Raw genomic sequence first — 227,555 nt, 5'->3', positions numbered from 1 at the left:
GAACCGGCCCCAAACGAGCCAAACCCATCATCCACGCGACCGCCCCGAACCAGCTCTGGAGCTGGGACATCACGATGCTCCACGGCCCGGGAAAACACACCTACCGGCTCTACGCGATCCTGGATGTCTTCTCCCGCAGAGTCGTCGGGCACCGGGTCGAACACACCGAAACGGCCGCCCTGGCCGCCGCACTGATCACAGGCGCGGTCACCGAAAACCGGCAGCGCCCTGCCGTGCTCCACGCCGACAACGGCGCACCCATGCGCGCCGGCAGCACCCTCCAGCTTGCCCAGTCCCTGGGCATCACACTGTCCTACTCCCGCCCGCGGGTCTCCGACGACAACCCCTACTCAGAATCCCTGTTCAAGACAGTGAAATACGACCTGGACTTTCCCCGCCGGTTCCAGGACCTCCAGCACGCCCGCGACTATATGGCGGCATTCTTCGCGGACTACAACGCCAACCACCGCCACAGCGGCCTGAACTACTACACGCCCGACACCGTCCACGCAGGACGAGTCGACCAGGCACGCCAACGCCGCCAAGCAACCCTCAACGCCTGCCACGCCCGGCATCCTCACCGCTACCGAAACAAACCCACCGCACCAGCCGCCCCGGCCCACGCCGGCATCAACCACAAAGCCAACCCGCTGTCACAAACAGCTTGATTCATTCCGAACTAACGGCGACCCCGCAGGTTTCCGGCGAGTTGGGTGGCTCCGGCCGGCGGCGGAGGCCAGGGGCGGAGTGCGCGGCGTCGGCCGGCCGCGGAGGGGCCGCCACCAGGTGCGGAGCGGAGTGCGCTGCGGCAGCCGGCGGCGGAGTCCTAAGCCCCGTAGCTCGGTTCGCGTTTCTTGACCCAGCCAATGGAAAGCGAGGTCAGCGGGACGAAGGCGAACTCCACAAGGGTCTTGTAGAGGAAACCCACCAGGACGTAGTTCACGAACATCCCGGCGTCGGTAATGCCGATCACGGATGCGGCGATGCTGCAGAAGATCAGCGTGTCCACGAACTCGCCAACCACCGAGGAACCCATGATGCGCGCCCACAGGGACCTTTCCCCGGTCCGTGCCTTCATCTTCACGAGGATCCAGGAGTTGATGGTCTGGCCGGCGAGGAAAGCCAGGAGCGAGGCCAGCACGATCTGCGGGACCGGACCCAGTGCACCTTCCAGGGCAGCCTGCTTGGAGGCGCCATACTCGTCGCCGAATCCCGGCAGGGCGATGATGACCCAGTAGCAGAGGGAGGCAAAGACGGAGAGCGCGAACGTGGTGACGATGGCCTTGCGCGCCACCTTGAAGCCGTAGACCTCGCTGATGACGTCGCCCAGGATGTAGGCCAGCGGGAAGAGGAAGAAGCCTCCGTCGGTGATGATGGGTCCGATCGCCACGCCCTTGGACGCCCCAATGTTGGACAGGATCAGCACCACCGCCATGACAGCGAGCATGATGCCGAAGTACGGGGAGCCGATCGAGGCGAATTTTGGCGGCGCTGACGCGGGGAAAGTCTTGGCGGAAGTCATGGGCATTCCATTCATAGTGGTTCGCTCGGCGGCCCGTGCCCGCACGGGGGAACGTTCGGCGGCCGGCTGTATTAGCACTGGACGGCCCCGGTGGCGTGCACCTCCGGAACCGCCTCCATTCTCGCACCCAGCCGGCGCGGAATCCTGATGCCACCGGCCCCGCACACCGCCCGTCGCCACTGTGCCCTGTACACTCCGGTCCCTCTGCCTTCCGGTCCTGTCCGGTCCCGCACAGTGAAGCTGCCCCTGTGAACGCTCCGGGACTGGTGGCAGGATGGGGCCATGGAGGAGACCCATGCCTGACACGGCGGTTTCCACGCGCGCCCTCGTCAAGCGGTACCGCGACGTGACCGCCGTCGACTCGCTGAACCTCGACGTCCGCCGCGGCGAGATCTACGGGTTCCTCGGCCGGAACGGTGCGGGAAAGACGACCACCATCCGCATGCTGCTCGGCCTGATCCGGCCGAGCGGCGGGGAGGTGACCGTCCTCGGCCGGCGCATGGCCCCTGGCGAGACGGGCGTGTTCTCGCGCATCGGTTTCCTCGTTGAGACCGCGACCGCCTACCCTAACCTCACCGTGCGTGAGAACCTCGACATCCAGCGCCGGCTCACCGGTTCTCCGCCGCGATCAGTCGCCGAGTCGATAACACTGCTGCGCCTTGATCCTTACGCCGACCGGCGCGCCGGTCAGCTCTCGCTCGGCAACAAGCAGCGTCTCGCCCTCGCCCGCGCCCTGCTGCACTCCCCAGAACTGCTCGTGCTCGACGAGCCCGCCAACGGCCTCGATCCGGCCGGCATTGTCGAGATCCGCGAGCTGCTCCGTTCGCTCGCCGACGACCGCGGCGTCACCGTCTTCATGTCGAGCCACATCCTCGCCGAGGTCGCGCACCTGGCCGACCGAATCGGCATCGTCCACGACGGCCGCCTCATCGAGGAGTCCTCGCGCGATGAACTCGCCGCGAAGGCCCGTGCGTTCGGGACCGATGCCTACACCCCGGAGGAGCGTGAACAGGCGCTGCTCACACTGGATCTGGAGCGCTACTTCCTCGCGCGCACGGGCGATGGGGCGTCGTCCAAGGGCGTGCCGTCCACGGGCGGGACGGCCTGATGTTCGGCCAGGTTCTCGCCACCGAGTTCATGAAGCTCCACCGTGCCAAGGCGACGTGGGCCACGCTGGCGGTACTCGCCATGATGCCGCTCGGCATCGCGCTCTTCATGTGGATCGTGCGGGAACCGGGGCGGGCGGCCCAACTGGGGCTTCTGGGCACCAAGGCGAGCCTCGCCGGGCTCGAGGCGACGTGGCCCCAATACTTCTACATGCTCACGCTGGTCTTCGGCGTCGGCGGGATGCTCCTGCTGGCGTTCATCGTCGCCTACCTGTTTGGCCGGGAGTACCGTGATGCCACCGCCAAGAATATGCTCGCGCTACCCGTGTCACGTCACTGGTTCGCCATCGCGAAGCTGACGGTCGCGGCGCTGTGGTGGATGGCGCTGATCGTTCTCGTCCTCGTCGAGGCGATGGCGATCGGACTGGCAATGGGGCTGCCGGGGCTCTCCGCGGAGCTGGCCGCAGCCGGAATCGCGAACGCCCTGCTCGCCGCGACGATTTCTTTCCTGCTCGCGCCCGTGGTCGCCTGGATCGCAGTGTGGAGCCGTGGCGAAGTGGCCCCCATCGCCTTCTCGCTCGTCATGCTGGCCCTGGGCAATCTGTTCGGCAAGACCGGCTGGGCGGAGTGGTTTCCCTATTCGATCGTCCCGCTGCTGATCGGCATGGTGGCCGATCCCGTCGACACGCTCCCGGCAGGCAGCTACGTGGTGCTCGCGGGGACGTTCGCAGCGGGCACCGCCGCCACCATCCTGCAGCTGCGGTTCGCGGACAACGCCCAGTAGCCCGGTCCTGAGCGGTTGCCGCCCAGGCCGCGGCCAGTTCAGCGGCCGGATACCCCTGCGGATCACCGCCGGCGCCAGCAGCAGCACCCGTGCCCCGCAGCGTCAGCCTTAACAGCGACGGCGGGCCGCCGGCTCCTGGAACGCACGTTCCGTAGCCGGCCACCCGCCGTCGTACTCTGCCGCGGTATCCCCCGCGGACTGGCGCTAGCGCCTCGAGGCGTCGATGAGGTCCTTGTCCCCGTCCTTGCCCGTGACCCCGTCCGTGCCCGTGTCCACACCCCAGGCGTGCCCCTGCTCGTGGTCCAGGTGAGTGGACTTCTTGTTCTTCAGCGCGAAAATGTAGACCAGCAGGGAAATGCCGATGGCCACGGTGACGTAGGTGAAGAACAGCTCTTCCTGGCCGGCCTTCTGCAGGGCCGCGCCGATCAGCGGCACGGTGCCGCCAAAGAGCGAGTTGGCGATCGCGTAGCCCAGGCCGACGCCGAGGGCCCGGATGGACGCCGGGAACAGCTCGGCCTTCACCAGGGCGTTGATGGAGGTGTAGCCGCCCACGACCAGCAGGCCGCCCATCATGAGAAGGAATGCCGTGAATGGATCCTTGGTGCCGGCGAGGGCGGACAGGAGCGGCCAGGTGAAGAGCACGCCGGTGATGCCGAACCAGAGCAGGAGCGGCTTGCGGCCCACCTTGTCCGAGATGATGCCGTAGACCGGCTGGAGCAACATGAAGATGAACAGCGCCCAGAAGTTGATGACCGAGGTGTCCGTTTTGGCGATGCCGGAGGTATCGTTCATGAACTTGAGGATGAAGTTGGTGTAAGTGTAGAACGCCACCGTGCCGCCGAGGGTGATCCCGATGCAGATCATGAGCGGCTTCCAGTAGCTGGTGAACAGCAGTTTCATGGTGCCCGGCTGCGCCTCGCCCGCCACCGCGGGGGCCTTGGCGGCCTCGATCTGCTCGGCAGAAACGGTCTCCTCCATAGAGCGCCGCAGCCACAGGACCACGAGGGCGGCGACGCCGCCGATCGCGAACGGTATCCGCCAGCCCCAGTCGGTCAGCTCGGCCTTCGGCATGGCGTTCTGCAGGATGACGAGGACCAGCAGGGCCAGCATCTGGCCGCCGATCAGCGTGACGTACTGGAAGCTGGAGAAGAATCCGCGGCGCTTGGTCGTGGCGGCCTCGGACATGTACGTGGCGCTGGTGCCGTACTCACCGCCCACGGAGAAGCCCTGGATCACACGGATCAGGACCAGCAGAATCATGGCCCACAGACCGATCACGTCCTGGGTGGGCAGTACCGCGATGGCGAAGGAGCCCGCGGACATCATGGTCACGCTCAGCGTCAGCGCGGCCTTGCGGCCCCTGCGGTCGGCGTACCGGCCGAAGAACCAGGCGCCGATCGGACGCATGAGGAACGACGTCGAGAAGACGGCCATCGCCTCGAGGCCGGCCTGGAGCTCGTCCTTGGAGTTGAAGAAGTGCGCCTGGAAGTAGGCCGCGAAGACGGTGTAGACGTAGAGGTCGTACCACTCGACGAGGTTGCCGGCCGAGCCTTTGAGGATGTTGCCGACGGCTTTTCGGGTCTGGGCCGCTTCGGACAGTTGGGTGCTCATCAATGAACCTTCCTGGATCCGGCGCCGCCTATGGGCAACACCGTCCGCCACCTTAGTCGGCGTGATCCGAAACACTCAGGTTTTGTTCATACTGTTCACGGAATACTTGTTCATAAGCACAATGCAGGCGGATTTGGCGGGATGGCAGGATGGGACCATGACTTCTACCGCATTCGACTCCGCCGCACTGGCTGCTTCCTCCCCCGCCGTCGTCCTGACCATCGCAGGCTCTGAAGCGACCGGCGGCGCCGGCGCGCAGGCTGACCTGAAGACGTTCCAGGAACTCGGCGTGTTCGGGATCGCGAACCTGACCTGCATCGTGTCCTTCGATCCGAAGGACAAATGGAACCACCGCTTCGTCCCGGTGGACCAGCAGGTCATCGCGGACCAGCTGGAGGCGACGACGGCGGCCTACGGTGCCGCGTCCGGCGCTCCGGCCGTGCTGGACACCGTCAAGATCGGCATGCTGGGCAGCCCGGCGACGATTTCGACCGTCGCCGGGGCGCTGGCCGGCGGGCAGTTCGCCAACGTGGTGCTGGATCCGGTGCTGATCTGCAAGGGCCAGGAGCCGGGCCACGCCCTGGACACCGACCAGGCGCTGAAGGCGCAGATCCTGCCGCTGGCCACCTTCGTCACACCCAACCATTTCGAGGCCGAGTCGCTCTCCGGCCTGGTCATCACCGACGTCGAGTCGCTCAAGGCGGCCGCGGTCCGCATCCATGAACTCAGCGGCGCCGCCGTCCTCGCGAAAGGCGGCGTGCGGCTGGAAGGCCCCGACGCCGTCGACGTCTACTACGACGGCGAATCCCTGGAGGTCCTGTCCGCCCCGAAGGTGGGCGAGGTGGCCGTGTCCGGTGCCGGGTGCTCGCTGGCCGCCGCCGTGACGGCCGAGCTCGCCAAGGGTGCGACCCCGCTGGCTGCAGCCCGGACGGCCAAGGCGTTTGTGACCGCCGGAATCCGGAACCGGGTGGCCTCGGGCGCCCCGTTCGACGCGCTCTGGCAGGGCGGCCCGCGCTAAGACCCGTCCGGCCCGCCGGCGGGTTCGACGGAAACGCCCGCGGCGCTGAAGGACCTTAGCGCCGCGGGATGTTGCGCAGGTTGCTCCGGGCCATGCTGACGGCCTCGCCGGCGCCCCGGTTGAGGACCACCTTGGACATGGCCGTGGCGAAGCCCAGGATCTGCGCACCCTTGATCTTCGGCGGGAGGGACAGCGCCTTGGGGTCCGTGATGAGCTCCACGAGCGACGGCCCGGGATGCGCGAAGGCTTCCCGGTATGCGGCCTCGATGCGGGAAGGGTCCGTGACGCGCACGGAATGGAAGCCGAGGGCCCGGGCAACATCCGCGTAGTTGGCGTCCGGGACGTCCACGCCGAAATCAGGGAGCCCGTCCACCAGCATCTCCAGCTTGACCATGCCCAGGGTGGAGTTGTTGAAGACCACCACGTTGACCGGAAGCCGGTGGGCCGCGACCGTGATCAGCTCCCCCAACAGCATGGACAGGCCGCCGTCACCCGAAACCGAGACCACCTGCCGGCCCGGGTAGGCCAGCTGGGCGCCGATCGCGTGCGGCAGCGCGTTGGCCATGGAGCCGTGCAGGTAGGAGCCGATGAGCCTGCGGGTGCCCAGCGGATTGATGTACCGCGCGGTCCAGACATTGCACATGCCGGTATCCGCCGTGAAGATCGCGTCCTCCGCCGCCACCTGGTCCAGCAGCGAGGCCGCGTATTCGGGGTGGATCGGCTGTTTCGTCCCCACGTTCCGGGTGTACGCGCCCACGGCCTTGTTCATGAGCCGGTCATGCTTCTTCAGCATCGCGTCGAGGAAGCGGCGGCTCTTCTTGGCCTTCAGCAAGGGCATGAGGGCGGCGAGCGTGGGGAGGACGTCGCCATGCACGGCGACGTCGACGTCGGTCCGCCGCCCCAGTTTGTGGGCGGCGCGGTCCACCTGCGCCGTCCGGGTTCCCGGCAGGAACTGGTCATAGGGGAAGTCGGTGCCCAGCAGGATCAGCAGATCCGCATCCTCGATGCCTTCGGCCGCGGCGCCGTAGCCCAGCAGCCCGGTCATGCCGATGTCATACGCGTTGTCGTACTGCATGAAGTCCTTGCCGCGCAGCGAGTGGCCGATCGGCGCCGCGATCAGTCCGGCGAGCGCCACCACCTCGTCGTGCGCGCCCTCGACGCCGGCCCCGGCGAAGATGGCCACTTTGTCGGCGGCGTTGATGGCCTCGGCCAGTTCCTGGACGCTCGCGGGATCCGGCGTCAGCGTTGCCGGCCGGAACGCGGCGGGGGCCGGGGTCGGGGCGGTCGCCTCGAGGCCGGCGATGTCCCCGGGAAGGGTCACGACGGCGACGCCCCGGAGCCCCACTGCGTGCTGGATGGCGCTGTGCATGACCCTGGGCGCCTGTTCCGCGGTGCTGATCAGCTCGGAATAGACCGAGCATTCGTTGAAGAGCCGGTCAGGGTGGGTTTCCTGGAAGAAGCTGCTGCCGATCTGTTTGCTCGGGATGTGCGAGGCGATGGCCAGCACCGGAGCGCCGGAGCGGTTGGCGTCATACAGGCCGTTGATCAGGTGCAGGTTACCGGGCCCGCAGGAGCCGGCGCACACCGCGAGCCGGCCGGTCAACTGGGCTTCGGCCGCCGCGGCGAAGGCGGCAGCTTCCTCGTGCCGGACGTGGATCCAGTCAATGCCGCCTTGCTGCGAGCCGCCGGTTTGGCGGACGGCGTCGACGATCGGGTTGAGGCTGTCCCCCACGATCCCGTAGATCCGCTGCACGCCGGCAGCCTGGAGTTGTTCAATGAGCTGGGTGGCAAGTTCCTTGGCCATGAGTGCACACTCCCGCGAGGTGGATCGATGAGCTGACACAGGCCAATATAGTCCGCCCGACTTGGCGCGCGTTTCAGTTTGCCGGGCTGCACGCTCTGGAGGTGGCTCGTCAGACCTTTTCCACATACGGCTGACCGTCCTTGAGGCCGACTGTTTCCCACTCATAGCGTTCTGGGTAGGCAGTCCGCCGCGTGCCGCAATCCAGAGTGAGGATCGATTATGACCCAAAAATCCCGTCGTCAGCCGGCAGATCGGAGCGCCAGCGGGCACCGGGCCGGGAAACCTGCACCCGGAGCAGCTCCCCTTGCGTTGCACCCAGAAGACCAAGAACTGGGTTCCCTGATCGCATTCGGGCGTTGGCACCGGAAGCACGGGATTTTGCCGGACATCGTTCCCGTTCTGGAGCAACTGACCGCGTTCTTCCCCGTTTACGCCGAAATCTCTGGGGGCGCCTCAGTGACCGCAATGGACGCAGGACTTATCGCCGAACTGGTGGATTCGCTCAATGACCGCGATGCCGAGCTTGCATCCTTTTTCTGTGCCTCCCTTTATGAGTACATGCACTTTCTGAGGCACACGGGCCGCTGGTCCGGCACCGACGAAAGCCACCAGGTTTTGCACGGCGTCCTCTATCACGGGATTCACAACGAAGAATGCTTCGCCGCAGGGCAGCCGCGCAGGCGAGCCCGCAACGGTCATCGGGCCTCCGCACCGGCGCGTGAGCGCCACGAGAAACCCGACGAAGACTGCGGGGACGTCGTGCCACAACCCGCAGAACCTGAGGAGGGTCAGTTCCCCGAGTGGGCCTCCAGGAAGGAGTAGACCTCGGTCTCGTCCACGCCGGGGAAGGCGCCCGGCGGCATGGCGGCCAGCAGGTGGGAGTGGGCCCGCGCCGAGGGCCAGGCGTTCCCGGCCCACTCGGCGGTCAGTGACGCCGGCGGGCGGCGGCAGCAGCTTTCGTCCGGGCAGGTGGACTTGGACCGCTCTGTCGTGTCGCGGCCGCGGAACCACTTCACGTGCGCATACGGGACACCCACGGAGAGCGAGAACTCCCCGTTGGCGGAGCGTTCAGTGCGGGCCGTGCACCAGTAGGTCCCGGCGGGGGTGTCGGTGTACTGGTTGTAGGCGCTGAACTTGTCCGGGACGTCGAACACCACCCGGGACGTCCAGTTCTTGCAGGACGGCTGGCCCTCGATCGCGCCGGTGTGGTCCTGCGGGAACGTCACGCCGTCGTTCTCATACGCTTTGTAGATGATGCCGCTCTTGTGGGTCTTCTGGAAGTGGGTGCGGATGTCCAGGTGCTGGGTGGCGAGGTTCGTAAACCGGTGGGCGGCGGTCTCGTAGGACACGGCAAAAGCGTCCCGGATGTCCTCGACGGCGATCTCCTTGGCCTGCTTGGCGCGCTGCAGGAACTCCACGGTGGCCTGCTCGGGCAGCAGGAGCGCGGCGGCGAAGTAGTTCGTGGCCACGCGCTGCATCAGGAAGTCCCCGTAGTTCGACGGCGTCTGGTGGCCCAGGACGTAATGGCCCAGGGCCTGCAGCAGCACCGAGCGGGGGTCGTGATCGGTGCGCTGGTTCTGCGTGAGATAAATTCTGCGGTTCTTAAGATCCGTCACCGAGCGGGTGGAATGCGGCAAATCGCCCACATGGTGGAGGCTGAAACCGAGGTGCCCGGCGATGTCCGCAATGACGTGGTGGGACAGCGGTCCGCTCGTGTGGCCCACCGAGGCCAGGACCTTCTGCGCCTCGGCCTCATACTCCGGGAAGTAGTTGTTCCGCTCCCGCATCATGGCCCGCAGCTCACCGTTGGCGCGGCGGGCCTCCTCCGGCGTCGCCACCTGCTCGTTGAGCCGGCGCTCGAGCTCGTGCTGCAGGCCCACCATGGACTCCAGCACATCCATGGGAAGCCGCGAGCTGATGCGGATTTTCGGCAGGTTGAGGGATTCGTAGATGGGGCTGCGCTGGTAGCGTTCCAGCTCGATTTCCAGCGCCGCGCGGCGGTTGGGCGGCTCGGCGCCGAGGAGCTCATCGATGCTGACCCCGAGGCCAGCGGCGAGCTGCTGGAGCAGCCCGAGCTTGGGCTCGCGCTTGCCGTTTTCGATCAGGCTCAGCTGGCTTGGGGCGGTCCCGACGGCGGCGCTCAGGGCATCGAGCGTGAGGCCCGCCGCCTTGCGCAAGTGACGGACGCGGCGGCCCATGCTGATGACGTCCACCTCCGGCACGGCGGGCGACGGCAGGGACGAAGCTTGGCGGTTCCAGCTGGCGGGATGCATTTATTGAGAATATGCGAAGAAGTGCATTTCTTTCCATAGCTTTGGTCTAGAAACCCCTTGGAAAGTGCAGAAAAGTAGTTCTCACGGAAAGAAACACCGCACCGATCCGGTCGGCCCAACACTGCGAAGGCGCAGGATGGCCGGCCCGGACAACGGAGCACAACCAAGGAGACAAAGATGACTGCAGCATTTGAGCCCACCCAGCAGACGCCCGAACAGCAGGCCGCCGCACTGGAGCTCGAGTGGGCCGCCAACCCGCGCTGGGAAGGTGTGACCCGTGACTATAAGGCTTCCGACGTCGTCCGCCTCCGCGGCCGCGTCTCCGAAGAACACACGCTGGCCCGCCGCGGTTCCGAGAAACTGTGGAAGCAGCTCACCGAGGAGCACAGCACCGGCAAGTACACCAACGCCCTGGGCGCCCTGACCGGCAACCAGGCCGTGCAGCAGGTCAAGGCCGGCCTCCGCGCCATCTACCTCTCCGGCTGGCAGGTCGCCGCGGACGCCAACAACTCCGGCCACACCTACCCGGACCAGTCGCTCTACCCCGCCAACTCGGTCCCCACCGTGGTCCGCCGCATCAACAACGCCCTGCTCCGCGCAGACCAGATCGAGTTCTCCGAGGGCATCCAGACGGTTCAGGACTGGATGGTCCCGATCGTGGCCGACGCCGAGGCCGGCTTCGGCGGCCCGCTGAACGCCTACGAGCTCATGAAGTCCATGATCCAGGCCGGCGCCGCGGGTGTGCACTGGGAAGACCAGCTCGCCTCGGAGAAGAAGTGCGGCCACCTCGGCGGCAAGGTCCTGATTCCCACGCAGCAGCACGTCCGGACGCTGAACGCGGCCCGCCTCGCTGCCGACGTCGCCGGCACGCCGTCGGTCATCATCGCCCGCACCGACGCCGAGGCTGCCACCCTGATCACCTCCGACGTCGACGAGCGCGACCAGGAATTCATCCTCCGTGAAGACGGACAGCCGGTCCGCACCCCGGAAGGCTTCTACAAGGTCCGCAACGGGATCGAACCCTGCATCGCCCGCGCCAAGGCCTATGCCCCGTACTCCGACCTCATCTGGATGGAGACCGGCACCCCGGACCTGGAGCTGGCCCGCAAGTTCGCCGAATCCGTCAAGGCCGAGTTCCCCGACCAGATGCTCTCCTACAACTGCTCGCCGTCGTTCAACTGGCGCAAGCACCTCGACGACGCCACGATCGCGAAGTTCCAGCGCGAACTCGGCGCCATGGGCTTCACCTTCCAGTTCATCACCCTGGCCGGCTTCCACGCCCTGAACTACTCGATGTTCGACCTCGCCCACGGTTACGCCCGGGAAGGCATGAGCGCCTACGTCGAGCTGCAGGAGAAGGAATTCGCCTCCGAGTCCCGCGGCTACACCGCGACCAAGCACCAGCGCGAAGTCGGCACCGGCTACTTCGACGACATCGCCACCGCGCTCAACCCGAACGCATCCACCCTGGCCCTGGTGGGATCCACCGAAGAAGGCCAGTTCCACTAACTTCCCCAACTAGATAGCAGCAGGGGCCGTTTTGAAGGCTCAAAACGGCCCCTGCTGCGAGTCAGTTGGGCACTGCACCAGGAGAGATTGACATGAACAGCTTCACTGACAACTTCACCATCAACGGGATCACGCTGACCGCGCAGCCGATTTGCCGGCAGAGCGAGGTCCTCACGCCGGACGCGCTGGCGTTTGTAGCCAAGCTGCACAAGGCCACGGCCGGGCGTCGGCAGGAGCTGCTGCGGGCACGGCAGGAACGCCGCCAGCAGATCACCAAGGGCCAGGACCCGCGGTTCCTGCGCGAGACCGAGTCCGTGCGCAACGACCCGAACTGGCGCGTCGCTCCCCCGGCTCCCGGCCTGGCGGACCGCCGCGTCGAGATCACCGGCCCGGTGGATAAGAAGATGACCATCAACGCGCTGAACTCCGGCGCCAACGTGTGGCTCGCGGACATGGAGGACTCCTCCACCCCGTCCTGGCGCAACGTGATCCAGGGCCAGCTGAACCTCACCGACGCGCTGGAGCGCCGGATCGACTTCACGTCCCCCGAGGGCAAGGAATACAAGCTGCGCCCGGCCGGGGAGCTGCCCACGATCGTGGTCCGCCCCCGCGGCTGGCACCTGCCCGAGAAGCACATGCTCATTGACGGCACGCCGATTGCCGGCGGGATCGTGGACTTCGGCCTGTACTTCTTCCACAACGCCCGCCGCCTGATCGCCCAGGGCAAGGGACCGTACTTCTACCTGCCGAAGATCGAGAACCACCTCGAAGCCCGCCTGTGGAACGACATCTTCATCCTGGCCCAGGACCTGCTCGGCATCCCGCAGGGCACCATCCGCGCCACGGTGCTGATCGAGACCATCACTGCGGCGTTCGAGATGGAGGAAATCCTCTACGAACTCCGCGACCATGCCGCGGGCCTGAACGCCGGCCGCTGGGACTACATCTTCTCCCTCATCAAGAACTTCCGCACCCGCGGCCCCCGCTTCGTGCTCCCGGACCGCGGCCAGGTCACCATGACCCAGCCGTTCATGCGCGCCTACACCGAACAGCTCGTCCGGGCCTGCCACAAGCGCGGCGCCATGGCGATCGGTGGCATGGCAGCGGCCGTTCCCAACCGCAAGGACGCCGCAGCCAACGCGATCGCCTTCGAAAAGGTCCGCGCGGACAAGACCCGTGAGGCCGGCGACGGCTTCGACGGCTCGTGGGTGGCACACCCGGATCTCGTGCCGGTCTGCCGCGAGGTGTTCGACGGCGTCCTCGGCGACCGCCCGAACCAGCTGGACCGCCTCCGCGAGGACGTCACCCCGGATGACCGCGCCCTCATCGACCTCTCTTCGACCACCGGAACCATCACCGAACAGGGCATCCGGAACAACATTGAGGTCGGCATCCGGTACATCGAGTCCTGGCTGCGCGGCAACGGCGCCGTCGCCATCCACAACCTCATGGAGGACGCCGCCACCGCGGAGATCTCCCGCTCGCAGCTGTGGCAGTGGATCTTCTCCCGGGCCATCACGGATCACGGCGACGTGGTCACCCGCGAATGGGTGGAGGACATGCTGGACGAGGAATTCGCCAAGCTGGAGCGCTTCGAAGGGGACCGCTTCGCCGACGCACGGGACATCTTCGAGGAAGTCACGCTCAGCAACGAGTTCCCGGCCTTCCTGACGCTCCCGGCCTACGACCGCTTCCTCTACGAAGCGCGCGACGGCGCCGACCTCGCCAGCGAGGACCCCGCGCTCATCCCGGCGTAATCCGAAAATTCCGTCCGCTGGGCTGCCCGCCCTTCGCAACAGGCAGCCCGAGATCCGGGTGGCAGCCCAGCAACGGAACACCCTCCAGCCCGACAACGGCGTCGAGTTGACACTTAAGGCCCATGTTTTCGACAACATGGGCCTTAAGTGTCAACTCGGCGGGACTTTGGCGGGCGGAAAGAACCTAGTGCGTCTTCGGGACGCGGCGCAGGGACAGTGCGGTGCCCAGGATGAATGCGGCCACGGAGCACAGGATCAGCAGGAGCGGCCCGGTCCAGGCGCCGGTGGTCCCGTGGACGTAGCCCAGGAGGGTCGGCGCCACGGCCCCGAACGAGTACCCGGTCCCTTGGACGATGGCGGACATCCTGGCCGCCGAGGCCTGGTCCCGGGCCAGGCGGATGATGGCGAGGAAGATCAGCGTGATGCCGCCGCCCTGGGCCACACCGCCCAGCGAACACCACAGCCACCACAGCTCCGGTGCGAGCAGCAGGCCCACGGGGACCGTGAGCCACAGCAGCCCCAGGGTGAGGCCCACCGCCGTCGTGCTGGCGAAGCGGGCCGCCAGCGGGACACCCAGGCCGCCCACGATGGCGAGGATCTGGAAGAGCGAGGATCCGGCACCGGCGGCCGAGGGCGCCATGCCGAGTTCGTCGGCGAGCAGGCTCGGCAGCCAGGCGGTCACGCCGTAATAGGAGAACGCCTGCCCGGCAAACCCGAAGGTCAGCGCTGCCGTGATCCACCGCGAGGTGAGCTTGCCGGCCGGAAGTCGCGGGTCTGCCGCGGGGATGGCGGCAGGAATGAAGGCCGCCCGCCGGCCTACCGCGATCACCCAGACCGCGCCGGCCGCCACCGCGAACAGTCCGCTTGCGGCAATCGCGGGCCGCCAGCCCAGCAGTTCGGCCAGCGGCGCGGACACCATGGAGGTGAGGAACGAGCCGATGTTGAGGGCCGCAGTGTAGGTGCCCATCGCCGCGCCCTGCCGGGCCGGAGTGAAGTCCCGCCGGATGATCAGCGGGACCACGATGTTGCCGATCGTGATCGCGACGCCCAGGATCACGGTGCCCAGCATGACGAGGGCGCCGCCGCCCGCCGAGCGGACCACGACGCCCAGGAGCACGCCGAGCAGGGTCATTGTGATGGCGAACTCGGGACCCAGCTTGCGCCCTGCCAGCGAGGCCAGCGGCGCGGCCAGGGCAAAGCACAGGACCGGAATCCCGGTCAGGAATCCCAGTTCCACCGGGGTGAATCCGAGGTCGTGCTGCATCTGCGCGACCACCGGGGCCACGGCCACCAACGGGCCGCGCATGTTCAGCGCGATGAGACCGATTGCGAGCATGAGGAGCCAGCCGCGGGGTGCCCTCGCCAGGTCGCTCACGGCGTGGGCCGTTGCCCGGCGGCCGGGCAGAAAAAAGGTTTCATCAGTCCCATTGCTATCACGGGCCCCTCCCGCATCCGCCGAATGTGACGCTTCCGGGGGACACCGCTTCCGGGAAGGCCTCCGAGGAAGGTCCCGGACGCACGCCCTAGCCCGTAGCCTGCAGAGTCGCCTCGATGACGGCGGGTGAGAGCACGTGCTGCGTGACCATCTGGCTGGCGCCAAGGATGGCGGCCTCGTCCCCGGCCTTGGACAGGCCGATCCGCAGGTGCGTCGTGGCCAGGGGCAGCGAGCGCCGGTAGACCACCTCGCGGACCCCGGCCATGAGGTGCTCCCCGGCCTGGCCGAGGCTTCCGCCGATCACAATCACCGACGGGTTCAGCAGGTTCACCACCGTGGACAGGACGTCGCCGAGGTCCCGGCCGGCCTGCCGCAGCGCCTGGATGGCCTGCAGGTTCCCCTCCGCGACTAGGCGCAGCACATCGCCGCCGTCGTGCGCCGGCAGGCCCTGCCGGGTCAGCGCTTTGGCGACGGCGGGGCCGGACGCCAGGGCTTCCAGGCACCCGTAGTTGCCGCAGCGGCACAGCACGTCATCGCCGCGCGGAACCCGGACGTGTCCGAGGTCGCCGGCAGTTCCGTTGGCCCCGCGCTGGAGCTGGCCGCTGCTGATGATGCCCGCGCCGATGCCGGTGGCCACCTTGATGAACAGGAAGTTTTCGTCCTCGGGCCAGTGCGCCGTGCGTTCGCCCAGCGCCATGATGTTCACGTCGTTGTCCACCAGGACCGGGACCGGGAGGGAGCGCTGGACGTGGCGGACGACGTCGAACCCGTCCCAGCCGGGCATGATCGGCGGCTTGACCGGCATCCCCGTAGCGTGTTCCACGGGCCCGGGGAGCCCGATCCCGGCACCGGCCAGATCCGACGTGCCGCGGCCGGCCTCCGCAAGCAGCGTCAGCCCTTCCTCGATCACCCGGTCCAGGACAACCACCGGACCGGCTGCGACGTCCTGCGCCAGCCGGCGCTCGGCGAGCACTTTTCCGTTGAGGTCGGTGACGGCGATGATCACGTGGGTGGCCCCGACGTCGACTGCGAGGACCACGCGGGCGGCCGGGTTGAAGGCAAAGCGCGACGGCGGCCTGCCGCCGCTGGAGCTCGCCTCCCCGGCGGGGCCAACGAGGCCCGAACCCATCAGCGCATCAATGCGGGACGCAACGGTGGAGCGGGCGAGACCGGTGGTGAGGGCGAGTTCCGCGCGGGTCCGGGCCTTCCCGTCGCGCAGGAGTTGGAAGAGGTCGCCGGCGCGGGAAAGGCTGCCGCCGGCCTCTGCGGCTGCGGGCTCGGTACCGGTGGGCGCACTCATGAGTAAGTGATAGCACGAAGACCTTCTGCATGTCACGCCACGGAAAGATTGAAACGTAGTTTTCAACTTTTGCTTGACGCTCGGCAAAAGTACCCCTAGCTTTGGGTGTGAGCCAGATCACCGGCCCGGACAGCCTGACTGGTCCGGACAGAACAGGCACTACGAAGGGGTATGGAACTTGTCGAGCCAATCACATGCGGCACCGGCGCCGCTGGGGGTGGGGATCCTGGGAGCAGGCCCCGTCACCCAGGCCATCCACCTGCCGTCCCTGGCAAGGCTGCGGGACATCCTGGAAGTCCGCCACATTATGGACGTCGACCCGGCCGTCGCCGAATCCGTGGCAGCACGGGTCGGGGCGCGCTTCAGTAGCAGCATGGAAGAACTGCTGGCGGATCCGGAGGTCGAGATCGTCGCGATCTGCAGCCCGCACCAGTTCCACGCCGCCCAGGTGATCGCCGCCTGCCGGGCCGGCAAGAAGGCAGTCCTGTGCGAAAAGCCCTTCGCCATGAATGGCGAGGAGGCCGCGGCCATCGCCGCCGTATCGGCCGAAACCGGAGTGCCGATCGTGGTCGGCGCCATGCACACCTTCGACCCGGGCTGGCTGGCCGCGGAATCCGCCTGGGGCTCCCTGCCGGACCAGGTCCACACCGTCCGGTCCTCGATCGTCCTGCCGCCCAACCCCCGCTTCGAGGACTTTGCCACCGAGATCGTGGGCCGCACTCCCCCGCCGGCACCCGCGGCTGCCGGGGCGCCCGCAGACGGTACCGCCGCTGACATTGCCGCGACGAAGGCCAAACTGACCGGCGGCATCATGGGCCTAGCCATCCACGACCTCCCCCTGGTCCGCCGGTTCGCCCCGGACTTCCGGGCCGTCGAGGTCCTGCACGCCCAGACCGTCGTGCCGTTTGGCTATGTCATCTCCCTACAGGCGGGCGCCGTGACGATCGAACTCCGCGCCGCCATGAACGGCACCTGGGAGCCGTCCTGGACCTTCGAGGCCATCGGCGACGACGCGTCGCTCTCCATCGACTTCACCCCGTCCTACGTCCACGCGGGATCGGCCACGGCCCGGATCCGGACCGCTGCCAGCACCACCGTCCTCGGCCCCTTCGGCCACAACGGGTACGAGGGCGAATGGCGCAAGCTCGCCGAACTCGCCCGCGGCACCGGAACGGCCCCGAACCCGGAGACCCTGATCCACGATCTGGAATTCGCCCTCGCGATCGCCGACGCCGCCGCCGCCCGCGTCGATGCCGCAGCCTACGAGGAGGCCCGCGCATGACCACGCCGCTCCGGGTCCAGGCCGGCCCGGACGCCGAACAGACAGGAGCCGTCGGCGCCGTCGTCGCGTCCCTGCCCGTCTCGTTCGCCCCGGCGGGCAGCCGGCCCGACGTCGTCGCACTCGCCGGAGCTGCCGGCTGGACCTCCAACGCCACCGACGCGGTCCGCAGCGGTGCCCGCGGCGTCGTCGTCATTGATCCCGTCGCCGAAGACCCCGCGGCACTGGCCGCGGCTGCAGCCGAGGCCGGCACCGCGGTGGTCCTTGACCAGGCCTGGGCGGGAAACCCCGCCCTCGCGGACTCCGGCGGCGCGGTCCGCGCCGCCATCGCCGACGCCCTGGCCGACGCCGTGCTGCTGGACTCCGTGGCGTGGGGCACCCCCGGGACCGACCCGGAGGTGCTGCTCACGCGGCATCTTGCGGCGATCCTGGCCTGCGGCGTGGAACTCTCCGGCCTGCGCATCATCCAGCGCAACGCCAACGGCTACACCGTGATCGGAACCCTCCCCGGCGGGGCGCCGACGGCCCTGCAGGGCATCACCACGTCCTCAGTCCCGGCGACGGCCACCGTTTCCGTCCTCACTTCCTCCGGCCGGGCGGACATCACCCTCCCCGATGCCTCCGCAGGCTGGCCGGCAGAGGTCCCGTCCGTCACCCCGGCCGGGACCGCCACGTTCCCCACCATCTACGAATCGGCCCACCGGCACAGCTGGAGGCGGCTCCGCGCCGCCGTCGACTCCGGCGCCCCGGCGGCCGATCTGGAACAGTTCGCCGCCCTGGCCGCCCTCGTCGGGCAGCTCCACGACTCACCGCACTAACAGCACCAGCCACACCACCGGCATTGCCAGAAATACCTTCCGCATCAACTCACTGTCGAGATGACCGGCCCGCCACCCGCGGAACGGTCACGAAAGGAAATTATCGTGACGATTAAGTCCTCTGTTACCTCCACCGCCTTCTCCCGCCGAGGATTCCTGGGCTTCGCCGCAGCCGCGGCCAGCGCACCGCTCCTCGCCGCTTGCGGCGGCGGCTCCGCCTCCCAGTCGGGCGCAAGCGGTGTCGTCAAGTTCTGGGACATGCCGTGGGCCACGCCGGCCTACAACGACGCCGCCAAGAAGATCGCAGAGGGCTACGCGCCGGCCTCGGGCAACCTCAAGGCCAGCTACCAGACCATCCAGTGGGCGAACTTCTACCAGACGTTCTCCTCGGCCATCGCCTCCAAGACCGGACCGGCGGTGTCCACCGGCGGCGGCTTCCAGGCCTTCCAGTTCGAGCAGCAGGGCCAGATCGCTTACGCGGACAAGGTCGTGGAGGAGCTGAAGAAGAACGGCCAGTTCGACGACTTCCTGCCCGGCGTCCTGGATCCGTTCAAGTCGGACAAAGGCTATGTGGCCGTGCCGTGGCAGCTGGACATGCGCGTGTTCTGGTACCGGAAGTCGCTGTTCGAGAAGGCCGGCGTGGCTGTTCCCACGGACTGGGCTTCCCTGCTTGAGGCGGGCAAAAAGCTCAAAACGATCGGGGCCTTCGGCTTCGCGACTGGCTCCGGCGCCGGCAACAACATCGGCAACCACTCCATGATCATGATGATGGTCAACAACGGCGGCGGCGTGTTCACCCCGGATGGCCAGCTGGACGTGATGAACGACCGCAACGTCGAAGCCATCGAGTTCCTTCTGGAACTGGTCTCCAATGGCATTATCGACCCGGCATCGGTCAGCTACACGACCGACAATCTCAACGCGATGTGGAAGGACAGCAAAGCAGCCTTCGGCCCGTACGTCCTCGGCGTCCCCGCCCGCGTCGGCGACACCTCCGGTGACATCGTGGTGGCCAGCCCCATCGCCGGACCGCACGGCGACAAGCACGGCCTTGTGTTCCCGAACAACATCATGATGTACACGAACACGCCGTCGCAGGCGTCGTCCGAGGCCTTCCTGGTCTCCTACATGGGCCAGCTCAAGCAGTTGTGGCAGCAGAAGCTCATGAATGCCCTGCCGGTCTTCAAATCCATCACGGAACTTCCCGAGTTCACGTCCGACCCCAACAATGTCAAGATCGTCAAGGAATGGCAGCCCATCGCCAAGACCTTCGCGGCCCAGGGCACCCAACTGAACGCCAACCTCGCCGTTCTGGACGGCGGCCAGGCGCTGAACCAGTTCACGCAGACCATCCTCACGGGCAAGACGGACGCGAAGTCCGCGCTGCAGAACTTCCAGTCCGGACTGCAATCCGTGCTGAAGAAGTAAGCGGCGCTCCAATGGCACTGACCACAGCCCAGACCGGCCTGAGCCGGGCCCGCCGGGGCGTCGCCCCCGGCGGGTCGGGCAAGCCCGCCAAACCCGTCAACCGCAAGAGTAAACTCAGCTCGCAGACCCGCAAGACGTTCTTCTGGCTGCTGCTCCCGTCGGTCGTCCTGCTCGTCCTGATCCACGGCTACCCGCTTGTCTACGCCGGGGTCCAGGCCACCCATGACGGGTCCCTGATCGACACCGGCGAGTTCGTCGGACTGGAAAACTTCGCCACCGTCCTGGCCTCCGAGGCGTTCTGGAAGGCGGCCCGCTTCACGCTGCTCTTCACGATCGTGGGCGTCTTCGGCTCTTGGGCCGTGGGCCTCGGACTCGCGCTGCTGCTGCGCACCAAGATTCCCGCCGGCGGACTGTTCAAGGTCCTCCTGCTGCTGCCCTGGGTGGTCCCGATCGTGGTGTCCTCCACCGCCTGGAACTGGCTGGTGGGCACCCCGGACAGCCTCGTCCCGAGCATCTTCCGGAATCTAGGGCTGGGCACCCCGCTCTTCCTCGCCGATCCGACCCTCGCCGCGATCACGGTCATGGTCTTCAAGGTCTGGGTCAGCTTCCCCTTCATGATGATGATGACCTCGGCGGCCCTGGCCTCCGTGGACACCACCGTGTACGAGGCGGCCAGCATGGACGGCGCCACCCGGTTCCAGCAGTTCAGCCAGATCACCCTTCCGCTGATCGCCCGGTCCACCTACATCAGCTGGATCCTCATGACGATCTTCTGCGTCAACGACTTCCCCACCATCTACCTGCTCACCGGCGGCGGACCCGTGGACGCCACCACCTCCCTGGTGGTCCTGGCCTACCGCACCGTCTTCCAGGACTTCCAGACCGGACCCGGCGTCGCGATCGCCTTCCTCATGACCATCACCCTGGTAGTCATCTCGGTCATCCTGTACCGCCAGATCCGAAAGTCGAGCGTCGAATAATGAGCGCAGTCCTCCACGCCCACCCTGAGTCCGGACCCACCCTCGGAGTAGCCAGCACCGGCAAGCCCAACCGTGTCCTCTCCGAGGCCGGCCTGCGCGGCCGCTGGTGGCGGTTCGCCGCCATCCTGGCCATCACCGCGATCGTGCTGGTGCCCATCATGGTCACGGTCCTCCTCGCTTTCACACCCGGACCGAACAGCACCGCCACCGGGCTGACGTTCGAGAACATCAGCAACGTGTTCTCCAAGACTCTGGCCGCCACCTGGCTGCAGAACAGCCTCATCACCACCCTCAGCACAGTGATCGTCGCCGTCGCCGTCGCCGCACCCGCCGGCTACGTCCTCTCCCGCGGCCGCTCCAAAGCCGTCTCCGGCTACTCCCTGCTCCTGTTCGTCATGCAGTCGCTGCCCATCATCACCTCGGTGGTGCCGCTGTTCATCCTGTTCGCCGGCATGGGCCTGGTGGACAACCTGATGGGCCTGACCATCATCTACGTCGGCTCCACCATGACCGTGGCCACCTGGATGATGGCCGCCTACTTCGATTCCATCCCGATCAGCCTGGAAGAGGCATCCTGGATCGATGGGTGCTCCGTCTTCGGCTCCTTCACCAAAGTCGTGCTGCGCAACTCACTCCCGGGCATCCTCTCCACCGCGATCTTCGCCTTCCTGCTGGCCTGGAACGACTACCTCGTCGCGATCGTGTTCCTGCGCTCATCAGAAATCTTCACCCTGCCCATGGGCGTGCAGTCCTTCTTCCAGCAGAACCAGACCGACTGGTCCGGCGTCATGGCCCTGGCCGTGATCATGATGCTCCCGCCCATCATCGTCTTCGCCACGCTGAACAAGTACTTCAGCGTCGGCGGCATCGGCGGATCCCTCGCCGGCCGCTAACGCCCTCCCCACACTTCCGAAAACCGAACTCCCGCAAAGGAACCCAGTGTCTTATTCAATCCAGCTCTACACCCTCCGCAACGCCCTTCAGGAAGACCTGCCCGGCACCATCAGGAAGGTCGCCGAGCTCGGCTTCACCCAGGTGGAGCCCTATAACTTCGTCGCCACGGCCGCCGAGCTCGGCACGGCGCTGAAGGAGAACGGGCTGACCGCCCCGTCCGGCCACGCCCCGCTGCTGAGCCAGGACCAGGATGAGATCTTCGCCGCGGCCAGGGACCTGGGCATCAGCACCGTGATCGATCCTTACCTCCCGGCCGAGCACTGGCAGTCCACCGAGGACATCCAGGCCACCGCCGCGAAGCTCAACGCCGCCGCCAAGAAGGGCGCCGGATACGGCATCCGCGTCGGCTACCACAACCACGCCTGGGAGCTGGAGTCCAGCATCGAAGGCCGGACGGCCCTGGAATACTTCGAAGGACTCCTGGACCCGGAACTCGTCCTGGAAGTGGACACCTACTGGGCCGCCGTCGGCGGCCAGGACCCGGTTGCGCTGCTGCAGCGCCTCGGCGACCGCGTGAAGTTCATCCACATCAAAGACGGCCCCGTCTCCACGGACACCAAGGCGCAGCAGCCGGCCGGGCAGGGCAAGATTCCCGTGTGGGATGTCATCAACGCGGCACAGTCCCTGGAAGTCGGCGTCGTGGAATTCGACGACTACTCCGGCGACATCTTCGACGGCATCGCCCAGAGCCTCACCTACCTGAACGCCGGAGCAAGCGAAGGAGCACGGGCATGAGCACCCCTTCCACGAAACGCGGCCCGGTCGGCGTCGCCGTCATCGGTGCCGGGAACATCAGCAAGCAGTACCTGGACAACCTGACCGTCTTCCCCGACCTCAAGGTCCACGTCATCGCCGATCTCTTCGAGGACGCCGCCGCGGCGCGCGCCAAGGAATACGGCATCCCGGAGTGGGGCGGAGTGGACGCGGCACTGAACCACCCCGACGTCGAGATCATCGTCAATCTGACCATCCCGGCGGCCCACGTGGAGGTGGCCACGGCCGCCGTCAACGCGGGCAAGCATGTCTGGACGGAGAAGCCGTTCTCGCTGGACCGCGAATCGGGCCTGGGCCTGCTCAAGGCCGCCGACGCCGCGGGGCTGCGGCTGGGCTGCGCCCCGGACACGTTCCTGGGGGCCGGGCTGCAGACCGCGCGGCGCCTGATCGAACGCGGCGACATCGGCACCCCGCTGACCGCCATGACCACGTTCCAGACCCCCGGGCCGGAGTCCTGGCACCCCAACCCGGCGTTCCTGTTCCAGTACGGCGCCGGACCCCTGTTCGACATGGGCCCGTACTACCTCACCGCCCTCGTCCAGACGTTCGGGTCCGTGCGCCGCGTGGCCGCGACCGGGTCCAAGGCCAAGGAAGTCCGGGTCATCGGCTCCGGGCCCAAGGCCGGCGAGGAATTCACCGTCGAGGTCCCCACCCATGTCTCCGCGATGGCCCAGTTCGAATCCGGCGCGTCCTCCCACAGCGTCTTTTCGTTCGAGTCCCCGCGGCAGCGGATGGGTTTCGTCGAGATCACCGGGACCGAGGCCACCATCTCGCTGCCGGACCCGAACTACTTCGACGGGGACGTCAAGCTCTGGCGCGCCGGGGACGAGGAATGGACGGTTATCCCGGCCACCGGCCCCAGCCAGGGCCGCGGCATGGGCGTGCTGGACATGGCCCGGTCCATCCGCGCAGGTGTCCCGCACCGCGCCACCGGCAACCTCGCCTACCACGTCCTGGACACCATGGTCTCGATCTCCGAGTCCGTGGAATCGGGAACCTTCATTGACGTGGATAGCTCCGCCCCCGCCTCCGCAGCCCTCCCCGAGGACTGGGACCCCACCGCTTCCACACTCTAGGAACCAGCAATGAACTCCCACGAAACCACCCCCGGCCAGCCCGCCGGTTCACGCTTGGGTGTGGCCATGATCGGGTACGCGTTCATGGGCAAGGCCCACTCGAATGCCTGGCGGAATGTTGCCAGCTACTTCGACGTCCCGGCCTTCGAACGTCGCGTGCTGGTCGGCCGCGACCCCGCCGGGGTGGCCGAGGCCGCCGCGAAGTACGGCTGGGCCGAGTCCGCCACGGACTGGCGCGCGGTTCTGGAACGCGATGACATCCACATTGTCGATATCTGCGCGCCGGGCTGGATGCACGCCGACATCGCCATCGCCGCCCTGGCCGCCGGCAAGCACGTCCTGGTCGAGAAGCCGCTGGCCAACACCCTGGCCGAGGCCGAGGCCATGGCGGACGCCGCCCGGGCCGCCCGGGCCCGCGGCGTGCAGTCCATGATCGGGTTCAACTACCGCCGGGTCCCGGCCCTGGCCCTGGCCCGCGAACTGATCGCGGAAGGCCGCCTCGGCACCGTCCGGCACGTCCGCGCCGCCTACCTGCAGGACTGGCTCGCGGACCCGGACTCGCCCATGACCTGGCGATTGAACAAGGAAACGGCCGGGTCCGGGGCCCTGGGCGACATCGCCTCCCACGCGATCGACCAGGTGCTGTTCCTCCTCGGCGACCAGGTCACCGAGGTCTCCGGCCGGCTGCACACCTTCACCCCGCAGCGCCCCGGCGCTGCCGGCCTGGAGGACGTGACGGTCGACGACGCCGCCTGGGCCACGCTCACCCTCGCCTCCGGGGCCATCGCCTCCGTGGAGGTCTCCCGGGTGGCCACCGGCCAGAAGAACTCGCTCAAGCTGGAGATCTACGGCGAGAAGGGAGCCCTGCTGTTCGATCTGGAGAACCTGAACGAGCTCGGCTTCCTCGACGCCACGCTGCCCGTCCGCGAGCAGGGCTTCCGCCGCATCCTCGTCAACGAACCCGAACACCCCTACGTTGACGCGTGGTGGCCGCAAGGCCACGTGATCGGCTGGGAACACACCTTCACGCACGAAATCCGCGACTTCCTGCTCGCGGTCGGCACCGGAACCCAGCCGTCGCCGTCGTTCGAGGACGGACTGGCCGTCCAGCGGATCCTCGCCGCCGTCGAAGAGAGCGCCGCCGCCAAAAGCTCACTCATCCAGCTCACCCCGCCCGACCCCACCACCCAGACCGCTACCGAAAGAGCCTGACATGCCCCGCCCGTACACCCTGTTCACCGGCCAGTGGGCCGATCTGCCCTTCGAGGAAGTCGCCCGCCTGGCCTCCGGCTGGGGCTACGACGGCCTGGAAATCGCCGTCTCCGGCGACCACCTGGACGCTTGGCGCTGGGACGAACCCGGCTACGTCGACTCCAAACTCGCCGTGCTGGAGAAGTACAACCTCAAGGTCTGGGCCATCTCCAACCACCTCAAGGGCCAGGCCGTGTGCGATGACCCGATCGACTTCCGGCACGAGGCCATCGTCGGGGCGCGCGTCTGGGGCGACGGCGACCCCGAAGGTGTCCGCCGGCGCGCCGCCGAGGAAATGAAACACACCGCCCGGCTCGCCAAAGCCCTCGGCGTGGACACCGTCGTCGGCTTCACCGGGTCCTCCAACTGGCAGTACGTCGCGATGTTCCCGCCCGTCCCGGAAAAAGTCATCGAGGCCGGCTACCAGGACTTCGCCGACCGCTGGAACCCCATCCTGGACGTCTTCGACGACTGCGGCGTCCGCTTCGCCCACGAAGTCCACCCCTCCGAGATCGCCTACGACTACTGGACCACCGTCCGCACCCTCGAGGCGATCGGGCACCGGGAGGCCTTCGGCTTGAACTGGGACCCGTCCCACTTCATGTGGCAGGGCATCGACCCCGTCTCCTTCATCTGGGACTTCAAGGACCGGATTTACCACGTCGACTGCAAAGACACCAAGCTCCGCCCCACCGGCCGGAACACCGTGATGGGCTCGCACCTGCCCTGGGGTGACCCCCGCCGCGGCTGGGACTTCGTCTCCGCCGGCCGCGGAGACGTCCCCTGGGAATCATCCTTCCGCGCCCTCACCGCGATCGGCTACGACGGCCCCATCAGCATCGAATGGGAAGACGCCGGCATGGACCGTCTCCACGGCGCCCCCGAAGCCCTCGCCGCCCTCAAGAAGTACGACTTCCCGGCCTCGAACACCTCCTTCGACGCCGCCTTCAAACAGTAAGGGCGAGTTCATGTCAGGCATTGAAACGCCCGACGGCGGCGACCGTTTTGTCCCGCTGTTCGACGGCACAACCTTGGCTGGCTGGCGATCGGTACCCCGCGTCTATGGCACCGAGTATCCGGGCGGTCCGGCCCTCTCGGAACGCTTTGCCGCCCTGGGTTTGACCCCGCCCGTGGAACCCGAGAAGCACCCGGCCCGGTGGTTTGTGGAAGACGGCGTCCTGGTCGGCGAGCAGGACTCCCCCGGCAGCGGTTACGGCGGCTACCTGGTGAGCGAGCAGGCATTCGGCGACTTCGAACTCGTGCTGGAAATGCGTCCCGACTGGCCGGCAGACACCGGCGTGATGATCCGGCGCCGGCCGGATACGTGGGAAGGCTTCCAGGTCTTGGTGGACCACCGTCCCTCCGGCGGTATCGGCGGGTTCTTCGGCAACGGGCTGGCGAGCTTCTCCGCCGTACCCTTCGCCGTCAACGTGGCCATGGACGCCGACGGGCGACCCACGGGTTTGATTTCGGACAACCCGGCCACTTCGGTGGAGCCTGTCACGGAAGAAAAGCGTGCCCGCCTGAGCCACGCAGCCGACGTCGAGGACTTCCTCAACGTCTGGCGCTGGGACGACTGGAACGAACTCCGCATCCGCTGCGTCGGCGCCCTGCCCGTCATCACCACCTGGGTCAACGGCCTCAAGATCGCCGAACTGGACACCGCGGCCCTCCAATCACCCAACTATGACCCGGAAGCCGTCCTGGACGTGCTCGGCGACCGCGGGCACATCGCCTTCGAGGTGCATGACAACGACTCCATGTTCGGCGAGGCCCGCTGGGGCAAGGGCGCGCAGTGCCGGTGGCGGAACATCCGGATCAAGGAACTCTGAGCATGCTGCGTACCCTTCAGCCCGGCCAGCGCTGCGAGGTCTGGATAGCGTCCGTCACAGGCGAATCCGAACTTGTCTACAGCACCGACGAGCTCCTCCTCGAAGCGCCCAACTGGACCCTTGACGGCTCGGCCCTCATCCTGAACGGGGACGGGAAGCTGTGGCGGTTTGAGGTGCCCGGCCGGACCATCAGCCAGGTCCCGCTGACCGGCATCCCCGACCTCAACAACGACCACGTCCTGGCGCCCGACGGCACCGGCATCTTCCTCTCGGCGAACGACGGCCACATCTACCGGGCAGCTTTGAGTGGAGGTCCGGCGGAGCGGATCACCGGCGCCGATGGCTCCTTTCACTTCCTGCACGGCGTCAGCCCGGATGGATCCCAGCTGGCATACGTCGGCATCGAGGCCGGAGACTTTACGCAGCCGGGCCGCCTCAGGACCATACCGTCCGACGGCGGCGCTACCGCCGGCGTCGATGTGGGCCCCGGCCATTGCGACGGACCGGAATACTCTCCCGACGGAAAGTGGCTCTACCTGAACACGGAGTCCTTCAGCTCTCTCCCCGGCCACGCCCAGCTTGCCCGAGTGCAGGTTGACGGAGGCGATTTCGAGCGCCTCCTCGAGAGCAAAACCGTCGACTGGTTTCCCCACCTGGCCCCCGACGGGCAGCTGGCCAGCTACATCCGTTTCCCCAGCGGCACGGTGGGCCACCCCGCCGACCTGCCCGTCGACGTCGTGCTTGTCTCCACGGGCGACTGGACCACACCGCTACACACATGGCGCCTCTTCGGCGGCCAGGGGACGCTCAACGTCAACAGCTGGTCCCCTGATTCCACAAGGTTCGGGTACGTCGCGTACCCCCTTGGCGATTCCGAAACCACAAAGGACTAACGTGATCAACGACCCCAATGGCACTTCCGACGGAAAAATCCGCTGGGGAATCCTCGGCACGGGATTCATCGCGGGCCTGCAAACGCAGGATCTGATCGAAAACGGTTTTACCGTGCAGGCTGTAGGCTCCCGCAACGTTGAATCAAGCCGCCAGTTCAGTGAAAAGTTCGACATTCCCGCCGCCCATGAAAGCTACGAAGCGCTGGTCGCGGACCCTAACGTCGACGTCGTTTACATTGCCACACCACACACCTACCATCACGCCCATGCGTTGCTCGCCCTGAACGCCGGGAAACACGTGCTGGTGGAGAAACCCTTCACCATCAACGCACGCGAAGCGCAGGACGTTGTGACCCTCGCCGAAGCCAAGGGGCTCGTGGCGCTGGAGGCCATGTGGTCCCGGTTCCTCCCCCACATGGTGCGCCTGCGCGAGATCATCAATGACGGCACGCTCGGTGAGGTACGAAAGATCGTCGCCAGCCACAACCAAAACCTCCCCAAGGACCCCGCCCACAGGCTGAACGACCCTGCTTTGGGCGGCGGGGCGCTGCTGGACCTCGGCGTCTACCCGGTCTCGTTTGCGTTCGACATCCTGGGCACCCCGGAGACCATTCGCGCCAGTGCGTCCATGACCGCTACTGGGGTAGACCGTCAGACTGCAGCCATCTTTGAATATGGTGGCGGTCAGCAGGCCATTGTGGACTGCGAACTGGACGCCGCGAGTGCCAACCGGGCCATGGTCATCGGGACCGAAGGGTGGGTCGACATCGAGTCCACCTGGTACAACCCCACGCCCTTCACCGTTCATGCCGTGGATGGCAGCGTTGTTGAACGCTATGAGCAGCCTGTCACCAGCCGCGGTATGCAGTACCAGGCCGCCGAACTGGAACGACTGGTCGGGGAAGGCGTAACCGCCGGCACCATCCTTCCGCCGAGCGAGACCGTGGCCGTCATGGCCGCCATGGACGAGATCCGCCGCCAGATCGGCCTCAGCTACTCGGCCGACGCCACGCCGGATGGGGTCCTCAATGACTGATGCCGTCTCTGCCCGGCTCACTGAGCTCCGGCAGCACGAGGAAGAGCTGGTCTTCCCGGCCTTTGACCACCACGATGCCTGGCGCTTGGGCTCACTTATCGCGAACCATGCGATTGCCGAAGGCCACGCTGTTGCCATCGATATCCGCCGCCACAACGTGGTCCTCTTCCGTTGCGTCCTGCCCGGAGCCACCGCCGACCAGGAGGAGTGGATCCGCCGCAAGTCCGCCACCACGCTCCGCTTCGAACACAGCACTGCCCTGCTCGCCGAGGACTTCGCGTCCAAGGACTACGACCCCACGCAGGGCGGATGGCTAGCACCGGCGGACTACACGCTGGCAGGCGGATCCTTCCCCGTCCGGGTTCGGAACGCCGGCGTCGTCGCCGCCGTGACGGCATCCGGGCTGTCCTCCGACGACGACCACCGGCTGGTGGTCGAAGCCATCAGGGACTACCTCACGACAGTCACCGCTTAGGGGCGTGGGCACGGGCTAGGGTTTTAGCCATGACGCACCAGATCAGGACAGCAACCGCGGACGACGCCGGCAGGCTGGCCGCCCTCGCGGCCATCACGTTCCCGCTGGCGTGCCCGCCCGAATCCCGGCCCGAGGACATCGCGGCGCACGTGGCGAACACCCTGAGTGAGACCAATTTCCGGGCCTACTTGGCCGATCCCGACGTAACGGTGCTGGTGATTGACGCCGGCGGCGAGCTCCGCGGCTACAGCCTGCTGGTGGCCCGCCCCGCCCGGGACCCGGAGGTAGCCGCGGCCCTGGCCGAGCTGCCGTGCACCGAACTCAGCAAGTGCTACGTCCATCCGGACCATCACGGGCTCGGTGCCGCCGCCGAATTGATGCACGCCAGCATCGCCTCGGCCGCGGGTGCCGGCGCCCGCGGACTGTGGCTCGGTGTGAACAGCCAGAACGCCCGGGCCATCCGGTTCTACGAGAAGTCCGGCTTCCGCAAGGTCGGCACCAAGTCCTTCCAGCTGGGCGACACGGTGGAGCACGACTTCGTCATGAAACGCCCGGTCACCCCGTGACGAAGCCGACAGGCCGCTGGGGAATGGACCTGCCGCCGTCGCGGTTGTCACCGGCATGAAGATTGAGATCTGGTCCGACGTCGCCTGCCCCTGGTGCTACATCGGCAAACGCCGATTCGAAACCGCCCTCGCGGCGTTCCCGCACCGCGATTCGGTGGAGGTGCAGTGGCGCAGCTACCAGCTGGACCCCACGCTCCCGGAGCACTATGACGGCACCGAACTGGACTACCTGAGCACCCGCAAGGGCATGGCTCCGGAGCAGGTGTCCCAGATGTTCGAGCACGTCGCGGCCCAGGCCAGGGGCGAGGGGCTGAACTACCGCTTCGACGCCGTCGTGGTGGCCAACAGCTTCACGGCCCACCGGCTGATCCACCTAGCCGCAGCCCGGGGCGTGCAGGACGCAGCGAAGGAGCGCCTGCTCAGCGACCACTTTGAGCACGGCAAGGACATCGGCAGCCGGGAGTACCTGACCGCCCTCGGCCAGGATCTCGGGCTCGACGCCGGCGACCTCACGGAGCTGTTCAGCACGGACGCCTACGCCGATGACGTCCGGAACGACTTCGCGGAGGCAAGGGCCCTGGGCATCAGCGGCGTCCCCTTCTTCGTGATCGACCGGAAGTTCGGGCTGTCCGGCGCCCAGCCCGCGGAAACTTTCAGCGCCGCCCTCGACCAGGCGTGGCAGGACAGCCATCCGCTGGCCATGGTCGGCGCCGACAAGGCTGCGGATGCCGCCGCCTGCGGCCCCGACGGCTGCACCGTCTGAGCCGCACCGCCTGAGCCCCGCCGCCGTCGAATGCGCCGGAAACGTCCGAGTTCGCGGGAAGGGAGTTTCCGGCGACCCCGCACGATTCCGGCGAACTCGGGGCCGTCACGGCGGTCCACGGCCTAGAGTGAACCATGGACACTTCGGCCGGGCCGGACGGGCCCCGGACCTCCCTGTTTACCGACCACTACGAGCTAACGATGTTCCAGGCGGCCCTGCACTCCGGGGCCGCACACCGCAGGTCCGTGTTCCAGGCCTTTGCCCGCGGACTGCCGGCCGGGCGCCGGTACGGGATCGTGGCCGGCACGGGCAGGCTCCTTGAGGGCATCGCGGGCTTCCGCTTCCACCAGGACGACCTCGATTTCCTGGCCGGGACCGAGGTGGTCCATGAGGACACGCTGGAGCACCTGGCCGCCTTCCGGTTCTCCGGCGACATCTGGGGCTACCCGGAGGGCGAGGCCTACTTCCCGCATTCCCCCGTCCTGATCGTCGAATCGACGTTCGCGGAGGCCTGCGTCCTGGAGACCTACGTCCTGTCGGTGCTGAACCATGACAGCGCCATCGCCTCGGCCGCGTCCCGGATGACCAGCGCCGCCGGCGGCAGGCCCTGCATTGAGATGGGATCCCGCCGCACGCACGAGGAAGCGGCCTCCGCGGCGGCCCGCGCGGCCGTGATCGCCGGTTTTTCCGGCACGTCCAACCTGGCCGCCGGGCGGCGCTACGGCCTCCGGACCATCGGCACCGCGGCCCACTCCTTCACCCTGGTCCATGATTCCGAGCGCGACGCCTTCGCGGCGCAGCTGGCCTCACTGGGGTACGGAACCACCCTGCTCGTGGACACGTACAACGTCGAAACGGCAGTCCGCACCGCCGTCGACCTCGCCGGCGACAGGCTGGGAGCCGTCCGGCTGGACTCCGGGGACCTCGTGGCCCAGGCACGGTGGGTCCGCGACCTCCTGGACAGCCTCGGCAACGCCCACACCAGAATCGTGGTGACCTCGGACCTGGACGAGTTCTCCGTGGCCGCGCTCCGGTCCGCCCCGGCCGATTCCTACGGCATCGGCACATCGCTGGTGACCGGTTCCGGGGCGCCCACGGCCGGCATGGTCTACAAGCTGGTGAGCCGGGCCGATGACTCGGGCAAGCTCATCGCCGTGGCGAAGACCTCGAAGGACAAGATCAATGTGGGCGGCCGCAAGTTCGCGGTGCGCCGTCTGGACGACCGCGGGACCGCCACCCACGAGGTCCTCGGCGTTGGCCACCCGCCCGCGGGCGGCGGGAACGGGCGTCCCCTGCTGCAGCAGTTCATGAAGGACGGCGAAATCCTGCCCGGCTGGACCGGGCCGGACGCGGTGCGGCGGGCGCGGGAGCGGCACACGGCGTCCATGGCCGAGCTGCCCCGGGTGGTGGACCGGCTGCAGCCCGGCGAGCCGGCCATCCCCACCATCTATGAGTGAGGGGACACAGTCTTCCACCCGCCCGATTTAGTGACAGATCGCGCTAAAGTGTCCGTATGCCTAGGATTTCGGCCGCGAGCAACGCCGCCCAACGTGCCGAGACCCAGCGCCGCATCCTGACCGCGTTCGGGGAACTCCTTTTCACCCACGGGCTGCCCGGCCTGACCATGACCGACGTCGCGCGCCACGCCCGGATCGGCCGGACCGCCGTCTACAACTATTACGCGGACATCGAAGAGCTCCTCATCGCCTACGCCCTGGACGAGACGGAGCGGTTCCTGCTCGACCTGCGCGAATCGCTGGATTCGCTGGAGAACCCGGTGGAGCGGCTGGCCGTCTACGTCCGCGCCCAGGTGGAGGACCTGAGCCGCCGCCACCTGCCGCCGGGGCCAGCCATGGCGGCGGTGCTCTCGCCGTCGTCGTTCGCCAAACTCGCGGACCACGTGGGCGAGCTCAGCGTGCTCCTGCAGGGAATCCTGCGCGACGGCATGGCCCAGGGATACCTGCCCGAGTCGGACATTGCCCAGCTCGCCCAGCTCATCCACGGCACGCTGTCCTCGAGTGCGGCCCGGGGCGACGGGGCCGGCCAGGATGCCGAGGCCGAGGCACGGCTTGCCCGGACGGTGCGGTTCATCCAGTTGGGGGCCGGGGCCAGGTTCGACGACGCCGGCCGGGCGGTCCGCGTCGCCAGCTAAGCTGCGCTAGCTAAGCGGCGCCGTCCAAGCTGCGCCGACTATCCGGCCGTGGGCGGCGCCGTCGGCGTGAGGGTCCATGTGGACTCGTCCACGATGCGCCGGTTCTCGCGGGGGCAGCTGAGCTGGCCCGGCGTCTGGTCCACGAGTTCGGGCTTGGCCAGTTCTTTGAAGTCGCCGGTCAGGATCACGTCCACGCTCGGGTCCGTCCGGCCGTCCTGGAGGTAGTCGGAGTCGGGCACGTGGCGCTGGACGCTGAAGGCGGCCGCCTGGCCGGCGGCGCCGGAGACTATCAGGGCAACCCCGCGGTAGCTCGACGTCGTGTTCCCCACCGCGCTTACGGCAAACTTGCGCGCTGCCAGCGCGTCGGCGACGCTCCGCGCCAGGCCGGGCCGGCTCGTGGAGTTGTAGACGTTGACGGTGATCTTCTCCGGCGGCGTGTAGTCGAAGATGGCCGCCGGGCACACCGACACCGGAGCTTTGCTCCGCTCCTCCGCCGCGGGCAGCTTGATCTGGCCGTTCATGATGGCCAGGGCCACCACGATCGCCGCCACGATCATGCCGACCAGTATCACCAGGACGACGCCGTGCAGGATCCGGCGGCGCAGCCGAACGGGGTTCTCCCCCGTGTCGTCGGGCTCCACGAACGTGGCCCGTAGCTCCGAGCCGCTGATGACGCGGTGCCCGTGCAGGACCTTGACGTCTGGCGGCTTCCTAGCCATTTATCACGAGGACCCGCGCGTGGATAGCGGTGCGCTGGTGCAGGGCGGTGCGGACTGCCCGGTGCAGGCCGTCTTCAAGATAGAGGACGCCGCGGTACTCCACGACGTGGGGGAAGAGGTCACCGAAGAACGTGGAGTCCTCGGCCAGCAGGGCTTCAAGGTCCAGGGTGCGCTTCGTGGTCACCAGCTCGTCGAGCCGGACCGGACGCGGCGGCAGGGCCGCCCAGTCCTTGGGCGTGTTGTAACCATGGTCGGGGTACGGGCGTCCCTCGCCCACAGCTTTGAATATCACCATGCCAGCCTAGGGAACTTGGCCGCCCAAAGGAATCGAAGTCCCCGGCCGGCGTGAGGTTGTGGCCAAACGGTAACCATTTGTCATACGCCGCACTGACACACCGGGTGCCTGGGCGTTGATCTGCTACGCACTTCGCGCAAATGATCCGTGCGGCTGACAGAATAGCGGTATGACTTCACCCGAGAATTCCCCTGTTCCGTCGCCGTCGGCCCCTGTGCTGGCGCTGCTGCTCGACGTCGACGGTCCGGTCGCGAGCCCGGTCACCCGAGACGTGCAGCCCGGAATCATCGCGGACCTGCTGGCGCTTGCCGCCGCGGGCGTACCGGTCGTCTTCAACACCGGCCGGTCGGACGCGTTCATCCGCGAGCAGGTCATGGAACCGATGATCGCGGCCGGCATCCCCGCCGGCACCGTCATTCACGCCATTTGCGAGAAGGGCGCCGTGTGGTTCAGCTACACCGCGGAAGGCCCCGGCCCTGTCCACGTGGACCACAGCCTCGCCATCCCGCAGTCCTTCGGCGACGACGTCCGCCGCCTCGTCGCCGAGGACTACGCCGCCCACATGTTCTACGACGAAACCAAGCGGGCCATGGTGTCCGTGGAGCAGCACATCGCCGTCGCCAGCCCTGACTACCGGGCCGAGCAGGAGCTGTTCGACGCCGACGCGATGGAGCTCATGGTGCGCCACGGCCTCGGCGTGGTGCGGCTGGATCACCACGTCCCGGATTCCGATGACCAGGTCGACTTCCGCGTCGACCCGACCATCATCTCGACCGACATCGAGTCGGTGCGGCTGGGCAAGGACCTGGGCGCAAGCCGGGCCGTGGAGCTCCTGGCCGCACAGGGCATCACGCCGCAGGCCTGGCGCACCGTAGGAGACTCCCGCACGGACTACGCCATGGCCGACTGGCTGCACCACAACGACCACGCCGTGAAGCACGTGGACGTCCGGCCCGCGGACGGCATCCCGGTGAAACCGTACGAGGTCCTCACCGCCGCCGATCTGGGACTCGGCGAAGACGTGATCCACGACGACGCCGGTGCCGCATTCTTGCACCACTGGCTGGCCGTCGTCACCGGCTAACGGTCCGCCGCCGGCGGCAGATTCCGCCGTCACACACCGGCCGGGTCCCGGCACGTTTCCACGGCGATTTTGAGGGTCGCGTTATCATGCAAGTAGACGCCCAACGTACTGACGAGAAACGGGAGATCCACATCACCGAAGCAGCGATCCAAGACGAGATTTACTATGGCAGCCAGGCATCTGTGGACGCCCACGCCGAGATCACGTCGGCGGCCGCCGTCGCCAGATTCCGGACCCGCTCCGATGTCGTCCGCCACCGCGGCCGCTACGCGCTGATCAACGAGAACCGCACCCCGTACCAGGCCATGGTCGAAGACCTCATGTTCCTGCGCTCCGTCCTGGCCGGCGCCGGCCTCGATTACCTGCTGGTCCGCGGAAACAACCACCGCCCGGTGATCGCCGTCGACTGGAAGGACCGCAAGGAACTCCGCGATGCGCTCGTGGAGGCGTGCCGCGACGAGCCGTTCTATTCCATGAGCGTGGACGCCAAGAAGAAGTCCTCCGTGCTGGTCGCCGACGGCGAGCTCTCGCCGAACCGCCAGGCCCGGATCTTCAGGCTGTACCGGCCCAGGGTGGAACCGGAGGGCGGCTTTGAATTCGGCGCCTCCGCCGGCGTGCAGCTGGAACTGTGGAGCTTCGAAGGCGACCAGCTGATCCTGCCGATCGAGAACTCCCTGACGCGCCGCACCATGCTGGCCCAGGATGCGGTGCGCGGCACGGTGGAACGTTACGGCCACACGTGGCCCACCATCGAGAACATGTTCGCGGACCATGCCAGCGACATCAGCTTCGACATCGACCTGGTGTTCTCGTGGGTGGACGGCAGCTCCCCCGAGTACATCGCGGCCCGCCGCGCCCGCATGGCCGGCGTCGTCGTGGGCGAAGGCGATGACCACGAGGCCCGCTTCCGCCAGATCGATGAGCTCAAATACGCCCTGCGGTCGGTCTACATGTTTGCCCCGTGGATCCGCCGGATCTTCATCGCCACCGACTCCCCCGCCCCGGCCTGGCTGGCGGACCACCCGAGTGTGACGATCGTCCGCAGCGAGGAGTTTTTCGCTGATCCCTCGGTGCTGCCGACGCACAATTCGCAGGCCGTGGAGTGCCAGCTGCACCACATCGAGGGGCTCTCCGAGCACTTCCTGTATTCCAATGACGACATGTTCTTTGGCCGCGCCGTCGGACCGGACATGTTCTTCACCCCGGGCGGCATCACCAAGTTCATCGAGGCCGAGACGCGGATCGGGCTGGGCGACAACGACGCCGAGCGCAGCGGCTTTGAAAACGCCGCCCGGGTGAACCGCAAGCTGCTCTGGAACCGGTTCGGCCGCATCACCACCCGGCACCTGGAGCACACCGCGGCTCCCCTGCGGCGCAGCGTGGTGGAGCAAATGGAGCAGGAGTTCCCGGCCGAGTTCGCCAAGACCGCAGCGAGCACGTTCCGGGCCGCAGATAACATTTCCGTGACCAACTCTTTCTACCATTATTACGCGCTGCTAACGGGCCGGGCCGTAACCCAGACGGCTGCCAAGGTGAAATATGTGGATACTACGGCGCGCGCCGGCCTGAATTATCTGCCGAAGCTTCTGGCCAAGCGGAACATGGACTTCTTCTGCCTCAACGACGGCAGCTTCCCGGAGGTCCCCGCGGAAGAGCGGGCCGAACTGGTCACGGACTTCCTGGAGAAGTACTACCCCCTCAAGGCGCCCTGGGAGAAGTAGCGGCCACGCCGGAGAAGTCATAGAAAAAGCACGGGAGCAGGCCCGTCGCCAGACACAGGCGCGGAGCGCCGGCGCCGGTCCCGACGGGTCCCCGGCAGCGTGTGTCCGGGGCCCGTTCCAGGTCCTGTACCAGGTCCCGTTAAGGGCGGGTCCGGGGTCAGTTCAGGGTGGTGAACCTGCGGTGCGCCGGATTGCGGGCCGGGGCCTCGAGTTTGGCCTGTTCCGGGATGTAGATCCCGGCGGCCGAGAGCCGGCGCTGCACTTCCTCGGGGGAAACAAGCTCGCCGACTGCGGGGGTGTCGCCAAGCAGCACCACAGAATGCACGATTGTGTGTTCGTAGACGTGGACCAGGTTGAACGCCTGCCCGCCGTCGCGGCCGCGGGTGCCACCCACAGACACGTTCAGATCCTGGGTGTAGCAGGTCGCCGACGCGACCGACACGGGAATGCCGGCGAAGGTCGCGGTGGTCGAGTAGTGCAGGTGGCCGCCGAGGATGGCGCGGACATCTGAGTTCCGCAGGACCCCGGCGAGCGCCGACTGGCCCCGGAGCTCCACGAGCACGGCAAGATCCAGCACTGACGGCACCGGCGGGTGGTGCAGGGCAAGGATGGTCCCGTCCGGCGCGGGGGTGGCCAGTTCCGCGGCGAGCCAGTCCAGCTGGTCCTGGCTTAATTCGCCATGGTGGAAGCCGGGCACGGAGGTGTCCAGGGTGATGATGCGCAGCCCGTTGACAAAGTAGCTGTGATCCACCGGCGCATCATTGTCCGCCTGGTCCAGGAGCCCGGCCCGGAAATTAGCCCGGTCGTCGTGGTTGCCCATCGCCCAGATGACCTTCGCCCCCAAGTCCTTGCACGCCGGATCCACGATCGCCCGGAGCTTGGCATAGGCATCGGGTTCGCCGAGGTCGGCGAGGTCGCCCGTGAAGATCACGGCTTCGGGGCGCGCGCCGGAAGCCCGGACTTCTTCGAAGAGCTGCCTGAGCAGGGCTTCGCTGTCCACGACGCCGTGCAGGGGTTGCGGACCCCCCAGCAGGTGGGGGTCGCTCAGGTGAAGTAAGAAATGACGTGGCCGGGGGTGCTCGGCCTCGATGCGCTCCATTGCTGCCTTCTTGGTTGGGTGGAAGCGGTGCCTCCAGTGTCCCTCTCAGTAATGACTATCCAACCAGACATTCGGCGAACAATGTAAAAACTTGGGTAGGCATATTCGAAAATACGCCGTAAACGGATGGCTTACCCTCACATGCTCCTTCCGGCATGTAAGGGATGCGGCCGGACGGCGGCACTGCCGGGCCCCGGGTCAGCAGGGAAAGGCAGCGCCGCCGGTTCGGGGACTTCCGCTAGCTCAGGTATCCGTTCGGGTTAAGCACAAACTTCGTCGCCGCACCGGCGTCGAATTCGGCGTAACCCTTGGGTGCGTCCTCCAGGGAAATGGCCTTCGCGTTGACGTTCTTGGCGATGTGCACCTTGTCGTGCAGGATGGCCATCATGAGCTGCCGGTTGTACTTCATGACCGGACACTGTCCCGTGGTGAAACTAAGCGACTTTGCCCAGCCGGTGCCGAGGCTAAGTGACAGCGCACCCTTCTTGGCCGCCTCGTCCACGCCGCCGGGATCGCCGGTGACGTACAGCCCGGGGATGCCGAGCGCGCCGCCGGCCGCGGTGAGCTCCATCAGGGAGTTCAGCACCGTCGCCGGAGCCTCCTTGGCATCGTGACCGTGCCCCTTGGCCTCGAAGCCCACAGCGTCGACGCCGCAGTCGACTTCGGGCACGCCCAGGAGCTGCTCGATCTGCTCCGCCGGGCCGCCCTGAGACAGGTCGACGGTTTCGCAGCCGAAGCTGCGCGCCTGCTTGAGGCGGTCCTCGTTCATATCACCGACAATCACGACGGCGGCGCCCAGCAGCTGGGCGCTGGTCGCAGCGGCCAGCCCGACGGGGCCCGCACCGGCGATGTAGACCGTCGATCCGACGCCGACACCGGCACTGACCGCGCCGTGGAATCCGGTCGGGAAGATGTCCGAGAGCATGGTCAGGTCCATCATCTTCTCGAGGGCCTGGTCCTTGTCCGGGAACTTCAGCAGGTTCCAGTCCGCATATGGGACCAGGACATAATTGGCCTGGCCGCCCACCCAGCCGCCCATGTCCACGTACCCGTAGGCGCTGCCGGGGCGGTCGGGATTGACGTTCAGGCAGATGCCCGTCTTGCGTTCCTTGCAGTTCCGGCAACGCCCGCAGGCAATGTTGAACGGCACCGAACAGATGTCCCCGACCTTGATGAATTCAACGTCGGGCCCAACTTCCACCACTTCGCCTGTGATTTCGTGGCCAAGCACCAGATCGGTGGGGGCGGTGGTGCGTCCCCGGACCATATGCTGGTCTGAGCCGCAGATATTCGTGGCAACAGTCTTGAGGATTACGCCGTGGCGTACCTGCCGGCCGACGTTGGCGGGGTTGACCCCCGGACCGTCCTTGAGTTCGAACTCGGGGTAGTCAATGTCGATCAGTTCGACTTTTCCCGGCCCCTTGTAGGCAACGGCTTTGTTCCCTGTCATCGATTTCCTCCTGCTTTCACGGGCCCCAATGGCGCCCAGTTGTGATTCACGAAGTTCTTTGATGCGCCCCCCGCAGGAATACCTCGGCCGCACTGCCGACGGGCGGCTGTCAGGGATGACTGCGCCGTGGGTATGCCCGGAAAGTTGGAGGGTTCGGCCAGTCTAGGCGGTAAGCATACTTAGGGATAGGGGCTGTGGGGCCGAATTTCGGGCCTTCTTCCTCAGCCCAGGGCGGACTGGACAGCTTCGATGACCTCCGGGGCGTCCGGCTCCACTGTCGGCGCAAAGCGGGCAATGATCTCGCCGTCGCGGTTCACCAGGAACTTCTCGAAGTTCCACTTCACCAGGCCCGGCAGGATGCCGTTCTTGAACTTGGTGAGCTCGGCGTAGAGCGGGTGCTGGTTCTTGCCGCGGACATCGGCCTTGGCTGTCAGCGGGAACGTCACCCCGAAGTTGCGCTGGCAGAATTCGGCGATTTCGGCGTCGTCCCCGGGCTCCTGCCCGGCGAACTGGTTGCACGGGACACCCAGGACCTGGAATCCCTGGTCGCGGAACTTGTTGTGCAGCGCCTCGAGACCCGCGTACTGCGGCGTGAAACCGCATTGGGACGCCACATTCACCACCAGCACCACCTCCCCCTTGAAGCGGCCGAAGTCGGTGTTGGTGCCGTCGATAAGTGTCAGGGGAATGGAGTGCAGAGCAGTCATGGGCGCATCCTCGCGATGTCAGTGGTCCGGCGCAGTGGTCCGGACCTATTCACTAGGGTAGTTCGGCGCCGACGCGCGCGAGTATGGGTATGCCCGCTGGATAGGCCCCGGACCGGACCCGGGATCTTATGCGTCAGGTCAAGCAGGGAGGTCACATCACCGGCTGCAGGAACCTCCACCGGCGGACAGGCACGCCCGGCGGTTCCGAAACACGGTTCGGGGCAAGGCTTCGTGGCGGCTAGGGGCTCGGCGTTGGGGTGGGCGTCGCTGAAGCTTTGGTGGCGGCCGCCTTCGTGGGCGACTTCGTGGCCGTTGTTGGCTTTGGCTGACTGGTTGGCGTGATCGGCGGGGTCACCGGTGCCGGCTGCGACGTGGCAGCTTCCGTTGCACTTGGAGAGGCTGACGCCGGCGCGGAGGTAGCCAGTGGAGCAATGGACGGCTGGTTCGGCACCGGAACTGTCGGCGTCACGGTGGCAGTTGCCGGCGCGGTCTTCGTCGGGGTCGGCGTCGGAGTGGCCGTCGCGGTCTTCGTCGGGGTCGGCGTCGGCGTCGCAGTTGCCGTCGGCGTCGCGGTCGGCGTCGCGGTCGCAGTGGGCGTCGGAGAAGCCGTTCCGGTCGGGGTGGGCGTCGCGGTCTTCGTTGGGGTTGGCGTCGGCGTCGCGGTCGGTGTCGCGGTCGCGGCGGGCTTTGCCGGCTGCTTGCCGGCGGCGGCCTCGGTAGCCGCAGCCGAGGCACTCCCGGAAGGCTTGGCCGCCACGGCGGCAGGTTGTTCCTGAACGCCCCCGGCCACCACGTGGGTCAGGTCTTCCCGGACGGGAATCGCCCAGCCGATCCCGGAGTTGGACGGCTTACCGGCGTCGGGCGCGTAGCTGGTCATCTCTATAGTGCCGAGCTGGTCCACCTGCTTGATGGGGAGAAACGTCCAGTCCCGCGGATCGGTGTGGGATCCGTTGAGGATCGTTTCAAAGTGAAGGTGACAGCCGGTAGAAGATCCGGTGGTGCCCACCCGGGCAATGACCTCCCCCACCCGCACGGAGTCGCCCTTCTTGACCGCAATGGCCTCAAGGTGGTTGTACGTGGTGATGAGACCGTTGCCGTGGTCGATTTCCACCCGGTTGCCGCCGCCCCACGGATGCCACCCGACGGCCCGCACCACACCGGCGTCGGCGGAGTAGACCCGAGTGCCGCAGGGTGCAGCGAAGTCTTGGCCCCAGTGGAATTCGCCCGCGACCCCGGTGAGGGGGCTGGTGCGCAGTCCGAACGGCGACGACGGCACCAACGTTTCCAGCGGGGCCATGAGGAAGCCGGCTGCGGGCCGGGTGAGCGCCGCGGAGGCGACATTGAGTTCGCCGCCGATCCCTTCCCGGTTCACCGTTTGCACTGTGCTTCTGCTGAAGGCCACGAGCGCCTGGGCGTCGGCAGTGACGGCGGCCGGGGTCCCTGGTGCAACGATCGCGGCGGCGCCGGAGGGCGGGGCCAGGGCTTCAGGGTCCAGGGTTTCAGGCCCCACTGCGCCGGAGGCCGGGACGGCGGCAGAGAGGCCAGCGGGCATCCCGGCGCTCAGCCCTTGAATGCCGCCGATTGTCAGAACGGCCAGGGACAGGCACAGGCCTCCGGATACCCAGCGCACGGCAAGGGTCCGCGTTCTGGCTGTCTGCTCACTCGATGAGTATCCCCAGTGTTTTCCCACGATGTGACCCCCGCCATATGTTCGCCAGACCCCAATCTTCACGGACCTACTTCCCCATGGGACCACACACCGCCGGGTCTGTGAACCGTCCGCATGCCCCTTTTGCGGTCCCAATCGGAAATCCCCGGGCGTCCCCAGTAGTGCGCCCCTGACGGCCCAGTAGTCCCCGGCCGAATTGCAGGTGCCGGGCACCGCGGAGCCGGGTAAGAACGGGGCATGCGCAACGTCCGCAGGGAATGGCAGGCGGTGTCGCGGTCTCAGTTCACGACGCGGGCGGCGACGACGGCGCCAACGTTGCAGACTGGGGCGGCGGCGGGGGTGGCGGCGGCGATGTGCCCGGCGACGGAGGCGGCGTTGTTGACGGCGGCGGAGGTGGTGGCGGAGGCGATGTGCTCGGCGACGGGGGCGGCGTTGTTGACGGAGGCGATGTAGTTGACGGAGGCGATGTGGTCGACGGGGGCGATGTAGTCGGCGACTGGGGCGGAGTGCTCGACGTGGTCGAGGGAGTCACCGTGTCGGTAACGCTCGTTGTGGGCGTCGGCGTACCGGATCCGCTGGGAGGCGAGGTGGACGTCGTCGGGCTCTCCGGGGGGCGGGGGGTGGGGGTGGAGGGGCCCATTCCATCCGGCGGACCTGGAACGTGGGACTCCTTGTCCCCGCCCGTGACCGTGTGCGACTTGTCCTCCGAGATCGGGATGGCCCAATGGGGCTTAGTCTCCGGGACATTGGTGCCCGGGAGGTAACTGATCATCTGGATGTCCCCGAGGGGGTCGAGCTGCCTGATGGGCACCAGCTTCCAGTTCATCGGGTTGGAGTGCTTGCCGTTAGCGATGGTCTCAAAATGGAGGTGGCAGCCGGTGGACGAACCCGTAGTGCCCACCCGGGCGATTACCTGCCCCACGTGGACGGACTCGCCCGTCTTGACGGCAATGGATTCGAGGTGGTTGTAGGTCGTAATGAGCCCGTTTCCATGGTCGACTTCGGCCCGGTTGCCGCCGCCCCACGGGTGCCAGCCAACGGACCGTACTGCTCCCGTGTCGGCCGCGTAAACCCGCGTGCCACAGGGTGCGGCAAAGTCCTGTCCCCAGTGAAATTCGCCCGCCAGGCCGGTCAGGGGGTTGAACCGAAGTCCGAACCCGGACGTCGGGGTCAGTTTCTCGAGGGGTGCCATCAGGGACCCCAACGACGGACGCGACAGGCTAAGGGACGCGAGGTTCAGCTCGCGCTCGCCATCCTTGGAGATGGTTCTGATCTCAGTACGGCTGAAGGAAAGCAGGGCATTGACATCCGCGGTGAAGGTTCCCGGGGAAGGCTGGCGGGAGCTTCCGCCCGCGTCGTTTGCCACGGCCGCCGCTGCTCGGCGAGCTTCTCCCCCGCCCCCTGCCACGGCTGGCACGCTGGAAAGCGGCGCGGGTTGCGGGCTATTAGCCCAGGCCGCCACCGTGGTGAGGGCCGCAAGAGTACACACCGCAAGGATCACGGCGATGATCGACCAGGGCCGGCTTGTCCCCTGCCCGGGTTGGTTTCGCCAGTGCTTTCCCACGTAGCAACTCCTGCGAGAGGCCCGCCAGACCCCAATCTCGGCGGGGTTACGCTCCCATGGGAACACAGGTGAATGCATCCGGGTGCCCCGATCGGCGCGCCTTTAGGGCATTCCGCGGGGTCGTTTCGGGCACTCCGGGCCAGCGTTCGGCCAAGCTTTTTAATGCGCGAGAATTAACCATGCGCAACCTCCTCAGGGAATGGCAGGCCGAACTCAAACAGACCTTCACCGGGACGCGCGAGGCCGTGCCGGAGTGGGTGCCCCGCCTTGCCGAGGGGGACGACGCCGGCTATCACTTGCCGGGGTCTGCGGTCTGGGCCGTGCACGGGGACATGCCCACCATCGTGGCGGGCGTCCGGGCACTCCTGATGCAGGCGCTCCATCCCGGCGCGCTGGCCGGGGTCCACGACCATTCGCGCTTCCGCGAGGACCCGCTGGGCCGGCTCGCGGGCACCATCCGCTGGATCTTCACCGTTTCTTACGGCTCCACGGACGCGGCCCGGGCCGCGTCAGACTGGGTCCTGCGGCTCCACCGGTCAGTTCAAGGACAATTCGTGGACGGCCACGGCGTCGCACGCACTTATGCGGCCAATGATCCCGAGCTGCTCAGCTGGGTCCACATTGCCTTTACGGACGCCTTCCTCTCGGCCCACAAACTGTGGGGCCGGCCGATTCCGGGCGGCCCGGATGCCTACGTCCGTGAGTGGGCCCAAGCCGGCCGGCTCATGGGCGTGGAGTCCCCTCCGCTGAGCGAGGCGGAAATGCGGCGGCAACTGGACCGCTGGTACGACGACGGCGAACTCCGCTCCGATGAGCGGGTCGCCGAAACGGTGGCGTTCATCCGCGACCCGCCCCTCCACCCCGCGCTCCGGCCGGGCTACCGGGTGCTGTTCGCGGCCGCCGTGGCCAGCCTCGAGCCCAAGTACCGCGAGCTGCTGGGGCTGCGGACCGCGCGGCTGGGCCCGTTCCCGCTGCCGGTAAAGCTGGCCACGCGGGTGACGCTGTGGGTGGTGCATCTTGCCCTGGGCCGGGTGGGGCCGAGCGAGCAGGCGGCCCGGACCCGTCTGCGCCGGCTGGGCTACCGCGCCTGAGCCTGGATGTGGCTCGCTGGGTGGGCTGACGGCGGGCGCACGGGCGGCGGGCGGACAGGGCCCGTGGCCTGCCCGGGCCGCTTGGCCGGCTCGCGGGGAAGCTCTCGTGTCCTGTAAACCCCCATAGCGCCAGGGAAGCCAAGGCATGCAGACGCAAAAAGGCCCCGGTCCAAGGGACCGGGGCCAACCGCGGAGAATGGGGGATTTGAACCCCCGAGGGCGTTAACCCAACACGCGTTCCAGGCGTGCGCCATAGGCCGCTAGGCGAATTCTCCAGTTGCTTCTGAATCAAAAGCAGATACTAGAATACCTGAACTTTCCGGCTTCGCCCAATTGAGCCCCGCACGCCCCGGTCCGACACTCCTCCGGGGGACATGCCCCACGCTGCACGCGGGGGCTGGACATAGTCCCATTCCGCTCAGCCCTGGCCTCGAAAAATGAGCATGCCCCCGGGCCGCCCAGCCCCACCGGGGGACATGCCCCACGCTGCACGCGGGGGCTGGACATAGTCCCATTCCGCCCTGTTCCGCCCAGCCCCGCCCTGCCCTGGTCTCGAAAGATGAGCATGCCCCCGGGCCGCCCAGCCCCGCCGCGAGACATGCCCCACGCTGCACGCGGGGGCTGGACATAGTCCCATTCCGCCCAGCCCTGGCCTCGAAAAATGAGCATGCCCCCGGCCGCCCAGCCCCACCGCGAGACATGCCCCACGCCGCGTGCGGGGGCTGGACATAGTCCCATTCCGCCCTGTTCCGCCCAGCCCCGCCCTGCCCTGGTCTCGAAAGATGAGCATGTCCCCCGGGGGAATCAGGGCCAGGCCGGCCCGATTCGGGGCACACCCAATCGTCGGGTAATATTGCTGACGGCCCCTCATGTGGCGTCATCCTGTTGAACTCCCCCAGGACCGGAAGGTAGCAAGGGTAAGCGGGCTCTGGCGGGTGCATGAGGGGTCTTTTATGTCTGTGCCGATTGGTAGGGTTTATCTGTGACTGTTACTACCGCTCTCTACCGTCGATACCGCCCCGATTCGTTCGCGGACGTCATCGGGCAGGAGCACGTCACCGAGCCCCTCATGACGGCCCTGCGCAAGAACCGCGTCAACCACGCCTACCTCTTTTCCGGCCCGCGCGGCTGCGGCAAAACCACCTCGGCCCGCATCCTGGCCCGCTGCCTGAACTGCGCCGAGGGCCCCACGGACACCCCCTGCGGCAAGTGCCCCAGCTGTGTCGAGCTCGCCCGCGGCGGCTCGGGCTCCCTGGATGTCATCGAGATCGACGCCGCCAGCCACGGTGGCGTGGACGACGCCCGCGACCTCCGCGAACGGGCCACCTACGCCCCGGTCCGGGACCGTTACAAGATCTTCATCATTGACGAAGCCCACATGGTCACCTCGGCCGGCTTCAACGCCCTGCTCAAGATCGTCGAAGAGCCGCCGGAGCACATCAAGTTCATCTTCGCCACCACGGAGCCGGACAAGGTGATCGGCACCATCCGTTCCCGCACGCACCATTACCCCTTCCGGCTGGTGCCGCCGGAGCCCCTCATGGCGTACCTGGAGCTGCTCTGCACCCAGGAGAACGTCCCCGTGGCGCCCGGCGTCCTCTCCCTCGTCATCCGCGCAGGCGGGGGCTCCGTCCGTGACTCCCTCTCCGTGCTGGACCAGCTCATGGCCGGCGCCGGACCAAACGGCTTGGACTACGAACTCGCGGTCGCCCTCCTGGGCTACACGCACGCCTCCCTGCTGGACGACGTCGTCGAGGCGGTCGCCGCATCGGACGCCGCCACGGTCTTCCGCGCCGTGGACCGGGTTATCCAGACCGGTCACGATCCCCGCCGCTTCGTCGAGGACCTGCTGGAGCGCTTCCGCGACCTCATCATCGTGCAGGCCATGCCCGAAAGCGCCCAGTCCATCCTCCGGGGCATGCCGGCGGACCAGATCGCCCGGATGCAGAACCAGGCGCACAATCTCGGGGCGGCCGAGCTCTCGCGCGCCGCGGACGTCACCAACACCGCGCTCACGGAGATGACCGGGGCCACGTCGCCGCGCCTGCACCTGGAACTGCTGTGCGCCCGCATCCTGCTGCCCAGCTCCGAACAGACGGAGCGCGGCATTGCGGCACGGATCGACCGCGTCGAGCGGCGATTGAACTACGCCGGGAACGACGTCGGAGCTCCCCTCGCCGGCGCCCCCGCGGCTGCCCCGGCCGCGCCTGCGCCCGCCGAGCAGACGCCTGCCCCTCAGCCGCCCGCGGCCGAACCTCCCGCGACACGGGCCTCCGGTGCTGGTTCGCCCGCGGCACCGGCCGCCGCAGCTCCCAACCCTGCAGCCGCGCTGCCACCAGCCGGGCAGTCCCCCGCCGGGCAGCAGCCGGCTGCGGCGCCCGTGCCCGCCCGGGCCCGGCCGGACGAGCCGCTCCGGGAACCCCTCATGGCCCCGCGGGTCAGCACGAGCGACTGGCCCGTAGACGAACCCGCGGCGGCCAGCAAGAACGCGGCCGCCTCGTCGCAGTCTGCTGCAGGCCGGGCGGCCCCGTCCCGGCCTGCTGCGGCACCGCCAGTCGAGCCCGCCCCGGCAGCCGCGGGCCCTGCCGCAGCCGAGGCGGCCCCGTCCGCGCCGGCACGCCCCGAACCGGTCCCGGCTGTCTCGGTGCCCGTCGCCGTTCCCGGCCCCGTAGCCGGCGCCGTATCCGGCCCGGGCGCCGACGTCGAGGTTTTGCGCCGTGCGTGGCCCGAAATCCTGCAAACGCTCACCAAGATCAAGCGCAGCACCTGGGCGCTCGTGGAACCCAATGCCCAGGTCGGTCATTTCGAGGACCATGTCCTGACGCTCGCATTCACCACTCCGGGGCTGGCGGGCGCGTTCGGCCGGGCTGACCACGCCGACAATCTCCGGCAGGCGATCCACAAGACGATCGGCATTGACTGCCAGATCCGTGCCGTGGCCGGCGGAAACAACAGCCCGGCGAGCTCTGAGCCAAACCCAAAAGCACCGGCTAGCCGGGAGACCCCGGTTTCGTCGGCCGACGCTGCCTGGGGCCTTGCTCCGCAGCCGCCTGCCGCACCGGCCAGCACAACCGCCGGCGCCGATCCGGCGGGAGCACCCGTTCCGGCCCACGTTCCCGTCGCCTCAACGCCGGCAACGCCACCCGCCCCCGCGTCGGCGGTGCCTGCTGCCAGCGCCGCTCCTGCACCGGAACCGGCACCGGAACCGCGGGCATCTGTCCTGGCTGCCCCGGCCCCGGTTCGGACGGCTGGCCAGAGCGTCAGGCCCGGCGGCTCTTCAGAGCCTTCGGAACCGTCGGGATCCTACGCCGATCCTGATGACGACTGGGGACCGCCCCGCGATGAGGACGCCCCTCCGCTGGATGAAGAACCTCCCATGGATTGGGACCCTTCACCCACCGCGGCGCCCCGCCGCGCCGAGCCCGCAGCCCCGGCTCCCGTCCGGAAGTCTCCGGCCCGGGCGGAGTCCACCGCCGCCGGCTCCCCGGCCGGGACGTCGCCCGCAGACTCCGACACGTCGGCTGACCCGTGGGCCCGCGCCGTCGAGCAGTCGCCCGGGGTCTGGACGATCGGCACGGATTCCAACGTCGGCGGGTACGTGACGCCGGCGGAGCCTGCGGCGCCCGAGCCCGAACCCGAACCCGTGCACTACGAGCCGGCGGCGGCACAGATCCCGGAATATGCCGGCGCCGTGTCCGCACCGTCCGGACTCGTGTCGGAACTGTCTGCCCATGCCCGAAGCGCGCCGGCGCCGGCGGCCCCGCAGGCTGCCGCACCGCGCGGGACTGCCACTGCGCTTGCCGCTCCACCGGCACCGGCCGCAGTCCCCGAGACTGCCGCCCCCGGGGCCGCTGCCGCGACGGGCCGGCAAAGCCTGTACCAGCGGTTGTCGAACAGTCCGGAGGCCGAGGCCGGGCGGGCCAAAGCCCCCGCCCGCGCGGCTGCCGCACCCACCGTGTACGTGCAGGACATCCCGAGCGCCGACGACGAAACGATCGAGGAATCGGGCGTGTTCGGCAGGGCCGCCGTCGAGCGTATTCTGGGCGGGAAACTGGTGGAGGAGCGCTCGCTGGACGGAAGCCCCCTGCCGCCGCGCTTCTAAGAGACCCCCGCCGGCTGGTCCCGGCCCCACACCAAGCGAACGAGGACATTGTGTACGAAGGTGCAGTTCAAGAGCTGATAGACGAGCTCGGACGCCTTCCCGGAGTCGGGCCCAAGTCTGCCCAGCGGCTGGCTTTTCACATCCTCGAGGCGGATCCGCAGGACATGAAGCGGCTCGTCGACGCCATCACCAGCGTGAAGGAACGGGTCAAGTTCTGCACGGTGTGCGGGAACGTGACGGAGCAAGAGCTGTGCAATATCTGCCGCGACCCGCGGCGGGATCCCTCGGTGATCTGCGTCGTCGAGGAATCCAAGGACGTGCTGGCGGTGGAGCGGACGCGGTCGTTCCGCGGCCGGTACCACGTGCTGGGCGGGGCGATCAATCCGATCGCCGGCATCGGTCCGGAACAGCTGCGGATCCGCGAGCTGCTTACCCGGCTCAACGACGGCGCCATCCAGGAAATCATCATTGCCACCGACCCCAACCTTGAGGGCGAGGCCACGGCGACGTATCTGGCCCGGATGCTCAAGTCGATCGGCATCGCGGTCACCCGGCTCGCTTCCGGGCTGCCTGTAGGCGGGGACTTGGAGTACGCCGACGAAGTCACGCTCGGCAGGGCCTTCGAGGGCCGCCGCAACGCGCTGAGCTGACGGGGGTACGTCACACCCGTCGTCAGCGCCGCCCCGGCCCCGCTCCTCACCGAGCGGCTGCTGTTGCGTCCGTTGACAGCAGACGACGCCGGCGCTCTGCTCCGTTTCCGCGCCCACCTCTCCGCTACGCGATACCTGTCGCACGGTCCGCTCACCCCGGAGCAGAACGACGCCCGGCTCCGGCAGGTCCTGTCCGCCGCGGAGTCGTCAACCGCTGTGTGGTTCCACTTCGGCTGGGCGTTCGAACTCCGGTCCACCGGCGAGGTCATCGGGGACGGCCGGACTTGGAACACCGAGGAGCCCCCGGTGCCCGGCCGGATACCCGCCGAGTCCGCGTGCCTGGACTACATCCTGCATCCGGAGCACCACGGCTAAGGTCTTGGCCGGGAGGCCGCCGGCGCCCTCGTCGGGTGGTTCTTCACCTCCCGCGGCAGCGAGACCATTTTCGCGGGGGTCTACGAGCCCAATCTCCCTTCGCGCAGGCTGCTGGAGGGCCTGGGCTTCCGGAAGGACCACTTCCTTCCGGTGTCCGAAGACACCGCGGGCAAACAGCTGCCTTCCTGGCGCTACCGGCTGGATCGCGGCTAGCCCCGGCCGCTCGCCGCTGCCTGCTGCTTCCGGGCCGCAGGACATGTCCCGCGCCCGCCCCCGGGAATGGACACAATGCCCTCAGGCCCACCCCTGACCGCCAAGACTGAGCATGTCCCGCGGAACGGGAGAGCATGCCCACCACCGGGCCGCAGCACGGGGCATACCCACCCAAAGGACTTGACTGCCGGACATCCCTCGCCCGCACTCCCTCCCGTCCGCAGGACATGTCCCGCGCCCGCCCCCGGGAATGGACACAATGCCCTCAGGCCCACCCCTGACCGCCAAGACTGAGCATGTCCCGCGGAACGGGAGAGCATGCCCACCCCCGGGCCGCAACACGGGGCATGTCCGGTGGCAGGGACGGGGTGTGTCTGCCATTCGGTCACAATTCAACGGCGCGGGCGGCACGGCGATAAACTGGGAGGAGAAGTTATGCCGTCGCGCCGTTTGGTTGCCTGGCCCAGAACCCCGATGATCCAGTGAGGGTGCGCGAATGAGTTTGCCCACTACCGAAGTCCAGCCCGGATCGCAGACGCTGCCCGTCTCGGCCGCCGCCACCAAGCACCTTGTCGTGAAGAAGTTCGGCGGTTCCTCGGTGGCGGATGCGGAGGGCATTAAGCGCGTCGCCCGTCGGGTCGTGGATGCCCACAACGCCGGCGACGAGGTCGTCGTCGTGGTCTCCGCCATGGGCGACACCACTGATGAGCTCCTCGACCTCGCAAGCCAGGTGACCGATTCCGCCCCGGCCCGGGAAATGGACATGCTCCTCTCCGCCGGGGAGCGCATCTCCATGGCGCTGCTGGCCATGGCCATCAACAAGTTCGGCGCCTCGGCCCAGTCCTTCACCGGGTCCCAGGCTGGCATGATCACCGACGGCATCCACGGCAAGGCCCGGATCATCGACGTCGACCCCCACCGCATCCGCACCGCCCTGGACAAGGGTCATATCGCGATCGTGGCCGGGTTCCAGGGCATGAGCCGCACCACGAACGAGATCACGACTCTGGGCCGCGGCGGTTCGGACACGACGGCGGTGGCACTCGCCGCGGCGCTCGACGCCGATGTGTGCGAGATCTTCACCGACGTCGACGGCGTCTACACGGCCGACCCGCGCGTCGTGCCGTCGGCCAAGAAAATCGACCGCATTTCCAGCGAGGAAATGCTGGAGCTGGCCGCATCCGGCGCTAAGATTCTGCATCTGCGCTGCGTCGAATATGCCCGCCGCTTCGGTGTACCGCTGCACGTCCGTTCCTCATTCAGCCAGAACGAAGGCACCTGGGTCCTGCCAGGCGCCGACGACAAGATCACGACCCAAGAGGGAGTTGCCTTGGAGCAGCCAATCATCTCCGGTGTTGCACACGATCGTTCCGAAGCCAAGGTCACGGTTGTCGGTGTGCCGGACATCCCCGGCAAGGCTGCCGCGATCTTCCAGGTCATCGCGGACGCCCACTCGAACATCGACATGATCGTCCAGAACGTCTCCACCCACGGCACCGGCCGGACAGACATCTCGTTCACGCTCCCGATCGTCGAGGGCGCCGAGGCCCTGGCTGCCCTGCACGCTGCGCAGGACCGGATCGGCTTCGAGAGCATCGAATACAACGAGAAGATCGGCAAGCTCTCCCTGATCGGCGCCGGCATGCGCTCGCACCCGGGCGTATCCGCGCGCTTCTTCGCGGCCCTCTCCGAGGCCGGCATCAACATCAATATGATCTCCACCTCGGAGATCCGCATCTCGGTGGTCACCCACGCGGACCTGCTCGACGACGCCGTCCGGGCCATCCACAAGGCGTTTGACCTCGACAGCGAGGACGAGGCCACGGTCTACGGCGGCACCGGCCGCTAGGCGGCCCGCCGAAGCGAGGACACCCCGGCTGATGCCGGCATATAGATGAGGAAGGGAGCGGCAGGCGCCGCTCCCTTCCTCATTTCGTTCGTCGTCGGCCGGGTTCAGACCTCTTCTTTCCAGAGATCTGTTTTCCGGACAGCGTAGTGATGTCCATGCGAGTCCGTCTCGACCTCGAAGCTTGCCAGGTCGTCTTCCGAGGCGTGTTCGAAGTCGTCATGCCGGTGAACTACAGGCGCCGCGGTGTCGCCCCGGTTTGCGGGTCCGAACAGGAGCCTCAGCTTGTCGGTCTTGTCCATGAAAGCTTTGACTGCACGTGTCACTAGTCCCACCCCCTTTCCTCGTCACGGGTGGATCAGGATGCTGCACAGCGGTGTGTCAGTGCCCTCATTTTACGCCCGACGGCGGGAAATGGCCCGGGTGGGATTCGGGGAAGACGTGCCTACCGCAGGGACTTGTCCTCAGGGTTGCGGGGCACCACGTACGTGCTGCCGTCGGGCCGGTGAACGGTCTCCCACTGCTGGGTCTCGGCCTGGCGTACCTCCAACAGCCTCCGGTTCTGCTCGGTCATCTCATGGCCGATCGAGCTGCGGTTCGCTGGACCGAAGACGGCCCGGAGCTTCCCGGTTGCCCGCATGAACCTCTCGGCGGCGTTTTCCTTGGCCATGGCTATCCTTTCCTGGGAACAAGACAATGCCACCAGTGTACGCTAATCATTAGTGCACTAATCATTTGAAGGAGCCGGTGTGACCAAAGGAACCGCAGGAATCCGGGCAACGGACGACGCTCACGCAGCCCCGGACTCGGCCAGAACGTCCCCCAATCCGCAGGATTCCCGGGCCGCGCATGATGACCTCCTCCTGGAACAGCAGCTCTGCTTCGCCCTGACGGTGGCTTCCCGGAGCGTCGTGGGCGCCTACAAGCCGGTCCTGGACAGGCTCGGCCTGACCCACCCGCAGTACCTCGTCATGTTGTGCCTCTGGGAGGCCAGCCCCCGGTCTGTCCGGGACATCAGCGACGCCCTGGCCCAGGAGCCCGCCACCATCTCGCCGCTGCTGCGCCGCCTCGAAACGGCCGGGTTCATCACCCGCCAGCGGATGGAAGGCAACGAGCGCACCCTGGATGTCCGGCTGACGCCCCGCGGAGCAGCCCTTCGGGAGCAGGCCACCGCCGTCCCGGGCATCATGATGGCTCGGCTGGGCCTGACACGCGAACAGGTCAGCCAGCTGCACGCGTCCATGATGGACCTGATAGCGGCCACAAGGCCCGGGCCGGAAGAGGCGCCCCGGCGATAGACTGGGCAAAACAGAGGAGGACAGCTGATGCGCACGCAATCGGGCCGCCCGGCACTGGTTCTGACGGCCATCCTGATGGCCGTGGCCGGACTGGCCGCCTGCACGCCGAACGGCGGGCCCACGCCTTCTCCCTCCCCGAGCACGACGGCGGGCACCTCCTCCACGCCGTCGCAGACAGCCCCGTCCGGCTCCCCATCGCCGGACACCGAGACAACGTCCCCGGCCCCGTCACCGTCCGCGGTGCCGTTGCCGTCCGGCCCGGGGCAGGGCAACGCCGAGCTTGCCATCATGATCAAGCCGTCCGAGACCGCCACCGCGAGCAACTTCACGCTCGTCTGCCAGAACGGGATTCCCGCGGCCGAAAGCCAGCACCCCAGCGCCGCCGCAGCGTGCATCGCCATCAAAAACAACCCGTCCATCCTCAGCCCCGTTCCGGCCGGCAAGGACCGGGTCTGCACCCAGCAATACGGCGGTCCGCAGGTGGCGACCGTCACCGGCGTCGTGGACGGGCACCCGGTGCAGGCTACCTTCACCCTGAAGGACGGCTGTGAAATCGCCGCCTGGAACGCCGCCAAGGACGTCCTGGGCTCATCGGCCGGGGCGAGCTAAGCCCTTGCACCTCCAGCAGGAAGAATGGCTGCCGCGCCAGGCCGCCCACCAGCAACGCGTCCGCCGCTATGCGGACCCCTACCTCCAGCGGCGCTCCGCCGGCCGCAAGCACCCGGTCGAGGACTTCCTCTTCACCTACTACACCCAGAAACCCGGTCAGCTGCTGCGCTGGCACCCGGGCGCCGGCGTCGTGCTCTCCGGCCCCGAGGCAGCGGTGCGGACCGGCTGGAAGTATTACCGCACGGCCGACGACGGCGAACTCGCCGCCGCCGCTCTGCCGGCGGACGCGCCGGCCGTGACAGTCGACGTCGACGCCTTCCTCAGGGACCGCCGGGAGGCACTGCAGTTCGCCGGGATCATCCTCGCCGGGACCGCCGCGCGGCCGGCCCAGTTCGGCTGCTTCGGGCTGCACGAGTGGGCCATGGTCTACCGGCAGGACAAGTTCGACCTCCGGCACGAGTACCTGGAGTTGCGGCTGGGGTCGGGGCGCACCGACGAGGTGGTGGAGGAGAACCGGATCCGCTGCTCGCATTTCGATGCCTTCCGCTTTTACACGCCGGACGCTGTGCCGTTGAACAGCCTGGTCCCCAGCCGGGAGAACCAGCGGACCATGGAGCAGCCCGGCTGCCTGCACGCCAACATGGACCTCTACAAATGGGCCTACAAGCTCTCCCCGCTGCTGCCCGGTGAGCTCGTCATGGACTGCTTCGAGCTGTCATGGCGGATCCGTGCCATGGACATGCGGGCCTCCCCGTACGACCTCGCCGACTGGGGGTACCCGGCCATCCGGATCGAGACCCCGGAAGGCAAGTCCGAGTACGTTGACTATCAGCGGGCGTTCGCGGCCGAGTCGCAGCAGCTCCGGGCTCGGCTGCTGCAGGAGCTTACGCCGCTGCTCAACATCGCTGCCCAGGACCGCGGCCACGGCCGCTCCGCGACCGATGGCCGGCACACCGGGCCGGAAACCAGACAGCCGGGCACCAGACTGAAGGGACCGTCATGACAGACACCGCCAGCCCCGGAAACGCCCCGGACGCCCACAACGACGTCGATCTGACCATCCGCCTGACCGAAGCTCCCGGCGCCCCCGAATACACGTTCCGGCTGGAAGCCGGCGACGGCGCCCCCTCCGCCGCCTCGACGCTGCCCGATCCGGCCGCCGCCCTGGAGGCCGTCCGGCTCCACGGCGAGGCCGTCTTCTTCCCTAAGCCGGGCCCGCCGCGGCTGTGCACGCAGCAGTACGGCGGTCCGCAGACCGCCGTCGTGACCGGCTGGTACCTGGGCCGCGAAGTCAACAGCCGCTTCAGCCGGACCGACGGCTGCGAGATCGCCCGCTGGCGCGCCATGGCGCCGCTGCTCGGCGGCGTCGCGGGGGGCACCGGCGCCGTCTGAAGTTCCCGCCGAACGGCAACGGCACAGCGGTGCACGCCTCTGCCGCGATCCTGGTCCTGGTCCTGGTCCTGCGACTCTGACTGCGACTGCGACTTAAACGGCAACGGCCGGTGGTGTGAACCGCCGGCCGTTGCCGTATTTGGTGCCGGATTCCGCCTAAACGGCGTTACCTAGATGGCGTTGTTCGGAGCGTAGGACCTATCGCTGTTCTGGATCTTGCCCTTGTCCTCGTGACCGATGCCGCCGTCGGCGCTGTCGCCCGGACCATCGGCGGAGTTCTGGTCCGCCGAGGCCGGCGGGACCGCGACGGCCCCGGCCGGAGTCACCAGGACGCTGACGAACGTGGGATCGCTGGCACCGGCGAAGGTGACGCGGCCGATGTAGGAACCCGGCTGCAGCCCCGACCAGCCCAGCGTGACCTTGCCGGCCTTGCCGTTGGCGAGCCGAAGCGGGTTCGGGCTCAGCGAGGACTTGCCCACGACGTCCCCCAGCACGGCGGCGTCGACCGAGGCCTTGGTGGCCCTGTTGTTCGGGCTGGCGTACAGGTTTGCGTAAAGCGTGTACTCACCCGCGGTCGGGTTGGGGATGGACACTGATTCGCTTGCCGAGGACGTCGCGGCCGTCACGGGACCGTCGGGGGTCATGACGTAGAGGTCGAAGTCGGCGCCTGGATCCGAGGAAATGACCGAGAACTTGGCCAGCGGGGACCCGTCCTTGACCGTGACCGTCTTGACGACGTTCGAGGCGTCCGGAACGCCCGTGAACGGGCCCGGGACCAGCTCGGCGGCGGTGGAATCGGCTTTGGAGAGTCCGTCGAAGGTCATGTTGATCGGCGAGCTCGTGCCGGAGACCACGTTGATGTCGCCCGAACCGCTGCCGCCCTGGGACGTGAAGGCAACGTCCTGCGACGTCACCACCGACTGCGGGCGGACCGCAATCGGCGACGCCACGTTCTTGTTGGCGCCCTGCCACGTCAGCGAACCCGTGGCGAACTTGCCCAGGGGCGCGCCCTGGTTCTCAAACGAGACCCTGAATGTGCGCTTTTCTCCCGCGGCACTGAAGTTCAGAACGGCCGGGGTCACACTGACCTTGATGCCGGGAACATCGAACGCGGCCTTGTAGGTCCCCGGGGTCAATGCGGTCAGTGTGCGGGTGACCTCAATCCTCCCGGCCAGGTTGCCCAGGGCGAAGGACGGGAGGTTCATGTCGCGCGGCTTGGTGGTGCCGATCCCCGGGATCCCGAGCTTGATGCCGGTGCCCTGGATGAAGGCCAGGTAGTCATCCGTGGTGGCGTCGTACACGAGGCCCGGATCCAGCACACGGGCCGGGTCCACCTGGCCTGCACCGGTGGCAAAGACATCGGTGTTTTTCGACCCGTCGGCGTTCTTGACGTCGCTCGTGGTGGTCATCATCGCGGACTTGACCGTCGCCGGGGACCACGTGGGGTTCTTGGCCAGGATCAGTGCGCCGAAGCCGGCCACATGCGGAGACGCCATGGAGGTGCCGGAGAGGAACCCGAAGTTGTCGCCTCCGGTGCCGATCGGCGAAACGCCGGCCAGCACGGCCACACCCGGCGCCGCGACGTCGGGCTTCAGGAGGTCGGAACCGGCGGCCAGCAGCGGGCCTCGGGAGGAGAACCCTGCGATCTGGGGCTGCGCTTCGAGGGGCAGTCCGGTGGTGTCCTTGTTCACCAGGGAAACCGTGATGGCCGGGTTTGCCGTGACCTTGGCCTTGATGGCCGCGGTGGCGGGCGGGTTCACGTGGACTGTGGGGACCGAGTGCTTGTCCGTGTCCAGCGAGGAGTTGCTCAGGTTGACGAGGATCATGCCGACGCCGCCGCCGCGCTTGACCTCGGCGCTCTTCTCGACGCGGTCCACGACGCCGCGGTCGCAGACCACAACCTTGCCGGCGATCTTGGCAGGGTCCAGCGTGCCGTTGCCGCACAAGTTTGGGCTGGCGCTTCCGGCGGCTCCTGCGTTGGCTGCCAGCACCACGCCGGCGTTGGAGACCTGGCTGTTCATGATGCTGGCGCCGCGGTACTTGCTGCCGTCGGAGAACTCGGCCGTGCCCTGCAGTTCCTGCGAGAAGCTGCTGGCGGCGACCGTAGTCATCCAGGGTGCACCATGGTTGACGGTGCTGGCGGTCGGGCCGGAGTTGCCGGCGGACGCGGCGACGAAGATCCCGGCCGAGGCGGCGGACAGGAACGCCCAGGAGACCGGGTCCGTGGTGGTGTCCGTGGCGCCGGAGATGGAGTAGTTCAGGACGTCCACGCCGTCCTGAATGGCCTGGTTGATGGCGTCGATGGACGCCGACGAGTAGCAGCCGCCCGTGTTGGGGTCGGTGTCTTCCCAGCAGACCTTGTAGATGGACAGCTTCGCGGCCGGCGCGATGCCGCTGGTCGCACCGAAGCTCCGGCCGTCAACCATGGCTTCGACATTGCCATTTCCGGCAGCCGTGCTGGCGGTGTGGGTTCCGTGGCTGGCAGCGTCGACCGGGGACAGGCGTTCGCCGGGGGCCCAGTTCTCCGGCGGGACAGTGCCCGCGAAGGCATCGCCAAAGTAGCGCGCGCTCAGGACCTTGGAGTTGCAGGCAGTGCCGTCAAAGTCGGTGCCGGTCTGGCAATCGCCCTTGAAGAGCTCGCCGTCGGCCTTGAGCATTTCAATCTTGCCGTCCGCCGTGCGGAAGGGCACGCCGACGACGGGAGCCCCGGTGAGCGGCTTGACCTCCTGGCCGGCGAAGTAGGCGCTGGACGGGGTGTATCCGGTGTCGATGACACCGACCACGACGCCCTTCCCCGCCGCGTCCTGGCCGCCGAACTTGGTGTTCCAGGTGCCGGTGGGTCCGCTGAGCTTCAGGAAGTCGGTGCTGGAGTAGTCGGGTGCGTTCTCCGTGTCCGGCGCGACCATCAGGACCGAGGGGTCCTTCGCCAGCTTGAGGGCCTGGTCCGCCGTCAGCTTGGCGCTGAAGCCGTTGATTGCAGCCGTGAACTGGCGCTGGATCTGGACGCCCTGCTGGCCGGCCACCTGGGCCTGCTTCTGTTCCAGGTGCGCCCGGTACTGTTTGACTTCGGCCCTGGTCGCGTCCAGCTTCTTGCCGGATGCGGGCTTGGTGGCCGGCAGGCCGGCCGTTCCGCCGTCGTAGGTTGCTGACGGCTTTTCCGCCAGGACCACAATGTAGCGGCCGTCCTTGTAATTGTTCGGATCAACATTCTTCTGCGCGACGCCGGCTACGCCCGGGCCTTGCACCGGGGCCGCGTTGGCGGGTGCGATCGCGATGCTGGACAGAAGAACCGGCAAGCCCAGGGTCAGTGCCGCGGCCCTCCGGAGTCCCCCGCTTCGAAGGAAGCTCTTTCCTGGTGATGTCACGAGTGATGAACCTTTCGTAAAGGAACGGCCCGGCTTCAATACCGGGCCCAGCGGACTGGCAGGGCCGCACCGGGCGATCGCCCGGTGCGGCCCCGACGGATACCAGCCGATTCATACAGTACAGACTGAGAGCGAGATATGACATAGACCACAAGAAGCTATTCAAAAATTTGTCACGCAATACGACACGATGCGTCGACGAGGCTTCTGAGCTGCGTCGATAGACGTCGGTGGAGGAAAGTGCGTCGCTGGAAAGCCGGGCGGATCCTGCCGCGCGGCCGGATCCCTCACGCGCGGATCCCGTGCGGGCGGGCTGGAAAGCCGGGCGGGCTGGAAAGCCGGGCGGATCCCGCCGCGCGGCCGGGCCGGCCTACTGCCGCGGAGTCCGGACCACCTCGCTGATCCACGCGCGGGTCTTATCGTCCAGCGGTCCGGCCACATGGGTCCCCTTCGCCGCACGGTCGGCCTTGATCTTCTGCACGACCATCCGGCCCAGCCCGACGAACACAGCGACAGCGAGGACAGATAACAACACGGATTTCGGTTTCTCAGCCATGGGCACATCCTACTGATCCGCGGCGGCCGGGGGCCATAGTTCCAGGCCGCCCTCCCGGCGGCGTTTGTCCAGTTCAAGGGCGTGCCGGGGAGGCAGCGTTCACACTCCCGGCCCCGAATGCGGCCGGACGCACTGCGGCCGGTAGAATGGGCTTGCAAGCTCGCGGAGCGCCCTTTCACGCTGTATTCACCAAGTAGTCCTCAACACACAGCGGATCGGCGTGAGACGGCACTACTCCGCTGCGCCCTTACCCAATGCTCACGCACAGGAGTTGCCGGATGCCCCGGATCGTTGTCGACGTCATGCCCAAGCCCGAGATTCTGGACCCGCAGGGGAAGGCCATCGTCGGTGCGCTGCCCCGGCTGGGCTTCACCGCTTTCAGCTCTGTTCGCCAGGGCAAGCGTTTTGAACTCACGGTCGACGGCGAGGTGACCGAGGAGATCCTGGCCCAGGCCCGCGACGCCGCGGAGACCCTGCTGTCCAACCCGGTCATCGAAGACGTCGTCAACGTCGAGGTCGTTGAGGCCTGACATGACTGAACTCCCCCTGATCGGCGAGGCTGTTGCCGTCGCCGAGAACCCCAGGCTCGCCGGTGCCAGGATCGGCGTCGTCACGTTCCCCGGCACCCTGGATGACCGCGACGCCGCCCGTGCAGTCCGTCTTGCAGGCGCCACCCCGGTGGAACTCTGGCACGCCGACACCACTTTGGGTGACGTTGACGCCGTCGTGATTCCCGGCGGTTTCTCCTACGGCGACTACCTGCGCGCCGGCGCGATCGCCCGGTTCGCGCCGCTGATGGCCAGGATCATCGACGCCGCCAACTCGGAGGCGAAGCTGCCGGTCCTCGGCATCTGCAACGGCTTCCAGATCCTGACCGAGTCGCACCTGCTGCCCGGCTCGATGATCAAGAACGACCACCTGAAGTTCATGTGCCGTGACCAGGTCCTGCGCGTGGAGAACAACGCCACCGCCTGGACCGGGGACTACGCCGTCGGCCAGGAAATCACCGTGCCGCTGAAGAACCAGGACGGCCAGTACATCGCGGACGAGAAGACCCTGGATGCGCTCGAGGCCGAAGGCCGCGTGGTGTTCCGCTACGTCGGCTGGAACCCGAACGGCTCCCGCCGGGACATCGCCGGCATCTCCAACGCCGCGGGCAACGTGGTGGGGCTAATGCCGCACCCGGAACACGCCGTGGAGGCCGGCTTCGGCCCGGAGCTCGGCTCCGGCACCGAGGGCCTCGGTTTCTTCACCTCTGTCCTGAACAAAATCGTGGGAGACAACAAATGACGGAGACACCCGCAGTGGCGGCGCCCGCGGAGACCGCCCGGAAGTTCAACATCGACACCGTTGAGAACGCGGCCAAGACCCCGGACACCGAACTCCCCTGGGCCGAGCTGGGCCTGAAGCAGAACGAGTTCGACGAGGTCGTCAAGGTCCTGGGCCGCCGCCCCACCGGCGCCGAGCTCGCCATGTACTCCGTGATGTGGAGCGAGCACTGCTCCTACAAGTCCTCGAAGAACCACCTGCGCCAGTTCGGCGACAAGGTGACCGACGAGATGAAGAAGGACATGCTCGTGGGCATCGGCGAAAACGCCGGCGTCACCAACCTGGGCGACGGCTGGGCCGTGACGTTCAAGATCGAGTCCCACAACTCGCCGTCGTTCGTGGAGCCCTACCAGGGCGCGGCAACCGGCATCGGCGGGATCGTCCGCGACATCATCTCCATGGGCGCCCGCCCGGTGGCCGTGATGGACCCGCTGCGCTTCGGCGCCATCGACCACCCGGACACGGCCCGCGTCATGCACGGCGCCGTCGCCGGCATCGGCGGCTACGGCAACTCGCTGGGCCTGCCGAACATCGGCGGCGAGATGGTCTTCGACTCCGTCTACCAGGGCAACCCGCTGGTCAACGCCCTCGCCGTCGGCGTCATGCGGCACGAGGACATCCGCCTCGCCAACGCCTCCGGCAAGGGCAACAAGGTGGTGCTGTTCGGCGCGCGCACCGGCGGCGACGGGATCGGCGGCGCCTCGGTGCTTGCCTCGGAATCCTTCGATGACACCAAGCCCTCCAAGCGCCCCGCCGTCCAGGTGGGCGACCCGTTCGCCGAGAAGGTCCTGATCGAGTGCTGCCTGGAGCTGTTCAAGGGCTCACTCGTTGAGGGCATCCAGGACCTGGGCGCCGCAGGCATCTCCTGCGCCACGTCCGAGCTCGCCTCCAACGGCGACGGCGGCATGGAAGTCGAGCTGACCTCCGTCCTGCTCCGCGACCCCACCCTGACCCCGGGCGAAATCCTGATGTCCGAGTCGCAGGAACGCATGATGGCCGTGGTCACCCCCGAGAACATCGCCGCGTTCGAAGCGGTCATGGACAAGTGGGCCGTGGAGTACTCCTGGCTGGGCGAGGTGACCGACACCGGCCGCCTCATCATCACCTGGGAAGGCGAGGTCATTGTCGACGTCGACCCGCGCACCGTCGCCCACGACGGTCCGGTCTACGACCGCCCGTACGCCCGCCCCGAATGGCAGGACGCCGTCCAGGCAGACTCCTTCACCGGCTCCGTGCAGGACACCGGCCGGCCCTCCGCCCCGGCGGACCTGGCCGCCGCCATCACCGAGCTCGTTGCCTCGCCGAACATGTGCAGCAAGTCCTGGATCACCAACCAGTACGACCGCTACGTCGGCGGCAACACCGCCCTGGCGTTCCCGGACGACGCGGGCGTGGTCCGGGTGGACGAGGAAACCGGGCTGGGCGTGGCCCTGGCCACCGACGCCAACGGCCGCTACACCTACCTCGATCCTTACCACGGGGCGCAGCTGGCCCTGGCCGAGGCCTACCGCAACGTCGCCACCTCCGGCGCCGTGCCGATGGCGGTCAGCGACTGCCTGAACTTCGGCTCCCCCGAGGATCCCGACGTCATGTGGCAGCTGGCAGAGGCCATCCGCGGCCTGTCCGACGCCTGCATGGTCCTGGGCATCCCGGTCACCGGCGGCAACGTTTCGCTGTACAACCAGACCGGCACCACCCCCATCCACCCCTCCCCCGTGGTGGCTGTGCTCGGCAAGTTCGACGACGTCGCCCGCCGCACGCCGTCGGGCTGGAAGGAAGACGGCCAGGCCATCTACCTGCTGGGCACGACGGCGGCAGAGCTGGACGGCTCGGAATGGTCCAACCTGCGCGGACACCTCGGCGGCCTGCCGCCCAAGGTTGACCTCGCCGCCGAGCGCGCACTGGGCGAGATCCTGATCAACGCCTCCCGCGACGGCATGGTGGACTCCGCGCACGACCTCTCCGAAGGCGGCCTCGCCGCGGCCCTCGTGGAGTCCTCACTGCGCTACGGCGTGGGTGCCCGGATCGCGCTCCAGGACGTCCTGGACCGCGACGGCGTGGACCTGTTCACGGCGCTGTTCTCCGAAACCCAGGGCCGCGCCGTCGTTTCGGTGCCCCGCTCGGAGGAAATCCGCTTCACGGACATGTGCACCGCCCGCGGCTTCGCGCACATCCGGATCGGCGTCGTGGACGCCGAGGGCGGCACGCTGGAGATCAACGGCGTCGAGACCATGAACCTCGACGCCCTCCGCGAAGCCCACGAGGCCACCCTGCCGAAGTACTTCGGCTAGCCTCCCCTCCTCAAACCAACGCGGGGTCACTTACCGCCCATAAATCCCCTCGGGATGGGCGCTAGGTGACCCCGCGTTGGTTTTCAGTCGTCGCTGCGGAGCTCCCGCTGCCGGGCGCTGAGCAGCTCCATTTCCGGCCGGGCCGCGACAAACCGTTCGACGGCGGCCAGCACCTCCACGAGGTGGGCCCGGTCCGCGGCGACCAGTCCGACGCCGATCACCGTGCGCCGGTACTGGTCATGGAGGTCCGTCTCGGCGACGGAGACGTCGAAGCGCCGTTTCAGCTCGGCCAGCACGGGCCGAACCACGGAGCGTTTCTCCTTCAGGCTGTGGACATCGCCGAGGAGGAGGTCGAATTCAATCCAGCCGATCCACATGGCACGGTCCTTCCGGGGGAACCCTAGGCGACGGTGAGCTCGCCCATCCGGTCCCAGCCCTCGCCGTCGATCTGCCGGCTGATGATGCGGGGCGTCTCCGCCAGGGCCTGCGGCATGTCGGCCATGGCCTTCTTGAAATGCTCGCTGTTGACGTGGTCACCCGCAGCGTCGTCTTTGAAGGCCTCGACCAGGACGAATTCGTTGGCGTCCTCCACACTGCGGGACCAGTCGAACCAGAGGTTGCCCGGTTCCTGCCGGGTGGCCAGGGTGAAATCGTCCACGAGGCCGAGCCAGCGCTCGGACCACTCGGGCTTGACCTTGAATTTGACGACGATGAAGATCACGGGACTGTGCCTTTCGGTGCGGCGGACGGTGTTCCATTCTTGCAATAGGACAACGCGGGGTCACATCCGGCCCATTCCGGCGGCATTTACGGGCCGTAAGTGACCCCGCGTTGCAGTAAGAAAGCGGGGCTCAGCAGGCTTCGATGGCCTCGCGGGCCAGTTGCTGCTGCCGCGGGGTCCCGATCCGGCCGGCCCACTGTTCGGCGAGCTGGAACTCCACCATGGCCTCGGTGCAGCGGCCGGCCTCATGCAGGGTCCAGCCGAGGTTGCTGTGCAGCGCCACGATCCACCGCTTGGTCCGCTCGTCGTGGACCGTGGACGCGTATTCCAGGGCGCTCCGGGTCCAGGTCTCAGCGTGGGCCGAGTCGGCAATGGCGAGCATGTGCAGCGCGTCCACCGCCAGGAATTCCTCGCCCAGATGGTCCGCGAGTTCGGCGGCCTGTTCAAAGAGCGGCACGGCCATCTCGGGGTGGCCGCTGGAATTGAGCACCCGGCCGCGCTCCAGGAGCACCCGCACCGCCACCGTGGGCTCATCGCCGTCCACGGCGTCCAGGAGGGCGTCGGCTTCCTCGTAGCGGCCCTGCAGCCCGATGGCCCGGCCCAGCTGCGTGGTGAGTTCGGCCCGTTCGTCGGTGTCGTAGCGGGATTCGGCGAGGGCCTCGCGGAACCGGGATTCCGAGAGCGCCGGGTCATCGAAGTTCCACAATCGGTCAAGGGTCTGTTGATCAAGCATCCAAAGGCTCCTGCTCAGCTCACACCTGCGGCCAGTTCCTGCGCACTCCTAATGTATCGGGAAGTGACGTGGCTGCGGGCCCGCCGGGTCACGGCGCCGCCCACGGCGTAGAACCAGTTGGACGGGCCGCCGAAGGCGGTGATGGAGATCGTCACCGTTCCGCGCGCGTCGATGGAGATCTCGAACGCCTCTTCGCCGCGGACCGGATGTCCCGGCAGGGTGCCGTACCCGAATCCGGCGGACTGCGGGCCGTCACCCGGCACCGGCCGCCGGACCCAGACCACTTCGCAGGGGGCGTTGAGGCGGAACGGTCCGACGCCGAAGCCGCTCACCACCCGGGTCCCCGGCACCACGACGCCGGACTCGGCCCGGACCCGCAGCCCCGACCGTTTCTGGAGCTGCCACGTCAGCATCCCCTGGACCGCCCGGCGGTAGGCCGCCGGCCCTTCCCCGATGTAGGCCTGTGTGACCAGGCATTCGGTGCCCTCCGGCGGCGGGCCGTGTTCCGTGGCGCCGATGCCGGGATAGTTGAGTTCACCCCGGGCGATCCGCGCGTTCACTCCCGGCCTCCGCCGGCCAGCCGGGCCCAGCCGAGTTGCTCTTGCTGGCGACGGCTCAACGATGCCACGACGAGGTCGTAGGAATCCTCCACCATGTCGCGGATCATCGAATCGGGCAGGGACCCGTCCAGCCGCACGCCGTTCCAGTGCATCTTGTTCAGGTGCCACGCTCCGGTGATCTCCGGATGGGCGGCCCGCAGCTGCTGGGCCAGGGCCGGCTCGCATTTGAGGCTGACGGAGAAGTCCGCCTCGTCCATCGCCGAGAGGGCGAACATCTTGGCCTCATGCCGGGCCCCGCCGGAAACGGCGGACCGGACCTTGAAGACCGAGGTCTCGGGTCCGAAGGGGAAGTCCTCGAAGGCCCCGGGAAACCCGAGGCAAAGCGCGCGGAGTGCAGCTGCGTCCATGCTTCGAGCCTACTGCCCAGGTTCCGTCCCGGAAGCTACAAACCCAAGCGCACGGCATCCTGCGCCGGGCACGCGTTCATGATCACATCGAGGCCGGCCGCCTTGGCCCGCTCGGCGGCCGCTTCATCGATGACGCCCAGCTGCAGCCAGACGGCTTTGGCGCCGACGGCGATCGCCTGGTCCACGACGTCTCCCACCTTCTGCGAATTCACGAAGCAGTCCACGACGTCGATGGGCCGCTTGCTCTCCGGGATGTCGCCGAGCCTGGCGTAGCCCGTCTCGCCGTGCACGGGATCCCCCGGCAGGTTCACCGGAATGATCTCCATGCCCAGGCGGTCCCGGATGAAGAGGGAGGTGTCGTAGGCTGCACGCCATTCGTTGGTGGAGAGGCCGACGATGGCCCACCGGCCCTTGGTGCGCATCAGACGTTCGAGGACTGCAGGATCGTTGACATGGGGCATGAGCACAGCCTACGCGCCATACCCGCGGGCGCGCCGGATGGCCGGCAGCCGCGGCGCCGGCGTCGAAGAAATGACCGCCAAAAGGGTACAACATTCTGCAGAGCCGAATATTACGCGGCGCAAGACGGCAATTTCACGATCGGGACGCGCCTCCGTTTAGTGTGAAGTACAACCATCCCGAGCGGCCAAGAGACCTGGATCGATGCAGCCGCAGCAACCCTGGCCATCAGCTGGGTGCTACCGCCAGGACCGATGGAGCATCCATATGACTGTCTTTTCCCTTCCCGCGCCCGAGACCACGACACCCGAGACCACGCCGACCGCGCTCACGTCCGAGGCGGAGCGGACCGCCTTCTGGGAAGACGCCGCCCTCAGGCTCGACTGGGCGGACGTTCCCGGCGGCGCTGCCACCGGCAAGCCGTGGCACACGGCCCACCGGCTGGTTCCGGCCGACGTCGAGGCCGGCACCGGACCGCAGATCAGCTGGTTCGACGGCGGCAAGCTCAACGTTGCGTACAACTGCGTCGACCGCCATGTGGCGGCGGGCCGCGGGGACAAGGTGGCCCTGCACTTCGAGGGCGAACCGGGCGACCGCCGCACCGTCACTTACGCGGAGCTGCAGCGCGAGGTCTCCAAGGCCGCCAACGCCCTGCTGGGGCTCGGCATCACCAAGGGCGACCGGGTGGTGATCTATCTTCCGGTCATCCCGGAAACCGTGATCATCACCCTGGCCGTGGCCCGGATCGGCGCCATCCACTCCCTGGTGTTCGGCGGGTTCTCCGCCGAGGCGCTGCGCTTCCGGGTGGAGGACACCGGCGCCAAGCTCCTGGTCACCACCGACGGCCAGTACCGCCGCGGCGTTGCGGTACCGGTCAAAGACAACGCGGATGCCGCAGTCTCCGGAGACAATGCCATCGAGCACGTCCTGGTGGTCAACCGCACCACGGCACCGGAACTGCTGGACACCGTCCCGATGACCGCGGGCCGCGATGTGTGGTGGCACGACGCCGTCGGGACCTCCTCCGACGTCCACGCCCCGGAAGCGTTCGACGCCGAGACGCCCCTGTTCATCATGTACACCTCCGGCACCACCGGGAAACCCAAAGGCCTGGTGCACACCTCCGGCGGCTACCTCACGCAGGCATCGTGGAGTTTCGAACACCTGTTCAGCAACCCGGACCCCGCGCTCCGGGACCAGGACGTCCACTGGTGCACGGCCGACCTCGCCTGGGTCACCGCGCACACTTACGAGCTCTATGGTCCGCTCTCCAACGGCGCCACGCAGGTCATCTTCGAGGGCACCCCCAACACCCCGCACCCGGGCCGGCACTTCGAAATCATCGAGCGCTACCGGGTCACGCAGTACTACACCGCGCCCACCCTGGTCCGCTCCCTGATGGGCTGGTTCCCGGACGGCGTCCCGGACGCGTACGACCTCTCCTCGATCAGGCTCCTCGGCACGGTCGGCGAGGCCGTCAATCCGGAGGCGTGGCGCTGGTTCCGGGCCAACGTCGGCGCCGGCACCGCCCCCGTGGTGGACACCTGGTGGCAGTCCGAAACCGGCGCGACCATCCTCTCCCCCGCCCCGACCGACACGGAGTTCAAGCCCGGCTGCGCCGCCCGGCCGCTGCCCGGCGTCAGCACCCGGATCGTGGACGAGGCCGGCAACACCGTGCCGCCGGGCATCCAGGGGTTCATCGTGGTGGACGCTCCCGGGCCCGCGATCGCGCGGACGGTGTGGGGTAACCCGCGCCGCTACTTCGATTCGTACTGGCGCCAGTTCGCGGCGCAGGGCTGGTTCCTCGCCGGTGACGGCGCCAAGTATGACGACGACGGCGACATCTGGATCCTCGGGCGGGTGGACGACACGCTCAACGTCTCCGGACACCTGCTCTCCACGATCGAGATCGAGTCGGCGCTCGTCGCCCATCCGGACGTGGTGGAGGCCGGGGTGTGCCCCGTCGCGGACCCGAAGACCGGCCACGCGATCGTCGCGTTCGTGGTTCTCAAGGATTCGGCGGTCACCGCCGACATCCACGGCGTCCTGAAGGCGCACGTCGCGAAGGCGATCGGCCCGATCGCGAAACCGCGCGACGTCGTCGTCGTCCCCGATGTGCCCAAGACCCGCAGCGGCAAGATCATGCGCCGGCTGCTGACCCAGCTCTTCGAGGGAACGACGCTGGGCGACACCACCTCCCTCCAGAACGAACCGGCAATCGCCGGCATCCAGGAAGTGCTGCGCGACCGCGCCACAGCAGCCATCCCCGCCCAGAAGTAAAGGAACCCCATGACTGACATCAGCAGCGTTGCACGTCTCTCCGAACCCCTGAAATTCGCCTACTGGGTCCCGAACGTCTCGGGCGGCCTGGTGGTCTCCACGATCGAACAGCGCACCGGCTGGGACTTTGAATACAACAAGAAGCTCGCCCGGATCGCCGAGAACTCCGGCTTCGAATACGCCCTGACCCAGACCCGCTACGCCGCCTCGTACGGCGCCGACAAGCAGCACGAGGCGACCTCTTTCAGCCTGGCGCTCCTGGCCGCGACGGAGCGGCTCAAGGTGATCGCCGCCGTCCACCCCGGCATGTGGCACCCCGGCGTCCTGGCCAAGTACCTCATCACGGCGGACCACATCTCCAACGGCCGCGCCGCCGTGAACATCGTCTCCGGCTGGCTCAAGACGGAGTTTGAGAACTTCGGCCTCGAATGGCTCGAGCACGACGAACGCTACGTCCGCACCGAGGAATTCATCCGGGTGCTCCGCGGCCTGCTGACCGAAAAGAACTTCAGCCAGTCCGGCAAGTACTACAACATCACCGACTTCACCCTGCAGCCGGCCCCCGTGGACGTGCCGGGCCGGGCACACCCGGAGATCTTCTTCGGCGGCAACTCCACCGCCGCGCAGGCCACCGCCGGCCGCGTGGCGGACTGGTACTTCTCCAACGGCAAGGACCTGGAAGGCTTCAAGGAGAACATCGCCGGTGTGGTCGCGGCGGCTGGTGAAACCCGGCGCGGAACCGACGGCGCTCTGGCCGCCCTTCCCGCTCTGAGTTCCCCGAAGTTCGGCCTCAACGGCTTCGTCATCGCCCGCGACTCCGAAAAGGAAGCCCGGGACACCCTCCGCGAAATCGTCGAGAAGGCACACAAGCCTGCCGTCCAGGGCTTCCGCGACGCGGTCCAGGAAGCCGGGGCGTCCACCAAGGACGGCAAGGGCATGTGGGCCGACTCAAGCTTCGAGGACCTGGTCCAGTACAACGACGGCTTCAAGACCCAGCTGATCGGCACCCCGGAGCAGATTGCGGAGCGGATCGTGGCGTACAAGAAGATCGGCGTGAACCTGTTCCTCACCGGCTACCTGCACTTCCAGGAGGAGGTCGCCGCGTTCGGCCGGGATGTCCTGCCGATCGTCCGCGACCTCGAGGCGGACCTGGCCCGCAAGAACGGCGTCGACCTGGACCTGTCCGGGACGCCCGTGGCCCAGGTTGAGGTGGCCGCATAATGGCGGAGCGCAGCTTCGGCTTCCGCACCCGCGCCCTGCACGCCGGCGGCACCCCCGACGCCGAGCACGGCGCCCGCGCGGTGCCGATCTACCAGACCACGTCCTTCGTGTTCAAAGACACCCAGGACGCCGCGAACCTCTTCGCCCTGCAGAAGTACGGCAACATCTACTCCCGCATCGGCAACCCCACCGTGGCCGCGTTCGAGGAGCGCATCGCGTCCCTGGACGGCGGCATCGGTGCGGTGGCAACGTCCTCCGGCATGGCGGCCGAGTTCATCACGTTCGCCGCGCTGACCCAGGCCGGCGACCACATCGTCGCCGCCTCCCAGCTCTACGGCGGCACGGTGACCCAGCTGGACGTCACGCTGCGCCGCTTCGGCGTGGACACCACGTTCGTCCCCGGCACGGAACCGGCGGACTACGCCGCCGCGGTGCGCGAGAACACCAAGGCAATCTTCGTCGAGGTGGTGGCCAACCCGTCCTCGGAAGTCCAGGACCTTGAGGGGCTGGCCAAGGTGGCGCACGACGCCGGCATCCCGCTCGTCGTCGACGCCACCTTGAGCACTCCGTACCTCGTGCGGCCAATCGAGCACGGGGCGGACATTGTGATCCACTCCGCCACGAAGTTCCTCGGCGGCCACGGCACCACCCTTGGCGGCGTCATTGTCGAGAGCGGCCGCTTCAACTGGGGCAACGGCAAGTTCCCCACCATGACCGAACCCGTGGCCTCCTACGGCAACGTCTCCTGGTGGGGCAACTTCGGCGAGTACGGGTTCCTCACCAAGCTGCGCTGCGAGCAGCTGCGCGACATCGGCCCGGCCCTGTCCCCGCAGTCGGCGTTCCAGCTCCTGCAGGGCGTGGAAACGCTGCCCCAGCGCCTCGACGAGCACCTCCGCAACGCCCAGGCCGTGGCCGAGTGGCTGGAGGCGGACGAGCGCGTGGCCTACGTGAACTTCTCCGGCCTGCCCTCGCACCCGCACTTCGAACGGGCCAGAAAGTACCTGCCGCTGGGTCCGGGCTCAGTGTTCTCCTTCGGAGTGAAGGGCGGCCGTGCCGCGGGGCAGAAATTCATCGAAGCCCTGCAGCTGGCCTCACACCTGGCCAACGTGGGCGATTCCCGGACCCTGGTGATCCACCCGGGCTCCACCACGCACCAGCAGCTCAGCCCGGAACAGCTGGAATCCGCGGGCGTGCCCGAGGACCTGGTCCGCATCTCCGTCGGCCTGGAGGACCTGGATGACATCCTGTGGGACCTCGACCAGGCCCTGGACGCCGCCTCGGAGGAGGCCGGAGCGTCGGATGAGGCCGCCCCGGACGAAGCCGCTTCCTGCCCGATCGGAGCAACCGCATGAGCACTGAAGAGACCAGGACCTGGACCGGACCGACTGCACCGGAACGGCTGAACCTGCTGCGCCAGGCCAAGTCGATCGCGATTGTGGGTGCCTCGGACAAGCCATCCCGCGCCAGCTACTTCGTGGCCACCTACCTGCAGTCCTCCACCCGCTACAAGGTGTATTTCGTGAACCCCGTGGTGAAGGAGATCCTGGGCGAACGGACCTACGCCTCGCTCGCGGACCTCCCGGAGAGCCCGGACATTGTGGACGTGTTCCGCAAGCATGAGGACCTGCCGGGAGTTCTGGACGAAGCCGTCGCCGCGGGCGCCAAGACGCTGTGGCTGCAGCTGGGTTCGTGGCACGAGGACGTGGCGAAGGAAGCCGAAGCCGCCGGGCTCGACGTCGTGATGGACCGCTGCGTGAAGATTGAGCATGCCCGTTTCCACGGCGGCCTGCACCTGGCCGGCTTCGACACCGGCGTCATTTCCTCCAAGCGGCAGGTCCTGGCCTAGCCTCAGGCTCTGGACTGGCGGGTTCGGGGCCGAAAGCGCGGGTCAGGTGCCGGGGTCGCCGTAAGGCCACGGCGAGCCTGCACCTCACCCGTGATTGGACGGACCGGCACCCGAGGACGGGCCGGCAGGCTAGGGATGGACCGGGGCCTCGGTGGGAACGACGCCGGGAAGGGTTGGCGTGATGTTGCCGGGAACGCGGGGCAGCTTCTCGCCGTCGCCCCCGTCCCGAAGGCCCGGCGCGGCGGGCAGTCCTGGTACTCCCGGGCGCTGGCCCGGCGCTGGCAGGATGCCGTCGCGGCCGACGGCGGGCGGGGTGGCGGGCCGCGTGTGACCGGCCGCCGGGGCCTCCGGGGCGCCCGGTGTCCCGGCGCCGGGCGTGCCTGGCCGTGCAGTGACGGCGGGCGCGGGAACAGCCGGGACAGAAGCCGGCGACGGCTCGACGTGCGCCGGGGCCGGGGTCGCGTGGCCCGCGGGCTGGAAAATGACGCCGACGGTCTGGCTGACGCTGTGCCGGAAATCCTCGCTGGATGCCGCGACGGCCCCGGCCCCGAGCGTCATGGCAGCCACGAGGGCGCCGCCGACGATTGCCAGCCGGCGCTTCCGGCCGCGGCGCTCGGCGAGGCTCGTGACCCCGGCCGGCAGGGACTCACTCGCAGAATCGTTCGATTCGTCGGCTGACGACCCTGCGGACGCGACCGCGGGCATCGCCGTCGTCGTGGCCGGGACAGACGTGGCCGGGACAGAAGTGGCCGGTACGGAGCCGGCCGGGCCGGACGCGGCTGAAACAGGGCGGGCTGAAACAGGGCCGGGCTGGCCGGCCGCGCCGGCGGCGAGAAGTGCCGCGAGGTCGGCGCGGGGCGCGGGGGCCTCGTCCGGGACCAGGGCGCGGAGCTGTTCCAGCGCACTCCGGATTTCGGCCGCGGATTCGAGGCCGGAGTCGCTCAGCAGCGCCTGGATGCTGCCATCCTGCTGGGGATCGCGGGTGCCCGTCATGATGCTGCGTGGTCCTTTTCGGTTACGAGTTCGCGCAGGGCATTGAGCCCGCGCCGCTGAAGCTGCTTGATGGCACCCGGCGTCTTGTCCATGATGCCGGCCACCTGTTCGATGGAAAGGTCTGCGACGATGCGCAGGACCAGAACTTCCCGCTGCTCCTCGTTGAGCCTCGCGAGGGTGTGGGAAATGCCGCCCAGGGAGCCGAGCGCCTCATCCTCCGCCGAAGCCGAGAAACGCGCGTCCTCGAGGGGATCGTATTCGGCCAGATGGGGTGTGCGTTCTGCCCGCCGTCGGTAGTCGACCAACCGTGCATGGGCGACGGAGAAGATGAACGTCCGCAGGCCCGCGTGACCGCCGGTGACGCCTGCCAGTTTCGGCAGGACGTCGACGAACACGTCCTGGGTCAGGGCCTCTGCGTCGTCCACCCCGCGGGCCCGGAAATAGCCCAGGACGGCCGGCGAAATAGCCACGTAGACCGCGCTGAAACCTGATGGGTCACCAGCTAAAGCGGCTGACAGTTCGTCGTCGCTTAGCTGCTCTGCCAAAAGGCTGTCCTTCCGTTACTGCTGGGGTGCGGCCCCTGCAAGTCTAGCGGCCGCACCCCCGAGCCCTTCAAAGGCGAGGGCCCATTCCTTCGTTACAGACCCTTGCCGGGTCCGGGCTCAACAGCCGGATTTACTTGTCGTGCTGGGGCAGGTCGACGGACGGCACGGCCGGAGTAGCCGGAACAGCCGCGGTGGCCGGAGCGCCGTCGGCACCGGGCACAGCCGGCGTGGCGGGAACGGCCGGAACTGCGGCCTTGACGTTGGCATTGGCGCGCGCCTCACCGGCAGCGCCCTTGACGGTTGCGTCGCTCTTGACGGTGGCGCCGTCCTGGTCCGCGTCGACGGAGGCCTCGCCGGCACCCTCGGCGCCGTCGGAGTCAGTGTCGCCCTTGGCGGCGTCATCAGCCGACGGTGCCGCCGGAACTGCGGGGACGGCCGGGACGGCGGGCTTTGCCGGGAGCGTGGGAGTGGAAGGAGTGGCCGGGGTGGCGGGCGTAGCGTGGGTCACTTCTGACTGTTCGGTGCTGGACAGCTGGGCCGCATTGGCCAGTCCGATGCCGGAGAATCCTCCGACTGCCAGGATGGCGGCGCCGACGGCAATCTTGGTGGTCTTGCTAACACTCTTCATAACAGGGATACATCCTTTTATTTTGTGGAAGGCGGGCTGAGGCCGCATGGGGCAGTAGATAGCCCGCTCTCGCAGTGGAAGGCTGGCCGGCGCCCGATGGGGGTGGGCGCCGGCAAGCGCTTACGGTGAAGGGCCGACCGGAGACCAAATGGGGGGAAGGCGCCGGCCGGCGCTTACGGTGGAAGGCCCGCCGGATACTTGGTGGGGGTCCAAAGTCCGGCGGCGCTTACATAAGGAGTAATCGCTGGGGTGGCCCGAAAGGTTACGCACCGATCGGAAATTTTCTTTTTTTTCGGCCCGGCGCTGCGGGGCTAACGACGGCGACGGCGGCACCCCGGCCTGGTGGCAGTTCCGTGGGGATCCGCCGCCGCGGGAGTTAACGACGACGGCGGCTGGATCCGCGTCAGGAGCGGAAGAGCCCGCTGTAGGCGTTGAGGGCGATCTGGCCGCCCAGGTGGGCGTAAAGGACATTGCTGCCCGCCGGGATCTCCCGGCTTTTCACGAGGTCGATCAGCCCGGCGAGGGACTTGCCCTCGTAGACGGGGTCGGTGATCATGGCCTCGAGCGAGGCGCCAAGCCGGATGGCTTCCAGGGTGGAATCGACGGGGATTCCGTAGAGGTCCCCGGCCCAGCCCTCCATGACGTTGATTTCATCATCCCGGAGCTCCCGGCCCAGCCCGATCAGCTCCGCGGTGTTCCGGGCAATGCGTTCAACCTGGTCACGGGTCTTCCGCAGGGTGGCCGAGGCATCGATGCCGATCACCCGGCGCGGTTTGTCCTGGCCGGCGAATCCCGCGATCATGCCGGCGTGGGTGGAGCCCGTGACCGTGCAGACGACAATCGTGTCGAAGAAGATGCCCAGCTCCCGCTCCTGCTCTTCCACCTCGTAGGCCCAGTTGGCAAAGCCCAGCCCGCCCAGCCTGTGGTCGGACCCGCCGGCCGGGATCGCGTACGGCTTGCCGCCGGCGGCCTTGACCTCCTCGATGGCGTGTTCCCAGCTGCTGCGGATGCCGATATCAAAGCCCGCACTGTCGAGCCGGACGTCGGCGCCCATGATGCGCGAGAGCAGGATGTTCCCCACGCGGTCAGAGAGCGGGTCCGGCCAGTCGACCCAGTTTTCCTGGACCAGGCGTGCCTTGAGGCCCAGTTTGGCGGCCACCGCGGCGACCTGGCGGGTGTGGTTGGACTGGTAGCCGCCGATCGAGACCAGGGTGTCCGCGCCCTGGGCCAGTGCGTCCGGGACGAAGTACTCGAGTTTGCGGGTCTTGTTGCCGCCAAACGCGAGGCCGCTGTTGACGTCCTCCCGCTTCGCCCAAATCTGCGCTCCGCCCAGGTGCGCGGTGAGCCGCGGCAGCGGGTGGATGGGGCTCGGTCCAAACATCAGGGGGTAGCGCTCAAAATCGGTGATGGCCATCGGCGGTCCTTTGCTCGCGGTGGGAAACGCATCCTGGAAATCAACATGCAATATATTGCATTCTCCGGTATGCGTTCCCGGAGGACAAGGGCGATATACGATATGTTGCATGCCCGTTCCCTCGCTCGCCGGAGTCCATAAGCGGCCGCTGCTGCGGGACAACGTCTTTGAATCCATCCGGGATGCGATTGTCGACGGCACGTTCGAGCCGGGCGAACGTCTGAAAGACACAGAACTCGAAGCATGGCTGGGCGTGAGCCGGACCCCCATCCGGGAGGCGCTGCTGCGGCTGGAACGCGCCGGCCTGGTCATCGCTTTGCCGGGCAAGTCGACCATCGTGGCCCCGTACGACCAGGCGTCAACCGTCAGCACCCAGCAGGTGGTGGCCGGGCTGCACGAGCTGGCCGCGCGCCTGGCCGTGCCGGCTCTGACCGAGGACCACCTCTCCGCCATGGCCGAGGCCAATGCGCGCTTCGAGCGGGCCCTGCAGGACGCCGACGTCGAGTCCGCGCTGCGGGCCGACGACGATTTCCACGCCGTCTTTGTCACGGTCAGCGGCAACCCGGTGCTCCAGGAACTCCTGGAACAAACCACCCCGGTCCTGCGCCGGGTGGAGCGGATGCGCTTCGGCTCCTTTGCCGCCCGGGGATCGGTGGCCCAGCACGCCGAAATTATCCGACTCGCCCGCCTGGGCGACGCCGAAGCCGCCGCCAGGGCCTGCCGGGAGAACTGGCTGTCGCTGCGGTTCACCTCCGCGGAGTAGGCCCGGCCGAGCCGCGACCATAACCACGCCCTTAACCACGACGGCGGCTGGCCGCCTTCAGGGTGACCCGCCGCCGTCGGACGCCAGTTAGTGGTGCGTCAGTGAGTGCTAGTCGTTGATCAAATCGTTGACCACGATCGTCTGGTCGCGGTCCGGTCCGACGCCGATCGCGGAGAAGCGCGTGCCGGAGAGCTTCTCCAGGGCGAGGACGTAGTTCCGGGCGTTTTCCGGCAGGTCTTCCAGGGTGCGGGCCCCGGTGATGTCCTCGGTCCAGCCTTCGAAGTATTCGAAGATCGGCTTGGCGTGATGGAACTCGGTCTGCGTCATGGGCATCTCGTCGTGCCGCACGCCGTCGACGTCGTAAGCCACGCAGACCGGGATCTGCTCGATGCCCGTGAGCACGTCCAGCTTGGTGACGAAGTAGTCCGTGAAGCCGTTGACGCGGGAGGCGTGCCGCGCCAGTACGGCGTCGTACCAGCCGCAGCGGCGGGGGCGGCCGGTGTTGACGCCGAACTCGCCGCCGGTCTTCTGCAGGTACATGCCCATCTCGTCGAACAGTTCTGTGGGGAACGGTCCGGCGCCCACGCGCGTGGTGTACGCCTTGATGATGCCGATGGAGCGCGAGATGCGGGTGGGGCCGATGCCCGAGCCCACGGATGCGCCCCCGGCGGTCGGGTTCGAGGAGGTCACGAAGGGGTACGTGCCGTGGTCGACGTCCAGGAACGTGGCCTGGCCGCCCTCCATGAGGACCACCTTGCCCTCGTCCAGGGCGGTGTTCAGGACATAGGTGCTGTCGATGACCAGCGGGCGGAGGCGCTCGGCGAAGGACAGGAAGTACTCCACGATCTCGTCCACCTCGATGTCGCGGCGGTTGTAGACCTTGACCAGGAGCTCGTTCTTCTGGCGCAGCGAGCCTTCGACCTTCTGGCGCAGGATCGAGGCGTCAAAGACGTCCTGGACGCGGATGCCGAGGCGGGCCACCTTGTCCATGTAGGCCGGGCCGATCCCGCGGCCGGTGGTGCCGATGGCGCGGCTGCCGAGGAACCGTTCGGTGACCTTGTCCAGGACCTGGTGGTACGGCGCCACGAGGTGGGCGTTGGCGGAGACGCGCAGCTTGGAGGTGTCGGCGCCGCGGGCCTCAAGGCCGTCGATCTCCTGGAACAGGGCTTCCAAGTTCACCACGCAGCCGTTTCCGATGATCGGAACCGCGTTCGGGCTCAGGATGCCGGCCGGAAGGAGCTTGAGCTCATACTTCTCACCGCCTACGACGACGGTGTGCCCGGCGTTGTTGCCGCCGTTGGGCTTGACGACGTAGTCAACCCGGCCGCCGAGCAGGTCGGTGGCCTTTCCTTTGCCTTCGTCGCCCCATTGGGCTCCGACGATCACGATTGCTGGCATGGGATCCTCCCCCATTCGTTCGGGCCGAACTGCGTGCGATTGACCAGGTGGCCAGCGCAGTTCAACGCCGTTCATGAGAATGCCCCGAATCTACCGCTGTGCTCTTACCCAACGCCAGAGTTCCGGGGCTCTTACCACCCAAGTTTAGCCGAAATCGGTGACCGGCATCGCTTTGGGTCCCTGCCGGCATAGGGCCGCTAGCCTGCGGTGAACGCCAGGGCGGCTTCGGCGAGGGCCGGCCATGCCTCCGCGGACGCCGCCGGCACCTCCACCCAGTCCCTGAACGGCCGCCCCATCCCCGACGGATCGAAGAGCCCCGCGCCGGCGAGGTCTGCGGCCAGCCCTCGAAGGCGTCGACGGCGGCAGCGGATGATTCTTCCTTCTTCATAGGGTTCGTCATGGCTGCATCGTCCATCAGCCCGGGCCGCCAGCACCGGCCCGCCACATAGCGGGCGTGACTTGCGGGACGATCCGGCATGGAATTAAGTGAGATTGACCATCCCGAGCGGCCGAGGGACCTGGATCGTTGACGCCGCAGCAACCTGCCGGAGACAGCCCGCTGGAACGCGGCCGCCGTGACCGGCCACGGTGCTACCGCCAGGACCGATGGAAAGGAATCCGCGCCATGTCCCAGAACACTCCCTCCCGGAACACGGACCATATCCGCGTCACCCATGCCGGCTCGCTGCCCCGAACGCCCGAACTCATCGCCGCGAACGAGGCCAAGGAAGCCGACGGCGTCACGCCCGAATTCCTGGACCTGCTGGAAACCTCGGTCGTGGACGTCGTCCAGCGCCAGAAGGATCTCGGCATCGATATCCCCAACGACGGCGAATACGGGCACACGATGTCCAGTTCCGTGGACTACGGCGCCTGGTGGAATTACTCCTTCTCCAGGCTCGGCGGACTGGAACCGACCGACGTCGACCGCTGGGCCGACGCCACCGCGCACCGGTCCTCGCCTGGCCACATCGTGCTGACATCCTTCCCCGACCGCCGGGACCGGCTGAAGTTCGATGACGCCTACAACGACCCCTCCTCAGGGATCCTGGCCCACCGCCGCGCGGTCACGCAGCCGAAGATCGCCGGGCCGCTGACGTACACGGGCCAGGCACTCGTGGCCCTGGACATCGCCAACCTCAAGACCGGCCTGGCCGCGGCCGGCCTCACCGAGGGCTTCGTCGCGTCCCTCTCCCCCGGTTCATGCGCCCGCGTGGCCAACGAGTACTACCGGAGCGACGAGGAACTGCTCTACGCCTGCGCCGACGCCATGCGTGAGGAATACAAAGCCATCATCGACGCCGGCCTGACGGTCCAGCTCGACGATCCGTCCCTGGCCGAGAGCTGGGACCAGATCAACCCTGAGCCGAGCCTCGAGGACTACCTGAAGTTCATCCAGCTCCGGGTCGAGGCCACCAACTGGGCGCTGCGAGGCCTCCCGGAGGACAAGATCCGGCTGCATGTCTGCTGGGGTTCCTGGCACGGCCCGCACACCACGGACATCCCGTTCGCGGACATCGTCGGCCCGGTCCTCCAGGTCAATGCCGGCGGCTACTCCTTCGAAGCGGCCAACGTCCGGCACGAACACGAGTGGCGGGTGTGGGAGGACACCAGGCTCCCCGAGGGCAAGGTCATCATTCCCGGTGTCGTCTCCCACGCCACCAATGTCGTGGAGCACCCGGACCTTGTCGCGGACCGGATCGTGCGCTTCGCGACCCTCGTCGGCCGCGAAAACGTGATTGCGTCCACAGATTGCGGGCTGGGCGGCAGGGTGCATCCGCAGATTGCGTACGCCAAGCTGGAGGCCCTCGGCGAAGGCGCACGCCGCGCCACCAAGCGGCTCTGGTAGCAGAGCCGGGCAGGCGGGAACCGGGGCCGGCGCCGCATTTCGCGGGGCTTGATAGACTGATAAGGATCGATCAGGAATCGGTCCACACCACATTTTCAAACCACACCAATGCTCCGTATGCCCGGTAATCGGCGTGCCCGCAGACGGTGTGGCAGCTTTGCCAATCCTGCAGGAGACCCAGCAACATATGACAGCCCTGGCCACTGAAAATTTCCGCGAAGAGCTCCTGAGCCGCCGGTACGAACCCAACGTCGCCCCCGTCAATGAGCTCTGCGATGCTCTCCAGGCAACCAAGGCTGGCACCGCTGTCCCCTACGTGGACCCGATCCACGACGTCGATGAGTGCCGCATCATCAGCCTGTACTCCAACATCGGGACCGCGGACGCCTCGGGCTTCATCACCGCCGGCGACGACGAGGCGGCCACCCGCATGCTCGGCATCCAGTGGAAGCTTGGCCTGCGCCCCGAATTCGTCATGCCGTGGAACGTCCACCCGTGGCACGTCCCCGGCGAGCCCAACGGCAAGTTCACCCCGGACCAGATCTCCGCCGGCCTCAAGCCGCTGCTGAAGTTCCTGGCCCTGGTGCCCCGCGCCTCCGTGATCGTGGCCCACGGCACCGAGGCCAACCGCCTGGCCAACCTGTTGCTCAAGACCGAAGTGCCCATGATCTGGCGCCGCGGCCTGAAGACCTACAAGGTCCGCTCACTCAGCGGCCGCGCGTTCGCCGGAACCCCGGCCCGCCAGGAGGAGTACCTCGCGGAAATGCACACCGCCTACGCGGACGCCATGGCCCGCACCGGTCTCGCGAAGACCAACTGATTTCTGACGCACGACGGCGGGCTCCCATCTCAAGGTGGGAGCCCGCCGTCGTTCGTTTATCCGTCACCGCTTAAACCACAACGCGGGGTCACTTCCGGCCCGTCCACCGTGGTGGGATGGGCCGGAAGTGACCCCGCGTTGCTTCGATTGGTGCTGAGTCAGCCCTGGGCTTCGATGGCTGCCTTGGCGCCGGGATCGGAATCCTTGAGGAACTTTTCGATCCGCTCCGGTTCCTCGGCCTCGCCGATCGCGGCGGATGCCCGGCCCAGCGAGTAGAGGGAGCGCAGGAAACCGCGGTTGGGCTCGTGCTCCCACGGGATCGGTCCGACGCCGCGCCAGCCGTTGCGGCGCAGCGAATCCAGACCGCGGTGGTAACCCACCCGCGAGTACGCATAGGAATCGATGGTGCGGCCCTCATCCCACGCTTCCTCGGCCAGGATGGCCCACAGGAGCGAGGACGTGGGGTGCTTCGCCACGAGGTCCACGGCTTCCTGGCCGAGCGCGAGGTGCTGGTAGATCTCAGTCTCGGCAGGCAGGAGCGTGGGCTCGGGGCCCATCAGGTTCTTGCGGAACTCGTCGGACATGACTAGAAGGTCTTGCCGACAGAGCCGAGCTGCTGCGCGGCTTCGACCACACGGGCCGCGAGGCCGGCCTCGGCGGAGGCGCCCCAGACGCGGGGATCGTAGAGCTTCTTGTTGCCGACCTCGCCGTCGACCTTCAGGACGCCGTCGTAGTTGCGGAACATGTGGTCCACCACCGGGCGGGTGTAGGCGTACTGGGTGTCGGTGTCGATGTTCATCTTGATCACGCCGTAGGAGACCGCGTCGGCGATTTCCTTCTCCGAGGAGCCGGAGCCGCCGTGGAAGACGAGGTCGAACGGGGTGGCCTTGCCGATCTTGGCGCCGACCTGCTCCTGGATGTCCTTGAGGATCTCCGGGCGCAGCTTGACCCCGCCCGGCTTGTACACGCCGTGCACGTTGCCGAAGGTCAGCGCCGTGATGTAGCGGCCGTTCTCGCCGGAACCAAGCGCGTCGATGGTGGCCAGGGCGTCCTCGACCGTGGTGTACAGCTTGTCGTTGATGGCGTTCTCGACGCCGTCTTCCTCGCCGCCGACCGTGCCGATCTCAACCTCGAGGATCATCTTGGCGGCCGCGGTGCGCTCGAGCAGTTCCCGGGCGATCCGCAGGTTTTCCTGCAGGGTCTCGGCGGAGCCGTCCCACATGTGCGAGTTGAAGAGCGGGTTGCGGCCGGCCTTGACCTCGGCCTCGGACGCGGCGAGCAGCGGCAGCACGAAGCCGTCCAGCTTGTCCTTGGGGCAGTGGTCCGTGTGCAGAGCGATGTTCACGCCGTAGTTCCTGGCGACCTCGCGGGCGAACGCGGCGAAGCCCAAGGAACCGGCAACCATGTCCTTGGTCGAGGCGCCGGACCAGTAGGCCGCACCGCCGGTGGAGACCTGGACGATGCCGTCGGACTCGGCCTCGGCGAAACCGCGCAGGGCAGCGTTGAGGGTCTGGGAGGACGTGACGTTGACGGCCGGGAACGCGAAGCCGCCCGTCTTTGCGCGGTCGATCATCTCGGAGTAGATCTCTGGGGTTGCAATGGGCATGCTGACTCCTAATGTGAATTTCGTCTACGGGCTGGTGATCCTGGAGGGAACCTCGTCGGCTAGGAACCATCCTAGCCATTCCTGCGCCGGGGCAGTGTCTCCGGTCACTAGGCCGCTGTAACACTCGCGTCCGGCCGCGTCCGGTGTCGCGGCAGCTCCGCCGAGTGGGCATTTCGCGGCAGTGTTGCGCGGGCAAACTGCCGTTAAATGTCAACTCGCGCGCCAGCCCCGGCCCGCCAGGGCATTCCGGACCTTGCGGACGGCTGCAGGATGTTCGCCGTCGAGGTCCAACCGGGACAAACGCACTTCAAGCCAGCCGCAGCGCGTCGCGGTATCGGCCCTCCCGATGTCCCACAGGTACTGGTCCTCCCCGTTGTGGTGCGCTCCTTCGTACTGGAGCGCAATCCGCCACTGCGGATAGGCGGCGTCAGGCCACAGGACCGGAGTGCCCGTGCCGCCCCGGGGATCCCTGGCCCGGATCACGTGGTTCAGGATCGGTTCGGGCAGCCCGGCACGCACGAGCACCAGGCGCAGCCGCGTTTCGGGCGGCGAATCGGACCCCACCCGAATGAGCTCGGCCGCTGCCCGAGCCTTCCGCACGCCGCGGCTTCCGGCGTGCCGCTCCAGCATGGCCCGCAACTCCTCGACGCTGCACAAGGCTGCGCGGGGGAAGGGGAACTCCGGCCCGTGCTCGCAAACGAGGGAATCGCCGGCCACGACAAGATCATCGGCGCTGAGCACCGAGGCCAGGTCCAGCCAGGTCCGGGCGGGCGAGGTGAGCCGGACGCCGTCGAACTCCGTGACTTCATCCGGCCGGAGCGCCAGCTGGTGCCCCACGACGTTGACCCGCCGCGGCGTGCTCCGGCCCCGGCGCCGGGCCAGGTGGATGCGCCAGTCCGCCTCGAGCCAGCCGGGCAGGGGCGTGTTCCAGAGCCGTGCCGCCGATCCGAGGCTGAGGATGGACTCGTCATCGAGGTCGGTATAGGCGCGCAGGGCGGCGGCTCCGGCGGCGGCAGAATCCGTGGGGACCCGGATGCCGCGGGATACGGTCACCAGATCCTGCGCCGCGGTGCGCGTGCGGGTGACGCCCGCGTTGTCCGCGGCACGCAGAGAGAATGAACCGGTCGTCAGGTGGAGCGGAAGCGGTGCCCTGCGCATGGCCAATTGTGGCCGCTTCCGCCACGCCCCGAGCGAGTTATCCACAGTCCGGGTCCGGACAGCCCATCGAGTTCGCATTTCGCGGCAGTGCGGCGCGAAAACATTGCCGCGAAATGCCCACTCGGCGGAAGACCCCCGCGCGGACGGGAAACCCTCGGGGAGTGGGCGGCCCTTACCCCGGGAGCTGGTTGAACACGTGGCGGCGGATCCAGGCGTGCATCGCGATGGCCGCGGCGGAGGCGGCATTGATGGAACGGGTGGAGCCGAACTGCTCGATCGACAACGTGGCGACCGCCGCTTCATGGACCTCGGGAGTCAGGCCCGGGCCCTCCTGCCCGAAGACCAGCACGCAGTCCTTGGGCAGTTCATAGGTCTCCAGCGGGACGGAGTCCGGGAAGATGTCGATCCCGATGATCGCGAGCCCCTCCCCCTGCGCCCAGGCCACGAAATCCTCGACGGTGGGGTGGTGCCGGATGTGCTGGTAGCGGTCGGTGACCATGGCCCCGCGGCGGTTCCACCGGCGTCGCCCGATGATGTGGACTTCCTTGGCGAGGAACGCGTTGGCGGACCGGACCACGGTGCCGATGTTCATGTCGTGCTGCCAGTTTTCGATCGCGATGTGGAAGCTGTGGCGCTTGGAATCCAGGTCCGCCACGATCGCCTCGTGCTTCCAATAGCGGTACTTGTCCACCACGTTGCGCCGGTCCCCGTCCGCCAGGAGGTCCGGATCCCAGTGCCCGCCCTGCGGAAGGTCGCCTTCCCAGGGCCCGACGCCGACCTCCGCCTTTGCCTCCTCGGCTACGGTGTCGTCGGTCGCCTCTGTCGAACGTGCCGGCGCGGGCTCGGCCGCAGGCGCTGCACCGGCGTCGCCGGGAATCTCGGGTTCAGTCACGCCTCAACATTAGACTTAGGCGCAGGAAGCGGCACACTTACGGCGGAGGACACCATGGCAGAACAGCGCAAAGAGCAGCGGACAGATTCAGACGAGCCACGTTCCTATGCCTCGATGTACCGCAGTGGCCAGGAAATCGAGTGCTGGCTGACGGACATGGACGGCGTGCTGGTTCACGAGAACCAGCCCATCCCGGGCGCGTCCGAGCTGATCCAGCGCTGGGTGGACACCTCCAAACGGTTCCTTGTGCTGACCAACAACTCGATCTTCACGCCCCGGGACCTCGCGGCCCGGCTAAGCTCCTCCGGCCTGGAAATCCCGGAGGAGAACATCTGGACCTCGGCCCTGGCCACGGCACAGTTCCTCAAGGACCAGGTCCGCGGCTCGGAATCGGGCAACCGCGCCTACACGATCGGCGAGGCGGGGCTCACGACGGCGCTCCACGAGGCCGGCTTCATCCTCACCGACCAGAACCCCGACTTCGTGGTGCTCGGCGAGACCCGCACGTACTCGTTCGAAGCCATCACGATGGCCATCCGCCTGATCCTGGCCGGTGCCCGGTTCATTGCCACGAACCCGGACGCCACCGGGCCCTCGAAGGATGGCCCCATGCCCGCCACCGGGGCCATCGCGGCCCTCATCACCAAGGCCACGGGACGCGAACCGTACATTGTGGGCAAGCCCAACCCGATGATGTTCCGTTCGGCGATGAACCAGATTGACGCGCACTCGGAAACCACGGCCATGATCGGGGACCGCATGGACACCGACATCATTGCCGGCATGGAAGCGGGCCTGCACACGGTGCTGGTGCTCAGCGGCATCACGCACCGGGACGACATCGCCGCATACCCGTTCCGGCCGAACCAGATCCTCAATTCCGTGGCGGACCTCAAGAACCAGATCTGACCCGGGCAGCACCCGGGCAGCACCGGGGCAGCACCCCGGGCAGCGCTTCAGAACGCGGTCTTCTTCCCGCCGCCGTTGGGCAGCGGGAAGATGTCGTCCTGGAGTTTTTCGATAATGGGCCGGTAAACGAACGGGCTCCAGCCGGGGCTCGCGTGTTCCGGCCTGGCTCCGTCGGTGCGCAGGTCAGCCGAGGCCATATTGGCCTTGAAGGTCAGTGACCACGTGTCCCGAGCGGTCTCGTAGTCCACCGTCTTGTCCTTCGGGTTGCCGATGAAGGCCATCTTGGTGCCGCCGAGCTTGCCGACAAACCGGCTGACGTCAAAGTGGTAGATGTAGGCGGATTCGGACTGGATCAGCACGCTGGACGGCGCGATCGGCGAGAGCTGCTCCAGGGACTGGTCCAGGATCTGGCTCCAACTGCGTTCATCCTTGTGGAGCATCCGCTCGCCGAGCTCGTAGCCGCCGCGCAGCACCGTGGGGAAGCGGAAGCCGCTCTCGTAGAGCAGCACCACGCCCTCGAACCAGCTCTGGTCCAGCACCTCGTGCCGGCTCGCCGGGCTGGAGTCGAGCAGGATGAACGCCACTTCGACGCCGTGCAGCTCGCGCAGGCGGGCGGCCACCTGGGTTGCCACCATGCCGCCGAAACTGTGGCCGTAGAAATAGAGGGTGGTGAGCTGGTGGGCGCGGACGTGCTCGATCACGGCGATCACCACCTCGTCGATGTCCAGTCCCTCGTTGGAATACCCGACGGCGGCCAGCTGGCCCCGCTTGTTCAGCGAGCCACGCAGGGCGTTCAGGATCCAGAGGGCCTCTTCCCAGCTCGTCTTGTAGCCGGGAAACAGGATCCAGCTGGCGTGCGGAAAATACCGTTCGGCCACGTCGTCCCTCACCTCAAGGATCCGGTTGACCCGCCGCTCGGTCTGCACGCGCCGGGTGAAGAGCATGTCCGCCGCCAGCAGCGATGCGGACCCGGCGCCGATCAGGAATGTTCGCCGTGAAATCCGTTTGAGTTCGGTGGCGTGGCGGAGCAGGCTGGCCTCGGCAGGGCCGGGGCCTCGCGGATGGTTCGGTTCCATTTCGGCCGGCACATGACTACCGTATCCACGCTCCGGCAGGGATGAGAAACCGGGCCACCCCCAAGGGCTGGAACAGGACTGGAACGGGGCTGGCACGGGGCTGGAACGGGGCTGGAACAGGGCTGGAACACAGACGCCAACGCGGCCCGGGCCCGCGCCGGAGCCGGGCGGCGGCTAGGCCGGCTCGGGCTCGCTGCCGACTTCGCGGCGGCTGATCTCCATGCCGATCTCGTCATACGTCGCCAGGAGTTCCGAGCGGGCCATGCCTGTGGGGTCATCGAGCAGGCCGAATACGGAGTCGCTCGCGGCGAGGAGTTCGTCGTCGGAGAACCGGGTCAGCCGGCGGGTGCCGGAGGGGTCCACCGAGGCCAGGAATTCTCCGGACATGTCCAGTGTCTGCAAGGTGGCGGAGTCATCGATGCGGGGGGTTAATTCCAGGGACACACCGCCGGGCGCCGGCATGCCGGCGGTCTCCGGGCCGGCGCTACCGCCGTCGATCGCGTTGAGGTCATTGCGCAGGCCGGCCAGGGCCGACGATTCCACGAACGCGGCCCGGCCGAGGTCGACGCGGATGTGTGCGGTGATGCCCATGCGCCGGACGCGCTGGATGATCTGCAGCAGGGAGGGACGGGAGCCTTGCGTGAGGCTCCCCCGGACGTCAATCCGGACGACGTCGGACACGACATCGAGCTTAACGTGGGCTTGCAGGGACTGGTCCATAGGTACTCCAAAGAAGGGTGTCTATGGCCGACGGCTCAACCGCACCCAGCGTATCCTCGCGGGTGCCTTCGCACAAGTCATAGGCGACTGCCGGTTCAGCCGACCTGCTGCCGGCCCGGTTCCTCGTAGTGCGTCCGCGTACCGGTTCCACCCACCGACTTCACGAGGGAGGCGGCGATGTCGCGCAGCTTCACGTTGCCGTTGCTGGAGGCGTCCGTGAGGATCCGCACCGCGGTTTCCTGGTCGCATCGGTTTTGCGCCATGACGATGCCGATCGCCATGTCGATGACGGTCCGGGATTCGAGCGTGGCGCGCAGATTGGTGGCGCTGTCGGTGTGCAGGGAGAACCGGACGGCCAGCCGCAGTGCCTGGGAAATTTCGCGGGTGTAGCCACGGGCCCGGGCCGCGACGTCGCCGTCGAACTTACGCGGGACATCGGAGTAAAGGTTCAGCGCCGCCTGGGCTTCGCCCTGGAGGTGGAAGGGCACGGACAACACCGAGCGCAGCCCGTGCGAGGCGACGGCGGCGGCGTAGTCCGGGCCCCAGCGGTCCTCGTCAAAGAGGTCGGGGACGTAAACTTCCCGTTCCTCCTTGGCGGCCGTGAGGCAGGGTCCCTGAGAGAGCGAGTACTGGATCTCGTCGACTTCCCGCGCCGAATCACTGCTCCATCCGATCGTGGCCGCCTTGCGGTCCCGCAGCAGGGTAATGCCGCAGAGGGCGTCGTCGCCGGAGCCCGCCACCTGGTGCGCGGAAAAACGCGCCAGTTCGTTCAGGAACTCTTCGAAGTCCGCGCTGTCCAGGATCAGGTTCTGAATCTGGTCGACAGTGCTGACCGAGTCGGTCCTTAAGTCTTCAGGGTGCGGGAGCATGGCGCGTTTCTCCAGATGCGGGTACGGATGGGGGTATTTAAGAAATGATAAGTCACCCCCCAGACACCGTCCACCCGCGTCAGCCGGAGGAGAAACGCTAGTTGAGACCCAGCTCGTCCTTGCCGAATGCGAAGAGGTAGGGAACACCGGCTTCGGCTTCGATCTTTTCCTTGGCTCCCGTGTCACGGTCCACGATCACGGCGACGGCCACCACATTGCCGCCGGCCTTGCGGACGCCCTCGACGGCGGTCAGCGCGGAGCCGCCGGTGGTTGACGTGTCCTCCAGGACCAGGACCTTGCGGCCCTCCACCGAGGGGCCTTCGACCTGGCGGCCCATGCCGTAGGACTTCTGGGCTTTGCGGACGACGAACGCGTCCACGGGACGGCCGGCGTCGACGGCGGCATGCATGACGGCGGTGCCCACCGGGTCTGCCCCCATGGTGAGCCCGCCTGCGCACTCGAAGTCGATCCCGGCATCGTCCAGCAGGGAGAGCATGACCTGCCCCACCAGCTTGGACGCCTCGTGGTGCAGGGTGATGCGGCGCAGGTCGATGTAGTAGTCGGCCTCCGCGCCGCTGGAAAGGACGACTTTGCCGCGGACGACGGCCAGCTCCTTGATCAGTTCCAGGAGTCGGGCACGGGCAGCGGCAGCGTCGGCAGCAAAGTCACGGGTGGCAGTCATGGGTTCCAGTTTAGTGTCTGGCGGCCTGCCGGATCCCAGCCGGGCTCCCGTATGTCGGCCCCGCCGGGGGCCAGGGCCAGCACGGCGCGGAGCCAGCCCTGCCCGGCGCCGGGGCGCGGAGCGGGTCCGGCACCGCGGAGCCGGGGGCGGCCCGGCGGTCCGGGACCTTGTACTCTTGGCGGCACCATTGCGCGGGAGTCCGATGGAACCATGACGGCAGGAACCGAACCATCCATCCGCTGGCCTGCGATCACCAAAGACATCGGCAGTTTCCGGGTCCGGCCGAACCTGGTGGATTATGACGCGGCGTGCGCGGCCTTCACCTGGGATGAAGCCCGGCGCGCCCTGTCCGGACTGCCTGGCGGGCGCGGCCTCAACATCGCCTACGAGGCGGTGGACCGGCACGCTGCCGGCAGCGCCGCAGGCCGCGAGGCTCTGCGGTTCGTCCGGGCAGATGGCAGCACCCACTCCTTGAGCTACGCCGAACTTGCCGAACAGACCAACCGCTTCGCCGGTGTCCTGCGCAGTCTTGGCGTCGGCCGCGGGGAACGCGTCTTCTCCCTCACCGGCCGCGGCCCCGCCCTGTACATCGCGGTGCTCGGCACGTTGAAGAACGCGAGCGTGTTCTGCCCGCTGTTCTCCGCGTTCGGCCCCGAGCCGGTGCGGCAGCGCCTCACGCTGGGCTCAGGCCGGGCACTGGTCACCACGCGGGTGCTGTACCGCCGGAAGATCGCCCAGCTCCGCGGGCAGCTCCCGGAGCTGCGGCACGTCCTGCTCATCGACGCCGACGGCGATCCCGAGCCCGGCACCCTGGACCTGGCGGCCCTCATGCGGGAAGCCCCGCCGGACGCGGACATCGCGGCCACCCAGCCGGAGGACATGGCCCTGCTGCACTTCACGTCCGGCACCACCGGCACGCCGAAGGGCGCCATCCACGTGCACGACGCCGTGACCGCCCACCACGCGACCGGCACCTTCGCCCTGGACCTGCACCCCGGGGACATCTACTGGTGCACGGCGGACCCTGGCTGGGTCACGGGAACCTCGTACGGCGTGATCGCGCCCCTCAGCCACGGGGTGACGGCCATCGTGGATGAGGAGGAAATGGACGCGGACCGCTGGTACCGGATCCTCGCCGAACAGGGAGTCACGGTCTGGTACACGGCCCCGACGGCCTTGCGCATGCTCATGAAGGCCGGAGCCGACCGCGCCGCCGGACACGACCTCTCCGCCCTGCGCTTCGTCGCCAGCGTCGGCGAGCCGCTTAACCCGGAGGTCGTGGTGTGGGGGCAGGAGGCCTTCGGCCAGCCGGTCCACGACAACTGGTGGCAGACCGAAACAGGCGGCATCATGATCTCCAACTACGCCGCCACCGAGATCCGGCCCGGCTCCATGGGCCGTCCATTGCCCGGCGTCGAGGCGGCCCTTGTGGCCCGGGACGCGGACGGCAAGCCCGTCATCCGCGACGGCGAGGCGGCGCTCGTCACGGACCCCGACACCATGGGGGAACTGGCCCTCCGGCCCGGCTGGCCCTCCATGTTCCGCGGCTATCTGCACGAAGAGGAGCGCTACCGCCGCTGCTTCGCCGGGGGCTGGTACCTCACCGGGGATCTCGCCAAACGCGACGCCGACGGCTATTACTGGTTTGTCGGCCGGGGCGACGACGTCATCAAGTCCTCGGGGCACCTGATCGGCCCGTTCGAGGTGGAGAGTTCCCTCATGGAGCACCCGGCGGTCGCCGAGGCCGGCGTGATCGGCGTCCCCGACCCGGTGGCCGGCGAGGTGGTCAAGGCCTTCGTCGAACTCCGGACCGGCTGGGAACCGTCCGCCGAGCTGGCCCTGGACATCATCGGCTTCGCCCGCAAACGGCTGGGCCCCGCCGTCGCGCCGCGACTGCTCGATTTCACGACCGCGCTGCCCAAGACCCGCAGCGGGAAAATCCTCCGGCGGCTGCTCAAGGCCCGCGAGCTCGGCCTGCCCGAGGGCGACACCTCCACCATCGAGACGCCCCCGGCACCGAGTCCCCCGGCCCCTGGTGCCCAGACACCGGCCCCGGAAGTACCGACCCTGCGGGCCCCCAAATGACCGGCACCTCGGTCCGGCACGGTGGCCCCGTGGACGCGGCCCACGGCCGGGACCTGCTGCTGCAGATGCTGCGCGTCCGCCAGCTTGAGGAGAAATGTGTCGAGCTCTACAGCGCCGCCAAGATCCGCGGCTTCCTGCACGTCTACATCGGCGAGGAGGCCGTCGCCGCCGGCGTCATGACATCCCTGGGACCGGAGGACGCCGTGGTCGCGACCTACCGGGAGCACGGCCACGCGCTGTTGAGGGGCGTCTCGGCCGGGGCAATCCTCGCCGAAATGTACGGCTACGTCGAAGGATGCTGCAGGGGGCGCGGCGGGTCGATGCACCTCTTCGACGCCGCCACCAGGTTCTTCGGCGGCAACGCGATCGTCGCCGGGGGCCTGCCGCTCGCCGTCGGCCTGGCGCTCGCGGACAAGATGGCGGGACGCTCCAACGTCACAGCGTGCTTCTTCGGCGAAGGCGCCGTGGCCGAAGGCGAATTCCACGAGAGCCTGAACCTGGCGGCCCTCTGGCAACTGCCGGTGCTGTTCTGCTGCGAGAACAACCTCTACGCCATGGGCACCGCACTGGTCCGCTCCGAATCCCAGACGGACATTGCCCTCAAGGCCGCCGCCTACGAGATCCCCGCCTGGGCCGTGGACGGCATGGACGTCCTGGCTGTCGAGGAGGCCGCACGCCGCGCCGTGGACGCCGTCCGCTCCGGCGGCGGTCCGCACTTCCTGGAGCTGCGGACCTACCGCTTCCGGGCCCATTCCATGTTCGATCCCGAACGTTACCGGACCAAGGACGAGGTGGCGCGGTGGATGGAGCGGGACCCGATCACGCTGCTGAGGACCGCCCTGGAAGCCGCCGGCCAACTCCCTGGCGAGGAATGGGAGCGGGTGCAGGCCGTGGCGCAGGCGGAAATCGCGGCCGCCGTCGAGTTCGCCGAGGCCGGCACCCCCGAACCGGTGGACGAACTGACCCGCTTTGTCTACAGCGAGCGCGGCGCAAGGGACGACGAAGGCGCGGGCGCCGGCGAACGTGAAGGTACCGGCGAACCTGAACATGCCGGCGAACGTGCCGGCACGCACACCGGCACGCAGCCTGCCGGGAAGCGGCGTGCCGGCAAGGCAGCAGGCACGCCATGAAATCCAGCTACCGCGAGGCGCTCCGGGCGGGCATCCGCGACGCCATGATCCGCGACGAACGCGTGTTCCTGATGGGCGAGGACGTGGGCGCGTATGGCGGCTCGTTTGCGGTCAGCCTGGGCCTGCTGGAGGAGTTCGGCCCGGACCGGATCCGCGACACCCCGCTCTCGGAATCCGGGTTCGTCGGTGCCGGGATCGGCGCGGCCTTGGGCGGCATGCGCCCGATCGTGGAAATCATGACCGTCAACTTCAGCCTCCTGGCGCTCGACCAGATCGTGAACAATGCCGCCACCTTGCTGCACATGTCCGGCGGCCAGTTCCACGTGCCGCTCGTGATCCGGATGACCACCGGCGCGGGCCGCCAGTTGGGCGCCCAGCACTCCCACAGCCTCGAGGGCTGGTACGCCCACATCCCGGGGCTGCGGATTCTGGCCCCGGCCACCCTCGAGGACGCCCGCGGCATGCTCTGGACGGCGCTGCAGGACCCGGACCCCGTGCTGATTTTCGAGCACGGCTCGCTGTACAACGTCCCCGGGGAACTGGCCGACGACGCCGGCCCGGTGGACATCGGCACGGCCGCCATCCGGCGCCCCGGCAACGACATCTCGCTGATCACCTACGGCGGGACCCTGCCCGCGGTGCTCGATGCCGCGGCACAGCTCGCCGCCGAGGGGATCGACGCCGAAGTCCTGGACCTGCGCACGCTCCGGCCGCTCGACGACGCCGCCATCCTCGCCTCCGTGGCCCGGACGCACCGTGCCGTGGTGGTCGATGAAGGCTGGCGCAGCGGCAGCCTGTCGGCCGAAGTGAGTGCGCGGATCACCGAGCAGGCGTTCTTCGACCTCGACGCGCCGGTGGCCCGGGTCTGCAGCGCCGAGGTGCCGATCCCCTATGCCAAGCACCTGGAGCTGGCCGCCCTGCCGTCCGCGGAACGGATCATGGCCGCGGCCAAAGCGACGGTAGGCGCCGGTGGGTGACTTCCTGATGCCCTCGCTCGGGGCCGACATGGAGCATGGCAAGCTGGTCGAATGGCTCGTCAAGCCCGGCGACTATGTGCGCCGCGGCGATCTCGTGGCTGTCGTGGACACAGACAAGACCGTCATGGATGTGGAGTCCTTCCAGGAGGGCGTTGTGGCGGACCTCCTGGTCGGCATCGGCGAGACCGTCCCGGTGGGAACACCGCTGGCCGTGATCACCCAGACCCCTGCCGAAGTCGGGTCTCCGGTTCGGCCGGCTTCTCCGGCGCAGGCGCCGTCGAAAGCTGCCGTCACGCCGCGGATTCCGGAGCCGCCCGGCCCGGCGGCGGCTCCCCCGATCGCCCCTCCGGTGCGGCATCTGGCGCACCGGCTGGGCGTGGACACCGGCGGGATCCAGGGCACCGGCAAGGACGGCGCCATCACCCGCGCGGATGTGGAACACGCGGTGGCGGCCCGGACCGGCGGTCCGGGCCGGGTGCGTTCCTCGCCGCGGGCCCGGCGGCTCGCGACGGAACTCGGGATCGGGCTTTCCACCGTGACGGGCACTGGCCCGGACGGCGCCGTGACGGTGGCCGACGTGCAGCGCGCGGCCGCGGGCACCCCGCCGCCCGCTCCCGCCGGGGCAGCCCCTGTTGCAGCCCCCGCAGCAGCCGGGCTGGAGCTTCCCGTGCCGGAACTTCCTGCGGCTGAACCCGGGGTGCCGGCGACGGCAGGGCCACCAGCGCTGCCAGCGCCACCTGAAGGCAAACCGCCGTCGGAAGCCCGCGAGCGCGTCGCCAGCCTGCGCCGCGCCATCGGCGCCTTGATGACACGCTCGAAGCAGACCATCCCGCACTACTACCTCAGCACCACGCTGGATCTGCGCGCCGCCGTCGATTGGATGCAGTCCGTTAACGCGCACCGGCCCGTGGCCGGCCGGCTGGTCCCGTCGGCGCTCCTGCTCAAGGCCGCGGCGCTGGCGGCACGCGACGTCCCCGAGGTCAACGGGTTCTATGCCGACGGCGGGTTCCGGCCCAGCACGGCGGTGCACCTGGGCGTCGCGGTCGCCCTTCGCCAAGGCGGCCTGGTGGCCCCGGCAATCCACGACGCCGACACTCTGCCCCTGGACGTGCTCATGGAGCAGCTGCGGGACCTTGTCGGCCGGGCCCGTGCGGGGCGTCTGCTGCGCGCCGAAATGGCCGATCCGACCCTGACCGTGACCAACCTCGGAGACCTTGGCGTGGACAGTGTCTTCGGCGTGATCTACCCGCCGCAGGTCGCCATGGTGGGTTTCGGCCGGGTCAGGGAACAGCCCTGGGCCCAGAACGGGCTCCTCGGCGTCCGGCACGCCGCCGTCGCCACGCTCTCGGCGGACCACCGGGTCAGCGACGGTCTGCGCGGCGGCCGCTACCTGGCCCGGATCAACGAGCTGCTGCAAGAACCGGACCACCTGTGAAACCGGAGGAAACATGAACGAACAGGACGCCCGCGCGGCGGTGCACGCCGCGATCGGCACGGTGGCCCCCGACGTCGAGCTCGACGACGTCGACGAGGACGCCCGGCTGCGCCAGGACCTGGAACTCGATTCGCTGGATTTCCTGCGGCTCGTGGAAACCATCGACACGGCCACCGGCGTGGACATCCCAGAGCGCGACTACCCGGCGGTGGCCACCATCAAGGGCCTGATCAGTTACCTCACAGCGCACGGCTGAGCGGGCGGCGCATCAGTCGGACGGCCCTGCACTCAGGGATGCCGGCCCGCGCTGATTGCTTCCTGTTCCTTGTCCTCAGCGAGTTCGGCCTGGAACGCCGCATAGCGGGACAGGTGCGCGGGCCGGCGGCGCAGGACGGACCACGCGGTGCCGAGCAGAATGAACCAGACCGGGGTGACCAGCAGGGCCAGGAGCGTGTCCGGCTGAGTGGTCAGGGTCCAGAGCACGAAGGCGAAGAAAGCAAAGACAACCCAGACCATGGGGATGCCGCCGGGCATCTTGAACTTGGACGCGGCATGCAGCTGCGGCCGGCGCGTGCGGAAGACAAGGTAGCTGGCCAGGATCATCGACCAGACAAAAACGAAGCAGACCGCGGCAACGGTGGTCACCATCTCGAAGGCCTTGCCGATGTCCTGGCCCGCGTACATCAGCACGACGCCGGAGAGCAGCAGGACGCAGGACAGGAACAAGGCGTTCCGGGGTACCTTGCGGCCTGAGAGCGCGCCGAACACGGCCGGGGCGTCGCCCTCCTGGGCCAGCCCGTACACCATGCGGGACGTGGAGTAGATGCCGGAGTTGGCCGAGGACATCGCCGAGGTCAGCACCACCAGGTTGACCACCGTAGCGGCGGCTCCCAGTCCGGCCAGGGAGAACATGGCGATGAACGGGCTGTGTCCGGCGCTGAACTCGGTCCAAGGCGTCACGGACATCAGGATGATCAGGGCGCCCACGTAGAACAGCAGCACACGCACCGGGATGGAGTTGATGGCCCGGGGCAGGTTCTTTTCCGGGTCCTTTGCCTCGGCAGCGGTGGTGCCCACAAGCTCAATGCCCACGAAGGCGAACACGGCAATCTGGAAACCTGCCACGAAGCCCATGAATTCATTCGGGAAGAAACCGCCGTGGCTCCAGAGGTTGGTGAAGCTGGCCGGTCCGGCGTCGGTGCTGAACCCGCTGAAGATCATAAACAGGCCGACCACGATCAGTGCCGCGATGGCGATGATCTTGATCAGGGCGAACCAGAATTCCGTCTCGCCGAATGCCTTCACGGTGGTGAGGTTCAGGAGCAGGAGGATGGCGATGGTGGCCAGGCCGGGGATCCACAGCGGCAGCGCCGGCCAGAGTTCCTGCGAGTAGCCCGCAATGGCGATGACGTCCGCGATTCCGGTGATCACCCAGCAGAACCAGTAGGTCCAGCCGGTGAAGAAGCCGGCCCAGGGCCCGAGCAGGTCCGCGGCGAAGTCGCTGAAGGACTTGTAGTTCAGGTTGCTCAGTAGCAGCTCGCCCATCGCCCGCATGACGAAGAACAGCATGAAACCGATGATCATGTACACGAAGATGACGGAGGGCCCGGCTGCCGAAATCGTCTTGCCGGAGCCCATGAACAGTCCGGTGCCGATGGCACCGCCGATCGCGATCAGCTGGATGTGCCGGTTGCTGAGCTGGCGCTCCAGGTGCGGAGCCGGCGCCGGGTTTTCGGTCTGGGTCTTCATTTTGCTGCTCCTGGAATCGACGCAAGTTCGGGGGTCTCGGGGCGTGATGACGCGGTTGTCCCGCCGGTTGCCCCGGCAAGGTTGTTAAAGCTGTAGAAGTGGATGCCCGCCACGTGGTCCGGGTGCTCTGCAAGCTCGGAAATCAGGGCCGACGGCGCGTACCGGTCTCCGCTCAGGAGCTTGCGTGCCAGCGGCCCCTTGCGGCTGAGGAACTTCAGGGAACTTCCGACGCCGATCTGCGTGGCCAGGGAGACCAGTTTGGCCCGCGGGACGGCCCCCGCTACCCCGGCCCAGACGGGCAGCTGCACGCCTTCCCGGCGGAGGAACGCCGCGTAGTCCAGGATTTTCGGTGCGGAGAAGCACATCTGCGTAACGACGTGCGTGGCCAGGTGCTGCTTGGCCGACAAGGCGTCCACCAGGTCCAGGGCGCCCACCGCGGGGTGGCCCTCCGGGTAGCCCGCAATGCCTGCCCGCATCACGCCGCCGGAGTACTGCGCGATGTCCTCCAGCAGCGGGAGGGCGGACTGGTAGGGGCCGGCCTGCTGCTTCCGGTCGCCGCCAATGACGAACACTTCACCGATCCCGGCAACGTTGCAGTCGCGCATGATTCCGGTCAGCTCGGCACGGCTATGCAGGCTCCGCGCCGCGAGATGCGGGATGACACGGTAGCCGAGGACGCTGAGCTGCGCCGCAGTGCGCATCGTCCGCTCGATGCCGTGGTGGGGCAGGCATGTCACTGTGAGCGCGGTGGTCAAGGGCACCAGGGCCTGGACCTGCTCAACGATCCCCTCTGAAGGGATGATTTCAATTCTGGTGGGGAACATCGTGGGTCCTCTGCTGGTGTCAGACGCCGGCATGCGCGGCGAGGAGGGAGCTGGCTCCCTGCGGGTGCTTCCTGAGCAAGTAATGGACAAGGACGCAATGTGGCGGCTGCACCGCACGGGTACCGGCCCCCAATGACGGGTACCCGTGCGGTGCAGCGCTCACTGCGGAAGCGGGATGCCGCGATCCATGACGACAGGGTGCTGCGAGTGGGCGCCGGCGAGGTCCAGCCCCGGGCGCGGCAGATCCGACAGGGCCGCGCCGGCGTCGGGGGTGCCTGTGTCTATCGCGTTCTGGCGGCGGGCGCCGATGCGGCGGTCAGCACGGGGGGAAGCGGACGACTGAATCGTCATGAGGAACTCCATAATTCAGGTGGCATTTTGGGTGCCACTTTGACTCGGGTTCCTCCCCGCTCTGTATTGGACCTGAGAGTTTCCGCAGACCCTGCTGTTACAGGGTGCCGCTTGCACCGTCGGTGAGTCCGATTACCGGACTGCTTTCCAGAGTTGCCTCGCCGCGGCGGTACGTGGGCCTGAGAGATTCCTGGGGAGGATTTGCTCCTACGGCGCCTGCTGAACGTACCGGCAGGACTCTCCCGCCGCAGATCAAAAGCAAGCATCACTTGTCAGTGATACTGATCACACGGTAGCCATGGACGGGACCGCACGCAACAGTTACGTCACGGGAGCCAACATATTTCCCCGTTTGGCGGGCGCGCCGACGTGGAAAGGCGGGCTAGGGGTGCGGCTGTGGGCGGGGTTCGGCGCGCCGCGCGAACGCCGGCGCGTGCTCGGGCCGGGGACCAAAGGCAATGAACCGGGGAATGATGGTGCGGACCGCCGGAACGCGCCGGGCCACGAAGAGCGCCGCGGCTGGAAATTTTGTCCGTTGCCCGGCCATGATCGGGCCAAAGACCGCGCGCTGCATGAGCCGCTGGGCGGACTGCACGATGACGGTGGGGAGCCGCCGTCGCCGTTCGACTTTCTTGAGGTCTGCGGTGGTGACCCGGCCCCGGAGCAGTGCGGGGGCCAGGTACTCGGCCGCGGCCGCCGCGTCCTGGATGGCGAGGTTGATGCCGACGCCGCCGGCCGGGGACATCGCATGCGCGGCGTCGCCGATGCAAAGCAGGCCGTTGATGTGCCAGGTGCGCAGCCGGTTGAGGCGGACGTCCAGCCAATGGAGGTCTTCGAGGGAATGGATGGCGCCAACGCGGTCCGCGAGGTCCGGGCGGAGCGCCGCGATCCGCCGTCGGAAGCCCTCGATGCCCTCCGCCCGGATCCGGACGTCGGAGCCCTTCGGGGCGAGATAGCCCATTTGGTAGTAGTCGTTGCGGAAGAGGGCCACCAGCGCCTCGCCGGGGCCGAACGCCGGCACCAGCCCGGCCACCTCGCCCGTCTCGGAGGGGTACCGGGGCAGCCGGAACCACCAGGTGTCGAAGGGCACCGGGAATTCCTTCGGCGCCAGCCCGGCGGCGGTGCGCAGCGCGGAATGGCGGCCGTCAGTGGCAACCACGAGGTCCGCCAGGAGTTCGTCGGGTGTGCCGTCCGGGGTGCGGAAGCGGACGCCGCGGACGCGGCCCCCGTTGCGGACCAGTCCGGTGGCGGTGTGGCTCATGAGCAGCGTGAACCCCGGCTCCTCGGCAGCGGAGGCGGCGAGGAAGTTGAGGAAATCCCATTGCGGCATCATGGCGATGTAGTTGTACGGCGCCGGCAGGGAGTCAAAGTCACCCATCGTCACCGGCGGCCCGCCCGGGACCGGGAAGACGACATTCTTCAGGCGGCTCTGCGGCAACTGGCGGAATTCCTGGCCAAGGCCGAGTTCGTCTATCAGCCGGATCGTGGAGGGGTGCACCGTGTCCCCGCGGAAATCGCGCAGGAAATCCGCGTGCTTCTCCAACACCGTGACCCGCACCCCGGCCCGGGCCAGGAGCAGGCCCAGCATCATCCCCGCGGGGCCGCCGCCCACCACCGCGCATCCGGTCTTCTCCATGGCCCCACGGTACCCCTGCCCGCGATGCCGCGGGAGGGGTTTTCGCGGGAGTTTTCGCGGCGGTTTCTGTCGTGCGCTGCGGCTTCAGACTGGCGCTACGGGGATCCGCGCAGCGCCAGTCCGAACGCGCAGCGTCGGACCCGAACCGCAGCGCCAGTCCGAAAGCGCGGCGGCCGACCCGAACCGCAGCGTCGCGCCGCCGGGTTAGAGCCGGGTGTCGAAGGAATCGCAGAAGACGTTGTCGTTGAACGTGCCCTGGAACTCCGATTTGCCCTGGATCTTCTCGATCGCGGCCCGGATGGCCTCCGGCGTGCCCGCGTGGGCGTGGATGGCGGTCTTTACCATCGGCACGTCAATGAGGTGGTTGGGCTGGTTGAGCGAGACGAACACCGTGGGGACTTCGGCGGCGTACCAGGGGATTTCGGCCGCCATGGGCGTTGACCACTTGATCCGGATGGCCGCTTCCTGGGCGAAGCCTTTGACATTGGCGAATACGAACGCGGCGTCGTACTTCTGCGCGTAATCCGCCGTGGCTTCCTCGGAGATGACGGACATGAAGTTCACCCCGGTCTCGCCGGCGGCCTGGCGCTGATCGGCCGTCTTGAAGACATGGACCTCGAAGCCGGCCGTTTCGAGCTCGTCCCGGACAACGTCCAGGTAGGCCAGCGGATCCGCCCGGGTGAAGTCCGCGCCGCCCGAGATACCGTAGAGCCGGATGCGTTTGTGCGTCCGGGGCGTGATGGGCAGGTTGCCGGCCGTGTCTTTGACCAGGGTGACGGTCTTGTCGGCGATCTGCGCGGCAACCGCCCGGTGGGCCTCGCTGCCGATCAGCTGCAGCGCTTCGACCGGCGGGACGAGGGATTCCCGGGCGGCCTTGTGCAGCCCGAGCGACGCCTTCAGGCCAAGGATCCGGCGCAGGGCGTCCTGCAGCCGCGCCTCGGTGATGACCCCGGACTTGTAGCCCTCCAGCATGTACCCGAAGTCCTCGGCCGGGTTCCTGAAGAACAGGAACATGTCGCACCCGGCCGCAATGGTCGCCGGGACCAGCTCGCTGCGCTTCATGGCCTGGGTCAGGCCGATCATCTGCGACGCGTCGGTGAGGATGAGCCCGTTGAAGCCGAGCTCGCCGCGGAGCAGGTCCTGCAACAGTTCCGGCGCCAGCGTCGCGGGCAGGATGTCCTCCGCCGCCAGTCCGGGACGGAAATGCCTGGACAGGTCCGGCGCGCCGATGTGGCCGATCATGATGGACTGCACGCCGTGGCCGATCATTTCCCGGTATACGTGCCCGTAGGTCTGGTTCCAGTCCTCATAGCTGAGCGTGTTGTAGGACGTCACCACGTGCTGGTCGCGTTCGTCCATGCCGTCGCCCGGGAAGTGCTTCATGGCGCACACGGTGGGCGATTCGCTGATGCCGTCGAAGTACTCCTTGGCCCGTTCCACCACGATCTCCGGGGTGTTGCCGAAGGCCCGGGTGGAGATGACGGTGTTGCGCCAGTTGTAGTGGATGTCCACGATCGGCGCGAAGGCCCAGTTGCAGCCAAGCGCGGCTGTCTCCACGCCGGCCACGCGCCCCATCTGGCGGGCGATGTCCTTGTCCGGGTGCGAGCCCGCCTGCAGGTGGGTCGAGACGAACGTCCCGTCGTCGCAGCTGCCGGCGCCGCCCATCTCTGGGTTCGACGCGATCAGCAGCGGCACCCGCGACCTGGACTGCGCGTAGCGGATGTGTTCCTGGACATCGGCCGAGGGTCCCGGCCGGTAGCGCATGCCGCCCACGTGATACTGCTCCAGCACCCCGTCAAGGTACTCCGGGGAGTAGTCGTTGTTGTGGTTGATGAACAGCTGCCCGATCTTTTCCTCGAGCGTCATGGACGCGATGGTGGCATCCACCCAGGCGATGGCGTCGGCGTCGAGGTTGAACGGCGCCGCCTGGAGGTCGACGGCGAGCCGGGCGGCATCGCCCTGCGGCCCGGCGAGGGCCGAAACAGCTTTATCAACGATCTGCGTCACCGGCGTGGCGATGTCCACGACAACACTCTTTTCGTCGGCCTGGAGTTCTTCGAGGGTTTCCAGCTGCGAGTCCAGCAGCGAGAGCGGCATGAAGTGCCCGGGACGGGCGGCCATGCGGCTGCTGAGCAGTTCCCGGCTCCCGTGCAGGTGCACGAACACCACGGAGGGATCGCCGGCGCGGATGATGTCGCGGTAGGCGCGCTTGAGCGCGCTGCACGCGATGACCAGGCCAGCGTCCGACGCCGCGAAGCGCCTGCCGATTTCGGCCAGCCACGGTGCCCGGTCGTCGTCGTTCAACGCAGTGCCGGAGGCCATCTTGTCGATGTTGGACTGGGGATGGAGGGAGTCGCCGTCGAGGAATTCCGCGCCGAGGCGCCCGGCGATGGCCGCGCCCACGGTGCTCTTGCCGCAACTGGTCACACCCATCACCACGATGTGGTGGCGGGCGGGACCGGCGGCCTTCAGATCACCCGTCATGGCCGGATCACCAGTCATGAACGGTGCCGTCGACGAGGCGGTTGTAGGGCAGGTAGGCCTGCTGGTACGGGAAGGCCGCGGCGGCTTCCTCGTTGAATTCGACGCCGATGCCCGGCTTGTCGCCCGGGTGCAGGTAGCCGTCCACGAACGTCATGGATTGTTCGAAGACCTCGTTGGTCTTGTCCGAGTGCTGCATGTACTCCTGGATCCCGTAGTTGTGGATGGCCAGGCCGACGTGGAGCTGCGCGGCAAACCCGACCGGGGAGATGTCCGTGGGGCCGTGGAAGCCGGACTTGATCTGGTACTGCGCGGCGAAGTCCATGACCTTCTTCAGCGGCGAGATGCCGCCGAAGTGGGTGGAGGCGGCCCGGACGTAGTCGATCAGCTGTTCCTTGATGATGGTCTGGTAGTCGTACACGGTGTTGAAGATTTCACCGATGGCCAGCGGGGTGGTGGTGTGCTGGCGGACCAGGCGCAGCGCTTCCTGGTTTTCGGCCGGGGTGCAGTCCTCGAGCCAGAAGAGGTCGTAGGGTTCCAGCGCCTTGCCGAGCTTGGCGGCCTGGATCGGGGTCATCCGGTGGTGCCCGTCGTGCAGGAGCGGGATTTCCGGGCCGAACTCGTTGCGCACGGCCTCGAACACGGTGGGCAGGTGGCGCAGGTAGGCGCGGGTGTCCCAGTCCTCTTCCTGCGGGAAGGCGCCGCGGCCGGCGGGCTCGTAGTCGTACCGCTCGCCCGAGGCCTGGGCCTGTGCGGCAACGCCGTAGACGGCCTTGATGCCCGGGATCGCCGTCTGGATCCGGATCGACTTGTACCCGAGCTCCAGGTGCTCACGGACCGAATCGAACAGCGACGGGATGTCCGCGCCGGAGGCGTGGCCGTAGGCGCGCAGCCCGTTCCGGGATGCCCCGCCCAGGAGCTGGTAGACCGGCATGCCGGCCAGCTTGCCCTTGATGTCCCACAGGGCCATGTCGACGGCGGCGATCGCGGCCATCGTGACCGGGCCGCGGCGCCAGTAGGAGCTCCGGTACAGGAACTGCCAGGTGTCCTCGATCCGGTGCGGGTCCTTGCCGATCAGCAGCTGCGCGATGTGCTCCTTCAGGTAGGCGGCCACGGCGAGCTCGCGGCCGTTCAGGGTCGCGTCGCCGATCCCGGTGACGCCGTCTTCTGTCGTGATCCGCAGGGTCACGAAGTTCCGGGAGGGGCTGGTCACGAAGACTTCAGCGGCAATGATTTTCACAGCAGGTCCTTTTCTGGTCTTTCGGGGGTGTCTTAGTTGCTGGACGCCAGGGGCGCGGCGTCGGCGGGGCTGGTACCGCCGTCGGAGATTCCGACGTCGGTTCCGTTGCCGGCATTGCCGGCGCTGGCGGCGCTGGCGGCGTGGTCGCTGCCGTCACCGTCGGTGCGGCGGGCACGGATTTCGCCGAGGATCCGGGCATGCATGGCATCGGTGAGCGTGTACTTGGCCATCACGATCACGGCCAGGATGGTCATGACGGCCGGCAACGCACCGGCGGCCAGCTGGATGCCGAAGACGGCGTCGGGGGTCTGGACGGCGCCGGACTTGTAGCCGCCCAAGGCCAGGGCGTAGGCGGCGAGCGCGCCGCCGACGGCCTGTCCGGTCTTGCGGGTGAAGGAGAACAACGCGTAGGTGATGCCCTCGGTCCGGACGCCGGTCTTCCATTCGCCGTATTCCACGGTGTCTGCTTCGAGCGCCCACACCACGATGTTGACGGCGAGGACGCCCACGAGGCTGATCAACAGGCCGCTGAAGCCGATCCAGACCTGGCTTGCCGGGGTGAAGAAGACGACGGCGCCGCCAATGACCGTGAGCAGCGAGGAGAAGATGTAGACCCGCTTCTTGCCGATGTTCCGGACCAGCTTGGGCATGAACGCGGCCAGCACGAACGTGAGGACGAGCTGGGTGATGGACAGCACGGGGTACAGATCCAGCCGGCCCAGGACATCGCGGAGGTAGTACAGCTGCACCGAGGTGAGCGCCAGGTATCCGGTCAGGAAGAAGAAGGAGCTTAGGCACAGCATCAGCAGCGGCCGGTTTCCCTTGAGCGTGTCCATGCTCTGCTTGAACGTGACGTTGGGGACAGCCCGGTGGACCCGTTCCTTGGCGGTCAGGAAGGTGAAGAGGTACAGGGCCGCGCCGATGATGACGAAGGCGATGGTGATGGTGGTGAACGTGGCTTGCAGGTTGGCGCCCGGCTTGATCAGCGGGGCCACAAAGATGCCCAGGGCGGAGCCGACCAGCAGCGCGCCGATCATCCGGGCGGAGCCGAGCTTGGCGCGTTCGGCCGGGTCCTGGGTCATGGCGCCGGCGAGGGAGCCGTAGGGGATGTTGACCAGGCTGTAGGCCAGGCCGAGGGCGGCGTACGTGACGTAGGCGTAGAGCAGGGTGCTGGATTCGCCGAGTGCCGGGATGGAGAAGGTGGCCACGCTGAGCAGCAGCAGCGGGATGGATCCGAACATGATGAACGGACGGAACTTGCCGAACCGCTTGCTGTAGGTCCGGTCCACGACGCGGCCGGCGAAGACGTCGGCGAACGCGTCGAAGATCCGCACCACCAGCAGCAGGGTGCCGGCGGCCGCGGCGGAGATCCCGGCAACGTCCGTGTAGTACACCAGCAGGAACATCGTGGCGGTGGTGAATGCGAGGTTGTTTGCGGCATCGCCGGCGCCATAGCCGACGATGCTGAGCTTGGAAAGCTTTGTCATGATTGGGCTCCTTTACCCGTTGCCGGCCTTGGGGCCCGGCGAAAAAATGTGCGGTAAGGCCTACGCCTCGGAAGTGTTGTTCGGGGTTCCGGCCAGCGCCGTCCAGCGTTTGCGCAGGGCGTAGGCTGCGGGCTTGGGGCGACGGTCGCGGGTGAAGACACCCTTCTTGTTGCCGTCCACGCGCATGATGCCGTTGGAGGTCTGGAAGTCCGCGAAGTTCCAGACCTGTTCGCCCACCATGGCGTCCACGCGGTCAAAGACCCGGTGGTACATGGCCAGGAACGCCGCCTGGTATTCCTCGCTCCAGGGCTGTTCATAGATGGAGTGGAAGCCGGGCATGGTGTCCGGCCCGTACTCGGTCATGATCATGGGCTTGCCGTACTTGGCTTCCCACTCGCGCAGTTCCTTCTCGAGGTTCTGCTCGGCCGTTTCAAGATCGCCGTTGTTGACGTACCAGCCGTAGTAGCGGTTGAGCATGATGACGTCGAACAGGTCCCCGAGCAGCTCCTTGTCCGGGGTGTCGAACAGGACGTTGACGTAGCCGACGGGCCGGGTGGGGTCCAGGCTGCGGGTCAGCTCCACGAGGGGTGTGAAGTATTCGCGGGCGCCCTCCTCCGAGCCGTTGGGCTCGTTGGCGATCGACCAGATCACCACGGAGGGGTGGTTCTTGTCGCGGGCGACGAGTTCGGAAATCGCCTGCCGGTGGCTGGCGGCGGTGTTGGCGTCCACCCCGCCTTCCTCGTAGGTCTTCTTCGCGATGCCGCCGAAGACGGCGCCGAAGCCCAGGTGGAGCCCGACGGCGGCGGTCTCGTCGATCACCACGATCCCGTGCCGGTCGGCGAACTCCATGACTTCCTCGGCGTAGGGGTAGTGCGAGGTCCGGAATGAATTCGCGCCCACCCAGTCCAGAAGCTGGAAGTCGTTGACCATCTGGGCGTTGCTGTGGCCCTTGCCGATGGCCACGTGGTCCTCGTGCATGCCGAAACCGGTGAAGTAGAAGGGCTCACCGTTGATGAGGAATTCCTTGCCGCGGACTTCCACGGTGCGCACACCGACCGGCAGGGTGTAGCTGTCCAGCAGCCGTTCGCCGTCACGGATTTCTGCGGTGAGGCTGTACAGGTAGGCGGCGCCGGGCTTCCACAGTACGACGTCGGCGATCGTCAGGGTGCCGCGGGTGCCGTCGGCACGGGCGACCTCTGCACCGTCGGCGTCCCGGAGGGAAACGGTGACCGTTTCCCCGCCGTTTCCGCCGGCGGTGGCGATGGAGTAGTCGACGCTTCCGGTTGATCCGTCGAAGCCGGTGACGACGGTGATGTCATCGACCGTCACGGCGGGGGTGCTGTACAGCCAGACGCTGCGGTGCAGGCCGGCGTAGTTGTAGAAGTCGTGGAGGTAGCTCTGCTGGCGGCGGCCGTCCCCGGTGACGGTGATGGTGCCCGGCGGGATTGTGGCCTGGGTGAGCTCGTTGTTGACGGAGATCGTGAGGCGGAAGACCTGCCCGGGCGTCACGTGCCCGGTGATGTCCGCGCTGAACGGCATGTAGCCGCCGGCGTGCTGGGCCACCAGGGTGTCGTTGACCCACACCATGCCCTCGTGCGTTGCCGAGTCGAGGCGGACGTGGATCCGCTCCCCGGCCCAGCCCCGCGGCACGCGCACGTCCCGCTGGTACCAGACGTAGCCAACGTGGTCCCGGATGGCTTTGTCCGGGAAGACGTCGTTATAGCTGGCCGGGACACCCATTTCCAGGGGCGAGTCCAGGGCCGCCTTGAACCATTCGTCCCGGTGGCCGGAGCGGTCAAAGTCCACCTTGAAGCGGTACAGGCCGTCGAGATTGACGATCTCGCGGGTTTCACTGGCCTGGGGCTTGAGCATTGTGGGAGATCCTTACGCGTCGTTGCGGGGCCGGCCTTCCGGGGCGTCCGGCGGTGCCGGTTGCCACCGGCGTGGCCTCTTCGTCTGAATGTAATCCTAGTCACTTGGCAATTGTTTGGCAAGCGGTTGCCATAAATTTCTGCGAGGCCCGCGTTCAGGTGCGCGCCCAGGCCCCGGGTCAGGCGCGCCGGTCAGACCGCCTGCGACGCACTACTGCCCGGTTCCCCGTGACCGGGAGCCGGGCAGTGTTGCTTGCACGGAAGCCGTTAGCGGGAGACAGCCCGCTCCCCGAACGTTCCGCGCAGGTTTTCGATGAGGTCCAGGACGGCGCCGTCTGCGGCGAGCGCCGGATCCACCAGGGCCAGGAGGGCACGGGTGCGCTCCGTGCCCTCAAGCGCGTTGGCCGCGGCCACCTGCGCGGCGAGCGGGTCATGAAGTTCGGCCGCCGTGGCGCCGAAATCCATCCATGCCGCGATCATGAGGGCAGCCGCGGCGCCGGTGCGTCCGTGGGTGCGCTCGGCCAGGAGCACCGGGACGGCGCGCATGCGCAGCTTGGTGCTTCCGTCCATCGCAATCTGGGCCAGGTGGTGCGCGATCCGGCCGTTGCCGAAGCGCTCCAGCAATGCGGCGCGGTACGCGGGAATCTGCAGGTTCGGGCCGGGCAGGTTGGTTTCCGCCTCGTCCCAGAACAGCTCCACGGCCTGCCGGCAGAGCTCGTCCTGCAGGGCCTCGGCCACGGTGGCGTGGCCGCGGAGCTGCCCGGCGTAGGCCAGGAGCGAGTGTGCGCCGTTCAGAAGCCACAGCTTGCGGTTTTCATACGGCTCAATGTCGTCCACGAACACCGCCCCCGCGTCCTCCCAGCGGGGGCGCCCGGCCGGAAAGCCGCCGCTGAGGACCCAGTTGCAGAACGGTTCGGCCACCACCGGGGACGTGTCCCGGTAGCCGCAGGCGGCCGCGACGGCGGCGAGGTCGGCCGCCGTCGTCCGCGGCGTGATCCGGTCCACCGAGGTGCTGACAAAACTGACGTTGGCCTCAATCCAGGCGGCGAGTCCGGCGTCCCAGGCCGCGGCCAGGCCCGTGACGGCGCGGCGGGCGACGGTGCCGTTGCTGGCGAGGTTGTCGCAGCAGACCACGGCCAGGGGCCCGGTCCCGGCGGCCCGGCGGGCGGCGAGGGCGAAGACCAGCCGGCCCAGCGGCGTCGCGGGGTTGCCGGCGGCCCGGGCCAGCACGTCGAGGTCGGCCGCGACGTCGGGGGCGCGGAGGTCCAGCCGCCCGTCGGTGCCAAGGCGGTAGGCGGCCTCGGTGATGGTCAGGGTGATGATGGCGGTGGCGGGCGCGGATACGAGTTCAGTGAGCCGGGCGACGTCGGCGCCGTCAACGGCTTCAACGATGCTGCTGATGACCTCGAAGGAGTCCCCCGCGTCGCCGCGCTCCACGAGCGTGAACAGGCCGTCCTGCTCCGCGAGGGCCAGTGCCGCGTCCGGGCGCCGGCCGGTAAAGGAGGCGATCCCCCATTCCGCGGCGTCGCCGGCCCGGTGGGTGTACCAGGCCTGGTGCGAGCGGTGGAAGGCGCCCAGGCCCAGGTGGACGATCCGCACCGGGGCCTTGGCCGAGGGGCGAAGGCTGCGGGTCAGCCGCGGCAGTTCTGTCCCCGCGTCGTCGGGTCGGGTGTCGCCGGCGTTCTCTGTCATGGTCATAGCTTGAAAACCCTTCGCGGGGAGCCGTCGACGAGGTCGACGATGATGTCGTGGGCGCGGTCCTCGCTGATCCGGTGTTCCGCCACGAGGCGGGCCAGGAAGGAGGCCTCGATCCGGCGGGAGGCATCGTGCCGGGCGGGGATGGAGCAGAAGGCGCGGGTGTCGTCGATGAACCCCGAGGACCGGGAGAAGCCTGCCGTTTCGGTCACGGCGGACCGGAACCGCAGCATGGCGTCGGGCGCGTCGAGGAACCACCACGGGGCGCCGAGATACACGGACGGGTAGAAGCCGGCCAGCGGCGCCAGCTCGCGAGAGTACACCGTCTCATCCATCGTGAAGAGCACCAGGTGGAAGTCCTTAGCGGTGCCGAAATCCTGCAGCAGGGGCCGGATGGACTCGGTGTAGTCGATCGCGAAGGGAATGTCGTGGCCGGTGTCCGCACCGTACTGGTTGAAGGTGTCCGTGTGGTGGTTGCGGTAGGACCCCGGGTGGATGGTCATGACCAGGCCGTCCTCCACGGACATGCGGGCCATCTGATACATCATGTGGGCTTCGAAGTCTTCGCGCTCGGCGGCGGTGGCTGCGCCGGAGCGGGCCCGGTCGAAGAGACGCTCGGCGTCTGCGGCGTCCAGTTTCAGGGTGCGCGGGGTGCGCACGCCGTGGTCGGCGGACACGGCGCCGTGCTCCACAAAGTAACGACGCCGGTTCTCCAGTGCGGTGAGGTAGCCGGCAAAGCCGCTGCCGCCGTCGCCCGCTGCTGCGATAAGGCGCTCAACGTTGGCGCCCCAGGCGGGGTTGGCCGGGTTCAGGTAGGCATCCGGGCGGAAGGTCGGGAGGACGCGGCCGTGGAAGGTGGCGTCCTCGGCCAGGGCCCTGTGGGCGGCGAGATCGTCCAGGGGATCGTCGGTGGTGGCCAGGACCTCGATATTGAAGTCCTTGAACAGCTGGCGGGGGCGGAAATCGGGTTCCCGGAGCCGGGCGGAGATGGCGTCGTAGGAGGCATCGGCCGTGGCGCCGCTGATCTCCTGGTCCAGGCCAAAGACACTGCGGAACTGGTCGCGGAGCCAATAGCCGGAGGCGGTGCCCTCGAACAATGGCCAGGCCTGGCAGAATTCGCGCCATACGGTCCGGGAGTCCGGTGCCGCGGCGGACGGGTCCGCCTGGGACGGGTCTGCCGGGGCGGGGGCCTGCGGGCGCAGCCGGTCCAGCGGGACGCCGCCGGCGTGGATCAGCCGGGTGACGTAGTGGTCCGGGCTGACCAGCAGCGCTGCCGGATCAGGGAAGGGTGTGTTCTGCTCCAGGACGGCGGCATCAACGTGGCCGTGCGGGGAAATGATCGGAAGGTCCTGGACCCGGCCCAGGAGGTCGCGCGCGATCCCGCGCGTTCCGGGGTCCGCGGGCAGGAGCCGGTCTGGGTGGGCAGCAATCGACTGTGACATAGCTCAATGGTCCTGCCGCGGCAATCATTTTGTCAACCGGTTGCCAAAAATTGCCAAAACAATTAATGGCGTCTTTTCGCTCGCCTGACGGATTTTCGCGCCGATGAGGGACATCCGCTACCGGGATCCCGGCCGCGGATGTCCTGAAGTGCAGCGGAAAGCGGAACCGGCAGCGCTTATTTGGTGGAGATGAGCCGTCCGCTGGACCCCCGCAGTACGAGCTCGGTTTCCACGCTCAGCGTCGCGGCGGTTTCCTGGCCGCCGCCGGCCAGGTGGTCCAGGAGGATTGTTGCCGCGCCGGAACCGCATTCGCCCAGCGGGGAGCGCACGGTGGTCAGGGGCGGGGTGGTGAAATCCGCCCCGAAGATATCGTCAAAGCCCACGATGCTGATCTGGTCCGGGACCACCACGCCGGCGGCCTGGAGTTCCTGCATGAGGCCGATGGCAAGAAGGTCGTTGTAGGTCAGGACCGCGGTCGCTCCGCTGGCCAGGACCGCGCGCGCGGCCTGCCGGCCGCCGTCGACCGTTGGCTTGGCGGATTCGAGCCGCACGGCTTCCAGCTTGGACCATTCGCACGCGGAGCGGACGCCGTCCCAGCGCCGCGCCGACATCCAGGACTGGGACGGCCCCGCAACGTAGGCCACTTTCGTGTGCCCGTTCGCGGCCAGGCTGCGGACGGCTTCGCTGATCCCCTTGTTGACGTCCGGGACGACGCACGGCACGCCGTCGACCTCGCGGTTGATGACCACCACCGGCTTGTCGCGGGCGAGGGCGCGAATGTCGTCGTCGTCCATGCGCGGGCTGGCAAGGATGAGTCCGTCCACGGTGGCCATCATCCGCCGGGCCGTTGTCAGCTCGGTGACGGCGGACTCGGCCGAGTCCGCGAGGACCAGGGTGTAGTCGCGGGCGGTGGCGGTGGCCCCGGCGCCGCGGATGATGTCGAAGAAGGTGGGGTTCGTGATGTCGGCGACGATCAGGCCGAAGGTGCTGGTCCGTCCCGTGGGCAGGGCACGGGCGAACGGGTTCACCTGGTAGTGGAGCTCGGCGGCGGCATCCTCGATGAGTTTCTGCGTCTTGGCGCTGACCCGTCCCGGCTTGCTGAGGGCCCGCGACACCGTGGACGGGTTGACCCCGGCGACCTTGGCGATGTCGTAGATCGTGGCGCTGGATTTCCCGTCCCGGGCGTGCTTCTTGACCGGACCTGTTGGTGCGGCAGCTTCCGGCGTCTTAGGTTCAGTCACCGCCCCATCCTAACGAGGAACCACCCCAAGTAGCTCGCAGCAGGGGCCGTTTTGAGCGCTCAAAACGGCCCCTGCTGCGAGTCAGTTGGGCGGGGATGCGGGGCGGGGGTGCGGGGCGGGGGGTGCGGGCGGGGCGTCAGACGCGCTCGGGGAACTTGCCTTCCTCGGCGATCCGTTTGTTGAGCTCGGTGAGGAACTCGTCCTGGTCGAAGTCCAGGGAGACTTCCTTGCCCGTCCAGCTGGAAAGGTGGATCGCGTTGGCGAGGCGGACGCCGTTGATGCCGTCCGAGCCCGGGGCCAGCAGCGGCGTGCCGTCCAGGACGTTGGCGGCGAAGTTCTCCAGGACGCCGGCGTGCTGGGCACCCCAGGCCGAATCGAACTCGATGACCTCGGTGGTGTAGAACTCCTCCGTGTCCATCTGGCCCATGAAAAGCTTGAGGACATCGCTCATGTCCAGGCTCTCACTCAGTTCGCGCTCGGGCTTGTGCAGGCGGGTCACCGTGGCGGTCTTGGAGTTTTCGACGACGATCTTGCCCTGGTCGCCCAGGATCTCGAAGCGGTCTGTGCCCACGAGGTCGTGCGTGGCGGTGACGAAGACGCCGGTAGCACCGTTGCCGTAGTCCACCACGGCGGTGACTTCGTCCTCCACGACGATGTCGCGGCGGAAGCCGTAGGCAACCTTGGAGTAGACGGACTTGGGCACGCCGCAGATCCACTGCCACAGGTCCAGCTGGTGCGGTGCCTGGTTGACCAGCACGCCGCCGCCCTCGCCGCCCCATGTGGCGCGCCATTCGCTGGAGTTGTAGTAGCCCTGCGGACGCCACCAGTTGGTGATGATCCAGTTGGTGCGGCGGATGGCGCCGATCTCGCCGTTGTCGACGATTTCCTTGAGCTTCTGGTACAGCGGGTTGTTGCGCTGGTTGAACATGATGGCGAAGGACAGCTCGGGCTTGGAGGCTGCGAACTCGTTGAGCTCCTTGACCTGCTTGGTGTAGACGCCGGCCGGCTTCTCCACGAGGGCGTGGATGTTGCGCTTGAGGGTTTCGATACCCATTTCCGGGTGCAGGAAGTGCGGCACACAGGTGACGATCGCGTCGACGTCGCCGCTTTCGAGCATGGCGATGTATTCGTCGTAGAAGGGCGCATCCGGGTACTGGGAAGCGGCAAGTTCCTTCTTGGCGGGATCGGTGTCGCAGATGGCGCCGATCACCATGTTCGGGACTTTTCCTTCGGCGATCAACTTGGCGTACAGACCGCCCTGCTGGCCCAGGCCGATGATGCCGAGGCGTACTTTGGTGCTCATTGTGTGAATCTCCGTATTCTTTGGTGCAGGGTTTGGGAACTTCTAGAAGAGGTCGGCGTGGCCCAGGGCCAGCAGGTTGTCATAGGAGGTTTGCAGGGCTTCCCAGACGGTGCGGCCGTAGAGTTCGTCCTGCTCCACCAGCAGGTACCGGGCGCCGGCTGCCTCTGCGGCAGGAATGATGGAAGCGAAGTCGAGGTTGCCTTCGCCCACTTCGGCGAACTGGACCACGTTCTTGAAATGGTCCATGAAGCCGCGGAAATCGCCCGTCTCGAGGAGCCCGAAGGATTCTTCGGGCAGCTGGCCGATCCGGTAGTCCTTCAGGTGCACCATGGCGGTGCGGCCGGCGTACTTTTCGATGGTGCGGACGGGGTCCTGGCCGCCGCGCTGCACCCAGTGCACGTCCAGCTCCATGCCCATGGCCGGGGAGTTCCCGGCGATGATGTCCAGCATGTATTTGCCGTCGAACTTCGCAAACTCGATGTGGTGGTTGTGGTAGTACAGTCCGATGCCGTGTTCCTGCAGGCGTTCGGCGTACTCGTTGGCCTGCTTGGCGAAGTCGATGACGGCGTCGATCGACTTCATGGCCGCGAACGGCAGCATGCCGATCCGCAGCAGTGTCGAGTCCAGGCTCTGGGCATCGTCAACGATCTTGTCGAAGTTGTCCTGGAGCGAATCGCCCGGGAAGCCCTTCGGTGTTTCCATGGCCACGGACAGCGCGGCGATGTCCATGCCGAGCTCGCTGCGGGAGCGGTTCAGCTCTGCTACGTTTTCCGGCGTCATCGGGATCTGGGAGATCTCGACGGCGTTGTAGCCGATCGCGCTGACCTTGCGGAGCGTCTCAAAGGCCCCGAGTTCGGTGAAGCTGTCTTTGAGCATCATCGCCTGTACGCCGATTTTTGCCATTATTCTTGTCCTCCTGCGTGGTGGTGGTGGTCTTGTGGGCGCGCTGCCTAGGCGAGGGCGCCGGCTTGTTCGTGCTGCATCCGCTGCGCTTCGAGCAGGCGGTGCCGGTCCGCGCGGCGCTGTTCCTGGCGGTCCGGATCGGGGACCGGGGAGGCGAGCAGCAGCCGCTGGGTGTAGGGGTGGTCGGGGTCGGTGGTGACGACGCCGGCCGGTCCTTGTTCGACAATCTCGCCGTGGTACATCACGGCGACGCGGTGGCTGATGTGCCGGACGACGTCAAGGTCGTGCGAGACGAAGAGGTAGGACACTCCGGTGTCCTTCTGGATCTGCAGGAACAGGTCCAGCACCCTGGCCTGGGTGGAGAGGTCCAGCGCGCTGACGGGCTCGTCGCAGACGATCAGTTTCGGCGAAAGTGCCAGGGCGCGGGCGATCGCCACACGCTGGCGCTGCCCGCCGCTGAATTCGCGCGGCAGCCGGTTGATGGCGTCGGTGGGAAGGCCCACCTGGTCCAGCAGTTCCCTGACGCGCTTCTTGGCCGCCGCGGGTTCCATGCCCTGCACGCCCAGCGGTTCGGCGAGGATGTCGCCGATCTCCAGGGCTGGGTTAAGCGAGGTGTACGGGTCCTGGAAGACCACCTGCAGATCCCTGCTCAGGACCCGCCGGTCTCTGCGGGTGGCGTGGCTGATGTCCTTGCCGTCGAAGCTGATTGTCCCGGCGGTCACCGGGGCCAGCCCCAGGATGGCGCGGCCCAGGGTGGTCTTGCCGGAGCCGGACTCCCCCACCAGGCCGAGCGTTTCGCCGCGGCCGATGCTGATGCTGATGTCCGTCAGGGCGCGGAAGGGCTGGGCCCGGAACTTCTTGCTGGGGTACTCCACCACCAGCCGGTCCACGGTGAGCAGCGGCGCGCTTTCGGTGGTGCTCATGCGACGGGCTCCTTCTGCAGGGTGGAAACGAGCATGGACATGGGTTCCTTGCCTTCAAGCATCGACGCCAGAAGCGTCTGTGTGTAGGGTTCCTGCGGATTGCGGAGGATCTCGCGGACGGGCCCTTCCTCCACGAGCCGGCCGTTTTGCATCACGGCCACGCGGTCGCAAAGGTCCGCGACTACGCCGAAGTTGTGGGTCACCAGGATGACGCCGATGTTCAGGCGCTGTTGGAGCTCGCGCAGCAGGTCCAGCACCTCCGCCTGCACCGTGACGTCCAGGGCGGTGGTGGGCTCGTCGGCGATCACCAGGTCCGGTTCGCAGCTGATGGCGCCGGCGATCAGCACCCGCTGGGCCATGCCTCCCGAGACTTCGTGCGGGTAGGCGTCGAAGGTCCGTTCCGGGTTGACGATGCCGACGTCCGTGAGCAGCTTCAGGGCGCGCCGCCTGGCCTCGGCCTTGGTGATCCCAAGGACGCGCACCATGGGCGTCACCAGCTGGTAGCCGATGGTGAAGGCAGGATCCAGGTTGCTCATGGGCTCCTGCGGAATATAGGAAATCCGCTTGCCGCGCAGTTTGGACAGCCGTTCCTGGCTGACGCGGTCCTCGCCCGGGGCCACTGTGTAGCCGCCGTCGAACTGGATGGAGCCGGCCACAATGCGGGCGTTGTCCGGCAGCAGGCCCAGGATGGAGAACGCGGTCTGGGACTTGCCCGAGCCGGATTCGCCCACAATGCCCAGGATCTCGCCGCGGTCCACGTGGAAGGAGACGTCGTCAACGACCTTCTTGATGGAACCGTCCGCCTGGGGATAGCCGACGCCGAGATTGGTCACCTTGACCAGGTGGTGCTCGGTTCCGCGAACGACGGCGGCCACCGGCTTCCGCGACGGGCGCGCGGCGGCGGACGCCGCCGTCGTTCCGGCCGTCTGGGCCGTTTTCTTGCGGCGGTGCTTGATCTTTTCGCCGTCCTCAAGGGCGTCGCGGATGGCGTTGCCAAGCAGGACCAGGCCGCCGATGGTCAGTGCCATGGCCAGTGCCGGCCAGAACAGCAGGGTCGGATTCAGGTAGACATTCTTGAAGCCCTCGGAGAGCATGACGCCCCAGGTGGCCTTGGTGGGATCGCCCAGGCCGAGGAACTCCAGGCCGGACTGGATGGCGATGGCCACCCCGGCAATCGCGGCGGTCTGGATGATGATGGGCGCCCGGACCACAGAGAAGATGTGGCGCGCGATGATGTTCAGGTCCGAGAGCCCGGAAACCCGGGCGGCGTCGACATACAGCTCGTTGCGCACCGACTGGACGGCCGTGCGGGTCAGCCGGAAATAGGACGGGCTGATGAGGATGCCGAAGGCAATCATGGAGATCCATACCGAGGGGCCGAAGGCCGCCCGGATGGTCAGCAGCACGATCAGCCCGGGAAGGCTCATGAGGACGCTCACCACCCAGTTGGAGACGGCCTCGAACCTGCCCGCGTAGTAGCCGGCGATCAGGCCGGCCGGCAGGCCGATGGCGATGGCCACGCCGGCGCAGAGCAGGGCGGACAGCAGCGTCAGCTGCGCGCCGAACAGCAACCGGCTCCAGACGTCACGGCCCGCGCTGTCCGTTCCCAGGATGTTCACGGAGTCCGGGGCAGCAAGGGTCTTGGCGATGTTGGAATAGTTCTCCTGGAAGGGCGCCAGGACCGGAGCCAGGATCGCCAGGAGCGAGATCCCCAGCAGCAGGGCCATGGCAACGAGGCCCAGGGGGTTCCTGAACAGTCGCCGGAGGACGGTGGAGCGAACCACGGTTCCGCTCTGCCCTGTGGGTGCGGGGGCGGCGGGGGCCGCGGTTTCTACAGAATCGCTCATGACACACGTACTTTCGGGTTGAGCCAGCCATTGAGAATGTCCACCAGCAGATTCACCACGATCACGACGACCACCGTGTACATCACGACGCCCATCACCACCGGAAGATCCGACTGGCCGGTGGCAGCGACCGCCAGCGGCCCCATGCCGGGGAGGGCAAAGATCTGCTCGATGATCACCACGCCGCCAAGCATGCCGATCAGCTGCAGGCTCAGCACGGTCAGGCCGGCCGGAGCCGCGCTGCGCAGCACGTGCTTGAACAGAATCTCGCGCTCTCCGATGCCGCGGCTGCGCAGGGTGCGGACATAGTCCCGTTCGAGTTGTTTGATGACGGCGCTGCGGATCTGCTGCGCGCCTCCGGTGACGCCGTTGATCAGCAAGGCGATCACCGGAAGCGACATGGAATAGACCCACGCGTCGGCCCCGGAATCCGGGGAAATAGTGCTGGTCGCCGGGAAGAGGCCCAGCTGGATGGCCAGGACGGTGACCAGGATGACGCCGATCACGAACCCCGGAATGGAGTCGCCGATGATGGCGCCAACCTGGACCACCCTGTCCACCCAGCCGCGCTTGACCGCAGCAAGGACACCAATGAGTGCGGCACAAATTGCGATCAGGATGATTGCGGCGAAAACCATGGTCATGGTCACCGGGATCCGGGTGGCCAGCGAGTTGGCTACCGGTTCGGAGGTGAACCACGAAGCACCAAGGTTGCCGCTCAAGGCATCGGCCACCCACGCGAAGTAGCGGGCCGCCAGAGGCTGGTCCAGCCCCAGCTCGTGTTCTTTCAGCGCCACCTGCTCGGCGGTGGCCTGGTCACCCAGGATGTTCCGGGCGATGCTCCCGCTGGAGATATAAAGCAGGAAGAAGGTGAGCGCCGAGACCACAAACAGCACCACCAGACCGCTGCCCAGCCTTTTTGCAATGAACCTGATCATGGTGTCCTACTTGGCCGGTGAGTAGTTGTAGATGGACGGGACGGCCTGCTGGATCTGCGGCGTCACGTTCACCTTGGCATTGTGGTAGTACATCTGGTTCACGCGGAACAGCGGAGCGAACCACGCCTGCTCCACCACGTACTTGTTGACCTCCTGGGCCAGCTTGCCGGCATCGGCGCCGCCGGCGCGGACGGCCTCAATCTTGGCATCCAGCTCCGGGGTCGCGTTTTTGAACGGGTTGTAGAGCGCCTTGGTGGAGACGATCTGGTTGATGGCAACCGTCGGCTCACCCTGGAAGAGGGAGAAGTACATGGTGGTGTACTTCTGTGCGGCGACATCGGAGGTGAAGGTGTTGGTCAGCGCGGCGCCGACCTTCAGGGTGATGCCCACATCCGCCAGCTGCTGCTGGACCACGGATATCTGGGTTTCGAAACCGGGGACACTCGGGATTTCCAGGGTGACGCCGTTTTCGAAGCCGGCCTCCTTGAGGAGCTGCTTCGCCTTGGCCGGATCGTAGCTGTAGTAGTTCTCCAGCCCTTCGGTCCAGGCCCCGCTGGCCTTGCCGAACGGCTGGGACGTCGGGGTGCCCTGGCCCAGCATGACCTGGTCCAGGATGGTCTTGCGGTCAAAGGCGTAGTTGATGGCCTGGCGCACCTTGACGTTCTGCAGGGCCGGGTTCTTGGCACCGTCGCGGTCCAGGAGGAGCAGTCCCTGCCAGTCGACCTCGTTGGCGGCCAGCTGCATCTTGGCGCCCTCGGCCTGCTTGCCGTTTTTGGGGTCCAGGATGGTGGCGTCGACCTGGCCGGAGACCAGGGCGTTGGTGCGGGCGGTGAGATCGGTCAGGATCTTGAAGGTGAGCTTGGAGTACTTCTGCAGATCCTTGTTCCAGTAATCCTTGCGGGCGGTAAAGACCGTCTGGGAATCCTTGACGGACGCCGCCTTGTCCATCACGTACGGGCCGGAGCCGACCGGTTCGGTCTTGATGCCGTCCGTGCCGAGCGCCTTGGGGCTGCCCATCAGGCCGGCGGCCTGGCTGAGGAAGTATTCCAGGGCCGGATCCGGGACAGTGAGATTGATATCAATGGTGTCGGCGTCCACCACGGTCACATCCTGAACCGAGGCAAGCTGGGCCATCTGCGGGCCGTTGGCCTTCTTGAAGTGGTCGATATTGGCTTTGGCGGCCTCGGCGTCGAACTTGGCGCCGTCACTGAACGTGACGTCCGTGCGCAGGTCCACCGTCAGCTTGGTGTTTGCTGCGTTGTACTTCCAGTCCGTCGCCAGCATGGGGCTGAGTTTTCCATCCGGCTGGCGCAGGATCAGGGTGTCGTAGACCGCCTGGTACGGCTGGAGAAGGTGACCCACGTGGGCCTGGGCCGGGTCCCAGGACCGGACGTCCTGGATGGTGCCCAGCGTCAGGGCCGTGGCCGCGGTGCCTGCGGCCGAGCCGCCGGCTGCAGCGCCGCCGCCGCAGCCGGTTAGCGCGAGGGACGCGCTGAGGATGAGGGCAGCAGCTGCTGCCTTGGGACCTAACTTCATTGTTGGCTCCTATCGCTTGACGAGGTCCGTTGCAACGGACGCTTGCGGCGGCCATGTGGCGTGGACCACAGTGCCGCTTGTGGGTTCAGCGTACGTTGGGTTGCCATATCTGGCAACCGATTGTCATAAAGTTTTGCATTGTTGCCTGAGGGGTTCCGCCGGGTGCGTACGGCGGCGCGCTGGCGCCGGGCCGGGCATGGCCACCGGGTGCGTACGACGGCGCACTGGCGCCTGGCTGCGCATGGCCGCGGGGGGCGTACCGGGGCGGTTGTGACGTGCGGCGCAGGCCGCCGAGGCACGGCCGGCTAGGACACCTTTTCCTCAGAGCCGGGGAAGGACTGCCTGTACAGCTCCTTCACGATCCGCAGCGATTTGAGCCCTTCGGCGGCGTCGATCCAGAACGGCCCCGGCTGAGCCAGGCCGGCATAGAAATCGGCGATCAGCAGGGCGTGCGAAACACCCCAGTAGGAGCGCCCGCCCGAGCCGGCGGCGCGCTCACGCACCACGTCGCTACGCCCGTCGTCGTAAGTGACCACAAGGTCTCCCCGCAGGCTCAGCGTTGCATTCTCGGTGCTGATGTCCAGGGTGACCGGAGCGTTGACCGCGTTGGCCAGCGTGGCGTAGAAGACGCTGCGCGCGCCGTTGCTGTGGAGCGCGGCAAACTCGGCCGTGTCTTCGACTTCAATGGCATCTCCCAGCGCATGGGTCGAGGTGCTGCCCGAAAGCCGCACGACGTCCCCCACCAGCCATTGCAGCAGGTCAACGGTGTGGATGGCCTGGTTCATCATCAGGCCGCCACCGCCGCCGCCCCAGCTTCCGCGCCAGGGCCGGTCGAGGTAGTAGTCGGCATTGCGGTGCCACATGACTGTGGCCGATGCCCCCAGCACCTTGCCCAGCTCGCCGGAGTCCAGCAGCCGGCGCATCTCCTGCACCGGGGCGTTGTAGCGGTTTTGGAAGCAGAGCCCGATCCGCGCCGTGCTTTCGTGGGCAGCGGCCAGCAGCCGCTCCCCCTCGGCGAGCGTGTGCGCCAGAGGCTTCTCCAGCACCACATTGACGCCACGGTGCAGGCAGTCGATGGCGATCGCCGCGTGCTCATGGTGCGGGGTGGTGATGTGCACGACGTCCGGGGCGGCCGCCTCCAGCATGTCGCGGTAGTCCTCGAAGCCGGGGACACCGTGGGCCGCCTGCGCCGCGGCGCGGCGCCCTGGATCCGTGTCGCAGACCGCCACCAGTTCGGCGTCGTCCATTCCTGCAAGTGCTTCAAAATGGACGATCGACACGTCGCCGCAGCCGATGATTGCCGCCTTTGGCATCCGGAGCTCCCTGATTGTCTAGTGGCTTGTTGCCTAGTGGCTGATTCTTAGTAGCGCAGGTGCGCTAGATGAGTTCGATCCGGTTCTTCGCCGCCAGCCCGGCAAAAGCGCGGGCCGCGGAACCGAAGGCTACCGGGCCGGAGAACCCGCCGAGTTCATGGGCGCTGGCCAGGTGCGGCTCCAAGGAGGCGAAGCCGGTGTAGCCGTCGGCCTTCAGCGCGGCGATGGTTTCATTCAATTCGCCGTCGCCCTGCCCGGCCGGGACCACTTCGCCACTGGCCGCCAGCGCATCCTTGACCTGGAAGTACTCCAGGTAGGGACGCAGCATGGCGTAGCCGTCGGTGTGGGGCTTGACGCCCACCTGGACGAAGTTCGCGTTGTCCCAGGCGATACGCAGCGACGGCGAATCGACCGACTTCATGATGTCCAGCACGCGCTCGGGCGTATCGCCGTAGATGCCCTTTTCGTTTTCATGCAGAAGCACGACGCCGGCCTCCGCTGCGAGCGCCGCCAGCGCCGTCATGCGGGCCATGACGTCCTCGCGGATCTCGTCCTGGCTCCGGGCCTCGGCCCGGTAGAAGGAGAAGATGCGGATGTACTTGGTGTCCAGCGTCCTGGCGGCATCGATAATCTGTCGCAGCCGCTGCACTTCATGCTCGACCGGGAGGGACACATCAACCTTGCCGATCGGGCTGGCGATGGCCGAGACTACGAGGCCCTTGGCGTCCAGAACGGTCTTGAGTTCGACGAGCTGTTCCGCGGAAAGCTCGGAAACGTTGGTTCCCCAGGCGCTGCGGACTTCAATATGCCTGGCGCCGATCGCCAGCAGCACTGCCGCCTGGATCTCGGGATCGGGGTCAATCTCGTCGCCGAAGCCGGAAAGGGTGAAGGTTGTTGGTGCTGACGCTGTTGTCAATTCAAGCTCCCGCTTCAGGTGTCCCGCCGCTCGGGCGGGGTGAGTCAGTTCACAATGATGTTCTTGGGGCGAGTCTAGTCCCAGCGCTAATTCTTGACAACCGATTGCCAAAAGTTTGCAATTGTGCCAATCTTTGTTCACGGCGCCAATGTGGCACGGCTCACCCGGCCCCTTCCCCGGGTGCTTGAGGCGATCCGGGCCCGCCGGCGTCGGGCAGCGTTCCGCACCTGCTCAAGGCCCCTTGCTGAGAGGCATCGCCCAGAGACATTTGCCCGTGAAATTTGCCCCGCCATATTTGCCCAGTGACATCGCTCAGAGAGGAGCCCCGTGTCGATTCGACCGGACCAGGCCGAGCGGCCTGCCACCATCCACGACATTGCGGCGTTCTGCGGCGTTGCAGCCTCCACCGTTTCCCGCGCGCTCTCGACGCCCGATCGGGTGAACGTCCGGACCCGGGCGCGCATCGAAGAAGCGGCCGCCAGGCTCAACTACACGCCCAACAGCCAGGCCAAGGCACTGAGTTCCGGCCGCACCGGCGCAGTGGGAGTCCTGGTGCCGGACATCACCAACCCCTTCTACTTCGATCTCATCCGGGGGACACAGCTTCAGCTCAAGGCGGCCGGCTACACCCAGTTGCTGGTGGACACGGAGGAGTCCGATGAGGTGGAAGCAAGTGCCATGGAGCAGCTCCGCAAGGGGGCTGACGGAATCATCGTGGCCGCGTCCAGGCTCAGCGACGACGTCCTTCTGGCGGCGGCGGCGAGGATCCCCATCGTTGCGGTCAACCGCGACGTGCCCGGCGTGCCGGCTGTCATCATCGACACCCCGTCGGCGACCAGCCAGGCGCTGGACCACCTGATCTCGCTGGGACACACCCGCGTGGCCTACGTAGCAGGTCCGGCGTCGTCGCAGTCCAGCGAGCGTCGGTGGACTGCCCTGTCCGCGGCCGCCGAAGCGCGCGGGGTGGAGGTTCACCGGCTCGGCCCCTTCGCCCCCACCACGCAGTCCGGCGCGGCCGCCGCGGATGCCGCCGTGCACAGCGGGGTGAGCGCCTGCATCGCTTTCAACGACCTCATCGCCATCGGCATGCTCCAGCGGCTGAGTGCCCGCGGGATCCGTGTGCCGGCGGACATGAGCATTGTGGGCTGTGATGACATCTTCGGAGCTGACTTCTGCAATCCGCCCCTGACCACCATGGCTTCCCCGATCGAACAGGCGGGCCGGGTGGCCGTGTCCATGCTGCTGGCACGGCTGAATCCGCTGGCCGGCGGTGGGCGACGCAGCCGCTCGGTCATGCCCACGCATTTGACGGTGCGCGGCTCCACCGGTCCGGCGCCGCAGGCGGGATAGGGCGGGCCAGCAGGTTGGTGGCCGCGCGGCGGTTCCAGTCCTGCGCGGCGGTTCCAGTCCCGCGCTGCGCTCCCGGCCCCGCGCTACGCGGATCCGCGTAGCGACGGCGCGAAAGCGTAGCGCCAGTCGCGAACCGCCGCGCATTTCCGACGTCGGAGCCGCACCTCGCCCGCCGGCCCGGCCGGCGCAGCCCGCCCGGCCGCAACAGTTGAGTGTGGTTGACAGCGCTGGCTAGGCTGTGAGGCATGCGTGAACTCCAGGCGAAGATCATCGAAGAAATGGGCGTGCAGCCCCGGATCGACCCTGCCGGGGAGGTGCGCAAACGCGTGACGTTCCTCAAGGAATACCTGGCGGCCACCCACACCAAGGGATTTGTCCTGGGCATCTCGGGCGGCCTGGACTCTTCCCTGGCCGGGCGTCTGGCCCAGCTGGCGGTCGAGGAGCTCGAGTCAGAGGGCGTCGAGGCGAACTTCGTGGCCGTTCGGCTTCCCTACGGTGTCCAGCACGATGAGGACGACGCCCAGGCGGCGCTGGACTTTGTGCGCGCCAAGACCGAATGGACGTTCAATATCTCGGCCGCGGTGGACGGCTTCGAGGATGAGTTCCAGAAGACCGTCGGCACGGAGATCTCCGATTTCCACAAGGGCAACACCAAGGCCCGGACCCGGATGATCGCCCAGTATGCCCTGGCCGGCGAGCACAACTACCTTGTGATCGGCACGGATCACGGCGCCGAATCCGTCACCGGCTTCTTCACCAAGTTCGGCGACGGCGGCGCGGACATCCTGCCGCTGTTCGGGCTCAACAAGCGCCAGAACCGCGCCCTGCTTGCCGAACTCGGCGCGCCGGCCCGGATCTGGGAGAAGATCCCGACGGCGGACCTCCTGGACGGCACACCCGGCCGCATCGACGAGGACGAACTCGGCGTGAGCTACGACCTGATCGATGACTACCTCGAGGGTCGCGACGTGCCGGATGCGGTTGCCGAACGGATCGAGGGCATGTACCTGCGGACCCGCCACAAGCGCACTGTCCCGGTCACCATTTTCGACACCTGGTGGAAATAGTCGGTACCCCCCGAGGTGATCCGGCGCCAAGAGGCACCTGCCGGTGCCGCAATGCGTAGCCTGCCCTGTTCCGGCCCCTACTCCCGAACTTCGACGGTGCCGACCATGCCCATGAAGTCATGCAGGGCGCAGATGTACTTGAACTCACCGGCCGAATGGAAGGTCACAGTGAAGTGGGCGCCCGGCGGCATCAGCCCGGAACTCAGGTCCCCGCCGGTGAAGTGGCCGGGGTCGCCGATCGGTGCGAAGATGTTGGCTGGCTCCTTTCCGAACGTGACGGTGTGCGGGGCGCCCATGCCACTGTTGAAGAATGTCACGCTTTCACCGACCTTAATCTTGATCTCCTGGTGCACGAACCGCATGACCATGGAGGTCCCGTTATCCGTGCCGGCAATGACCGTGTGGTTGTTGGCTTGGTCGCGGGCCGCGTCCCAGGACTTATGTCCGTCGCGCAGGATACTCTTTTCCTGCTTCTTGGCGTGGCGGTCATACTGCGACTGCGTGTACGGGTAGTCCGTTCCAGCTTCCCGGACATGGACCATACCCTTCATGGCCATCCCGTGCACCAGGCAGTAGTACATGAATTCACCCGTGGCCGGAAATTTCAGCGTGTACTTACCGGATTCCTTGAAGCCGCTGTTGGACACGCTGGACATGACTCCGGAGCTGAAATATGTCTGCCCGTCGTAGACGTTGCCGCCCTGTTTGGAGATTTCTTGCGGATCCGTGGGGTTGAACGGCTGCGTGGAGTCCAGTGATTGGCCGGCGGCCAGGAACGTGACGGTATGGATCTCGGCGGAGTTGGCCTTCCAGGCCACCTTGTCGCCGGCGTTGATGTAAATATGCTCGGGCAGGAATGCCATGCCTTGAATGGCCTGGTCTTCGGATTCGGATCCGACCTGCACGGTCCACGTCCTTGAAGGCTTGCTGCCGTTCGCCTGGGCGGCGCCGCTGACGGCCAGCGGCAGCACCAGCGCCATGACGGCAGCTATCAGGAGGCGCAAAAGGCGCGGCTTTGCATGTATTGCGGGGTGAGGAGCCATATGACTCACTCCTTTGGGGGAATTCCAAATGTACGGCCGGAGACCGGCCTGGTGTTCGTTTCACGGCCGACGTCGACCACGGCGCCGGCCGGCGCCGGCGGAAGGCGCGTCCGCCGTGCTGTTCCTCCCCTGTGACCCCTTGGCGGAGTCGTGGAACGTGGCCGCCGGACCGTGCCCGCTGGCCGGGCACTGGCGATCATATCGGTGCGGGCAACCTCAGCTCACAAAGCGGCAGCTGAAGTCTCCTGATGCAGTTACCATCGTGCTCCGCGGCCCTTGTTTTGTCGAGCTGTCCGGGCAGGCCCGCAACGCACAACGACACGCCGATGGGCCCGCTCAGATGCCCTGCAGCTGCGTCGAGATCCGGTGTGCCTCGTCCATGAGCAGCCGCCCCAGCTGCGGGCGCCGGTCCTCTCGGAAGCGCGGCTCGATGCCGGTCAGGGACAGCGCCCAGGCAGGGCGCCCGCGCTGGTCGAAGACCGCGGCGCCCATCCCCCAGCTTCCCTCGAGGACCAGCCCCGGATTGACCGAATAGCCGGCCTGCCGGGTTGCTTCCAGATTCGCCCGGACCAGGGCCTCTGTGTGCGCGGCCGCAAAACTGCCGGCGTGGGAGGCCCAATCCGCGAGCAACTCTTCCTGCTCTTCCGGCGGCAGGAACGCCATGATGGCGGTGCCCGCGGAGGCGACGCCGAGCGGAAACCGCACGCCCTCATGCAGCACGAAGGAACGGACCGGGAAGCTGCCTTCCTCCCGGAGCAGGCACACCGTCTCGTTCCCGCGGCGGATAGAGAAAAACGCGCTCTCGCCGGTCTCTTCGGCGAGGCGGCGGAGGCTCGGCCGCGCAATGTCCTCCAGCGGGAACCGTGCCGAGGCCACGGACCCCAGGAGCAGGATCTCGGGGCCCAGGACCCAGTTGCCCGTGCCAGAATCCTGGTCAAGCAGCCCCTCGGCCGCCAGGGAGCTGAGCAGCCGGTGCACCGTGGGCCGCGTCAGTCCCGATTCACGCACCAGCTCCACGAGCGGACTGCCCTCCGGTTTCCGGCCGACCATACGCAGCAGGGCGGCGACCCGGCTGACCACCTGAGCGCCTTGGATCGGTGCTGCATTCATCTTCTTGTCTCGTTCCGTCTCGAAAATCAACCCTTGTATCCATATTATGGACAGTCTCCAGCTTAGCGTCCACACTGTAGAAACCGCCATTTTTGAGCTTATTTTTCGCATTGACAGTGGCCTGCGACACACCATAGGCTCGCTGTTCAGGCGAGGAGTCCACAAGGTGGATTCCCCGGCGTTGATAGCAAGTAGGAGCTCAATGAGGAGATGCAATGTCAAAGGTGAAATCCGGGGCAGCAGCCGCGCTGCAGGATGTGCTGCGGGACGGCATGACGCTCGCCGTCGGCGGTTTTGGCCTGAGCGGGATCCCCGCCGACCTGATCGAGGCCGTGCGTGACTCCGGGGTGAAGGACCTGACGGTGGTCTCCAACAACATGGGCGTGGACGGCAAGGGCCTCGGCGTGCTGATCGAAGGCGGCCAGGTCCGCAAGGTCATCGCCTCCTACGTCGGGGAAAACAAGCTCTTCGCCGAGCAGTACCTCGCCGGCCAGCTGGAGGTCGAGTTCACCCCGCAGGGCACCCTCGCCGAGCGCCTGCGCGCCGGCGGGGCCGGCATCCCGGCCTTCTACACGAAGACCGGTGTGGGCACCCTCGTCGCCGAAGGCAAGCCGCTGGCAAAGTTCGACGGCGAGACGTATGTTCAGGAACGCGCCATCAAGGCCGACGTCGCGCTCGTCCACGCGCACACCGCCGACACCGACGGCAACCTGATCTACCGCTACACCGCCCAGAACTTCAACCCGGTGGTGGCGACGGCCGGAGCCGTGACGGTCGCCGAAGCCGAAGTGATCGTGGAGCCGGGCCGGCTGGACCCGAACCACATCGTCACTCCCGGCGTGTTCGTCCAGCGCCTCGTCCAGGCCAGCGGCCGTGTCAAGGACATCGAACAGCGCACCGTCCGCCCCCGCCCCGCCGCGGCCGCCACCGTGCCGGCCTGAACACCGCCCCATTCCTTAGCGCCCCCTTCTTTAGCGCTCCCTTCTTCAGCGCCCCACCCTTTCCTGATTTTCCGAGGAGTATCACCATGGCTTGGACCCGAGATGAGATGGCTGCGATCGCGGCCGAAGAACTGAACGACGGCGACTACGTCAACCTTGGCATCGGCATCCCCACGCTGGTGGCCAACAACCTGCCCGAGGGCGTCCGCGTCGTCCTGCAGAGCGAGAACGGCCTGCTCGGCATGGGCCCGTTCCCCTACGAGGGCGAGGAAGACGCCGACCTCATCAACGCCGGCAAGCAGACCGTCACGGTCCTGCCCGGCGGCAGCATCTTCGACTCCGCCACGTCCTTCGGCATGATCCGCGGCGGCCACGTCAAGATCGCGATCCTGGGCGCCATGCAGGTCTCCGGGAACGGCGACCTCGCCAACTGGACCATCCCCGGCAAGATGGTCAAGGGCATGGGCGGCGCCATGGACCTCGTCGCCGGCACCCCGCGCGTCGTGGTCCTGACGGAACACAACGCCAAGGACGGCACCGCCAAGATCGTTACGGAATGCACCCTGCCGCTCACCGGGCTCAGCTGCGTGGACCGCATCATCAGCGACCTCGCCGTGTTTGATCTGGACAAGCCTGAACAGGCGACAGGCGGCGGGCGTCAGCTCACGCTCACCCGCCTCGCGCCGGGCGTCACCGTGGAGGAACTCCGCCTAAAGACCGAGGCCGCGTTCGACGTCGCACTCGAAGCATCTGAAGTAACTGAACAGACAACAGCATTCGAAGGAGCCACGGCATGAGCCTCAAGGACCAGTTCGGCAAGGACGTGCTACTCACCGGCTGGGGCCACAGCCGGTTCGGCAAGCTCACCGATGAAACCCTCGAATCCCTGATCGTGCAGGTCGCCACCGAGGCGATCGGCAATGCCGGGATCGAGCCCGGCCAGATCGACGAGATCTACCTCGGCCAGTTCAACTCCGGCATGATGCCGCTGGCCTTCCCGTCCTCCCTGGCACTCCAGGTCTCGGACCAGCTGGCCAACGTCCCTTCCACCCGGGTGGAGAACGCGTGCGCCTCCGGCTCGGCCGCGTTCCAGCAGGGCACCAAGTCCCTCCTGGCCGGCACCGCGAAGACCGTCCTGGTGATCGGCGCCGAAAAGATGACCCAGGCCGGGGCCGACGTCGTGGGCGCGGCCCTGCTCGGCGCGGACTACGACATGGCCGGCAAGCCCTCCACCACGGGGTTCACCGGGCTATTCGCGGAGGTCGCGAAGCACTACGGGAAGCGCTACGGGGACGGCAAGCTCGGCGACGTCCTGGGCACCATCGCGGCGAAGAACCACCGAAACGGCGTGGACAACCCCTACGCCCAGCTCCGCAAGGACCTCGGCGAGGACTTCTGCCGCACCGTCTCGGACAAGAACCCGATGGTGGCCGATCCGCTGCGGCGCACCGACTGTTCCCCCGTCTCCGACGGCGCCGCCGCCGTCGTCCTCAGTGTGGCCCCGACCGGCGGCGTCACCGCCCCTGTGCGGCTCGCCGGTTTCGGCCAGGCGAACGATTTCTTCCCGGCCGAGCGCCGGGACCCTACCGAATTCGCCGCCACGCGGGCCTCCTGGCAGCGGGCACTGGGGATGGCCGGCGTCGGGCTGGAGGACCTCGACTTCGCGGAAGTCCACGACTGCTTCACCATCGCCGAGCTGCTGATGTACGAGGCCATGGGACTGACCGAACGCGGCCAGGGTGCCCGGGCCCTCGAGGAAGGCTGGGTCTTCAAGGACGGCAAGCTTCCCGTCAACGTCTCCGGCGGGCTCAAGGCCAAGGGCCACCCCGTCGGCGCCACCGGCGTCTCCCAGCACGTCATCGCCGCCATGCAGCTCACCGGCACCGCCGGCGGCATGCAGCTCTCCAACCCCCGCCGCGCCGCGGTACAGAACATGGGCGGCGTCGGCATCGCCAACTACGTCAGCGTCCTCGAAGCCCTCTAAAAGCAACGCGGGGTCAGATCCGGCCCGTTCCGGGGGTCTTAATGGGCGGTATCTGACCCCGCGTTGGACCAGAGACTACTTCGCGGTTCCAGAGATGGCCTCGGCACCGGCCGTTGCACAGGCTTCGTCGAGCATGCCGTCCGGAGCACCGCCCACACCAAGGCCGGCCACCGATACACCGTTAACCTTGAGCGGAACTCCACCGGCCAGGAAAAGGGTGCCGGGAAGGTCAGCGATGCTGGGGCCATTGCCGTTGATGCGCTTGGACAGCTCGCTGGTGGGCGTTCCGAAGGCGGCGGCAGTGTAAGCCTTCTGCCGGGCAGCTTCGATGGTGTGCTCTGCCGCGTTGTCGCCGCGGAGGAGAGCCTGGACGGTGCCGAAGCGGTCCACCAGCGCCACGGTGACGAACGGCAGTTTCTCCGCCTGGCACTTCGCGAGGGCCGCGCTGACCGCGTCGGCTGATGCCCCGACGCTGATCCGGTTCTGTGCCACCACCGTTTCCGGCGCGGGCAGGAGATCGACGGCGGGCGCTGCCGCCGGTACTTCAGGTGCGGTGGACGCCGGGGCGCTGCCCGCGTTGGCCGCAACGGTCAGCCCTCCGGTCAGGAGCAACGCCCCGGTGGCGGCTGCAGCAAACGTGGTGGACTTCTTCATGGAGTTCTCCTTGGAACGCGGTTTCGGGGCCTCGCCCCGGGTACCCTTTCATCCTTTCCCTTGCCCCTTGCCGCGGCATCGGGCCTTCGGCTGGGGTCGGCTCACCCCTCAGGCCAGCGGGGTCAGCCGAACGGATGAGAGACCAGGAACGGCGGGCCGCCTAGCATGGTGGGTAGCACTCCATCCACCGAAAACGGACCCCATGCCCCGCACAGCAACTACCCTCCCGCCGTCAAGTTTGGCCTCCGGTACCACCGCGGCAACCGGGCGGTTCAACCGGATCGGCACAGCAGTCCACCTTGGGTTCGGGCTGCTGTTGGTGGCGTCGGCGGTCCGTTATGTGATGCGGCACAGCCCGGCGGACAATCTCCTGGTCCTCGGCCTCGGCGCGTCCGCCTGTGTCCTGTATGCCATCATCGCCGTACTGTCCCAGCGGCGGCGTCCGTGGGCGCTGTGGATGTTCGTCCTTGTAGCAGTCTGGGCGGTCCTGGTCATTGCGGCACCCAGCTTCGCGTGGTGCTCGTTTGCGCTGTTTTTCCTGTGCCGCACGGCTTTCACGGGGGCAGTGGCCTATGTCGCCGCGGGAGCGATCGCGGCTGCAACTGCCGCAGGGCTGTTCAGGCTCAGCGACGGCAGCGATTTGGCCATGCTGCTGGGTCCGCTCGCCGTGGGCGCCTTGCTTACGCTGATCTATGACCGCATCGAGCGCGATGCCGCGGCGCAGCGCAGCCTGCATGCCGAAGTAGCCCTGGCCCAGGACCGGCTTGCGGCCAGTGAACGCCGGGCGGGCACCATCGCCGAGCGCGAGCGTGTGTCCCGCGAAATCCACGACACCGTGACGCAGGGCCTGGCCAGCAGCCTGCTGCTCCTCGAGGCGGCCAACCGCACTTGGCCTGAACCCTCCGCCCGGCAGGATCTTCGCCAGGCCAGCAGGCTGCTCCGCCAAAACCTGTCCGAGACGCGCAGCCTCGTCCATGAACTCGCATCTCCAGGCCTTGACGCCTCCCCGCTGCCCGAGGCCATGCATCAAGCCGCCGCACAGTATCTCCCCGGAGCCCGGCTGCTGGTCACCGGCGAGCCGCGGCCCGTGCCACCGGACGTCCGCCACGCACTCCTGCGGGTGGTTCAAAGTGCGGCGGCGAACATCAAACTCCATGCCTCGGCCAGCAACGCAACGTTGACGCTCGGGTTCCTCCCGGACACCGTCACACTGGATGTTTACGACGACGGCGCCGGCTTTGATCCCGCGGCGGTGGCACCGCCGTCGGGTTCGGGAGGCTACGGCCTGCGGGCCATGCGCCAGCGCGTCGAGCAGCTGGGCGGAGTATTCGCGGTGGAAAGCACCCCCGGCGAGGGGACCATCGTGGCAGCGCAGCTTCCGGCCAAAGGGGAAGAATGAGCGCCATCACCGTGCTTCTGGTGGATGACCACCTCGTGGTCCGCAGCGGACTCAAGGCGCTGCTGGGAACGCAACCTGACATGGATGTCGTGGCCGAGGCCGCCTCCGGCGAAGAAGCTTTGGTGAAAGTGGAGCAGCACTCGCCCGCCGTGGTGGTGATGGACCTGGCCATGGGCGACGGCATGGACGGCATCGAGGCCATCAAGCAGCTGCGGCGGCGCAACGGCAAACAGGCAGTACTGGTCTTCACCACCTATGATTCCGATGCCGACATCGTCCGGGCCGTCGATGCCGGGGCCATGGGATACCTACTCAAGGATGCCGCCCCCGAGGAAATCTTCGCAGCCGTCCGCGGCGCCGTGCAGGGCCAAAGCGTGATGAGCGCACCGGTGGCCTCGCGCCTGTTTCAGCAGCTGCGCAATCCGGATGAGATCCTGACCCCGCGGGAGGCTGAGCTGCTGAGCCTGCTGACGGAGGGGCTCAGCAACCGGGAGCTTGGCCAGCGGCTGTTCATCTCCGAGGCCACGGTCAAGACGCATCTCGCCCATATCTACGCGAAGCTGGGAGTGGAATCCCGGGCCGCGGCCATCGCCACCGCCCTCCGCCGGGAAGGCATGCGCTGAAACAGCCCGGCTCCCAGCCCGAGTTGCCGCGGGCGTTGCGGTTCCGGGGTTAGGCGTAGTCGTTGTAGAAGCCGCGGCCGCTCTTGACCCCCAGCCAGCCCTTGGCGATGTAATCCTGCAGCATGGGGGCCGACTTGTTCTCGGCCCCGGCCACCTCGCAATAGTGGTTCTCGATGTCGAGGACCACGTCCAGGCCCACCTCGTCCATGAAGCGGAACGGGGTGACTTCGGACTTGAAGACGTCGGCGAACAGCGCGTCCACGTCCCGCGGCTCTGCCACGCCCTCGGCCACGACCAGCAGCGATTCGCGCTTGATCGCCGCCCAGATCCTGTTGAGGATGAAGCCGGTGCTCTGCTTGCGCACCCGGTGCGGCATCAGCGCGTACTTGGGCAGCTCGGCCATGAGCAGTTCGATGATCTGCGGATCGGTGTGGCCGCTGGACATCAGCTCCACCGAACGGACCGCCGGCGGCATGTAGAAGTGCATGTTCAGCACACGCTCCGGGCTGCTCACGCCGCCGATGAATTCGGCCGAGGAAAACGAGGAGGAGTTGCTGGCCAGCACGGCGTCTTCGGCTGCCAGGTGGTCCAGGTCAGCGAAGAGAGCCTGCTTGAGGCCAAGCTTCTCGGGAACCGCCTCGACCACGAGCCACGAATCCCGGAGGGCCTCCGCGAGATCGTCCTTGGCCGCCAGCCGGACCGCCGGGCTGCCCCCAAGCTCCTCCACGGCGCGGTGGCGCTGTGTTGCGACGTACTCGATGGCCGCCTTGGCAATGGCGAGGTCCGTGTCGTAGACGCGCACCTCGGCGCCCTGGAGCGACAGCATCAAGGCGATGCGGCGGCCCAGGGTTCCGCCGCCCACAATGGTGATGGGCCGGTCCGCGATGTTGTCGGGGAGCGTGTAGGTCATGTCGATTCCTTTCAGGAGGCTGCCGGCGATACGACAGCCAGGCTAGAGCGGTTCGTGCGGGTGCCCTTGGCGATCAATACAAGGGCACCAACGGCGGCCAGCACAAGGGCCGAACCGTAGATCAGTGTGGTGTTCTTCATATCGGCGGCCGGCACCTGCAGGCCCGCTGCCCGGTTCAGCGTCCGGTTCAGAGGCCGGCCCGGATCGCCGGGGCCCGGGGGCGGCCGGGCCCGGATCGCCGGGGCCCGGGGCGGCCGGCCCCCGATCGCCCGGCTGCTCGGCTCCGAGGGGACCGCAGCGGGCCGGGCCGACTAAACTCGGTCCCAGCCCACCCACCACCATGCGAGGAGCCCCCATGCGCGCCACCATCATCCACGGTCCCGGCGACATCCGAGTCGAAGACCGCGACTACCCCACGGTCCAGCTGCCCACCGACGTCGTCGTGAAGGTTACCGCCTCCTGCGTCTGCGGCTCGGATCTGTGGCCCTACCGCGGGGTCAAGCCCACCCACAAACCGTCCGCAATCGGACACGAGTTCGTCGGGACGGTCGAAAGCATCGGCGGGGACGTGACCGGGCTCGCTGTCGGCGATTTCGTGATCGCGCCCTTCGTGGTCAGCTGCGGCGAGTGCCCCCAGTGCCGCAACGGCGTCACGGTGGCCTGCGACCGCCTGGCCGGCTGGGGCGGCCAGGACGACACCGGTTTGGGCATCGACGGCGGCCAGGGCCAGGCTGTCCGCGTGCCGCTCGCCGAGTCCACGCTGGTCAAGGTTCCGGGCGTCACCGATCCGGACGACGCCCTCCGCGCCAGCCTGCTCACGCTCTCCGACGTCATGGCCACCGGCCACCACGCTGCGCTCGCCGCCAAGGCCGGCCCCGGCCGGACCGTGGTTGTGGTGGGCGACGGCGCCGTCGGGCTCTGCGGCGTGCTCGCCGCCAAGCGCCTCGGCGCGGAGCGGATCATCGCCATGTCACGGCACGCCGACCGCCAAGCGATCGCCCGCGAATTCGGGGCCACGGACATCGTCGCCGAACGCGGAGACGACGGCGTGGCCAAGGTCCGCGAACTGCTCGGCGGCGTACTGGCCGACTCCGTGCTGGAATGCGTGGGGACCAAGGAGTCCATGGACCAGGCGCTGCACAGCGTCCGCCCGGGCGGCGCCCTGGGCTTTGTCGGCGTTCCCACCGGCGGCGCTGAGGCCCCGCTGCGTTTCCTGTTCGACACCAACATCTCGATCGCCGGCGGCATGGCCCCGGCCCGGACGTACATCCCGGAACTGCTGGCCGACGTGCTCGACGGCACTATCAATCCGGGCCGGGTGTTCGATTCGGTCATGCCCCTTGAGGAGGCCCCCGAGGCCTACCGCGCCATGGACGAACGGCGCGCCATCAAGGTCCTGCTGACTCCCTAGCAGGACTCCCGACGGCGGCGGCGCCGGATCACGCGCGGGCGCCTGCCCCTGCCTCCTACCCGTGCCCCGTCCGCCTGCCCTTGCACCCGCAAGTACGAGGGTCTAGCGTGAAGCGCATCAGCATCCGCCGCCGTCGAGGAGCCGTCATGGCCAGGTTTGTGCAGATCATCGAATTCCAGACGTCCCGCATCGAGGAGATCGAGCAACTCGGCCGCCCGTCGAGAACGGAAGGGTCCACGACCCCGACGTTCCGCCGCATCGCGGCCACCGCCGACCGTGACCGCCCCGGAACATACCTCACAATCGTTGAGTTCGACTCCTACGAGTCGGCCATGGAGAACTCCAACCGGCCCGAGACCTCCGAGTTCGCCGCCAAGATGGCCGCCCTCTGCGACGGTCCGCCGGTCTTCCGCAACCTGGATGTGATCTGGGAGGACACCGGCGAGGCCGACGCCGGGCAGTAGCTCTGCAGCAACGCTTGACAGAGTGGCCCCGCCGCCGGGCGCAAAGCCCGCACGCGGCCGTAGTTGAATACGCGGACAGGACGTGGGAGCAGAAATGGGTTCTGCAGAGGGCAGGGCGCCGGAAAGTCTCGTCGTGGATCTCAGTGAACTGGGTTCCGCTCCCCTGCCGCTCGTGGGCGGCAAGGCCATGAACCTTGGCAAGCTCATGGCGGCCGGGTTCCCCGTGCCGCGCGGCTTCTGTCTCACCACGGCCGCCTACCGGAAGGCCGCCCCGGCCGGTTTGGCGGCACTGGCGGCCCGGCTGGACGCGCCCTACGGAACAGCCCACTACGGAATAGCGCAGCCCGGATCTGGACGGCCGGGCCCATCCCCCGACGCCGCCCACCCCGCCTTGGCCCGCACCGAGGAACAGCATCCCCCACTGGACCTGCGCGAACTGGCGAGGCAGGCACGGGAAATGATTGTGACCGCGCCGATTCCCGCCGATGTGGATTCCGCCGTCCGCGCCGCGTATGCCGCGCTCGGCCCCGGTGCCGCAGTGGCGGTCAGGTCCTCCGCGACCGCCGAGGACCTGCCGTTCGCCAGCTTCGCCGGGCTGCAGGATTCCTTCCTCGACATCTCCGGGGCCGATGCAGTGGTCGAGTCGGTCCGCCGCTGCTGGGCCTCGCTCTGGACTGAGCGCGCAGTGGCCTACCGCTCCACCAACGGGATCAGCCACCGCGAGGTCGGACTCGCCGTCGTCGTCCAGGACGTCGTCGCCGCCACCACGGCCGGTGTGCTGTTCACTGCCAATCCCGTCACGGGCACCCGGACCGAAACGGTCATCGATGCGAGCGCCGGGCCGGGCCAGGCGGTGGTCTCCGGCAGCGTGAACCCGGACCATTTCGTCGTGGATACGGCGACGGGACGTGTCCTGCTCCGCTCCCCGGGGCAGCCTCCGGCCGGCCGGCCGTCGGCCCTGGATGACGCCCGTATCCATGAACTGACGGCGCTGGGCCATACCATCCAGCGGCTGTTCGGGGCCCCGCAGGATGTGGAATGGGTGATCGACGCTGGCGGCAAGATCTGGGTGACGCAGTCGCGGCCCATCACTACTTTGTATCCGTTGCCGGACCCGGCTGCCGCCGAGCCTGTTGGCGCGGAGTCGAGGCCCGCCACTGACACCCGTGTGTACCTGTGCGGCACCCTGCTCCAGGGCCTGACCCGTCCGCTCACCCCCATCGGACTCTACGTGCTGGGCTCCATGCGGAACCGCAGGGGACTGTGGCAGTTCATCAACCCGGGCCTGCGCATGTACGTGGACATGACGCCCTTCGTTCACAATAAGTACGGCCGCCGCTACCTGTTGCGGATGCTCCCGCTCGCGGACGGAAGGTCAGGCGCCGTCTTCCCGACGCTCCTGGAGGACCCCCGATTCGGCTTGCGCGCACGGACGCCGCGGCGGACCCGCCCCCGCGCCGCGGAGACGCCTGCCGCGCGGAAGCCCGGCTCAGGCAGCCCGCAAACACGCAGCGCCGAAGGCATGGACAGCCTTGCGATGATAGTCCGGCTGGTTCCAGCCATGTTGCGGGCCACAGTGCGGCCGGCAACAGAACTGCGCCGCGCCTTCGACTACGGAAAGCGCCTCGAGGCGGAGCTGGTCCTGCCGGAGCCGGCCACCGCATTTGGCCGGCTCGATCACGCCGAGCGCATCCTGGAGCGCACCGTGGACGGGCTGATCCTGGCGACGCTGCCGGCACCGTCCGTGGGTTACCTCATGCTGGCCGCCGCCCGCAGGCTGTTGCGCGGCATCGCGCAGCCGCGGGAACTCGAGGCGGTGCTGCGGGGGCTGCCGAACAACGTCACCACCGAGATGGATCTTGAGCTCTGGCAGCTGGCCGTCACCATCGGCGCGAATGCCGCGTCCCGCGAGGCGTTCCTGGCCCACGGCCCGGGAGAACTGGCCGCCATGTACGCGGCCGGCACGCTGCCCACGGTGGCGCAGACCGGACTGCACGGGTTCCTGGATCACTACGGCCACCGCGCCGTGGCCGAGATCGACCTTGGCATGCCGCGGTGGTCGGAGAAGCCGGACCACATCCTCGGCATGATCTCGAACTACCTCCACGTGGAGGACCCCGAGCAAGCCCCCGACCGGCAGTTCGCCCGCGCGGAGGAACACGCCGAGGCCAGGATCCGCGATCTCGTGGAACGGACCCGGGCCCGCGGCCAGCTCAGGGCCCGGGCGGTGGAGTTCTGCCTGCGCCGGACCCGGCAGTTGTCGGGACTGCGCGAACTGCCGAAGTTCTACATCATCCTCACGCTCGCGGAGATGCGCCGCCAGTTCAATGTCATCGGCGGCGAACTGGCCCGGTCCGGTTCGATCGCCGTAGCGGATGATGTGTATTTCCTCGAATTCGACGAAGTCCGCGTGGGGTTGCGGGGTGCCGACCTCAAAGACATCGTGGCGGCCCGCCGCCGGCTTTACGACGTCGAACTGCGCCGCCGCCGGATTCCACGGATCCTGCTCTCCGACGGCACGGATGTGGAGGCCGCGGTGATGGCGAAGTCCCCCGCTTCCGATGCCCTCGCCGGGACACCGGCGTCGGCCGGCACCGCTACCGGAACGGTGCGGGTCATCCTGGACCCGGTGGGCGCCCACCTGGAGCCCGGGGAAATCCTCGTGGCACCATCCACCGACCCGGGCTGGACCCCGTTGTTCATGACCGCCGGCGCCCTGGTGATGGAGATGGGCGGAGTGATCTCGCACGGGGCCGTGGTGGCCCGCGAATACGGCATCCCCGCCGTGGTGGGCGTGCCGGACGCGACCACCCTGCTGCGGACCGGCCAGCGCGTGACCGTGGACGGCTCAGCCGGAACGGTGCGGCCAGCGGACGCCCCGGTCTCCCCCGCGAAGGCCGCCAGCACAATGGCCGGCTGAGCCGCGGTCCTCTGCCGAGGGCCAAGGGGCTATGTTAGGAGCATGGTGTCTGTTGGCCGCAACGCACAGGACACGCCGGTTCCCGAACCCGAAGGCTTCGGTTCAGGGCTGGTGGATGATGCCGCCCGCCGGGATGCAGCGCTGCCGGACTTCGACTGGTCCGCCCTGCCGGAAGGTGTGCTGCGCGGCGAGTTCGAGGCGCCCAGCGGCACCCTCGCGACCATCACGTCCGGGGATCCGGGCAACCCGCGCGTCCTGCTCATTCCGGGCGCTACCGGCTCCAAGGAAGACTTCATCCTCATGCTGCCCGAGCTAGCCGCGGCCGGCTATTTCGTGCTCAGTTGCGACATAGCGGGCCAGTACGAATCAGCCCGGGCCGGGCCGGAAAACCTCGCCCCGCCGCGGACCCACTATGACTACGAGCTCTTCCGTGACGACCTCATCGCGATGCTCGACGCCGGGGACGGCGCGGCACACGTCGTGGGGTACTCCTTCGCGGCCACCGTCGCCCAGCTGGCCTTTCAACAGCGGCCCGAGATGTTCCGGAGCCTGACCCTGATCAGTTGCCCGCCGGAGCCTGGCCAGTGTTTCCGCGGGCTGCCCTTCGTCGGCTGGTTCAGCGGCCTGGTCAACAGCCGGGCCGGCGCCGCCTTGATGATCTGGGGCATCCGCAGCAATGTCGCCAGGGTGGCGCCCATGCGGTTGCGGTTCGTGAAAAGCAGGTTCGCGTACACGCGCCGCGCCTCGGTGGTCGACATCATCGGCCTCATGAAGCACACCCCCGATCTGCGGCAACTGCTGGCGGCGGCGACGCTGCCGAAGTTTGTCGCCGTCGGGGAACACGATCTCTGGCCGCTGGGGCTGCACCGGCGCTTCGCGCAGTCGATCGGGGCGAAAATTTCCGTCTACCGGGGCGGTCACAGCCCGAGCGAGACGTCGCCGTACCAGATCAGCCGCGACCTGATTGCGCTCTTCGACGGCCCCGTTTCGGATTGACTGAAGTGCCATGCAGATGCGAAGACCCCCGTCAGACCCTTGCACAGGGGGCCGTCGCCCCGTACGTTGGGGGACAGCGGACGAATGTCTCCGCAGCCGTTGGCCTTATGGCCGCCGGAGATCAGCAGCATTTCAGAAGGATAAAGGCATGGCTACAGGCACAGTTAAATGGTTCAACGCCGAAAAGGGTTTTGGCTTCATTGCCCCGGATGACGGGTCGGCCGACGTTTTCGCCCACTACTCGGCAATCGCCACCAGCGGCTACCGCTCGCTGGACGAGAACCAGAAGGTTGAATTCGACGTCACGCAGGGCCCGAAGGGCCCGCAGGCTGAGAACATCCGCCCGCTCTAAGTACTCCGGATAATGTCCCGGCCGCCCGGCCGGGGCACTTTCCCCGAAGATCACAACGCCCCTCCGGAGGATTCCTCCGGAGGGGCGTTTGTGTTCCCGGTGTCAGCCGACGTGGACCCAGGGCCGCCGGGTGACGTCCGGTTCGGCCTCGCGCAGCACTTCACGGGTGACCGGCGCGATTTCGCCTTCTCCGAAGGCCAGGAACCGCATGAGGTTGGTGATCGGGTTGCCCTCCGTCCAGCGGAAGTAGATATGCGGCATCAGTCCGGTGACGTCGCGGATGTGCAGGAGCACGGACGCGATCGTGTTGGGAACCACGGGCCCGTGGACCTCCAGGATCTGGTACCCGTGCCGGATCACCCCGCGGACCTCGAGTTCGGTCTCGAAGTCCGAGGAGTCGTCCACCACCACTTCCAGGAACAGGGCCTGGTAGTCCACCGGCAGATGGCTGACCTCAATGGCGGACGTCAGCTTGTCCCGGTACGCCTCAGCACTAAGCCGCAGCGGTTCGTGGGCGATGATCGCGATGGGCCCGGTTTCGTTGGCAGCCAGGAATTCCAGGGCCGGGGTGTCCATGCGCACATGCGTGGCGTGGAGTTCGAAGGAGCGCCGGATGCGCGAGAGCAGCGAGATGACGATGATCCCGAGGATGAACAGCGCCGCGATCCGGAGGCCTTCGGGCCGCTCGAAAATGTTGGCCACCGTGGTGTAAATGAAGACGACGGCGATGATCCCGAACCCGATGCTGCGCTTGCGCTGCCGTTTGCTGCGCGCCGAGAAGGTCACGGCGACCGCGGCAGAGGTCATCAGGACCAGGACGCCGGTGGCGTAGGCGCCGCCCTGGGCGTCGACGTCGGCGTCGAAGAGCCAGGTGATCAGGAACCCCACGAGCGTGAACACCAGGACCAGCGGCCGGACGGCGCGTGCCCATTCCGGCGCCATGCCGTACCGGGGCAGGTAGCGGGGAACCAGGTTCAGGAGCCCGGCCATGGCGGAGGCGCCGGCAAACCACAGGATGGCAATGGTGCTGATGTCATACACGGTGCCGAAGCCCGCGCCCAGGTATTCGTGGGCCAGATAGGCCAGGGCGCGCCCGTTCGCCTGGCCGCCCGGCTGGAATTCCTGTTCCGGGATGAGCACCACGGTGGTGAAGCTCGTGGTGACGAGAAACGCACTCATGATGACGGCGGCCGTGGTCAGCAGGCGGCGGGCGCCCTTGATCCTGCCCTCGGGGTTCTTCTCGGTGTCCGTGGCGTGGCCTCGGATCTGCGGCATGACCGCGACGCCGGTCTCGAAGCCCGACAGGCCGAGGGCCAGCTTCGGGAAGACCAGCAGCGCGATGCCCACGACCATCAGGGGGTTTCCGTGCTGGGTGGTCAGGGCCAGCCACCAGTTGTCGACCGCCACCGGGTGCGCGATGACCTCGAAGATGGTTGTGATAACCACAATGACGTTCAGGCCGAGATAGAGCCCCACGAGGACGACGGCGACGCCGATTGCCTCCTTGAAGCCGCGCAGGAACACCGCGGACAGCATGGCCAGCAGCACCAAGGTGACGGCGACGTTCTGGCCCTGCATCCAGGCGGGAGCGAACGGGTTCTCGATGGCGTGGGCGGTCGCGTCGGCAGCGGAGAGCGTCATGGTGATCATGAAGTCGGTGGCCGCAAAGCCCAGCAGCACCAGGACCAGGAGTTTCCCGCCCCAGCGCGGCAAGAGCCGTTCCAGCATGGCGATGGACCCCTCACCGCGCGGGCTTTCGCCGGCAACCCGGCGGTACACCGGCAGCGCGCCCAACAGGGTCACGGCGACCAGCACCAGGGTGGCCAGCGGCGAGATCACCCCGGCCGCGAGCGCGGCGATGGCGGGCTGGTAGCCCAGCGTGGAGAAGTAGTCCACGCCTGTCAGGCACATGACCTGCCACCACGTGTGCTTCTTCAGGTGGCTGTCACTCACCGCCCCGGGACCCTGGTGGGTTCCCTTGGCGTCCTGGAGGCCGAACAGCAGCCAGTTCCTGAAGTGATCCCCTGCGCCGGGCCGCGGCGCCGAGGGGTCTGCCGGGGGCCGGCTGAGCGTGGTCATAACGTCCTTTCCACGCGACGCACCGCGCCGCTTCCGTCCGCGACAGTATCAGTCGCGGCAGCCGCGGCAACTGTCCGGCGGACAATCCTGACGGTTCCTTAACGCGGGCTTCCGTGGGCCCGCGGCCGCGTCGCCCGGGTCCGCCTCCAAGTGACAGAATGACGACATGGCACGTGGAACGCTGCGGATCTTCCTGGGGGCCGCGCCCGGTGTGGGCAAGACCTACGAGATGCTGGAGGAAGCCCACCGCCTCGGCGAGCGCGGCGAGGACGTTGCGGTAGCGTTCGCGCTCGATCACGGCCGGCCCGACACGAGGGCCCTGATGGCGGGCCTGGAGGTCATTCCGCCCCGGCGGTTAGGCCACCGAGGCGCGGAGGCCGAGGAAATGGACCTGGACGCGGTCCTGGCCCGTGCCCCCGAGACCGTGGTGGTGGATGACTACGCCCACACCAACGTCCCGGGCAGCCGCAACCCGAAGCGCTGGCAGGACGTGGACGAACTCCTCGACGCCGGGATCAATGTCCTGTCCACGCTCAACATTGCACACCTGGCGTCCCTGGGCGACGTTGTCAGTGCCATCACCGGCGTCCGCCAGGCGGAGACGGTGCCGGCCGAAGTTGAGCCGGATGAAGTGGTTCCGGATGACGTCGTGCGCCGCGCCGACCAGATCGATTTGGTCGATATCCCCCCTGAACTGCTGCGCCAGCGGCTCAGCGACGGCAAGATCTACCCCGCGGACCAGATTGATGCGGCACTCTCCGACTACTTCCGGCTGGGCAACCTCAGCGCGCTGCGCGAACTCGCCCTGCTGTGGCTGGCCGACCGGGTGGACGAGGGGCTGGCGAAGTACCGTGCCGAGCACGGGATCCAGGACAGCTGGCCTGCCCGCGAGCGCATCGTCGTCGGACTGACCGGCGGCCCTGAGGGCGAGGCGCTCATCCGGCGCGGGGCACGCATCCTGACCCGGGTCAGCGGCGGAGACCTCCTGGCCGTCCATGTGCGGGCCGCTGGCGGCGTCGCTTCGGAGTCACCGCAGGCGCTCGAACGGCAACGGCGGCTGGTCCAGGACATGGGCGGCAGCTACCATATCGTCGCCGGAGAGGACCCGGCGGCCGCGCTGCTGGACTTCGCCCGCAGCGTCAACGCCACCCAGATCGTGGTCGGGATCTCGCGCCACAAGAACATCGCGGGCGTGCTGGGCCGTCTCCTGGGCAGCGGCGTGGGCACCCGGGTGGTGCGCGGTTCCGGGGACATCGACGTCCACATGGTCTCCCATCCGCTCGGCGGGCAGGGCACGGGGGTGCCGCGACCCCGCGACCTCGGCCGGGCCCGGGTGGCGGTGGGCCTGGTCCTCGCGGTGCTCCTTCCGGCGCTCCTGCAGCTGCTCCTGGCGTTCCTGAATCCGCAGCAGAACGTGGCCACCGCCATGCTGGTCCAGCTCAGCGGCTCGGTGGCGGTGGCCCTGGTGGGCGGGCTGTGGCCGGCGGTCCTGGCGGCCCTGTGGAGCAGCCTGCTGGTGAACTACTTCTCCACTCCCCCGACCGGCAACCTGTTCATCAGCGATCCACAGAACTACCTGGCCCTCTTCGTCTTTGTAGGAGTGTCGGCGGCCGTCGCCGTGGTGGTGGACCTGTCCGCCCGCCGGTCCAAGGAGGCCGCCCGGGCCAGGGCGGAGGCCGCCACACTCAGTGATCTCACCCGCGGGGCCGCCGGTTCGGAGGACACCGTCCAGTCCCTGCTCGAGCAGGCCAGGACCGTCTTCCAGGTCCGCGGCACGGCTCTCTTCAGCCAGGGCACCCACGGCGGCGGAGCCTGGCGGCTCCTGGCCTCCGCCGGCGACGTACCGGCTAACCACGCTCCCGACGGCGAGAACGTCGAGGAGATCAACCCCACCACCCGGCTGGTCCTCTATGGCCGGATCCTGCCGGCCAGCGACCGGCGGCTCCTGGCAGCCTTCGGCGTGCACCTGGCCGCCCAGCTGGAGCGCCAGCAGCTCGTGGCCAGCCGGCGCGAGATGATGCGCCTGGCCGAGAGCAACACCATGCGCACGTCCATCCTCCGCGCGGTCTCCCACGACCTGCGGACACCGCTGGCCGGGATCAAGCTCGCCGTCGGCGGCCTCCGGCGGACCGGTGTCCGGTACACCCCGCAGGAGGAGCAGGAGCTGTTGGCCACGATCGAGGAATGCTCCGACCGGCTCGACCTGCTGGTCGGCAACCTGCTGGACATGTCCCGCATCACCTCCGATTCGGTCAGCCCCCGGCTGCGCCCGCTCCGCTGGTACGAGGTGATCCCCGGCGCGCTGCACGGCGTCCCGCCGGGCCGGGTGCGGGTGGAACTGCCAGCCAACATGCCCGAGATCGATGCCGACCAGGGCATGCTGGAGCGCGTGATCGCAAACATCGTCGAGAACGCCGTCAAGTACGCCCCGGACTCGGACATCGTGGTGGTCGGAACGGCGGGCGGTCTCAGTCCGGCCACGCTGCGCGGGCGTCCCGCGGGCGAGCTGCGCATCATCGACCACGGCCGGGGCGTCCCGGCGGAACGGGTCCTGGACATGTTCCGCCCGTTCCAGCGCCTCGACGACGACGCCCGGGGCGCCGGCATCGGCCTCGGCCTGGCCGTGGCGAAGGGATTCACCGAGGCGATGGGCGGACGGCTGGCGGCGGAGGCAACGCCGGGCGGCGGCCTGACCATGGTGATCACCCTGCCGCTCTCCACCGGCGTGCCCTTTGATGCTCGCCCCGGCCGTGCCCCGCTGGAACCGCAATCGGCGCTGACCGGCCGCCGCCACCGGCCCCCGCTTTCTGTCATCGGCCAGGAAACCGGCCAGGATGCCAGGCAGGACACGCCATGAGCGCGGTCCTGGTGGTCGACGACGATCCCCACCTGTTGCGGGCCCTGCGCATCACCCTGCAGGCCCACGGCTACGCGGTCTCGACAGCGGCGGACGGCAGGTCAGCACTGCTTAAGGCCAGGCAGGAGCCGCCGGCGGTGGTGATCCTGGACCTCGGCCTGCCGGATCTGGACGGCACGGCGGTGATCCGGGAGCTGCGCGGCTGGAGCAGCGTACCGGTCCTGGTGCTGTCCGCCCGCCACGGCTCCGAGGACAAGGTCCAGGCCCTCGACGCCGGCGCGGACGACTACATCACCAAACCGTTCGGCCTGGACGAGCTCCTGGCCCGGCTCCGCGCTGTGCTGCGCCGGAGCATCGAACCGGACCACGAAGCGGTGGTCAGCACGGCGAACTTCACCGTGGACCTGGCCAAGCGCAGGGTGATCCGCGAGGGACAGGACGTCCGGCTGACCCCCACGGAGTGGAAAATGCTTGACGTGTTGGTGCGGAATCCGGAAAAGCTCATCACCCAGCAGCAGTTGCTCTCCGCGGTCTGGGGCCCGGCGTACGCCAAGGAGACCAACTACCTGCGGGTCTACATGGCCCAGCTGCGCCGCAAGCTCGAGCCGGACACCGCCAACCCGCGCCACCTGCTCACCGAGGCAGGCATCGGCTACCGGTTTATGCCCTGACGATGCTCCCATAGTCGTCAAATTCCGTGGGGTGTACGGTGACGTCGTGCTCGCGACGAAGCTGACGGTGCAGATCGGCTGGATCTGCCTCGCGGTGGTTAGCCTGGCCATCCTCGTGTTTGGTGTCGTGGTCGCGGTCGTTCCAATGGGAGGGGACGCTGCCTTGTATCGTGCGGACGGTCTCGCCTCGACCGGACTCGGCCTTTTCGGGGCGCTGATCGTGCTGGTGCCGTATCGGCGCATCGAGCGGTGGGCGTGGTGCGCGCTCTGGTTCTACCCCGTTTTCTGGCTGGCCCACCTGTTTGGAAACCTCCCGCCGGGCACGGATCACATCCACCAGGTCGGCTTCCTCGCCCTCTCGTTGATCGGGCTCGTGCTCCCTGTCCGCGTCTTCTTCCCGCCGCGTCGCAGCCCAGCAGGCCCCTGAATTCTGCCCCATCCTTACCGATCACTCTCCGAAGATGTGAATGGAGCCCTCCTGAGGAGCCAGGTGCATCGCACCCTTTTGGGCGGCCGCTGGTGCGGCTGGTTGTTCATGCCTGTCAAACCTGACGGACTTGCTGGCGGTTTTTCCTGCCGCGGCCTGACATGGATACTGGGGCAATGACAAATCGCAGCCCGCTCAACAGGGATGATGCCGGCGCGTCGCCGCTGCCGGCGATCCCGGCACAGCTGCAGGCCGTCCTCAACGGGATTCCGGCCATGGTGGGCTATTGGGACACAGGACTCCGCAGCCGGCTGGCCAATGACGCTTACTGCGAGTGGTTCGGCGTCGAACCCCAGCAGCTGCATGGCATGCATATCCGGGACGTGCTCGGGGAGGCCGTGTTCGAGGCGAACCGGCAGCACGTCGAGCGGGTGCTCGCCGGAGAACCGCAACAGTTTGACCGGATCCTCGTGGATGCCGCGGGCGAGTCACGTTTCACCGAGGTGACCTACACGCCCGACACCCGGGACGGCTCCGTGCAGGGCTTCTTTGTCCTGGTCACTGACGTCACCGAGCGGGTGCTGGCCGACCGGCGCCGGCAGCGGGACATGGACCGGTACCGTGCCCTGGCGCGGAGCGTCCCCGGCGTCTTCGTGCTCCTCTTCGACGCCGAGCTGCGCTACCTGATCGCCGAAGGCCAAGAGCTGGAGACCTTCGGCTACCGCACGGAAGAGCTCGAAGGCCGGCGCATCCAGGACGTGCTCAAAGGCGACCTCGCCAGCGAGCTCGAGCCGCGGTACCGGGCCGCCCTCGCCGGCCGGGAGGTCTCCTGGAACCGGCAGATCGGCCACCGCACCTACCGGCTCAAGGCCGGGCCGGTCTACTCCGACGACGCGGCCGCGGCCGGGATGGTCGTGGCGGTTGACGTCACCGAGCGCCTGCAGCAGCAGCAGGTGTGGGAGGCCCTGCACGAGATCGCGACCGCCGTCGCCCGCAACGCCGCCCCCGCCGACATCTCCGAGCGGGTCGCCGCAATCGTCCGCGAGCTGTTCAACGTCGACTCCGCCGCCGTCGTCCGTTTCACGGGAGCGTCATCGGCAGAAATTATCGCCATGGCGCCGGCCCTGCCGCCGACGCTGAGCCGCCGGCACATCTTCGCCCCGACCGACGAGTCCGCCACCGTCCGGGTGGCTCTGACCGGCAAGCCGGCCCTCGTTGTCTACGGCCCGGAGGGCGGACCGGCCGCGGAGCAGATGCGCGCCGGCGGTTTCCAGTCCGCGGCGGCGGCGCCGGTCCGGGTCCGGGGAAGCCTGTGGGGCGTCGTGACCCTGACCTCAAAGTCCCGCACGGGTGTCACGGAAGCCATGATGGAGCGGTTGGCCCAGTTCGCGGAGCTTGTCGAGATCGCCATCGGCAACACGGAGGCGCGGACTGACCTGGAGCTGCAGGCCACTACGGACCCCCTGAGCGGCCTGCCCAACCGGCGGGCCCTGGAACGGCACCTCGCAGAACAGGTCGCGCTGGCCGGGAGCCGCGGGACGAGCCTGAGCGCGGTCGTCCTGGATATCGACCACTTCAAGAGGGTCAACGACACCCACGGCCACCTGACGGGCGATGTGGTGCTGGCGGCGGTCGCGGCAAGGCTCCGGACGGTGGCCCGGGCCACGGAGATCGTGGCCCGGTTCGGCGGCGAAGAGTTCGTGTGGCTGCTGCCGGAGACCGACGGCGCCGAGGCACTCCAGGCGGCGGAACGGGCCCGGGAGGCCATCGCGTCCGAACCGTTCGGCGACGTCGGGTTCCTGACCATCTCCGCCGGCGTCTGCGATCAGCGCGACGCCGCGGCCGGCAGCCTGCTGGACTGCGCGGACCGGGCCCTGTACGAGGCCAAGAACGCCGGCCGCAACCGCACTTCCCGGTACGGCCACGCCACCCCGCCCGGCCAAGGGCACGCCCGGCCCGCGGCGGACGGACACCCGGCCTAGAAGTACTCCGGGGACGCCGCGGGAACGACAGGTCCCGGCGGCGCCGACGTCACTCGGGGCGGGGGAAAGGTCTCAGGACAGGAAGCCGCGCAGCAGGGCCGCGGTCCCTTCCAGGTGTTCAATGGTGGCGCGCTCCGCCGCCGCCGCGTCGCCGGACAGAATGGCGTCCGCCATTTGCGCGTGCTGCGCGTTGGAATGCTCCAGGTTGGTCCCCAGGAACGGGATCCTGTCCAGGAGTTCGTTGACCCTGGATCTGGTTTCCGCCACGGCCGCCACAAGGCTGGGCGAGCCGGTGAGCTCGGCGATCGCGATGTGAAAGCGGGCGTCGCGGGGCCTGTACGAGGCCTCCGTGGCGTTGGACACCTCCGACAGGCAGTTCCTCAGGTGGCTCCGGGCGGCAGCAGACAGATTGGAACTGGCCGCCAGGGCGCTCGCCGCCGGTTCAATGACCCCGCGGAACAGGAGCACGTCTTGCACCTCGGCTGGATCCAGTGGGCGGATTCCGCGCGGTTCTGACCGCACCGGGTTTTCGGAGACATACGTGCCGCCGTAGCGGCCGCGCCTGACGTCCAGATATCCGGCAGCCTGCAATTCGCCCAGCGCCTCGCGAAGGGTCGCCCGGGAAACACCCAGGCGTTCGGCGAGTTCGCGTTCCGGCGGCAGCTTGTCAGCAGGGGCAAAGATGCCGAGCTTGATCGTCTGGAGGATGTGCTCGATGGTCTCTTCGAAAGCATTTCCGCCCCGCACCGGGCGCAACATTGAGTACGGCTGCTGCAACAAGAAATCGGCCAAGGCCAGCTCCCAAAACTAGGCGACCCTATATATACCGCGAGCATACATTTAGGGAACCGGAAAAGACCAGCTAAAAGACCAATTGACCGAAGTCCGAGCGATATTTCCTATGTTCTCACCCGAAGTCCTTGACGAATGTGAGTTGCGCCACCACACTGGGAGGCGTGCCCTTGGACTGAAAACAGTCCTTTAGGAATCTGGGCGACACTCCTCTTATCAAGGGAATCGCATGAAATCAGTAGATCATGTCGCCGCTGCGACAAACGCAGACGGCAGTGAAACGGAGTACCTTCAGCACCGCCGGCTCAAGCGCGGCGCCGCCGGGTGGGTGCTCCTCGCGGGGCTGGGTGTCGCCTACGTCATTTCCGGCGACTTCGCCGGATGGAATCTTGGTCTCGCCCAGGGAGGATGGGGCGGCCTGCTCATTGCTTTCCTCCTGATGGGCGTCATGTACACCTGCATGGTCTTCGGCCTGGCCGAACTCTCGTCGTCGCTTCCGACGGCGGGTGCAGGTTACGCTTTCGCGCGGCGGGCCCTCGGCCCGTTGGGCGGCTTCGCCACCGGCATAGCGGTGCTGATCGAATACGCCGTCGCACCCGCCGCCATCGCCACCTTCATCGGCGGCTACATCGAGGCACTGGGCCTGTTCGGGCTCACCAACTCCTGGCCGGTCTACCTGGTCACCTACATGATCTTCATCGGGATCCATCTCCGCGGCGTGGGTGAGGCGCTGAAGATCATGTTTGCGATCACCGCCTTTGCCGTCGTCGCGCTCATTGCCGCCGTCGTCGGCCTCGTGCCGATGTTCGACCCGGCCAAACTGTTCGACATCGTCCCGGACGGATCCGCCGGTTCCAGCGCGTTCCTGCCCATGGGCGTCGGAGGAATCCTGGCGGCACTGGTCTACGGCATCTGGTTCTTCCTGGCCGTCGAAGGCGTCCCGCTGGCCGCGGAGGAATCCGCGGATCCCAAGAAGGACATGCCCAAAGGCATCATCGTCGCAGTCCTCATCCTGGTCATCTTCGGGGGCCTGATGCTGGTCCTCGTGCCGGGAGCGGCCGGATCCCAGGCCATGAGCACCTCAGACAACCCGCTTCCGGCCGCCATCCGGCTGGCCTACGGTGGAAACACGCTGCTTGCCGATTTCATCAACTACGCGGGCCTCGCCGGCCTGGTGGCCAGCTTCTTCTCCATCATCTATGCCTACTCACGCCAGCTTTTCGCGCTCTCCCGCGCCGGCTACCTGCCCAAATGGCTGTCACTCACCGGGGCTCGCCGGACACCCTACTGGGCCCTCATCGTTCCGGGCACGATCGGCTTCCTGCTGGCAGCCATCACCCAGGACGGCGCCCTGCTGATCAACATCGCCGTCTTCGGCGCCACGGTCTCCTACGTCCTGCTCAACCTGTCCCACATTGTGCTCCGGATCAAAGAGCCGGAACTGGAGCGCGGCTACCGCACCCCTGGAGGCATCGCCACCACCTCCGTCGCGCTCGTCCTGTCCGCGGTCGCCGTCGTCGCCACTTTTGTGGTGGACGTCTACGCGGCATCCATCACAGCGGCCATCTTCGCCGCCGCCATTGCGTACTACTGGTTCTACAGCCGGCACCGCATCGTCACCGGGTCCCCGGATGAGGAATTCGCCCGGCTGGCCCTGGCCGAGGCCGAACTGAAGCAGTAGCTGACCCCGGCCACCACCCACCACCCCATTTGCAGAGAACAACATTGCGGAGCAACCATGAATGAAGCATCCACAGCCCACGCCCTGAACACCCAGCTCACCCTCGATGAACTGCGGGCAGACGTCGCCTCCGGAGCGATCGACACTGTCATCGTGGCCATCACCGACTCCCTCGGCAGGCTCCAGGGCAAGCGCTGCGGCGCCCGCTCTTTCCTCGAGGATGTCCTGGAACACGGCGCGGAAGGCTGCAACTACCTCCTCGCCGTCGACGTCGAGATGAACACCATCGACGGCTACGCCATGTCATCCTGGGAGACCGGCTACGGCGACATGATGATGCTGCCCGATGTCTCGACCCTGCGCCGGGTCCCGTGGCAGCAGGGAACGGCCCTGGTTCTTTGCGACATCATGTGGGCAGACAAGTCGCCGGTCGTCGCGTCCCCGCGCCAAATCCTGCGCGCCCAGGTGGAACGGCTCGAAAAACTCGGCTACCGCGCCCACATGGGCACCGAGCTCGAGTTCTTGATGTTCGACGACTCCTACCGTGAGGCCTGGCAGAAGAACTACCACGGGCTGAATGCCTCGACCCAGTACAACGTGGACTACTCGCTGCTCGCCACGGCCCGCCTGGAACCGGTCATCCGGTCGATCCGCACCAACATGGAGGCGGCCGGCCTGGTGGTCGAATCCTCCAAGGGCGAGTGCAACCTCGGCCAGCAGGAAATCACCTTCCGCTTCGATGAAGCCCTCAAGGCATGCGACAAGCACACGTTCTACAAGAGCGGCGCGAAGGAAATCGCGGACCAGCACGGCAAGAGCATCAGCTTCATGGCCAAGTACGACCAGCGCGAGGGCAACTCCTGCCACATCCACTTCAGCCTGACCGACCTGGACGGCAACCCCGTGCTGCCCGGCGACGGCGAGCACGGCTTCAGCCCGGTGATGGAGCACTTCATGGCCGGACAGCTGGACGCCCTGAAGGAACTCACCTATTTCCTGGCCCCGAACGTCAACTCCTACAAGAGGTTCGTTGAAGGCAGCTTCGCGCCCACCGCCATCGCCTGGGGCATGGACAACCGCAGCTGCGCCCTCCGGGTGGTGGGCCACGGACGGGGCCTGCGCACCGAAATGCGCGTCGGCGGCGGGGACCTCAACCCGTATCTCGCGGCGGCCGCGCTGATCGCCGCCGTAATCCACGGGCTGGAGAACCGGCTGCCCCTGGGACCCGCCATCCAGGGCAGCGCCTACGCCTCCGACGCCGACCGGCTTCCGACCAACCTGCGCGATTCCCGGGACCTTCTCGCGGAAAGCAGCATCGCACGCAAGGCGTTCGGCGACTCCGTCGTGGACCACTACGTCCACGCCGCCGGCATCGAACTCCGCGCCTACGAGGGCGCCGTCACCGACTGGGAGCGCATCCGTGGCTTCGAACGACTCTAAGGCATACCGCCCCCGGATCGCCCTGACCAGCTACTACCAGGATGCGGCCTGGGGAGTTTGGAACGCCAAGGCCGCCATCGTCCCGGGAACCTACGTCGAGGCCGTGGTCGCCGCTGGCGGAACTCCCATCCTGCTGCCGCCGCTGGGCACGGACGAAACCGTGCTGGACCTGATGGACGGACTCATCGTGGTGGGAGGACCCGACGTGGATCCCGCCCGCTACGGTGCCGCCGCACATCCCAGGACCGCCTCGCAGCCGCTCCGGGATGAGCACGATACGATCCTGACGCGGGCGGCGGTGGAGCGCGGTCTGCCGTTGTTTGCCATCTGCCGCGGGGCCCAGATCCTCAACGTGGCCTTTGACGGCAGCCTGACCCAGCACCTGCCCGACATCAACCCCACGGCCGACTACCAGCCGGCCCCGGGAGTGTTCGGCGAAGCCGCATTCACCACGGTCCCGGGAAGCCTGATCCAGTCACTGCTCGGCGACGCCGCCGGGGCGCCGTGCTATCACCACCAGGCCATGGACACTGTGCCGCCGGGGCTGCGCGTCACCGCGTCCTCCGAGGATGGAACCGTCCAGGCTCTGGAGGCCGAAGACACCCCCGGCTGGGTGCTGGGCGTGCAATTCCACCCGGAACAAAACCCGGAAGACCTGCGGCTGTTCCGCGGCTTCGTCCAGGCCGCGGGCAGTTACCGTGCCAACCGAAAAGAGATGTCCACGATATGACAGCAACAACCTTCGACGTCATCAACCCCTCCACCGAGGAAGTCATCGAGACGGTAGCGCTGGCCGGACTGGCCGAGGTCGATGATGCCATCGCCCGCGCGGCCGGTGCATTTGATTCCTGGCGGGCCGTCGCCCCGGCAGACCGCGCGCTGCTGCTGAGGCGCTTCGCCTCGGCCGTGGACGCGGATCTGGAAAACCTGGCCCGGCTCGAAGTCCGCAACGCAGGCCACACGATCGGGAATGCCCGCTGGGAAGCCGGGAACGTCCGGGACGTCCTCGCTTACTACTCCGCCGCGCCGGAACGCCACTTCGGCAAGCAGATCCCGGTCGCCGGTGGCGTCAACATCACCTTTCACGAGCCGCTCGGCGTTGTGGGGGTCATCGTTCCGTGGAACTTCCCGATGCCGATCGCGGCCTGGGGTTTTGCCCCCGCCCTGGCCGCCGGCAACACAGTGGTTCTCAAACCTGCCGAGATGACCCCCCTGACCGCGCTGCGGCTGGCCGAACTGGCCCGTGAAGCCGGCATCCCGGAGGGCGTCTTCCAGGTGATCCCGGGCAAGGGTTCGGTGGTGGGCGAGCGGTTCGTCACCCATCCCGCCGTCCGCAAAGTGGTCTTCACCGGCTCGACCGGCGTCGGCAAGAAGATCATGGCCGGCTGCGCGGAACAGGTGAAGCGGGTGACCCTCGAACTCGGCGGCAAGAGCGCCAACATCGTCTTCGACGACGCCGACCTCGAGATGGCCGCCGCCGCCGCCCCCGGTGGAGCATTCGACAACGCCGGCCAGGACTGTTGTGCGCGCTCGCGCATCCTGGTTCAGCACAACGTCTATGACCGCTTCATGGAGTTGCTTGAGCCCGCCGTCAAGGCCATCACCGTCGGTGATCCCGCGGATGAGGCAACCACCATGGGTCCTCTGATCTCCGCCCAGCAACGCCGGACGGTCGCCGGTTTCGTGCCGGACAACGCCCCGATTGCCTTCCAGGGCCTGGCCCCGTCCGGAGCCGGCTTCTGGTTCCCGCCGACAGTGCTGACGCCCGGACTGGACGCGCGGTCGTTCACCGAGGAAATTTTCGGCCCGGTCGTGACCGTGGTGCCCTTCACCGACGAGGCGGACGCTATCCGGATCGCGAACGACACCGACTACGGACTGTCCGGTTCCATCTGGACCTCCAGCGTGGACCGCGCCCTGCGCGTGGCGCGCGGCGTCGAGTCCGGCAACCTGTCCGTGAACTCCCACTCCTCCGTCCGGTACTCCACCCCGTTCGGCGGTTTCAAGCAGTCCGGACTGGGCCGGGAGCTCGGACCCGATGCCCTCGATTCCTTCACCGAAACCAAGAACGTCTTCATTTCCACGCCGTCTCTGGGCTGAACTGTCCCTGACTCGCAACATCGACCCGACCTATACCCCGCACTAAGGAGTTCCCATGCAGACAGTAGTATCCAACCGCCTCGCCGGACGCAGCGCAGTCATCACTGGTGGCGCCAGCGGCATCGGGCTGGCCACCGCCCGCCGGATGGCGGCGGAAGGCGCCAACGTCGTCATCGCCGACATCGAACCCACCTCCGGCCTCGCCGCGGCCACCGAGGTCGGCGGCCTGTTCGTCAAGGTCGACGTCACGAGCGAAGACGACGTCCGGAACCTCTACGCCCAGACCAAAGAAACCTACGGCAGCGTTGATATCGCGTTCAACAACGCCGGGATCTCCCCCGCCAGCGACGGCTCAATCCTCGACACCGGCATCGATGCCTGGCGCAAGGTCCAGGAAGTAAACCTGACATCCGTTTACTACTGCTGCAAGTACGCCATCCCCTACATGCAGGAACAGGGCAAGGGCTCCATCATCAACACGGCCTCGTTCGTGGCGGTCATGGGCGCGGCGACCTCCCAGATCTCCTACAGCGCCTCAAAAGGCGGGGTGCTTTCCATGAGCCGTGAACTCGGCGTCGAATTCGCCCGGCAGGGCATCCGGATCAATGCCCTCTGCCCCGGCCCTGTGAACACCCCGCTGCTGAAGGAACTCTTCGCGAAGGACCCGGAAAAGGCCGCCCGCCGGCTGATCCACGTTCCGCTGGGACGCTTTGCCGAGCCCGAGGAACTCGCGGCCGCCGTCACGTTCCTGGCCAGCGACGACGCCTCCTTCATCACGGCATCCACCTTCCTGGTGGACGGCGGGATTTCCGGCGCGTACGTCACGCCGATCGACTGAGCCAGGAGAGGAAGTACGGCGCTGGGGTGCCGGCCGGGATCGCCTCCCGGCCTGCACCCCAGCGCCGTAAACGAACAGCGGCTTAAACGAAGGCCGACTTCCCCGTCACGGCCCGCGCCACGATCAGGGAGTTGATCTCGTAGCTGCCCTCATAGGTGTAGAGGATTTCGGCGTCGCCGAAGAGCTTGCCCATCTCGTAGTCGCTGCTGATTCCGTTGCCGCCCATGAGGGACCGGCCCATGGCCACCGAGGCCCGCGCCAGCCGCGTGGTGGTGGATTTGGCCATCGCGGCCTGGACCATCTCGAGCTTGCCCTCTTCCTGGATCCTCGCCAGCTGGGCCATCAGTGCCAGCGAGGCGGTGGCGTTGCCCAGGATCTCGGCGAGCTGTTGCGCGATGAGCTGGAAGCGGGCCAATTCCTTGCCGAACTGGCGGCGCTGCAGCGAATAGGAACGCGCGACGTCGAACGCGGCCAGCTGGATGCCGGCCCCTTGCCAGCCCACCCAGGCGCGCGAATCCCGCAGAAGCGCGTTGGCCTTGGAGAAGTCGGTGGCGCCGGGCAGCAGGTTGGATTCCGGGATGCGGACCTCGTCCAGGACGATGTCCGCGTTCTGCATGATGCGCAGGCCGATCTTGTTGGCGATCTTCGTCGCCGTGTACCCGGGCCGGTCCGTCTCGACGATGAAGCCCTTGATCTGCTGGTCGGCGACGTCCCGGGCCCAGACGAGGGCGAAGTCCGCGATGGTGCCGGCGCCGATCCAGCGCTTGGCACCGCTGATGACCCACTCGCCGCCCTCCAGCCGCGCGGTGGTCGCCAGGCCCCCGGCGATGTCCGAGCCGTGGTCCGGCTCGGTCAGGGCGAACGCTCCGAGCTGGGTGAAAGCGGTCAGGCCGGGGAGCCAGCGGGCCTTCTGTTCCTCGGAGCCGAGCTCGTCGATCATGCCGACAATCAGCTCGTTGTGGATGCCCACGAGCGCGGAGAGGGAGACATCGGCGCGCGCCACCTCCACATACATAAGTCCCTTGAAGAGCTTGGACGTGCCGTCCGTCTGCAACCCGCCCAGGCCATATTTGCCGAGTTCCGCGAGCAGGCCGAAAGGGAACTCCTCGCGGTTCCAGTAGTCGATCGACGCGGCCCGGATCCGGGACTGCAGGAATTCCCGGACCTCCTGGTACCGGAGCTGTTCGTCCGGCGGCAGCAGGTCCACGATGTACATGAGGTCCGCGTCGGGAAACGGCGGCTGGGCCGCAGCAGCCGCGGCAACTGTGTCTGCGCCCGTTGCGGGGGCCGCGGCAACTGCCCGGGTTCCGGCGTCCGGTTCCGCTGTCGCTGGGTCCGCTGTAGCTGGTTCTGCCGCCTCTGGGGCCGCTATCGCTGGTTCTGCTGTGTCTGATTCCGCTACCGCTCGTTGTCCGCCTGCACGTCCTTGTGGCTGCACGGGCACGTATCCCTTCGTCATGCGCCGCTTGTAGAGCAGCGCCGCTCTTCCAAACCCTTGGATGTCCTAGTATATTGCAGAGTGACGGGGATCACTAGGCAGGCATCGCGCCGGGCCTGCACGATCCCGGGCAACGGCGCCGGGCCCGGAGCGGCTGCGCCAGAGGACTGTCGAAAGGTGCACCATGAGCGTGACTGAGGAATTCCGGGCCGCGAGGGACCGGCTGCTGGCCCTGCGCGGGGACTACGAGGCCGCCCGCAACGAATTCCAGTGGCCGCGCTTCGAGGAATTCAACTTTGCCCTGGACTGGTTCGACCAGCTGGCGGCAGACCCCGCCAAGGCGGACAAGCGGGCACTGGTGATCGTGGAGCAGGACGGATCCGCGACGCGGCGCAGTTTCGCGGATCTCTCCCGGCGCTCGTCCCAGGTGGCCAACTGGCTGCGGGCGCAGGGCGTCCGGCGCGGGGACCGGATGATCATCATGCTCGGCAACCAGGTGGAGCTCTGGGAGCTCATGCTGGCCGGCATCAAGCTGGGCATCGTCATGATCCCCACCACCACCCTGATGGGACCCGCCGACCTCCAGGACCGGGTGGAGCGCGGCGGCGCGGCCTGGGCCGCCGTCGGGCATGCCAACATCGCCAAGTTCGCCGACGTCGCGGGTGACTACACGCTGATCGAAATCGGCGGGGACCGCCGCCCCGCCGCGGTCCGGGACGGGGCCCTGCAGTATGCGGACGCTGCGGCGGCCGGCGCGGACTTCACCCCGGACGCACCCACCCCGGCCGACGAGACACTCCTGCTCTACTTCACCTCCGGCACCACGTCCAAGGCCAAACTGGTGGAGCACACGCACACCTCCTACCCGGTGGGGCACCTGTCCACGATGTTCTGGATCGGGATGGAACCGGGCGACGTGCACCTCAACGTGGCCTCGCCGGGCTGGGCCAAGCACGCCTGGTCGAATGTGTTCACGCCCTGGATCGCCGAGGCCTGCGTGTTCATCTACAATTACGAACGTTTCGACGCGAAGGCCCTCATGGAGCAGATGGACCGCGAATCCGTGACCAGTTTCTGCGCCCCGCCCACGGTGTGGCGGATGCTGATCCAGGCCGATCTCAACCTGCTGAAAAACCCGCCCACCAAGGTGGTGTCCGCCGGCGAACCGCTGAACGCCGAGGTGATCGACCAGGTCCACCGCGCCTGGGGCCAGACCATCCGCGACGGCTTCGGGCAGACCGAGTCGACAGTGCAGATCGCGAACACCCCTGGCCAGCCGGTCAAGATCGGCGCCATGGGCAAGCCGCTGCCCGGCTACGACGTGGTGCTCGTGGACCCCGCCACGGGTGCGGAGTCCGACGACGGCGAGCTCTGCCTGCGCCTGGACCCCCGCCCCGTGGGGCTCATGAAGGCGTACTACGGCGATCCGGAGAAGACGGCGGAGGCCTTCCGCGACGGCTACTACCACACGGGGGACATGGCGAGCCGGGACGAGCGCGGCATCATCACGTACGTGGGTCGCGGCGACGACGTCTTCAAGTCTTCGGATTACCGGTTGTCCCCGTTCGAACTGGAGAGCGTGCTGATCGAGCACCCGGCGGTGGCGGAGGCCGCCGTCGTCCCCTCCCCGGACCCGCTCAGGCTGTCCGTGCCGAAGGCGTTCGTGGTCCTGGCGGCCGGCCACCAGCCCGGCCCGGAGCTCGCCGAGGACATCCTGCGGTACTGCCGCGAGCATTTGGCCCCGTTCAAGCGGATCCGCCGGCTGGAGTTCGCCGACCTCCCCAAGACGATTTCGGGCAAGATCCGGCGCGTGGAGCTGCGGCGCAGCGAGGAAGTGCGGCACGGCGGCGGGCCGGTTCCGGACGGTTTCGGCATCGAGTATTCCGACGCCGATTTTCCCGGGTTGAAGGGCTGATCGTGGGAACACCGCTGCCGCGCGATCCGATCGCCGATGCCCGGCTGAACTGGGAGCGCCACGGCTGGTCCGACGTCGCCGCCCCGATGGCCGCCATCACCGCGATCATGCGGACCCAGCAGATTCTGCTGGGCCGGATCGAAGCGGTCCTCAAGCCGTTCGGGCTCACCTTCGCCCGGTACGAGCTGCTGGCGCTGCTCAGTTTCGCCCGCAGCGGCGCGCTGCCCATGAACAAGGCCAGCGCGCTCCTGCAGGTTCATCCCACCTCGGTCACCAACGCCGTGGACCGGCTCCAGGAGGCCGGGCTGGTGATCCGCTCCCCGCACCCCACGGACGGGCGCACCACGCTGATCGAGCTAACCCCGGAGGGCCGCGCCCTGGCCAAACGGGCGACGGCGGTGCTGAACTCCGAGGTCTTCGGCCAGTCGGGCTTCGGGGAGCAGGACGTGGACCAGCTGATCCGGATCCTGGGCACGTTCCGCCGGAACGCCGGGGACTTTAGCGGCTGAGGGGTCCCGGTTCAGCCTCCGACGCCGGGGACTTTAGCGGCTGAGGGGTCCCGGTTCAGCCTCCGACGCCGGGGACTTTAGCGGCTGAGGGGTACCGGTTCAGCCTCCGACGCCGGCACACAGACCCGAACGGCCGTCGCAGGCTTACGAGCCGACCGGGGAAAGGGCGCCGACGAGGCCGAACAGGTTCTTCGGGTCCTCGGGGCTGGCCACGAGGTCGATCTCCACATAGAAATCGGTGCCGGCGACGGCGTCGCGCACGAACCGCAGCGCGGAGAAGTCCTCAATGGCAAAGCCCACTGAATCGAAGATGGTGATCTGCGCATCCCCGGTTCGTCCTGGTGCCTTGCCGGCCAGCACCTGCCAGAACTCCGTGACGCCAAAGTCGGCCGGCATGTGCTGGATCTCCCCTTCGATCCGGGTTTGGGGGGCGTACTCGACGAACACGTCGCCGAGTCCCAGAATTGCTGGTTCAAGCTCGGTCTTCCCGGGGCAGTCCCCGCCGATGGCATTGATGTGGACGCCCGGTTCAATCAGATCCGCCGTGAGGATGGTGGCATTGGCCTTGTCCGCGGTGCACGTGGTGATGACATCGGCTCCACGCACCGCATCCGCGGCGGAGGTGGCGACTGTGATGTCGAAGCCCAGCGGCGCCATGTTGGCCACGAACTTCCTGAGCGCGGCAGGATCCGTGTCCCATACCCGGAGCGTGGAAATGCCCAGGGCACTGCGGAAGGCGAGGGCCTGGAACTCGGACTGGCTTCCGCTGCCGATCATCGCCATGACGCGCGAGCCGGCACGGGCGAGCTTCTTCGCCACCATGCCGGACGTCGCCGCGGTGCGCAGCGCAGTGAGCACTGTCATCTCGGTGAGGAACGTGGGATAGCCGTTGTGAACGTCGGCCAGGACGCCAAACGCCGTCACGGTCTGGAATCCGCGCGCCGGGTTGGACGGGTGGCCGTTGACGTACTTGAAACCGTAGGTCTCGTGATCGCTGGTGGGCATGAGTTCGATGACGCCGAACGGCGTGTGGCTGGCGACCCGGGGAGTCTTGTCGAACGATTCCCAGCGGCGGAAGTCATCCTCGACGTAGTCGATCATGCCGGAAATGATGGCCTCCGGCCCGCGGCCGGCAGCCCAGCGCACCATGTTGTGGACATCGACAAAGCGCGTCATTGCGCCCCTCATTCTCTCGTTAGCTGCTGATGCCACAACTCTAGAGTTCGGCGATATGCAGTCTCAATTGCCAAAGAGCAAGCTTTTTATTGCACAACTGAGCATAGTGATGACTCATTCTGCACATTATGTTGACTGACATTATGTTGACTGGGGCCTTTCGGCGCCCTGCCCCTAGCGCAGCACGGAGCTGAGCAAGAGGCTCGTTTCGCTGTTGACAACGCCATCGACTCCCCGGATCCGGCCAAGGACCTGGTCGAAGTCAGGAAGGCTCTCGGTGCGGAGTTCGGCCACAAGGTCCCACCCTCCGTTGGTGGTATGCAGTGCCGTGATTTCCGGAAAGCCCCTGAGCTGGCGGATAACCCGGTCCGTCGTCCTGCCCTCCACGGCGATCAGGGCAATGGCGCGGATCGCCAGCGGATCGAGCTCATCACGCACCCGGACCGTGAATCCGACGATGGTCCCGGACGCCACCAGGCGCTCCAGCCGGCTGTTGACCGTGGCCCGGGCGACCTTGAGCCGCCGTGCCAGGCTCGCCACCGAGGCGCGGCCGTCCTCACGGAGGGCGGAGAGGAGCCGGCGGTCAAGGTCATCGAGGGCGGTCATTGTCACAATGTATGGTGCGGTTCCATATTTTGCGACTTTTCCACTAGAAGGTGCGGTTCCCGGTCAGTGATCGTGCTCAGCTGGTGTCAGCGGGGCGCGTCGGGGTGGATGCTGCGGGTTTCGCCGCGTTCCTGCCGGGTGCGGAGCCAGCCGGGACGGTGAAGCTTCGGCAGCACCTTCACGGCCGCCAAGGCTGCGTACATCACGGTATTGATCGCGACAAACGTCGCCAGGATGGCGAACCACTCCGAGTCAAGGAGCGACTGCGGAAAGAGAATCCCCGTGGGGACGGACACGCCGGTGAGGCTCATGCGGACTCCTTGATCGAATCTGCCGCGCTGGTGTGGGTTACGTGCTTCCAGTTCGCGGTCCGGCCCAGCGAAATGTCGATGATGCCCTTGACGTAGACGATGTTCAGGAACATGTCGAAGAAGAGTTCCGGGAAGAGGGTGACGGCCAGGAGCCGGGCCCGCCAGCCGCCCTTCCAGACCGTGGCTACGCGTTCGATCATGAACACCCCGCCGAGTCCCAGCCAGAACGGGAACCAGATCCAGACGTCGAGGGAGAACACCATGAGGAAGATCAGCAGCAGGTAGGCGCTGAGGGCGATCACGCCATAGCCGATGCCGAGCTGCTGCGCCCAGTAGCGCATTGTCTGGGACGTGACCCCGTACGCGCCAATGTTCTCGAGTGCTCCCCGCTGCCACCGCAGCCGCTGGGACCAGAGAGTCGACCAGGTGGGCATGAGCTCGGTGACCACGGTGCAGGCTGCCGGTGAGATCATGAGCGCGCCGAGGGACTTGAGCGCGATGGTCAGTTCGTTGTCCTCGGTCAGGGCCGCCGTGTCATAGACGTCGCCCCGAGCCCCGGGAAGCGATTTGCCGCGTTGCTCCGCAATGGTGCGCAGGGCGATCGGGCCGAAAAGCGAAGCGGTGCCGGTGAGCACGAAGACCCTGCCCTGCCGGCGCTTGATCTCCCGGCCGTAGCGGAGGTATTCGTTGCGCTGGAACTGGCCGAGGACGCCGTGGCCTTCCTCCCCGTAGAACAGCCCGCCCACCGCCATCAAAGCCCGGTCGTCCACGAAGCGTTCCACGGCCGTGCCGAGGAAGCCGTCGTCGAGCCGGGTGTCGGCGTCCATCACCATCACCACATCGTTGGTTCCGAGCGAGGGGAGGATTTCCTTGAGCACCTGGTTGAGCGCCCCGGCCTTCTTCTTTGTGTTGCCGACCGATTCGTAGACCTCGACGCCGGCACCGCGGGCGATGCCGGCGGTGCCGTCGGTGCAGTTGTCCGCCACCACGATGATTCGTTCCGGGCTGCGGGACTGCGCCCGCAGCGAGGCGATCGTGGACGGCAGCGAGACCTCTTCGTTGTGGGCCGGGATGAGCACGGTGACGGTGACGGGCCCCGCGTAGAGCCCGCGCGTGGCGGCCATCACGATTTTGGGGGCCAGCGGTGCAATCCGCAGGTTGGCTGACCTCCTGGACCGGGTGGTGATCCGGCGCTCCAGCAGCGCGACGCCGGCGGCAAGGAACACCGCGAGGGCGACCGCCGCGCCCAGGATCCGTGTGCCGGGAGCGTTGGTGCTGTAAAGCACGTTCCACACGCCCAGGATGATGCCCTGCGGCGGACCTTCAGCCTGCGCATGGCCGCCCGCGGCGACAGCGGCCCACAGAAGCGCCGCCGCAGTGCCGGCGATGGCTGCAATGACCAGACCTACTGTCCGGTGGAGTTGACCTCTGCCCATCGACCGGATGATAGCAGGGAATCATTAGCCCCACCCGCCACGTGGACATCACCCGTCACGAATCGGCCGGGCCGTTGCTGTAGCGCCGCCGGCACCAGACGGCACGAAGGAGCCGCAGGCAGCTATTCTGCCCGGGATCCGAGCGGAGTATCGTGGATCCCGGCAGGACGGTCTCGTCCGGTCCGGCTGCGAGCAGTGTTCAGTGCTCAGTGCTTCCAAGCGTCATATCGGCGACTGCTTAGGAGGGCCCATGCCTTCAGCCACCGTCCCCATACCGCAGCCTCCCCCGCGGCCGGTAGTGGGCAACTTGCCCGACATCGACTCGAGCAAGGGCATTCTGGGGCTGGTCGAAGTGGCCGAGCAGTACGGCCCCATCGTCCGAATTCAGTTTTTCAACCGCAGCATCGTCGCCCTCTCCTCCCAGGAGCTCGTCAACGAGGTGTGCGACGAATCCCGCTTTGGCAAGGTGCTCGGCGTCGCCCTCCGGGAGGTGCGGCAATTCGCCGGCGATGGCCTGTTCACCGCGGAAACACAGGAGCCCAACTGGCAAAAGGCGCACCGGATCCTCATGCCGGCGTTTGGGCCAGCGGCGCTAAAGCGGATGTTCGTGGGCATGGACGACATCGTCGAGCAACTGCTGCTGAAGTGGGAAAGGCTTGGCCCCACTGCCCGGATCGACGTTCCGGACAACACCACCCGCCTGACGCTGGACACGATCGCCCTGTGCTCGTTCAAATACCGGTTCAACAGTCTCTACCGGGAGGAGATGCATCCCTTCGTCGGGGCCATGGTCCGCGCCCTGGTCGAATCCGGGGACCGGGCCCGCAGGCTCCCGGTGCAGAACAAGATCATGCTGCGCCGGCGTCACCAGCTCGAGGAAGACAACGCCCTGATGTTCGAGGTCGCCGAGCAGATGATCAGCGACCGGCGGCGCAATCCCAGCCCGGCGGGCAGCGAGGACATCCTCGACACCATGCTCAACGCGGCGGACCCGGTGACCGGCGAGCGGCTGTCGGATGAGAACATCCGCTATCAGATGGTCACCTTCCTGATCGCCGGGCATGAGACCACGAGCGGCCTGCTGTCCTTCACCCTCTACGAGCTGATGCGGCATCCGGCGGTTCTTGCCAAGGCGCACGCCGTGGTGGACGAGGTCCTGGGCACCGAAAGCGCCAGGTTCGAGCACCTGCCCCGACTGGGATACCTGGACCAGATCCTCAAGGAAACGCTCCGGCTCTGGCCCACCGCCCCCGCGTTCAACGTGGCTCCGTTCGAGGACACGACGCTGGGCGGCCGCTATGAAGTTCCCGCGGGCCAGCCCATCATGGTCCTGCTCCCGCGGCTGCACCGGGACAAGGCGGCGTGGGGCGAGGACGCCGGCATCTTCGACCCGGAGCGGTTCTCGCCCGAGCGGGCCGCGGCGATCCCCGCGAATGCGTGGAAGCCCTTCGGCAACGGGCAGCGCTCCTGCATCGGCCGGGGCTTTGCCCTGCAGGAGGCCATGCTCTTCCTGGCCAAGCTCCTGCAGCGCTTCGACATCACCCCGGCGGACCCGGGCTATGAACTGCAGATCAAGCACACGCTGACGATGAAACCGGAAGGACTGTTCATCCATGTGCGCCGGCGGGACGTCCGGATCGCCGCCGCCAGTGATGCCGCCGCCGACCATGCCCGGCAGGCGGAAACGCCGAGCGCCGCCCCCAACGGCATCCCGATCCGGGTGCTCTACGGCTCCAACGCCGGCACGTCCCAGGACTTCGCCCAGCGCATTGCCAACGACGCCGGACGGCGCGGTTACAGCCCCACCATCGGCCCGCTCGACGAGGCGGCCGGCGGGCTGCCGACGGAGGGGCTCGTCGCGATCGTGGCCTCCTCCTACGAGGGGCAGCCGCCGGACAACGCCCGAAAATTCATGGCCTGGACCGAAGGCCTGCCGCCGGGCAGCCTCACCGGGGTGCGGTACACGGTTTTCGGCAACGGCAACAAGGACTGGGCGCGAACGTACCAGCAGGTGCCCAAGGCAATCGATGCCCGGCTCGAGGCCGCCGGCGCCGGACGGATCTATCCCCGGGGCGAGGCCAACGCCCGCGGCGACTTCTTCGGCGATTTCGATGAGTGGTACGCGGGATTCTGGTCTGCCGTCGACGCCGCCCTCGGGCAGAAGACCAGCCCGCCGGCCGCGCAGCCCCAGCTTGAACTTCAGTTCGTGGGCAACGTCCGGGATCCGCTGCTGCGCCAAAACGGCCTGGCCCTCGGCACCGTCGTCGCCAACCGGGAACTTGTCGATCTGGCCAAGCCGGGCGCCCGGTCCAAACGGCATGTCGAAATCGCCCTGCCCGAAGGGATGAGCTACCGGACCGGCGACTATCTGGCCGTCCTGCCGCTGAATCCCAGCGGACTCGTCCAGCGCGCCCTGGCCCGCTTCAACCTCGACTACGACTCGCACGTCCTGCTGAGCATGGAGCGCGGAGACACGTTCCTGCCCACCGGCGCGCCTGTGGCCGTGGGCGAACTGCTGAGCAGCTACGTCGAGCTCGCCGTCCCGGCGACGCGCACGCAGCTCGAGGACCTGGCCGATGTCGCGGCGGATCCCGCACACCGGAGGGACCTTGAGGCCCTGGCGCGGGACCGCGAGCGTCACGCGGCCGAGATCCTCGACAAGCGCGTCTCCCTCCTGGATCTGCTGGAAACGTATCCTTCGTGCCAGCTGTCGTTCACCTCGTTCCTGCAGCTGCTGACCCAGCTGACGCCCCGGCGGTATTCCATTTCCTCGTCCCCGCTGTGGAGCCCTGACCACGCAACCTTGACGTTCGCCGTCGTCCAGGCACCGGCGTGGTCGGGCCGCGGCATCTTCGAAGGGGCCTCGTCGACCTATCTTGCCCAGGCCAGGCCGGGATCACGGATCGCGGTGACCGTGCGCCCCTCGAATGCGGCCTTCCACCCGCCCGCATCCTTGGCGGTCCCGCTCATCATGGTCTGCGCCGGAACCGGGCTGGCGCCGTTCCGTGGCTTCATCCAGGACCGGGCGCTGCGGGCCCAGGCCGACGGGTTGGCGCCGGCACCAGCACTGCTGTTCTTCGGCTGCCGCGCCCCGGACACCGATTTCCTGTATCACGACGAACTCGCGGCCTGGGCGGACGAAGCGAACCTGGACCTCCGGCCGGTCTTTTCCACCGCACCCGAAGACGGCATGAAGTACGTCCAGGAACGGCTCTGGGCAGACCGGGCGGACGTCGTCGAGCTGGTCAAGCAGGGCGCCACGGTCTACGTCTGCGGCGACGGCAAGCACATGGCTCCTCAGGTGCGCGAAACATGCGCGCTCATCTACCAGGAGGCGACCGGCGCCTCCAAGGCGGACGCCGAGGCGTGGATGGATGAGGTGGAACGCACCCACGGCAGGTACGTGGCCGACATCTTCACCTGATAACGCCCAGCCGCTCCCGCAGCCCGGCCGCGAGTCCGGCTATGGTCAGGAGGTCGAACAGTCCGCCGCCGATTTTCACGAGACGGCGGCGCTTGACCCCGGCAAGCCGGAGCCGGAGATGTACCCGGGTCCCGGTCCCGGCACCCGTCCCGGCGTCCGGCGCAGGCCTCAGCACGATCGCCCAGCTGACAGCCAGCGCGCCGCGTCGCGAGCGGTGCACCAGGACCCGTGGCGGGTCCACGGCCATGATCTCGAAGGTGGCCCCGGGGCTGCCCCAGTCGGCAATGACATCTCCCGCCCTGAGGCCCTGCAGCTCCGGGTCAATGGTCCGGAGGGCCCGGCGCCTGGCCGGGATCAGCGCTTCGGCCCAGCCGGGCAGGTACCAGCCGGAGCGTTCCTTGCCCAGCTGGGCGATCCACGGCCAGACGGCCTCGGGAGGGGCAGGCAGGTCGAAGCCGCGGTCCATCACCACGTCCGGGGCGGGGACCAGCGCATCGCCTGGAACAAGGGCCCGGACCTCGTCCGGGAACGGACCGACTCCCAGGAATCCGGTATTCATGCGTGCCTTCCCGCCGATGCCGCCTAGCTGGCTAATATCAGCGGTGGTTGAACTCCGGCTGCCGCTTCTCGGTGAAGGCGGCCATGCCTTCCTTCTGGTCCTCGGTGGCAAACAGCGAGTGGAACACCCGCCGCTCAAACAGCACGCCCTGGGCAAGACCGGTCTCGAACGCCGCGTTCACGGCCTCCTTGGCCACCATCGCCACGGGTTTGGATTTGGACGCGATCACCGCGGCAGCCTTCAGCGCCTCCTCGACGACGTCGGCCGCCGGAACCACACGGGACACCAGGCCCGCCCGCTCGGCTTCATCGGCGTCCATGAAGCGGCCGGTCAGGATCATGTCCATCGCTTTGGCTTTGCCCACCGCGCGGGTGAGCCGCTGCGAGCCGCCCATGCCCGGGAGCACGCCGAGATTGATTTCCGGCTGGCCGAACTTGGCGGTGTCCCCGGCGATGATGAAATCGCACATCATCGCCAGCTCGCAGCCGCCGCCCAGCGCGAACCCGGACACGGCCGCCACAACGGGGATGCGCAGCCGGGTGAAGTCCTCCCAGCCGCGGAACCAGTCCGCCGCGTACATGTCCATGTAGCCCTTGGACTGCATTTCCTTGATGTCCGCGCCGGCGGCGAAGGCCTTCGCCGAACCGGTTACCACCACCGCACCCACCGCCGGGTCCGCGTCCATCGCGGTGACGGCCTGCACGAGTTCCTCCATCGTGGCCTTGTTCAGAGCATTCAGGGCCTCGGGCCGATTGAGCGTCACGAGGCCCACACGGCCGCGGCGCTCCACCAGGATGTTCGCGTACTGTTCCGTCATGAATGTTCCCCTTAGCTGGTTCTGGGTCTTGGTGTAGCGCGGGCCCGGGACTAGTGCCCGTGCGTGCCGGCTTCCGATGTGCCGGATTCCGACTTTTCCCGGATGTCGGTGATGATGCCGGAGAAGTCCCGGCCGGCACCGCCTTCCGCGGCAAAGGTATCGTAAATTTCGGATGCGAGCGGGCCGAGCCGGGCCGCGACGCCGGTGCTCTGGAGCGCGTTGAGCGCCAGCTTGAGGTCCTTGGCCATGAGCGCCCCGGCGAAGCCGGGCTGGTAATCGCGGTTGGCGGGGCTGGTCGGGACCGGCCCCGGCACGGGACAGTTGGTGGTCAGCGCCCAGCACTGCCCCGACGCCGCGGAGGCGACGTCGAACAGCGCCTGGTGGGTCAGCCCGAGCTTCTCGCCGAGCACGAACGCCTCGCTGACGGCGATCATCGAGACGCCCAGGATCATGTTGTTGCAGATCTTGGCCGCCTGGCCCGCGCCGTGCCCGCCGCATTGGACCACCCGCTTACCCATGACGTCCAGCAGCGGCCTGACCGCCTCGAAATCCTCCGGGAGCGCGCCGACCATGAACGTCAGCGTCCCCGCCTCGGCCCCCACCACGCCTCCGGACACCGGAGCGTCGACGGCACGGTGGCCTGCCGCCACCGCGAGTTCCGCGGCCTCGCGGGCCTCGTCCACGTTGATCGTGGAACAGTCGAGGAACATGGTGCCCGGCGCCGCAGCGGCCAGCAGGCCGGGCTGGCCGTCGGTGCCGCGGTAGGCATCGAGGAGGTGCTTGCCGCTGGGCAGCATCGTCAGCACGACCCCGGCGCCCGCCGCGGCCTCCGCTGCCGTCCCGGCGGTCGGGATGCCGTGCTCCCGGGCGGCGTCCAGCGCCGCCGGCACGACGTCGAACCCGGTCACGCTGTACCCGGCCTTGACCAGGTTGACGGCCATCGGGCCGCCCATGTGGCCGAGCCCGAGGAAAGCGATGCGGCCTTCCTGTGGTGTGGTCTCAGGCATTGTTCTTCTCCTTTGAAGAGAGCCGCAGTTCACGGTCGCCCAGCGGCGCAAAGTAGGACTCGACGTCCTCGTTCGTCACGTCTGCGAGGATGGCGGGCTGCCAGTGTGGCGTGCGGTCCTTGTCCACCACCTGCGCCCGGATGCCCTCGCGGAAGTCGGGGCCGGCAAGGAACCTCAGGCCCACCCTGTACTCCTGTTCCAGGGCCTCCGCCAAACTCAGTCCGCGGACCCGGTGCAGGGATGCCAGCGCCACTTTCACGGCCGTCGGTGATTTGGCGGTGATCGTGTCCGCGGCCTCGGCGGCTGCTTCTCCCCCAATAGTGCGCAGCCGGCGAACGATCTCCCCGGCGTCATCACTGGAGTAGCAGACGTCGATCCACTCGCGCTGTCCGGCGAGACCTGACGGCGGCGCGGGTTCGGCGAACCGTGCGACGGCGGCGTCCGCAGGTTCGGTTTCGAGCGCTGCCGCCAATTCCGGCAGCCGGCCCGAGGGCACAAAGTAATCGGCGAGGCCCAGGAACAGCGCGTCCGCCCCGCTCAGGTGGGCGCCGGTCAGGGCCGCGTGCGTGCCGGTCTCCCCGGGCGAGCGGGACAGCAGGAGCGTCCCGCCGACGTCGGGCACGAACCCGATGGTCGTTTCCGGCATGCCCGAGCGGGTGCGTTCGGTGACGATCCGCACCGAGCCGTGCGCGGAGATGCCCACCCCGCCGCCCAGGACCAGCCCGTCCATGAAGGCGACGTAGGGCTTGGGGTACTCGGAGATGAGCAGGTTCAGCCGGTACTCGATCGCCCAGAAGTCCGCGGTGGCGTCCCCGCCGTCGAGCATGTCCCGGTAGATGGCCACGATATCGCCCCCCGCGCACAGGCCGCGGTCGCCGGCGCCGCGGACCAGTACCGCCGCGACGGCGTCGTCGTCGGCCCAGAGCCTGAGCTGGTCCAGCATCGCGGCAGCCATTCCGGCGGTGAGCGCGTTGACGGCCTTGGGCCGGTTCAGCGTCACGACGCCGAGGCGGCCGCGGCGCTCGAACAGGACGTCGGCGGTCTCGTCGGCCTCCTGATCCGCCATCAGCTGCCTTCCGGCATCACGAAGCTGGCGCCCTGGCGGATGCCGGAGGGCCAGCGGGTGGTGACCGTCTTGGTCTTCGTGTAGAAGCGGAAGGCATCAGCGCCGTGCTGGTTCAGGTCGCCGAAGCCCGAGGCCTTCCAGCCGCCGAAGGTGTAGTAGGCGATCGGCACGGGGATGGGGACGTTGATGCCCACCATGCCCACCTGGACCCGGCTGGCGAAGTCGCGGGCGGCGTCGCCGTCGCGGGTAAAGATGGCCACGCCGTTGCCGAACTCGTGCTCACTGCAGAGCCGGAGTGCCTCGTCGTAGTCGTGGGCGCGGAGCACGCTGAGCACCGGGCCGAAGATCTCTTCCTTGTAAATCTTCATGTCCTTGGTGACGTTGTCGAACAGGGTGGGACCCACCCAGAAGCCGCCGTCATAGCCATCCACCTTCAGCCCGCGGCCGTCCGTGAGGAGGCTGGCGCCTTCCTCGACGCCGGAGGCGATGTAGCCTTCGATCCGCTCCTTCGCGGAGGGTGCCACGACCGGGCCGAAGTCGGAATCCTTGGCGAGGCTGTGGCCGACCTTGAGGCCTGCGATCCGCTCCTGCAGCTTCTCCACGAGGGCGTCCGCGGTCTTCCGGCCGACCGGAACCGCCACCGAGATCGCCATGCAGCGCTCGCCTGCGGAGCCGAAGCCGGCCCCGATAAGGGCATCCGCGGCCATGTCGAGGTCCGCGTCCGGCATGATCACCATGTGGTTCTTGGCGCCGCCGAAGCACTGGGCGCGCTTGCCGTTTGCCGCGGCGGTGGCGTAGATGTACTGGGCAATTGGTGTGGACCCGACGAAGCCGATGGCCTGGACCCGGGGGTCCTCCAGCAGGGCGTCCACCGCTTCCTTGTCCCCGTTGACCACGTTGAACACGCCGTCGGGCAGGCCCGCCTCGGTGAAGAGCTCGGCCAGGCGGAGCGGCACGGAGGGGTCACGCTCGGAGGGCTTGAGGATGAACGCGTTGCCGGCGGCGAGGGCCGGCCCCGACTTCCAGAGCGGGATCATGGCCGGGAAGTTGAACGGCGTGATGCCGGCGACGACGCCGAGCGGCTGGCGCATCGAGTGCACGTCCACGCCGGTGCCGGCGCTGTCCGAGAATTCGCCCTTGAGCAGGTGCGGGGCCCCTGCGGAGAATTCGACGACTTCGATGCCGCGCTGGATGTCGCCCTTGGCATCGAGGAAGGTCTTGCCGTGCTCGGAGGACAGCAACGTGGCGAGCTCATCCATGTTCTGGTTGACCAGGTCCACGAACTTGAGCAGGATCCGTCCGCGGCGCTGGGGGTTCATGGCGGCCCACTCCAGCTGGCCCTTTTCCGCGCTGGCAATCACATTGCGCACTTCCTCCGCGCTGGCCAGCGGCAGCCGGGCCTGGACCTCGCCCGTGCAGGGATCGTACACATCGCTGAACCGGCCGGAGGTGCCGTCCACCCGCTGACCGTCGATGTAGTGGGATAGCTCTCGAACCATGACCGAATGCTCCTTTGCATGTGACCTAGATCATCTCTGCACCCGAATATACTCGGACTTCCTACTAATTTCCAGAGGACGGGTATGGTCCGGCCGCTTCGTCCGGGGGCCAAGTTCGGTAAGTTAGGGACTGTGAAGATTGCTACCTGGAATGTGAATTCGCTCCGCGCCCGTGCCGACCGCGTCGAGGCGTGGCTTCAGCGCACCGACTGTGACGTCCTGGCCATCCAGGAAACGAAGTGCAAGGACGAGAACTTCCCGTGGGAGCTGTTCGAGAATCTGGGCTACGAGGTGGCGCACTTCGGCCTGAGCCAGTGGAACGGCGTCGCGATCGCCTCCCGGGTGGGGCTCGACGACGTCGAACGCACGTTCCTGGACCAGCCCGTGTTCGGCAAGAACGGCAAGGATGCCGTGCAGGAGGCCCGTGCCATCGGCGCCACCTGCGGCGGCATCCGGGTCTGGAGCCTCTACGTTCCCAACGGCCGCGCCCTCGACGACGAGCACATGCCCTACAAGCTCAGCTGGCTGGATATCCTGAAAGGCCACGCCGGCAGCTGGGTCAAGGAGGACCCCCAGGCGCAGATTGCGCTGATGGGTGATTTCAACATCGCGCCCCTGGACGAGGACGTCTGGGACATCGACTACTTCCGCTCCGAGGGCCTCACGCACGTCAGCGAGCCCGAGCGCGCCGCCTTCCGGGCCTTTGAGGAGGCCGGCTTCCAGGACGTGGTCCGCCCGCACACGCCGGGGCCCGGCGTCTACACCTACTGGGACTACACGCAGCTCCGCTTCCCGAAGAAGGAAGGCATGAGGATCGACTTCATTCTGGCCTCCCCCGCCCTGGCGGCGCGGGTGACCGGGGCGACGATCGACCGCGAGGAGCGCAAGGGCAAGGGCGCCTCAGACCATGCCCCGGTGATTGCGGAACTGGCGGACTAGTGGCTGCCGCCCAGGGAAGCGTCGTGATCCAATGACGGGGAACATCTACCGCGGACAGGTCGGCCTGCCGTTCTCCTCCGCGCTCCGGATCTACGAGCCCCTGGAGGCGTTCCCCGAGCAGCAGCAGGAGGCCCTGCGGGCCGCGGGCGCCGGACTGAAGTCCCGCGCGGCCGTGGAGAACGCAGAACTCCTGGCGTCCCTGGGCCGCATCACGCGCCAGGACGGGGACCCGTTTCCCACCGGCCGGACCGACCTCGTGCGGGTGGTCCCCGCACCGGCCAAGCAGACGTCCGCCGGCGCCACGCCCGACGCCGCCGAGCCCGGTCCCGGCGCTGCCGCCGCGCGGCCGGCCGACCGGCTGCTGTATTGTCCCAGCCAGCTGGTCCTCCGCGCCGGGCTGGCCGCCAATGCCCTGATGGAAGGCATCCACGGGCCCCTGGCCCAGCTCCTGATCCCGGAGGAACAGCGGGACAAGCACCAGGAGCGCATTGATGAGGTGCGCGCCCACGAGGGCGTCAGCAGGGTCCACACCCGTGCCTCCACGTGGGGCATCCCCTTCAGCTGGTTCTGCCTCTTCAAGGAATCGGACCCCACCGACGTCGTGGAATCCGAGGGCCGGATCGTCACGGTCCGCATCCGCACGAGCATCGCCGAGGCGCTTGAGCGCGTGAGCTATGCGGTGGCGCACCTGGCCATGGCCGCTCCCGATCTCGACATGCTCGAGGACCTGACGCAGCTCACGGAGTGGCTTGAGCTGTTCCATCCGGATTCGGCCGTGGAGCTCGACTACGGCGCGGTGGCGGACAAGGTCTATCCGGACGATTCGCCGCTGGACGTCCGCCTCGGCATCGAGTGCCTGGCGGAGGGCGACATGACCGGGGCGGCGGCGGCCTACCGGCGGCTGGCCTCGCGCTGGGTGCCGATCCGGCAGCTGGCCCGCGCTTCCTAGGCCCACGCTTCCTGCGCCCGCTCGGCACGAGCCGGACGGGCTAGTCGGGCGGTCTAGCCGGGCGGATTAGCCGGGCGGATTAGTCGGGTTGTTCAGTGCCGCGGCGGTGCCGTCGTCCTGCGAACGATCAGCCGGTGCGGCGCCACGGAGGACTGCACGGCCCCGGCAATTCCGTCGAGTTCGTCCAGCAGCATCTTGGTGCCGAGTTCGGCTTGTTCGTCCGGCCGCTGGCCTACCGTCGTGAGCCCCATGGCGTCGGCGAAGTCGTGATCGTCGATCCCGATGACCGACAGATCCTCCGGCACCCGCACCCCGGCCCTGTTGGCCTCGAAGATCACACCCATGGCCATCTCATCGGAGGCGCAGAAGATGGCCGTGGGCTTGGGACCGCCCCAGGCCCACAGGCGGCGGAACGCCTCCTGTCCGCTGCGGACGGTGAAGTCCCCCCACTGGTCCCATTCCGGCCGGACCGGCAGCCCCGCTTCCCGCATGATGTCCTGGAAGGCCTGGATCCGGACCCGGGGGACGTCGAAGTTGAGGTCGGTTTCGTCGTCGCCGTGCAGGAGCGCAATGTCGGTGTGGCCCAGCCCGATCAGGTGGCGGACCGCGGTGGCGGCCGCGGCGTAGTCGTCGATGCCGATGTAGGGGCACTCCTCGACGTGGCCTCCCACGACCACCAGCGGAATGTCGATCTTCTGGAGGTGCTCGATTTCCTCGTGGCTGAGGGCCATACAGAGGACCAGCAGGGCGTCGATCTGCTTGTAGACCATGGTCTTGCTGAAGAGCCGCTCCCGGTTGCTGCCGTGGCCGCCGAGATTGAAGAGGGAGAGGTTGTACTGGCGGGCATGCAGCTCCCGGTCCGCGCCCTCAATGGCCTTGGAAAAGAACCAGCGGCTGACGAACGGGGCCAGGACGCCGATGGTTTTGGTCCGGCCCGTTGCCAGGCCGGACGCGGAGGACGAAGCGACGTAGCCCAAGGATTCGGCAATGCCGAGGATCTTCTCCCGCGTTGCCGGGGAGACGCGGGGCAGTCCGCGGACGGCCCGGGACACGGTGGCCGTGGATACGCCGGCTGCGGCGGCGACATCCTCAATGCTGACGCCGGAGTGGCCGCCGCGCTGCGCCCTTTCTGTCCGTGCCACTTTTTGTCCCCTTGTTGACGGTCCGCAGATGCCTGACGGCAGTCCGCAGACGTTGTTGTGCCCCGCCACCCCCGCGGCAGTCGAATGGCCTGGCCCGCTCTTGGCTGCCGGGCGCCTAGCCGCGCCGGCTGGCCGTCCGGTTCGGCAGCCGCCGGCGCAGCCGGATCATCCCGTAGAGGGCCAGTAGCATGACGAGCAGGCCCAAAGCCCAGCCGAGGGCATCCTGGGCGGTCACCTCCATCCAGACGGTGACCACCAGGAGCACCACGGCCCAGAAGCCGAGGAACCCGATGATGATGTCAAAGTCCTCGCCGGAGCGCACCTTTCGACGCGATGCCGGCACATGGCCCTGGTTCTGCTCGTCGGTCATGATCGCACCGTCACTTGACGGCGCCGGCGGTGAGGCCGGCCACGATCTTGCGCTGGAACACCAGCACCAGGATGACCAAGGGAATGGTCACGATGGTGCCCGCAGCCATGATCGCGGTGTACGGGATCTGGTTGGGCTGCGCACCGGCGAAGCTGGCAATGGCCACCGTGACCGGCTGCGTGGCGTCGCTGGAGAGCTGGCTGGCGATCAGGAATTCATTCCACGAGGAAATGAAGGCGAGGATCGCCGTCGTGAAGATGGCCGGAGCGGCCAGCGGCATGATGACCTTCCTGAAGGCCTGTCCCTGCGTGCAGCCGTCCACCCGCGCCGATTCCTCCAGCTCCCACGGCATCTCCCGGAAGAAGGACGTCATGGTGTAGACGGTCAGCGGCAGCACGAACGAGATATTCGGGATGATCAGGGCCTGGTAGGTGCCCATCCAGCCGATGTTCGTGAAGAGCTGGAACAGCGGCGTGATGAGGGCGACGCCGGGGAACATGGAAGCCCCCAGGATAAAGCCCAGCACGAGGTACTTGAACTTGAAGTTCAAACGGGCCAGTGCGTAGGCCGCAAACACGCCGATCAGCAGCGACACCAGGGTCACGACGGTGCCGATGAACAAGCTGTTGAGCAGGGCCTGGCCGAAGTGGTTGCCGAAGGACGTGTCGAACGCGGTCTTGAAGTTGTCCAGCGTCACGTGGGTCGGCAGGATCGAGGTGTCGTAGGTGTAGCCGACGTCGCGGAACGCCGTCACCACCATCCAGTAGGCCGGTGCCAGGCACCAGAAGAGGATCACGACCGCACTGATATAGGTGCGGGCGCTGGCCCACTTCTCGCGGTTCTGTGCGACCTTCCGCCCCCGGTCCTGCTCTGCGCGCAGCTCGGTTGCGGCGCTCGTCGCGGCGGTCATTTCTTCCCCTTACCTGCGCCGGTCTGCTGCTCCACCACGTTCGCTCCAAGGAAGCGTACGAAGATGAAAGCCACCAGAAAGATGATGATGAACGTGATGGTGGACAAAGCCGCCGCCGCGTTGAAGCCCTGCCTGATCTGGTTGATTACCAGGATGGAGAGCGTCGTGGTGTTGTTGGCCCCGCCCGTCAGGATGTACGGGAGGTCGAACATGCGCAGCGCGTCCAGGGTGCGGAAGAGGATGGCCACCATGAGCGCCGGCTTCACCAGCGGCAGGGTGATCATCCGGAACCGCTGCCAGGCACTGGCGCCGTCGACCTTCGCCGCCTCATAGACTTCCGCGGGGATCATCTGCAGGCCGGCAAGAATCAACAGCGCCATGAAGGGCGTGGTCTTCCAGACGTCCGCGATGATCACGGCCCACCTCGCCGGCCATTCGCTGCCGGTCCACAGGACGGTGGTGTTGAAAAGCTTGTTGCCGATGCCTTCGAAAGCGAAGATGAACAGCCACAGCTTGGCCGTCACGGCGGTGGGGATGGCCCACGGCACCAGGACCGCTGCGCGGACCAGGCTGCGGCCCTTGAAGGCCCGTGCCATGATGACGGCCATCCAGAAGCCGAGCACCGTCTCCAGTGCCACAGTGACGATGGTGAAGAAGAAGGTGGTTCCGGTGGCGGACCAGAACTGTGCACCGAGGGTACCCGGCGGGCAGTCAACGGTTCCGCCGCCCGGGGCCGGGCACTGCTGGAAAATCCAGTTCACGTAGTTCGAGAAACCGGCCGGGCCACCCTCGGTGAAGAGACCCGTGGCGGGGTCTAGGCCGGCATCCTTTTGGAATGACATCACAATGGCGGTGATGATCGGGTACACGATCACCACTGACAGTGCGAGGATGGTTGGCGCCAGGAGCCAGGCTGCCCAGCGCCCCTGCGTCGCGATGCGGTTGTCCTCCCCGACACCCTTGGGTGCGTGGTGGATCGGTGCCCCGCCCGACGCCGGTGCCTTGACCGACGTCGGGCCTACTTCAGTTGCCATGATGGACCTACTGTCCCGCGCTAGCGGATTCGATGGACTTCTGCATGTCAGACAGGGCCGCGTCTACGGTCTTCTCGCCCTTGATGGCCGAGTACGCGTTTTCCTGGATGGCCTTGGTGACGGCCGGGTAGAACGGGGTGACCGGACGGGGCACGGCGTTCTCGATCGAGGTCTTCAGCACCGGCAGGTACGGCAGCTTGGCGACGAGCTCCTGGTCGTCATAGAGCTTGCCGATCACCGGGGCGAGCGAGCCCTGCGTGGCGAAGAACTTCTGGGTCTCTTCCGTGGTGAGGAACTTCAGGAAGTCCAGGGCCGTGGCCTTGTTCTTCGAATAGACGCTGACCGCTGCGCTGTGGCCGCCGAGGGAGGAGGCGCCCGGGCCGTCCTTGCCCGGCAGGGCGGTCATGCCCAGGACATCCTTGACCTTCGAGGAGCCTTCAGTGGTGGCCAGGTTGTAGACGTAAGGCCAGTTACGCAGGAACAGCAGCTTGCCGTCCTGGAAGGCCTGGCGGCTTTCCTCTTCCTGGAACGTGATGGCTTCCTTAGGGATCTGGCCGTCTGCGTAGGCCTTGGTCAGGTTCGCCATTCCCGCCTTTGCCTCAGGCGTGAGCAGGTTGGGCTTGCCGTCCGCGTCCAGCACGGCCCCGCCGGCGGAGTTGATCGCTTCAGAGGCGTTGACGGTCAGACCCTCGTACTTCTTGAACTGGCCCGAGTAGCAGCCGATGTTGTTCGCCTTGGCGATGGAGCACATGCCCATCATCTCGTCCCAGGTCTTCGGGGGCGTGGGAACCAGATCCTTGCGGTAGTAGAGGATGCCGCCGTCGGACGATTCCGGTGCCGCGTACAGCGTGCCCTTGTAGGAGGCGGCCGTGACGGTCGGCTTCAGCATGGCCGAAGTATCCAGCGCCATCTTGTCCTTGAGCGGCTGCAGCCAGCCCTTGGCGGCAAATTCGGCGGTCCAGACGACGTCGACGCTCGCGACGTCGTAGCCGGGGTCCTTGGCCTGGAAGTGCTGGACGAGGTCGTCGTGCTGCTGGTCGGCCTGGTCGGTCTGCTCCTTGAAGGTGACCTTCTCATTCGGGTGCGCGGCGTTCCACTTCTCGATCAGCGGACGGACCACGTTGCTGTTGTCCTTGCCCTGGACATAGGTGATGGGGCCGCGCCCGTCCAGGCCCTGCGAGGCGGCATCGCTGCCGCCGGAGGTGCCGCCACCCCCGCCGCCGCAGGCCGAAAGGGTCATGGCCAAAATGCCTGCTGTGGCGATGGGAAGTAGGAAGTTGCGGGTTTTCATACTGGAGTGCTCCTCGCTGAGTACCGGTGAAGGCCGGCCGTGCAGTTGATGTGCCGACCATCACAGTAATCAACACCCGGTGAGGAATGCAAGCGTTTACATGAATCCTTTATGCAAAGGAGACCCGGCGGGCCTGCCGGTCCGGCGACGCGCCTGGCGTGAATGTTGCCTCAATCTCACCGCCGCTTCAGCGGACGCGCTCGGCCCTGCCGAAGCGCGACCGCGCCCCGGATCCGATGTGGATCAGGACCGGGGTGCGCTTGCCCATCACGGCGTCGAGCGCCTCCACGAGCGAGGAGACGTCGGCCGCCAGCGTGTGCGGGGCGACGCCCTGACGCGGCTCCACACGGATCTTCAGTGCCGGCACCCCCCGGATTTCGTAGACGGCAACGGTGACTCCGGCCAGGTCGGGCCGGTCCGCGAGGGCCGCACGAAGCGCCTGCTCTGCCACGCCGCCGCTTATCCCGACATTGCCCGGCACGCCGCCAGGGTCCTCCTCGGCCACGATCAGGCTGGTCCGGCCCTTGCCCTGCTGGGCAACCCAGGCGATCATCAGGCCCAGCACCAACACCAGCGCAAGGCAGATCACCAGCCACAGCCAGCTCTCCTGGCGGCCGGGGAACTGCGTCCGTTCGAACAAATCGAGCCAGAAGTTCAACACGCCACCAGCCCACTCATGCCACCAGAAGCCGACCGCGGGGACGGTCGCCAGCAGCACCAGCAGGACGCCGATGGCGAGAAGCGTGATGCCGAGGATGCCGATCAGGACGCGGTTCAGGACCCGCGGGGTGTTGTTCATGCCCCCACCACTCCTGCCGTGGCCACGTGGATCCGCACGTCCGGCATGGGTGCGGGGCCCATCTCCGCCAGCTCCCGCCGCACGGCCTCCAGGACGGTGTCCGGCCGCAGCGGCACGCCGGAGGTAGGCCGGACGTTGATGTCGACCCGGTCCCGCGACACGATCACCATCACCTGTTCCTGGGTCACGTTGGCGGCCAGCCGCGCCCGGCGCGCCAGGGCGGCGGCGATCACTTCATCGTCCACCACGACGGCGGCCCGGCGGTCCGCCAGCAGGTGGCGGGCGCGCCGCCCCGGCAGCACGGCGTTGAGGAAGAAGAACAGTCCCGCCACGGCCACCACGACGCCGGTGACGACCAGCAGAAGCGGCGGCATGCCGGCCGGGAGCGCGACAACACGCTCGGCCGCCGTCAGCGGATCGACAATCCACGGCGGCTGCCCGATCGCGCGGACTCCAGTCTCCAGCAGCGCGTAACCGCACACCACAGCGACCAGGGTGGCCGCGATGACGGAGACGACGGCCCGTGATGAGTGCGTCTCCCGCTTGAGGATCCGTCCCATGCCGGCCGCGCCGGAAACTGGCGGCGCGCTCCCCGGCACTGGACCGGCGTCGTACGGGCCGGGACCGATCCCGGCGTTCTGGGTGTCCTGGCTCAATGCACCCGACCTCCCCCGCGCACGGTGGCCCCGCTGATGCGGATGTCCACCCGGCTGAGCTGCGCCCCGGTCAGTTCGGTCACGCGGTGCAGGATCTGGGCCTTGGCGGCGACGGTGCGCTCCCAGATGGAACCGCCAAACCCCGCCACGCGCGCGGGATCCCGGCGGACTACCGTCAGGGGCGGGATCCCGAGGTGCGTGACAAGCGAGAGCGCCAGCAGCCCGTCATCGTCCGACCACTCGGCCCGGACATCCTGCGGCGGCACGCCCAAGGCCTCGCCCGCAGCCCCCCGCGCCACGCTAGTCAGGGCCTGGGTGCTGATGCGGTTGTGCCCGGCCATCGCGACGCCGCGGACGGGCGCCCCAGCCGAGACGCTCATGAGGAGGAACGCCTGCCAGTGAGGGCATCAAACACGCTACGCAGGTCCAGCTTCCCCTCCGCGGCCCGGCCAAAGAGAGCGCCAATGCCCATGAAGAACAGGGCCCCGAGGAATCCCCAGGCGCCAAACTGGAAGGACATGAAAGCCACGAAGGCCCCTGCGAAGATTCCGACAACCGTCAGATTCATTGGATTGCCTCCCTTACCGGCCGGACCTCGCCGGACGCGGCGGGTTTGGCCGGGCCGGGCACATAGACATCATTGATCTCAATATTTACCTCGATCACTTCGAGCCCCACCAGCTCTTCCACGGCGGCGTAGACGGCGGCACGGACCTGGTCCGCGAGGGCCTGCAAGTGGGTGCCGTAGACGGCAACGAGGTCGATGTCCACGGCGGCCTGGGTTTCGCCGACTTCTACACGGACTCCCGCCGCATGGTCGGCGCTGCCGACGGCGTCGCGAATGGCCCCCAGGGCCCGCGACGGACCCGATCCCAGCGAGTAGACACCCGGCACCGATCGGGCGGCAATGCCTGCGACCTTGGCGATGGCGGCTTCCGAAATGACGGTGCGGCCGATGCCCGCCGGCGCGGGCAGCCCGTCCATAGGACCGGGCGCTGCACCGGCAACAGCACCCGCAACGGGTTGAGAATTCTGGTATTCCATGAGCCACTCCCCCTTCTCTTTGACACAACCCTAGTCCCTGCCTCGGGCCGCGCGGGGGAATCTTGCCGTGCCCGTTCCCCACGGCTCATGCCGGCGCCGGCCGCGGGGTGCGTGAAGTCAGCGGAGTCCGAAAAGAGGCGCCAGAATCTGCGTCCGGTTCTCAGCAGTGGGACTGCATCCATGCGTCGATCGGGCCGATGGCCTTGTCAAACTCCTCGCTGTTGAACTTGGAGAGGTCGTTGCCGGCGTCGTCGGCTACGGACTTCAGCCTGTCGATGGAGTCCTTGATGTCGGCCGGCACCTTGGCCTGCAGTTTCTCCAGTTCGGCCCGGGCCTTCTCCGCCTCCGCGGTGTCGTGTCCCGTTGCCGCGGCCATGGGCAGGGCCAGGACGGAGAGCACGGTGGCGCTCACGGCGGCGCAGGCCTCCGTGATGCTCCCGAATCCGCCCAGGGCTCCGCCGGATGCGTCGGGGCTGCCAGGCGCCGTGCCCGCCTCGCCGCCGGACGGGAAGTCGGATGGGAAGTCGGACGGGAAGTCGGACGGGAGGCTGGTCGAGGTGCTGGTCGGGGGGCTTGTCGGGGCGCCGGACGCAGTGCTGTTCGGGCTGGCAGGAGCCTGGGATGGCGGACCGGAGGAGGCCGCCGGTCCCGCCGGTCCTGAACAGCCCGCCAGCGCCAGGGAAACGGCCAGGGCGGAGCTGGCGGCGGCCGCCACGGCCCCGCGGGGCCGGTCGCGTGGGACAAGGTGCTCGTGGGGTCGGCGACGCACGGTGCGTTCAGACCAAGGTGCGTACGGGAGGGTTTGCTGGCCCGTGTTCTGTCCCATGACTGTCTGTCGCATGATTGCCCTCCGGGCAAGATCCAAGGTATTCCGGCAGCCCGAGAATAGTACCGGAACACCCGCTCGGAACAGTGCCGAAGGACCGGTGGACCTACTTGCAGTTCGTGGCGATCCAGGTGGTGACGGGCGCCATGGCGGCCTGGAGCTTTCCGCTGGAGAACACCGTCTGGTCGGTGATGCCGGCCACCGCAACCTCATTGAGGTGGGCGAAATCTGCCTTGAGGCTGTCCGGAACACGCTCGGCTGTCTCGGCCAAGTCCGTCTTGAACTGCTCCAGTTCCACAGTCTTGCCCTGGGCCGCCGAGAGCGGAAGGAGAGTGGCCCCGGTGGCCTGCTCCGAGATCTTGGCGCACGCCTCTGCGGCGCTGGTGAAGCCGCCGAACGGTCCGGACGTTGCGCTGGGGCTCGGCGTGCCGGAAGCGGAAGCAGTGGCGGGGGCCGCGTCCGACGACGGCGCACTGCCGGCCTGTGGGGCCGAACAGCCCGTGAGGGCCAGCGCGGCGAGGAGGGCGGTTGCGGCGAGAGGACGGGCAATATTCTTCGAAATCACGTTGCAGAATCACTTTTCGGTTGAGATTGCGCCGCCCGCCCGGTCCGGGCTGCCGGCGGCCTTGCTGTTCTTTCCCCAGCGTGCGAGTCTAGCCCGGCCGGCCGCCCGGCCCCCAACCGGGCGCCGCCGGCCCTAAGGCAACAAGAAAAAAGCGGCGGCCTGCACCCTCTGATGCAAACCGCCGCCGGCAAGGACGAAGCGAAGAATCAGGCCCTGGCCTTGCGCTTCACCCATCCCCAAACGCCGGTGGCGACAAAGAGGACAAGTGCAATCAGTGCCAGCCAGAGCAGGCCCTTCACGGCAAAACCGACAATAGAAAGAACGAGCCAAATGACAAGAAGCGCAATTATTAGTCCCATCCATGCATCCTACGGGACAGGAGTTTTCGCCCGGGCGACAGCTACGGGGGCGCCTAGTCCCTCCCCGGTCCGCAGAACCCCGGACCGGACACCCGACAGCGTTAAAGAAGAAAAGCACCAGTTCTGAAAGAACTGATGCTTCTCAGTGGTGGCTCCGACCGGCGTCGATCCGGTGACCTTTCGATTTTCAGTCGAACGCTCTACCAACTGAGCTACAGAGCCTAGGTGACACGTCACCTTGACGGCCGGAATTTCTTCCGGCAATCAGAGCGACCCTGACGGGACTTGAACCCGCGACCTCCGCCGTGACAGGGCGGCGCGCTAACCAACTGCGCTACAGGGCCTTGCTTGTTACTGCTTGTACTGCATATTTCTTGCTGTCTGCAGTATCGCTACTGCAATTTTTCAAGGCCTTTAGCCTACCAGACTTTTTCATCCGGTTTGACCAGTTCCTTGCGTACCCCCAACGGGATTCGAACCCGTGCCGCCGCCGTGAAAGGGCGGTGTCCTAGGCCGCTAGACGATGGGGGCCAGAACGCCATCCGGTTTAACTCATCAGGGCAAAAATTAAGGGCCGAAGCCTTTCGTTTTTGTCCTCGCAGGTTCCTCCGAACGGGACTATAAAACTATAAGGGCACACCCCCGGATTATCCAAAATCGGCCGCCCCGCAGGGGCAAGACAGGGGCAAGACCGGTGCATGGTGGCTGCATCGCGGGCCCAAGGTGGGTGCAAGATGGACGGATGGATGCCGTTGATGCCCTCAATGAGATTGCGTTCTGGCTGGAACGCGAGCTGGCCCCCACGTTCAAGATTCAGGCGTTCCGCAAGGCAGCCGTGATTATCGGCGCCCTGGAACCGGATGAGGTCGCTGCGCGGGCACGCAGCGGCAGGCTGAAGAGCATGAAGGGGATCGGGGACAGGACGTTCGAAGTCATCGCGCAGGCGGTCGACGGCGGCGTACCCGACTACCTTGAGGACCTGCGCCAACGCGGGCAGCAGCCCCTTGCGGCCGGGGGCGCCGAACTGCGCTCCGACCTCCGTGGGGACCTGCACAGCCACAGCGACTGGTCTGACGGCGGGTCCCCGATCGGACTCATGGCCGACGCCGCCCGGATGCTGGGCCGGGACTACCTCGCACTGACGGACCACTCCCCCAGCCTCAAAATCGCCAACGGCCTGAGCGCCGAACGCCTCCGGGAGCAGCTGGACGTGGTTGCGGGCATCAATCGGGACGGCGGTGGCTTCCGCCTCCTGGCCGGGATCGAGGTGGATATCCTGGAGGACGGCGCCCTGGACCAGTCCCCGGACATGCTGGACCGGCTGGACATCGTGGTGGCGAGCGTGCATTCGAAGCTCCGCTCCGACCGGCGCACCATGACCGACAGGATGCTGGGCGCCATCAACGATCCGCACATGAACATCCTCGGCCACTGCACCGGCCGGCTGCTGCAGGGCTCGCGGGGAACCCGGCCGCCGTCCGAGTTCGACGCCGAGCGCGTGTTCGCGGCGTGCGCCGAGAACACTGTCGCCGTCGAAATCAATTCGCGTCCCGAACGGCAGGACCCGCCGGACGAGCTGATCCGGCTGGCCCTCGAGGCCGGCTGCCTCTTCAGCATCGACAGTGACGCCCATGCTCCGGGCCAGCTGGATTTCCTGCAGTACGGCGCCGAACGCGCGGCCGCGAACGGCGTCCCCGCCGAGCGGATCGTCACCACCTGGCCGCTGGATCGGCTGCTGGAGTGGTCCGGAGGCGGCAGATAGGGGCCGCGCGCCCGCGGCCCGGCGCAGGCCGGGCAGACCCGGCACCTAGGCCAGGGCCGACTCCGGACTTTCGGGCCGCCACGGCGTGAGCCTGGGCAGCCAGCGCGGGACGTTACGGCGGTACTCCTCGTAGGCCGCACCGAACGTCCGGGTCAGTACCGGCTCCTCGTACAGCCGGACGAACACCACCACGGGGACGGTTCCGAGGCCCAGTGCCACGAAGAGCTTCGGCTGGCCAAGCAGGAGCCCCTGCCCGGCGACAGCCGCCGCGATGGACACATACATCGGATTCCGCACGTACCGGTAGAGCCCGCCCACCACCAGTTGCCTGGGCGGGGCAAATGGCGCCGGGGTCCCGACGCCCTCCGTGGCGAAATGGACAAAGGAGTTCGCGATCACCGCCGCGCCCGCACCGATCAGCAGCGCGCCGGTGATCTGCGCCGGCACGCCGCCGGGGACCGGGGTCTTCACGTCCCAGCGGGTGAGGAGCCAGGGCACCACGCCGGCGACCGTCGCGGGGGCGGCTGCGAAGACCGCAGTCCCGATGGCTGCCCGCTTTCTTTCGCGGGCAGAAGCTGAGGATGCTGTCATGCCAGCAATCGTGAACCTGCCGCATTGCGCGGACAAGGGCCTACCGGCCCCCGCCCCGGGCTGGGAACCGGATCCGGATCGGATTGCGCCGTCCCCGCACCTTGCATCGGCGGAACGGCGGCCAGGCGGGGCGGGGCGGGGAGCCCCGGTGCTCAGGCGACCAGCAGCACCGCCAGCGTCAACATCACGACGGCGATCCCGGCGTCGAGCACGCGCCACGCCGCCCGCCGCCGGAACACCGACGAAAGGAAACGCGCTCCCACGCCAAGGGCGGTGAACCAGGCAATGCTCCCGAAGCCGGCTCCGGCAGCAAACCACCAGCGCCCGGACTCGCCCTGGGCGGCCGCGAGGGACCCGAGCAGCAACACCGTGTCCAGATAGACGTGCGGGTTCAGCCAGGTGAAGGCCAGGCAGGTGCCCAGCACGGCCGCCCGGCCGCCGGCCGGCATGTCGGACGGGTGGCCCATCTGCTGCCCCCGAACCGCACGCCGGGCCGCGAGCATCCCGTATGCGAAGAGGAAGGCGGCCCCGGCCCAGCGGATCACCACGAGCGCGGCGGGCGCCCGGTCCAGGAGGACGCCGATGCCGGCGACACCCAGCAGGATGAGCACCAGGTCCGACACTGCGCAGACCGCCACCACCAGGCCGACGTGCGAACGCTGGATGCCCTGGCGGAGAACAAAGGCGTTTTGCGCTCCGATGGCGACAATGAGGGACAGTCCGGCGGAGAGGCCTGAGAACAGGGAGAGGATCACCGTTCCACGGTAGGTCCGCGAGTCAGATGAAACCAGTTAAAGATTCTTCCGCTAGATAAGATGAGCTAATGATCGACATCGCCCCCGAGCAAGCCCGGACGCTGGCCGCAATCGTGACGCACGGAAGCTTCGACGCCGCGGCCGCGCACTTGTCCGTGACGCCCTCGGCGATCAGCCAGCGGATCCGCGCCCTCGAGGCCGCCGTCGGCCGGCCGGTCCTGACCCGGGCGCGGCCCGCGGGGCTCACGGAGTCCGGCCAGGCCGTGGTGAGGTTCGCCCGGCAGCTGGAGCTGCTCTCCGCGGACCTCGCCGGGGAACTGCAGCCGGACGAACCCCACGGGCGAACGCGCCTGACCCTGGTGATCAACAGCGATTCCTTGCACACCTGGGCACTGGCCGGTCTTGCGGCGGCCAGCGGCACCATCCAGCTGGAGATCCTGCGCGAAGACCAGGAGCACTCGCTGGACCTGCTGCGCGCCGGCGCCGCGGCGGCCGCGATCACGGAGACGGCCACGCCCGTGCCCGGATGCTCGTCCCGGAAGCTGGGCATCATGCGGTACCTGCCGGTGTGCGCGCCCGATTTCGCCCGCCGCTGGTTTGCACCCGGCGTGACCGCAGCGGCCCTGGCCACGGCCCCCGTGCTGGTCTACGACCGCAAGGACGATCTGCAGGACCGCTGGCTGCGCCGCCTCCGGGTATCGCTGCAGCCGCCGCGGCACTACGTGCCGGCCTCCCAGGAGTTTGGCGATGCCATCCGCTGGGGCATGGGCTGGGGCATGATGCCCGAGATCGAAATCGGCGAAGACCTCGCGAACGGCACGCTCGAGATCCTCGCGCCCCGCGCTCACGTGGACGTCGCCCTGTACTGGCAGCAATGGCGACGCGGCTCGGCGGCGTTGACGGAGGTCGCGGACGCCGTCCAGGCGGCGGCGCGCGTTCTGCGCTGAGGCCAGTCGGCATGTTGGCAGGATCTCGACTAGACGTGACCGATTCCCGCCAGCCGGGAGGTCGGGGCACCGGCTAGATTGGCAGCATGGCTACCACCGCCGCATCCGGCCCCACTCCGTCCGCAGGCCCCCACGAAGGGTCTCCGCACGCCTCCCCCGCACCCGCCCCCGCACCCGCCCCGGCCCCTCCCGGACAGCCGGCCCCGATCAGCAGGCTCGGCATCGCCGCCGTCGTGGTCACCGTGGTCCTGTGGGCCTCCGCCTTCGTCGGCATCCGGGCCGTGGGCCCGAGCTTCTCCCCCGGCCCCCTGACGCTTGGACGGCTGGCGGTCGCCGCCGTCGTGCTGGGCCTCCTGGTGGTGCCGAAGCTGCGGGGGCTGCCCCGGGGCCGCGAATGGTGGCCCATCCTCGCCTACGGCGTCATGTGGTTCGGCGGCTACAACGTGGCCCTCAACGCGGCAGAGCACATGCTCGACGCCGGCACCGCCGCCCTGCTGATCAACGTCAACCCCATCCTGGTCGCCGTGATGGCCGGCGTGATCCTCAAAGAGGGATTCCCGCGCTGGCTGATCATCGGCAGCCTGATAGCCTTCGGCGGCGTCGCCCTGATCGCGCTGGGTTCCGGCCAGCGGTCGACGGCGGACGTGGCCGGCGTGCTGCTCTGCCTGCTCGCGGCCGCGCTGGCCGCGGTGAGCGTCATTGTCCAGAAGCCGGTGCTCCGCAAGTTCCCGGCCGCCCAGGCCACGTGGTTCGGCATCATGGTGGGCGCCATTTGCTGCCTGCCTTTCAGCGGCCAGCTAATCACAGAGCTGCAGGCAGCTCCCCTGCCGGCGACCCTGGGACTGGTCTATCTGGGCATCTTCCCCACCGCGATCGCCTTCACCACCTGGGCCTACGCCCTTTCCCTGATTGATGCGGGACGCCTCGCCGCCACCACCTACCTGGTGCCGGGCACCACAATCCTGATTTCCTGGCTGGTGCTCGGCGAGATTCCCACCGTTTGGGGCCTGGTGGGCGGCGTGATCTGCCTTGTGGGCGTGGGACTGACCCGGCGCCGGTCCCGCTAGAGTTTTCCTATGCCTTCGTCCCTGCCGCCCGGCCTGCCGATCATTCCTGACAGCGGGGACGGTGCAGGCCGTGGGGCGGACGCTGAACCGTTCCCGATGTCGGAAGCCGACTTCGAGGCCGCCGTGCGGGACGCCCTGGACCGGATCCCGCCGGAGCTGGCCAAGACCATGAACAATGTCGCGATCTTCATCGAGGATGACTACACCCCGCAGCCCGGGGAGGACCCGGACACCGTGCTGCTGGGGCTCTATGAAGGGGTTCCCCTGACCGAACGGGACTCCTGGTGGGACGCCGGCTCCCTGCCGGACCGGATCACGATCTTCCGCCAGCCCATCCTGGACATCTGCGCGTCCCGGGAGGACGTGATCGAGGAAGTCACCGTGACCGTGGTGCACGAGATTGCCCACCACTTCGGCATCGGCGACGAACGCCTGCACGAGCTCGGCTGGGGCTAGCCTTATAGGCATGGGACACGACCACAGCCACGCGCACGGCATCACTGCCACGGGCACTGCCAAGCACCGGAAGCGCCTGATCGCCGTCCTGGCCATCACGCTCGCTGTGGTGCTGGTGCAGACCATCGGCGCCGTCGTCTCCGGTTCCCTCGCACTGCTTGCCGACGCCGGGCACATGCTCTCCGACGCCGCCGGGGTGTTCATCGCCCTGCTGGCCGCCTGGATCGCCACCCGGCCCGCCAGCGACCTGCGCACCTACGGCTACCTGCGCGCCGAGGTCCTGGCCGCACTGGCAAACGCCCTGGTCCTGATCGTCATTTCCGTGGTGATCTTCACCGAGGCGATCCGCCGGCTCGGCTCAGCACCGGAGGTCCACACCGACGTCATGCTCTCCGCGGCGATCCTCGGCGCCGTCGCCAACCTGGTGTCCCTGCTGATCCTGCGCGGGGCCCAGAAGGAGAGCCTCAACGTCCGCGGCGCCTACCTGGAAGTCCTGGGCGACCTGCTGGGATCCTTTGCCGTCATCGCGGCGGCCGTGGTCATCATGGTCACCGGGTTCCAGTCGGCAGACACCATTGCATCGATCCTCATCGCCCTCATGATCCTGCCCCGGGCCTGGCACCTGCTGCGCGACGTGGTGGACGTGCTCCTCGAGGCCACGCCCAAGGGTGTGGACGTCCAGATGATCCGCGAGCACATCCTCGCGGTGGATGGAGTGGTGTCCGTCCACGACATCCACATCTGGACCATCACCTCGGGCGTCCCCGTCTTCTCCGCCCACGTGGTGGTGGAGGACGCGGCGCTCGGCGCCCGCGGCGCCGACCGGGTCCTGGACAAGCTCACCACCTGCCTGGGCTCCCATTTCGACACGGAGCACTGCACCTTCCAGCTCGAGCCCGCCACGCACTCGGAGCACGAGGCCCACCAGCACGCCTGACCGACGGCGGCGTCCGCACCCGCGGCCGGCCCGCGTCTTCACGGGCGTCCCGGGCTGCCTGGCCTGCTGCTTGTCGCGCTGCCGGCGCCGCTGGGCGTTGCTTCCGGCCCGCCCGACGACAGGACACGCCCGTGACGCACGTGGCCAAATGACACCATTGTTGTTTATGTTATTGATGTGACTTGTGTTGCCAAAGTGGCCTTTGGCACGTAGCCTCATGCCTGCTGGGTGATCCGCAGAGGGGCTTTTTCATGTGCCAAAATCCGACCTCGCTCATTCCAGCCTGAGACTTCAGCGAGGTTTGCCCATGAGCTGGACCGGATCCGGTCGAAAGACGGCTGTGCTCTGCACCGCCGTCGTCCTCCTTGGAACGCTCGCGCTCCCGGCAAAGGCCGCACAACTTCCTTCCGCACGGCCGTCAGCGCTGACTGCAGCACTAGCTGCAGCGCCCGGCCGGGTTCCGGCATCGCCGGAGATCCCCTCACCGGAAGAAATCGCGGCCGCCAAGTCCAGTGAAAGCGCGACGGCGGCAGAGGTCACCAGGATTGACGGGCTCCTGGCCGATGCCTCGGCCGCGCAGGAAGCCAGCCTGGCCGTGTCCCTGCAGGCGAACAACGCGTACAGTGAGGCGCTCGTGGAGCTGGCCACCCGGCGGGAGGCCGCGACGGTCGCGGCCGCGAGGGCTGCCGCCGCCGAGGCGGAGCAGGCCAAGACCCGCAAGCAGCTCGGCCAGCTCGCCGGCGACCTCTACCGCAACGGCGGCCTGAATCCGGCTCTCAGCAGCTTCGTCAGCGGCACGGGCCACGCGCTCGAAGCTGCCGCGACCCTGGAGGCCGTGACGGCCGGCCGCGCTCGGGCCTTCCAGTCCGCGGAAACCGCAGCGGCCGCCGCACAGTCGCTGACGGAGTCCGCAGCGGAGGCCAACCGAGCCGCCGATGAGGCTGCCGCGACGGCGGAAGCCCGCAAGGCAGACGCCGACCGCGCCACCGCGGCCCAGCGCCAGGCCGTGGCCGACGCCAAAGCCCAGCGGAGCGCGCTCGTGGACCAGCTGGCAACGCTTAAGAACACCACCGCGGCGCTGGAATCGGCCCGGGTTGATGCCCTGGACCGCCAGCGCCGGCAGGAGCGGCTGGCGGCGCTGACTGCGGCGGCCGGCGCCGCGCCGCAGCCGGGCACGGGCTCCCAGCCTGCCCCGGTTTCACAGCCTGTCCCGGCTTCACAGCCTGTCCCGGCTTCGCCGCCTGTCCCGGCTTCGCAGCCTGTCCCGGCTTCGCCGGGAGGGGGCGACCCGGCCGTCCAGCAGCCGGCATCTCCTGAGCCCGAACCGGCGTCCGCACCCGCGCCTGCTCCGGCACCTGCGCCTGGCCCAGCTCCGGCACCTGTTCCCGTTCCTGTTCCCGTTCCTGTTCCTGTTCCTGTTCCGGCACCGATACCGGTTCCCGTTCCTGTTCCGGCACCGATTCCTGTTCCGGCGCCCATTTCGGGCGGGTCAAACCAGACCGCGATTTCCGTTGCGCTCGGCAAGACCGGCTCGCCGTTCTTCTATCAGTACGGTGGAACCGGGGCCTATGGTTTTGACTGCTCGGGGCTGGTGCAGAATGCGTTCGCCGCGGCCGGCAAGTACCTGCCCCGCACTGCCTCCCAGCAGTTCGCGCAGGCCCCCGTCCACGTGCCGCTCTCGCAGGCGCGTCCGGGCGATTTGCTCGTCTGGGGCTCGTCCCCGGGCTTCTACCATGTGGCCATCTACCTCGGCGGCGGCCGTGTGGTGCAGGCCCTCAATCCCGACGCCGGCATCACGGTCACCGATGTTGCCGCCATGTCCGGGATGCAGCTCTACGGCTACGTGGCGCGCTACTGACGCCCCCGCCGGGCACCGACCCGGAGTTTAGGAGAGCACGTCCTTGGTGATGAACCTGCCATAGGCCAGTGCTCCGAACACGGCGATGTAGCCGCCCTGCAGCACCGCGTTGACGGCAAAGGAGTCCCAGGCAAGGGGCTGCCGGAGGAGATCGCCAAAGTCCAGCCAGTAGTGGCTGAACAGCCAGGGATGCAGCCATTCGAGCTGGGGCAGGGCGTCCAGGACCTGGGAAACTACCGAGAGCACCACGGTCGCCGCCATGGCCCCCACGGGAACGTCGGTCAGGGTGGAGATGAACAGGCCGATCGCGGACAATCCGAGCAGAGAGACTGCCAGATAAGCGGCGATCAGCAAGAGCCTCATCATGGCCGCGCCCGGCCCGATGGTGTCGCCGGAAAGCAACGTCACCGGTCCCACCGGGAAAAGCGCCGCGCCGATTCCGGCCCCGACCAGGGCAACCACGAGCGGGGCAACGACGACGAACAGCGCCGCGCCGGCATATTTGACGAACAGCAGCCGGATCCGCCCGGCCGGCGCCACCAGCAGGTACCGCAGGGTTCCCTGGCCTGCCTCGCCGGCGATCGTGTCTCCGGCCACCACGCCGACGGTGAGCGGCAGGAACAGCGGAACGGACACCACCATGGCCGTGACGCCCACGAACAGCCCATTCTGGCTGATCCGGTCCAGGAAGGCCGGCCCGCGGCCGGCAGGAACGGCCGAGGAAACCCGCACCGCCACCGCGATCAGGACCGGAATGGCCGCCAGTGCGCACAACATGGCCCAGGTCCGGCGGCGTCGGAACAGCACCCCGAGCTCGGAGGCCAGCAGCCCGCCGGTCAGGGACCGGCGCCGAACCGGTTGACCGCTCGCCGTGACGGCCCCGCCAGTGTCACCGGACCCGTCGGCGCTGCTACTTTCCGCGCTTCTACTTTCCACGCTGCGGCTGCCCGGTGTGCCGGCTGACGGGCCGGCTGACGGGCCGGCCGATGGCCCGCCCCTGGATGTGCCGTTACTGGACAACGTCGAACCCCTCCCCCGTCAAGGCGACAAATCGGTCTTCGAGGCTGACCTGCTCGGTCGCGAAGCCGCGGACCCGGACCCCCGCCGCCACGAGGGCAGCCACCACGGCCTCCGGCTCCACCGAATCCCCCGCCCCGGTGTTGTCCCGGTTTGCTGTGGAAGGCGGAACCGAGAGCAGCGGCGCGAATAGGACCGCGTCCGTCCCGGAGCCAGTGCCGCGGGCTCCCGGAGCGCCGGAAACACCGCTGCCGGAAACACCGCTGCCGGAAGAACTGCCGCCGTCGGGGCTCACGGTGGCGGCGAGGCCGAGGCCGGCCAGCACCTGCGCCGCGGTGCCGGGGTCTGGGGTCAGCACGCGGATCCGCGCCTGGCCCGCCCCGCGCAGTTCCGTCAGGGTCCCCTGCGCCACCAGCCGACCCGCGCTCATGATGGCCGCATGGGTGCAGATCTGCTCCACTTCGGCCAGCAGGTGGCTGGAGACGAACACCGTGGCGCCGTCGGCCGCGAGCGACCGCACCAGGCTCCGCACTTCCCTGGTGCCTTGGGGATCCAGTCCGTTGGTCGGCTCGTCCAGCACCAGCAGGTCCCGCTGCGCCAGCAGGGCATTGGCGATTCCCAGCCGCTGCTTCATGCCCAGCGAATAGGCGCGGACTTTCTTGTCCGCGGCGTGGGTCAAGCCCACCCGTTCAAGGGCTGACTGGACCCGGGCGTGCCGCGTGGCGGCCGGCGCGTAGGGGTCCGCGGCGTCCATCCGGCGCAGATTGGCGGCGCCGGAGAGGGACGGGTAAAAAGCCGGCCCCTCGACCAGGGCGCCGACCCGAGGCAGCACGTCCTTCAGCTTCCGGGGCATCTCCTCGCCCAGGACGCGCATGGAACCGCCCGTAGCCGAGGCCAGACCGAGCAGGAGCCGGATGGTGGTGGTCTTCCCGGAGCCGTTGGGGCCCAGGAAGCCGAAGACCGCGCCTCTCGGCACCGCCAGATCGACGCCGTCGACGGCCAGTTGATGGCCGAACCGCTTGGTCAGGCCTGTGGTCTCGATACTTAGCTCGGCCCCCGGCCCGGGGCCGCTCACGCGGCCGTCACCGGACGGCCGCCGGGCATCGTGCCGGTAATCACTTCTGCGCGGCAGCGGCCTGGAGCCGCTCCGTTGGCACGGAGCCGGCGAAGACCCGCCCGTCGTCGAGCACTAGCACGTTCACGAGTGCGGTGGACAAGAGCCGGCCGCCTTGGACCGGGACGGTGGCCTGTTGGAGCAGGGACGTGGCCTCCGGCGCCGTGCCGGCCGTTCCCGCCGGGAACTCAACGACCGAATCCCAGCCGGAGCCGGTGACGGCGGGCTTGTGCATCCCGGCCTTGGACGGTGCCTCGTTTCCGGTGTCTCGTTCGTGCCTATCCGGGACCGGGATCTCCTTGACGGTGGCGCCCGGCGGCGGGCTGAAGCTGAAGACGGCGGCGTCCGGGGCTTCGAGCGTCAGGCTCGTGTAGGCGACGCGGAAGGCGGGCTCAGCCTGTCCGCGGGCCTTGATCTCAACGGCCAGCGGGAGACCGGTCTGGCCGTCAACGGCAACTGCGATGGATGCGACCAGGGTTGCATCGGCTTTCGGTGTGAGCACCAGGTTGTAGGCGGCCCGGCCGGCTACCTGGACGTCGGCGCCCACCCTGACGTCCGTGCTGGGGTCGATTTTGGCCAGGAACATCGCGGCGAGCTGGTCCGGGGTGGCTGTGGCGTCCTTGCCGCTGTGGTGATCGGCGTCGCCGGCAGCCTCGGCGGGGAGCTGGACGTGCGCGGCTGTGTTGTCCTTCGAGTTGTAGAACCAGACCTCGCTGCCGTGGCGTATGGCGTCCCGTTCCGCCAGCCGGTCCATCACCTGGATGCGGGCGTTGTCCGGGCCGTCCCGGTAGACCCGCGCGGTGTGCGGACCTGTCAGCAGTTCGAGCCAGGCGGTGCTTGAAGAGTCCGTGCCGGGACCGGACTTGGGAAGTTCGGGAAGACCGAGCTCGGAGGACTGTTCCAGGGTTCCGGAGAGGGCGGGCTCGCGGTGCTGCGCGATCAGCTGCAGCACTTGCTCGGGGCTCTTGGGCGGCAGCGGATCACCCGCGCGGGCGGGCAGGGATCCGGCCAGCGCGCCGGCGGCGATGACCGCAGGAACGGCCGCGACCGGCAGCCAGCGCAGCCACTTGCGGGTCATCGTGACCCAGCCCCAAAAATACGCGCCCCAAGAATACGCGTCCCAAGAGGTGGGGTGCCAAAATTCCGCGGCTGAGTAATGCGCGCTCCAGTGCAGCTCATACGTCAACAGTACGCCTGGCGCCGCCCGCGCGACTGCCCCGCGCCAATCCTTTGTTGCCCTATTTCAGCACGTTAATCGTCAGTTCTACCGCGCCAAGCAGGAGCGCGAGCACAGAGGTGCCCAGGCCCGCCACGAGCAGAAGCCCGGGATGGGCCAGCCCCACCACCACCCGCCTCAGCTGCGGCCTGTCGCGCAGGAACTTCTTGGGCACGGCGCCGGGCTCCGGCGTTTGTTTCCAGCCCCGGAGCTTCCGCAGAAACCAGGCGCAGCGGATGATGAAGGCCAGCCACAGCACGGAGACCACGAGCGGGATCGCGGCCAGAAGGAGGTTGAAGCCCACGGCGGTGACCTCGCGCTCGGACGCGCCCACGAGGGACTGAAGGGTGGTGGAGATGGAGGCGCTCATGACCACGGACACGCCCCAGACGAGGAACGCGGCGATCAGGGCGAGGAAGCGGACAAAGAAGTGGCCCAGCACGGTGTCGCGGCGCGGCTTCAGGTACCGGCGCGGGGTGGCGTGCAGCAGGGCGATGCTTGCCAGGAGCGTCGGCAGTGCGGCCATGCCCACCAGGACATACCAGGACCAGCCGGCCAGATCCAGGAATTCGTCGGCCACGATCAGTGCCGCCCAGAATCCGGCCCACGCCCATCCGGCCGTCAACGGATGCTCCACGAGCCACGGCGGCAGCCACGCGTCCGGGTCCGGGTCCAGGGACCGGCGCGGGCCAGGGGTTTCCGGGGCACGCTCTTCCGGCCCGGCAGATCCGGGCGGCCGGCCGTCTGAACCGTGCACTTCGCTCATGGCCCCACTGTAGCGAGCCGGCAGCCCGCACCGGCGCGCGGCACCGGCCGGTGTTACGTCGACGGACTTCCGGCGGCGCTCGGGCGAGTTCCATCCGGCGGACGTCAGGCGTCTGACGTCCGGCGTCAGCCTGCCGGCGTCACGGTGCCGGCGGCGCCGTCGACCGTGACGTTGCGGCCAGTGGCAATCCGCGACGTCGCATCCGGGACACCCACCACCGCGGGGATGCCGTATTCCCGCGCGACGACGGCGCCGTGGGAGTTCGGGCCGCCCATTTCCATCACGAGGCCGCCGGCCGTCAGGAACAACGGTGTCCAGCCGGGATCCGTGGACGGGGCCACAAGGATCTCGCCCGGTTCCAGATGCGCGCCCTGCGGGTCCAGGATCACGCGGGCCCGGCCGGTGACGGTGCCGGCCGAGGCCGGCGTCCCGGAGAGCACCCCGGCAGGGCCGTCAGCGCCTGCCCTGCCGCCCCGGCCGACGTCGGTCCGCACGGCGTAGGGCTGCACTGCTTCGGGCTCGGTCCCGTCGGAGAGCAGGACCCGGGGAATGTGCCGCCGGCCCAGTTCGGCCTGGTACGCCTCCCGGCGCTGCTGCACGACCGCCTGCAGCGCGGCGCCGCGGAGCCCCACGTGCGCCTCGGTCAGGTCAAGGAAGAAGACATCGTCGGCCGCGTCGATGGCCCCGGCCGCGGCGAGTTCGGTCCCCACCGCGGCGAGCTGGCGCCGGACGGCGCCCAGCGCCTCCACGAGGTGATACTTGGGCAGTTCGCGCAGCCCGGCGAACATCCGGGTCCGCCTCAGCGCGGCCCGCGCGAGTGCTCCATGCAGGCGGCTGCGCTGCCGTGCCGCGGCAACGAGCCGCTCCACCTGTGCATCCGCCTCGCGTGCAGCCTTGTCGAACTGCCGGTCCGGGGCGAGAGCCGGATCCTCCACGCGCAGATAGTTGGCAAGGACCCCCAGGATGTGAGTTGGATCGTCGGACCAGCGGGGCACCCCAAGGTCGATCTCCGCCACGGCTCGGTGACCGTACCGGCTCAGGAACCCTGACAGTCCGGACTGCGCGACGCCGGGAAGCTCCCCCGCCCGGTACCGCCGTGCCATCTCGGGCAAGGCGGCCTCGCTGAACACCGCCGCCGACGCGGGGTCGTGCCGGATGGCGGCGGCCAGCCGCCAGAGCTCCAGGTCCATTTCCGTGGTCACATTGTTGGGCAGGCCCCGCAGGACGTCCTGCAGCGCCCCGTTCCCCGGGCTTCCCGCGAGTTTCCCGGCGACGGCCAGCAGGGCGAACCCCAGCGCGGGCAGCGGCAGGAGGGCGGGAACCACCGGGAAGACGCTCCGGCCCAGGATCCGCTCAACGTCGTCCAGGCGCTGCCCGGCGGTGGCGCCGGCGGGCACCGTGAGTGAGGCCCGGAGTTCTTCGCCCACCAGCTCTGCCCGGCGCAGCGCGTCTTCGGGCCGGACCAGGGCACGGATCAGCGTCTCCGGGACCCTCGCCCGCGCCGCCACCGGGGCTATGTGGCGCAGGAGCCGCCACGGCGAGGTTGAAACGACCGAGAACCTGGGATCGGTGAAGAGTTGGCGCAGCACGACGGCCGAGCGCGCCTCCATGATGTCGAACACCCGGGGGACGATCGTTCGTCCCGTCGTGCTCCGGACCACGGGCGTGAGGTCGAAGAAGATGCGCTGGCCGGCCTCCGCGTACGGTGGGGGACCGTCCCGGGGCGCCGGTACCGGGAACTGCGCCGCACGCGCCACGGAGGACGCGATCAGCCGGATCCCGGCCAGGCCCATCGGCGTCAGGGGCCGGGTCAGCCCCTGGGCCAGGCTGAAGCACAAATAGACGCGCAGCCCCGGTCCGGACGGCGGCCTGTCCGGCATCGGGTAGAGCGTGGTGATGGGCCTGGACTGCGTCAGCCATACGGCACCGTCCTGGCCGATGGCCCATTCGAGGTCCTGCGGCGAGCCGAAGTGCACCTCCGCGCGGCGGCCCAGGAGTTCCAGCGCGGCCAGCTGGGCGTCGTCCAGGCTTGGTGCGGACCCGGCGCCGGGTCGCGCCAGCCGCTCGGTTCCGCCGCCGGGCAGGGCACGGATGAGCAGGCCCTTGTCTCCGATCCTTCGTTCCAGGATCCGTCCCGTACCGCCGTCGAGCACAAAGTGGTCCGGGTTGACGGCCCCGGACACCACCGCCTCCCCCAGCCCCGGGCTGGCGTCGATGACGGCCTCGTGCCGCCGCCCGGTCACGGGGTTGGCCGTGAACAGAACCCCCGCCACGGCCGCGTCCACCATGCGCTGGACCACCACCGCGAGGGACACCGCGGAGGGGCCGATCCCCTGCACCGCCCGGTACGTCACGGCACGGTCCGTCCACAGCGAGGCCCAGCACTGGCGGACGGCCGCCAGCACGGCGTCGGCGCCCACCACGTTCAGGAAGGTGTCCTGCTGGCCGGCGAAACTTGCGAACGGCAGGTCCTCCGCGGTCGCGGAGGACCGCACCGCGACCGCGGTGTCCGGGCCCAGCGCCGCATACGCGGCCCGCACGGCGGCGTCGATGCCGGCGGGAACCTCGGCGTCGAGCACCAGAGCGCGGGCCTTCGCGGCGAGGGCAGCCAGCGCCGGCAGGTCATCGGCGGCGGTCGCGGCGAGCGCTCTGTGCACATCCGCCAGCGCCGGCGAGGCTGTGGCGTCAAGGTAGGCCCGGGTGGTCAGGCAGAAGCCGTCGGGAACGGGCAGGCCGGCGCGTGCCAGCTCGCCGAGGTTGGCCGCCTTGCCGCCGACCTCGGCCAGCATGCCCTGGCCGAGGCGTTCCAAGGCCAGGACCGGCACGGCCTCAGCTGGCATGGCCTCGGCTGGCACGTCCGGGGCCATTACGGCCGGGTCCGGCCTTCGGGGGTGCTCCATCTGCGGATCGTCCTTCCGTCGTCGGGCCCGTAGCCTCAGTCCATCAGCCTCAGTCCGTCAGGAGTCGCCGAGCATCGGTCCGAAACTGGGCCGGTCCGCCAGCCTGGGGTCGTCGCGGTCCGGGACCACCATGACGGGCCCCTTGGCGTGGTGGAGGACGCCGTCGGAGGTGGAGCCCAGCAGCATTCCGGCGAAGCCGCCGCGCCCGCGGGTGCCGACCACCACGAGTTCCACGTGCCGGCTGGCCTCGACGAGGATGTCGACGGGCGAGCCGTCCACGAGCTGCGTCTCCACCTCCAGCGTGGGGAAATGGCTCCGCAGCCAGGCCACGCCGGCGTCGAGCTGGACTTTAATGTCGGCGAACAGGGCCTCGCGGTCCATCGGGGTGGGTACCCAGGCCAGCGAGCCGGTGTACTGCGGCACGGCGCACACGAGCCGAAGCCGGGCGGAAAGCCGTTCGGCCTGGGCCGCAGCCTCGAGCACCGCGACGCGGGCCTGCTCGGAGCCGTCAACGCCGGCCACCACTACGTTCTCGACCGGCTGGCGGCCGGACTTCGCCCGTTCGGCCAGGACATGCTTGTCGCTGGTGGTTTCGCCCAGGCGGTCCGCGCAGATCAGCGGCACGGTGACCGTGGGACACTTCGCGTGGGCGGGCAGCGCGCTGCTGACGGAGCCGAGCAGCCTGCCCACGAAGCCGCCGCGGCCGCGGGTCCCGAAGACCAGGAGCTCCGCGGTCTCGCTGATTTCCAGCAGCACGCCGGACGCGTCGCCGTTTTCCACGGAGGCGTCGACGTCGATGTTGTAGCCGGAGACCTTGTCGAGGGCGTGTTTGAGAATGGCTTCGGCGCCTTCTCGGATCACGGAATCATCCACAGTGGCGTAGCCGCCGTCCAGCCCGGACGCGGCGAAGATCGGAACCGAATAGGCGGTCACGATATGCAGCGGGCGGCGGCGACGCTCGGCCTCGCGGGCTGCCCACACGAGGGCGCAGTGGCTGTGGTCCGAGCCATCCACACCCACCACGATTCCCCGAGGAGGCGCCGGTTCGCCGCCGGTCTCCCACTCCGGCTCCGGGTGCACCTGTTCACGGCCCATGGGGTCCGCCTCCTCGCGATTCTTGCCTGATGTTGCGGCTATTCTGCCAGAAGTACCTGCGCCCGGCGTGCACCGGCGAGGCGACCCTGAATCTGCGCGCAGGAACCCCTGATTTTCCTCACTATTCTCGGTTAATTGCGAACATTCAAGACGGCGGCCGGGCGGCCCCGGCGGCCCGCCCCCGAAGGATTTACGCAGAGTTAACACGCCGTTTGATGGCCGGGATTTCCGGGCTTTCGGGGCCGTTCCCGAAGGATGGCGGGCGCGAAAACGGCGGAAATCAGCGGGCTTCAGCCAATGTCCTACCTCCCCTATCCACGGGCCGGAATCTTAGGTATCCTTCGAGGCATTGCTGAACCGAGACCGGCATGTCAGAACGCAGCCGCTGGGGTTGATTGCGTGAGAGCCAGGTCTAGGTCAGCGTCCGGGGTTTCACCCCGCGACTGGCACCATTTCGAGGAGGAACCCTGCAGTGTCGAGCATGCCTTTGTACGGGGGGATTGAGCGGACCACGGCCGTAGTCATCGGGACGGGTCTCTCCGGCCTGGCAGTGGCCAGCGAGCTCCAACGCCGCGGCGTTGCGTCCATCATCGTGGACGGGCTCGACCTCCTGGGTGCCGGCCATCCGGCCAATACGTCCTCGCTCCAGCGCTGCGACGCGGCGGACGCCGCCAGCTTGAAGGAGCGCAACGAGATCCTCCGGCACCTGCGCAACTACGCCGCAAGCCACAAGCTCGACGTGCGGAACAACATCCGGGCCCTGCAGCTGGACCACCTCCAGGCCGGGACGGACGGGGCCCCCACCGAAAAGTGGGCCGTCCAGACCCCGGGCGGAGTCCTCCTGGCAGACCATCTTGTCCTGACCCGCTGCGCCCACAGCCAGCTGCGCCGCATGCTCTCGCAGCTGGGCATGGCGGCCGGACAGAACCTCATGGCGGCAATGCATGCCCTCGGGATGTACCTCGTGGGGGTGGGCGAGCTCATAACCCCCACGCCCAAGGAAGTCCTGCGCCAGGCCAAGGTGGTGGGGCAGGCGATCTCCGCCAAGGTCTACCCGGAGGGCATTCCCACGTTGCTGTCCGGCGGCTTCGCCCTGGCCGCTCCGGCTTAGCAACGCGGGGTCAGATACGGCCCATCAAGGGGCGCCGGATGGGCGCGAAGTGACCCCGCGTTGCTTCTGGTCAGCTGTCGGGGTTGCTGGCTGTGTCGCTGTTCGTGTCGCTGTTGGTGTCGCTGGCTTCGTCTGGCGTGAGGCGGCGTTTGGCCATCAGGCCCAGGGCCACGAGGATGCCGACGCCCACGGCGACGAAGCCCATGACACTCCAGGGAAACGGCTGTGAGTCATTCGATGCCGGGGCCGGGGCCGGCGTGATGCCCGGCTGGGCGGTGCCCATCGTGGGGACCGCGGCAGCCGCCGTCGTGCCCGTTGCCCCAGCCGTTGCGGTGAAGGTGAAGCTGCCCTCGATCGGGTGGCCGTCGGAGCTGGCCACCCGCCACCGTACCGTGTACTTGCCAGCGGGGGCGCCCGGCTTCAGCTTCTGCGCGGCGACGTTGTCCACGATCGCCACCGGACCATCCGCCCAACTGGCGCCCGCGGCGTCGGTGACCTGGATTTCCGATCCCAGGGCCAGCGGATTGTGGTTGAACGTGACCGAGACCTGCTCCGGCGGCGCCGCGAGGGTTGCTCCGTTGGCCGGGCTCGTGGACTCAGCGGTATCGTGGGCCGATGCCGGGCCCACCGTTCCCAGCAGGACGGCCACGAAGACGACGGCGCCCAGCAGGGCACTGAGCAGTTGTCGGATAAGGCGCATGGGCAGGCTACTCCTAGTGTTGTCTTCCTTACAGACTAGGCGAAAACGCGGGGGTCGCTGCCGGGCTCCCAATAGGCTTGAGGTCACACCCATCACTCCCGGAGGACCAATGTCAGGACTAATGCTCAAACAGGGCTCTGCACTCGACCGGTATTTCAAGATTTCCGAGCGGGGGTCGAACTTCTCGCGCGAGATCCGCGGAGGGTTCGCCACGTTCTTCGCCATGAGCTACATCGTGGTGCTGAACCCGCTGATCCTCTCCGGGCCGGATTCCACCGGCGCCACGCTCGGCTTCCCCGCCGTCGCCGCCGTCACCGCCTTCGTGGCGGGCATCCTGACGATTCTCATGGGCGCGTGGGCCAAGCACCCCTTCGCCTTGGCGACCGGGCTGGGCGTCAACGCGTTCGTCGCCGTCACGGTGGCCACGAACCCCGGCCTGTCCTGGCCGGACATGATGGGCCTGGTGATGCTCTCGGGCATCACCATGCTGATCCTGGTGCTCACCGGCTTCCGGACGGCCGTGTTCAAGGCTGTCCCCGAGGGGCTGAAGACCGCGATCGTGGTCGGCATCGGCCTGTTCATCGCCCTGATCGGCCTCGTCAACGCGGGCTTCGTGCGCCGCATCCCGGATGTCGCCGGCACCACGGTCCCGGTCGGCCTGGGCTTCGACGGAAAGCTGCTGGGCTGGCCCACCTTCGTGTTCGTCTTCGGCCTGATCCTGACCATTGCCCTCGTGGTCCGCAAGGTCAAGGGTGCGATCCTGATCGGCATCGTCGCCTCGACCATCCTGTCCGTGATCCTGGAATCCATCCTGCACATCGGCCCCAGCTTCGACGGCAAGAACCACAACCCGCAGGGCTGGTCCCTGGTCGCGCCCAAGTTCTCCGAATGGGCCGCCCCGGATCTGTCCCTGATCGGCAAGGCCAACCCCTTTGGCGCCTTTGAGCACCTCGGCTTCGTCGCGGCGACCCTGCTGGCATTCGTGATCCTGCTCAGCATCTTCTTCGATGCCATGGGCACCATGGTGGGTCTGGCCACCGAGGCCGGCACCATCGACAAGGACGGCAACATCCCCAACGTGGACCGCGTGCTGCAGGTGGACGCTCTCGGCGCGATCATCGGCGGCGGCGCCTCCGTCTCCTCGAACCAGATCTACGTCGAATCCGGTGCCGGCATCGGCGAAGGCGCCCGTACCGGACTGGCGTCCATCGTCACCGGCCTGCTGTTCCTCGTGGCCATGTTCTTCACCCCGCTGATCAACCTCGTGCCGTTCGAGGCCGTGGCCCCGGCCCTCGTGATCGTCGGCTTCATGATGGTCTCGCAGGTCGGCAAGATCGACTGGCAGGACTGGGGCATCGCCATCCCGGCCTTCCTGACCTTCACCCTCATGCCGTTCACGTACTCGATCGCCAACGGCCTGGGCGCTGGCTTCATCACATTCGTGCTGATCCGCCTGTTCCAGGGCCGGGCCCGCGAAGTGCACCCGCTCATGTGGGTTGTGGCGGCCGCGTTCACGCTGTTCTTCGCGATCGGTCCGATCGAGGCGGCCCTCGGCATCCACTAGGCCTCCGGCTTTCCTTCCCGCCCCTTCCCTTCCCTTCCCTTCGCGCCGAGGCGGCATTTCGCGGCAGTGTTTTCCAAAAACATTGCCGCGAAATGCCGCCTCACGGTGTTTAAGGGCGGTGTTTTAGGGTGTTCAGGCGGGGATTCCGGGATTCCGGACGGCCCGACGGCGGATCGGCTGGTTTTCGGGGGCCGGCTGGGGTGAGCTAGGACCATGGTTTCTCCCGCGCTCCCCGTTGATGTCCCGCCGCAGCCCTGGACCGGCAGGTTCGATGGCGACGGCGCCGAGCACCGCCGCTGGTGGCAGGCGGTGACCGCCTATGCTCCGCCCGCCGGCACGGCAGCGTCCCCGGCCGGCGCACGGCCCGCCGCCGACGCGCGGCCTGCCGTCGACGCGCGGCCTGCCGTCATCCTCGGCTTCGGCAGCGACGAAGGCGTGCGACGCAACAAGGGCCGCACCGGCGCCGCGGCTGCCCCTGCCGCCATCAGGGCCGCCCTGGGCCCGCTCGCCTTCCACCTCAGCCGGGACGTGCTCGACGCCGGCGACGTCACGGTGAGCGACGAGTCCCTTGAGGCGGGCCAGGCGCGCGCCGGCCGGGCCATTTCCCGGCTGATCGACGCCGGGCAGCTTCCCGTGGTGCTGGGCGGCGGCCACGAAACCGCGTACGCCAGCTACCTCGGCGTGGCCGGGTCGGCAGCCGTGCGCGACGGGCTGCGGGTGGGCGTGCTGAACCTCGACGCCCACTTCGACCTCCGCGACGAGCCCGTGCCCAGCTCGGGGACGCCGTTCCTGCAGATGGCCCGCGCGGAAGCCGCCGCCGGCCGCGAGCTGAAGTACGCCGTCGTCGGGATTTCGGAGCCGAACAACACGCGGGCGCTGTTCCGCACCGCCGACGAACTCGGCGTGGACTACCTGCTGGATGAGGACTGCTCAGCGGAGGCAGCGCAGGCGTTCGTGGCGGCGTTCCTGGCGCAGGTTGACGCGCTGTACCTGACGATCGACCTCGATGTCTTGCCGGCTTCCGTGGCCCCCGGTGTGAGCGCCCCCGCCGCGTATGGCGTGCCGCTGCCGGTGATCAGCGCCGTGTGTCGGCAGGTGGCCGCGAGCGGGAAGCTCCTGCACCTGGATGTTGCGGAGCTGAACCCGGAGTTCGATATCGACGCCCGCACCGCCAAGGTGGCCGCACGGCTGGTCAACACTCTGCTGGGGTAGGCAGCGTCAGCCGGCCGCCGCCGGCGGGGGCCCGGAGTCGAGCGCCTGCTGCAGAAGCGCCTGCGCGGACCAGCGCATCGAGGCCAGGGCCTGGTCGCGCGAGAGCCCGCCGATGTCCGTCAACCAGACCAGTGCCTCGATCCCGATCGCGCTGCGAACGGCCAGGGCCAGGGCACGGATTGCGGGTCCGGACAGCCTCCCCTGGAGCGGTGCGAGCGCTTCCTCGATCCAGGCGATGGCCCGTCCCTGCCTGAGCGGCAGGGCCGACTCTCCGCGGTCACGTTCCAGGGACAACCTGAGCATGGTGCGCTGTTGCGCCTCGGTGTTGACGATCAGCCGGGTGAATTCCAGCACCACGGCGTCCAGCCGCTCCGCGGGATCCTCGGGGGCGCCAGCCGGCAGCAGGGACTGCCGGGCCGTTTCCGGATGGGCCGCAGCGAGGAGCTCCCGCTGGCTTGGGAAGTAGCGGTAGGCCGTGCTCCGGGCGACGCCGGCCGCCGCGGCGGTGCCATCAACAGTCGGGGTGTCCCCTGCCGCCACCTGCTCCCGGGCAGCTGCCACCAGGGCCTCGAACGTGCGGCGCTTCTGGCCTGTCCGGCCGGCGTCCCGGTAGGGGGTTGACATGACCTCCATGGTACTCCAGTCTTGTTATGGGACATGAGTCCCATAAGTTCCTCATCGAAGAGGCGATCCCATGGAAGCGGTCAGCAGCGAGACAGCCATCATCCGTGCGGAAGGCCAGGGCGAGCGGCGCTGGTTCTTCGGCGGCGGAGTCCACACTTGGAAGGCCAGGGCCGGGGAGACCGGCGGGGCGTTCCTGCTCTTCGAGGACCAGATGGCCGGCGGGAAGATGACGCCGCTGCACAGCCACCCCGATTCGGACGAGACCATGTACATCCTGGAGGGCGAAATCCTCGTGCACGTGGACGGCGCGGACCACCGGATCGGCGCCGGCGGCCTGGTCGTGGCGCCGCGCGGAGTTCCCCATGCCTTCATGGTGGTCTCCGACTCCGCCCGGATGCTCTGCCTGCACACGCCCGGCTGCTGTGAGGCGTTCTACTGGGATGCCAGCACGCCGCTTTCCGCGGACGGCGCGGCCGGTGGCAGTCCAGACGGCACTGCCGGCGCGGGCCCGGTGGACTTCGGCAACGTCCAGGAGTCTGCGCGCAGGAACGGCGGCATAGTGCTCTTGGGGCCTCCGCCGTTTGCCACGCCTTAGCCGCGGGCGACTCACCAGCCGCAGCCCCGGCTCCCCCTCCACGAAAACAAGGCTGCTCCGAACGGAAAACGCCCCTAACGCAAAAAGTCCCCGTCTCTCCGGACCAGGCCACGCAACGCGGGCCGGTTCGGAGGGACGGGGACTTCTTTCGAGTGTTAGCTGCGGCGCACCTGCACGCCGTCGGACTGCAGGAAGAGCTGCGTCTCGGACGGCCCGGCGGGGACCAGCCAGAGGACATTTCCGCTCTGTGAGACTTCTTCGACCTCACCGGCTGCAATGACCTGGGCGTGCTTGACGATTTCGACCCGCTCGCCGACCCTGAGGCCGCTCCAGTCGGAAACCGTGGCTGCGGATGCAAGGCGTCTGGACAGTACCGTGCCGCGTGCTTTCATTGAACTTCTACCCCTTTGTATGTGTTCTTTGCCACAACTTCATTGGTGTGACTTTCCATTTGTACTACAGTTCCCGGGCCCCCGCTTGCCGTGTCGCCAAAGATTTCGGGGGCGCCGGGAATTGTTCAGCTGCCGTGCACTTTGTTTCTTCTCAGGCGAGATTTCCGACGGCGGATTCGGCCGCCGCCCGGACCGCGCCCGACGCCACCAGCGCGTCGGCCGCTTCGAGCTCCGGCGACAGGAACCTATCGGTGCCCGGACCGTCGACGACGCCGCGCAGCGCGGCGATCACGGCCGTGCCCGCAGGACCCGGGGTGAGTTCACCGCCGGAGAGCTGGGTGCGGATATCCAGTGCCCGGGCGGAGGTCACGAGTTCGACGGCCAGGACGCGGCGCAGGTTCTCCACCGCGCGGCGGAGCTTGCGGGCCGCGTGCCAGCCCATGGAGACGTGGTCCTCCTGCATCGCCGAGCTCGGGATCGAGTCCACCGACGCCGGGACGGCCAGCCGCTTGTTGTCCGAGACCAGCCCGGCCTGGGTGTACTGGGCGATCATGAGGCCCGAGTCGACGCCGGGGTCCGAGGCCAGGAAGGCGGGCAGCCCGTGCGAGCGGGCCGGGTCCAGCATCCGGTCCGTCCGGCGCTCCGCGATGGAGCTCAGGTCGGCGACGGCAATGGCCAGGAAGTCCAGCACGTAGGCCACGGGGGCGCCGTGGAAATTGCCGTTGGAGCTGACGCGGCCGTCGGGCAGGACCACCGGGTTATCGATCGCGGCGGCCAGTTCACGGGAGGCGACCAGGGCCGCGTGGTCCACGGTGTCGCGGACGGCGCCGGCCACCTGGGGTGCGCAGCGCAGCGAGTAGGCGTCCTGGACTTTGGTGTCGTTGATCCGGTGCGAGGCCACGATCGGGGAGTTGGACAGGACACGGAGCATGTTGTCCGCGGCGGCGGCCTGGCCCGGGTGCGGGCGGAGAGCGGCGTGCAGCTCGGGCAGGAACACCTGGTCCGTGCCGAGCAGCGCCTCGACGCTGAGCGCGGCGGTGATGTCCGCCGTCGTGAGCAGCTGGCGGATGTCGGCGATGGCCATCAGCAGCATGCCGAGCATGCCTTCGGTGCCGTTGACGAGGGCGAGGCCCTCCTTTTCGGCGAGGGTGACGGGTTCGATCCCGTGCGCGGCAAGGAGCTCCGCGACCGGGCGGCCGTCCCTGCCGCCATAGAGCTCACCGTCGGGACCTGTCGCTTCGCCTTCGCCCATCAGGACCAGGGCACAGTGCGAAAGCGGCGCGAGGTCGCCGGAGCAGCCGAGCGAGCCGAATTCGCGGACCACCGGGGTGATGCCGGCGTTGAGCACGTCCACCATGGTCTGCAGGACCACGGGGCGCACGCCGGTCCGGCCGGAGGCCAGGGTCTTGGCACGCAGGAACATGATGCCGCGGACCACCTCGCGTTCCACGGCCGGGCCCATGCCGGCGGCGTGGCTGCGGATCAGGGACTTCTGCAGCTGGGTGCGCAGCTCGTTGGGGATGTGCCGGTTGGCCAGTGCCCCGAAGCCGGTGGAGATGCCGTAGGCCGGGACCTCGCTGTGGGCCAGGTCATCGATGTGGGCGCGGACCTTGGCGACGGCGTCGAGGGCGTCCTGGGCGATGGTCACGTGGGCGTCGTGGCGGGCGACGGCGACGACGTCCTCGGGCGTGACGCCGCTGGAGCCGAGGGTGACGGTGAGCGGTGAGTGGGTGGTGAGAGTCATTGAAATCTACCTAGGTCTAAGTGTTGGTTCGGCGTCCTCGTCGGTTGCTCCGTTGTGGCCCTTTTCAAGGCTCAAAACGGCGTTTGCGGAGCAACCGACGAGGTTTTCGCGAGTCTCGTTAGCGGGACTCTGACATGGGGATGCGGACGCCGCGTTCCTTGGCGACCTCGACGGCGCGGTCGTAGCCGGCGTCGGCGTGGCGGATGACGCCCATGCCGGGGTCGTTGGTGAGCAGGCGTTCCAGCTTTTCCGCGGCGAGGTCGGTGCCGTCGGCGACGGAAACCTGGCCGGCGTGGATGGAGCGGCCGATCCCGACGCCGCCGCCGTGGTGAATGGAGACCCAGGTGGCTCCGGAGGCGGTGTTGAGCAGGGCGTTGAGCAGCGGCCAGTCGGCGATCGCGTCGGAGCCGTCGGCCATGGCCTCGGTCTCGCGGTACGGGGACGCAACGGAGCCGGAGTCGAGGTGGTCGCGGCCGATGACGATTGGCGCCTTGACCTTGCCCTCCTTGACCAGCTGGTTGAACAGCAGCCCGGCCTTGGCGCGTTCGCCGTAACCAAGCCAGCAGATGCGGGCCGGCAGGCCTTCAAACTCGACCCGTTCCTGCGCCGCGTCGATCCAGCGGTGCAGGTGCTTGTTCTCGGGGAAGAGCTCCTTGATGGCCTTGTCCGTAACGGCGATGTCCTCCGGGTCGCCGGAGAGGGCCACCCAGCGGAACGGCCCGAGGCCCTCGCAGAACAGCGGGCGGATGTAGGCCGGGACGAAGCCAGGGAACTCAAACGCACGGTTGTAGCCGCCAATGCGGGCCTCGTCGCGGATGGAGTTGCCGTAGTCGAAGACCTCGGCGCCGGCATCCTGGAACTCGACCATGGCCTGGACGTGCTTGGCCATGGAAGCCTGGGCCTTCTTCGTGAAACCTTCCGGGTCGGCCGCTGCCTCGCGGTGCCATTCCGCCACGGTGATGCCCTCGGGCAGGTAGCTCAGGGGATCGTGCGCGGAGGTCTGGTCCGTGACGATGTCCACGGTGAGCTCGCCCGCGTTGTGGCGGCGCAGGATCTCGGGGAAGACCTCGGCGGCGTTGCCGACGTAGCCGACGGACCAGCCGCGGCGCTCTTCCTTGGCTTTGAGCACCTTGGCGATCGCGGCGTCGAGGTCGGTCTCCACCTCGTCGAGGTAGCGCTTGCCGGCGCGGCGGCGCAGGCGGGTCTCGTCGACGTCGACAATCAGGCAGGCGCCGTCGTTCAGCGTGACGGCGAGCGGCTGCGCGCCGCCCATGCCGCCGCAGCCGCCGGTGAGGGTCAGGGTGCCGGCCAGGGTGCCGTTCTCGTCCCCGGTGAGCTTGCGGGCGATCGCGGCGAAGGTCTCGAACGTGCCCTGGAGGATGCCCTGGGTGCCGATGTAGATCCAGGACCCTGCCGTCATCTGGCCGTACATCATCAGGCCCTCGGCCTCGAGCCGGCGGAACTCGGGCCAGTTCGCCCAGTCGCCGACGAGGTTGGAGTTGGCCAGCAGCACGCGCGGCGCCCACTCGTTGGTGCGGAAGACGCCGACCGGTTTGCCGGACTGGACCAGAAGGGTCTCGTCTTTCTCCATGGTTTCCAGGGTGCGGGTGATGGCGTCGAACGCGGCCCAGGACCGGACGGCGCGGCCGGTGCCGCCGTAGACCACGAGGTCATCGGGGCGCTCGGCAACCTCGGGGTCGAGGTTGTTCATGAGCATGCGCAGCGGGGCTTCCGTCTGCCAGCTCTTGGCGGTGAGCTCGGTGCCGCGGGCTGCTTTGACCGGGCGGGCACCGGTGGTGAAATCGGCGGGTGCCATGGGGGGCTCCTTTGTTTCGTGGTGGTGTCTGTGCTGAAGGGTGTGTGGTGAAGGCTTGTGCTGAACGGTGTGTGCTGAGTGCATCAGGTGGATTGAGGTTCTGTATCAACTAAAGCCCCTTCGCGTCCCCGGAAACAGGGCCTTCGGAGGGGTGCTGTCCGGGATTCCAGACCCTCCCCCTCCCCAACTAGGTCGCAGTTAAGGCCGTTTTGGGGGCTCAAAACGGCCCCTGCTGCCAGCTAGTTGGTCGGGGGCGCGGTCAGGCGGGGTCAGGCGGGGCGGCCGTGGATCCGGACCGAGAGTTCGTCGGCGACTTTCTGGACCCGGGCGGCCAGGACCGGCCACTGGTCCGCGGGCAGCCTGTCCTCGAGGAAGGTCACGGCGACTGCTGCGGTCGGCCACCCGACGTGGTCGGTCACGGCGGCGGCGATCGAGCCGAAGCCGGGCGTGACCTCGCCGTGTTCGGTGGCGTAGCCGCGCTGCCGCACCTGGTCCAGGTGCGAGGACAGCGCGGAGTACTTCATGATGGGCGACTCGGTTTCGTGCCGGGCCGTGAACGCGGCGGCGTTCGGGTACAGCGCCCGCACCTGGGACTTCGGCAACGCGGCAAGAATCGCGCGGCCGCTCGCGGTGAGGTGGCTGGGCAGCCGGACGCCGACGTCGGTCACGAGGGACGGGCGGTTCTTGGCCCGCTCCTCGACGATGTAAAGCACGTCGCGGCCGTGCAGCACGGCAAGGTGCGCGCTTTCGCCGATCACGTCCACGAGCGAGGCGAGCATGGGCCGGCCCAGCCGGGACAGCGGCTCCTGGCGGGAATAGGCCGAACTGAGCTCGAAGGCGCTGATGCCCAGGCCGTAGCGCTGCTCCTCGTGCAAATGCAGCACGAAGCCGTTCGCCTCCATCACGCCAAGCAGGTGGTAGACGCTGGAGCGCGGCAGTCCCAGGGCGGTGGCAATGTTCGACGCCGCCATCGGCCCGCGCTTGGAGGCCAACAGTTTGAGGATGCGTAGGGTGTTTTCCGCCGCCGGCACCTTCGACGCCACTTTGGCGCCGGCGTTCCGGCGGACGGTCTTGGCCTCCGGCACGCTAGCGGCCGAGGCGGCGCCCTCAGCGGCGGCCTCGGCGGCGGAAATTTCAGCTGCTGGCGCGGCCGCGGGCAGGTGGCTCAGGGTGGAACTGGTGGCTGGCATGGGTCCTCTTCGAAAACGGGCGGTGTCCGGTATCCCGTACTTAAGCATGCGCCCGCGCGGGGCTGTCCGCCAGACCGCTGTCCGCGGACGCTGTCTGGCATCCCGGACAATACCGGCTGCGGCAGTCCCACCCGTGCGCTTCGGAAGCCGGCCCGGCCCCGCCGCCGGTGCGGAAGGACTACGATCTGGAGCATGAAGCAGACGTGGGAGCCAGCCCAGGACGGCGTCCTGGTGCTTCCGTCCGGCCGGAGCATCCGCGGCCGCGGACTGCACTATCCGCTGCCCGACGGCCCGCTTCCCGAATTCGGCCTCTACCTGCTCGGCAAACAGCCGCCCCGGGTGGACTGGGAGTCCCGATGGCTGCTCTGGCCCGACCTGCGGCTCCCGGTCGACCCGCAAGACGCCCTGGACGCGTTCCGGGAAGTCTGGCGCCGGGCGGAGGCCGAGCGGGTTGAAGTGGCCTGCTGGCGCGGCATCGGCAGGACCGGCACCGCGCTGGCCTGCATCGCCATCCTGGACGGAGTACCGCCCGCCAAGGCGGTGGCCTACGTCCGCCGCCAGTACCGACGTCGGACGGTGGAAACTCCGTGGCAACGGCGCTACGTCGCCCGCTTCCGGCCTGAAACGCCATAGCGGCGCACTCAAGCCCGACGGCGTTCACTCCGCGCTGGCGCTGCCCGGTGGGGCGTTCGCTCGTTACCCCGCTACCGGGCCTCCCCCGCGACGCTCAAATGGTGACGACGGCCTTCCCGCGGACATTGCCGTCGCGCAGGTCCTGGATCGCCGCCGGCGCGTCGGCCAGGGCGTAGCACTTGCCCACGACGGGCGTCACCGCGCCCGCCTCGATGAGCCCGGTCAGGAACCGGAGGTCCTCCGCGCGCTCGACCGACATCACGCCCTTGAGCTGCTGGCCGATGAACGCGGACAGCAGCCCCGCGCCGATGGAGCGCTCAAACCCGCCTGTCAGCCGTCCGCCGTTCTCCCCGCCGACGACGGCGAGCGTTCCCTTCGGCGCGAGCGCCCGCCGGAGGACGGAGAGCGGTCGGTTGCCGGCGATGTCGATAATGAGGTCGTACTGCCGGGACCCGTCCGCGAAGTCGTCATGCTTGTAGTCGATGACCTGGTCCGCGCCGATTGACCGGACCAGATCGGTCTTCGCGGTGCTGCACACCCCCGTCACCTGCGCCCCGAACGCTTTGGCGAGCTGCACGGCGTAGGTGCCGACGCCGCCGGCCGCGCCGACGACGAGGACCTCCTGCCCGGCCTGGACCCTGCCGACATCCCGGAGCGCCTGCAGCGCCGTGACGGCGGAGATCGGGACGGCGGCGGCCTGCTCGAAGCTGAGATTCTTCGGCTTCAGGGCCAGCTTGTCTTCCTTCGCGCACGCGTATTCGGCGAAGGATCCCTCGCAGGTGCCGTACACCTCGTCCCCCGGCCGGAAGCCGACCACGTTCCTGCCGACGGCTTCCACGCGGCCCGCCACGGCCCGGCCCCGGATGCGCGTCTTCGGTTTCGTCAGCCCGAAGCCGATCGCGCGGGTCAGGTACGGCAGCCCCGTCATGAGGTGCCAGACGCCCTGGTCGACGCCGGCCGCCCGGACCCGGATGAGCACATCGTCATCCCCGGGCACGGGAGCGTCGACGTCACGCAGCTCGAGCACCTCGACAGAACCGTAGGTGTCCTGGGTGATTGCCTTCATGGTGCTTCTCCTTCGGAGTCGGGTGCGGAGCCGGGGTACTGGAAGACGTCGTCGAGCGGAACTTTGAGGACGTGGGCGATCTGGAATGCCAGCTCCAGCGACGGCGAGTATCGGCCCTGCTCGATCGCGATGACCGTCTGCCGGGTCACGCCGATGCGCTCGGCGAGCTCCGCCTGCGTCAGCTCGCCGTTCTCGAACCGCAGGCGCCGGATGGAGTTCGTGACCCGGGTCGGCTTCACCACGGCTGGAAGCCCCGGCGGTAGGCGACGACCTTGGCCACCGAACCCAGGATCGCCGAGAGCACGAACGCCAGGTAGATCACGTTGGAGATCCAGAAGTAGTCGAGCTCGGCCATGGCCAGCAGGAGCGCCGCCACGGCCCCCACCACGAGGAACGACTGCCCGATGTACTCGCCGAAGCGGTAGATCTCCTTGTCCCGCTGGTCCTTCATGCCGGCATCCTTCGCGGACAGGGCCCGGATCACCAGGTGGAGCAGGATCGACAGGACGATCGAACCGCCGACCGTCCACAGCAGCGGCGCCACGTACGGCACTTCCGTGAGCGGCATGGTGCGGGCCAAGCCGAGGACGACGGCGAGGTACACCGCATAGGCGCCGGCCGCCAGCACCCCCATGATCCAGGCGCTCTTCTCTTCAAATGACATATGCAGCTCCCGCGCAACGAGCCGGCCGCAAAACAAGCCGCATCTAAAACAAACCTGACACCTCAAAGTAAAGAAAACCTGACATGATGTCAAGAGTTTTCGACTTGCCCGGGTCTGAGTCCGACGGCGGAGGCAACCCCGGGGTGGTCCCCCGCGGGGTTTCCCCATCTTTGCCACCACGACGGCGGGACGCGCCGGCGTCGCGGGGCCACACGCCGTCAGGCCCCGGCAAAGGCGGGGAAACCCGGCGCCGCACAGTCTGAAATCAAAGACACGAAGTCCCGGTGAGCCTCATCACAGCGGCGCCGGACATGGTCTGCTGGATAGCGATCCCCCTCCCAATGACGAGAAGGTATTCGCATGCAACAAGCCCAAACCGCCACAAAGCCGGCATCTGCCGCAGCGGACGCCGGTAACGCCGGTAACGCCGGCGGTCCGGTCGCCGCCGTCAGCGCAGCCGTCGATTCCGTGCTCAGCCGGGGACTGAACGTCCGCCACATCCGTTTCATGGCCCTGGGCTCGGCGATCGGCACGGGGCTGTTCTACGGCTCCGCCTCCGCCATCCAGAAGGCCGGACCTGCCGTCTTGTTCGCTTACATGATCGGCGGCGCCGCCGTCTTCATGGTGATGCGCGCCCTGGGCGAAATGGCGGTGCGGCATCCGGTGTCCGGGTCCTTCGGCCAGTACGCGAGCCGTTACCTGGGGCCGCTGGCCGGGTTCGTGACCGGCTGGACCTACGTGTTCGAGATGGCGATCGTGGCCATCGCGGATGTCACGGCCTTCAGCATCTACATGGGATTCTGGTTCCCCGGGGTGGAGCGCTGGGTCTGGGTCCTGGCGATCATCTTCTTCCTGGCGGCCCTGAACCTGCTCAGCGTCAAGGTCTTCGGCGAACTGGAGTTCTGGTTCTCCCTGATCAAGGTGGCGGCCATCATCGCCATGATCGCGGGCGGCGCGGCAATCATCGTCTTCGGATTCCAGACCGGCGGAGCCACCGTGGCGCCCGGGCTGGGCAACCTCGTGGAGCACGGGGGCCTATTCCCCAACGGCTTCGAAGGGCTCCTCGCCTCCTTCGCGGTGGTGATGTTCGCGTTCGGCGGGGTGGAGACCCTCGGCATCACCGCCGGTGAAGCCGCCGACCCGAAGAAGGTCATCCCCAAGGCCGTCAACACCGTCCCCGTGCGCGTCCTGCTGTTCTACGTGCTGACCCTGGGCGTGCTGATGAGCCTGTTCCCGTGGGACGAAATCGGCAGCAACGGCAGCCCCTTCGTGCAGATCTTCAGCAGCCTGGGCATCCCGGCGGCTCCCCACATCCTCAACGCCGTAGTGATCACGGCGGCGCTCTCTGCCGTCAACAGCGACATCTTCGGTGCCGGCCGGATCCTTTTCGGCCTGGCCCGGCAGGGCCACGCCCCGGCGAGCTTCGGCAAGGTCTCCCGTCACGGCGTGCCGTGGATGACCGTGGTGATGATGACGGGCATCCTGCTGGTGGGAGTGGTCCTTAATGCCGTGATCCCGGAGGATGTCTTCCTGCTGATCGCCTCAATCGCGACCTTTGCCACCGTCTGGGTCTGGGCCATGATCCTGGCCTCCCATGTCGCCATGAAACGCGAGATTGCCCGCAAGGGCCTGCCGGCGTCGGAGTTCCCGTCCCCGTGGTGGCCTGCCGCGTCCGTTCTGACCATCGCGTTCATGGCCCTCGTGATCGTGATCCTGGGCGCCTTCGAGGACACCCGGGTGGCGCTGTATGTGGGCGCCGTCTGGCTCGGCCTCCTGGTGCTTGCCTACCGGCTCTGGGTCCGCGGCCACGGCCGGGCGCGGGCGGAACTCGCCGACGAAACGGCGCAGCTCCCGCAGGTTCCCGCCGGACGGTAACGGTGCCGCCCGGGCGCTTCCGGCAACCCCAACGGTCTCCCGGAAGCGTCCCCGCGGGGTTAAGATCAGGCATGGTTCCCGCCGCCAACCTTCTAACCTTTGCCCTTGCCGCCCTCGTGCTGATCGCCGTCCCGGGGCCCAGCGTGTTGTTCGTGATCGGACGGACCCTGGCCCTGGGACGCAAGGGCGGCCTGCTGAGCGTCCTGGGGAACGCGGCCGGCGAAGTGGTCCAGATCGCCGCGGTGGCGCTGGGCGTGGGAGTGGTGCTGGCCCAGTCCCTTCTGCTCTTCAGCGTGGTGAAGTTCGCCGGCGCCGCCTACCTGGTGTACCTCGGGATCCAGGCGATCCGGCACCGCGGCAGCGGCGCGGCGGCGGCGGCCCCCGCCAACCCGTCGTCCACCGCCCGGGTGCTCCGGGAAGGCTTCATTGTGGGCGCAACCAACCCGAAGTCGATTGTCTTCTTCGTTGCCGTGCTCCCGCAGTTTGTGGACTATTCCGCCGGCGCGATTCCGGTGCAGCTCGGCACCCTGGGGGCGGTGTTCCTGCTGATCGCCCTCGCGTCCGACAGCGCGTGGGCCCTCGCGGCGGGAACGGCACGGCACTGGTTTGCCCGGTCGCCCCGCCGGATCGCCGCGCTCAGCACCACCGGCGGCGTGATGATGATCGGGCTGGGCGGCACCCTGGCCCTGACGGGCACCAAGGATTAGCCCCACTCCTCCAGCAGAGCAACGCGGGGTCACTTCGCGCCCATTAATGCCCGGCAAAGTCATATGGTCGTAGCAACGCTCTGATCGATGGAGCGTTTTATGGTCAAGTTGTTTCCTCCGAATACCCGCACCGACTTCGTTGACATGGTGTGCGGTGGGATGTCGATAGTCGCCGCGGCCCGGCGTGTCGGGGTCATGCATGGGACCGGAAGGCGGTGGTGGGCGCAGTCTGGCCAGATGATGGCTGTGAACATGGGGGCGGTCGGCGGTCTTGCGGATCCGGCACCGACGGTGGAAGGTCCGGGGGGCCGGGCGTTGAATCTGGCTGAGCGGGGGATGATCCAGATGGGCCGGCGCAGCGGGCTCAGCTACGCCGCAATTGGCGAGGCCATTGGCCGGGACAAGTCGGTGGTCTGGCGGGAAGTGAACCGGAACACCAGCGCGGACGGGGTGTATTACGCCTCGGTCGCCCACACGAAGGCCCATCAGGGCCGGCGCCGGCCCAAACCGCTGAAGCTGGCCGGGGACGAGACGCTCTGCCGGCTGATCGGGGTGTGGATGGATGACGGGTGGAGCCCGAAACTGATCTCGGCGATGTTGGCCTTCTACTTCCCCGACGATCAGACTATGCAGGTGAGCCACGAAACGATCTACCAGGCGTTATACGTCCAATCCCGCGGAAGTCTGCGGGCAGATCTGGCCGAGAAGCTCAGCTTGAAGCGGAAGCAACGGGTTCCCCACGCCGCGGACCGGACCAAGAACAGCCCCTACAAGGAAGCGTTCAAGATCAGTGAGCGCCCGGCCGAGGTCCAGGACCGGGCCGTCCCGGGCCACTGGGAAGGTGATCTCATCATCGGCTCCGACGGGACCGCGATCGGCACCCTGGTGGAACGCTCGACCCGGTTCACGATCCTCCTCCACCTTCCCGGGGACCATACCGCCGACACCGTCGCTGCCGCGATGATCCGGGAGATGGCCAGCCTCCCGGAACACCTGCGCCGCTCAATCACCTGGGACCGCGGCACGGAACTGGCCGAGTACGCCCGGATCCAAACCGCCCTGGACACCACGCTCTACTTCTGCGACCCGCACTCGCCCTGGCAGCGCGGGACCAACGAGAACACCAACCGGCTCCTGCGGTTCTGGTTCGAGAAAGGCACGGACCTCTCCGTTCACACCCCGGAGGACCTCCGGCAGGTCGCCGCGAAACTCAACCGCCGGCCCCGGCCCACCCTGAACCTGGAAACCCCAGCCAACCGGCTGAACCAGCTGCTGCACGCAGCCTAACCCCCCGCGTTGCTACCACTGATTGACTTTGCCCGAGGATTATGGGCCGTAAGTGACCCCGCGTTGGTGTTGGGCGGCGGCTACCGCGCCGACCAGCCGCCGTCCATGGTGTAGCTGGCGCCGGTGACCATGCCGGCGTCGTCCGATGCCAGCCACGCCACGAGGGACGCCACTTCCTCGGGCTCCACGAGGCGCTTCACCGCTGATTCGGTCAGCATGATCTTGGCGAGGACTTCAGCTTCCGGGATGCCGTGCACCTTGGCCTGATCCGCGATCTGCGACTCGACCAGGGGCGTGCGGACATACCCGGGGTTGATGCAGTTGGAGGTGACGCCGTGCGCGCCGCCTTCGAGCGCAGTCACCTTGCTCAGTCCCTCCAGTCCGTGCTTGGCCGAGACGTAGGCGCTCTTGAACGGCGAGGCCCGGAGGCCGTGGACGGAAGACAGGTTGATGATGCGGCCGAAGTTGTTGGCGTACATGTGCGGCAGCGCGGCCCGGATCAGCAGGAACGGCGCCTCGAGCATGAGGGTGACGATGCGGCGGAAGTCGGCCGGATCGAACTCCTCGATGGGGCTGATGCGCTGGATTCCGGCGTTATTTACCAGGATGTCGCAGTCCAGGCTGAGCGTCTGGAGGGATTCGACGTCCAGCAGGTTGACGGCCCACGAGGTGCCGCCGACCTCGTCGGCGAGGGCCGCGGCGGCGGACTCGTCCACATCCGCGATCACCACCTTGGCCCCGCGTGCGGCCAGGGCGCGGACGCTGGCTGCGCCGATCCCGCCGGCTCCGCCGGTGACCAGTGCCTTGCGTCCGTTAAGCGTGTTTTCCATAACTCAGCCTTCCATATCCAAAATCCAAAGAGGCGGCCGGCTCCAGCGTGGCTGGAGCCGGCCCAAACTCAAGCAGCACGGTCACCCGCGCAGGCCCAAAAAACTCAGGCAGCCCGGTGACCCAAGCAGCTCAGCGCATGGCTGCTACGGGCAGGCCTTCGCGTTCGGCGTCGGCCCGGTCCACGTCCTCGAGGGCGATGCCCTTGGTTTCCTTCAGGCTCAGCACCGCGACGGTGGTGATGGCGCAGGCGACCACCAGGTAGATCGCGGTCGGCAGCCAGGAGCCCGTGTCCTTGAGCCACTGGGTGGCCAGGAGCGGCGCCAGCGAACCGGCGAAGATCGAGGTGACCTGCGAGCCCAGGGAGACGCCGGCGTAGCGCATCCGGGTCGGGAACAGCTCCGACATGAGGGCCGGCTGGCCGGCGTACATGAAGGCGTGCAGGCACAGGCCGATCGTGACGGCCAGGACGATGACCACCGGGTTGCGGGTGTCGAACATCGGGAAGGCGAAGAACGGCCAGGTGGCACCGGTGATGGCGCCGACCAGGTAGACGGGCTTGCGGCCCCAGCTGTCCACGAGGCGTCCGACCTGCGGGATCACCAGGAAGTGCACGACGTGGGCAATCAGCAGGGCGAGCAGCAGCGAGGAGGTGTCGTACTTGTGCACGCTCTTGAGGTAGACGATCGCGAAGCTGACCACGAGGTAGTACATGATGTTTTCCGCGAACCGGAGGCCCATGGCCTGCAGGATGCCATTGGGGTACTTGCGGATGACTTCACGGACGCCGTAGCTGACGGACTGTTCCTCTTCCAGCTGGGCCTTGGCCTCGAGGAAGATCGGCGACTCGGAGACGTGGGTGCGGATGTAGTAACCGACGAACACGATCACGGCGGAGAGCCAGAACGCCACGCGCCAGCCCCAGCCGAGGAAGTCGGCGGCGCTGAGCACGTTGGACATGATGAACAGGACCAGGGTGGCCAGCAGGTTGCCCACCGGGACGGCGGCCTGGGGCCAGCTGGACCAGAAACCGCGGGACTTGTTGGGGCTGTGCTCGGCGACGAGCAGCACGGCGCCGCCCCATTCCCCGCCCAGGGCGAAGCCCTGGATGAAGCGCAGGAAGACCAGCAGGGCCGGCGCCAGGTAGCCGAGGGTGGCGAAGCCCGGGAGGCAGCCCATCAGGAAGGTGGAGACACCGATGATGATGATGGTGAGCTGCAGGGTGGGCTTGCGGCCCAGCTTGTCGCCGATCTGGCCGAAGACAATGCCGCCCAGCGGGCGGGCCACGAAGCCGACGGCGTAGGTCAGGAACGCCTGGATGATGCCGTCCAGCTCGTTGCCGGTGGGCGGGAAGAAGTACTTGCCGAACACCAGGGTGGCGGCGGTGGCATAGAGGAAGAATTCGTACCACTCGACGACGGTTCCCACCATCGATGCTGCGACGATCTTCTTGAGCCCGGAACCCTTGGATGCGGGTGCGGCGGGGGATGTTGCAGAGCGTTCGTTTACGCTCATCTGGTTCTCCTTAGTGTCCACGGTGACACGCGCTGTGACGCACAGCACTGAAATGGCTCCATTGAGTATTGCCGCACATTTGCGGCGATTCAATGGCCAAACCGGCACCCTGTATGTGCAAAATTGCAGATATGAAAGCCAATCCCGATGACCTGCTGGTCCTGCTCGCCGTCTCCCGTTCGGCGAAATTCACGACGGCGGCCCAGACGCTCGGGCTGAACCACACCACCGTTTCCCGGCGGATCGCGGCGCTGGAGAAGGCGCTGGGCGGCCGGGTGCTCTCGCGCGCCTCGGGCGGCTGGGAACTCACCGAGCTCGGCGCCGAGGCAGTGCGGGTGGCCGAGCAGGTGGAAAGCGCCGTGCGCACCCTGGAACAGCCCGGGCACACCCCGGATCCCATCACCGGAGTGGTCCGGATGACCGCCACGGACGGCTTCAGCGCCTACATCGCCGCCCCGGCCGTGGCCCGGCTCCGCCGCGACCATCCCGGCCTCAGCGTCGAGATCATCACCGTGACGCGCCGGGCGCTCCAGCAGCGCTCCGGGCTGGACATCGAGGTGGTGGTGGGCGAGCCGCAGGTGCACCGGGCCGAAGCCGCGCAGCTCGGCGAGTACATGCTGGGAATGTACGCCTCTCGCGGCTACCTGGCCGAGTACGGGACGCCGGCCACGGTCGAGGAACTGACGGCCCACTCACTCGTGTACTTTGTCGATTCGATGCTGCAGGTGGACGATCTGGATGCCCCGCGGCGGCTGGTGCCTGCCATGCGGGACGGGCTGAGCTCCACCAACGTTTTTGTCCATGTGGAGGCCACCCGCGCCGGCGCCGGGATCGGGTTCCTGCCCTGCTTCGCGGCCGACCTGCATCCGGACCTCGTCCGGCTCCTGCCGGAGGAATTCGCGGAGCTGCTCCCCTACTGGATGGTGCTCCGGCCCGATTCGATGCGCCGGCCGGCCGTGGCGGCCCTCGTGCAGGCGCTGCGCGAACAAACGGCGGCGCACCGCGACGCCCTGCTGGGCCGGGGCGGATCCCGGCCGGTCACCCAGTAGGCGCCGTTACCGGGCGCCGACGGCCGGCCGGCTACAGAGCGGTCGGCGGGTCAGCGGGGGTCCCGGCGGGCGATTCAGCCGGGGTCCGGGCAGGGGCGACGGCGGGGGCGGAATCTGCCGGGTCGTGGCGGACGGCTGCGCCGGCCGCGAACGCCCGCACCTTCTCGTCGTTCCAGATGTGCGCGGGCACCCCGCCGCCCAGGAGGCGGCGCGCCAGGCCCGGATCGTCGTCGAACGGGCGGTCGCTGCCGGCCATGATCATATTGCCGTAGCGGCGGCCCTTGAGCATGGCCGGGTCCGCGATGAGCATGGTGTGCGCGAAGGCGTCCGCTATGGTGGCGGCGTCCTCGCGGGCATTCTTCAGGTCCGGGGCGTCGCCGGAGTTCACCACGTACACCCCGGCCGGCGCCAGGACGCGCTTGGCGTGCTCCGTAAATTCCCGGGTGGTGAGCGGCCGCGGGGTCAGCGAGCCGGCGAAGACGTCGCGGATGATCAGGTCCCGGGTCTGCGGGGTCAGGCTCTCGGTGACTTCGCGGGCCTCCCCCACCCGCAGGCGCAGCAGCGGGGCCTTGGGCAGGTCAAACCAGCCCCGGACGTAGTCGGCCAGCTTGCCGTCCAGCTCCACCACCACCTGGCGGGCGTCGGGATAGGCGGCGTGGAAATAGCGGGCCAGTGAGCATGCTCCGCCGCCAAGGTGCAGGGCGCGCAGCTTGGGCCGTGAATCGCGGGGCCAGCGTGATTCGACCAGGGCGGCGATCCAGCGCATGTACTCGAAGTCCAGGAACAAAGGGTCTGCGAGGTCAATGTGCGAGCTCATGACCCCGTTGATGCGCAGGAGCCAGCCGGTGGAATTGTCCTGGTCCGGGATCAGCTCACAATCCCCGGTGTCGATGTAATACACCCCGGCCACGGGGCCGGCCGGTCGGGACCCTTTGGGCACCTCCACCACTCCGGGCCCGGCGGTTCCGGCGCCCCGGCCCCTGCCCCGCTTGGCCATCAGATATCCCCCGCGTTGTCCATGGTTCAACCCTAGTTCACCGGGGCTTCCGGCCAGTCCGGCCTGTGGACAAGGCTAGCGGCGGACGGCGCAAACGGCCCGCCGCGGCCGCATCAAATCAACAAGCAAGGGTACTTACTATTTATTAGTAATCATGCTTACCATTAGTACTCCAGTATTGCTGGCTTCTGATCAGCAGCCGATCTTTTTGAAAGAGAGCGAAGATGACACAGAACCCATGGCCCCAGGATGGGAGCCTCGGCACCCCTACGGCCACCCAGCAGACTCCTCTCCGGCAGGCATCAACCTTTCCGCCCGTCGCCGACGGCGAAATCTATAGCGCGACACCCAGTGGTGCACCGATAACCTCGCCCCCGGAACCGGCAACCGGCGCTTCCACAACCGATACCACCAAGCATGAGGCCGCCGAAGTCTCCCGCCAGGCCGCAGATTCGGCCCAGAACGTGGCTGAAACGGCCAAGTCCGAGGCCGCCCATGTTGCCGCCGAGGTCAGGACCAACGCCCGTGACCTGCTCGACCAGGCGAAATCTGACCTCACGGACCAGGCCGGCGCCCAGCAGGTGAAGGTGGCCGAAGGCCTGCGCTCCGTCTCGACCGAGCTCCACACCATGGCCGCGGCTTCCGGCCAGCCCGGCGTAGCCACGGACCTCGTACGTCAGGCAGCCGAGCGGTCCTCCGCCGTCGCCAACTGGCTCGACGCCCGGGATCCCGGATCGCTGCTCAACGAGGTCAAGCACTTTGCCCGGCAAAAGCCCGGCACCTTCCTGCTGCTCGCGGCGGGCGCGGGTGTCCTGGCCGGCCGGCTCAGCCGCAGCCTGAGCGCCGGCGCCCCCGATTCCGCCGCGACGGCCGGCACGCGAACAACCGCCGGTACCGCCGGGGCGCCGATCAGCCGGGTACCCGACACCGGAATGGCGGTTCCGCCGCCGCCGGTACAGATGCCGGCTCCGGAAACGACGACGGCGGGCTTCGCAGAGACCTATCCGCCCAACCCGCTGGCCGAGGAAACCACGGAAAGTGACCCGTGGCCGGCGAACCCTGTCGACGCGGAGCCCTACCGCGCAACAGCCGACCGCGCGGCTCTGCGTGACGACCCCTTCGACGGCGGCCGTCGATGAGTGAGATGCCTCCCACTGCCGCCCACGCCAAGGCGGAAACCTCGTCCCTGGGTGACCTGCTGGGCGACGTCACGCGGGACATGTCCACTTTGATGCGGCAGGAAGTGGAGCTCGCCAAGATCGAACTGAAGCAGTCGGCGGCCCGGGCCGGCAAGGGCGCCGGAATGCTCGCCGGGGCCGGCGTCGCGGGCCATTTCGTGCTCCTGTTCCTGTCCCTGGCGCTCTGGTGGGCGCTCGGGACGGTCATGGGGCTGGGCTGGTCGGCCGTCGTCGTCGCCGTCATCTGGGGAATCGTCGCCGCGATCCTGGCCGCCAAGGGGCGCAAGGAACTCAAGGCGGTCAAGGGCATGCCCCAGACCAGCGAGACCCTGCAGGAAATCCCGCCCACGCTTAAACCCAACTCCTAGTTCCAGCGAGGAATAACGATGAGTGAAAACCCGGATGTCATCCGAGCAGATATCGAAGCAACCCGCGCGCGGCTCGGCACCAACGTCGACGCCGTGGCGGACAAGGTCACGCCGTCGCACATCGTCCAGCGGCAAACCGACAGAGTCAAGGAAAACGTCAAAGATGCCGTCTTCGGAGTGAAGGAGAAAGTCATGGGCGCAGCCGACCATTCCACGGACACCATGCACTCCGCCGCCGGCAGTGCCGGTGCCCACCTGAGTGATGCCGGCTCCGCAATCGGCGATGCCCCCACGCGCGTCAAGACCAAGACCCGGGGCAACCCCCTGGCGGCAGGCCTGATTGCGTTCGGGGCGGGCCTGCTGGTCTCCTCCCTCATCCCGGCCAGCCAGAAGGAACGCGAAGCCGCGGATGCCCTGAAGACCGCGGCCGAACCCGTTACCACGGAACTCACCGAGGCCGCCAAACACGTGGCGGAAGGCCTCAGGGAGCCTGCCCAGGCCGCGATGGAAAACGTCAAGGCCACCGCCGCCGACGCCACCGAGCACGTCAAGGCCGAGGGCCACGGCGCAGTGGCGGACGTCAAGGATCGGACAGTCGAGGCCCGGGATAACGTCCAGCAGGCCTGATCCCGTTCGAACCCGGCCGGCCGTCCAGCGCTCACCCGCCGGACGGCCGGCCGCTGCACTTAACCCCGAAGGGAATTCGCATGTCCAAGAACTCCGCCGAGGCAGACACTCCCATCGACGCCGAAACCCAGGAGCGCAGCACCGCCAAAGCCCGCACGGCGCCCGCACCGGACGACTCCCGCAAACCGGGCAGCCCCGCCGACATCACCAGGCCCTCGTGGAAGTACATCGCCAGGAAGACGCTGCGCGAGTTCACGAAGGACCAGTGCCCCGATCTCGCCGCGGCCCTGACCTACTACTCGGTCCTCTCGATCTTCCCGGCGCTGTTGGCCCTGGTGTCCTTGCTTGGCATTTTCGGGCAGGCCGGGAAGACCACGTCCGCGCTCCTGGAGATCGTCCAAGGCTTCGCGCCTGCGGAAACTGTGGGCGCCATCCGCCAGCCCGTCGAGCAGCTCAGCAGCTCCTCCGCCGCCGGACTAACCCTGGTCATTGGCATCCTCACCGCCCTCTGGTCCGCCTCCGGCTATGTCGGAGCGTTTGGCCGGGCAATGAACCGGATCTACGAAATCGACGAAGGCCGGCCGTTCATCAAGCTACGGGGCACCATGCTCGTCGTGACTATTGCGACCGTGCTGATCGTTCTCGTGCTCTCAGCCATGCTTGTCCTGAGCGGACCGGTGGCCGAGGCCGTCGGGAACGCCATCGGCCTGGGCGAGGCCGTCCTGACGGCGTGGAACATCCTCAAGTGGCCGGTGGTGCTCTTGCTCGTGATCCTGGCAATCGCCATCCTCTTCTACGCCACACCGAACGTGAAGCAACCCAAGTTCCGCTGGTTGAGCATGGGTTCCGCAATCGCCTTGGTGATCTTCCTGCTTGCATCCCTGGCCTTCGCCTTCTACGTGGCCAACTTCAACAGCTACGAGAAGACCTACGGTGCCATTGGCGGTGTGATCATCTCGCTGCTGTGGCTCTGGATCCTGAACATGTCACTGCTGTTCGGTGCAGAGTTCGACGCCGAGATGGAGCGCGGCCGCCAGCTGCAGGCAGGAATCGAGGCCGAAAAGACCATCCAGCTGCCGCCCCGGGACACCAAACAGAGCGACAAGCTGCAGGCCCGGGAGGAAGAAGACATCCGGCGCGGACGCGAGCTGCGCGAGCAGCACGGCAGCCCGCGGGACCAAAGCCCCTAGCCATTCCCGGAGCGCGGCGTTGTACTGGGGGCTGCACGTACAGCCGGGCGAAGGGGTGGCGTCCGCCGAGCCGGGAGGAACAATGACGTCACCCGCGGGTCATGACGGCGGCATCGTGGCAGTCGGCTACGGCGGGTCCGAGGCCGCCCAGCTCGCCGTCCGCTGGGCTGCCGGGTACGCGGCCGCCACCGGGCTCGACCTCCGGGTGGTCCATGCGTGGGTGTGGCCGGTATTCACCAAGAATCTGGGCCCCGTCAAGGGAGTGGCCGGCAGCGGGCTGCGGCACTCCGCCGAAGCCATCCTCGCTGAGGGCGTCGAACTGGCCCGCAGCGCCGTCCTGGAAGCAACCGGGGGCGCCCCCGCCGCCCAACCCGCCGAATCAACAGCGACGGAAACAGCCGGGGCTGAGCCCGGCGTCCATCGTGCCGTGTCAGTCACAGGACCGTCCGCCACAGGGCAGGGACGCGCCGGGCCCGTCGTCGACGGCGTCATGGAGGCCGGGCTCGCCGCGCCCGTGCTGCGCGACGCCGCCCGGGACGCCCGGCTGCTGGTAGTCGGCAGCCGGGGGCTTGGCGCCGTGCTGGGCCCGGTGGCGGGGTCGGTCTGCCTTGATTTGGCCGGCTCCGCGCACTGCCCCGTGATGGTGATCCGGCGCCCGCGCCGACCCGGGCACCCCGTCGTGGTGGGAGTCGATGACTCCCCCCGCAGCCCTGCCACCGTGGCCGACGCGATCCAGCTGGCAGAAGTCCTCGGCGACTCGCTGCACCTCGTCCACGTGGATCCGCAGCGGTTCGGGACGCGGGATGAGCACGGCCGCCATGCCAGGCACCCCGGCCAGGAGCTGCTGGACCGTGCCGTCGACGACACCCGGAAGCTGGCGCCGGGGCTGGAGGTCTCCGGGCTCCTCCTCGAGGGCCATGCGGCTGCCCGGGAGCTGCTCACCGCCGCCGACGACGCCGACGTCCTGGTGCTCGGGACCCACAACCCCTCGGCGGGCCCCGGCAACACGGTGTCCGCCGTGCTGCACAAGGCGCACTGCAACGTCCTGGTCAGCCGATAGCCGCCGCAGGATCTGATTCGGAACAGCAGGGACTGCAGAAAAGGAGGCAGCGGTGCGAGCCTGGCGGGTTGGACGGCCGGGGCCCATGTCCAGCGGCCCCCTGGTGGCAGCCGACTGCCCGGATCCCCGGCCGGGGCGCGGGGAGGTCCTCCTGAAAGTGCGGGTCTGCGGTGTGTGCCGCACGGACCTGCATCTGGCCGAGGGCGACCTCGAGCCGCGGCACCCCGGGACCATACCGGGCCACGAGGTCGTCGGCGAGGTGATCGGGCTCGGCCCGGGGGCGGTCAGGTTCGGTCTTGGCGAACGGGTAGGGGTTGCGTGGCTGGGCAGCACGTGCGGCGCCTGCCGGTTCTGCCTGCGGGGCCAGGAGAACCTCTGCCTGTCCCCCACGTTCACCGGCTGGGACCGCGACGGCGGGTACGCCGAGCTCGTCACGGTGGCCGAGGACTTCGCCTACCGGATCCCGGACACGTTCAGCGACGAGCAGGCCGCACCGCTCCTGTGCGCGGGCATCATCGGCTTCCGTGCGCTGAGCCGCGCCGAGCTGCCGATCGGCGGCCGGCTGGGCATCTACGGCTTCGGCGGTTCCGCGCACCTGGCCGCCCAGATCGCCCAGTACCGCGGTGCCCGCGTGTACGTCATGACCCGGTCCGCGGAGGCGCGCAAGCTGGCCCTGGATCTGGGTGCGACGTTCGCCGGCGGGGCTGAGGAACAGCCTCCGGATCCCCTGGATGCCGCCATCCTTTTCGCCCCCGCAGGCGGGCTGGTGCCGGTCGCCCTGCGCGCCCTGGACCGCGGCGGGACACTCGCCGTCGCGGGCATCCACCTCAGCGACATCCCGCCCCTGCACTATAGCGACGAGCTTTTCCAAGAACGGCAGCTGCGCAGCGTCACGGCCAATACCAGGGCCGACGGCGAGGAGTTCTTCCGGATTGCCGCAGAGATCCCGCTCCGTCCCACCACGGTGGCGTACCCGTTCGATGCCGCGGATCAGGCTCTGCGGGATCTGGCGGAGGATCGGATCACGGGGGCGGCCGTGCTGCACATGGACACGGCGTAGCCCGAAAGAAGCGCACGCGCGGCGCCCCAAAGGCGCCCCAACGCACCCGCTCAGGGCGTCGGCAGGGCGTCGGCCGGGCATCTGCCGGGCATCACCCCCGCGGCCCGGCGTCCCGGCGGAACTCGTGCTCCTGGCCTGCCCGGAGCAACACTTTCTCGGCGCCGACCCGCACCAGCACGGGAGCCGCGTCCCCCGGCGCGGCGGAGACCCGCAGCCGGTCGCGCCCGAGGTGCACGGCCAGCAGCTGGTCACGGTAGCGGACCTGGAATTCCACCCGGGACAGCTCGGCCGGCAGCCGCGGGGTGAAGTCCAGGGCGTCCCGGGTGATCCGAAGCCCGGCGAAGCTGCGCTGGACCACGTCGATCGAGCCCGCCATGGCCCCCAAGTGGATGCCCGCACTCGTGGTGCCGCCCTGCGTGTCGTCCAGGTCCGTGTCCAGGGCCTCCCGGAAGGTCGCCCACGCGCGCTCCGGATCATGCTGGGCCAGCACCGAGGCATGGGCGACCCGGCTCAGGGTGGAACCGTGCGCCGTCCGCGCCAGGTAGAAGTCCACGGTGGCCGCGATCTGGGCCGGCTCGACGGCGTAGCCCATCCTGCGCAGGAAGCCCAGGAGCTGGTCCTCGCCCAGGACGTACAGGAGCATGAGGACGTCGGCCTGTTTGGCCAGCCGGTAGTGGTTGGGGCTGTCCCCTTCGGCTTCGAGGATCAGGTCAAGCCGCTCGATGTTCCGGTAGGCGCGGCGGTAGTGCTTCCAGTCGAGTTCCCGGAGTGAGCCGTAGCCGTCGAACTGGCTGATGATGCCGCCGTCGTGGAAGGGCACGAACATGCGCCGGCTCAGGTGCCCCCAGGCGTCGATTTCCGCGCCCGTAATTCCCAGCCGTGACCGCAGCTCCTCCATGTCGAAGCCCTGCACGGAATGCATGATCCACACCGCCTGGTCAAACACCCAGGCCGCCATGACGTTGGTGTACGCGTTGTCGTCCAGGCCGCCGCCGGGGTTGCCCGGATGGCCGGTGTGGTACTCATCGGGCCCCATGACACCCCTGATATGGAACCGGTCCTCCGCCGCATCGTGCTCGGCCAGGGAGGCGAACAGCCTGGCCACATCCACCACGATCTCGGCACCGTGCCGGGTCAGCCAGCCCCGGTCTTGGGTTGCCTCAAAGTACTGCCATGCGTTGTAGGCGACCGCCAGGCCGACATGCCGCTGCAGGTGCGAGTAGTCCGGCACCCAGTGCCCGGAGAGCTTGTTGAACAGGAACTTGGGCGTCTGCTCGGTGCCGTCGCTGCCGCTCTGCCACGGGAAGAGGGCGCCGCGCAGCCCGGCCTTCCGGGCCGCATCCCGCGCGGTCCCCAGCCGCCGCCAGCGGTAGTCAATCAGCTCGCGGGCCACCGCGGGCAGCCGCGAGTTCAGGACCGGCAGGACAAACAGTTCATCCCAGAAGATGTGCCCCCGGTAGCCCTCGCCGTGGAGACCGCGGGCCGGGACTCCGGCGTCGAGCTCGGCCGTGTGGGTGGTGAGCGTCTGCAAAAGATGGAAGACGTGGAGGTTCAGGATGAGCTGGGCCTGGGAAGGGGCATCGGAGTCAATGATGAACGGCGCCAGCAGCAGGCTCCATGCCGCCTCATGCTCTGCCAGCAGCGCCTCGAAGTCCTGGGGTGCGCGTGCCAGCACCGCGAGCGCCGCCGAGCCGGGCGAGGCGATGGCGTGGTCCCGCGATGTGGCGACGGCGACCGTTTTGGTCACCGTGACGGGGACGGCGTCCGCGACCTGCAGGTCGAAACGGTGCCCGTGCAGGCCCCCGGCCGACTCGGGAATCACACCAGCCCCGTTCGCGCCGCCGGGAACCCCGCCCGGGCCCCCGCGGGGATCCCCGCCAGAAGCTCCACCGGGAGCCCCGGATTCTGGCTGCGGCGGTCCGCCGCGGGAAATCCGGGTCCGCAGCGCCAGGGCGATTCCGATCCTGCTCCCGGTCGTCTGCACCTGAACCGTCAGCTCCGCGGCGTCCGAACCGTCCTCCGACGAAGAAACCGCCGAGGACACCGCCACCGCGCTCAGGTGCCGGTTGGCCAGTTGGGCGTCCTCGGGCACGTTGGAGTTGGTGACGCCGGTGTCGCAACCGCTGCGGATGCTGAGGGTGCCGCTCCATCCGACGGCGGTCAGTGTGGTTTCGAGTGCGGCCAGGTGGGGTTCGGCCATGGATACGAGCCGGCGCTGGAACAGCCGGAGCTGCCGCCCGGCGTTATCCTCCAGGAGCGCCTCCCTGCTCAGCAGGGCGCGTTTGAGGTCCAGGGTGCGGCGTTCGCTGCGGAGCGTCAGGCCGCCGTCGGACCACCACGCGCCGTCGCCGACCCGGACATCCAACGGCAGCCAGTCCGGGATGTTCACCATGTGCTCGTCGACCGTTTCTTCGCCTTGGACAACGCTCGCGAGGCTGTTGTAGACGCCGGCCAGGTAACTGCCGGGATAGTGGACCTCTCCCGCGCGGTGTTCCGGGGCGGCGCCGCGGGTGGCAAGGTAGCCGTTGCCGAGGGTGGTCAGCGCCTCCCGGTGCCCCTCGTGGGCCGGGTCGAAGCCCTCGTAGACCAGCAGCCACGGGTGTGTGATGACCAGCCCGATGTCCAGTTCGCTGACATCTTCAACCACGACGTCGGCGCCCGCGGCTTCCAGCGCGGCCCGCCGCCCGGCCCGGTCGAGGCCGACCACGAGCCCGAATCCTCCGCGCCGCCCGGCTTCGACGCCGGCGGCTGCGCCGGCGATGACCATGGCCCTGGCCGGGGTGAGCTCCAGCCGGCGGACGGCCTCCAGGGCCAGCGCCGGAGCCGGCATTCCGGCGACGTCGTGGTCCAGTGCCGTCTGGCCGTCCACGACGTGGTCAAAGACGTCGCCGAGGCCCGCGGCGGCCACGGTCGCGGCGGCGTTCCGGCTGGAGGTGGCGAGGACCACCGGGATCCGCCCCGCCCGGAGCCGTTCGAGCAGCGCGACGGTACCCGGGAACGCCGGGACAGGCCGGCCAGCGAGCAGGGCTTCGAATATTCCGTTCTGGCGCTGCGCGAGTCCGAACGCGGTCCACTCCGCAGGACTGTCCGCGGGCGAGCCGAGGGGGATGGACACGCCGCGCGAGGCCAGGAACGTGGCCACGCCGTCCTCCCAGGTCCGGCCCTCGATGCAGCGGGCGAAATCCTCGTCCGTGAGCGGCCCGGACCGGGCTTCGGCGGGGAACCGGGGATCCTTGATGACGTCGCCGACCAGCTGCTTCCAGGCCGCGGCGCGGAGTTCGCCGGTGTCGGTCACGACGCCGTCGAGGTCGAAGATCACGGCGTCGACGGGCGCCAGCGCGGCGGCAACTGTCGGCGACTCCGTCATGGGCCAGTCCTATCAGCGATCGCTGCGTGGTAACAGTGGCGTTTGGCCCGGGCTGCGCTCAGCCCAGGAGTGCGTCGAGGGTGGTGAAGCCGTAGCCGGCCTGGCGGATGCGGCTGATGACCTGGGGCAGCGCGTCGGCGTCCAGCGTGGTCCCGTCGTCGGGGTTGGACCCGATATGCATCAGGACTATTTCCCCCGGCCGCAGCGCCGCCAGGACCCGGTCCGCCACGAGTTGCGCCGTCACCCCGCCGCTGGCGCCTTTCCAGCCCAGGGTGTCGACGCTCCAGCGCACCGGAAGGTAGCCGAGGCTGTTGACCGTGGCGATGGTCCGGGCGTCGCGGCCGCCGAAGGGAAAGCGGAAGAGCGGCCGCGGGTCCGCGCCCGCGGCCCGGATGGCCTGTTCGGCCGCTGCGATCTGGTCCGCGATGACGGCATCCGACAGCCCGGTGAAGGCCGGATGCGTCATGGAATGATTGCCTACCCGGTGCCCGCCGGCGACGATCGCCGCCACGCCGCCGGGGTTCGCGGCTGCCCAGCTGCCGGTGAGGAAGAACGTGCCCCGCACGCCCGCGGCGGCGAGGCTCTGCAGGATGCTGGGGAGTCCGGCGGAGTTGGCGCCGGCGTCGAAGGTCAGGGCGACCGCGGGGCCCGCCCCCGGGATTGCTTCGAGGTCGCGGCCGGCGAGCGCGGCGGGGAACGGCGCCGCCGGCGGAACGGGCGCGGGAGCCGGCAGATCCGAAGCCGGCGGCGCGGGCGGTACGGGCGGGGCGGGAGGTACGGCAGTGGCAGGCATGCTGGCGGGCGGCGAGGCGGGGGCCGGCGACGCAGATGCCGGAATCTCAGTCGCAGAGGCAGTCGCGGAGCCAGTTGCGGAGGCGGGCCCGGATCGAGACGGGGATACCGGCGGGGACGCGCCTGGCGCCCCCTGCCACATCAGGACCGCCACCCCGCCGGCCAGCAGCAGCACCACCAGAGCCACCACAGCCGCGACGACCCGTTGCCGGCGCCGGCCGCCCGCGCCCATGAACCTCATGTTTCACCTTGGCACCACGCGCCACGGCAGGCTAGGGCTCAAAGGCCCCCGCAGGCGGCAGGAGCGGGGCAGTAGGATTCAAGTAGTCGAGGACACGCCGTCGAAGGTAAGAAAATCCGTGAAATTCGTGCTCCGGTATCCGCTCGTCGCGGGGACCCTCGTTGCGCTGCTGGCGGTGCTGGCCCTGGTGGCCGCAGGCCAGGAAGGCATAGCCCGGGTCGCCGCGAGCATCTATGCCCTGGCCGTGGCGGCCTACCTCGCCGTCGGAATGGCACGGCGGCTCGCGAGCGGGCAGTTCGGCATCGATGTCCTGGCCGTCACCGCAATCGTCAGCACGGTGCTGGTGGGCGAGTACATCGCCTCAATGATCATCGTGCTCATGCTTGCCGGCGGTACCGCCCTCGAGGACTATGCCGCCGGCCGCGCCAAGGGCGAGCTGACAGCGCTGCTGGAGCGCGTCCCGCAGACGGCGCACCGGGAACGCGACAGCGGCGGCACCGCTGCCGGGCCCCCCGCCGCCGGAACCGACACTGCCGGCACCAACACTGACGGCCAGCACGAGGACGTGGCGGCCACCGACGTCGAGATCGGTGACATCCTGCTGGTCAAGCCCGGCGAGGTGGTCCCGCTGGACGGCGTCCTGCTCTCCGAATCCGGATCGTTCGATGAATCCTCGCTCACCGGAGAGAGCCTGCCGGTGGAAAGGTCCGCCGGGGACGGGCTCATGAGCGGGTCGCTGAACGGTGAGGCCGCGGTCCGGATGCGGGTCACGGCACGCATGGAGGATTCGCAGTACAGCCGGATCGTTGCCCTCGTGAAGGAGGCCGCGGAAAGCAAGGCGCCCATGGTCCGTCTGGCCGACCGCTATGCCGTGCCGTTCACAGCCCTCGCCTACGTGCTCGGCGCCGTGGGCTGGATCATCAGCGGCAGCCCGGAACGCTTCGCCGAGGTCCTCGTGGTGGCCACGCCGTGCCCCCTGCTGATCGCCGCGCCGGTGGCGTTCCTCGGCGGGATGAGCCGGGCCGCGCGCTCCGGCGTCATCGTCAAGTACGCCGGGGTGCTGGAACAGCTGAGCCGGATCAAGACGGCAGCCTTCGACAAGACCGGAACCCTCACCTACGGCCGCCCGTCCCTGGTGGCCATCCGGACCGCCGGGTCCCGCTCCGAGGACGAGGTCCTGCAGCTGGCGGCGTCCGCGGAACAGTATTCCTCGCATGTCCTGGCCGCCTCGGTGATGGACGCCGCCCGTTCCCGGGCCCTGCCCTTCGCGTCCGCCACCGAGGCCACCGAATTCGCCACGCACGGGGTGCGGGCCCGGCTCGACGGACAGGATGTTGTGGTGGGCAAGCCCGCGTTCGTCGCGGAGTGGGCCTCCGGCGTCGCGGAGGCGGAGCTGGCCAGCGGCGAGCTCGCCATCTACGTCGGTGCGGGCGGCGAGTTCGTGGGCTCCCTGGTGATGAGCGATCCCATCCGCAAAGAGACCCGCCGCACTCTCGGCGAACTCAAGGCCCTGGGCGTGGGCCGGACGGTCATGCTGACCGGCGACGCGCTCGCCACGGCCCGGCACATCGCGGCCGAGGCGGGGCTCACCGACGTCCGCGCCGAGTGCCTGCCGCCGGACAAGGTTGAGGCCGTCCGATCACTGCCGGACCGTCCAGTCATGATGGTCGGCGACGGCGTCAACGACGCCCCCGTCCTGGCGGTCGCCGACGTCGGCATCGCCATGGGTGCCCGCGGCTCGACGGCGGCCGGCGAGTCCGCCGACGTCGTGATCATCCTCGATGACCTTTCCAAGGTGGCGACGGCCGTACGGATCGGGCGGCGCACCGTGCAGGTGGCCCTGCAGAGCATCTGGATCGGCATCGGACTGAGCGTGGCCCTCATGCTGGCCGCGGCCGCGGGGTACGTGCCCGCCGTGGCCGGTGCCCTGTCCCAGGAACTGGTGGACCTCGCCACGATCCTCAACGCCCTGCGCGCCCTCGGCCCCGGGCGCGGCGGCGCGGCCAGCACAGTGGCGCCCCGTGAAGTACGGCGGGCCCCGCTACCGGGCTGACTCTGCCGTTGCTGAGGCTGCCGTGGCTTACGCTGTCTCTGCCTTTGCCGCTGCCTTGGCTGAGCCCGCCGTTTCCGTTTCTTCCGCTTCCGCGATCCGCGGCACCGTCCTGAGATAGCTGTCCGGGTTCAGGGAGATCGAGTCGATCCCTTCCCGCACCAGGAACGCGGCGAACTCGGGGTGGTTGCTGGGCCCCTGACCGCAAATGCCGATCTTGATGCCGGCGGCGTGGGCCTTCCGGATGGCCTCGCTGATCATCACCATCACGGCCTCATCCCGCTCATCGAAGAGCGCCGCGAGCGGGCCGGAGTCACGGTCCACGCCGAGGACCAGCTGCGTGAGGTCGTTGGAGCCGATCGAGAACCCGTCGAAGCGGGTGGCGAACTTTTCCGCCAGGACCACGTTGGACGGGATTTCGCACATCATGTAGACCTGAAGCCCGCTACTGCCGCGGACCAGGCCGTGCTCGGCCATCACGGCCAGGACTTTGTCCGCCTCCTGCGGCGTCCGGCAAAACGGCACCATGACGATCACGTTGGTGAACCCGAGCTTCTCCCGGACCCGTTTGAGGGCGGCGCATTCGAGTGCGAACCCCTCGCGGTAGCGGGCGTCGTAGTAGCGCGAGGCGCCGCGGAACCCCAACATCGGGTTCTCTTCCGGTTCCTCGAAGGCGCCCCCGCCGAGCAGGTGGGCGTATTCGTTGGTCTTGAAGTCGCTGAGCCGGACAATCACGGGGCGCGGATAGTACGGTGCGGCGATCTTGGCGATGCCCAGCGACAGGGCATCCACGAAGTACTCGGCCGGGTCCGCATAGGCCTGCGCCAGCTCCCGGATCTGCTGCGCCTCGGCGGGGTCCGCGACCCGTTCCGGATGGACCAGCGCCATGGGATGGACCCGGATCAGGCTGCTGATGATGAACTCCATCCGGGCAAGCCCGACGCCGTCGGCCGGCAGCCGCCACCACTGGAAGGCCGCGGCCGGGCTGGCGATGTTGACCATGACCGCCGTGCGCGTTTCGGGCAACGCCCCGAGGTCCACCTCTTCCGTTTCAAACGCCAGGGTGCCGTCGTAGACGCGGCCCAGGTCGCCCTCGGAGCAGGAGAGCGTCACGGGGCGGCCCTCGGCCAGGACGGCCGTG

Annotated in this window: 205 protein-coding genes, 4 tRNA genes, 1 other RNA gene, 2 pseudogenes and 1 riboswitch (2 of these 213 only partly in view); of the genes and pseudogenes, 100 read left to right on the top strand and 112 right to left on the bottom strand. The window is 68.0% G+C overall.

Features of this window, described 5'->3' with window-relative positions:
- Positions 1-668 carry the 3' portion of an IS3 family transposase gene (locus LDO15_RS02910; protein ID WP_223983825.1) on the top strand. Its footprint begins 373 nt before the window's first position, so 668 of the gene's 1,041 nt are visible here — the last part of the coding sequence; its start codon lies off the left edge, out of view; the stop codon is at positions 666-668.
- Positions 669-826: 158 nt separating this feature from the next.
- On the opposite strand, the gene LDO15_RS02905 is transcribed toward LDO15_RS02910, so the two are convergent.
- Positions 827-1,522: a queuosine precursor transporter gene (locus LDO15_RS02905; RefSeq protein WP_223983822.1), complete on the bottom strand. Its 696-nt coding sequence runs from the start codon at positions 1,520-1,522 to the stop codon at positions 827-829.
- A 295-nt stretch (positions 1,523-1,817) separates the two neighbouring features.
- Here LDO15_RS02905 and LDO15_RS02900 point away from each other — a divergent pair, with 295 nt between their 5' ends.
- Both LDO15_RS02900 and LDO15_RS02895 read left to right on the top strand, forming a co-directional pair.
- Positions 1,818-2,630: an ABC transporter ATP-binding protein gene (locus tag LDO15_RS02900; protein ID WP_223983819.1), complete on the top strand. Its 813-nt coding sequence runs from the start codon at positions 1,818-1,820 to the stop codon at positions 2,628-2,630.
- The gene (locus LDO15_RS02895) at positions 2,630-3,412 is read left to right on the top strand and encodes an ABC transporter permease (protein WP_223983817.1); all 783 of its coding nucleotides are present in this window, start codon (positions 2,630-2,632) and stop codon (positions 3,410-3,412) included. Before LDO15_RS02900 ends, LDO15_RS02895 begins: the two co-directional genes overlap by 1 nt.
- A 204-nt stretch (positions 3,413-3,616) precedes the next feature.
- On the opposite strand, the gene LDO15_RS02890 is transcribed toward LDO15_RS02895, so the two are convergent.
- Positions 3,617-5,023, bottom strand: a complete 1,407-nt coding sequence (locus LDO15_RS02890) for an MFS transporter (protein WP_223983815.1) — start codon at positions 5,021-5,023, stop codon at positions 3,617-3,619.
- A 157-nt stretch (positions 5,024-5,180) separates the two neighbouring features.
- On the opposite strand from LDO15_RS02890, the gene LDO15_RS02885 reads away from it, so the two are divergent.
- Positions 5,181-6,041, top strand: coding sequence for a hydroxymethylpyrimidine/phosphomethylpyrimidine kinase (locus tag LDO15_RS02885; RefSeq protein WP_223983814.1), 861 nt, complete (start codon positions 5,181-5,183; stop codon positions 6,039-6,041).
- Positions 6,042-6,096: 55 nt separating this feature from the next.
- Here the strand turns inward: LDO15_RS02885 and LDO15_RS02880 are convergent, their stop codons facing one another.
- Entirely contained in the window at positions 6,097-7,845 is a 1,749-nt protein-coding gene (locus LDO15_RS02880) for a pyruvate dehydrogenase (RefSeq protein WP_223983812.1), read from the bottom strand.
- Positions 7,846-8,064: 219 nt separating this feature from the next.
- On the opposite strand from LDO15_RS02880, the gene LDO15_RS02875 reads away from it, so the two are divergent.
- Positions 8,065-8,667 (top strand): hypothetical protein, encoded by a 603-nt coding sequence (locus tag LDO15_RS02875; protein WP_223983811.1) that lies wholly within the window; start codon positions 8,065-8,067, stop codon positions 8,665-8,667.
- Here LDO15_RS02875 and LDO15_RS02870 read toward each other — a convergent pair.
- Entirely contained in the window at positions 8,634-10,118 is a 1,485-nt protein-coding gene (locus tag LDO15_RS02870; RefSeq protein WP_223983810.1) for a helix-turn-helix transcriptional regulator, read from the bottom strand. The genes LDO15_RS02875 and LDO15_RS02870 overlap by 34 nt on opposite strands.
- 177 nt (positions 10,119-10,295) lie before the next feature.
- On the opposite strand from LDO15_RS02870, the gene aceA reads away from it, so the two are divergent.
- Positions 10,296-11,627, top strand: coding sequence for an isocitrate lyase (aceA, locus tag LDO15_RS02865; protein WP_223983809.1), 1,332 nt, complete (start codon positions 10,296-10,298; stop codon positions 11,625-11,627).
- A 92-nt stretch (positions 11,628-11,719) separates the two neighbouring features.
- Positions 11,720-13,384 carry a malate synthase A gene (gene aceB / locus LDO15_RS02860; protein ID WP_223983808.1) on the top strand — a complete coding sequence of 555 codons (1,665 nt, stop codon included), beginning with the start codon at positions 11,720-11,722 and terminating at the stop codon, positions 13,382-13,384.
- A 184-nt stretch (positions 13,385-13,568) separates the two neighbouring features.
- Here the strand turns inward: aceB and LDO15_RS02855 are convergent, their stop codons facing one another.
- Together LDO15_RS02855 and LDO15_RS02850 are read right to left on the bottom strand one after the other, a co-directional pair.
- Entirely contained in the window at positions 13,569-14,720 is a 1,152-nt protein-coding gene (locus LDO15_RS02855; RefSeq protein ID WP_223987020.1) for an MFS transporter, read from the bottom strand.
- 187 nt (positions 14,721-14,907) lie between these two features.
- Positions 14,908-16,119, bottom strand: coding sequence for an ROK family transcriptional regulator (locus LDO15_RS02850; protein WP_223983806.1), 1,212 nt, complete (start codon positions 16,117-16,119; stop codon positions 14,908-14,910).
- Between the two features lie 178 nt (positions 16,120-16,297).
- On the opposite strand from LDO15_RS02850, the gene LDO15_RS02845 reads away from it, so the two are divergent.
- The 17 genes from LDO15_RS02845 to LDO15_RS02765 all read left to right on the top strand — a co-directional run bounded on the left by LDO15_RS02845 (position 16,298) and on the right by LDO15_RS02765 (position 32,396).
- Positions 16,298-17,401 carry a Gfo/Idh/MocA family oxidoreductase gene (locus LDO15_RS02845; RefSeq protein ID WP_223983804.1) on the top strand — a complete coding sequence of 368 codons (1,104 nt, stop codon included), beginning with the start codon at positions 16,298-16,300 and terminating at the stop codon, positions 17,399-17,401.
- Positions 17,398-18,216 (top strand): hypothetical protein, encoded by an 819-nt coding sequence (locus LDO15_RS02840; protein WP_223983801.1) that lies wholly within the window; start codon positions 17,398-17,400, stop codon positions 18,214-18,216. The genes LDO15_RS02845 and LDO15_RS02840 overlap by 4 nt, the downstream gene beginning before the upstream one ends.
- Positions 18,217-18,321: 105 nt before the next feature.
- A complete protein-coding gene (locus LDO15_RS02835; protein ID WP_223983798.1) occupies positions 18,322-19,644 on the top strand; it encodes an ABC transporter substrate-binding protein in 1,323 nt (440 codons plus the stop codon).
- Between the two features lie 11 nt (positions 19,645-19,655).
- Complete coding sequence (locus tag LDO15_RS02830) at positions 19,656-20,624, top strand: sugar ABC transporter permease (protein ID WP_223983795.1); 969 nt, start codon at positions 19,656-19,658, stop codon at positions 20,622-20,624.
- Positions 20,624-21,517, top strand: coding sequence for a carbohydrate ABC transporter permease (locus LDO15_RS02825; protein ID WP_223983793.1), 894 nt, complete (start codon positions 20,624-20,626; stop codon positions 21,515-21,517). The genes LDO15_RS02830 and LDO15_RS02825 overlap by 1 nt, the downstream gene beginning before the upstream one ends.
- A 46-nt stretch (positions 21,518-21,563) precedes the next feature.
- Positions 21,564-22,313 carry a sugar phosphate isomerase/epimerase gene (locus LDO15_RS02820; RefSeq protein ID WP_223983792.1) on the top strand — a complete coding sequence of 250 codons (750 nt, stop codon included), beginning with the start codon at positions 21,564-21,566 and terminating at the stop codon, positions 22,311-22,313.
- Complete coding sequence (locus tag LDO15_RS02815; protein ID WP_223983791.1) at positions 22,310-23,428, top strand: Gfo/Idh/MocA family oxidoreductase; 1,119 nt, start codon at positions 22,310-22,312, stop codon at positions 23,426-23,428. The genes LDO15_RS02820 and LDO15_RS02815 overlap by 4 nt, the downstream gene beginning before the upstream one ends.
- Before the next feature lie 9 nt (positions 23,429-23,437).
- Positions 23,438-24,640 carry a Gfo/Idh/MocA family oxidoreductase gene (locus LDO15_RS02810; protein WP_223983790.1) on the top strand — a complete coding sequence of 401 codons (1,203 nt, stop codon included), beginning with the start codon at positions 23,438-23,440 and terminating at the stop codon, positions 24,638-24,640.
- Between the two features lies 1 nt (position 24,641).
- A complete protein-coding gene (locus LDO15_RS02805; RefSeq protein WP_223983789.1) occupies positions 24,642-25,637 on the top strand; it encodes a sugar phosphate isomerase/epimerase family protein in 996 nt (331 codons plus the stop codon).
- Positions 25,638-25,647: 10 nt separating this feature from the next.
- Positions 25,648-26,511, top strand: coding sequence for a DUF1080 domain-containing protein (locus LDO15_RS02800; protein ID WP_223983788.1), 864 nt, complete (start codon positions 25,648-25,650; stop codon positions 26,509-26,511).
- 2 nt (positions 26,512-26,513) lie between these two features.
- Positions 26,514-27,404, top strand: coding sequence for a biopolymer transporter Tol (locus LDO15_RS02795; RefSeq protein WP_223983787.1), 891 nt, complete (start codon positions 26,514-26,516; stop codon positions 27,402-27,404).
- A 4-nt stretch (positions 27,405-27,408) separates the two neighbouring features.
- The gene (locus LDO15_RS02790; RefSeq protein ID WP_223987018.1) at positions 27,409-28,440 is read left to right on the top strand and encodes a Gfo/Idh/MocA family oxidoreductase; all 1,032 of its coding nucleotides are present in this window, start codon (positions 27,409-27,411) and stop codon (positions 28,438-28,440) included.
- Positions 28,433-28,915 carry a heme-degrading domain-containing protein gene (locus tag LDO15_RS02785; protein WP_223983784.1) on the top strand — a complete coding sequence of 161 codons (483 nt, stop codon included), beginning with the start codon at positions 28,433-28,435 and terminating at the stop codon, positions 28,913-28,915. Before LDO15_RS02790 ends, LDO15_RS02785 begins: the two co-directional genes overlap by 8 nt.
- A 29-nt stretch (positions 28,916-28,944) precedes the next feature.
- Positions 28,945-29,481 carry a GNAT family N-acetyltransferase gene (locus LDO15_RS02780; RefSeq protein ID WP_223983781.1) on the top strand — a complete coding sequence of 179 codons (537 nt, stop codon included), beginning with the start codon at positions 28,945-28,947 and terminating at the stop codon, positions 29,479-29,481.
- Between the two features lie 55 nt (positions 29,482-29,536).
- A complete protein-coding gene (locus LDO15_RS02775; protein WP_223983779.1) occupies positions 29,537-30,244 on the top strand; it encodes a DsbA family oxidoreductase in 708 nt (235 codons plus the stop codon).
- Between the two features lie 134 nt (positions 30,245-30,378).
- The gene (locus LDO15_RS02770; protein ID WP_223983777.1) at positions 30,379-31,701 is read left to right on the top strand and encodes a nicotinate phosphoribosyltransferase; all 1,323 of its coding nucleotides are present in this window, start codon (positions 30,379-30,381) and stop codon (positions 31,699-31,701) included.
- Between the two features lie 56 nt (positions 31,702-31,757).
- Positions 31,758-32,396 carry a TetR/AcrR family transcriptional regulator gene (locus LDO15_RS02765; RefSeq protein ID WP_223983775.1) on the top strand — a complete coding sequence of 213 codons (639 nt, stop codon included), beginning with the start codon at positions 31,758-31,760 and terminating at the stop codon, positions 32,394-32,396.
- Between the two features lie 38 nt (positions 32,397-32,434).
- Here LDO15_RS02765 and LDO15_RS02760 read toward each other — a convergent pair whose 3' ends face one another.
- Positions 32,435-33,115, bottom strand: coding sequence for a LytR C-terminal domain-containing protein (locus tag LDO15_RS02760; RefSeq protein ID WP_223983774.1), 681 nt, complete (start codon positions 33,113-33,115; stop codon positions 32,435-32,437).
- Entirely contained in the window at positions 33,108-33,407 is a 300-nt protein-coding gene (locus LDO15_RS02755) for a type II toxin-antitoxin system VapB family antitoxin (protein ID WP_120954228.1), read from the bottom strand. Before LDO15_RS02755 ends, LDO15_RS02760 begins: the two co-directional genes overlap by 8 nt.
- 172 nt (positions 33,408-33,579) lie before the next feature.
- Here LDO15_RS02755 and LDO15_RS02750 point away from each other — a divergent pair, with 172 nt between their 5' ends.
- Both LDO15_RS02750 and LDO15_RS02745 read left to right on the top strand, forming a co-directional pair.
- Positions 33,580-34,494, top strand: a complete 915-nt coding sequence (locus tag LDO15_RS02750) for a hypothetical protein (protein ID WP_223983772.1) — start codon at positions 33,580-33,582, stop codon at positions 34,492-34,494.
- Between the two features lie 86 nt (positions 34,495-34,580).
- Positions 34,581-36,215 (top strand): stealth family protein, encoded by a 1,635-nt coding sequence (locus LDO15_RS02745; RefSeq protein WP_223983770.1) that lies wholly within the window; start codon positions 34,581-34,583, stop codon positions 36,213-36,215.
- 157 nt (positions 36,216-36,372) lie between these two features.
- Here LDO15_RS02745 and LDO15_RS02740 read toward each other — a convergent pair whose 3' ends face one another.
- The 5 genes from LDO15_RS02740 to LDO15_RS02720 all read right to left on the bottom strand — a co-directional run bounded on the left by LDO15_RS02740 (position 36,373) and on the right by LDO15_RS02720 (position 41,865).
- The gene (locus tag LDO15_RS02740) at positions 36,373-37,314 is read right to left on the bottom strand and encodes a phosphodiesterase (RefSeq protein WP_223983768.1); all 942 of its coding nucleotides are present in this window, start codon (positions 37,312-37,314) and stop codon (positions 36,373-36,375) included.
- A gap of 238 nt (positions 37,315-37,552) precedes the next feature.
- Positions 37,553-38,764 (bottom strand): formaldehyde dehydrogenase, glutathione-independent, encoded by a 1,212-nt coding sequence (gene fdhA, locus LDO15_RS02735; RefSeq protein WP_223983766.1) that lies wholly within the window; start codon positions 38,762-38,764, stop codon positions 37,553-37,555.
- A 221-nt stretch (positions 38,765-38,985) separates the two neighbouring features.
- Positions 38,986-39,471 (bottom strand): glutathione peroxidase, encoded by a 486-nt coding sequence (locus LDO15_RS02730; RefSeq protein WP_223983764.1) that lies wholly within the window; start codon positions 39,469-39,471, stop codon positions 38,986-38,988.
- A 238-nt stretch (positions 39,472-39,709) separates the two neighbouring features.
- Complete coding sequence (locus LDO15_RS02725) at positions 39,710-41,101, bottom strand: M23 family metallopeptidase (RefSeq protein WP_223983761.1); 1,392 nt, start codon at positions 41,099-41,101, stop codon at positions 39,710-39,712.
- A gap of 317 nt (positions 41,102-41,418) precedes the next feature.
- Complete coding sequence (locus LDO15_RS02720) at positions 41,419-41,865, bottom strand: hypothetical protein (protein ID WP_223987704.1); 447 nt, start codon at positions 41,863-41,865, stop codon at positions 41,419-41,421.
- A gap of 1,018 nt (positions 41,866-42,883) precedes the next feature.
- Here LDO15_RS02720 and LDO15_RS02710 point away from each other — a divergent pair.
- Positions 42,884-43,795, top strand: a complete 912-nt coding sequence (locus LDO15_RS02710) for an oxygenase MpaB family protein (RefSeq protein ID WP_223983758.1) — start codon at positions 42,884-42,886, stop codon at positions 43,793-43,795.
- Positions 43,796-43,985: 190 nt separating this feature from the next.
- On the opposite strand, the gene LDO15_RS02705 is transcribed toward LDO15_RS02710, so the two are convergent.
- Positions 43,986-44,070, bottom strand: a tRNA-Ser gene (locus LDO15_RS02705).
- Between the two features lie 583 nt (positions 44,071-44,653).
- Between LDO15_RS02705 and ffs the strand changes: the two genes are divergently transcribed.
- From ffs to LDO15_RS02680, 5 genes and pseudogenes are all read left to right on the top strand, one after another.
- Positions 44,654-44,750: signal recognition particle sRNA small type (gene ffs, locus LDO15_RS02700), an RNA gene on the top strand.
- A 27-nt stretch (positions 44,751-44,777) separates the two neighbouring features.
- On the top strand, positions 44,778-47,897 hold the full coding sequence (locus tag LDO15_RS02695; protein ID WP_223983755.1) for a DNA polymerase III subunit gamma and tau: 3,120 nt from the start codon (positions 44,778-44,780) through the stop codon (positions 47,895-47,897).
- A gap of 50 nt (positions 47,898-47,947) precedes the next feature.
- Positions 47,948-48,547, top strand: a complete 600-nt coding sequence (recR, locus tag LDO15_RS02690; protein WP_223983752.1) for a recombination mediator RecR — start codon at positions 47,948-47,950, stop codon at positions 48,545-48,547.
- A 63-nt stretch (positions 48,548-48,610) separates the two neighbouring features.
- Positions 48,611-49,135, top strand: a pseudogene (locus LDO15_RS23500) (GNAT family N-acetyltransferase).
- 496 nt (positions 49,136-49,631) lie between these two features.
- A complete protein-coding gene (locus LDO15_RS02680) occupies positions 49,632-50,984 on the top strand; it encodes an aspartate kinase (RefSeq protein WP_223983749.1) in 1,353 nt (450 codons plus the stop codon).
- A gap of 104 nt (positions 50,985-51,088) precedes the next feature.
- On the opposite strand, the gene LDO15_RS02675 is transcribed toward LDO15_RS02680, so the two are convergent.
- Together LDO15_RS02675 and LDO15_RS02670 are read right to left on the bottom strand one after the other, a co-directional pair.
- Positions 51,089-51,316 carry a hypothetical protein gene (locus tag LDO15_RS02675; RefSeq protein WP_223983748.1) on the bottom strand — a complete coding sequence of 76 codons (228 nt, stop codon included), beginning with the start codon at positions 51,314-51,316 and terminating at the stop codon, positions 51,089-51,091.
- Positions 51,317-51,426: 110 nt separating this feature from the next.
- Positions 51,427-51,651, bottom strand: a complete 225-nt coding sequence (locus LDO15_RS02670; protein ID WP_223983747.1) for a hypothetical protein — start codon at positions 51,649-51,651, stop codon at positions 51,427-51,429.
- Positions 51,652-51,844: 193 nt separating this feature from the next.
- On the opposite strand from LDO15_RS02670, the gene LDO15_RS02665 reads away from it, so the two are divergent.
- The 4 genes from LDO15_RS02665 to LDO15_RS02650 are packed head-to-tail and all read left to right on the top strand — an operon-like array spanning position 51,845 to position 54,280.
- The gene (locus tag LDO15_RS02665; RefSeq protein ID WP_223987016.1) at positions 51,845-52,279 is read left to right on the top strand and encodes a MarR family transcriptional regulator; all 435 of its coding nucleotides are present in this window, start codon (positions 51,845-51,847) and stop codon (positions 52,277-52,279) included.
- 27 nt (positions 52,280-52,306) lie between these two features.
- A complete protein-coding gene (locus LDO15_RS02660; RefSeq protein WP_223983746.1) occupies positions 52,307-52,888 on the top strand; it encodes an SSI family serine proteinase inhibitor in 582 nt (193 codons plus the stop codon).
- A gap of 4 nt (positions 52,889-52,892) precedes the next feature.
- Entirely contained in the window at positions 52,893-53,891 is a 999-nt protein-coding gene (locus LDO15_RS02655; RefSeq protein ID WP_223983745.1) for a 3-methyladenine DNA glycosylase, read from the top strand.
- A complete protein-coding gene (locus LDO15_RS02650; protein ID WP_223983744.1) occupies positions 53,888-54,280 on the top strand; it encodes a serine protease inhibitor in 393 nt (130 codons plus the stop codon). The genes LDO15_RS02655 and LDO15_RS02650 overlap by 4 nt, the downstream gene beginning before the upstream one ends.
- Positions 54,281-54,450: 170 nt before the next feature.
- Here LDO15_RS02650 and LDO15_RS02645 read toward each other — a convergent pair whose 3' ends face one another.
- Together LDO15_RS02645 and LDO15_RS02640 are read right to left on the bottom strand one after the other, a co-directional pair.
- On the bottom strand, positions 54,451-57,588 hold the full coding sequence (locus LDO15_RS02645; RefSeq protein ID WP_223987014.1) for a S8 family peptidase: 3,138 nt from the start codon (positions 57,586-57,588) through the stop codon (positions 54,451-54,453).
- 427 nt (positions 57,589-58,015) lie between these two features.
- Positions 58,016-58,201, bottom strand: a complete 186-nt coding sequence (locus LDO15_RS02640; protein WP_223983742.1) for a hypothetical protein — start codon at positions 58,199-58,201, stop codon at positions 58,016-58,018.
- Between the two features lie 278 nt (positions 58,202-58,479).
- Between LDO15_RS02640 and purS the strand changes: the two genes are divergently transcribed.
- Genes purS through purL form a run of 3 tightly spaced genes read left to right on the top strand, consistent with a single transcriptional unit; the run spans position 58,480 to position 61,821 of the window.
- Positions 58,480-58,731 (top strand): phosphoribosylformylglycinamidine synthase subunit PurS, encoded by a 252-nt coding sequence (purS, locus tag LDO15_RS02635; protein WP_018776110.1) that lies wholly within the window; start codon positions 58,480-58,482, stop codon positions 58,729-58,731.
- Position 58,732: 1 nt separating this feature from the next.
- The gene (gene purQ, locus LDO15_RS02630; RefSeq protein ID WP_223983740.1) at positions 58,733-59,491 is read left to right on the top strand and encodes a phosphoribosylformylglycinamidine synthase subunit PurQ; all 759 of its coding nucleotides are present in this window, start codon (positions 58,733-58,735) and stop codon (positions 59,489-59,491) included.
- A complete protein-coding gene (purL, locus tag LDO15_RS02625) occupies positions 59,488-61,821 on the top strand; it encodes a phosphoribosylformylglycinamidine synthase subunit PurL (protein WP_223983739.1) in 2,334 nt (777 codons plus the stop codon). Before purQ ends, purL begins: the two co-directional genes overlap by 4 nt.
- 83 nt (positions 61,822-61,904) lie before the next feature.
- On the opposite strand, the gene LDO15_RS02620 is transcribed toward purL, so the two are convergent.
- From LDO15_RS02620 to LDO15_RS02595, 6 genes are all read right to left on the bottom strand, one after another.
- Positions 61,905-62,198, bottom strand: coding sequence for a DUF503 domain-containing protein (locus LDO15_RS02620; RefSeq protein WP_223983738.1), 294 nt, complete (start codon positions 62,196-62,198; stop codon positions 61,905-61,907).
- Between the two features lie 23 nt (positions 62,199-62,221).
- Positions 62,222-62,542, bottom strand: coding sequence for a putative quinol monooxygenase (locus tag LDO15_RS02615; RefSeq protein ID WP_223983737.1), 321 nt, complete (start codon positions 62,540-62,542; stop codon positions 62,222-62,224).
- Between the two features lie 130 nt (positions 62,543-62,672).
- Positions 62,673-63,275 (bottom strand): tetratricopeptide repeat protein, encoded by a 603-nt coding sequence (locus tag LDO15_RS02610; RefSeq protein WP_223983736.1) that lies wholly within the window; start codon positions 63,273-63,275, stop codon positions 62,673-62,675.
- 14 nt (positions 63,276-63,289) lie between these two features.
- Positions 63,290-63,835, bottom strand: coding sequence for a DUF1990 domain-containing protein (locus LDO15_RS02605; RefSeq protein ID WP_223983735.1), 546 nt, complete (start codon positions 63,833-63,835; stop codon positions 63,290-63,292).
- Entirely contained in the window at positions 63,832-64,242 is a 411-nt protein-coding gene (locus LDO15_RS02600; protein ID WP_223983734.1) for an MmcQ/YjbR family DNA-binding protein, read from the bottom strand. The genes LDO15_RS02605 and LDO15_RS02600 overlap by 4 nt, the downstream gene beginning before the upstream one ends.
- Before the next feature lie 35 nt (positions 64,243-64,277).
- Complete coding sequence (locus LDO15_RS02595; protein ID WP_223983733.1) at positions 64,278-64,703, bottom strand: CoA-binding protein; 426 nt, start codon at positions 64,701-64,703, stop codon at positions 64,278-64,280.
- A gap of 265 nt (positions 64,704-64,968) precedes the next feature.
- Between LDO15_RS02595 and acs the strand changes: the two genes are divergently transcribed.
- The 4 genes from acs to LDO15_RS02575 are packed head-to-tail and all read left to right on the top strand — an operon-like array spanning position 64,969 to position 70,048.
- The gene (gene acs, locus LDO15_RS02590) at positions 64,969-66,981 is read left to right on the top strand and encodes an acetate--CoA ligase (RefSeq protein WP_223983731.1); all 2,013 of its coding nucleotides are present in this window, start codon (positions 64,969-64,971) and stop codon (positions 66,979-66,981) included.
- Positions 66,982-66,990: 9 nt separating this feature from the next.
- Positions 66,991-68,202 (top strand): dimethylsulfone monooxygenase SfnG, encoded by a 1,212-nt coding sequence (sfnG, locus tag LDO15_RS02585; RefSeq protein WP_223983729.1) that lies wholly within the window; start codon positions 66,991-66,993, stop codon positions 68,200-68,202.
- Positions 68,202-69,554 carry an O-acetylhomoserine aminocarboxypropyltransferase/cysteine synthase family protein gene (locus tag LDO15_RS02580; RefSeq protein ID WP_223983727.1) on the top strand — a complete coding sequence of 451 codons (1,353 nt, stop codon included), beginning with the start codon at positions 68,202-68,204 and terminating at the stop codon, positions 69,552-69,554. Before sfnG ends, LDO15_RS02580 begins: the two co-directional genes overlap by 1 nt.
- Positions 69,551-70,048 (top strand): CoA-binding protein, encoded by a 498-nt coding sequence (locus LDO15_RS02575; protein WP_223983723.1) that lies wholly within the window; start codon positions 69,551-69,553, stop codon positions 70,046-70,048. Before LDO15_RS02580 ends, LDO15_RS02575 begins: the two co-directional genes overlap by 4 nt.
- Before the next feature lie 129 nt (positions 70,049-70,177).
- On the opposite strand, the gene LDO15_RS02570 is transcribed toward LDO15_RS02575, so the two are convergent.
- The 4 genes from LDO15_RS02570 to LDO15_RS02555 all read right to left on the bottom strand — a co-directional run bounded on the left by LDO15_RS02570 (position 70,178) and on the right by LDO15_RS02555 (position 73,628).
- Positions 70,178-71,041 (bottom strand): hypothetical protein, encoded by an 864-nt coding sequence (locus LDO15_RS02570; protein ID WP_223983721.1) that lies wholly within the window; start codon positions 71,039-71,041, stop codon positions 70,178-70,180.
- Complete coding sequence (locus LDO15_RS02565; protein ID WP_223983719.1) at positions 71,038-71,586, bottom strand: RNA polymerase sigma factor; 549 nt, start codon at positions 71,584-71,586, stop codon at positions 71,038-71,040. Before LDO15_RS02565 ends, LDO15_RS02570 begins: the two co-directional genes overlap by 4 nt.
- Before the next feature lie 130 nt (positions 71,587-71,716).
- A complete protein-coding gene (locus LDO15_RS02560) occupies positions 71,717-72,214 on the bottom strand; it encodes a hypothetical protein (protein ID WP_223983716.1) in 498 nt (165 codons plus the stop codon).
- A gap of 403 nt (positions 72,215-72,617) precedes the next feature.
- The gene (locus LDO15_RS02555; protein WP_223983713.1) at positions 72,618-73,628 is read right to left on the bottom strand and encodes a 1-aminocyclopropane-1-carboxylate deaminase; all 1,011 of its coding nucleotides are present in this window, start codon (positions 73,626-73,628) and stop codon (positions 72,618-72,620) included.
- Between the two features lie 109 nt (positions 73,629-73,737).
- On the opposite strand from LDO15_RS02555, the gene LDO15_RS02550 reads away from it, so the two are divergent.
- The gene (locus LDO15_RS02550) at positions 73,738-74,391 is read left to right on the top strand and encodes a GntR family transcriptional regulator (RefSeq protein ID WP_223983711.1); all 654 of its coding nucleotides are present in this window, start codon (positions 73,738-73,740) and stop codon (positions 74,389-74,391) included.
- A 108-nt stretch (positions 74,392-74,499) separates the two neighbouring features.
- On the opposite strand, the gene LDO15_RS02545 is transcribed toward LDO15_RS02550, so the two are convergent.
- On the bottom strand, positions 74,500-75,789 hold the full coding sequence (locus LDO15_RS02545) for an adenylosuccinate synthase (protein ID WP_223983709.1): 1,290 nt from the start codon (positions 75,787-75,789) through the stop codon (positions 74,500-74,502).
- 625 nt (positions 75,790-76,414) lie between these two features.
- Between LDO15_RS02545 and LDO15_RS02540 the strand changes: the two genes are divergently transcribed.
- A complete protein-coding gene (locus LDO15_RS02540) occupies positions 76,415-77,638 on the top strand; it encodes a cobalamin-independent methionine synthase II family protein (RefSeq protein WP_223983707.1) in 1,224 nt (407 codons plus the stop codon).
- A 187-nt stretch (positions 77,639-77,825) separates the two neighbouring features.
- Positions 77,826-78,458: a uracil-DNA glycosylase gene (locus LDO15_RS02535; protein WP_223983705.1), complete on the top strand. Its 633-nt coding sequence runs from the start codon at positions 77,826-77,828 to the stop codon at positions 78,456-78,458.
- Positions 78,459-78,616: 158 nt separating this feature from the next.
- Here LDO15_RS02535 and LDO15_RS02530 read toward each other — a convergent pair whose 3' ends face one another.
- The 4 genes from LDO15_RS02530 to LDO15_RS02515 all read right to left on the bottom strand — a co-directional run bounded on the left by LDO15_RS02530 (position 78,617) and on the right by LDO15_RS02515 (position 82,114).
- The gene (locus LDO15_RS02530; RefSeq protein WP_223983703.1) at positions 78,617-79,042 is read right to left on the bottom strand and encodes a DUF3151 domain-containing protein; all 426 of its coding nucleotides are present in this window, start codon (positions 79,040-79,042) and stop codon (positions 78,617-78,619) included.
- 2 nt (positions 79,043-79,044) lie between these two features.
- The gene (gene fbaA / locus LDO15_RS02525) at positions 79,045-80,064 is read right to left on the bottom strand and encodes a class II fructose-bisphosphate aldolase (protein ID WP_223983702.1); all 1,020 of its coding nucleotides are present in this window, start codon (positions 80,062-80,064) and stop codon (positions 79,045-79,047) included.
- Positions 80,065-80,274: 210 nt separating this feature from the next.
- Positions 80,275-81,222: a hypothetical protein gene (locus LDO15_RS02520; protein WP_223983700.1), complete on the bottom strand. Its 948-nt coding sequence runs from the start codon at positions 81,220-81,222 to the stop codon at positions 80,275-80,277.
- Between the two features lie 172 nt (positions 81,223-81,394).
- Positions 81,395-82,114, bottom strand: a complete 720-nt coding sequence (locus LDO15_RS02515; protein WP_223983698.1) for a TrmH family RNA methyltransferase — start codon at positions 82,112-82,114, stop codon at positions 81,395-81,397.
- Between the two features lie 54 nt (positions 82,115-82,168).
- On the opposite strand from LDO15_RS02515, the gene LDO15_RS02510 reads away from it, so the two are divergent.
- Positions 82,169-83,023 (top strand): HAD-IIA family hydrolase, encoded by an 855-nt coding sequence (locus LDO15_RS02510; RefSeq protein ID WP_223983696.1) that lies wholly within the window; start codon positions 82,169-82,171, stop codon positions 83,021-83,023.
- Positions 83,024-83,070: 47 nt separating this feature from the next.
- Here LDO15_RS02510 and LDO15_RS02505 read toward each other — a convergent pair whose 3' ends face one another.
- From LDO15_RS02505 to pyrE, 4 genes are all read right to left on the bottom strand, one after another.
- Positions 83,071-84,099 (bottom strand): thioesterase domain-containing protein, encoded by a 1,029-nt coding sequence (locus LDO15_RS02505; RefSeq protein WP_223987011.1) that lies wholly within the window; start codon positions 84,097-84,099, stop codon positions 83,071-83,073.
- Between the two features lie 174 nt (positions 84,100-84,273).
- The gene (locus LDO15_RS02500; protein WP_223983694.1) at positions 84,274-84,819 is read right to left on the bottom strand and encodes a hypothetical protein; all 546 of its coding nucleotides are present in this window, start codon (positions 84,817-84,819) and stop codon (positions 84,274-84,276) included.
- A gap of 95 nt (positions 84,820-84,914) precedes the next feature.
- Positions 84,915-85,688 carry a GAF and ANTAR domain-containing protein gene (locus LDO15_RS02495; RefSeq protein ID WP_223983691.1) on the bottom strand — a complete coding sequence of 258 codons (774 nt, stop codon included), beginning with the start codon at positions 85,686-85,688 and terminating at the stop codon, positions 84,915-84,917.
- A 97-nt stretch (positions 85,689-85,785) separates the two neighbouring features.
- Positions 85,786-86,370 carry an orotate phosphoribosyltransferase gene (gene pyrE, locus LDO15_RS02490; RefSeq protein WP_223983688.1) on the bottom strand — a complete coding sequence of 195 codons (585 nt, stop codon included), beginning with the start codon at positions 86,368-86,370 and terminating at the stop codon, positions 85,786-85,788.
- A 210-nt stretch (positions 86,371-86,580) separates the two neighbouring features.
- On the opposite strand from pyrE, the gene acsA reads away from it, so the two are divergent.
- From acsA to LDO15_RS02465, 5 genes are read left to right on the top strand one after another with little or no spacing between them, the layout of a single operon-like run.
- Positions 86,581-88,455, top strand: a complete 1,875-nt coding sequence (gene acsA / locus LDO15_RS02485; protein ID WP_223983684.1) for an acetate--CoA ligase — start codon at positions 86,581-86,583, stop codon at positions 88,453-88,455.
- A complete protein-coding gene (gene pdhA, locus LDO15_RS02480; protein WP_223983682.1) occupies positions 88,452-89,585 on the top strand; it encodes a pyruvate dehydrogenase (acetyl-transferring) E1 component subunit alpha in 1,134 nt (377 codons plus the stop codon). The genes acsA and pdhA overlap by 4 nt, the downstream gene beginning before the upstream one ends.
- Positions 89,582-90,562, top strand: coding sequence for an alpha-ketoacid dehydrogenase subunit beta (locus LDO15_RS02475; RefSeq protein WP_223983680.1), 981 nt, complete (start codon positions 89,582-89,584; stop codon positions 90,560-90,562). Before pdhA ends, LDO15_RS02475 begins: the two co-directional genes overlap by 4 nt.
- Complete coding sequence (locus LDO15_RS02470) at positions 90,555-91,997, top strand: dihydrolipoamide acetyltransferase family protein (protein ID WP_223983678.1); 1,443 nt, start codon at positions 90,555-90,557, stop codon at positions 91,995-91,997. The genes LDO15_RS02475 and LDO15_RS02470 overlap by 8 nt, the downstream gene beginning before the upstream one ends.
- Before the next feature lie 13 nt (positions 91,998-92,010).
- Positions 92,011-92,253 carry an acyl carrier protein gene (locus LDO15_RS02465; RefSeq protein ID WP_223983676.1) on the top strand — a complete coding sequence of 81 codons (243 nt, stop codon included), beginning with the start codon at positions 92,011-92,013 and terminating at the stop codon, positions 92,251-92,253.
- A 32-nt stretch (positions 92,254-92,285) separates the two neighbouring features.
- Here LDO15_RS02465 and LDO15_RS02460 read toward each other — a convergent pair whose 3' ends face one another.
- The 19 genes from LDO15_RS02460 to LDO15_RS02370 all read right to left on the bottom strand — a co-directional run bounded on the left by LDO15_RS02460 (position 92,286) and on the right by LDO15_RS02370 (position 117,693).
- The gene (locus LDO15_RS02460; RefSeq protein WP_223983673.1) at positions 92,286-93,746 is read right to left on the bottom strand and encodes an amino acid permease; all 1,461 of its coding nucleotides are present in this window, start codon (positions 93,744-93,746) and stop codon (positions 92,286-92,288) included.
- Positions 93,743-94,570 carry a methylenetetrahydrofolate reductase gene (locus LDO15_RS02455; protein ID WP_223983670.1) on the bottom strand — a complete coding sequence of 276 codons (828 nt, stop codon included), beginning with the start codon at positions 94,568-94,570 and terminating at the stop codon, positions 93,743-93,745. The genes LDO15_RS02460 and LDO15_RS02455 overlap by 4 nt, the downstream gene beginning before the upstream one ends.
- A gap of 159 nt (positions 94,571-94,729) precedes the next feature.
- Positions 94,730-94,921 (bottom strand): hypothetical protein, encoded by a 192-nt coding sequence (locus LDO15_RS02450; RefSeq protein WP_223983667.1) that lies wholly within the window; start codon positions 94,919-94,921, stop codon positions 94,730-94,732.
- Positions 94,922-95,078: 157 nt separating this feature from the next.
- Positions 95,079-95,176, bottom strand: a riboswitch (glycine riboswitch).
- A 127-nt stretch (positions 95,177-95,303) separates the two neighbouring features.
- Complete coding sequence (locus LDO15_RS02445) at positions 95,304-96,557, bottom strand: FAD-dependent oxidoreductase (protein ID WP_223983665.1); 1,254 nt, start codon at positions 96,555-96,557, stop codon at positions 95,304-95,306.
- Between the two features lie 204 nt (positions 96,558-96,761).
- Positions 96,762-99,059, bottom strand: coding sequence for a gluconokinase, GntK/IdnK-type (locus LDO15_RS02440; RefSeq protein WP_223983663.1), 2,298 nt, complete (start codon positions 99,057-99,059; stop codon positions 96,762-96,764).
- Entirely contained in the window at positions 99,049-100,278 is a 1,230-nt protein-coding gene (manD, locus tag LDO15_RS02435; RefSeq protein WP_223983661.1) for a D-mannonate dehydratase ManD, read from the bottom strand. Before manD ends, LDO15_RS02440 begins: the two co-directional genes overlap by 11 nt.
- A gap of 32 nt (positions 100,279-100,310) precedes the next feature.
- Positions 100,311-101,765, bottom strand: coding sequence for a glucuronide transporter (gene uidB, locus LDO15_RS02430; protein WP_223983659.1), 1,455 nt, complete (start codon positions 101,763-101,765; stop codon positions 100,311-100,313).
- Between the two features lie 60 nt (positions 101,766-101,825).
- Positions 101,826-103,637 carry a beta-glucuronidase gene (gene uidA, locus LDO15_RS02425; RefSeq protein WP_223983658.1) on the bottom strand — a complete coding sequence of 604 codons (1,812 nt, stop codon included), beginning with the start codon at positions 103,635-103,637 and terminating at the stop codon, positions 101,826-101,828.
- 266 nt (positions 103,638-103,903) lie between these two features.
- Positions 103,904-105,334, bottom strand: a complete 1,431-nt coding sequence (locus LDO15_RS02420; protein WP_223983657.1) for a mannitol dehydrogenase family protein — start codon at positions 105,332-105,334, stop codon at positions 103,904-103,906.
- Positions 105,331-106,773: a glucuronate isomerase gene (gene uxaC / locus LDO15_RS02415; RefSeq protein ID WP_223983656.1), complete on the bottom strand. Its 1,443-nt coding sequence runs from the start codon at positions 106,771-106,773 to the stop codon at positions 105,331-105,333. Before uxaC ends, LDO15_RS02420 begins: the two co-directional genes overlap by 4 nt.
- 176 nt (positions 106,774-106,949) lie before the next feature.
- Entirely contained in the window at positions 106,950-108,014 is a 1,065-nt protein-coding gene (locus tag LDO15_RS02410; RefSeq protein ID WP_223983655.1) for a LacI family DNA-binding transcriptional regulator, read from the bottom strand.
- Between the two features lie 136 nt (positions 108,015-108,150).
- The gene (locus LDO15_RS02405; RefSeq protein WP_223983654.1) at positions 108,151-109,317 is read right to left on the bottom strand and encodes a Gfo/Idh/MocA family oxidoreductase; all 1,167 of its coding nucleotides are present in this window, start codon (positions 109,315-109,317) and stop codon (positions 108,151-108,153) included.
- A gap of 42 nt (positions 109,318-109,359) precedes the next feature.
- Entirely contained in the window at positions 109,360-110,220 is an 861-nt protein-coding gene (locus LDO15_RS02400) for a sugar phosphate isomerase/epimerase (protein ID WP_223983653.1), read from the bottom strand.
- 47 nt (positions 110,221-110,267) lie between these two features.
- A complete protein-coding gene (locus LDO15_RS02395; protein WP_223983652.1) occupies positions 110,268-111,143 on the bottom strand; it encodes an ATP-binding cassette domain-containing protein in 876 nt (291 codons plus the stop codon).
- Complete coding sequence (locus tag LDO15_RS02390) at positions 111,140-112,990, bottom strand: dipeptide/oligopeptide/nickel ABC transporter permease/ATP-binding protein (protein ID WP_223983651.1); 1,851 nt, start codon at positions 112,988-112,990, stop codon at positions 111,140-111,142. The genes LDO15_RS02395 and LDO15_RS02390 overlap by 4 nt, the downstream gene beginning before the upstream one ends.
- Positions 112,987-113,928 carry an ABC transporter permease gene (locus tag LDO15_RS02385; protein WP_223983650.1) on the bottom strand — a complete coding sequence of 314 codons (942 nt, stop codon included), beginning with the start codon at positions 113,926-113,928 and terminating at the stop codon, positions 112,987-112,989. The genes LDO15_RS02390 and LDO15_RS02385 overlap by 4 nt, the downstream gene beginning before the upstream one ends.
- Positions 113,929-113,934: 6 nt before the next feature.
- Positions 113,935-115,464: an ABC transporter substrate-binding protein gene (locus tag LDO15_RS02380; RefSeq protein ID WP_223983649.1), complete on the bottom strand. Its 1,530-nt coding sequence runs from the start codon at positions 115,462-115,464 to the stop codon at positions 113,935-113,937.
- 305 nt (positions 115,465-115,769) lie between these two features.
- Positions 115,770-116,777 carry a Gfo/Idh/MocA family oxidoreductase gene (locus LDO15_RS02375; protein ID WP_223983646.1) on the bottom strand — a complete coding sequence of 336 codons (1,008 nt, stop codon included), beginning with the start codon at positions 116,775-116,777 and terminating at the stop codon, positions 115,770-115,772.
- 64 nt (positions 116,778-116,841) lie between these two features.
- Complete coding sequence (locus LDO15_RS02370) at positions 116,842-117,693, bottom strand: sugar phosphate isomerase/epimerase family protein (RefSeq protein ID WP_223983643.1); 852 nt, start codon at positions 117,691-117,693, stop codon at positions 116,842-116,844.
- 327 nt (positions 117,694-118,020) lie between these two features.
- Here LDO15_RS02370 and LDO15_RS02365 point away from each other — a divergent pair, with 327 nt between their 5' ends.
- Positions 118,021-119,043: a LacI family DNA-binding transcriptional regulator gene (locus LDO15_RS02365; protein WP_223983640.1), complete on the top strand. Its 1,023-nt coding sequence runs from the start codon at positions 118,021-118,023 to the stop codon at positions 119,041-119,043.
- A gap of 245 nt (positions 119,044-119,288) precedes the next feature.
- Entirely contained in the window at positions 119,289-120,110 is an 822-nt protein-coding gene (gene nadE, locus LDO15_RS02360; RefSeq protein WP_223983637.1) for an ammonia-dependent NAD(+) synthetase, read from the top strand.
- A 77-nt stretch (positions 120,111-120,187) separates the two neighbouring features.
- Here nadE and LDO15_RS02355 read toward each other — a convergent pair whose 3' ends face one another.
- Positions 120,188-121,153 carry a plastocyanin/azurin family copper-binding protein gene (locus tag LDO15_RS02355; RefSeq protein WP_223983634.1) on the bottom strand — a complete coding sequence of 322 codons (966 nt, stop codon included), beginning with the start codon at positions 121,151-121,153 and terminating at the stop codon, positions 120,188-120,190.
- Positions 121,154-121,489: 336 nt separating this feature from the next.
- Positions 121,490-122,263, bottom strand: a complete 774-nt coding sequence (locus tag LDO15_RS02350) for an IclR family transcriptional regulator (protein WP_223987698.1) — start codon at positions 122,261-122,263, stop codon at positions 121,490-121,492.
- 215 nt (positions 122,264-122,478) lie between these two features.
- Between LDO15_RS02350 and LDO15_RS02345 the strand changes: the two genes are divergently transcribed.
- From LDO15_RS02345 to LDO15_RS02335, 3 genes are all read left to right on the top strand, one after another.
- Entirely contained in the window at positions 122,479-123,204 is a 726-nt protein-coding gene (locus LDO15_RS02345; RefSeq protein ID WP_223983632.1) for a CoA transferase subunit A, read from the top strand.
- Between the two features lie 86 nt (positions 123,205-123,290).
- Positions 123,291-124,001, top strand: a complete 711-nt coding sequence (locus LDO15_RS02340) for a CoA transferase subunit B (RefSeq protein ID WP_223983630.1) — start codon at positions 123,291-123,293, stop codon at positions 123,999-124,001.
- A complete protein-coding gene (locus LDO15_RS02335) occupies positions 123,998-125,188 on the top strand; it encodes an acetyl-CoA acetyltransferase (RefSeq protein ID WP_223983628.1) in 1,191 nt (396 codons plus the stop codon). Before LDO15_RS02340 ends, LDO15_RS02335 begins: the two co-directional genes overlap by 4 nt.
- A 75-nt stretch (positions 125,189-125,263) precedes the next feature.
- Here the strand turns inward: LDO15_RS02335 and LDO15_RS02330 are convergent, their stop codons facing one another.
- Positions 125,264-125,842, bottom strand: coding sequence for a heme-binding protein (locus LDO15_RS02330; protein WP_223983626.1), 579 nt, complete (start codon positions 125,840-125,842; stop codon positions 125,264-125,266).
- A gap of 202 nt (positions 125,843-126,044) precedes the next feature.
- On the opposite strand from LDO15_RS02330, the gene LDO15_RS02325 reads away from it, so the two are divergent.
- Both LDO15_RS02325 and LDO15_RS02320 read left to right on the top strand, forming a co-directional pair.
- Complete coding sequence (locus tag LDO15_RS02325; protein WP_223983624.1) at positions 126,045-127,241, top strand: sensor histidine kinase; 1,197 nt, start codon at positions 126,045-126,047, stop codon at positions 127,239-127,241.
- Positions 127,238-127,864, top strand: coding sequence for a response regulator transcription factor (locus LDO15_RS02320; protein ID WP_223983621.1), 627 nt, complete (start codon positions 127,238-127,240; stop codon positions 127,862-127,864). The genes LDO15_RS02325 and LDO15_RS02320 overlap by 4 nt, the downstream gene beginning before the upstream one ends.
- Positions 127,865-127,913: 49 nt before the next feature.
- Here the strand turns inward: LDO15_RS02320 and LDO15_RS02315 are convergent, their stop codons facing one another.
- Together LDO15_RS02315 and LDO15_RS23340 are read right to left on the bottom strand one after the other, a co-directional pair.
- On the bottom strand, positions 127,914-128,774 hold the full coding sequence (locus LDO15_RS02315; RefSeq protein WP_223983618.1) for a 3-hydroxyacyl-CoA dehydrogenase family protein: 861 nt from the start codon (positions 128,772-128,774) through the stop codon (positions 127,914-127,916).
- 11 nt (positions 128,775-128,785) lie between these two features.
- Entirely contained in the window at positions 128,786-128,914 is a 129-nt protein-coding gene (locus tag LDO15_RS23340; RefSeq protein WP_263428339.1) for a hypothetical protein, read from the bottom strand.
- A gap of 215 nt (positions 128,915-129,129) precedes the next feature.
- Between LDO15_RS23340 and LDO15_RS02310 the strand changes: the two genes are divergently transcribed.
- The 5 genes from LDO15_RS02310 to LDO15_RS02290 all read left to right on the top strand — a co-directional run bounded on the left by LDO15_RS02310 (position 129,130) and on the right by LDO15_RS02290 (position 134,917).
- Complete coding sequence (locus tag LDO15_RS02310) at positions 129,130-130,185, top strand: zinc-dependent alcohol dehydrogenase family protein (RefSeq protein ID WP_223983616.1); 1,056 nt, start codon at positions 129,130-129,132, stop codon at positions 130,183-130,185.
- Between the two features lie 107 nt (positions 130,186-130,292).
- Positions 130,293-130,649 carry a hypothetical protein gene (locus tag LDO15_RS02305; protein WP_223983614.1) on the top strand — a complete coding sequence of 119 codons (357 nt, stop codon included), beginning with the start codon at positions 130,293-130,295 and terminating at the stop codon, positions 130,647-130,649.
- A gap of 94 nt (positions 130,650-130,743) precedes the next feature.
- Positions 130,744-133,569, top strand: coding sequence for a PEP/pyruvate-binding domain-containing protein (locus tag LDO15_RS02300; RefSeq protein WP_223983612.1), 2,826 nt, complete (start codon positions 130,744-130,746; stop codon positions 133,567-133,569).
- Positions 133,570-133,611: 42 nt separating this feature from the next.
- Positions 133,612-134,565: an alpha/beta hydrolase gene (locus LDO15_RS02295; protein ID WP_223983610.1), complete on the top strand. Its 954-nt coding sequence runs from the start codon at positions 133,612-133,614 to the stop codon at positions 134,563-134,565.
- Positions 134,566-134,713: 148 nt separating this feature from the next.
- On the top strand, positions 134,714-134,917 hold the full coding sequence (locus LDO15_RS02290) for a cold-shock protein (RefSeq protein ID WP_009357211.1): 204 nt from the start codon (positions 134,714-134,716) through the stop codon (positions 134,915-134,917).
- Between the two features lie 102 nt (positions 134,918-135,019).
- Here LDO15_RS02290 and LDO15_RS02285 read toward each other — a convergent pair whose 3' ends face one another.
- A complete protein-coding gene (locus tag LDO15_RS02285; RefSeq protein ID WP_223983608.1) occupies positions 135,020-136,996 on the bottom strand; it encodes an amino acid transporter in 1,977 nt (658 codons plus the stop codon).
- A gap of 166 nt (positions 136,997-137,162) precedes the next feature.
- On the opposite strand from LDO15_RS02285, the gene LDO15_RS02280 reads away from it, so the two are divergent.
- The 4 genes from LDO15_RS02280 to LDO15_RS02265 all read left to right on the top strand — a co-directional run bounded on the left by LDO15_RS02280 (position 137,163) and on the right by LDO15_RS02265 (position 142,933).
- On the top strand, positions 137,163-139,853 hold the full coding sequence (locus tag LDO15_RS02280; protein WP_223983606.1) for a DUF4118 domain-containing protein: 2,691 nt from the start codon (positions 137,163-137,165) through the stop codon (positions 139,851-139,853).
- Positions 139,850-140,524, top strand: a complete 675-nt coding sequence (locus LDO15_RS02275) for a response regulator (protein WP_223983604.1) — start codon at positions 139,850-139,852, stop codon at positions 140,522-140,524. The genes LDO15_RS02280 and LDO15_RS02275 overlap by 4 nt, the downstream gene beginning before the upstream one ends.
- Positions 140,525-140,570: 46 nt before the next feature.
- Positions 140,571-140,951, top strand: a complete 381-nt coding sequence (locus LDO15_RS02270; protein ID WP_223983601.1) for a hypothetical protein — start codon at positions 140,571-140,573, stop codon at positions 140,949-140,951.
- Positions 140,952-141,127: 176 nt separating this feature from the next.
- Complete coding sequence (locus tag LDO15_RS02265) at positions 141,128-142,933, top strand: diguanylate cyclase (protein WP_223983596.1); 1,806 nt, start codon at positions 141,128-141,130, stop codon at positions 142,931-142,933.
- 72 nt (positions 142,934-143,005) lie between these two features.
- Here LDO15_RS02265 and LDO15_RS02260 read toward each other — a convergent pair whose 3' ends face one another.
- Entirely contained in the window at positions 143,006-143,725 is a 720-nt protein-coding gene (locus LDO15_RS02260; RefSeq protein WP_223983593.1) for an FCD domain-containing protein, read from the bottom strand.
- 229 nt (positions 143,726-143,954) lie between these two features.
- Between LDO15_RS02260 and eat the strand changes: the two genes are divergently transcribed.
- Genes eat through LDO15_RS02235 form a run of 5 tightly spaced genes read left to right on the top strand, consistent with a single transcriptional unit; the run spans position 143,955 to position 149,784 of the window.
- Complete coding sequence (eat, locus tag LDO15_RS02255) at positions 143,955-145,406, top strand: ethanolamine permease (RefSeq protein ID WP_223983590.1); 1,452 nt, start codon at positions 143,955-143,957, stop codon at positions 145,404-145,406.
- 57 nt (positions 145,407-145,463) lie between these two features.
- The gene (locus LDO15_RS02250) at positions 145,464-146,846 is read left to right on the top strand and encodes a glutamine synthetase family protein (RefSeq protein WP_223983588.1); all 1,383 of its coding nucleotides are present in this window, start codon (positions 145,464-145,466) and stop codon (positions 146,844-146,846) included.
- Positions 146,827-147,576 carry a gamma-glutamyl-gamma-aminobutyrate hydrolase family protein gene (locus LDO15_RS02245; protein ID WP_223983585.1) on the top strand — a complete coding sequence of 250 codons (750 nt, stop codon included), beginning with the start codon at positions 146,827-146,829 and terminating at the stop codon, positions 147,574-147,576. Before LDO15_RS02250 ends, LDO15_RS02245 begins: the two co-directional genes overlap by 20 nt.
- Positions 147,573-148,946: an aldehyde dehydrogenase family protein gene (locus LDO15_RS02240; protein ID WP_223983582.1), complete on the top strand. Its 1,374-nt coding sequence runs from the start codon at positions 147,573-147,575 to the stop codon at positions 148,944-148,946. Before LDO15_RS02245 ends, LDO15_RS02240 begins: the two co-directional genes overlap by 4 nt.
- A gap of 55 nt (positions 148,947-149,001) precedes the next feature.
- Positions 149,002-149,784, top strand: a complete 783-nt coding sequence (locus LDO15_RS02235) for a 3-oxoacyl-ACP reductase (RefSeq protein WP_223983579.1) — start codon at positions 149,002-149,004, stop codon at positions 149,782-149,784.
- A gap of 82 nt (positions 149,785-149,866) precedes the next feature.
- Here LDO15_RS02235 and LDO15_RS02230 read toward each other — a convergent pair whose 3' ends face one another.
- Positions 149,867-151,000 carry an acyl-CoA dehydrogenase family protein gene (locus LDO15_RS02230; RefSeq protein ID WP_223983576.1) on the bottom strand — a complete coding sequence of 378 codons (1,134 nt, stop codon included), beginning with the start codon at positions 150,998-151,000 and terminating at the stop codon, positions 149,867-149,869.
- Positions 151,001-151,406: 406 nt separating this feature from the next.
- Here LDO15_RS02230 and LDO15_RS02225 point away from each other — a divergent pair, with 406 nt between their 5' ends.
- Positions 151,407-153,137, top strand: a complete 1,731-nt coding sequence (locus tag LDO15_RS02225) for an AMP-binding protein (RefSeq protein ID WP_223983575.1) — start codon at positions 151,407-151,409, stop codon at positions 153,135-153,137.
- 2 nt (positions 153,138-153,139) lie between these two features.
- The gene (locus tag LDO15_RS02220; RefSeq protein WP_223983572.1) at positions 153,140-153,646 is read left to right on the top strand and encodes a MarR family transcriptional regulator; all 507 of its coding nucleotides are present in this window, start codon (positions 153,140-153,142) and stop codon (positions 153,644-153,646) included.
- Positions 153,647-153,790: 144 nt separating this feature from the next.
- On the opposite strand, the gene LDO15_RS02215 is transcribed toward LDO15_RS02220, so the two are convergent.
- The 4 genes from LDO15_RS02215 to LDO15_RS02200 form a co-directional block, all read right to left on the bottom strand.
- Positions 153,791-154,822: an ornithine cyclodeaminase gene (locus LDO15_RS02215; protein ID WP_223983571.1), complete on the bottom strand. Its 1,032-nt coding sequence runs from the start codon at positions 154,820-154,822 to the stop codon at positions 153,791-153,793.
- Positions 154,823-154,996: 174 nt separating this feature from the next.
- A complete protein-coding gene (locus tag LDO15_RS02210) occupies positions 154,997-155,428 on the bottom strand; it encodes an Lrp/AsnC family transcriptional regulator (protein ID WP_223983569.1) in 432 nt (143 codons plus the stop codon).
- A gap of 86 nt (positions 155,429-155,514) precedes the next feature.
- A complete protein-coding gene (locus tag LDO15_RS02205) occupies positions 155,515-155,739 on the bottom strand; it encodes a hypothetical protein (protein ID WP_223983568.1) in 225 nt (74 codons plus the stop codon).
- Entirely contained in the window at positions 155,736-157,175 is a 1,440-nt protein-coding gene (locus tag LDO15_RS02200) for a glycosyltransferase family 2 protein (RefSeq protein ID WP_223983564.1), read from the bottom strand. The genes LDO15_RS02205 and LDO15_RS02200 overlap by 4 nt, the downstream gene beginning before the upstream one ends.
- A 250-nt stretch (positions 157,176-157,425) precedes the next feature.
- Between LDO15_RS02200 and LDO15_RS02195 the strand changes: the two genes are divergently transcribed.
- Positions 157,426-160,599, top strand: coding sequence for a cytochrome P450 (locus LDO15_RS02195; protein WP_223983561.1), 3,174 nt, complete (start codon positions 157,426-157,428; stop codon positions 160,597-160,599).
- Here LDO15_RS02195 and LDO15_RS02190 read toward each other — a convergent pair.
- Genes LDO15_RS02190 through LDO15_RS02170 form a run of 5 tightly spaced genes read right to left on the bottom strand, consistent with a single transcriptional unit; the run spans position 160,592 to position 165,547 of the window.
- Entirely contained in the window at positions 160,592-161,158 is a 567-nt protein-coding gene (locus LDO15_RS02190) for a hypothetical protein (RefSeq protein WP_223983558.1), read from the bottom strand. The genes LDO15_RS02195 and LDO15_RS02190 overlap by 8 nt on opposite strands.
- Before the next feature lie 37 nt (positions 161,159-161,195).
- Positions 161,196-161,975 (bottom strand): enoyl-CoA hydratase, encoded by a 780-nt coding sequence (locus LDO15_RS02185; protein ID WP_223983555.1) that lies wholly within the window; start codon positions 161,973-161,975, stop codon positions 161,196-161,198.
- 50 nt (positions 161,976-162,025) lie between these two features.
- Positions 162,026-162,982: a 3-hydroxyisobutyrate dehydrogenase gene (gene mmsB, locus LDO15_RS02180; protein WP_223983552.1), complete on the bottom strand. Its 957-nt coding sequence runs from the start codon at positions 162,980-162,982 to the stop codon at positions 162,026-162,028.
- Positions 162,975-164,048 (bottom strand): enoyl-CoA hydratase/isomerase family protein, encoded by a 1,074-nt coding sequence (locus LDO15_RS02175; RefSeq protein ID WP_223983549.1) that lies wholly within the window; start codon positions 164,046-164,048, stop codon positions 162,975-162,977. The genes mmsB and LDO15_RS02175 overlap by 8 nt, the downstream gene beginning before the upstream one ends.
- Positions 164,048-165,547, bottom strand: a complete 1,500-nt coding sequence (locus LDO15_RS02170; RefSeq protein WP_223983546.1) for a CoA-acylating methylmalonate-semialdehyde dehydrogenase — start codon at positions 165,545-165,547, stop codon at positions 164,048-164,050. The genes LDO15_RS02175 and LDO15_RS02170 overlap by 1 nt, the downstream gene beginning before the upstream one ends.
- 132 nt (positions 165,548-165,679) lie before the next feature.
- Between LDO15_RS02170 and LDO15_RS02165 the strand changes: the two genes are divergently transcribed.
- Both LDO15_RS02165 and LDO15_RS02160 read left to right on the top strand, forming a co-directional pair.
- Positions 165,680-166,486 (top strand): exodeoxyribonuclease III, encoded by an 807-nt coding sequence (locus LDO15_RS02165; protein WP_223983542.1) that lies wholly within the window; start codon positions 165,680-165,682, stop codon positions 166,484-166,486.
- A gap of 31 nt (positions 166,487-166,517) precedes the next feature.
- Entirely contained in the window at positions 166,518-167,435 is a 918-nt protein-coding gene (locus tag LDO15_RS02160) for a hypothetical protein (RefSeq protein ID WP_223983539.1), read from the top strand.
- Between the two features lie 92 nt (positions 167,436-167,527).
- Here the strand turns inward: LDO15_RS02160 and LDO15_RS02155 are convergent, their stop codons facing one another.
- From LDO15_RS02155 to LDO15_RS02080, 16 genes are all read right to left on the bottom strand, one after another.
- Complete coding sequence (locus tag LDO15_RS02155) at positions 167,528-168,577, bottom strand: LacI family DNA-binding transcriptional regulator (protein ID WP_223983535.1); 1,050 nt, start codon at positions 168,575-168,577, stop codon at positions 167,528-167,530.
- Between the two features lie 115 nt (positions 168,578-168,692).
- Positions 168,693-168,947: a hypothetical protein gene (locus tag LDO15_RS02150; RefSeq protein WP_223983532.1), complete on the bottom strand. Its 255-nt coding sequence runs from the start codon at positions 168,945-168,947 to the stop codon at positions 168,693-168,695.
- Positions 168,948-168,957: 10 nt separating this feature from the next.
- Positions 168,958-169,857 (bottom strand): carbohydrate ABC transporter permease, encoded by a 900-nt coding sequence (locus LDO15_RS02145; protein ID WP_223983530.1) that lies wholly within the window; start codon positions 169,855-169,857, stop codon positions 168,958-168,960.
- Positions 169,854-170,891: a sugar ABC transporter permease gene (locus LDO15_RS02140; RefSeq protein ID WP_223983528.1), complete on the bottom strand. Its 1,038-nt coding sequence runs from the start codon at positions 170,889-170,891 to the stop codon at positions 169,854-169,856. The genes LDO15_RS02145 and LDO15_RS02140 overlap by 4 nt, the downstream gene beginning before the upstream one ends.
- 7 nt (positions 170,892-170,898) lie before the next feature.
- Positions 170,899-172,182: an ABC transporter substrate-binding protein gene (locus tag LDO15_RS02135; protein ID WP_223983526.1), complete on the bottom strand. Its 1,284-nt coding sequence runs from the start codon at positions 172,180-172,182 to the stop codon at positions 170,899-170,901.
- A gap of 187 nt (positions 172,183-172,369) precedes the next feature.
- Positions 172,370-172,981, bottom strand: a complete 612-nt coding sequence (locus LDO15_RS02130) for an alkaline shock response membrane anchor protein AmaP (RefSeq protein WP_223983524.1) — start codon at positions 172,979-172,981, stop codon at positions 172,370-172,372.
- Positions 172,978-173,637 (bottom strand): DUF6286 domain-containing protein, encoded by a 660-nt coding sequence (locus tag LDO15_RS02125; protein WP_223983522.1) that lies wholly within the window; start codon positions 173,635-173,637, stop codon positions 172,978-172,980. Before LDO15_RS02125 ends, LDO15_RS02130 begins: the two co-directional genes overlap by 4 nt.
- A complete protein-coding gene (locus tag LDO15_RS02120; protein ID WP_223983521.1) occupies positions 173,634-174,017 on the bottom strand; it encodes a hypothetical protein in 384 nt (127 codons plus the stop codon). Before LDO15_RS02120 ends, LDO15_RS02125 begins: the two co-directional genes overlap by 4 nt.
- The gene (locus LDO15_RS02115) at positions 174,014-174,205 is read right to left on the bottom strand and encodes a hypothetical protein (RefSeq protein ID WP_223983519.1); all 192 of its coding nucleotides are present in this window, start codon (positions 174,203-174,205) and stop codon (positions 174,014-174,016) included. Before LDO15_RS02115 ends, LDO15_RS02120 begins: the two co-directional genes overlap by 4 nt.
- Positions 174,202-174,681, bottom strand: coding sequence for an Asp23/Gls24 family envelope stress response protein (locus LDO15_RS02110; RefSeq protein WP_223983517.1), 480 nt, complete (start codon positions 174,679-174,681; stop codon positions 174,202-174,204). The genes LDO15_RS02115 and LDO15_RS02110 overlap by 4 nt, the downstream gene beginning before the upstream one ends.
- 160 nt (positions 174,682-174,841) lie before the next feature.
- Positions 174,842-175,522 carry a hypothetical protein gene (locus tag LDO15_RS02105; protein WP_223983514.1) on the bottom strand — a complete coding sequence of 227 codons (681 nt, stop codon included), beginning with the start codon at positions 175,520-175,522 and terminating at the stop codon, positions 174,842-174,844.
- Positions 175,523-175,613: 91 nt separating this feature from the next.
- Positions 175,614-176,072 (bottom strand): hypothetical protein, encoded by a 459-nt coding sequence (locus tag LDO15_RS02100; RefSeq protein WP_223983511.1) that lies wholly within the window; start codon positions 176,070-176,072, stop codon positions 175,614-175,616.
- 206 nt (positions 176,073-176,278) lie between these two features.
- Positions 176,279-176,431 (bottom strand): hypothetical protein, encoded by a 153-nt coding sequence (locus tag LDO15_RS02095; RefSeq protein WP_223983509.1) that lies wholly within the window; start codon positions 176,429-176,431, stop codon positions 176,279-176,281.
- A 146-nt stretch (positions 176,432-176,577) separates the two neighbouring features.
- Positions 176,578-176,653 (bottom strand) — tRNA-Phe (locus LDO15_RS02090).
- Positions 176,654-176,701: 48 nt separating this feature from the next.
- Positions 176,702-176,775 (bottom strand) — tRNA-Asp (locus tag LDO15_RS02085).
- A 114-nt stretch (positions 176,776-176,889) separates the two neighbouring features.
- Positions 176,890-176,962 (bottom strand) — tRNA-Glu (locus LDO15_RS02080).
- 211 nt (positions 176,963-177,173) lie between these two features.
- Between LDO15_RS02080 and LDO15_RS02075 the strand changes: the two genes are divergently transcribed.
- A complete protein-coding gene (locus LDO15_RS02075; RefSeq protein ID WP_223983507.1) occupies positions 177,174-178,193 on the top strand; it encodes a PHP domain-containing protein in 1,020 nt (339 codons plus the stop codon).
- 45 nt (positions 178,194-178,238) lie between these two features.
- Here the strand turns inward: LDO15_RS02075 and LDO15_RS02070 are convergent, their stop codons facing one another.
- Entirely contained in the window at positions 178,239-178,784 is a 546-nt protein-coding gene (locus tag LDO15_RS02070; protein ID WP_223983505.1) for an isoprenylcysteine carboxylmethyltransferase family protein, read from the bottom strand.
- A gap of 152 nt (positions 178,785-178,936) precedes the next feature.
- A complete protein-coding gene (locus LDO15_RS02065) occupies positions 178,937-179,539 on the bottom strand; it encodes a LysE/ArgO family amino acid transporter (RefSeq protein ID WP_223983503.1) in 603 nt (200 codons plus the stop codon).
- A gap of 68 nt (positions 179,540-179,607) precedes the next feature.
- Between LDO15_RS02065 and LDO15_RS02060 the strand changes: the two genes are divergently transcribed.
- The 5 genes from LDO15_RS02060 to LDO15_RS02040 all read left to right on the top strand — a co-directional run bounded on the left by LDO15_RS02060 (position 179,608) and on the right by LDO15_RS02040 (position 184,804).
- Entirely contained in the window at positions 179,608-180,486 is an 879-nt protein-coding gene (locus LDO15_RS02060) for an ArgP/LysG family DNA-binding transcriptional regulator (protein ID WP_223983501.1), read from the top strand.
- 86 nt (positions 180,487-180,572) lie between these two features.
- Positions 180,573-181,553: a DMT family transporter gene (locus LDO15_RS02055; protein ID WP_223983499.1), complete on the top strand. Its 981-nt coding sequence runs from the start codon at positions 180,573-180,575 to the stop codon at positions 181,551-181,553.
- Between the two features lie 9 nt (positions 181,554-181,562).
- On the top strand, positions 181,563-182,009 hold the full coding sequence (locus tag LDO15_RS02050) for a metallopeptidase family protein (protein WP_223983497.1): 447 nt from the start codon (positions 181,563-181,565) through the stop codon (positions 182,007-182,009).
- A 10-nt stretch (positions 182,010-182,019) separates the two neighbouring features.
- Positions 182,020-182,946, top strand: a complete 927-nt coding sequence (locus LDO15_RS02045; protein WP_223983495.1) for a cation diffusion facilitator family transporter — start codon at positions 182,020-182,022, stop codon at positions 182,944-182,946.
- Positions 182,947-183,253: 307 nt separating this feature from the next.
- Positions 183,254-184,804, top strand: coding sequence for a C40 family peptidase (locus LDO15_RS02040; protein ID WP_223983494.1), 1,551 nt, complete (start codon positions 183,254-183,256; stop codon positions 184,802-184,804).
- Between the two features lie 27 nt (positions 184,805-184,831).
- Here the strand turns inward: LDO15_RS02040 and LDO15_RS02035 are convergent, their stop codons facing one another.
- The 6 genes from LDO15_RS02035 to LDO15_RS02010 form a co-directional block, all read right to left on the bottom strand.
- On the bottom strand, positions 184,832-185,581 hold the full coding sequence (locus LDO15_RS02035) for an ABC transporter permease (RefSeq protein WP_263428410.1): 750 nt from the start codon (positions 185,579-185,581) through the stop codon (positions 184,832-184,834).
- A gap of 232 nt (positions 185,582-185,813) precedes the next feature.
- Complete coding sequence (locus LDO15_RS02030) at positions 185,814-186,896, bottom strand: ATP-binding cassette domain-containing protein (RefSeq protein WP_223983489.1); 1,083 nt, start codon at positions 186,894-186,896, stop codon at positions 185,814-185,816.
- Positions 186,897-186,936: 40 nt separating this feature from the next.
- Complete coding sequence (locus LDO15_RS02025; RefSeq protein WP_223983487.1) at positions 186,937-188,013, bottom strand: hypothetical protein; 1,077 nt, start codon at positions 188,011-188,013, stop codon at positions 186,937-186,939.
- Between the two features lie 160 nt (positions 188,014-188,173).
- On the bottom strand, positions 188,174-188,917 hold the full coding sequence (locus LDO15_RS02020) for a hypothetical protein (RefSeq protein ID WP_223983484.1): 744 nt from the start codon (positions 188,915-188,917) through the stop codon (positions 188,174-188,176).
- Between the two features lie 125 nt (positions 188,918-189,042).
- Positions 189,043-191,757 carry a PEP/pyruvate-binding domain-containing protein gene (locus LDO15_RS02015; protein WP_223987693.1) on the bottom strand — a complete coding sequence of 905 codons (2,715 nt, stop codon included), beginning with the start codon at positions 191,755-191,757 and terminating at the stop codon, positions 189,043-189,045.
- 117 nt (positions 191,758-191,874) lie between these two features.
- A complete protein-coding gene (locus LDO15_RS02010; RefSeq protein ID WP_223983482.1) occupies positions 191,875-192,912 on the bottom strand; it encodes a universal stress protein in 1,038 nt (345 codons plus the stop codon).
- Between the two features lie 481 nt (positions 192,913-193,393).
- Here LDO15_RS02010 and LDO15_RS02005 point away from each other — a divergent pair, with 481 nt between their 5' ends.
- A complete protein-coding gene (locus LDO15_RS02005) occupies positions 193,394-194,023 on the top strand; it encodes an FAD-binding protein (RefSeq protein ID WP_223983480.1) in 630 nt (209 codons plus the stop codon).
- 70 nt (positions 194,024-194,093) lie between these two features.
- Here LDO15_RS02005 and LDO15_RS02000 read toward each other — a convergent pair whose 3' ends face one another.
- Positions 194,094-194,723, bottom strand: coding sequence for a copper resistance CopC family protein (locus LDO15_RS02000; protein WP_223983478.1), 630 nt, complete (start codon positions 194,721-194,723; stop codon positions 194,094-194,096).
- Positions 194,724-194,844: 121 nt separating this feature from the next.
- Between LDO15_RS02000 and LDO15_RS01995 the strand changes: the two genes are divergently transcribed.
- A complete protein-coding gene (locus LDO15_RS01995; protein ID WP_223987691.1) occupies positions 194,845-196,287 on the top strand; it encodes an NCS2 family permease in 1,443 nt (480 codons plus the stop codon).
- Between the two features lie 213 nt (positions 196,288-196,500).
- The gene (gene hutG, locus LDO15_RS01990; protein WP_223983476.1) at positions 196,501-197,499 is read left to right on the top strand and encodes a formimidoylglutamase; all 999 of its coding nucleotides are present in this window, start codon (positions 196,501-196,503) and stop codon (positions 197,497-197,499) included.
- Between the two features lie 6 nt (positions 197,500-197,505).
- Here hutG and LDO15_RS01985 read toward each other — a convergent pair whose 3' ends face one another.
- The gene (locus tag LDO15_RS01985; protein WP_223983474.1) at positions 197,506-198,123 is read right to left on the bottom strand and encodes a TetR/AcrR family transcriptional regulator; all 618 of its coding nucleotides are present in this window, start codon (positions 198,121-198,123) and stop codon (positions 197,506-197,508) included.
- A 70-nt stretch (positions 198,124-198,193) separates the two neighbouring features.
- On the opposite strand from LDO15_RS01985, the gene LDO15_RS01980 reads away from it, so the two are divergent.
- Positions 198,194-198,718: a cupin domain-containing protein gene (locus LDO15_RS01980; RefSeq protein ID WP_223983472.1), complete on the top strand. Its 525-nt coding sequence runs from the start codon at positions 198,194-198,196 to the stop codon at positions 198,716-198,718.
- Between the two features lie 155 nt (positions 198,719-198,873).
- Here the strand turns inward: LDO15_RS01980 and LDO15_RS01975 are convergent, their stop codons facing one another.
- The 4 genes from LDO15_RS01975 to LDO15_RS01960 form a co-directional block, all read right to left on the bottom strand.
- Positions 198,874-199,110: a hypothetical protein gene (locus tag LDO15_RS01975; protein WP_223983470.1), complete on the bottom strand. Its 237-nt coding sequence runs from the start codon at positions 199,108-199,110 to the stop codon at positions 198,874-198,876.
- A 151-nt stretch (positions 199,111-199,261) separates the two neighbouring features.
- Positions 199,262-200,854, bottom strand: a complete 1,593-nt coding sequence (gene hutH, locus LDO15_RS01970; RefSeq protein WP_223983468.1) for a histidine ammonia-lyase — start codon at positions 200,852-200,854, stop codon at positions 199,262-199,264.
- A gap of 118 nt (positions 200,855-200,972) precedes the next feature.
- Positions 200,973-202,670: a urocanate hydratase gene (hutU, locus tag LDO15_RS01965; RefSeq protein WP_223983465.1), complete on the bottom strand. Its 1,698-nt coding sequence runs from the start codon at positions 202,668-202,670 to the stop codon at positions 200,973-200,975.
- A gap of 269 nt (positions 202,671-202,939) precedes the next feature.
- Complete coding sequence (locus LDO15_RS01960; protein WP_223983462.1) at positions 202,940-203,860, bottom strand: IclR family transcriptional regulator; 921 nt, start codon at positions 203,858-203,860, stop codon at positions 202,940-202,942.
- Between the two features lie 192 nt (positions 203,861-204,052).
- Between LDO15_RS01960 and LDO15_RS01955 the strand changes: the two genes are divergently transcribed.
- Positions 204,053-204,493, top strand: coding sequence for a protein-tyrosine phosphatase family protein (locus LDO15_RS01955; RefSeq protein ID WP_223983459.1), 441 nt, complete (start codon positions 204,053-204,055; stop codon positions 204,491-204,493).
- A gap of 94 nt (positions 204,494-204,587) precedes the next feature.
- On the opposite strand, the gene LDO15_RS01950 is transcribed toward LDO15_RS01955, so the two are convergent.
- From LDO15_RS01950 to LDO15_RS01940, 3 genes are read right to left on the bottom strand one after another with little or no spacing between them, the layout of a single operon-like run.
- Positions 204,588-205,559 carry an NAD(P)-dependent alcohol dehydrogenase gene (locus LDO15_RS01950; protein WP_223983456.1) on the bottom strand — a complete coding sequence of 324 codons (972 nt, stop codon included), beginning with the start codon at positions 205,557-205,559 and terminating at the stop codon, positions 204,588-204,590.
- On the bottom strand, positions 205,556-205,801 hold the full coding sequence (locus LDO15_RS01945; RefSeq protein WP_223983453.1) for a helix-turn-helix transcriptional regulator: 246 nt from the start codon (positions 205,799-205,801) through the stop codon (positions 205,556-205,558). The genes LDO15_RS01950 and LDO15_RS01945 overlap by 4 nt, the downstream gene beginning before the upstream one ends.
- Positions 205,795-206,223 (bottom strand): hypothetical protein, encoded by a 429-nt coding sequence (locus LDO15_RS01940; protein ID WP_223983449.1) that lies wholly within the window; start codon positions 206,221-206,223, stop codon positions 205,795-205,797. Before LDO15_RS01940 ends, LDO15_RS01945 begins: the two co-directional genes overlap by 7 nt.
- A gap of 360 nt (positions 206,224-206,583) precedes the next feature.
- On the opposite strand from LDO15_RS01940, the gene LDO15_RS01935 reads away from it, so the two are divergent.
- The 3 genes and pseudogenes from LDO15_RS01935 to LDO15_RS01925 all read left to right on the top strand — a co-directional run.
- On the top strand, positions 206,584-208,098 hold the full coding sequence (locus tag LDO15_RS01935) for an amino acid permease (protein WP_223983446.1): 1,515 nt from the start codon (positions 206,584-206,586) through the stop codon (positions 208,096-208,098).
- A 71-nt stretch (positions 208,099-208,169) separates the two neighbouring features.
- Positions 208,170-208,805: a LysE family translocator gene (locus LDO15_RS01930; protein WP_223983444.1), complete on the top strand. Its 636-nt coding sequence runs from the start codon at positions 208,170-208,172 to the stop codon at positions 208,803-208,805.
- Positions 208,806-209,120: 315 nt separating this feature from the next.
- Positions 209,121-210,092: pseudogene (locus LDO15_RS01925) on the top strand (IS30 family transposase); the annotation flags it as partial.
- Between the two features lie 80 nt (positions 210,093-210,172).
- Here the strand turns inward: LDO15_RS01925 and LDO15_RS01920 are convergent.
- Together LDO15_RS01920 and LDO15_RS01915 are read right to left on the bottom strand one after the other, a co-directional pair.
- Entirely contained in the window at positions 210,173-210,922 is a 750-nt protein-coding gene (locus LDO15_RS01920) for a 3-hydroxybutyrate dehydrogenase (RefSeq protein ID WP_223983442.1), read from the bottom strand.
- Between the two features lie 130 nt (positions 210,923-211,052).
- Positions 211,053-212,435, bottom strand: coding sequence for an MFS transporter (locus tag LDO15_RS01915; RefSeq protein ID WP_223983440.1), 1,383 nt, complete (start codon positions 212,433-212,435; stop codon positions 211,053-211,055).
- A 131-nt stretch (positions 212,436-212,566) separates the two neighbouring features.
- Here LDO15_RS01915 and LDO15_RS01910 point away from each other — a divergent pair, with 131 nt between their 5' ends.
- Positions 212,567-213,484, top strand: coding sequence for a LysR family transcriptional regulator (locus LDO15_RS01910; RefSeq protein WP_223983438.1), 918 nt, complete (start codon positions 212,567-212,569; stop codon positions 213,482-213,484).
- Between the two features lie 31 nt (positions 213,485-213,515).
- Here LDO15_RS01910 and LDO15_RS01905 read toward each other — a convergent pair whose 3' ends face one another.
- Entirely contained in the window at positions 213,516-214,481 is a 966-nt protein-coding gene (locus LDO15_RS01905; RefSeq protein ID WP_223983436.1) for a fused MFS/spermidine synthase, read from the bottom strand.
- A 224-nt stretch (positions 214,482-214,705) separates the two neighbouring features.
- Here LDO15_RS01905 and LDO15_RS01900 point away from each other — a divergent pair, with 224 nt between their 5' ends.
- The 6 genes from LDO15_RS01900 (at position 214,706) to LDO15_RS01875 (ending at position 219,964) form a co-directional block, all read left to right on the top strand.
- The gene (locus LDO15_RS01900; protein WP_223983435.1) at positions 214,706-215,620 is read left to right on the top strand and encodes a hypothetical protein; all 915 of its coding nucleotides are present in this window, start codon (positions 214,706-214,708) and stop codon (positions 215,618-215,620) included.
- Between the two features lie 5 nt (positions 215,621-215,625).
- Positions 215,626-216,027 carry a phage holin family protein gene (locus tag LDO15_RS01895; RefSeq protein WP_223987689.1) on the top strand — a complete coding sequence of 134 codons (402 nt, stop codon included), beginning with the start codon at positions 215,626-215,628 and terminating at the stop codon, positions 216,025-216,027.
- 18 nt (positions 216,028-216,045) lie between these two features.
- Positions 216,046-216,654: a DUF3618 domain-containing protein gene (locus LDO15_RS01890; protein WP_223983433.1), complete on the top strand. Its 609-nt coding sequence runs from the start codon at positions 216,046-216,048 to the stop codon at positions 216,652-216,654.
- Positions 216,655-216,734: 80 nt separating this feature from the next.
- On the top strand, positions 216,735-217,844 hold the full coding sequence (locus LDO15_RS01885; RefSeq protein WP_223983431.1) for a YihY/virulence factor BrkB family protein: 1,110 nt from the start codon (positions 216,735-216,737) through the stop codon (positions 217,842-217,844).
- A gap of 82 nt (positions 217,845-217,926) precedes the next feature.
- Positions 217,927-218,904 (top strand): universal stress protein, encoded by a 978-nt coding sequence (locus tag LDO15_RS01880; protein ID WP_223983429.1) that lies wholly within the window; start codon positions 217,927-217,929, stop codon positions 218,902-218,904.
- Positions 218,905-218,989: 85 nt separating this feature from the next.
- On the top strand, positions 218,990-219,964 hold the full coding sequence (locus tag LDO15_RS01875; RefSeq protein WP_263428338.1) for a zinc-dependent alcohol dehydrogenase family protein: 975 nt from the start codon (positions 218,990-218,992) through the stop codon (positions 219,962-219,964).
- A gap of 91 nt (positions 219,965-220,055) precedes the next feature.
- Here LDO15_RS01875 and LDO15_RS01870 read toward each other — a convergent pair whose 3' ends face one another.
- Both LDO15_RS01870 and LDO15_RS01865 read right to left on the bottom strand, forming a co-directional pair.
- The gene (locus tag LDO15_RS01870) at positions 220,056-223,331 is read right to left on the bottom strand and encodes an HAD family hydrolase (RefSeq protein ID WP_223983425.1); all 3,276 of its coding nucleotides are present in this window, start codon (positions 223,329-223,331) and stop codon (positions 220,056-220,058) included.
- A 58-nt stretch (positions 223,332-223,389) separates the two neighbouring features.
- A complete protein-coding gene (locus LDO15_RS01865) occupies positions 223,390-224,364 on the bottom strand; it encodes a polysaccharide deacetylase family protein (RefSeq protein ID WP_223983423.1) in 975 nt (324 codons plus the stop codon).
- Between the two features lie 118 nt (positions 224,365-224,482).
- Between LDO15_RS01865 and LDO15_RS01860 the strand changes: the two genes are divergently transcribed.
- Positions 224,483-226,417, top strand: coding sequence for a heavy metal translocating P-type ATPase (locus LDO15_RS01860; RefSeq protein ID WP_223983421.1), 1,935 nt, complete (start codon positions 224,483-224,485; stop codon positions 226,415-226,417).
- A gap of 27 nt (positions 226,418-226,444) precedes the next feature.
- On the opposite strand, the gene ppsA is transcribed toward LDO15_RS01860, so the two are convergent.
- Positions 226,445-227,555, bottom strand: partial view of a phosphoenolpyruvate synthase gene (ppsA, locus tag LDO15_RS01855; protein WP_223983419.1) — the 3' end only. The gene runs 1,325 nt beyond the window's last position; only the last 1,111 of its 2,436 coding nucleotides appear in the window; the start codon falls outside the window, past its right edge; its stop codon occupies positions 226,445-226,447.

Origin of the sequence: Arthrobacter sp. NicSoilB8, from assembly GCF_019977355.1 — a bacterium.
GTDB lineage: Bacteria > Actinomycetota > Actinomycetes > Actinomycetales > Micrococcaceae > Arthrobacter.
The sequence above is the reverse complement of the archived record's forward strand: the minus strand, read 5'-3'. Positions and strand labels throughout refer to the sequence as shown.

Excerpts from the sequence above, each read along its gene's own strand:
- LDO15_RS02095 (WP_223983509.1), bottom strand. The coding sequence starts at position 176,431 with ATGGGACTAATAATTGCGCTTCTTGTCATTTGGCTCGTTCTTTCTATT.
- LDO15_RS02275 (WP_223983604.1), top strand. The coding sequence starts at position 139,850 with ATGAGCGCGGTCCTGGTGGTCGACGACGATCCCCACCTGTTGCGGGCC.
- hutH (WP_223983468.1), bottom strand. The coding sequence starts at position 200,854 with ATGACTCTCACCACCCACTCACCGCTCACCGTCACCCTCGGCTCCAGC.
- LDO15_RS02535 (WP_223983705.1), top strand. The coding sequence starts at position 77,826 with ATGACAGCCCTGGCCACTGAAAATTTCCGCGAAGAGCTCCTGAGCCGC.
- LDO15_RS02465 (WP_223983676.1), top strand. The coding sequence starts at position 92,011 with ATGAACGAACAGGACGCCCGCGCGGCGGTGCACGCCGCGATCGGCACG.
- LDO15_RS02855 (WP_223987020.1), bottom strand. The coding sequence starts at position 14,720 with ATGCTCGCAATCGGTCTCATCGCGCTGAACATGCGCGGCCCGTTGGTG.
- LDO15_RS02075 (WP_223983507.1), top strand. The coding sequence starts at position 177,174 with ATGGATGCCGTTGATGCCCTCAATGAGATTGCGTTCTGGCTGGAACGC.
- LDO15_RS02385 (WP_223983650.1), bottom strand. The coding sequence starts at position 113,928 with ATGATCAGGTTCATTGCAAAAAGGCTGGGCAGCGGTCTGGTGGTGCTG.
- LDO15_RS02015 (WP_223987693.1), bottom strand. The coding sequence starts at position 191,757 with ATGCCAGCTGAGGCCGTGCCGGTCCTGGCCTTGGAACGCCTCGGCCAG.
- LDO15_RS01910 (WP_223983438.1), top strand. The coding sequence starts at position 212,567 with ATGAAAGCCAATCCCGATGACCTGCTGGTCCTGCTCGCCGTCTCCCGT.
- LDO15_RS02400 (WP_223983653.1), bottom strand. The coding sequence starts at position 110,220 with ATGGCAAAAATCGGCGTACAGGCGATGATGCTCAAAGACAGCTTCACC.
- LDO15_RS02560 (WP_223983716.1), bottom strand. The coding sequence starts at position 72,214 with ATGAAGAGTGTTAGCAAGACCACCAAGATTGCCGTCGGCGCCGCCATC.
- LDO15_RS02660 (WP_223983746.1), top strand. The coding sequence starts at position 52,307 with ATGCGCACGCAATCGGGCCGCCCGGCACTGGTTCTGACGGCCATCCTG.
- LDO15_RS02150 (WP_223983532.1), bottom strand. The coding sequence starts at position 168,947 with ATGACCGACGAGCAGAACCAGGGCCATGTGCCGGCATCGCGTCGAAAG.
- LDO15_RS02455 (WP_223983670.1), bottom strand. The coding sequence starts at position 94,570 with ATGTTCCCCACCAGAATTGAAATCATCCCTTCAGAGGGGATCGTTGAG.
- aceB (WP_223983808.1), top strand. The coding sequence starts at position 11,720 with ATGAACAGCTTCACTGACAACTTCACCATCAACGGGATCACGCTGACC.
- uidB (WP_223983659.1), bottom strand. The coding sequence starts at position 101,765 with ATGACAAAGCTTTCCAAGCTCAGCATCGTCGGCTATGGCGCCGGCGAT.
- LDO15_RS02550 (WP_223983711.1), top strand. The coding sequence starts at position 73,738 with ATGCCCGTTCCCTCGCTCGCCGGAGTCCATAAGCGGCCGCTGCTGCGG.
- LDO15_RS02170 (WP_223983546.1), bottom strand. The coding sequence starts at position 165,547 with ATGGTTCGAGAGCTATCCCACTACATCGACGGTCAGCGGGTGGACGGC.
- LDO15_RS02875 (WP_223983811.1), top strand. The coding sequence starts at position 8,065 with ATGACCCAAAAATCCCGTCGTCAGCCGGCAGATCGGAGCGCCAGCGGG.
- LDO15_RS02055 (WP_223983499.1), top strand. The coding sequence starts at position 180,573 with ATGGCTACCACCGCCGCATCCGGCCCCACTCCGTCCGCAGGCCCCCAC.
- LDO15_RS02350 (WP_223987698.1), bottom strand. The coding sequence starts at position 122,263 with ATGAATGCAGCACCGATCCAAGGCGCTCAGGTGGTCAGCCGGGTCGCC.
- LDO15_RS02295 (WP_223983610.1), top strand. The coding sequence starts at position 133,612 with ATGGTGTCTGTTGGCCGCAACGCACAGGACACGCCGGTTCCCGAACCC.
- LDO15_RS02505 (WP_223987011.1), bottom strand. The coding sequence starts at position 84,099 with ATGGAACCGAACCATCCGCGAGGCCCCGGCCCTGCCGAGGCCAGCCTG.
- LDO15_RS02045 (WP_223983495.1), top strand. The coding sequence starts at position 182,020 with ATGGGACACGACCACAGCCACGCGCACGGCATCACTGCCACGGGCACT.
- LDO15_RS02810 (WP_223983790.1), top strand. The coding sequence starts at position 23,438 with ATGAACTCCCACGAAACCACCCCCGGCCAGCCCGCCGGTTCACGCTTG.
- LDO15_RS02450 (WP_223983667.1), bottom strand. The coding sequence starts at position 94,921 with ATGACGATTCAGTCGTCCGCTTCCCCCCGTGCTGACCGCCGCATCGGC.
- LDO15_RS02250 (WP_223983588.1), top strand. The coding sequence starts at position 145,464 with ATGAATGAAGCATCCACAGCCCACGCCCTGAACACCCAGCTCACCCTC.
- purL (WP_223983739.1), top strand. The coding sequence starts at position 59,488 with ATGACGGAGACACCCGCAGTGGCGGCGCCCGCGGAGACCGCCCGGAAG.
- LDO15_RS02670 (WP_223983747.1), bottom strand. The coding sequence starts at position 51,651 with ATGGCCAAGGAAAACGCCGCCGAGAGGTTCATGCGGGCAACCGGGAAG.
- LDO15_RS02740 (WP_223983768.1), bottom strand. The coding sequence starts at position 37,314 with ATGGAGCGCATCGAGGCCGAGCACCCCCGGCCACGTCATTTCTTACTT.
- LDO15_RS02130 (WP_223983524.1), bottom strand. The coding sequence starts at position 172,981 with ATGAACAACACCCCGCGGGTCCTGAACCGCGTCCTGATCGGCATCCTC.
- LDO15_RS02815 (WP_223983791.1), top strand. The coding sequence starts at position 22,310 with ATGAGCACCCCTTCCACGAAACGCGGCCCGGTCGGCGTCGCCGTCATC.
- LDO15_RS02140 (WP_223983528.1), bottom strand. The coding sequence starts at position 170,891 with ATGGCAACTGAAGTAGGCCCGACGTCGGTCAAGGCACCGGCGTCGGGC.
- LDO15_RS02530 (WP_223983703.1), bottom strand. The coding sequence starts at position 79,042 with ATGTCCGACGAGTTCCGCAAGAACCTGATGGGCCCCGAGCCCACGCTC.
- LDO15_RS02795 (WP_223983787.1), top strand. The coding sequence starts at position 26,514 with ATGCTGCGTACCCTTCAGCCCGGCCAGCGCTGCGAGGTCTGGATAGCG.
- LDO15_RS01920 (WP_223983442.1), bottom strand. The coding sequence starts at position 210,922 with ATGGAAAACACGCTTAACGGACGCAAGGCACTGGTCACCGGCGGAGCC.
- LDO15_RS02420 (WP_223983657.1), bottom strand. The coding sequence starts at position 105,334 with ATGACCATGACAGAGAACGCCGGCGACACCCGACCCGACGACGCGGGG.
- LDO15_RS02475 (WP_223983680.1), top strand. The coding sequence starts at position 89,582 with ATGAAATCCAGCTACCGCGAGGCGCTCCGGGCGGGCATCCGCGACGCC.
- LDO15_RS02785 (WP_223983784.1), top strand. The coding sequence starts at position 28,433 with ATGACTGATGCCGTCTCTGCCCGGCTCACTGAGCTCCGGCAGCACGAG.
- eat (WP_223983590.1), top strand. The coding sequence starts at position 143,955 with ATGAAATCAGTAGATCATGTCGCCGCTGCGACAAACGCAGACGGCAGT.
- mmsB (WP_223983552.1), bottom strand. The coding sequence starts at position 162,982 with ATGCCTGAGACCACACCACAGGAAGGCCGCATCGCTTTCCTCGGGCTC.
- LDO15_RS01870 (WP_223983425.1), bottom strand. The coding sequence starts at position 223,331 with ATGACGGAGTCGCCGACAGTTGCCGCCGCGCTGGCGCCCGTCGACGCC.
- LDO15_RS01980 (WP_223983472.1), top strand. The coding sequence starts at position 198,194 with ATGGAAGCGGTCAGCAGCGAGACAGCCATCATCCGTGCGGAAGGCCAG.
- LDO15_RS02805 (WP_223983789.1), top strand. The coding sequence starts at position 24,642 with ATGCCCCGCCCGTACACCCTGTTCACCGGCCAGTGGGCCGATCTGCCC.
- LDO15_RS02040 (WP_223983494.1), top strand. The coding sequence starts at position 183,254 with ATGAGCTGGACCGGATCCGGTCGAAAGACGGCTGTGCTCTGCACCGCC.
- LDO15_RS02895 (WP_223983817.1), top strand. The coding sequence starts at position 2,630 with ATGTTCGGCCAGGTTCTCGCCACCGAGTTCATGAAGCTCCACCGTGCC.
- LDO15_RS02510 (WP_223983696.1), top strand. The coding sequence starts at position 82,169 with ATGGCAGAACAGCGCAAAGAGCAGCGGACAGATTCAGACGAGCCACGT.
- LDO15_RS02325 (WP_223983624.1), top strand. The coding sequence starts at position 126,045 with ATGCCCCGCACAGCAACTACCCTCCCGCCGTCAAGTTTGGCCTCCGGT.
- acsA (WP_223983684.1), top strand. The coding sequence starts at position 86,581 with ATGACGGCAGGAACCGAACCATCCATCCGCTGGCCTGCGATCACCAAA.
- LDO15_RS02070 (WP_223983505.1), bottom strand. The coding sequence starts at position 178,784 with ATGACAGCATCCTCAGCTTCTGCCCGCGAAAGAAAGCGGGCAGCCATC.
- LDO15_RS02580 (WP_223983727.1), top strand. The coding sequence starts at position 68,202 with ATGGCGGAGCGCAGCTTCGGCTTCCGCACCCGCGCCCTGCACGCCGGC.
- LDO15_RS02280 (WP_223983606.1), top strand. The coding sequence starts at position 137,163 with ATGGCACGTGGAACGCTGCGGATCTTCCTGGGGGCCGCGCCCGGTGTG.
- LDO15_RS02680 (WP_223983749.1), top strand. The coding sequence starts at position 49,632 with ATGAGTTTGCCCACTACCGAAGTCCAGCCCGGATCGCAGACGCTGCCC.
- LDO15_RS02375 (WP_223983646.1), bottom strand. The coding sequence starts at position 116,777 with ATGCCAAAGGCGGCAATCATCGGCTGCGGCGACGTGTCGATCGTCCAT.
- uxaC (WP_223983656.1), bottom strand. The coding sequence starts at position 106,773 with ATGTCACAGTCGATTGCTGCCCACCCAGACCGGCTCCTGCCCGCGGAC.
- sfnG (WP_223983729.1), top strand. The coding sequence starts at position 66,991 with ATGACTGACATCAGCAGCGTTGCACGTCTCTCCGAACCCCTGAAATTC.
- LDO15_RS02760 (WP_223983774.1), bottom strand. The coding sequence starts at position 33,115 with ATGGCTAGGAAGCCGCCAGACGTCAAGGTCCTGCACGGGCACCGCGTC.
- LDO15_RS02730 (WP_223983764.1), bottom strand. The coding sequence starts at position 39,471 with ATGACTGCTCTGCACTCCATTCCCCTGACACTTATCGACGGCACCAAC.
- LDO15_RS02380 (WP_223983649.1), bottom strand. The coding sequence starts at position 115,464 with ATGAAGTTAGGTCCCAAGGCAGCAGCTGCTGCCCTCATCCTCAGCGCG.
- LDO15_RS02020 (WP_223983484.1), bottom strand. The coding sequence starts at position 188,917 with ATGAGCGAAGTGCACGGTTCAGACGGCCGGCCGCCCGGATCTGCCGGG.
- LDO15_RS02195 (WP_223983561.1), top strand. The coding sequence starts at position 157,426 with ATGCCTTCAGCCACCGTCCCCATACCGCAGCCTCCCCCGCGGCCGGTA.
- LDO15_RS02765 (WP_223983775.1), top strand. The coding sequence starts at position 31,758 with ATGCCTAGGATTTCGGCCGCGAGCAACGCCGCCCAACGTGCCGAGACC.
- LDO15_RS02145 (WP_223983530.1), bottom strand. The coding sequence starts at position 169,857 with ATGACCGCCGCGACGAGCGCCGCAACCGAGCTGCGCGCAGAGCAGGAC.
- LDO15_RS02395 (WP_223983652.1), bottom strand. The coding sequence starts at position 111,143 with ATGAGCACCACCGAAAGCGCGCCGCTGCTCACCGTGGACCGGCTGGTG.
- LDO15_RS02115 (WP_223983519.1), bottom strand. The coding sequence starts at position 174,205 with ATGAATCTGACGGTTGTCGGAATCTTCGCAGGGGCCTTCGTGGCTTTC.
- LDO15_RS01960 (WP_223983462.1), bottom strand. The coding sequence starts at position 203,860 with ATGCCAGCCACCAGTTCCACCCTGAGCCACCTGCCCGCGGCCGCGCCA.
- LDO15_RS02600 (WP_223983734.1), bottom strand. The coding sequence starts at position 64,242 with ATGGACGCAGCTGCACTCCGCGCGCTTTGCCTCGGGTTTCCCGGGGCC.
- LDO15_RS02540 (WP_223983707.1), top strand. The coding sequence starts at position 76,415 with ATGTCCCAGAACACTCCCTCCCGGAACACGGACCATATCCGCGTCACC.
- LDO15_RS02345 (WP_223983632.1), top strand. The coding sequence starts at position 122,479 with ATGTCAAAGGTGAAATCCGGGGCAGCAGCCGCGCTGCAGGATGTGCTG.
- LDO15_RS02900 (WP_223983819.1), top strand. The coding sequence starts at position 1,818 with ATGCCTGACACGGCGGTTTCCACGCGCGCCCTCGTCAAGCGGTACCGC.
- LDO15_RS01985 (WP_223983474.1), bottom strand. The coding sequence starts at position 198,123 with ATGTCAACCCCCTACCGGGACGCCGGCCGGACAGGCCAGAAGCGCCGC.
- LDO15_RS02205 (WP_223983568.1), bottom strand. The coding sequence starts at position 155,739 with ATGAGCCTCACCGGCGTGTCCGTCCCCACGGGGATTCTCTTTCCGCAG.
- LDO15_RS02460 (WP_223983673.1), bottom strand. The coding sequence starts at position 93,746 with ATGAAGACCCAGACCGAAAACCCGGCGCCGGCTCCGCACCTGGAGCGC.
- LDO15_RS02025 (WP_223983487.1), bottom strand. The coding sequence starts at position 188,013 with ATGACCCGCAAGTGGCTGCGCTGGCTGCCGGTCGCGGCCGTTCCTGCG.
- LDO15_RS02010 (WP_223983482.1), bottom strand. The coding sequence starts at position 192,912 with ATGGGCCGTGAACAGGTGCACCCGGAGCCGGAGTGGGAGACCGGCGGC.
- LDO15_RS02850 (WP_223983806.1), bottom strand. The coding sequence starts at position 16,119 with ATGAGTGCGCCCACCGGTACCGAGCCCGCAGCCGCAGAGGCCGGCGGC.
- LDO15_RS23340 (WP_263428339.1), bottom strand. The coding sequence starts at position 128,914 with ATGAAGAACACCACACTGATCTACGGTTCGGCCCTTGTGCTGGCCGCC.
- LDO15_RS02840 (WP_223983801.1), top strand. The coding sequence starts at position 17,398 with ATGACCACGCCGCTCCGGGTCCAGGCCGGCCCGGACGCCGAACAGACA.
- fdhA (WP_223983766.1), bottom strand. The coding sequence starts at position 38,764 with ATGACAGGGAACAAAGCCGTTGCCTACAAGGGGCCGGGAAAAGTCGAA.
- LDO15_RS02210 (WP_223983569.1), bottom strand. The coding sequence starts at position 155,428 with ATGACCGCCCTCGATGACCTTGACCGCCGGCTCCTCTCCGCCCTCCGT.
- LDO15_RS02320 (WP_223983621.1), top strand. The coding sequence starts at position 127,238 with ATGAGCGCCATCACCGTGCTTCTGGTGGATGACCACCTCGTGGTCCGC.
- LDO15_RS01905 (WP_223983436.1), bottom strand. The coding sequence starts at position 214,481 with ATGGCCAAGCGGGGCAGGGGCCGGGGCGCCGGAACCGCCGGGCCCGGA.
- LDO15_RS02060 (WP_223983501.1), top strand. The coding sequence starts at position 179,608 with ATGATCGACATCGCCCCCGAGCAAGCCCGGACGCTGGCCGCAATCGTG.
- LDO15_RS02355 (WP_223983634.1), bottom strand. The coding sequence starts at position 121,153 with ATGGCTCCTCACCCCGCAATACATGCAAAGCCGCGCCTTTTGCGCCTC.
- LDO15_RS02215 (WP_223983571.1), bottom strand. The coding sequence starts at position 154,822 with ATGACGCGCTTTGTCGATGTCCACAACATGGTGCGCTGGGCTGCCGGC.
- LDO15_RS02005 (WP_223983480.1), top strand. The coding sequence starts at position 193,394 with ATGCCTTTGTACGGGGGGATTGAGCGGACCACGGCCGTAGTCATCGGG.
- pdhA (WP_223983682.1), top strand. The coding sequence starts at position 88,452 with ATGACCGGCACCTCGGTCCGGCACGGTGGCCCCGTGGACGCGGCCCAC.
- LDO15_RS02315 (WP_223983618.1), bottom strand. The coding sequence starts at position 128,774 with ATGACCTACACGCTCCCCGACAACATCGCGGACCGGCCCATCACCATT.
- nadE (WP_223983637.1), top strand. The coding sequence starts at position 119,289 with ATGCGTGAACTCCAGGCGAAGATCATCGAAGAAATGGGCGTGCAGCCC.
- LDO15_RS02240 (WP_223983582.1), top strand. The coding sequence starts at position 147,573 with ATGACAGCAACAACCTTCGACGTCATCAACCCCTCCACCGAGGAAGTC.
- LDO15_RS02620 (WP_223983738.1), bottom strand. The coding sequence starts at position 62,198 with ATGTGGATCGGCTGGATTGAATTCGACCTCCTCCTCGGCGATGTCCAC.
- LDO15_RS02200 (WP_223983564.1), bottom strand. The coding sequence starts at position 157,175 with ATGGGCAGAGGTCAACTCCACCGGACAGTAGGTCTGGTCATTGCAGCC.
- acs (WP_223983731.1), top strand. The coding sequence starts at position 64,969 with ATGACTGTCTTTTCCCTTCCCGCGCCCGAGACCACGACACCCGAGACC.
- purS (WP_018776110.1), top strand. The coding sequence starts at position 58,480 with ATGCCCCGGATCGTTGTCGACGTCATGCCCAAGCCCGAGATTCTGGAC.
- LDO15_RS02265 (WP_223983596.1), top strand. The coding sequence starts at position 141,128 with ATGACAAATCGCAGCCCGCTCAACAGGGATGATGCCGGCGCGTCGCCG.
- LDO15_RS02440 (WP_223983663.1), bottom strand. The coding sequence starts at position 99,059 with ATGACTGGTGATCCGGCCATGACGGGTGATCTGAAGGCCGCCGGTCCC.
- LDO15_RS02135 (WP_223983526.1), bottom strand. The coding sequence starts at position 172,182 with ATGAAAACCCGCAACTTCCTACTTCCCATCGCCACAGCAGGCATTTTG.
- LDO15_RS02650 (WP_223983744.1), top strand. The coding sequence starts at position 53,888 with ATGACAGACACCGCCAGCCCCGGAAACGCCCCGGACGCCCACAACGAC.
- pyrE (WP_223983688.1), bottom strand. The coding sequence starts at position 86,370 with ATGACTGCCACCCGTGACTTTGCTGCCGACGCTGCCGCTGCCCGTGCC.
- LDO15_RS02160 (WP_223983539.1), top strand. The coding sequence starts at position 166,518 with ATGACGGGGAACATCTACCGCGGACAGGTCGGCCTGCCGTTCTCCTCC.
- LDO15_RS02185 (WP_223983555.1), bottom strand. The coding sequence starts at position 161,975 with ATGACGGAACAGTACGCGAACATCCTGGTGGAGCGCCGCGGCCGTGTG.
- LDO15_RS02570 (WP_223983721.1), bottom strand. The coding sequence starts at position 71,041 with ATGACGGGCACCCGCGATCCCCAGCAGGATGGCAGCATCCAGGCGCTG.
- LDO15_RS02545 (WP_223983709.1), bottom strand. The coding sequence starts at position 75,789 with ATGCCAGCAATCGTGATCGTCGGAGCCCAATGGGGCGACGAAGGCAAA.
- LDO15_RS01930 (WP_223983444.1), top strand. The coding sequence starts at position 208,170 with ATGGTTCCCGCCGCCAACCTTCTAACCTTTGCCCTTGCCGCCCTCGTG.
- LDO15_RS02745 (WP_223983770.1), top strand. The coding sequence starts at position 34,581 with ATGCAAGTAGACGCCCAACGTACTGACGAGAAACGGGAGATCCACATC.
- LDO15_RS02340 (WP_223983630.1), top strand. The coding sequence starts at position 123,291 with ATGGCTTGGACCCGAGATGAGATGGCTGCGATCGCGGCCGAAGAACTG.
- LDO15_RS02290 (WP_009357211.1), top strand. The coding sequence starts at position 134,714 with ATGGCTACAGGCACAGTTAAATGGTTCAACGCCGAAAAGGGTTTTGGC.
- LDO15_RS02905 (WP_223983822.1), bottom strand. The coding sequence starts at position 1,522 with ATGACTTCCGCCAAGACTTTCCCCGCGTCAGCGCCGCCAAAATTCGCC.
- LDO15_RS01895 (WP_223987689.1), top strand. The coding sequence starts at position 215,626 with ATGCCTCCCACTGCCGCCCACGCCAAGGCGGAAACCTCGTCCCTGGGT.
- LDO15_RS02445 (WP_223983665.1), bottom strand. The coding sequence starts at position 96,557 with ATGGAGAAGACCGGATGCGCGGTGGTGGGCGGCGGCCCCGCGGGGATG.
- LDO15_RS02335 (WP_223983628.1), top strand. The coding sequence starts at position 123,998 with ATGAGCCTCAAGGACCAGTTCGGCAAGGACGTGCTACTCACCGGCTGG.
- LDO15_RS01890 (WP_223983433.1), top strand. The coding sequence starts at position 216,046 with ATGAGTGAAAACCCGGATGTCATCCGAGCAGATATCGAAGCAACCCGC.
- hutG (WP_223983476.1), top strand. The coding sequence starts at position 196,501 with ATGGTTTCTCCCGCGCTCCCCGTTGATGTCCCGCCGCAGCCCTGGACC.
- LDO15_RS01935 (WP_223983446.1), top strand. The coding sequence starts at position 206,584 with ATGCAACAAGCCCAAACCGCCACAAAGCCGGCATCTGCCGCAGCGGAC.
- LDO15_RS02300 (WP_223983612.1), top strand. The coding sequence starts at position 130,744 with ATGGGTTCTGCAGAGGGCAGGGCGCCGGAAAGTCTCGTCGTGGATCTC.
- LDO15_RS01955 (WP_223983459.1), top strand. The coding sequence starts at position 204,053 with ATGAAGCAGACGTGGGAGCCAGCCCAGGACGGCGTCCTGGTGCTTCCG.
- LDO15_RS01975 (WP_223983470.1), bottom strand. The coding sequence starts at position 199,110 with ATGAAAGCACGCGGCACGGTACTGTCCAGACGCCTTGCATCCGCAGCC.
- LDO15_RS01915 (WP_223983440.1), bottom strand. The coding sequence starts at position 212,435 with ATGAGCGTAAACGAACGCTCTGCAACATCCCCCGCCGCACCCGCATCC.
- LDO15_RS02885 (WP_223983814.1), top strand. The coding sequence starts at position 5,181 with ATGACTTCTACCGCATTCGACTCCGCCGCACTGGCTGCTTCCTCCCCC.
- LDO15_RS02575 (WP_223983723.1), top strand. The coding sequence starts at position 69,551 with ATGAGCACTGAAGAGACCAGGACCTGGACCGGACCGACTGCACCGGAA.
- LDO15_RS02500 (WP_223983694.1), bottom strand. The coding sequence starts at position 84,819 with ATGGACCAGTCCCTGCAAGCCCACGTTAAGCTCGATGTCGTGTCCGAC.
- hutU (WP_223983465.1), bottom strand. The coding sequence starts at position 202,670 with ATGGCACCCGCCGATTTCACCACCGGTGCCCGCCCGGTCAAAGCAGCC.
- LDO15_RS02175 (WP_223983549.1), bottom strand. The coding sequence starts at position 164,048 with ATGGCGGATCAGGAGGCCGACGAGACCGCCGACGTCCTGTTCGAGCGC.
- LDO15_RS02120 (WP_223983521.1), bottom strand. The coding sequence starts at position 174,017 with ATGAGCGTCTCGGCTGGGGCGCCCGTCCGCGGCGTCGCGATGGCCGGG.
- LDO15_RS02775 (WP_223983779.1), top strand. The coding sequence starts at position 29,537 with ATGAAGATTGAGATCTGGTCCGACGTCGCCTGCCCCTGGTGCTACATC.
- LDO15_RS02825 (WP_223983793.1), top strand. The coding sequence starts at position 20,624 with ATGAGCGCAGTCCTCCACGCCCACCCTGAGTCCGGACCCACCCTCGGA.
- LDO15_RS01865 (WP_223983423.1), bottom strand. The coding sequence starts at position 224,364 with ATGAGGTTCATGGGCGCGGGCGGCCGGCGCCGGCAACGGGTCGTCGCG.
- LDO15_RS02750 (WP_223983772.1), top strand. The coding sequence starts at position 33,580 with ATGACTTCACCCGAGAATTCCCCTGTTCCGTCGCCGTCGGCCCCTGTG.
- LDO15_RS02870 (WP_223983810.1), bottom strand. The coding sequence starts at position 10,118 with ATGCATCCCGCCAGCTGGAACCGCCAAGCTTCGTCCCTGCCGTCGCCC.
- LDO15_RS01940 (WP_223983449.1), bottom strand. The coding sequence starts at position 206,223 with ATGTCATTTGAAGAGAAGAGCGCCTGGATCATGGGGGTGCTGGCGGCC.
- fbaA (WP_223983702.1), bottom strand. The coding sequence starts at position 80,064 with ATGCCCATTGCAACCCCAGAGATCTACTCCGAGATGATCGACCGCGCA.
- LDO15_RS02555 (WP_223983713.1), bottom strand. The coding sequence starts at position 73,628 with ATGGCCATCACCGATTTTGAGCGCTACCCCCTGATGTTTGGACCGAGC.
- LDO15_RS02235 (WP_223983579.1), top strand. The coding sequence starts at position 149,002 with ATGCAGACAGTAGTATCCAACCGCCTCGCCGGACGCAGCGCAGTCATC.
- LDO15_RS02035 (WP_263428410.1), bottom strand. The coding sequence starts at position 185,581 with ATGTTGTGCGCACTGGCGGCCATTCCGGTCCTGATCGCGGTGGCGGTG.
- LDO15_RS02830 (WP_223983795.1), top strand. The coding sequence starts at position 19,656 with ATGGCACTGACCACAGCCCAGACCGGCCTGAGCCGGGCCCGCCGGGGC.
- LDO15_RS01875 (WP_263428338.1), top strand. The coding sequence starts at position 218,990 with ATGTCCAGCGGCCCCCTGGTGGCAGCCGACTGCCCGGATCCCCGGCCG.
- LDO15_RS02890 (WP_223983815.1), bottom strand. The coding sequence starts at position 5,023 with ATGAGCACCCAACTGTCCGAAGCGGCCCAGACCCGAAAAGCCGTCGGC.
- LDO15_RS02000 (WP_223983478.1), bottom strand. The coding sequence starts at position 194,723 with ATGCGCCTTATCCGACAACTGCTCAGTGCCCTGCTGGGCGCCGTCGTC.
- LDO15_RS01900 (WP_223983435.1), top strand. The coding sequence starts at position 214,706 with ATGACACAGAACCCATGGCCCCAGGATGGGAGCCTCGGCACCCCTACG.
- LDO15_RS02405 (WP_223983654.1), bottom strand. The coding sequence starts at position 109,317 with ATGAGCACCAAAGTACGCCTCGGCATCATCGGCCTGGGCCAGCAGGGC.
- LDO15_RS02770 (WP_223983777.1), top strand. The coding sequence starts at position 30,379 with ATGGACACTTCGGCCGGGCCGGACGGGCCCCGGACCTCCCTGTTTACC.
- LDO15_RS01885 (WP_223983431.1), top strand. The coding sequence starts at position 216,735 with ATGTCCAAGAACTCCGCCGAGGCAGACACTCCCATCGACGCCGAAACC.
- LDO15_RS02050 (WP_223983497.1), top strand. The coding sequence starts at position 181,563 with ATGCCTTCGTCCCTGCCGCCCGGCCTGCCGATCATTCCTGACAGCGGG.
- LDO15_RS02390 (WP_223983651.1), bottom strand. The coding sequence starts at position 112,990 with ATGAGCGATTCTGTAGAAACCGCGGCCCCCGCCGCCCCCGCACCCACA.
- LDO15_RS02110 (WP_223983517.1), bottom strand. The coding sequence starts at position 174,681 with ATGGAATACCAGAATTCTCAACCCGTTGCGGGTGCTGTTGCCGGTGCA.
- LDO15_RS02595 (WP_223983733.1), bottom strand. The coding sequence starts at position 64,703 with ATGCCCCATGTCAACGATCCTGCAGTCCTCGAACGTCTGATGCGCACC.
- LDO15_RS02610 (WP_223983736.1), bottom strand. The coding sequence starts at position 63,275 with ATGCTTGATCAACAGACCCTTGACCGATTGTGGAACTTCGATGACCCG.
- LDO15_RS01880 (WP_223983429.1), top strand. The coding sequence starts at position 217,927 with ATGACGTCACCCGCGGGTCATGACGGCGGCATCGTGGCAGTCGGCTAC.
- LDO15_RS01950 (WP_223983456.1), bottom strand. The coding sequence starts at position 205,559 with ATGAAGGCAATCACCCAGGACACCTACGGTTCTGTCGAGGTGCTCGAG.
- LDO15_RS02495 (WP_223983691.1), bottom strand. The coding sequence starts at position 85,688 with ATGCTCCCGCACCCTGAAGACTTAAGGACCGACTCGGTCAGCACTGTC.
- LDO15_RS02285 (WP_223983608.1), bottom strand. The coding sequence starts at position 136,996 with ATGACCACGCTCAGCCGGCCCCCGGCAGACCCCTCGGCGCCGCGGCCC.
- LDO15_RS02640 (WP_223983742.1), bottom strand. The coding sequence starts at position 58,201 with ATGGCTGAGAAACCGAAATCCGTGTTGTTATCTGTCCTCGCTGTCGCT.
- LDO15_RS02105 (WP_223983514.1), bottom strand. The coding sequence starts at position 175,522 with ATGCGACAGACAGTCATGGGACAGAACACGGGCCAGCAAACCCTCCCG.
- LDO15_RS02710 (WP_223983758.1), top strand. The coding sequence starts at position 42,884 with ATGCGCAACCTCCTCAGGGAATGGCAGGCCGAACTCAAACAGACCTTC.
- LDO15_RS02190 (WP_223983558.1), bottom strand. The coding sequence starts at position 161,158 with ATGAATACCGGATTCCTGGGAGTCGGTCCGTTCCCGGACGAGGTCCGG.
- uidA (WP_223983658.1), bottom strand. The coding sequence starts at position 103,637 with ATGCTCAAGCCCCAGGCCAGTGAAACCCGCGAGATCGTCAATCTCGAC.
- LDO15_RS02780 (WP_223983781.1), top strand. The coding sequence starts at position 28,945 with ATGACGCACCAGATCAGGACAGCAACCGCGGACGACGCCGGCAGGCTG.
- LDO15_RS02800 (WP_223983788.1), top strand. The coding sequence starts at position 25,648 with ATGTCAGGCATTGAAACGCCCGACGGCGGCGACCGTTTTGTCCCGCTG.
- LDO15_RS02225 (WP_223983575.1), top strand. The coding sequence starts at position 151,407 with ATGAGCGTGACTGAGGAATTCCGGGCCGCGAGGGACCGGCTGCTGGCC.
- LDO15_RS01995 (WP_223987691.1), top strand. The coding sequence starts at position 194,845 with ATGCTCAAACAGGGCTCTGCACTCGACCGGTATTTCAAGATTTCCGAG.
- LDO15_RS02880 (WP_223983812.1), bottom strand. The coding sequence starts at position 7,845 with ATGGCCAAGGAACTTGCCACCCAGCTCATTGAACAACTCCAGGCTGCC.
- LDO15_RS02330 (WP_223983626.1), bottom strand. The coding sequence starts at position 125,842 with ATGAAGAAGTCCACCACGTTTGCTGCAGCCGCCACCGGGGCGTTGCTC.
- LDO15_RS02230 (WP_223983576.1), bottom strand. The coding sequence starts at position 151,000 with ATGTACATCGTGGACCTGCTGCCGCCGGACGAACAGCTCCGGTACCAG.
- LDO15_RS02310 (WP_223983616.1), top strand. The coding sequence starts at position 129,130 with ATGCGCGCCACCATCATCCACGGTCCCGGCGACATCCGAGTCGAAGAC.
- aceA (WP_223983809.1), top strand. The coding sequence starts at position 10,296 with ATGACTGCAGCATTTGAGCCCACCCAGCAGACGCCCGAACAGCAGGCC.
- LDO15_RS02520 (WP_223983700.1), bottom strand. The coding sequence starts at position 81,222 with ATGCGCAGGGCACCGCTTCCGCTCCACCTGACGACCGGTTCATTCTCT.
- purQ (WP_223983740.1), top strand. The coding sequence starts at position 58,733 with ATGACTGAACTCCCCCTGATCGGCGAGGCTGTTGCCGTCGCCGAGAAC.